The sequence below is a fragment of the Nocardioides sp. WJ219 genome, assembly GCF_058559815.1.
The window spans coordinates 1-225,661 of the sequence record NZ_JBZUJV010000011.1 but is presented as its reverse complement, the minus strand read 5'-3'; the positions used below and the strand labels follow the sequence as shown (position 1 = coordinate 225,661).

The 225,661-nt window shown below is 73.1% G+C and carries 215 protein-coding genes and 1 tRNA gene (1 of these 216 cut by a window edge); 80 read left to right on the top strand and 136 right to left on the bottom strand.

The window, feature by feature from the left end:
- The 7 genes from AC4MBH_RS21725 to AC4MBH_RS21695 all read right to left on the bottom strand — a co-directional run.
- Positions 1-2,749: the 5' portion of a metallophosphoesterase gene (locus tag AC4MBH_RS21725; protein WP_491797495.1), read on the bottom strand. Its footprint begins 3,533 nt before the window's first position; the window shows 2,749 of its 6,282 coding nt (coding positions 1-2,749); it begins with the start codon at positions 2,747-2,749; its stop codon lies beyond the left edge, outside the window.
- 207 nt (positions 2,750-2,956) lie between these two features.
- Positions 2,957-5,395, bottom strand: coding sequence for a LuxR C-terminal-related transcriptional regulator (locus tag AC4MBH_RS21720; RefSeq protein ID WP_491797494.1), 2,439 nt, complete (start codon positions 5,393-5,395; stop codon positions 2,957-2,959).
- An 86-nt stretch (positions 5,396-5,481) separates the two neighbouring features.
- On the bottom strand, positions 5,482-6,786 hold the full coding sequence (locus AC4MBH_RS21715) for a glutaminase (RefSeq protein WP_491797493.1): 1,305 nt from the start codon (positions 6,784-6,786) through the stop codon (positions 5,482-5,484).
- The gene (locus tag AC4MBH_RS21710; protein ID WP_491797492.1) at positions 6,774-7,466 is read right to left on the bottom strand and encodes an NADPH-dependent F420 reductase; all 693 of its coding nucleotides are present in this window, start codon (positions 7,464-7,466) and stop codon (positions 6,774-6,776) included. The genes AC4MBH_RS21715 and AC4MBH_RS21710 overlap by 13 nt, the downstream gene beginning before the upstream one ends.
- Before the next feature lie 38 nt (positions 7,467-7,504).
- A complete protein-coding gene (locus AC4MBH_RS21705) occupies positions 7,505-8,413 on the bottom strand; it encodes a DUF5996 family protein (RefSeq protein ID WP_491797491.1) in 909 nt (302 codons plus the stop codon).
- A gap of 468 nt (positions 8,414-8,881) precedes the next feature.
- Entirely contained in the window at positions 8,882-9,193 is a 312-nt protein-coding gene (locus tag AC4MBH_RS21700; RefSeq protein WP_491797490.1) for a GNAT family N-acetyltransferase, read from the bottom strand.
- Between the two features lie 242 nt (positions 9,194-9,435).
- Positions 9,436-10,458: an ABC transporter substrate-binding protein gene (locus tag AC4MBH_RS21695; protein WP_491797489.1), complete on the bottom strand. Its 1,023-nt coding sequence runs from the start codon at positions 10,456-10,458 to the stop codon at positions 9,436-9,438.
- Between the two features lie 73 nt (positions 10,459-10,531).
- Between AC4MBH_RS21695 and AC4MBH_RS21690 the strand changes: the two genes are divergently transcribed.
- From AC4MBH_RS21690 to AC4MBH_RS21680, 3 genes are read left to right on the top strand one after another with little or no spacing between them, the layout of a single operon-like run.
- A complete protein-coding gene (locus tag AC4MBH_RS21690) occupies positions 10,532-11,614 on the top strand; it encodes an iron chelate uptake ABC transporter family permease subunit (protein ID WP_491797488.1) in 1,083 nt (360 codons plus the stop codon).
- A complete protein-coding gene (locus AC4MBH_RS21685; RefSeq protein ID WP_491797487.1) occupies positions 11,611-12,672 on the top strand; it encodes a FecCD family ABC transporter permease in 1,062 nt (353 codons plus the stop codon). Before AC4MBH_RS21690 ends, AC4MBH_RS21685 begins: the two co-directional genes overlap by 4 nt.
- Positions 12,669-13,517, top strand: a complete 849-nt coding sequence (locus AC4MBH_RS21680; protein ID WP_491797486.1) for an ABC transporter ATP-binding protein — start codon at positions 12,669-12,671, stop codon at positions 13,515-13,517. The genes AC4MBH_RS21685 and AC4MBH_RS21680 overlap by 4 nt, the downstream gene beginning before the upstream one ends.
- On the opposite strand, the gene AC4MBH_RS21675 is transcribed toward AC4MBH_RS21680, so the two are convergent.
- Genes AC4MBH_RS21675 through AC4MBH_RS21665 form a run of 3 tightly spaced genes read right to left on the bottom strand, consistent with a single transcriptional unit; the run spans position 13,514 to position 16,292 of the window.
- Positions 13,514-14,320 (bottom strand): hypothetical protein, encoded by an 807-nt coding sequence (locus AC4MBH_RS21675; protein WP_491797485.1) that lies wholly within the window; start codon positions 14,318-14,320, stop codon positions 13,514-13,516. The genes AC4MBH_RS21680 and AC4MBH_RS21675 overlap by 4 nt on opposite strands.
- On the bottom strand, positions 14,317-14,796 hold the full coding sequence (locus tag AC4MBH_RS21670; protein ID WP_491797484.1) for a sigma-70 family RNA polymerase sigma factor: 480 nt from the start codon (positions 14,794-14,796) through the stop codon (positions 14,317-14,319). The genes AC4MBH_RS21675 and AC4MBH_RS21670 overlap by 4 nt, the downstream gene beginning before the upstream one ends.
- Positions 14,797-14,843: 47 nt before the next feature.
- Positions 14,844-16,292, bottom strand: coding sequence for a WS/DGAT/MGAT family O-acyltransferase (locus tag AC4MBH_RS21665; RefSeq protein WP_491797483.1), 1,449 nt, complete (start codon positions 16,290-16,292; stop codon positions 14,844-14,846).
- Positions 16,293-16,415: 123 nt separating this feature from the next.
- On the opposite strand from AC4MBH_RS21665, the gene AC4MBH_RS21660 reads away from it, so the two are divergent.
- Complete coding sequence (locus tag AC4MBH_RS21660) at positions 16,416-17,687, top strand: alpha/beta hydrolase fold domain-containing protein (RefSeq protein WP_491797482.1); 1,272 nt, start codon at positions 16,416-16,418, stop codon at positions 17,685-17,687.
- 10 nt (positions 17,688-17,697) lie between these two features.
- Here AC4MBH_RS21660 and AC4MBH_RS21655 read toward each other — a convergent pair whose 3' ends face one another.
- The gene (locus tag AC4MBH_RS21655; RefSeq protein ID WP_491797481.1) at positions 17,698-19,800 is read right to left on the bottom strand and encodes an acyl-CoA dehydrogenase family protein; all 2,103 of its coding nucleotides are present in this window, start codon (positions 19,798-19,800) and stop codon (positions 17,698-17,700) included.
- A 70-nt stretch (positions 19,801-19,870) separates the two neighbouring features.
- Between AC4MBH_RS21655 and AC4MBH_RS21650 the strand changes: the two genes are divergently transcribed.
- Positions 19,871-20,521, top strand: coding sequence for a class I SAM-dependent methyltransferase (locus tag AC4MBH_RS21650; protein WP_491797502.1), 651 nt, complete (start codon positions 19,871-19,873; stop codon positions 20,519-20,521).
- A gap of 20 nt (positions 20,522-20,541) precedes the next feature.
- Here AC4MBH_RS21650 and AC4MBH_RS21645 read toward each other — a convergent pair whose 3' ends face one another.
- From AC4MBH_RS21645 to AC4MBH_RS21635, 3 genes are read right to left on the bottom strand one after another with little or no spacing between them, the layout of a single operon-like run.
- Complete coding sequence (locus AC4MBH_RS21645) at positions 20,542-21,639, bottom strand: prenyltransferase (protein ID WP_491797480.1); 1,098 nt, start codon at positions 21,637-21,639, stop codon at positions 20,542-20,544.
- Positions 21,632-22,396 (bottom strand): class I SAM-dependent methyltransferase, encoded by a 765-nt coding sequence (locus AC4MBH_RS21640; RefSeq protein ID WP_491797479.1) that lies wholly within the window; start codon positions 22,394-22,396, stop codon positions 21,632-21,634. The genes AC4MBH_RS21645 and AC4MBH_RS21640 overlap by 8 nt, the downstream gene beginning before the upstream one ends.
- A 5-nt stretch (positions 22,397-22,401) precedes the next feature.
- Positions 22,402-23,679, bottom strand: a complete 1,278-nt coding sequence (locus AC4MBH_RS21635) for a glycosyltransferase family 4 protein (RefSeq protein ID WP_491797478.1) — start codon at positions 23,677-23,679, stop codon at positions 22,402-22,404.
- A gap of 186 nt (positions 23,680-23,865) precedes the next feature.
- On the opposite strand from AC4MBH_RS21635, the gene AC4MBH_RS21630 reads away from it, so the two are divergent.
- Complete coding sequence (locus tag AC4MBH_RS21630; RefSeq protein ID WP_491797477.1) at positions 23,866-24,570, top strand: TetR family transcriptional regulator; 705 nt, start codon at positions 23,866-23,868, stop codon at positions 24,568-24,570.
- Positions 24,571-24,604: 34 nt separating this feature from the next.
- Here AC4MBH_RS21630 and AC4MBH_RS21625 read toward each other — a convergent pair whose 3' ends face one another.
- The 15 genes from AC4MBH_RS21625 to AC4MBH_RS21555 form a co-directional block, all read right to left on the bottom strand.
- Complete coding sequence (locus AC4MBH_RS21625) at positions 24,605-25,099, bottom strand: pyridoxamine 5'-phosphate oxidase family protein (RefSeq protein ID WP_491797476.1); 495 nt, start codon at positions 25,097-25,099, stop codon at positions 24,605-24,607.
- Positions 25,100-25,109: 10 nt separating this feature from the next.
- On the bottom strand, positions 25,110-25,868 hold the full coding sequence (locus tag AC4MBH_RS21620) for a glucose 1-dehydrogenase (RefSeq protein ID WP_491797475.1): 759 nt from the start codon (positions 25,866-25,868) through the stop codon (positions 25,110-25,112).
- A gap of 1 nt (position 25,869) precedes the next feature.
- On the bottom strand, positions 25,870-26,817 hold the full coding sequence (locus AC4MBH_RS21615) for a 3-oxoacyl-ACP reductase (protein ID WP_491797474.1): 948 nt from the start codon (positions 26,815-26,817) through the stop codon (positions 25,870-25,872).
- A 2-nt stretch (positions 26,818-26,819) separates the two neighbouring features.
- The gene (locus AC4MBH_RS21610) at positions 26,820-27,014 is read right to left on the bottom strand and encodes a ferredoxin (RefSeq protein WP_491797473.1); all 195 of its coding nucleotides are present in this window, start codon (positions 27,012-27,014) and stop codon (positions 26,820-26,822) included.
- Positions 27,015-27,025: 11 nt separating this feature from the next.
- Positions 27,026-28,021: an NAD(P)/FAD-dependent oxidoreductase gene (locus tag AC4MBH_RS21605; RefSeq protein ID WP_491797472.1), complete on the bottom strand. Its 996-nt coding sequence runs from the start codon at positions 28,019-28,021 to the stop codon at positions 27,026-27,028.
- A gap of 65 nt (positions 28,022-28,086) precedes the next feature.
- Entirely contained in the window at positions 28,087-28,905 is an 819-nt protein-coding gene (locus AC4MBH_RS21600; RefSeq protein WP_491797471.1) for a hypothetical protein, read from the bottom strand.
- On the bottom strand, positions 28,902-29,450 hold the full coding sequence (locus AC4MBH_RS21595) for an Rv1363c family protein (RefSeq protein WP_491797470.1): 549 nt from the start codon (positions 29,448-29,450) through the stop codon (positions 28,902-28,904). The genes AC4MBH_RS21600 and AC4MBH_RS21595 overlap by 4 nt, the downstream gene beginning before the upstream one ends.
- Positions 29,447-30,739: an MCE family protein gene (locus AC4MBH_RS21590; RefSeq protein ID WP_491797469.1), complete on the bottom strand. Its 1,293-nt coding sequence runs from the start codon at positions 30,737-30,739 to the stop codon at positions 29,447-29,449. The genes AC4MBH_RS21595 and AC4MBH_RS21590 overlap by 4 nt, the downstream gene beginning before the upstream one ends.
- The gene (locus AC4MBH_RS21585) at positions 30,736-32,103 is read right to left on the bottom strand and encodes an MCE family protein (RefSeq protein WP_491797468.1); all 1,368 of its coding nucleotides are present in this window, start codon (positions 32,101-32,103) and stop codon (positions 30,736-30,738) included. The genes AC4MBH_RS21590 and AC4MBH_RS21585 overlap by 4 nt, the downstream gene beginning before the upstream one ends.
- Positions 32,100-33,341 (bottom strand): MCE family protein, encoded by a 1,242-nt coding sequence (locus AC4MBH_RS21580; protein WP_491797467.1) that lies wholly within the window; start codon positions 33,339-33,341, stop codon positions 32,100-32,102. Before AC4MBH_RS21580 ends, AC4MBH_RS21585 begins: the two co-directional genes overlap by 4 nt.
- Positions 33,338-34,327 carry an MCE family protein gene (locus tag AC4MBH_RS21575; RefSeq protein WP_491797466.1) on the bottom strand — a complete coding sequence of 330 codons (990 nt, stop codon included), beginning with the start codon at positions 34,325-34,327 and terminating at the stop codon, positions 33,338-33,340. Before AC4MBH_RS21575 ends, AC4MBH_RS21580 begins: the two co-directional genes overlap by 4 nt.
- On the bottom strand, positions 34,324-35,412 hold the full coding sequence (locus AC4MBH_RS21570; RefSeq protein ID WP_491797465.1) for an MCE family protein: 1,089 nt from the start codon (positions 35,410-35,412) through the stop codon (positions 34,324-34,326). Before AC4MBH_RS21570 ends, AC4MBH_RS21575 begins: the two co-directional genes overlap by 4 nt.
- Position 35,413: 1 nt before the next feature.
- Entirely contained in the window at positions 35,414-36,754 is a 1,341-nt protein-coding gene (locus AC4MBH_RS21565; protein WP_491797464.1) for an MCE family protein, read from the bottom strand.
- Positions 36,755-36,769: 15 nt separating this feature from the next.
- Entirely contained in the window at positions 36,770-37,609 is an 840-nt protein-coding gene (locus AC4MBH_RS21560; RefSeq protein ID WP_491797463.1) for an MlaE family ABC transporter permease, read from the bottom strand.
- Position 37,610: 1 nt separating this feature from the next.
- The gene (locus AC4MBH_RS21555; RefSeq protein ID WP_491797462.1) at positions 37,611-38,384 is read right to left on the bottom strand and encodes an MlaE family ABC transporter permease; all 774 of its coding nucleotides are present in this window, start codon (positions 38,382-38,384) and stop codon (positions 37,611-37,613) included.
- Between the two features lie 207 nt (positions 38,385-38,591).
- On the opposite strand from AC4MBH_RS21555, the gene AC4MBH_RS21550 reads away from it, so the two are divergent.
- The 3 genes from AC4MBH_RS21550 to AC4MBH_RS21540 are packed head-to-tail and all read left to right on the top strand — an operon-like array spanning position 38,592 to position 40,799.
- Positions 38,592-39,152, top strand: a complete 561-nt coding sequence (locus tag AC4MBH_RS21550; RefSeq protein ID WP_491797461.1) for a DUF1707 SHOCT-like domain-containing protein — start codon at positions 38,592-38,594, stop codon at positions 39,150-39,152.
- 13 nt (positions 39,153-39,165) lie between these two features.
- Positions 39,166-39,831, top strand: coding sequence for an ion channel (locus AC4MBH_RS21545; protein WP_491797460.1), 666 nt, complete (start codon positions 39,166-39,168; stop codon positions 39,829-39,831).
- Positions 39,832-39,881: 50 nt separating this feature from the next.
- Complete coding sequence (locus tag AC4MBH_RS21540) at positions 39,882-40,799, top strand: formylglycine-generating enzyme family protein (RefSeq protein WP_491797459.1); 918 nt, start codon at positions 39,882-39,884, stop codon at positions 40,797-40,799.
- Between the two features lie 13 nt (positions 40,800-40,812).
- On the opposite strand, the gene AC4MBH_RS21535 is transcribed toward AC4MBH_RS21540, so the two are convergent.
- The 5 genes from AC4MBH_RS21535 to AC4MBH_RS21515 form a co-directional block, all read right to left on the bottom strand.
- Complete coding sequence (locus tag AC4MBH_RS21535) at positions 40,813-41,103, bottom strand: hypothetical protein (protein ID WP_491797458.1); 291 nt, start codon at positions 41,101-41,103, stop codon at positions 40,813-40,815.
- Positions 41,100-42,395 carry an MFS transporter gene (locus AC4MBH_RS21530; protein ID WP_491797457.1) on the bottom strand — a complete coding sequence of 432 codons (1,296 nt, stop codon included), beginning with the start codon at positions 42,393-42,395 and terminating at the stop codon, positions 41,100-41,102. The genes AC4MBH_RS21535 and AC4MBH_RS21530 overlap by 4 nt, the downstream gene beginning before the upstream one ends.
- Positions 42,396-42,527: 132 nt before the next feature.
- Positions 42,528-44,654: an excinuclease ABC subunit UvrB gene (gene uvrB, locus AC4MBH_RS21525; protein WP_491797456.1), complete on the bottom strand. Its 2,127-nt coding sequence runs from the start codon at positions 44,652-44,654 to the stop codon at positions 42,528-42,530.
- 163 nt (positions 44,655-44,817) lie between these two features.
- The gene (locus AC4MBH_RS21520) at positions 44,818-46,179 is read right to left on the bottom strand and encodes an aldehyde dehydrogenase family protein (protein WP_491797455.1); all 1,362 of its coding nucleotides are present in this window, start codon (positions 46,177-46,179) and stop codon (positions 44,818-44,820) included.
- 135 nt (positions 46,180-46,314) lie between these two features.
- A complete protein-coding gene (locus AC4MBH_RS21515; protein ID WP_491797454.1) occupies positions 46,315-47,571 on the bottom strand; it encodes a phospholipase D-like domain-containing protein in 1,257 nt (418 codons plus the stop codon).
- A gap of 98 nt (positions 47,572-47,669) precedes the next feature.
- On the opposite strand from AC4MBH_RS21515, the gene AC4MBH_RS21510 reads away from it, so the two are divergent.
- Complete coding sequence (locus tag AC4MBH_RS21510) at positions 47,670-48,863, top strand: MFS transporter (RefSeq protein ID WP_491797453.1); 1,194 nt, start codon at positions 47,670-47,672, stop codon at positions 48,861-48,863.
- A gap of 112 nt (positions 48,864-48,975) precedes the next feature.
- Here the strand turns inward: AC4MBH_RS21510 and AC4MBH_RS21505 are convergent, their stop codons facing one another.
- Positions 48,976-49,926: a DNA-3-methyladenine glycosylase family protein gene (locus AC4MBH_RS21505; protein WP_491797452.1), complete on the bottom strand. Its 951-nt coding sequence runs from the start codon at positions 49,924-49,926 to the stop codon at positions 48,976-48,978.
- Positions 49,927-49,974: 48 nt separating this feature from the next.
- Here AC4MBH_RS21505 and AC4MBH_RS21500 point away from each other — a divergent pair, with 48 nt between their 5' ends.
- The 3 genes from AC4MBH_RS21500 to AC4MBH_RS21490 are packed head-to-tail and all read left to right on the top strand — an operon-like array spanning position 49,975 to position 53,052.
- Positions 49,975-50,748, top strand: a complete 774-nt coding sequence (locus AC4MBH_RS21500; protein WP_491797451.1) for an enoyl-CoA hydratase/isomerase family protein — start codon at positions 49,975-49,977, stop codon at positions 50,746-50,748.
- A 29-nt stretch (positions 50,749-50,777) separates the two neighbouring features.
- A complete protein-coding gene (locus tag AC4MBH_RS21495) occupies positions 50,778-52,301 on the top strand; it encodes an ATP-dependent DNA ligase (protein WP_491797450.1) in 1,524 nt (507 codons plus the stop codon).
- A gap of 52 nt (positions 52,302-52,353) precedes the next feature.
- Positions 52,354-53,052 carry a TetR/AcrR family transcriptional regulator gene (locus AC4MBH_RS21490; RefSeq protein WP_491797449.1) on the top strand — a complete coding sequence of 233 codons (699 nt, stop codon included), beginning with the start codon at positions 52,354-52,356 and terminating at the stop codon, positions 53,050-53,052.
- 115 nt (positions 53,053-53,167) lie between these two features.
- Here the strand turns inward: AC4MBH_RS21490 and AC4MBH_RS21485 are convergent, their stop codons facing one another.
- A complete protein-coding gene (locus AC4MBH_RS21485) occupies positions 53,168-54,457 on the bottom strand; it encodes an acetyl-CoA C-acetyltransferase (RefSeq protein WP_491797448.1) in 1,290 nt (429 codons plus the stop codon).
- A gap of 154 nt (positions 54,458-54,611) precedes the next feature.
- On the opposite strand from AC4MBH_RS21485, the gene AC4MBH_RS21480 reads away from it, so the two are divergent.
- Positions 54,612-55,961, top strand: coding sequence for a 3-oxoacyl-ACP reductase (locus AC4MBH_RS21480; protein WP_491797447.1), 1,350 nt, complete (start codon positions 54,612-54,614; stop codon positions 55,959-55,961).
- 4 nt (positions 55,962-55,965) lie between these two features.
- Positions 55,966-56,814, top strand: coding sequence for a MaoC family dehydratase (locus AC4MBH_RS21475; RefSeq protein WP_491797446.1), 849 nt, complete (start codon positions 55,966-55,968; stop codon positions 56,812-56,814).
- A gap of 76 nt (positions 56,815-56,890) precedes the next feature.
- On the opposite strand, the gene AC4MBH_RS21470 is transcribed toward AC4MBH_RS21475, so the two are convergent.
- The 6 genes from AC4MBH_RS21470 to AC4MBH_RS21445 are packed head-to-tail and all read right to left on the bottom strand — an operon-like array spanning position 56,891 to position 63,855.
- A complete protein-coding gene (locus AC4MBH_RS21470; protein WP_491797445.1) occupies positions 56,891-57,751 on the bottom strand; it encodes an acyl-CoA thioesterase in 861 nt (286 codons plus the stop codon).
- Positions 57,748-58,683 carry a proteasome assembly chaperone family protein gene (locus tag AC4MBH_RS21465; protein WP_491797444.1) on the bottom strand — a complete coding sequence of 312 codons (936 nt, stop codon included), beginning with the start codon at positions 58,681-58,683 and terminating at the stop codon, positions 57,748-57,750. The genes AC4MBH_RS21470 and AC4MBH_RS21465 overlap by 4 nt, the downstream gene beginning before the upstream one ends.
- A gap of 30 nt (positions 58,684-58,713) precedes the next feature.
- Positions 58,714-60,144, bottom strand: a complete 1,431-nt coding sequence (locus AC4MBH_RS21460; RefSeq protein ID WP_491797443.1) for a basic secretory protein-like protein — start codon at positions 60,142-60,144, stop codon at positions 58,714-58,716.
- Positions 60,128-62,032 (bottom strand): 1-deoxy-D-xylulose-5-phosphate synthase, encoded by a 1,905-nt coding sequence (gene dxs / locus AC4MBH_RS21455; protein ID WP_491797442.1) that lies wholly within the window; start codon positions 62,030-62,032, stop codon positions 60,128-60,130. Before dxs ends, AC4MBH_RS21460 begins: the two co-directional genes overlap by 17 nt.
- Before the next feature lie 18 nt (positions 62,033-62,050).
- Positions 62,051-62,992 (bottom strand): SMP-30/gluconolactonase/LRE family protein, encoded by a 942-nt coding sequence (locus AC4MBH_RS21450; RefSeq protein ID WP_491797441.1) that lies wholly within the window; start codon positions 62,990-62,992, stop codon positions 62,051-62,053.
- Entirely contained in the window at positions 62,989-63,855 is an 867-nt protein-coding gene (locus AC4MBH_RS21445; protein ID WP_491797440.1) for an NUDIX domain-containing protein, read from the bottom strand. The genes AC4MBH_RS21450 and AC4MBH_RS21445 overlap by 4 nt, the downstream gene beginning before the upstream one ends.
- A gap of 29 nt (positions 63,856-63,884) precedes the next feature.
- Here AC4MBH_RS21445 and AC4MBH_RS21440 point away from each other — a divergent pair, with 29 nt between their 5' ends.
- Positions 63,885-64,934 (top strand): glycosyl hydrolase family 18 protein, encoded by a 1,050-nt coding sequence (locus tag AC4MBH_RS21440; RefSeq protein ID WP_491797439.1) that lies wholly within the window; start codon positions 63,885-63,887, stop codon positions 64,932-64,934.
- Between the two features lie 16 nt (positions 64,935-64,950).
- On the opposite strand, the gene AC4MBH_RS21435 is transcribed toward AC4MBH_RS21440, so the two are convergent.
- The 9 genes from AC4MBH_RS21435 to AC4MBH_RS21395 form a co-directional block, all read right to left on the bottom strand.
- Positions 64,951-65,322: a hypothetical protein gene (locus tag AC4MBH_RS21435; protein WP_491797438.1), complete on the bottom strand. Its 372-nt coding sequence runs from the start codon at positions 65,320-65,322 to the stop codon at positions 64,951-64,953.
- Between the two features lie 28 nt (positions 65,323-65,350).
- The gene (locus AC4MBH_RS21430; RefSeq protein WP_491797437.1) at positions 65,351-65,758 is read right to left on the bottom strand and encodes a YjbQ family protein; all 408 of its coding nucleotides are present in this window, start codon (positions 65,756-65,758) and stop codon (positions 65,351-65,353) included.
- A 5-nt stretch (positions 65,759-65,763) separates the two neighbouring features.
- Positions 65,764-66,069 carry a thiamine-binding protein gene (locus AC4MBH_RS21425; RefSeq protein WP_491797436.1) on the bottom strand — a complete coding sequence of 102 codons (306 nt, stop codon included), beginning with the start codon at positions 66,067-66,069 and terminating at the stop codon, positions 65,764-65,766.
- A gap of 29 nt (positions 66,070-66,098) precedes the next feature.
- Positions 66,099-66,791 (bottom strand): hypothetical protein, encoded by a 693-nt coding sequence (locus AC4MBH_RS21420; protein ID WP_491797435.1) that lies wholly within the window; start codon positions 66,789-66,791, stop codon positions 66,099-66,101.
- A gap of 65 nt (positions 66,792-66,856) precedes the next feature.
- Positions 66,857-67,363 (bottom strand): SigE family RNA polymerase sigma factor, encoded by a 507-nt coding sequence (locus tag AC4MBH_RS21415; RefSeq protein ID WP_491797434.1) that lies wholly within the window; start codon positions 67,361-67,363, stop codon positions 66,857-66,859.
- Positions 67,347-68,666 carry a hypothetical protein gene (locus tag AC4MBH_RS21410; protein ID WP_491797433.1) on the bottom strand — a complete coding sequence of 440 codons (1,320 nt, stop codon included), beginning with the start codon at positions 68,664-68,666 and terminating at the stop codon, positions 67,347-67,349. The genes AC4MBH_RS21415 and AC4MBH_RS21410 overlap by 17 nt, the downstream gene beginning before the upstream one ends.
- 73 nt (positions 68,667-68,739) lie before the next feature.
- Entirely contained in the window at positions 68,740-69,399 is a 660-nt protein-coding gene (locus tag AC4MBH_RS21405; protein WP_491797432.1) for a DUF6891 domain-containing protein, read from the bottom strand.
- A 108-nt stretch (positions 69,400-69,507) separates the two neighbouring features.
- Positions 69,508-72,411, bottom strand: a complete 2,904-nt coding sequence (locus AC4MBH_RS21400) for an aconitate hydratase (protein WP_491797431.1) — start codon at positions 72,409-72,411, stop codon at positions 69,508-69,510.
- A gap of 224 nt (positions 72,412-72,635) precedes the next feature.
- Entirely contained in the window at positions 72,636-73,271 is a 636-nt protein-coding gene (locus AC4MBH_RS21395; RefSeq protein WP_491797430.1) for a hypothetical protein, read from the bottom strand.
- Positions 73,272-73,394: 123 nt separating this feature from the next.
- Here AC4MBH_RS21395 and AC4MBH_RS21390 point away from each other — a divergent pair, with 123 nt between their 5' ends.
- From AC4MBH_RS21390 to AC4MBH_RS21380, 3 genes are read left to right on the top strand one after another with little or no spacing between them, the layout of a single operon-like run.
- A complete protein-coding gene (locus tag AC4MBH_RS21390; protein ID WP_491797429.1) occupies positions 73,395-74,201 on the top strand; it encodes an ABC transporter permease in 807 nt (268 codons plus the stop codon).
- The gene (locus AC4MBH_RS21385; protein ID WP_491797428.1) at positions 74,198-75,031 is read left to right on the top strand and encodes an ABC-2 family transporter protein; all 834 of its coding nucleotides are present in this window, start codon (positions 74,198-74,200) and stop codon (positions 75,029-75,031) included. The genes AC4MBH_RS21390 and AC4MBH_RS21385 overlap by 4 nt, the downstream gene beginning before the upstream one ends.
- Entirely contained in the window at positions 75,028-75,999 is a 972-nt protein-coding gene (locus AC4MBH_RS21380; RefSeq protein ID WP_491797427.1) for an ABC transporter ATP-binding protein, read from the top strand. Before AC4MBH_RS21385 ends, AC4MBH_RS21380 begins: the two co-directional genes overlap by 4 nt.
- Positions 76,000-76,003: 4 nt before the next feature.
- Here the strand turns inward: AC4MBH_RS21380 and AC4MBH_RS21375 are convergent, their stop codons facing one another.
- Positions 76,004-76,792: a VWA domain-containing protein gene (locus AC4MBH_RS21375; RefSeq protein ID WP_491797426.1), complete on the bottom strand. Its 789-nt coding sequence runs from the start codon at positions 76,790-76,792 to the stop codon at positions 76,004-76,006.
- Between the two features lie 140 nt (positions 76,793-76,932).
- Here AC4MBH_RS21375 and AC4MBH_RS21370 point away from each other — a divergent pair, with 140 nt between their 5' ends.
- Complete coding sequence (locus AC4MBH_RS21370; protein WP_491797425.1) at positions 76,933-77,505, top strand: dihydrofolate reductase family protein; 573 nt, start codon at positions 76,933-76,935, stop codon at positions 77,503-77,505.
- 10 nt (positions 77,506-77,515) lie between these two features.
- Here the strand turns inward: AC4MBH_RS21370 and AC4MBH_RS21365 are convergent, their stop codons facing one another.
- Positions 77,516-78,622 (bottom strand): class I SAM-dependent RNA methyltransferase, encoded by a 1,107-nt coding sequence (locus AC4MBH_RS21365; protein ID WP_491797424.1) that lies wholly within the window; start codon positions 78,620-78,622, stop codon positions 77,516-77,518.
- Between the two features lie 4 nt (positions 78,623-78,626).
- A complete protein-coding gene (locus AC4MBH_RS21360) occupies positions 78,627-80,642 on the bottom strand; it encodes an APC family permease (protein WP_491797423.1) in 2,016 nt (671 codons plus the stop codon).
- Between the two features lie 57 nt (positions 80,643-80,699).
- On the opposite strand from AC4MBH_RS21360, the gene AC4MBH_RS21355 reads away from it, so the two are divergent.
- Positions 80,700-81,350, top strand: a complete 651-nt coding sequence (locus tag AC4MBH_RS21355) for a potassium channel family protein (RefSeq protein ID WP_491797501.1) — start codon at positions 80,700-80,702, stop codon at positions 81,348-81,350.
- On the top strand, positions 81,347-82,030 hold the full coding sequence (locus tag AC4MBH_RS21350) for a potassium channel family protein (RefSeq protein ID WP_491797422.1): 684 nt from the start codon (positions 81,347-81,349) through the stop codon (positions 82,028-82,030). Before AC4MBH_RS21355 ends, AC4MBH_RS21350 begins: the two co-directional genes overlap by 4 nt.
- 53 nt (positions 82,031-82,083) lie before the next feature.
- On the opposite strand, the gene AC4MBH_RS21345 is transcribed toward AC4MBH_RS21350, so the two are convergent.
- The 4 genes from AC4MBH_RS21345 to dut are packed head-to-tail and all read right to left on the bottom strand — an operon-like array spanning position 82,084 to position 84,341.
- Positions 82,084-82,860: a DUF3159 domain-containing protein gene (locus tag AC4MBH_RS21345; protein WP_491797421.1), complete on the bottom strand. Its 777-nt coding sequence runs from the start codon at positions 82,858-82,860 to the stop codon at positions 82,084-82,086.
- Positions 82,857-83,219 carry an OB-fold nucleic acid binding domain-containing protein gene (locus tag AC4MBH_RS21340; RefSeq protein WP_491797420.1) on the bottom strand — a complete coding sequence of 121 codons (363 nt, stop codon included), beginning with the start codon at positions 83,217-83,219 and terminating at the stop codon, positions 82,857-82,859. Before AC4MBH_RS21340 ends, AC4MBH_RS21345 begins: the two co-directional genes overlap by 4 nt.
- Before the next feature lie 14 nt (positions 83,220-83,233).
- Entirely contained in the window at positions 83,234-83,866 is a 633-nt protein-coding gene (locus AC4MBH_RS21335) for a DUF3710 domain-containing protein (protein WP_491797419.1), read from the bottom strand.
- Positions 83,867-83,870: 4 nt separating this feature from the next.
- Complete coding sequence (gene dut / locus AC4MBH_RS21330) at positions 83,871-84,341, bottom strand: dUTP diphosphatase (protein WP_491797418.1); 471 nt, start codon at positions 84,339-84,341, stop codon at positions 83,871-83,873.
- A 50-nt stretch (positions 84,342-84,391) separates the two neighbouring features.
- On the opposite strand from dut, the gene AC4MBH_RS21325 reads away from it, so the two are divergent.
- Positions 84,392-84,862 carry a DUF3093 domain-containing protein gene (locus AC4MBH_RS21325; protein ID WP_491797417.1) on the top strand — a complete coding sequence of 157 codons (471 nt, stop codon included), beginning with the start codon at positions 84,392-84,394 and terminating at the stop codon, positions 84,860-84,862.
- Positions 84,863-84,872: 10 nt separating this feature from the next.
- Positions 84,873-85,184, top strand: a complete 312-nt coding sequence (locus AC4MBH_RS21320) for a DUF4235 domain-containing protein (protein WP_491797416.1) — start codon at positions 84,873-84,875, stop codon at positions 85,182-85,184.
- 527 nt (positions 85,185-85,711) lie between these two features.
- Here the strand turns inward: AC4MBH_RS21320 and AC4MBH_RS21315 are convergent.
- The 3 genes from AC4MBH_RS21315 to AC4MBH_RS21305 all read right to left on the bottom strand — a co-directional run bounded on the left by AC4MBH_RS21315 (position 85,712) and on the right by AC4MBH_RS21305 (position 88,041).
- Entirely contained in the window at positions 85,712-86,002 is a 291-nt protein-coding gene (locus AC4MBH_RS21315) for a DUF4193 domain-containing protein (RefSeq protein ID WP_491797415.1), read from the bottom strand.
- Positions 86,003-86,137: 135 nt separating this feature from the next.
- Positions 86,138-86,956, bottom strand: a complete 819-nt coding sequence (locus AC4MBH_RS21310; RefSeq protein WP_491797414.1) for an inositol monophosphatase family protein — start codon at positions 86,954-86,956, stop codon at positions 86,138-86,140.
- Positions 86,953-88,041 carry a ferrochelatase gene (locus tag AC4MBH_RS21305; protein ID WP_491797413.1) on the bottom strand — a complete coding sequence of 363 codons (1,089 nt, stop codon included), beginning with the start codon at positions 88,039-88,041 and terminating at the stop codon, positions 86,953-86,955. Before AC4MBH_RS21305 ends, AC4MBH_RS21310 begins: the two co-directional genes overlap by 4 nt.
- An 86-nt stretch (positions 88,042-88,127) precedes the next feature.
- Between AC4MBH_RS21305 and AC4MBH_RS21300 the strand changes: the two genes are divergently transcribed.
- The 3 genes from AC4MBH_RS21300 to AC4MBH_RS21290 are packed head-to-tail and all read left to right on the top strand — an operon-like array spanning position 88,128 to position 91,030.
- Complete coding sequence (locus AC4MBH_RS21300; RefSeq protein ID WP_491797412.1) at positions 88,128-89,336, top strand: MFS transporter; 1,209 nt, start codon at positions 88,128-88,130, stop codon at positions 89,334-89,336.
- Between the two features lie 15 nt (positions 89,337-89,351).
- On the top strand, positions 89,352-89,903 hold the full coding sequence (locus AC4MBH_RS21295) for a SigE family RNA polymerase sigma factor (protein WP_491797411.1): 552 nt from the start codon (positions 89,352-89,354) through the stop codon (positions 89,901-89,903).
- The gene (locus AC4MBH_RS21290) at positions 89,900-91,030 is read left to right on the top strand and encodes a hypothetical protein (protein WP_491797410.1); all 1,131 of its coding nucleotides are present in this window, start codon (positions 89,900-89,902) and stop codon (positions 91,028-91,030) included. Before AC4MBH_RS21295 ends, AC4MBH_RS21290 begins: the two co-directional genes overlap by 4 nt.
- 28 nt (positions 91,031-91,058) lie before the next feature.
- On the opposite strand, the gene AC4MBH_RS21285 is transcribed toward AC4MBH_RS21290, so the two are convergent.
- Positions 91,059-91,679, bottom strand: coding sequence for a trimeric intracellular cation channel family protein (locus tag AC4MBH_RS21285; protein ID WP_491797409.1), 621 nt, complete (start codon positions 91,677-91,679; stop codon positions 91,059-91,061).
- Between the two features lie 89 nt (positions 91,680-91,768).
- Here AC4MBH_RS21285 and sepH point away from each other — a divergent pair, with 89 nt between their 5' ends.
- Both sepH and AC4MBH_RS21275 read left to right on the top strand, forming a co-directional pair.
- On the top strand, positions 91,769-92,767 hold the full coding sequence (sepH, locus tag AC4MBH_RS21280) for a septation protein SepH (RefSeq protein WP_491797408.1): 999 nt from the start codon (positions 91,769-91,771) through the stop codon (positions 92,765-92,767).
- 190 nt (positions 92,768-92,957) lie between these two features.
- Positions 92,958-94,943 carry an SDR family oxidoreductase gene (locus tag AC4MBH_RS21275; RefSeq protein WP_491797407.1) on the top strand — a complete coding sequence of 662 codons (1,986 nt, stop codon included), beginning with the start codon at positions 92,958-92,960 and terminating at the stop codon, positions 94,941-94,943.
- 152 nt (positions 94,944-95,095) lie between these two features.
- Here the strand turns inward: AC4MBH_RS21275 and AC4MBH_RS21270 are convergent, their stop codons facing one another.
- Positions 95,096-95,914, bottom strand: a complete 819-nt coding sequence (locus AC4MBH_RS21270; RefSeq protein ID WP_491797406.1) for a sulfurtransferase — start codon at positions 95,912-95,914, stop codon at positions 95,096-95,098.
- Between the two features lie 53 nt (positions 95,915-95,967).
- Here AC4MBH_RS21270 and AC4MBH_RS21265 point away from each other — a divergent pair, with 53 nt between their 5' ends.
- The 5 genes from AC4MBH_RS21265 to AC4MBH_RS21245 all read left to right on the top strand — a co-directional run bounded on the left by AC4MBH_RS21265 (position 95,968) and on the right by AC4MBH_RS21245 (position 99,426).
- Positions 95,968-96,921, top strand: a complete 954-nt coding sequence (locus AC4MBH_RS21265; RefSeq protein WP_491797405.1) for a metal ABC transporter substrate-binding protein — start codon at positions 95,968-95,970, stop codon at positions 96,919-96,921.
- Positions 96,912-97,694, top strand: coding sequence for a metal ABC transporter ATP-binding protein (locus tag AC4MBH_RS21260; RefSeq protein WP_491797404.1), 783 nt, complete (start codon positions 96,912-96,914; stop codon positions 97,692-97,694). The genes AC4MBH_RS21265 and AC4MBH_RS21260 overlap by 10 nt, the downstream gene beginning before the upstream one ends.
- Positions 97,691-98,701, top strand: coding sequence for a metal ABC transporter permease (locus AC4MBH_RS21255; RefSeq protein WP_491797403.1), 1,011 nt, complete (start codon positions 97,691-97,693; stop codon positions 98,699-98,701). Before AC4MBH_RS21260 ends, AC4MBH_RS21255 begins: the two co-directional genes overlap by 4 nt.
- A 159-nt stretch (positions 98,702-98,860) precedes the next feature.
- Complete coding sequence (locus AC4MBH_RS21250; RefSeq protein ID WP_491797402.1) at positions 98,861-99,298, top strand: Fur family transcriptional regulator; 438 nt, start codon at positions 98,861-98,863, stop codon at positions 99,296-99,298.
- A complete protein-coding gene (locus AC4MBH_RS21245; RefSeq protein WP_491797401.1) occupies positions 99,295-99,426 on the top strand; it encodes a hypothetical protein in 132 nt (43 codons plus the stop codon). Before AC4MBH_RS21250 ends, AC4MBH_RS21245 begins: the two co-directional genes overlap by 4 nt.
- Before the next feature lie 6 nt (positions 99,427-99,432).
- Here AC4MBH_RS21245 and AC4MBH_RS21240 read toward each other — a convergent pair whose 3' ends face one another.
- The 6 genes from AC4MBH_RS21240 to AC4MBH_RS21215 all read right to left on the bottom strand — a co-directional run bounded on the left by AC4MBH_RS21240 (position 99,433) and on the right by AC4MBH_RS21215 (position 105,071).
- Positions 99,433-100,197 (bottom strand): isoprenyl transferase, encoded by a 765-nt coding sequence (locus tag AC4MBH_RS21240; RefSeq protein ID WP_491797400.1) that lies wholly within the window; start codon positions 100,195-100,197, stop codon positions 99,433-99,435.
- 25 nt (positions 100,198-100,222) lie between these two features.
- On the bottom strand, positions 100,223-100,951 hold the full coding sequence (recO, locus tag AC4MBH_RS21235) for a DNA repair protein RecO (protein ID WP_491797399.1): 729 nt from the start codon (positions 100,949-100,951) through the stop codon (positions 100,223-100,225).
- An 86-nt stretch (positions 100,952-101,037) separates the two neighbouring features.
- The gene (locus AC4MBH_RS21230; protein WP_491797398.1) at positions 101,038-101,895 is read right to left on the bottom strand and encodes an alpha/beta fold hydrolase; all 858 of its coding nucleotides are present in this window, start codon (positions 101,893-101,895) and stop codon (positions 101,038-101,040) included.
- Positions 101,896-101,980: 85 nt separating this feature from the next.
- Positions 101,981-103,705 (bottom strand): 2-isopropylmalate synthase, encoded by a 1,725-nt coding sequence (gene leuA / locus AC4MBH_RS21225; RefSeq protein WP_491797397.1) that lies wholly within the window; start codon positions 103,703-103,705, stop codon positions 101,981-101,983.
- Positions 103,706-103,924: 219 nt separating this feature from the next.
- A complete protein-coding gene (locus AC4MBH_RS21220) occupies positions 103,925-104,260 on the bottom strand; it encodes a hypothetical protein (protein WP_491797396.1) in 336 nt (111 codons plus the stop codon).
- Between the two features lie 538 nt (positions 104,261-104,798).
- The gene (locus AC4MBH_RS21215) at positions 104,799-105,071 is read right to left on the bottom strand and encodes a DUF6578 domain-containing protein (protein WP_491797500.1); all 273 of its coding nucleotides are present in this window, start codon (positions 105,069-105,071) and stop codon (positions 104,799-104,801) included.
- Between the two features lie 84 nt (positions 105,072-105,155).
- Between AC4MBH_RS21215 and AC4MBH_RS21210 the strand changes: the two genes are divergently transcribed.
- Genes AC4MBH_RS21210 through AC4MBH_RS21200 form a run of 3 tightly spaced genes read left to right on the top strand, consistent with a single transcriptional unit; the run spans position 105,156 to position 107,352 of the window.
- Entirely contained in the window at positions 105,156-105,641 is a 486-nt protein-coding gene (locus AC4MBH_RS21210) for a flavodoxin family protein (protein ID WP_491797395.1), read from the top strand.
- 42 nt (positions 105,642-105,683) lie between these two features.
- Entirely contained in the window at positions 105,684-106,511 is an 828-nt protein-coding gene (locus AC4MBH_RS21205; RefSeq protein ID WP_491797394.1) for a septum formation family protein, read from the top strand.
- On the top strand, positions 106,504-107,352 hold the full coding sequence (locus AC4MBH_RS21200) for a septum formation family protein (RefSeq protein ID WP_491797393.1): 849 nt from the start codon (positions 106,504-106,506) through the stop codon (positions 107,350-107,352). The genes AC4MBH_RS21205 and AC4MBH_RS21200 overlap by 8 nt, the downstream gene beginning before the upstream one ends.
- 18 nt (positions 107,353-107,370) lie before the next feature.
- Here AC4MBH_RS21200 and era read toward each other — a convergent pair whose 3' ends face one another.
- Genes era through AC4MBH_RS21155 form a run of 9 tightly spaced genes read right to left on the bottom strand, consistent with a single transcriptional unit; the run spans position 107,371 to position 116,716 of the window.
- Positions 107,371-108,306 carry a GTPase Era gene (gene era / locus AC4MBH_RS21195; RefSeq protein ID WP_491797392.1) on the bottom strand — a complete coding sequence of 312 codons (936 nt, stop codon included), beginning with the start codon at positions 108,304-108,306 and terminating at the stop codon, positions 107,371-107,373.
- Positions 108,303-109,082, bottom strand: a complete 780-nt coding sequence (locus tag AC4MBH_RS21190) for a siderophore-interacting protein (RefSeq protein WP_491797391.1) — start codon at positions 109,080-109,082, stop codon at positions 108,303-108,305. Before AC4MBH_RS21190 ends, era begins: the two co-directional genes overlap by 4 nt.
- Positions 109,083-109,110: 28 nt before the next feature.
- Positions 109,111-110,397 carry a class I SAM-dependent methyltransferase gene (locus AC4MBH_RS21185; protein ID WP_491797390.1) on the bottom strand — a complete coding sequence of 429 codons (1,287 nt, stop codon included), beginning with the start codon at positions 110,395-110,397 and terminating at the stop codon, positions 109,111-109,113.
- Between the two features lie 8 nt (positions 110,398-110,405).
- On the bottom strand, positions 110,406-111,770 hold the full coding sequence (locus tag AC4MBH_RS21180; RefSeq protein ID WP_491797389.1) for an FAD-binding oxidoreductase: 1,365 nt from the start codon (positions 111,768-111,770) through the stop codon (positions 110,406-110,408).
- Positions 111,771-111,826: 56 nt separating this feature from the next.
- Complete coding sequence (locus AC4MBH_RS21175) at positions 111,827-112,165, bottom strand: cytidine deaminase (RefSeq protein ID WP_491797388.1); 339 nt, start codon at positions 112,163-112,165, stop codon at positions 111,827-111,829.
- Between the two features lie 4 nt (positions 112,166-112,169).
- Positions 112,170-113,879, bottom strand: a complete 1,710-nt coding sequence (gene sppA / locus AC4MBH_RS21170; protein ID WP_491797387.1) for a signal peptide peptidase SppA — start codon at positions 113,877-113,879, stop codon at positions 112,170-112,172.
- A 33-nt stretch (positions 113,880-113,912) separates the two neighbouring features.
- Positions 113,913-115,241: a hemolysin family protein gene (locus AC4MBH_RS21165; protein WP_491797386.1), complete on the bottom strand. Its 1,329-nt coding sequence runs from the start codon at positions 115,239-115,241 to the stop codon at positions 113,913-113,915.
- Between the two features lie 7 nt (positions 115,242-115,248).
- On the bottom strand, positions 115,249-115,698 hold the full coding sequence (gene ybeY, locus AC4MBH_RS21160; protein ID WP_491797385.1) for an rRNA maturation RNase YbeY: 450 nt from the start codon (positions 115,696-115,698) through the stop codon (positions 115,249-115,251).
- Between the two features lie 4 nt (positions 115,699-115,702).
- Positions 115,703-116,716, bottom strand: coding sequence for a PhoH family protein (locus AC4MBH_RS21155; RefSeq protein WP_491797384.1), 1,014 nt, complete (start codon positions 116,714-116,716; stop codon positions 115,703-115,705).
- Positions 116,717-116,830: 114 nt separating this feature from the next.
- Between AC4MBH_RS21155 and AC4MBH_RS21150 the strand changes: the two genes are divergently transcribed.
- The gene (locus tag AC4MBH_RS21150) at positions 116,831-117,100 is read left to right on the top strand and encodes a hypothetical protein (RefSeq protein ID WP_491797383.1); all 270 of its coding nucleotides are present in this window, start codon (positions 116,831-116,833) and stop codon (positions 117,098-117,100) included.
- A 25-nt stretch (positions 117,101-117,125) separates the two neighbouring features.
- Here the strand turns inward: AC4MBH_RS21150 and AC4MBH_RS21145 are convergent, their stop codons facing one another.
- Positions 117,126-117,467, bottom strand: a complete 342-nt coding sequence (locus tag AC4MBH_RS21145; RefSeq protein ID WP_491797382.1) for an HIT domain-containing protein — start codon at positions 117,465-117,467, stop codon at positions 117,126-117,128.
- Positions 117,468-117,522: 55 nt separating this feature from the next.
- On the opposite strand from AC4MBH_RS21145, the gene AC4MBH_RS21140 reads away from it, so the two are divergent.
- From AC4MBH_RS21140 to AC4MBH_RS21125, 4 genes are read left to right on the top strand one after another with little or no spacing between them, the layout of a single operon-like run.
- Positions 117,523-118,074, top strand: coding sequence for a SigE family RNA polymerase sigma factor (locus tag AC4MBH_RS21140; protein WP_491797381.1), 552 nt, complete (start codon positions 117,523-117,525; stop codon positions 118,072-118,074).
- The gene (locus AC4MBH_RS21135; protein ID WP_491797380.1) at positions 118,071-119,000 is read left to right on the top strand and encodes a Gmad2 immunoglobulin-like domain-containing protein; all 930 of its coding nucleotides are present in this window, start codon (positions 118,071-118,073) and stop codon (positions 118,998-119,000) included. Before AC4MBH_RS21140 ends, AC4MBH_RS21135 begins: the two co-directional genes overlap by 4 nt.
- Before the next feature lie 26 nt (positions 119,001-119,026).
- A complete protein-coding gene (locus tag AC4MBH_RS21130) occupies positions 119,027-119,953 on the top strand; it encodes a Gmad2 immunoglobulin-like domain-containing protein (RefSeq protein ID WP_491797379.1) in 927 nt (308 codons plus the stop codon).
- Positions 119,954-119,973: 20 nt separating this feature from the next.
- Positions 119,974-121,020, top strand: a complete 1,047-nt coding sequence (locus tag AC4MBH_RS21125; RefSeq protein WP_491797378.1) for a winged helix DNA-binding domain-containing protein — start codon at positions 119,974-119,976, stop codon at positions 121,018-121,020.
- A 21-nt stretch (positions 121,021-121,041) separates the two neighbouring features.
- On the opposite strand, the gene AC4MBH_RS21120 is transcribed toward AC4MBH_RS21125, so the two are convergent.
- The 3 genes from AC4MBH_RS21120 to hrcA are packed head-to-tail and all read right to left on the bottom strand — an operon-like array spanning position 121,042 to position 123,996.
- A complete protein-coding gene (locus tag AC4MBH_RS21120; RefSeq protein ID WP_491797377.1) occupies positions 121,042-121,782 on the bottom strand; it encodes a 16S rRNA (uracil(1498)-N(3))-methyltransferase in 741 nt (246 codons plus the stop codon).
- The gene (gene dnaJ, locus AC4MBH_RS21115) at positions 121,782-122,936 is read right to left on the bottom strand and encodes a molecular chaperone DnaJ (RefSeq protein WP_491797376.1); all 1,155 of its coding nucleotides are present in this window, start codon (positions 122,934-122,936) and stop codon (positions 121,782-121,784) included. Before dnaJ ends, AC4MBH_RS21120 begins: the two co-directional genes overlap by 1 nt.
- A gap of 52 nt (positions 122,937-122,988) precedes the next feature.
- Complete coding sequence (gene hrcA / locus AC4MBH_RS21110) at positions 122,989-123,996, bottom strand: heat-inducible transcriptional repressor HrcA (RefSeq protein WP_491797375.1); 1,008 nt, start codon at positions 123,994-123,996, stop codon at positions 122,989-122,991.
- Between the two features lie 139 nt (positions 123,997-124,135).
- Between hrcA and AC4MBH_RS21105 the strand changes: the two genes are divergently transcribed.
- From AC4MBH_RS21105 to AC4MBH_RS21090, 4 genes are read left to right on the top strand one after another with little or no spacing between them, the layout of a single operon-like run.
- Positions 124,136-124,897, top strand: a complete 762-nt coding sequence (locus AC4MBH_RS21105) for a hypothetical protein (RefSeq protein ID WP_491797374.1) — start codon at positions 124,136-124,138, stop codon at positions 124,895-124,897.
- A 26-nt stretch (positions 124,898-124,923) separates the two neighbouring features.
- Positions 124,924-125,784 (top strand): MBL fold metallo-hydrolase, encoded by an 861-nt coding sequence (locus tag AC4MBH_RS21100; protein WP_491797373.1) that lies wholly within the window; start codon positions 124,924-124,926, stop codon positions 125,782-125,784.
- Positions 125,785-125,819: 35 nt separating this feature from the next.
- Complete coding sequence (locus AC4MBH_RS21095) at positions 125,820-126,056, top strand: hypothetical protein (protein WP_491797372.1); 237 nt, start codon at positions 125,820-125,822, stop codon at positions 126,054-126,056.
- A gap of 35 nt (positions 126,057-126,091) precedes the next feature.
- Complete coding sequence (locus tag AC4MBH_RS21090; protein ID WP_491797371.1) at positions 126,092-126,925, top strand: DUF3097 domain-containing protein; 834 nt, start codon at positions 126,092-126,094, stop codon at positions 126,923-126,925.
- Here the strand turns inward: AC4MBH_RS21090 and hemW are convergent.
- The 5 genes from hemW to lepA form a co-directional block, all read right to left on the bottom strand.
- A complete protein-coding gene (gene hemW / locus AC4MBH_RS21085) occupies positions 126,909-128,105 on the bottom strand; it encodes a radical SAM family heme chaperone HemW (RefSeq protein ID WP_491797370.1) in 1,197 nt (398 codons plus the stop codon). The two genes, AC4MBH_RS21090 and hemW, sit on opposite strands and share 17 nt — an antisense overlap.
- A 160-nt stretch (positions 128,106-128,265) precedes the next feature.
- The gene (locus tag AC4MBH_RS21080) at positions 128,266-130,086 is read right to left on the bottom strand and encodes an AMP-dependent synthetase/ligase (protein ID WP_491797369.1); all 1,821 of its coding nucleotides are present in this window, start codon (positions 130,084-130,086) and stop codon (positions 128,266-128,268) included.
- Positions 130,087-130,176: 90 nt separating this feature from the next.
- Positions 130,177-130,746, bottom strand: coding sequence for an MOSC domain-containing protein (locus AC4MBH_RS21075; protein ID WP_491797368.1), 570 nt, complete (start codon positions 130,744-130,746; stop codon positions 130,177-130,179).
- A 24-nt stretch (positions 130,747-130,770) separates the two neighbouring features.
- Positions 130,771-131,658, bottom strand: a complete 888-nt coding sequence (locus AC4MBH_RS21070) for an aminoglycoside phosphotransferase family protein (RefSeq protein ID WP_491797367.1) — start codon at positions 131,656-131,658, stop codon at positions 130,771-130,773.
- Positions 131,659-131,666: 8 nt separating this feature from the next.
- Positions 131,667-133,550 carry a translation elongation factor 4 gene (gene lepA / locus AC4MBH_RS21065; protein WP_491797366.1) on the bottom strand — a complete coding sequence of 628 codons (1,884 nt, stop codon included), beginning with the start codon at positions 133,548-133,550 and terminating at the stop codon, positions 131,667-131,669.
- 64 nt (positions 133,551-133,614) lie between these two features.
- Between lepA and AC4MBH_RS21060 the strand changes: the two genes are divergently transcribed.
- The 4 genes from AC4MBH_RS21060 to AC4MBH_RS21045 all read left to right on the top strand — a co-directional run bounded on the left by AC4MBH_RS21060 (position 133,615) and on the right by AC4MBH_RS21045 (position 136,806).
- A complete protein-coding gene (locus AC4MBH_RS21060) occupies positions 133,615-134,580 on the top strand; it encodes a phosphotransferase family protein (protein WP_491797365.1) in 966 nt (321 codons plus the stop codon).
- 2 nt (positions 134,581-134,582) lie between these two features.
- Positions 134,583-135,563, top strand: a complete 981-nt coding sequence (locus tag AC4MBH_RS21055; protein ID WP_491797364.1) for a hypothetical protein — start codon at positions 134,583-134,585, stop codon at positions 135,561-135,563.
- A gap of 121 nt (positions 135,564-135,684) precedes the next feature.
- Entirely contained in the window at positions 135,685-135,945 is a 261-nt protein-coding gene (gene rpsT / locus AC4MBH_RS21050; RefSeq protein WP_491797363.1) for a 30S ribosomal protein S20, read from the top strand.
- A 150-nt stretch (positions 135,946-136,095) separates the two neighbouring features.
- Positions 136,096-136,806, top strand: a complete 711-nt coding sequence (locus AC4MBH_RS21045; protein ID WP_491797362.1) for an NADPH-dependent F420 reductase — start codon at positions 136,096-136,098, stop codon at positions 136,804-136,806.
- Here the strand turns inward: AC4MBH_RS21045 and holA are convergent.
- The 5 genes from holA to leuS form a co-directional block, all read right to left on the bottom strand.
- A complete protein-coding gene (gene holA, locus AC4MBH_RS21040) occupies positions 136,781-137,749 on the bottom strand; it encodes a DNA polymerase III subunit delta (protein WP_491797361.1) in 969 nt (322 codons plus the stop codon). The genes AC4MBH_RS21045 and holA overlap by 26 nt on opposite strands.
- A gap of 45 nt (positions 137,750-137,794) precedes the next feature.
- Positions 137,795-140,143, bottom strand: a complete 2,349-nt coding sequence (locus AC4MBH_RS21035) for a ComEC/Rec2 family competence protein (RefSeq protein WP_491797360.1) — start codon at positions 140,141-140,143, stop codon at positions 137,795-137,797.
- Between the two features lie 4 nt (positions 140,144-140,147).
- Entirely contained in the window at positions 140,148-141,077 is a 930-nt protein-coding gene (locus AC4MBH_RS21030; protein WP_491797359.1) for a ComEA family DNA-binding protein, read from the bottom strand.
- 122 nt (positions 141,078-141,199) lie between these two features.
- Positions 141,200-142,069 carry a DegV family protein gene (locus tag AC4MBH_RS21025; protein ID WP_491797358.1) on the bottom strand — a complete coding sequence of 290 codons (870 nt, stop codon included), beginning with the start codon at positions 142,067-142,069 and terminating at the stop codon, positions 141,200-141,202.
- A 31-nt stretch (positions 142,070-142,100) separates the two neighbouring features.
- Positions 142,101-144,584, bottom strand: a complete 2,484-nt coding sequence (gene leuS, locus AC4MBH_RS21020; RefSeq protein ID WP_491797357.1) for a leucine--tRNA ligase — start codon at positions 144,582-144,584, stop codon at positions 142,101-142,103.
- Positions 144,585-144,738: 154 nt separating this feature from the next.
- Between leuS and AC4MBH_RS21015 the strand changes: the two genes are divergently transcribed.
- Positions 144,739-145,512: an SDR family NAD(P)-dependent oxidoreductase gene (locus tag AC4MBH_RS21015; protein ID WP_491797356.1), complete on the top strand. Its 774-nt coding sequence runs from the start codon at positions 144,739-144,741 to the stop codon at positions 145,510-145,512.
- 67 nt (positions 145,513-145,579) lie between these two features.
- Here the strand turns inward: AC4MBH_RS21015 and AC4MBH_RS21010 are convergent, their stop codons facing one another.
- Together AC4MBH_RS21010 and AC4MBH_RS21005 are read right to left on the bottom strand one after the other, a co-directional pair.
- Positions 145,580-147,697, bottom strand: coding sequence for a PhoX family protein (locus tag AC4MBH_RS21010; RefSeq protein ID WP_491797355.1), 2,118 nt, complete (start codon positions 147,695-147,697; stop codon positions 145,580-145,582).
- An 81-nt stretch (positions 147,698-147,778) separates the two neighbouring features.
- The gene (locus AC4MBH_RS21005; RefSeq protein ID WP_491797354.1) at positions 147,779-148,708 is read right to left on the bottom strand and encodes an AraC family transcriptional regulator ligand-binding domain-containing protein; all 930 of its coding nucleotides are present in this window, start codon (positions 148,706-148,708) and stop codon (positions 147,779-147,781) included.
- A 70-nt stretch (positions 148,709-148,778) separates the two neighbouring features.
- Between AC4MBH_RS21005 and AC4MBH_RS21000 the strand changes: the two genes are divergently transcribed.
- Together AC4MBH_RS21000 and AC4MBH_RS20995 are read left to right on the top strand one after the other, a co-directional pair.
- Positions 148,779-150,248 (top strand): flavin-containing monooxygenase, encoded by a 1,470-nt coding sequence (locus tag AC4MBH_RS21000; protein WP_491797353.1) that lies wholly within the window; start codon positions 148,779-148,781, stop codon positions 150,246-150,248.
- 31 nt (positions 150,249-150,279) lie between these two features.
- On the top strand, positions 150,280-150,612 hold the full coding sequence (locus tag AC4MBH_RS20995) for an antibiotic biosynthesis monooxygenase family protein (RefSeq protein ID WP_491797352.1): 333 nt from the start codon (positions 150,280-150,282) through the stop codon (positions 150,610-150,612).
- Positions 150,613-150,617: 5 nt separating this feature from the next.
- On the opposite strand, the gene AC4MBH_RS20990 is transcribed toward AC4MBH_RS20995, so the two are convergent.
- From AC4MBH_RS20990 to AC4MBH_RS20950, 9 genes are all read right to left on the bottom strand, one after another.
- Entirely contained in the window at positions 150,618-151,856 is a 1,239-nt protein-coding gene (locus AC4MBH_RS20990) for an SRPBCC family protein (protein ID WP_491797351.1), read from the bottom strand.
- Positions 151,857-151,911: 55 nt separating this feature from the next.
- Positions 151,912-151,984 (bottom strand) — tRNA-Ala (locus tag AC4MBH_RS20985).
- Positions 151,985-152,034: 50 nt separating this feature from the next.
- Positions 152,035-152,646, bottom strand: coding sequence for a histidine phosphatase family protein (locus AC4MBH_RS20980; RefSeq protein ID WP_491797350.1), 612 nt, complete (start codon positions 152,644-152,646; stop codon positions 152,035-152,037).
- A gap of 4 nt (positions 152,647-152,650) precedes the next feature.
- Positions 152,651-153,028, bottom strand: a complete 378-nt coding sequence (rsfS, locus tag AC4MBH_RS20975) for a ribosome silencing factor (protein WP_491797349.1) — start codon at positions 153,026-153,028, stop codon at positions 152,651-152,653.
- Positions 153,029-153,039: 11 nt separating this feature from the next.
- Positions 153,040-153,657 carry a nicotinate-nucleotide adenylyltransferase gene (gene nadD / locus AC4MBH_RS20970; RefSeq protein ID WP_491797348.1) on the bottom strand — a complete coding sequence of 206 codons (618 nt, stop codon included), beginning with the start codon at positions 153,655-153,657 and terminating at the stop codon, positions 153,040-153,042.
- A gap of 8 nt (positions 153,658-153,665) precedes the next feature.
- Entirely contained in the window at positions 153,666-153,830 is a 165-nt protein-coding gene (locus AC4MBH_RS20965; RefSeq protein WP_491797347.1) for a hypothetical protein, read from the bottom strand.
- A gap of 26 nt (positions 153,831-153,856) precedes the next feature.
- The gene (locus AC4MBH_RS20960) at positions 153,857-154,339 is read right to left on the bottom strand and encodes a VTT domain-containing protein (RefSeq protein ID WP_491797346.1); all 483 of its coding nucleotides are present in this window, start codon (positions 154,337-154,339) and stop codon (positions 153,857-153,859) included.
- A gap of 6 nt (positions 154,340-154,345) precedes the next feature.
- On the bottom strand, positions 154,346-154,954 hold the full coding sequence (locus AC4MBH_RS20955; protein ID WP_491797345.1) for a CDP-alcohol phosphatidyltransferase family protein: 609 nt from the start codon (positions 154,952-154,954) through the stop codon (positions 154,346-154,348).
- 10 nt (positions 154,955-154,964) lie between these two features.
- On the bottom strand, positions 154,965-156,263 hold the full coding sequence (locus AC4MBH_RS20950; protein WP_491797344.1) for a glutamate-5-semialdehyde dehydrogenase: 1,299 nt from the start codon (positions 156,261-156,263) through the stop codon (positions 154,965-154,967).
- A 39-nt stretch (positions 156,264-156,302) separates the two neighbouring features.
- Between AC4MBH_RS20950 and AC4MBH_RS20945 the strand changes: the two genes are divergently transcribed.
- Positions 156,303-156,872 (top strand): hypothetical protein, encoded by a 570-nt coding sequence (locus AC4MBH_RS20945; protein WP_491797343.1) that lies wholly within the window; start codon positions 156,303-156,305, stop codon positions 156,870-156,872.
- Positions 156,873-156,949: 77 nt separating this feature from the next.
- On the opposite strand, the gene AC4MBH_RS20940 is transcribed toward AC4MBH_RS20945, so the two are convergent.
- The 4 genes from AC4MBH_RS20940 to AC4MBH_RS20925 form a co-directional block, all read right to left on the bottom strand.
- On the bottom strand, positions 156,950-157,903 hold the full coding sequence (locus tag AC4MBH_RS20940) for an electron transfer flavoprotein subunit alpha/FixB family protein (RefSeq protein WP_491797342.1): 954 nt from the start codon (positions 157,901-157,903) through the stop codon (positions 156,950-156,952).
- A gap of 38 nt (positions 157,904-157,941) precedes the next feature.
- Positions 157,942-158,745, bottom strand: coding sequence for an electron transfer flavoprotein subunit beta/FixA family protein (locus AC4MBH_RS20935; RefSeq protein WP_491797341.1), 804 nt, complete (start codon positions 158,743-158,745; stop codon positions 157,942-157,944).
- Positions 158,746-158,933: 188 nt separating this feature from the next.
- Positions 158,934-159,347, bottom strand: a complete 414-nt coding sequence (locus tag AC4MBH_RS20930) for a hypothetical protein (RefSeq protein WP_491797340.1) — start codon at positions 159,345-159,347, stop codon at positions 158,934-158,936.
- 5 nt (positions 159,348-159,352) lie between these two features.
- Positions 159,353-160,132: an enoyl-CoA hydratase/isomerase family protein gene (locus AC4MBH_RS20925; RefSeq protein ID WP_491797339.1), complete on the bottom strand. Its 780-nt coding sequence runs from the start codon at positions 160,130-160,132 to the stop codon at positions 159,353-159,355.
- A gap of 66 nt (positions 160,133-160,198) precedes the next feature.
- Between AC4MBH_RS20925 and glgX the strand changes: the two genes are divergently transcribed.
- Together glgX and AC4MBH_RS20915 are read left to right on the top strand one after the other, a co-directional pair.
- Complete coding sequence (gene glgX, locus AC4MBH_RS20920; RefSeq protein WP_491797338.1) at positions 160,199-162,340, top strand: glycogen debranching protein GlgX; 2,142 nt, start codon at positions 160,199-160,201, stop codon at positions 162,338-162,340.
- 86 nt (positions 162,341-162,426) lie between these two features.
- Positions 162,427-164,007: an alkaline phosphatase D family protein gene (locus tag AC4MBH_RS20915; protein WP_491797337.1), complete on the top strand. Its 1,581-nt coding sequence runs from the start codon at positions 162,427-162,429 to the stop codon at positions 164,005-164,007.
- A 135-nt stretch (positions 164,008-164,142) separates the two neighbouring features.
- On the opposite strand, the gene glgP is transcribed toward AC4MBH_RS20915, so the two are convergent.
- Positions 164,143-166,743: an alpha-glucan family phosphorylase gene (glgP, locus tag AC4MBH_RS20910; protein WP_491797336.1), complete on the bottom strand. Its 2,601-nt coding sequence runs from the start codon at positions 166,741-166,743 to the stop codon at positions 164,143-164,145.
- 79 nt (positions 166,744-166,822) lie between these two features.
- Here glgP and AC4MBH_RS20905 point away from each other — a divergent pair, with 79 nt between their 5' ends.
- The 6 genes from AC4MBH_RS20905 to AC4MBH_RS20880 all read left to right on the top strand — a co-directional run bounded on the left by AC4MBH_RS20905 (position 166,823) and on the right by AC4MBH_RS20880 (position 179,084).
- Positions 166,823-170,341: a M36 family metallopeptidase gene (locus AC4MBH_RS20905; protein ID WP_491797335.1), complete on the top strand. Its 3,519-nt coding sequence runs from the start codon at positions 166,823-166,825 to the stop codon at positions 170,339-170,341.
- Between the two features lie 225 nt (positions 170,342-170,566).
- On the top strand, positions 170,567-172,582 hold the full coding sequence (locus AC4MBH_RS20900; protein ID WP_491797334.1) for an alpha-1,4-glucan--maltose-1-phosphate maltosyltransferase: 2,016 nt from the start codon (positions 170,567-170,569) through the stop codon (positions 172,580-172,582).
- Positions 172,579-174,348: a maltose alpha-D-glucosyltransferase gene (gene treS / locus AC4MBH_RS20895; protein ID WP_491797333.1), complete on the top strand. Its 1,770-nt coding sequence runs from the start codon at positions 172,579-172,581 to the stop codon at positions 174,346-174,348. The genes AC4MBH_RS20900 and treS overlap by 4 nt, the downstream gene beginning before the upstream one ends.
- Positions 174,345-175,751 (top strand): maltokinase N-terminal cap-like domain-containing protein, encoded by a 1,407-nt coding sequence (locus AC4MBH_RS20890; protein WP_491797332.1) that lies wholly within the window; start codon positions 174,345-174,347, stop codon positions 175,749-175,751. The genes treS and AC4MBH_RS20890 overlap by 4 nt, the downstream gene beginning before the upstream one ends.
- On the top strand, positions 175,748-178,033 hold the full coding sequence (glgB, locus tag AC4MBH_RS20885) for a 1,4-alpha-glucan branching protein GlgB (RefSeq protein ID WP_491797331.1): 2,286 nt from the start codon (positions 175,748-175,750) through the stop codon (positions 178,031-178,033). The genes AC4MBH_RS20890 and glgB overlap by 4 nt, the downstream gene beginning before the upstream one ends.
- A gap of 4 nt (positions 178,034-178,037) precedes the next feature.
- Positions 178,038-179,084, top strand: coding sequence for an NUDIX hydrolase (locus tag AC4MBH_RS20880; RefSeq protein ID WP_491797330.1), 1,047 nt, complete (start codon positions 178,038-178,040; stop codon positions 179,082-179,084).
- Here the strand turns inward: AC4MBH_RS20880 and AC4MBH_RS20875 are convergent.
- Both AC4MBH_RS20875 and AC4MBH_RS20870 read right to left on the bottom strand, forming a co-directional pair.
- Positions 179,075-179,845, bottom strand: a complete 771-nt coding sequence (locus AC4MBH_RS20875; protein WP_491797329.1) for an EI24 domain-containing protein — start codon at positions 179,843-179,845, stop codon at positions 179,075-179,077. The genes AC4MBH_RS20880 and AC4MBH_RS20875 overlap by 10 nt on opposite strands.
- 14 nt (positions 179,846-179,859) lie before the next feature.
- Positions 179,860-180,813 carry a co-chaperone YbbN gene (locus AC4MBH_RS20870; RefSeq protein WP_491797328.1) on the bottom strand — a complete coding sequence of 318 codons (954 nt, stop codon included), beginning with the start codon at positions 180,811-180,813 and terminating at the stop codon, positions 179,860-179,862.
- 77 nt (positions 180,814-180,890) lie between these two features.
- Here AC4MBH_RS20870 and AC4MBH_RS20865 point away from each other — a divergent pair, with 77 nt between their 5' ends.
- Positions 180,891-182,162 carry an endonuclease/exonuclease/phosphatase family protein gene (locus AC4MBH_RS20865; protein WP_491797327.1) on the top strand — a complete coding sequence of 424 codons (1,272 nt, stop codon included), beginning with the start codon at positions 180,891-180,893 and terminating at the stop codon, positions 182,160-182,162.
- A gap of 7 nt (positions 182,163-182,169) precedes the next feature.
- Here AC4MBH_RS20865 and AC4MBH_RS20860 read toward each other — a convergent pair whose 3' ends face one another.
- From AC4MBH_RS20860 to AC4MBH_RS20850, 3 genes are read right to left on the bottom strand one after another with little or no spacing between them, the layout of a single operon-like run.
- On the bottom strand, positions 182,170-182,718 hold the full coding sequence (locus AC4MBH_RS20860; RefSeq protein ID WP_491797326.1) for an MmcQ/YjbR family DNA-binding protein: 549 nt from the start codon (positions 182,716-182,718) through the stop codon (positions 182,170-182,172).
- Positions 182,715-183,680, bottom strand: coding sequence for a methylmalonyl Co-A mutase-associated GTPase MeaB (meaB, locus tag AC4MBH_RS20855; RefSeq protein ID WP_491797325.1), 966 nt, complete (start codon positions 183,678-183,680; stop codon positions 182,715-182,717). Before meaB ends, AC4MBH_RS20860 begins: the two co-directional genes overlap by 4 nt.
- Positions 183,664-184,854 (bottom strand): acetyl-CoA C-acetyltransferase, encoded by a 1,191-nt coding sequence (locus AC4MBH_RS20850; RefSeq protein ID WP_491797324.1) that lies wholly within the window; start codon positions 184,852-184,854, stop codon positions 183,664-183,666. Before AC4MBH_RS20850 ends, meaB begins: the two co-directional genes overlap by 17 nt.
- 109 nt (positions 184,855-184,963) lie before the next feature.
- Here AC4MBH_RS20850 and mce point away from each other — a divergent pair, with 109 nt between their 5' ends.
- On the top strand, positions 184,964-185,416 hold the full coding sequence (gene mce / locus AC4MBH_RS20845; protein WP_491797323.1) for a methylmalonyl-CoA epimerase: 453 nt from the start codon (positions 184,964-184,966) through the stop codon (positions 185,414-185,416).
- A 6-nt stretch (positions 185,417-185,422) separates the two neighbouring features.
- Here mce and AC4MBH_RS20840 read toward each other — a convergent pair whose 3' ends face one another.
- From AC4MBH_RS20840 to AC4MBH_RS20825, 4 genes are all read right to left on the bottom strand, one after another.
- Entirely contained in the window at positions 185,423-187,705 is a 2,283-nt protein-coding gene (locus AC4MBH_RS20840) for a bpX6 domain-containing protein (protein ID WP_491797322.1), read from the bottom strand.
- Positions 187,702-188,310 (bottom strand): hypothetical protein, encoded by a 609-nt coding sequence (locus AC4MBH_RS20835; RefSeq protein WP_491797321.1) that lies wholly within the window; start codon positions 188,308-188,310, stop codon positions 187,702-187,704. The genes AC4MBH_RS20840 and AC4MBH_RS20835 overlap by 4 nt, the downstream gene beginning before the upstream one ends.
- Positions 188,311-189,315: 1,005 nt before the next feature.
- On the bottom strand, positions 189,316-189,711 hold the full coding sequence (locus tag AC4MBH_RS20830) for a bpX5 domain-containing protein (RefSeq protein ID WP_491797320.1): 396 nt from the start codon (positions 189,709-189,711) through the stop codon (positions 189,316-189,318).
- A 7-nt stretch (positions 189,712-189,718) separates the two neighbouring features.
- Positions 189,719-190,891, bottom strand: a complete 1,173-nt coding sequence (locus AC4MBH_RS20825) for an AAA family ATPase (RefSeq protein ID WP_491797319.1) — start codon at positions 190,889-190,891, stop codon at positions 189,719-189,721.
- A gap of 140 nt (positions 190,892-191,031) precedes the next feature.
- Between AC4MBH_RS20825 and ccrA the strand changes: the two genes are divergently transcribed.
- From ccrA to AC4MBH_RS20810, 3 genes are all read left to right on the top strand, one after another.
- Positions 191,032-192,387, top strand: a complete 1,356-nt coding sequence (gene ccrA / locus AC4MBH_RS20820; RefSeq protein ID WP_491797318.1) for a crotonyl-CoA carboxylase/reductase — start codon at positions 191,032-191,034, stop codon at positions 192,385-192,387.
- A gap of 163 nt (positions 192,388-192,550) precedes the next feature.
- On the top strand, positions 192,551-193,909 hold the full coding sequence (locus AC4MBH_RS20815; protein ID WP_491797317.1) for a hypothetical protein: 1,359 nt from the start codon (positions 192,551-192,553) through the stop codon (positions 193,907-193,909).
- Positions 193,906-195,123 (top strand): AI-2E family transporter, encoded by a 1,218-nt coding sequence (locus tag AC4MBH_RS20810; protein ID WP_491797316.1) that lies wholly within the window; start codon positions 193,906-193,908, stop codon positions 195,121-195,123. The genes AC4MBH_RS20815 and AC4MBH_RS20810 overlap by 4 nt, the downstream gene beginning before the upstream one ends.
- A 126-nt stretch (positions 195,124-195,249) precedes the next feature.
- Here the strand turns inward: AC4MBH_RS20810 and AC4MBH_RS20805 are convergent, their stop codons facing one another.
- The 3 genes from AC4MBH_RS20805 to AC4MBH_RS20795 form a co-directional block, all read right to left on the bottom strand.
- On the bottom strand, positions 195,250-196,371 hold the full coding sequence (locus AC4MBH_RS20805; RefSeq protein WP_491797315.1) for a hypothetical protein: 1,122 nt from the start codon (positions 196,369-196,371) through the stop codon (positions 195,250-195,252).
- Positions 196,371-196,892, bottom strand: coding sequence for a SigE family RNA polymerase sigma factor (locus tag AC4MBH_RS20800; RefSeq protein ID WP_491797314.1), 522 nt, complete (start codon positions 196,890-196,892; stop codon positions 196,371-196,373). Before AC4MBH_RS20800 ends, AC4MBH_RS20805 begins: the two co-directional genes overlap by 1 nt.
- A gap of 82 nt (positions 196,893-196,974) precedes the next feature.
- Positions 196,975-197,943 carry an EamA family transporter gene (locus AC4MBH_RS20795; protein ID WP_491797313.1) on the bottom strand — a complete coding sequence of 323 codons (969 nt, stop codon included), beginning with the start codon at positions 197,941-197,943 and terminating at the stop codon, positions 196,975-196,977.
- A gap of 38 nt (positions 197,944-197,981) precedes the next feature.
- Here AC4MBH_RS20795 and AC4MBH_RS20790 point away from each other — a divergent pair, with 38 nt between their 5' ends.
- From AC4MBH_RS20790 to AC4MBH_RS20780, 3 genes are read left to right on the top strand one after another with little or no spacing between them, the layout of a single operon-like run.
- Positions 197,982-198,518, top strand: coding sequence for a CGNR zinc finger domain-containing protein (locus AC4MBH_RS20790; RefSeq protein WP_491797312.1), 537 nt, complete (start codon positions 197,982-197,984; stop codon positions 198,516-198,518).
- Between the two features lie 47 nt (positions 198,519-198,565).
- Entirely contained in the window at positions 198,566-199,519 is a 954-nt protein-coding gene (locus AC4MBH_RS20785; protein ID WP_491797311.1) for an alpha/beta fold hydrolase, read from the top strand.
- A gap of 53 nt (positions 199,520-199,572) precedes the next feature.
- Positions 199,573-199,794 (top strand): hypothetical protein, encoded by a 222-nt coding sequence (locus AC4MBH_RS20780; RefSeq protein WP_491797310.1) that lies wholly within the window; start codon positions 199,573-199,575, stop codon positions 199,792-199,794.
- A gap of 12 nt (positions 199,795-199,806) precedes the next feature.
- Here the strand turns inward: AC4MBH_RS20780 and AC4MBH_RS20775 are convergent, their stop codons facing one another.
- A complete protein-coding gene (locus AC4MBH_RS20775) occupies positions 199,807-200,577 on the bottom strand; it encodes an endo alpha-1,4 polygalactosaminidase (protein ID WP_491797309.1) in 771 nt (256 codons plus the stop codon).
- A gap of 41 nt (positions 200,578-200,618) precedes the next feature.
- On the opposite strand from AC4MBH_RS20775, the gene AC4MBH_RS20770 reads away from it, so the two are divergent.
- Together AC4MBH_RS20770 and AC4MBH_RS20765 are read left to right on the top strand one after the other, a co-directional pair.
- Entirely contained in the window at positions 200,619-201,236 is a 618-nt protein-coding gene (locus AC4MBH_RS20770) for a TetR/AcrR family transcriptional regulator (RefSeq protein ID WP_491797308.1), read from the top strand.
- Positions 201,237-201,392: 156 nt separating this feature from the next.
- A complete protein-coding gene (locus tag AC4MBH_RS20765) occupies positions 201,393-201,680 on the top strand; it encodes a ribosomal protein L7/L12 (RefSeq protein ID WP_491797307.1) in 288 nt (95 codons plus the stop codon).
- An 8-nt stretch (positions 201,681-201,688) separates the two neighbouring features.
- Here the strand turns inward: AC4MBH_RS20765 and AC4MBH_RS20760 are convergent, their stop codons facing one another.
- Together AC4MBH_RS20760 and AC4MBH_RS20755 are read right to left on the bottom strand one after the other, a co-directional pair.
- Positions 201,689-201,868, bottom strand: a complete 180-nt coding sequence (locus AC4MBH_RS20760) for a hypothetical protein (protein WP_491797306.1) — start codon at positions 201,866-201,868, stop codon at positions 201,689-201,691.
- Positions 201,869-201,905: 37 nt separating this feature from the next.
- A complete protein-coding gene (locus AC4MBH_RS20755; protein WP_491797305.1) occupies positions 201,906-202,688 on the bottom strand; it encodes a helix-turn-helix domain-containing protein in 783 nt (260 codons plus the stop codon).
- Positions 202,689-202,801: 113 nt separating this feature from the next.
- On the opposite strand from AC4MBH_RS20755, the gene AC4MBH_RS20750 reads away from it, so the two are divergent.
- Entirely contained in the window at positions 202,802-203,155 is a 354-nt protein-coding gene (locus AC4MBH_RS20750; protein ID WP_491797304.1) for a nuclear transport factor 2 family protein, read from the top strand.
- Positions 203,156-203,161: 6 nt separating this feature from the next.
- On the opposite strand, the gene paaI is transcribed toward AC4MBH_RS20750, so the two are convergent.
- From paaI to AC4MBH_RS20710, 8 genes are all read right to left on the bottom strand, one after another.
- Positions 203,162-203,608: a hydroxyphenylacetyl-CoA thioesterase PaaI gene (gene paaI / locus AC4MBH_RS20745; protein ID WP_491797303.1), complete on the bottom strand. Its 447-nt coding sequence runs from the start codon at positions 203,606-203,608 to the stop codon at positions 203,162-203,164.
- On the bottom strand, positions 203,605-204,657 hold the full coding sequence (gene paaE, locus AC4MBH_RS20740; RefSeq protein WP_491797302.1) for a 1,2-phenylacetyl-CoA epoxidase subunit PaaE: 1,053 nt from the start codon (positions 204,655-204,657) through the stop codon (positions 203,605-203,607). Before paaE ends, paaI begins: the two co-directional genes overlap by 4 nt.
- 3 nt (positions 204,658-204,660) lie before the next feature.
- Positions 204,661-205,140 (bottom strand): 1,2-phenylacetyl-CoA epoxidase subunit PaaD, encoded by a 480-nt coding sequence (paaD, locus tag AC4MBH_RS20735; protein WP_491797301.1) that lies wholly within the window; start codon positions 205,138-205,140, stop codon positions 204,661-204,663.
- Positions 205,137-206,051, bottom strand: a complete 915-nt coding sequence (paaC, locus tag AC4MBH_RS20730; RefSeq protein ID WP_491797300.1) for a 1,2-phenylacetyl-CoA epoxidase subunit PaaC — start codon at positions 206,049-206,051, stop codon at positions 205,137-205,139. Before paaC ends, paaD begins: the two co-directional genes overlap by 4 nt.
- A 12-nt stretch (positions 206,052-206,063) precedes the next feature.
- Entirely contained in the window at positions 206,064-206,423 is a 360-nt protein-coding gene (paaB, locus tag AC4MBH_RS20725; RefSeq protein ID WP_491797299.1) for a 1,2-phenylacetyl-CoA epoxidase subunit PaaB, read from the bottom strand.
- Positions 206,420-207,403 (bottom strand): 1,2-phenylacetyl-CoA epoxidase subunit PaaA, encoded by a 984-nt coding sequence (gene paaA / locus AC4MBH_RS20720; RefSeq protein WP_491797298.1) that lies wholly within the window; start codon positions 207,401-207,403, stop codon positions 206,420-206,422. Before paaA ends, paaB begins: the two co-directional genes overlap by 4 nt.
- A gap of 86 nt (positions 207,404-207,489) precedes the next feature.
- On the bottom strand, positions 207,490-207,687 hold the full coding sequence (locus tag AC4MBH_RS20715; RefSeq protein ID WP_491797297.1) for a YbdD/YjiX family protein: 198 nt from the start codon (positions 207,685-207,687) through the stop codon (positions 207,490-207,492).
- Positions 207,684-209,855 (bottom strand): carbon starvation CstA family protein, encoded by a 2,172-nt coding sequence (locus tag AC4MBH_RS20710; protein ID WP_491797296.1) that lies wholly within the window; start codon positions 209,853-209,855, stop codon positions 207,684-207,686. Before AC4MBH_RS20710 ends, AC4MBH_RS20715 begins: the two co-directional genes overlap by 4 nt.
- Before the next feature lie 141 nt (positions 209,856-209,996).
- Between AC4MBH_RS20710 and paaZ the strand changes: the two genes are divergently transcribed.
- Complete coding sequence (gene paaZ / locus AC4MBH_RS20705) at positions 209,997-212,054, top strand: phenylacetic acid degradation bifunctional protein PaaZ (RefSeq protein WP_491797295.1); 2,058 nt, start codon at positions 209,997-209,999, stop codon at positions 212,052-212,054.
- Positions 212,055-212,204: 150 nt separating this feature from the next.
- Positions 212,205-215,870, top strand: a complete 3,666-nt coding sequence (locus tag AC4MBH_RS20700) for a lamin tail domain-containing protein (RefSeq protein WP_491797294.1) — start codon at positions 212,205-212,207, stop codon at positions 215,868-215,870.
- A 41-nt stretch (positions 215,871-215,911) separates the two neighbouring features.
- Here the strand turns inward: AC4MBH_RS20700 and paaK are convergent, their stop codons facing one another.
- Positions 215,912-217,228 carry a phenylacetate--CoA ligase PaaK gene (gene paaK, locus AC4MBH_RS20695; RefSeq protein ID WP_491797293.1) on the bottom strand — a complete coding sequence of 439 codons (1,317 nt, stop codon included), beginning with the start codon at positions 217,226-217,228 and terminating at the stop codon, positions 215,912-215,914.
- Positions 217,229-217,238: 10 nt separating this feature from the next.
- Positions 217,239-218,723 (bottom strand): hypothetical protein, encoded by a 1,485-nt coding sequence (locus tag AC4MBH_RS20690; protein ID WP_491797292.1) that lies wholly within the window; start codon positions 218,721-218,723, stop codon positions 217,239-217,241.
- A 166-nt stretch (positions 218,724-218,889) separates the two neighbouring features.
- Between AC4MBH_RS20690 and AC4MBH_RS20685 the strand changes: the two genes are divergently transcribed.
- Positions 218,890-219,354, top strand: coding sequence for an META domain-containing protein (locus AC4MBH_RS20685; RefSeq protein WP_491797291.1), 465 nt, complete (start codon positions 218,890-218,892; stop codon positions 219,352-219,354).
- A gap of 464 nt (positions 219,355-219,818) precedes the next feature.
- The gene (locus tag AC4MBH_RS20680; RefSeq protein WP_491797290.1) at positions 219,819-220,289 is read left to right on the top strand and encodes a hypothetical protein; all 471 of its coding nucleotides are present in this window, start codon (positions 219,819-219,821) and stop codon (positions 220,287-220,289) included.
- Positions 220,290-220,344: 55 nt separating this feature from the next.
- Here the strand turns inward: AC4MBH_RS20680 and AC4MBH_RS20675 are convergent, their stop codons facing one another.
- Entirely contained in the window at positions 220,345-220,737 is a 393-nt protein-coding gene (locus AC4MBH_RS20675) for a hypothetical protein (RefSeq protein WP_491797289.1), read from the bottom strand.
- A 131-nt stretch (positions 220,738-220,868) separates the two neighbouring features.
- Between AC4MBH_RS20675 and AC4MBH_RS20670 the strand changes: the two genes are divergently transcribed.
- Complete coding sequence (locus AC4MBH_RS20670) at positions 220,869-221,132, top strand: hypothetical protein (RefSeq protein ID WP_491797288.1); 264 nt, start codon at positions 220,869-220,871, stop codon at positions 221,130-221,132.
- Between the two features lie 680 nt (positions 221,133-221,812).
- Here the strand turns inward: AC4MBH_RS20670 and AC4MBH_RS20665 are convergent.
- On the bottom strand, positions 221,813-222,172 hold the full coding sequence (locus tag AC4MBH_RS20665) for a DUF7710 domain-containing protein (protein ID WP_491797287.1): 360 nt from the start codon (positions 222,170-222,172) through the stop codon (positions 221,813-221,815).
- A 133-nt stretch (positions 222,173-222,305) separates the two neighbouring features.
- On the opposite strand from AC4MBH_RS20665, the gene AC4MBH_RS20660 reads away from it, so the two are divergent.
- Together AC4MBH_RS20660 and AC4MBH_RS20655 are read left to right on the top strand one after the other, a co-directional pair.
- Positions 222,306-222,824 carry a SigE family RNA polymerase sigma factor gene (locus AC4MBH_RS20660; protein ID WP_491797286.1) on the top strand — a complete coding sequence of 173 codons (519 nt, stop codon included), beginning with the start codon at positions 222,306-222,308 and terminating at the stop codon, positions 222,822-222,824.
- Positions 222,821-224,032, top strand: coding sequence for a hypothetical protein (locus AC4MBH_RS20655; protein WP_491797285.1), 1,212 nt, complete (start codon positions 222,821-222,823; stop codon positions 224,030-224,032). Before AC4MBH_RS20660 ends, AC4MBH_RS20655 begins: the two co-directional genes overlap by 4 nt.
- A gap of 87 nt (positions 224,033-224,119) precedes the next feature.
- Here the strand turns inward: AC4MBH_RS20655 and AC4MBH_RS20650 are convergent, their stop codons facing one another.
- On the bottom strand, positions 224,120-225,418 hold the full coding sequence (locus AC4MBH_RS20650; protein WP_491794885.1) for an IS110 family RNA-guided transposase: 1,299 nt from the start codon (positions 225,416-225,418) through the stop codon (positions 224,120-224,122).
- Between the last annotated feature and the right edge of the window lie 243 nt (positions 225,419-225,661).

Sequence of the window (225,661 nt, the reverse complement as noted above, 5' to 3'; positions counted from 1 at the left end):
CGTCGGCCGAGGTGGCCGTGACCTCGTGGGTCGAGCCCGTCTCGTGGCGGGTCGTGTCCCAGGCGGACGTCGAGGTGCCGACGAGCCGCTCGGCCGGGACGTCGATGGTCCAGGTGAAGGTGCGAGGCGTCGCCTCGGCCGAGTCACCCAAGTTGACGTGCACGTTGGTGCCCAACGCGGGGTCGCGCAGCGTGGTGCCGTCGGCGAGGCGCAGCCCGACGTTGCGGACCCGGAAGTCGTCGTTCGCGTTGGGCGCCGGGTCGAGGACCGCGGTGGCGCTGCCGACGCGGAGCTCGATCGTGTTGCGGCCGGGCTTCAGCGCGCCGGCCGGGATCCGCCAGGCGCCGGCGGCCCAGTCGTAGTAGCGGGTCATCGGCGCGATCGTGGTGGTCTCGCCGTTGATGAAGAAGGTGTTCTTGGTCGTGGCCTCCCAGCCGTGCGCCTCGAAGACGAGGTCGACCGCTCCCCCGGCGCCGGCCGTGACCTCCTGCTCGACACCGTCGATCCTGATCGTCGGCGCCTGCGGCGACGCGCTGTCGGTCGCGGTGAGCCGGGCGATGCCCGACAGGGTCGAGCCGTTGGCGATGGAGAAGCCGATCCCCGGGTCCTGGGGCTCCTCGGGGTCGGTGCCGGGGTCCTCGGCCGGCGGGGTCACCCCGTCCTCGGTGACCCGCTTGGCCCCGCTGGCGTACTTGGTGATGGTGAAGGCGTCGAGGGTGCCGCCGACCGGCACGTCCGTCGTCGACCGCCCGTCCCACTTCCCGGCGACGGTCGCCTCGTAGCGCAAGGTGTCGCCGTCGACCGTGATGCCCTGGAACGTCGAGGTGTGACCCGCGGAGACCACCTGGGTGGCGCCGTTGCGCGTCCAGACGTTGTCGGCGGCGGGCTGCTGGTCGTAGTACTTCGGACCCGAGACCGACACGGCGTACACCGGTCCCGTGGTCATGCCCGGGGTGGAGGTGGCGTCGTCGTTGACGAAGCCCCGTGCGTAGGTGTGGTCGTGGCCCATCAGGACGAGGTCGATGTCGCGGTGCTGGAAGACCGGTAGCCAGGTGTCGCGGATGTCCTTCTCGTCCCGGCCGACGGCCGTCGAGAAGACCGGCTGGTGGAAGGTCGCGACCGACCAGCGGTTCGGGTTGTCCTCGAGCAGGTGGTCGAGCCACTCGGCCTGCATGTCGAGCCAGAGCTGCTTCGGGTCCGGGCAGCCGACGGAGCAGGAGGGGAGGTCCGCCGGCGTGTAGAGGTCGGCGGCCTCGTTGCGACCGGCGTTGAGGGTGATGAAGCGGACGCCCTGGTAGTCGGTGTAGTACGCCGTCTCCCGCAGTCCCTCGGCGATCTGGGCGCGGTAGGCCGCCTCCTGCCGCTGGGCATCCGTCAGGCCCTGGGCGTCGGGGGCGGGACCGTCGTACTGCGGTCCGTTGTGGTCGTACTCGAACGCCGACTTCCAGTTGCTCAGGAACGTGTCGCCGACGAACTCGTGGTTGCCGGGGGCCGCGATCACGTTGCTCGTCCGTGCGTGGTCGCCCATGGCGTCGAACCACTCGGTCCACTCGCTGTCGTTGCGGGAGGCGTCGACCAGGTCGCCCGCGTTGACGCTCCCGACGGCGCCCGGGTACGTGGCGTAGGCCTGCTCGACGACCGGGGCCCACTTCTCGGTCAGCTCGTTCTGGGCGTCGCCGAAGTAGATGAAGGTGAAGGGGTCGCCGGGCTGTCCGGCCGTGGTGAACCGGTAGGTGTCGCTGAGGGCCTCGTCGTTGCCGACCCGGTACTCGTAGGCCGTTCCCGGCCGCAGACCGGTGACGGTCGCGGAGTGGGTGCGGGTGGGGACCCCGCCACTGGTCAGCACGTCGTTGGCGTAGGCCTCGACGACGCGCCACTCCTCCTGGGAGCCGGCGGGGCGAAGCCGGACCGCACCGTCCACGGTCCCCGAACCGGTGCGCCAGGTGAAGGACTGCGCCGTGGAGGCGTCGGTCGACGGGGTCAGGACGACCCGTTCGGGCTCCGGGTCGAGGTTGCCGGTGCGGACGGTGACGCGCGCCGAGCGCGTACCGTCCGCGGAGGTGGCCACGATCTCGTGCTCGCCGGCGTCAGCCTGCTCGGTGTCCCAGGAGTAGGTGGTCGTCGGACGCATCTTCGCGGCCGGCAGCGTGATGGTCCAGGTCGCGGTCCGCAGCCCGGTGGCGCTGCCGTCCCCCATGCCGATGGTCTTGGTCGCGGGGGTGATCACCGGGTCGGCGTAGGTGCTGCCGTCGGCGAGCCGGAGCCGGACGCTACGGATGTTGAAGTCGTCGTTGGCGTTCGGTCCCGGGTCGAGGACCTGGCTCGCGCTGCCGATCCGCATCTCGATCGTGTTGGTGCCCGCCCGCAGGGCGCCGGCAGGCACCGTCCAGGTGCCGTCGGCCCAGTCGTAGTAGCGCGTCATCGGCGCGTGGGCGACGCTCTCGCCGTTGACGTAGAAGGTGTTCTTGCTCGTCGCCTCCCAGCCGTGGGCCTGCCAGAGCAGGGCGGCGGACGGCGTGGTCGACGTCGCCTCGACCCGCGACCCGTCGATGGAGATCGTGGCCGGCTCGGCTGCCTGGTCATCGGTCGCGGCGAGAGGAACCGTCCCGGTGAGGACCTGCCCCTCGTCCACCGAGAGCGTGATCCCGTTCTGGCTCGTCGCGGCGTGCGCCACGGGTGGGGACGGCAGCAGGCCGACCGCCAGCAGGACTGCGAGCGCGGTGGACAGGACGGGCAGGGGCGAGCGCATGGAGTTCCTTCGGCGGGAGTGCAGGGTCGATCCACCGGCGGCCATCGCGTGCGAGGGACCGCGCCGGGGGACGGCGGGCGGGCGCTCCTCAGGCAACAGGTCGCAGCCGACCCCCCGGGGCGAGCGCCACGACCGGGCCCGGCGGCCTGGGTGAACGTTTCCGGTCCGAACGGGTGACCGACCGGGTGAGACGGGCGGGCGGCCGGCTCAGGCTCCCGCGAGACCGAGCCGTCGTGCCTGGGCGAGCGCCTCGGGACGGGTCCGGGCGCCGAGCTTGCGGTAGATCGAGGCGGTCTGGGTCTTGATCGTGTTGCGCGAGACGGCGAGCTCCCGTGCCGTCTGCTCCAGCGAGAGCCCACGCGCCAAGCAGCCCAGCACCGACCGCTCGCGCGGCGTGAGCGCCGGGACCGGGTCGGAGGCGACGAAGGGCTCCCGGGCGCCCGACCGCGCCAGCGCGGTCAGCACACCGCCCAGCTCCGGGACAGCGCCCCGGTGGGCCACCAGCAGGGCCCGCGGGACGTGCCCGAACAGCCCGAGCAGGCGGTCCGCGCGAGCGTGCTCGACGGCGTCGCGCAGGGCGTCCGCGTCGTCCTTGCACCACCCGAGCAGGAGCAGCGCCTCCACCCGCTCGCGCAGGGTGGTGCCGGTGCCGGCGATCAGCGTCTCGAGGAGCGGCACGGCGACCGCGGACCGGCCCGAGACGACGGCCAGCCGCGCCCGCGCGACGGTGACCGTGGCGTGCTCGGGACCGGTCGCCTCGAGCAGCTGCTCCGCCGCCGCCGTCCGACCGACCGAGACGGCGAGGTCGGCCTCGCAGGCAGCCACCAGCGCCATCGCCCACGGGCTCCGGACGTCCGGTCCGGCATGCGCGCGGAGCGCCGAGAGCTCGGCGAGGACTCGGGTCCGCCCGCCCCAGAGGAGCGCGTGCCTGGTGCGCGCCCAGACCGCGAACGGCCAGACCTCGTCGTCGACCCAGACCGCGGTCAGGCGGTCGGCGTCGTCGACGGCCCCGTCGAGGGTGAGCACGGCCCGGACGACGTCGGTCACCCGGCCGGCGGCGCTGGACCCGCCCTCGTGGGCCCAGCGGACGCTCTCCCGCATCTCTCCGCGGACGGCCGACGCCAACGCGAGCCACGCGCCTGCGGCCGCGGCCGCCTGGTCCCGCGGCGGGCCACCCACGGCCCACGCGAGTGACCGGACCGCGGGCACGAGCTCACCGGCCAGGAGGCGGGTGGTCCCTGCCTGGAGGGCCGCCCACCGGGTGGTCCGTGCCAGGACGCCCGGCGTGCCGCGGTCCAGCCGGGCGACCACGTCCTCGACCCGAGCGGCGTACCCGAGCGCCTCGTCGAACCGGCCCCGTCGGCGCTCGCGCCAGATCGCCAGGGCGAGCAGCTCGAGGTCCTGCGACGTGCTCGGTACCGCACCGCCCAGACGCTCGAGCGCCGCCGCGGTCTCAGGTGTCTCGCCGTCCTCCTCCGGGAACGCGACCACCTGACGGACGAGCTGGGCGCGGAGCCGGCCGACGAGTGCCTCGGCCGGGATGGCCCGGAGGTCGGTGACCGTGCCTCGTCGGTCGGCGGCGACCAACGCCCACCAGTGCTCCTCGACGATCGTGACCGCCGAGTCCCACCGACGTCCTGCCACCGCCTGACGCAGGGCGGCACGCGGCTCGCCCTCCGCGAGCCAGAACGCGACCACGGCGTCGTGCATGCCGGCGGTCGACCCGAGGCGGTCCTCCTCGTAGAGGTCGACGAAGAAGCGCCGCATGACCGGGGGGAACCGCACCAGCGGCTCCCCGCTCCGGACCATCGGGTCCAGCACGCCGACAGTCTCCAGGGCGACCGTCGTGGTCGTGTCGAGCGGCCCCGTCGCTGCGAGCACCGCTCCGTACGTCGGTTGCTCGACCAGTGCCACTCGGCACAGCGCGTCGGCGGCGCTCGCCGGCAACGTCGGGAGCACGTTGCGCCTGACGAACCACTCCACGTGCCTGGGTGACCACGTGGTCACCGGCCGTCCGGCGAGGTCGGGCGCGGTCTCGAACCCGGTGCGGACCAGCGCCGCCCAGCCGTTCACCGACGCACGTACCTCTCGCGCCTCCTCGTAGGACATCCGGACGCCACGGCTCCGCGCGATCTCGATCACCTCCTCCACCGTGAACAGCAGGTCGGCGAGCCCGAAAACCTGCGCCTCCGTCTCCAGCAGGGCCTTGGCGACCGGGTCGAGCCGCCGACGCAGGCAGACGACCACGTGGACCAGGTCGCAGTCGCGGACGATCTCGATCAGCGCGTCGCCGACCACCGGCAGCAGCGGCTCCGCGTTGTTGACGACCACCGCCACCCGTCGGTCGATCCGCTGCAGGTGGCGGCGGAGTCGGCGCAGGGTGGCCGCGTCGTCGGCCTCGGGCTCGACCCCGGCGTACCTCGCCAGCGCGGCGGACACGTCCGACCGCTCGTCGACCTCGCCGTCGAACCAGATCACGTCGTGCCCCTGCTCGCGCACGTGGTGCGCCCACTGGACCGCGAGCACCGACTTGCCTGTTCCCGACGGCGCGAGCAGCACGGTCGAGGGAGCCCAGGCGTCGAGCAGTCGAAGCAGTCGCGGCCGCTGCAGGAACTCCGGATTGAGCCGGGGCAGGTAGCCGCTCATCGCGGACCACACGGAAGCGGAGCGCCGTGAACGACCGACGTTGCCCGGGTGGCGTGCCTATGTCCGGATCGGGAACTCCAGCGCCCTCACGAGTCCTGGACCGTCGGCAGGCGCGGCGAGCCCACGGCCTGGTCGACGTCGTCCACGACGGTGACGCGACCGCCGTCTCCGAGGGTGGGATCGGGGACGATCCCCTCCGGGTCCACGAGGAGGACCTCGCGACCCTCCATCGTGAGCCGACGGGCGACCTCCAGCAGCATGATGCGGGCCACGTCGTCGACCGAGAAGACCCGGGAGAGGTCGAGGACCACCCGGGGCTCTGCGGGCGCGGTGTCGACGACCTCGCGGACGACCCGCTCGGCCCCGGCGAACCGGATCGCACCCTGCAGCTGGACGACGCGGACCGCGTCCGGTCCGCTGCCACGGACGTCGTTGGAGCGCACGACCGCAGGCGCACTGGGCGGCACCTCCATGACGTGCAGGCCCATGTCGGTGGAGAACCGCTCGAACAGGGTCACACCGCGGACGCTGTTGCCGTGGGGATCGAGCCTGGGCGAGAAGGTGGCGATCCCGAGCTGCCCGGGAAGCGCGCCGATCAGCCCGCCGGCCACACCGCTCTTGGCCGGGATGCCGACCTGGGTCGCCCAGTCACCGGCCGCGTCGTACATGCCGCACGTGGCCATGACGCTCAGGACCTGCCGGACCACCGTCGCGTCGACCACCTGCTCCCCCGAGAGGGGATTCACCCCGCGGTTGGCCAACGTCGCCGCCATCATGGCCAGGTCCCGCGTGTTGACGAGCACGGAGCACTGCCGCACGTACCCGTCGACGACCCCCCTCGGGTCCTCCGTCAGGATCTCGTGGCTGCGCAGCAGGTGCGCGATCGCGAGGTTGAGGTGCGCGTGCTCCATCTCGGACGCGCACACCGACTCGTCGATCCCCAGGCGCCGTCCGGCGAACGCGGAGAGGCCCTGCACCACACGCTCGGTCCGCTCCGTCGGGCTCAGCCGCTGCGACCCGGCCAGCGAGTGCGTCGTCAGCGCGCCGGCATTGATCATGGGGTTGAGCGGGCGCCCCGTGACGGGCTCGAGGGAGATCTCGTTGAACGCCTCTCCCGACGGCTCGACACCGATCTTGGCCAGCACCGGACCGAAGCCGCGGTCGGCCAGGGCCAGCGCGTAGACGAACGGCTTCGAGATGGACTGGATCGTGAACTCGGTGTCGATGTCGCCGGCTCCGTAGGCCCTTCCGTCGACCGTGGCGAAGACCGCAGCCAGCCGCTCGGGATCCGCAGCCGCGAGCTCGGGGATGTAGCCGGCACGTTCGCCCGAGGTGTCCGGCTCGACGTCCCCGAGCGCCTCCTCCAGGTAGTCGGGGATCACCGACCGCATGGCGTCTCCTCCAGCGTGAGGTCCGCGGGTGGGAGCGCCTCCGGGACGCCGACGAGCTCCTTGAGCCGGTCGGCATCGACGTTCGCACCGAAGGCAGGTGACCCGGGCTCGAGCCTGGTGCCTGCCGCCAGGCCGCCGATCGGGACCACGTCGAACCCGAGTGCGTCGACGAACGCCGACACGGTGGCGAGGTCGTCGGTCGAGTCGCCCGCGATCGCGATCGCCTTGCGCCCGGGACTGCCCGCCGGCCGGGCCTCGTCCTCCAGGTCGTGGTAGCCCATGTGGTTGAGCGCCTTCACGACGCGCGCACCCGGCAGCGCGCGCTGCACGGCCTCGCTCGAGGAGGTGCCTGGGGGCGCGATCGTCTCCCGAGGACCGTCGACCTCCCACCAGTGGTTCATGGCGTCGACGACCAGCTTCCCGTCCAGCTCCTGGTGCGGGAGCCCGTGGTGCTTGCCGAGCGGCAGTGCCAGGACCACCAGGTCTGCGGCGGCCGCTGCCTCGGCCGGCCACACCGCGCTCGCTCCGGGGGTGAGCACCTCGGTGGTGAGCGCGATCCTCCCGGGATCTCCGGAACCGGAGATCAGCACCCGGTGACCCGCGGCGACGGCGAGGCGAGCCAGGACGGTGCCGAGCTTGCCGGCCCCCAGGATCCCGACGGTGACGGCGTGGCTGTTCATCGTGGCCGAGCCTACGGAGTCGACCTTCGAGCCATCCTTCATGGCTGCGACTGCTCGGTCGGCCAGTCCGCCGCGGTGGCCGCGGCGGTGTGGGTGGCCCGCAGGAAGCGGAGCACCTCGGCATCCGGGTCCTCGGCCGTGCGGACCGACTCGTACGGCAGGAGGAACTCCCCCAGCGTCGGGTCGAACGCCCCGGCCCGGGACCCGGGGTCCTGGTCGCGATAGCCGGGAGGTTCGGGGTAGGCATAGGCGTAGAACGAGCCCTCGTCGCTGCCACCGGGCCAGAAGCCACAGCTGGACACCTCGTGGCTGTAGGCCTCCACCATGACCCAGTCCGGGCAGTTCGGGACGCCCCCGGGGTGTGCCGGAGCCTCCCGACCGGAGAAGCGGGTCACCGCGAGGTCGAAGGCTCCCCAGAAGAAGTGGACCGGGCTGACCTTGCCGGAGAACTCGCTGCGGAAGACGCTCAGCACCCGGTGGGCATCGACCAGGGTGCGCCAGAACGTCCTGGCCGCCTCCGCGTCGTAGCTGTCGTGGGTGTGGTCGAGGTCGAACGGGATGGCGTGCGGGACCTCCTGGGGCATGCGGTTGATCGGCACCTCGACGCCGAGCTCGCGCAACCGCCCGACGTACTCGGCGTAGAAGTCGGCCACGCTGCGGGGGGCGAGATCGATGCTGCGGGACGAGCCGTCGGTGGTGCGGAGGTCGAGCTGGTGGCGGTGGAAGTCGAAGGACACCTCGACCCCGCGGCCGTCCGTGCTCGGCATCAGCGACGTCGTGAGACCGCTCGACGTCAGGTAGAGCGCCACGCTCCACCAGTGGTTCGTCCTCGGCGCCAACGCGAGCTTCGTCTTGCCCACGACCTGTGTCCAGAGGTGCAGCGTGTCGCGGGTGGCCTCCCAGGAGCCGAGCGGGAGCGCGGGCCAGGGCGCGATCGGGTCAGGCACGAGCAGTCCTGAGGGCGGCCGACCGACTCTCGAGCTGGTCGGGCATCGGGCTGGTGCGCCCGGGGGTCACCGGGTTTCTCGGCTGGTTCATCCAGTTCCTCTCCATGTGTTGTTCGAGACCGACGGACGGCCGCTCAGCTCGTGGCGAGCGTGGGAGCAGGTCGGTCCGAGGCGGGTCGACCAGCCCGGCCGGGCGGGGCCGGGTGGGTCCTCCAGGTGTGGGCGCGGACGGCCTCGATGACCTCGGGGAATCGTTCCGTGACCGGGTCCGGCACGGCTGAGGTGCGTGGTCTGCGGGGTCGACGCGTCGTGTCCTCCAGCGTTCCCGGTGCGCACGTCCGCCGGCAGTGGATGAAGTCATCGACCCACCTGCACCTGTTCATCGGTCGGGGATGACACGTGTCATGCCCGTCTGCCGAGTGCAGGCGCCGGTGCCCCTCGGCGGCGTCCGCACACGCCGCGGCGCACTCAGTCGCTGACGACCGTCGCCGGCCTGTCGTAGAGGAGGTCGGCGTAGTCGGGGTGGCGCAGGATCCATCCCTTGATGAACGGGCACAGGGCCAGCACGGTGCGTCCGCCTGCACGCCGGACGTCGTCCAGAGCAGATCGGGCGAGAGCCGCCCCCACTCCCCGACCCTCGAACGCACGGTCCACCTCGGTGTGGGTGAACACGACCAGCTTGTCGGCCAGCATGTACTCGGCGAAGCCGGCGAGCACGTCCGAGACGTGCGCCTCGTAGCGGCTCCTGTCGACGTTGTGGGTGACGACGACGTCGTCCATGGAGCCACCTCTCGATCGGGGGTGCGGCCGCCCTCCGGCCGGGCCGTCACCACGACCGACCCGCACGGCACCCGGCCTGTCCGGCGTGACCGGCCGTACCTTCAACGATACGAGTCGGTCCGTCTAGTGTCAAGACGGCCCGTCTCGTGAGGCCACGGCTGCCAGCGGCCGAGGCCTCGCCGCTCGGGCGACCCGGCCGCCCGTCGGGACGGCCGGGACCCCGGTCCCGCGGCGGCGCCGGGTCAGCCGGCGGCGGCGGCGAACAGCGGGGTCACGTTCTCGATGGCGTAGGTGAGCCCGAGGGTGGTGGCGATGGAGAAGGCGTTGGCCAGGTCGGTGTCCTCGATGAGCACCGAGCGACCCTCCTCCACGGCGGGCAGGGCGTTGTAGAGCTCCTGGTCGGTGATCTCGGACGGCTCCACGAAGATCGGGAAGCTCACCACGACGTCGGCCTCGAGCAGGTCGAGCTCCTCGTTGGAGACCGGCACGAAGAAGTTGTCGGTCTCGATCTCCTCGACCTCCGGCTTCTGCGTGAAGCCGAGCCGCTCCATGAACTGCACCCGGCTGTCACCGGAGGTGTAGACGCCCCACCCGTCGCTGGAGTACGCCGAGACCGTCGCCGTCCTGCCGGCGAACTCGGGGTGCTCCTCGGCCGCGGCGGCGAACGCGTCGTCGACCTCGGCGAGCAGCTCCTCGCCGCGCTCCTCCTCGCCGAGCGCCTGGGCGATCATCGTGACCTGCTGCTCGGTGGTGGTGAGGTAGTTGTCGCCGCCCTCGGGCACCGCGATGACCGGCACGCCGATCTCCTGGAGCGCCTCGTAGCGCTCGGGGTCGCCCGAGCTGCGGACGTCGAGGATCAGGTCGGGCTCGAGCGCGCCGACCGACTGCGGGTCGAGCTCGAGCGTCTCGAGGAACGTCGGTGCCTCGTCGTAGAGGCCCTGGGCCCACGGCCCGACGCCCTCGGCGTCCTCGCCGAAGGCGAGCCAGTCGGACGCGCCGATGGGCTGGACCCCGAGCGCGAGCGCCGTCTCGGCGTCGCCCCAGCCGAGCGCGACGACCTTGCTCGGCGTGCCGGTCACCTCGACCGGCCCGAACTTGGTCTCGACCGTGCGGGTGTCCGACGTCGTCTCCCCACCGCCCGTGCCTGTGTCCTCGCCCTCGTCGTCGCGCGAGTCGGTGCACGCGGTGAGGGTCAGGGCGACCAGGCCTGCGGTGGCGGCCAGGACGGTACGGCGCAGGGTGACGCGCCGGGGGACGTACGACATGGGTACCTCTCGGAGGACGACGGGAAGGCCCCGCCTCGAACCTGCGGGATTAGGTGACCCTAACCTTGGTCGGGTGACGTCGGACGCAGGACCCCCGCGGGTGGACGCCGGCGCGCCGGTCGGACCCGTCGCCGACGTCGCCGACGTCACGCCCCGGTCCACCCCGACCCGCCTCGTGGGGCTCGCGGCGTGCGTCGCGGTGCTGCTCGTCGCCTGTGTCGTGAGCCTGGCCGTCGGCTCGCGCAGCGTCCCGCTCGACGTCGTGTGGGACGCATTGCGGCACGGCCGCGACGGGTCCTTCGACCGGTCGGTGGTGCTCGGCGACCGGTTGCCGCGCACCGCGGCGGCCCTCGTCGCCGGCGCGGGCCTCGGGGTCGCCGGGGCGCTGATCCAGGCCGTGACCCGCAACCCCCTCGCCGACCCCGGCATCCTGGGCGTCACCTGGGGCTCGGCGTTCGCGGTGGCGCTGGGCATCGCGGTCACCGGCGCCCTGGCGCCGTCGACGTACCTCTGGCTGGCCTTCGCCGGGGCGCTGGTCGCCACCGTCGTCGTCTACACGATCGGCGCCGTCCACCGCGGGTCGGTCAGCATCGCCCGGCTGACCCTGGCCGGCGTCGCGCTGGCGGCGCTGCTCAACGGCGTCACGTCGGGCCTCGTGCTCACCAACCCGCGGGCGTTCGACGCCCTGCGCGCCTGGCAGGCCGGGTCGCTGAAGTCGCGCGGCTGGGAGGTGATCGCGCCGGCGGCGCCCTGGGTGCTGGCCGGGATCGTGCTCGCGCTCCTGCTCGGCCGGGCGCTCAACGCCGTCGCGCTCGGCGACGACCTCGCCGCCAGCCTGGGCGCCAACGTGCTCGGCACCCGCGCCGCCTCCGTGGTCGCCGTGACCCTGCTCGCGGGCGGCGCCACCGCGATCGCCGGACCAATCACCTTCATCGGGCTGATGGTCCCGCACGTGGCCCGCCGCATCTCGGGACCCGACCAACGCTGGCTCATGGTGTTCACCGTGCTGCTCGCCCCCGTGCTGCTCCTCCTCGCCGACATCGTGGGCCGGCTGCTGCTGCCCGTCGGCGAGGTCCCCGCCGGCATCGTCACCGCGTTCCTCGGTGCGCCCGTGCTCGTCGTGCTGGTCCGCCGCTACCGGGTGGCGGCGCTGTGACCGGCGCGGTCCACCTCCCGCCGGCACCGGCCGCTGCCGGGTCGCCCCGCGCCCGCGCCGTACGACGGGTGCGCACCCGGGCGGGCGTCGTCGGCACGGCGCTGGTCGTCGCCTCCGCGGCGCTCGGGCTGGTCGCCCTCGGCACCGGCAGCCTGCGGCTCTCGCCGCTGGAGGTGGTCGACGCCGTCCGCGACCTCGGCGCCGGCTACCCCCGTCACGTCGTGCTCCACGAGCGGTTGCCGCGCATCGTCGCGGCGCTCGTCCTCGGCGCCGCGCTCGGCCTGTCGGGTGCGGTCTTCCAGAGCCTCACCCGCAACCCCCTCGGCTCCCCCGACGTGATCGGGTTCTCCACCGGCGCCTACACCGGCGCGCTCCTCGTCATCACCGCCGGCGCGGGCGTCGCGTCGAGCGCGGTCGCCGCCGGCGCCCTCGCCGGTGGCATCGGCACCGCCCTCGTCGTCTACGCCCTCGCGTGGCGCGGCGGTGTCGGCGGGTTCCGGCTGGTGATCGTGGGCATCGCGGTCACGGCGGTGCTGGCCTCGGTGAACTCCTACCTGCTGCTCCGCGCGCAGCTCCAGGTCGCCGTCGCCGCCGCCACCTGGGGCGCGGGATCGCTCAACCTGGTCCGGTGGGGCGACCTGCTCCCGGCGCTGGCGCTGATCGCCGTCCTGCTGCCGGTGGTCGCGCTGCTGAGCGGCGCGCTGCGCCAGCTCGAGCTCGGTGACGACGCTGCGCAGGCGCACGGCGTCCGCGTCGAGCCGGTGCGGCTCACCCTCATCCTGGTCGGCGTGGGGCTGTGCGCCGCGGTCACGGCGGTGGCCGGGCCGATCGCGTTCATCGCCCTGTCCGCACCGCAGATCGCGCACCGGCTCTGCCGCTCGGCCGGGCTCCCCCTCGTCGTCTCGGCGCTGACCGGCGCCTTCCTGCTCCTGCTCGCCGACGTCGCCGCCCAGCACTGGTTCCCCCAGAACCTGCCGGTCGGCGTGGTCACCGTCGTCGTCGGCGGCGTCTACCTGTTGTGGCTGCTCGCCCACGAGGCCCGGAGGAAGGACTCATGACCGGCACCGACACCCCGCCCGAGCCACGACCGCACAGTCGGCTCGCGACTGACAGCGTGACGCTCGCCTACGACCGCCGGGTGGTCTCGACCGACCTGAGCGTCGAGGTCCCCGACGGCTCGTTCACCGTCATCATCGGCCCCAACGGCTGCGGCAAGTCGACCCTGCTCCGCTCCCTGGCGCGGCTGCTCAAGCCCCAGCACGGCCGGGTGCTCCTCGACGGCAAGGCCGTCGCCGAGTACGGCGCCAAGGAGGTCGCCCGCCTCGTCGGCCTGCTCCCGCAGACCTCGCTGGCGCCCGACGGCATCACGGTCGCCGACCTCGTCGGGCGCGGCCGCTACCCCTACCAGGGGCTGATCCGGCAGTGGTCGGCCGCCGACCGGGCGGCCGTCGACGACGCGATGGCGGCGACCGCGGTCACCGAGCTCGCCTCCCGGCCGGTCGACGAGCTGTCGGGCGGGCAGCGGCAGCGCGTCTGGGTGGCGATGGCGCTGGCCCAGCAGACGCCGCTGCTGCTGCTCGACGAGCCGACGACCTACCTCGACATCGCCCACCAGGTCGACCTGCTCGACCTCTTCGCGGGCCTGCACCGCAGCGGCAGCACCCTGGTCGCCGTGCTCCACGACCTCAACCAGGCCGCCCGCTACGCCACGCACCTGGTGGTGATGAAGGACGGCGCCGTGGCCGCCGAGGGCCCGCCGGCCTCGATCTTCACCGCCGAGCTGGTGCACGAGGTCTTCGGCCTGCCGTGCGTGGTGATCGACGACCCCGTCTCCGGCACGCCGCTCGTGGTCCCGACGAGCCGGGGGTACGCCGGGGGCGCGCCGCACCCCACCGGCCCCTAGAGACCCTGCCGGTCCCGCTGGAGGACGTCGCCGTCGGCGGCGAGCGCCGTGATGGTCGCCCGGTCGAGGTCGGCCTGGGTCAACGACTCGTCGTCGAACCAGAAGAAGGCGAGCCGGTCGTCGGGGGTGCCGACGAAGGTGTCGTCGCCGACAGTGACCTCGACCGTCGCCACGTCGGCCGCGGTCCGCACCACGGCGTAGGCATCGACGAGCGTGCCGCCGAGCACGCCCGGGTCGCTCGAGCCGGCGGTCACCACGGACAGGTGCCGTCCCTCGGGGATGGTCCCCACGACCCCGGCGGACTGGGCGGTGACCCCGAACGCGCCGTCGGGGGTCGGCTCCAGGGCGCAGCTGGCGTAGTCGCGTCCCTGGCCGAAGTAGGCCAGGACGACGTTGCCCCGCCGCTCGGCGGCGACCGGCGGCGTGGTCCCGGGCAGGGCCCAGCCCGCCTCGGTGAGGCCTCCCCGCACCGCCTCCTCGGCCGACGCGGCGCACGTCGATCGGACGTCGGCGAGCTGCTCGGCCGACAGGTTGGTGGCGGGGCCCGACCACGAGGCGACCTGGATCGTCACCGGGCGGTCGGACCCGGTCGCCCCGGCGGGCCCACCGTCGTCCGGCTGCTGGGCCGCGACGGCGACGACGCCGAGCGCCGCCACCGCGACGACGCCGGTGGCCTGCAGGGCGGCACCGCGGCGCCGGCGGCGTCGTAGCCGGTCGCCCCGCGAGAGGACGTCGGCGACCGGGGTGTCGAGGGTGAGGTCTGCGGTGGTGCTGTGGAGCGCTCGCTCCAGCTCGTCGTTCACGACGGTGTCCCTTCGGGAGTGGTGAGGTGCTCGCGCAGCGACGCGAGCGCCTGGTGGAGGTGAGCACCGACGGTCCCGGGGGCGACGCCCATCGCCTGGGCGGTCGACCGGGTGTCGAGGTCGAGCAGGTAGCGCAGGACCACCACCTCGCGCTGGCGGGGTGGCAGCCGCCGCACGGCTGCGACGAGGTCGACGCGGCCGTGCTCGTCGGTGACCGGCTGCTCGACGACGACGTCGGAGAACACCTCGCGGCGGCGCTTGCGCCACCACGAGATGTCCTGGTTGATCGCGGTCCGCACGACCCACGCCGCCGGGTGGTCCATGGTCCGGACGGTGCGCCACCGCGACCACGCGCCGGCGAACGCCTCGGCGACCGCCTCCTCGGCACGGCCGGGCTCCATGCCGCTGGCGACCACCGCCCGCAGGCACCGGTCCTTCTGCGCGGTGTAGAACCCGACGAACTCCTCGCTGCTCACACCTCCATGACGCACCGGGAACCCGTTTCCTTTAGCCGGGACCGCGGTCAGGCGTCCTCGCTGCGAGCCGACCGTGCGCGTCCGATCGGGGTGACGCCGACGTCGTCGGGCGAGACGGCCTCGCGGAGCCGCGCGAGCTCGGCCGGGAAGTGACCGACGAGCGCGTCGGCGTCGGGCATCGACTCGCGGCAGGCGATGGCACCCACGTGCACCTTGCCGTCGTTGCTCATCACCGTGATGTTGAGGCCGGCGCCGTGGAAGATCGGGCCCAGGGGGTAGAGCGCCTGGACCTGCCCGCCGAGGAAGTAGATCGGCACCGGCGGGCCGGGGACGTTGGAGATGACCAGGTTGATGGCCGGCGGGTGCTTCTCGGCCAGTCGCAGCCCCGCGTAGGCCCGGACCGCGAGGCCGAAGGTGCGGGGCGCGGCGAACTGGGCCCAGTCCTGGAGGGAGTCGGCGTCGATCGCCTGGTGGTGGTCCTTGGCGTTGCGGTTGGACTCGGCCATCACCTCCAGCCGCTCGAGCGGTTCCTCGATGTCGGTGCCGAGGCGGGTGAACAGCGAGGAGACCTTGTTGGCACCGGTGGAGTGGCGCGAGGACTCGCGCACGCTCACCGGCACCGAGGCGAGCAGCGAGGAGTCGGGCAGCTCGCCCCGCTCGTCGAGGTAGGCGCGCAGGGCGCCGCCCGCGACCGCGAGCACGACGTCGTTGACGGTGGTGCCGGTGGCCGTCTTGACCGCCCGGACGTCGTCGAGGCTGAGGTCGGCCAGCGCGATGGTGCGGTGCCCGGTGATCGTGCCGTTGAACGACGTGCGGGGCGCGGTCAGCGGCGCGGCCATGGCGGTGCCCGCGCGGACCCGGCCGATGGTGCTGGCGACGCCGCTGACGGTGGGGGCGAGCACCTTGGCGACCTGCACGGGGGTGGCGGCCCGGCGTACGAGCGCGCGGGCCAGCAGCTCGCGCGACCCGGCGGAGCGGCCGTGCCGCTTCGGCTCGCCGTCACCCATCGGCGGCGCGTCGGGCTCGAGCGAGCAGAGGTGGGAGATCAGGTTGGCGCCCGAGACGCCGTCGACGGTCGCGTGGTGCATCTTCATGAACACCACCAGCTTGCCGTCGTCGAAGCCCTCGATCACCCACATCTCCCACAGCGGGCGCGAGCGGTCGAGCGGCAGGGAGGCGAGGTGGGAGGTGAGGGCCATCAGCTCGGCGTAGCCGCCAGGGCTCGGCAGCGCCACGCGGTGGACGTGCCGCTCGACGTCGAAGCCCTGGTCGCGCACCCAGATCGGGTGGTCGAGGTCGAGCGGCACCCGGCGCAGCCTGCGGGTGAACTCGGGTACGTCGCGCACCTGCGACTCGATGCCGGCCTGCAGGCTCGCGAACGTGTACGGCGTCGGCATCGTGCCGGGGTCGATCACGATGACCCCGCAGACGTGCATGAGCTGGGCGGGGGTCTCGAGGTAGAGGAAGCTGGCGTCGAGCCCGGACAGGCGGTCCACGGGGGTCCTCTCGGTGGGTAGAACGTGTTCTCGTCCCAACGGGCCGGCGGGCTCGAGGTCACGGTGGCGAACGTCTCATCCTGCACGGTAAGACAGGCGCTTAGGACGCGTAGGCTCCCGCGCATGGGGTTCCTCCGTCGTCAGGTCGTCACCGCCGCCGTCACCGCCAACGCCCTGCGCCCGCTCCCGGGCTACCGGGCGGCGGTGCCCTCGTTCTTCGCCGGCTGGCTGGCCACCGAGCTCGCGCCGCACCTGCTGGCGGTCACCGCGGCCGACGCCGCCACCCACGCCCGGGGCGCCCGTCGCGACTGGCGCGGCCTGGCCCTCGCCGGCGCCAGCGCGGCCGGCCTGGCCTACCTGGTGCGGCAGGGCCAGCAGGTGCAGGTGGTCGCCGAGGACGCGCTCACCGAGGCGCTCGGGCCCGACTACCGCGACCAGCTCGACACGATGCCCACCCCCGCCGACCTCGCGGTCCCGTGGCGGCGGCTCGTCTACCCCTTCCGGGTGCGCAGCCGCGAGGTCCACGTGGAGCGCAACATCTCCTACAACGACCACGGCCGCCGCGGCCACCTCGACGTCTACACGCCGGCGGGCGGGGTGCCCGACGGCGGCGCCCCGGTGCTGCTGCAGGTGCACGGTGGCGCCTGGACCATCGGCAACAAGGACCAGCAGGGCCTGCCGCTGATGAACCACCTCGCCGCCAAGGGCTGGGTGTGCGTGGCGATCAACTACCGGCTCGCGCCGCGCGACCTGTTCCCGGCGCAGGTCATCGACGTCAAGCAGGCGATCGCCTGGGTCAAGGAGCACATCGGCGAGCACGGCGGCGACCCGTCGTACCTCGCGATCACCGGCGGCTCCGCCGGCGGCCACCTCACGGCCCTGGCCGCGCTGACCGCCGGCGACGCGTCCTGGCAGCCCGGCTTCGAGGACGCCGACACCTCGGTGCAGTGCGCGGTCCCCCACTACGGCGTCTACGACGTCGCCGGCTCGACCGGGCTGCGCTCGGCGGAGCAGATGCGCGACCAGTTCTTCGGGCCGCGGGTGCTGCGTCGGCGCTGGCGCGACGACCCCGAGGCGTTCGAGGCGGCGTCGCCCCTGCTGCGGATCACCCCCGACGCCCCCGACTTCTTCGTGCTCCACGGCGCCCACGACACCCTGGTCGACGTCGGCCAGGCCCGGCTCTTCGTCGAGCGGCTGCGCGAGGTGTCCACGTCGTCGGTCGTGTACGCCGAGCTGCCCGGCGCCCAGCACGCCTTCGACGTCTTCCCCTCGATCCGCTCCTCCCACGTCGTGCGCGCGATCGACCGCTACCTGCACTGGCACTGGAACACCTGGCGGGCCGGTCTCGACCACGAGGACCAGGTCGACCAGGACGCCGCGGTCAAGGGGTCGTGAGCCCTGGTCGCTAGCCCCGGGGCAGCCCGAGGATCCGCTCGCCGACGACGTTGCGCAGGACCTGGGTGGTCCCGCCCGCGATCGAGAGGCAGCGGGTGTTGAGCATCTCCCAGGTGGCGGCGGCGACCTCGTCGCCGTCGCGCTCGACGGCGCCGGCCAGCAGCACGCGGTCGCCGAGGAGCCGGACGACCAGCTCGGCGCCGTCCTGCCGGTTGCGCACGCCGAGCAGCTTGGCCACCGACGACTCGGCCCCGGGCCCCTGCCCGGCGAGCGAGCGCAGCACCGTCCGGACGCCGAGCAGCAGGCACACGGTGGACAGCGCGACCGACCGGCCGACCGCGACGCGCTGGCCCGGCGTCAGGTCGGCGCCGGCTGCGAGGGCGACCGCACGCTCGGTGGACTTGTCGAGGCGGGAGGTCGCCATCGCGACGCGCTCGTTGGCGAGCGTCGTCCGGGCCAGGCGCCAGCCGTCGGTGGGGCCGGCCACGAGGCAGTCGTCGGGCACGAAGACGTCGTCGAGGAACACCTCGTTGAACAGCGCCTCGCCGGTGATCTCGCGCAGCGGCCGCACCTCGAGGCCGTCGCTGTGGCGCATGTCGACCAGGAAGTAGCCGATGCCCCGGTGCTGCGGGGCGTCCGGGTCGGTGCGGGCCAGGCAGATGCCCCAGTCGGCCCTCTCGGCGACCGAGGTCCAGACCTTCTGGCCCGAGAGGCGCCAGCCGCCGTCGACCTTGGTGGCGCGGGTGCGCAGCGAGGCGAGGTCGGAGCCGGAGCCGGGCTCGGAGAACAGCTGGCACCAGACCAGCTCGCCGAGCAGCGACGGCGTCACGAACCGCTCGCGCTGCTCGTCGGTGCCGTGCTCGAGGATGGTGGGCAGCGCCCAGCCGGCGATCACGATGTCGGGTCGGGTGACGCCCGCGCGGGCCAGCTCCTGGTCGATGACGACCTGGGTCACGGCGTCGGCGGCGAGGCCGGCCGGCGCCGGCCAGTGGGGCGTGAGGTAGCCGGTCTCGACGAGGGCGCGACGGGTGTCGCCGGCCGCGGCGATCTGCGCGACGGTGGAGCGGACGTCGTCGCGGACGGCCTCGTCGCGGCCCTCGAGGTCGACGCGCACCTGGCGCCGGGTGCCGGACGAGGCGGCGGCCGTGAGCCGCTCGGCGGCGCTGTCGCCGTCGCCGACGAGCGCGCGCAGCGCCAGCGCCCGGCGCAGGTAGAGGTGGGCGTCGTGCTCGAAGGTGAACCCGATGCCGCCGAGCACCTGGATGCACGCCTTGGCCACCTCGACGGCCCCGTCGAACGCGGTGACCAGCGCGACGTCGGCCGCGAACGACCACTGCTCTGCGCCGGCTGCTCCCTCGGACCGTGGGTCGGCGACCGCGGCGACGTCCCACGCTGCGGCGGTGACGGCCTCGGCCGTCTCGAGCATCTCGGCGCACAGGTGCTTGATCGCCTGGAACGCCCCGATCGGCTTGCCGAACTGCTCGCGCACCTGGGCGTAGGAGACCGCGGTGGCCAGGCACCAGCGGCTGATCCCGCTCGCCTCGGCGGCGGCGAGGGTGACCAGCGTGCGCCGCACGAGGTCGGTGGTGATGCCCGGCGCCGGCTCGGCGCCCGTGGTCGCGTCGGCCAGGTCGACGGGCTCGGCGCTCGAGACCCGACGGGTGAGGTCGAGGCCGGCCGACGTGGTGCCGGCCAGCGCCGCCGCCGGGACCACCCACCAGGCGCCGCCGGCGTCGGGCAGCAGCACGTGACCGGCGCCGGGGAGGTCGAGGACGACGCGCAGGCCGGGGTCGAGGACCAGGGCGAACCGCTCGTCGCGCCCGGTCACCAGCGCGGCGACCGTGGCGGCCAGCAGCGGACCCGGCACCAGCTCGTGGGCGCAGGCCTCGAGGGCGACGGCGACGTCGAGCACCGACCCCCCGCCGCCACCGGCGGCCTCGGGCAGGCCGATCGTGGTCAGCCCCATCTCGGCGACGCCCTTCCAGACCTCGTCGAACGTCGCGTCGGCGTCGCCCTCGGCCAGCCGGGCGGCCTCGATGCCGCCAAGGGCCGAGGCCCAGCCCTGCAGGCTCGCCGCCAGCTCGACGTGCTCCACGGAGATCCCGATGCTCATGCGACTCCTCGACCGGTCGGGCGAAAACTAGAACGTGTTCCAATCCTACTATCCTGGCGCGGTGCCCGACATGCCTGCCGACCTGCTCGCCCACGCGCTCGCCGCCAAGGGCTTCATGCCCGCCGACGAGGGCCTGCTCCTGCACCGCCACGCCGCCGAGCGCGCCGCACACGGCCCGCTGCTCGAGGTCGGCACCTACTGCGGCAAGTCGGCGATCTACCTCGGCGCCGCCGCCCGGGCCGCCGGCGCGGACGCGGTGGTCCTCACCGTCGACCACCACCGCGGCTCGGAGGAGAACCAGGCCGGGTGGGAGCACCACGACCCCTCGCTCGTCGACCCCGAGGTCGGTCGGATGGACACGCTGCCGACGTTCCGGCGCACGATCCACGACGCCGGCCTGGAGGACGTCGTGGTCGCCCTCGTGGGCCGCAGCACCACGGTCAGCGCCCACTGGCGCACACCGCTGAGCCTGCTGTTCATCGACGGCGGCCACGCCGAGGAGCACGCCCAGAACGACTACACCGGCTGGGCGCCGTGGGTGCAGCCGGGCGGGCTGCTGGTCATCCACGACGTCTTCCCCGACCCCGCCGACGGCGGCCGGCCGCCGTACCACGTCTTCCAGCGGGCGCTGGCCGGCGGCGCGTTCACCGAGGTCGAGGCGCTCGGCTCGATGCGGGTGCTGCGCCGGGTCTCCGGCGCCGCTGGTGAGGCGGTGGGCTGAGCACCATCCGTCGCAGCCGCCTAGCGACCCGCGTGCTCGGAGTCGCACCCGCACTCGAGCGCGATCTCGGCGAAGTGCGGCGCGAGCGACGTGCCGCGCATGATCCCCGAGCCCGGCGAGCTGTGGCCGTAGGTCTCCCCCAGCGCGTCGACGCACAGGATCACCGCGGCCGCGGTGTACGTCGTGTGCTCGACGGGCCAGTAGACGTCCTTCGACTCGTCGGGACCCGACGCCCGGTAGACCCAGCCGGTCCAGTAGCCGCCGCCGTCGCCGCGCAGGTGCTGCATGTCGGTGAGCAGGGTGAGCGCCCGGCGGTGGTCGCCGGCGACGTCGAGCGCCATCGCGAGCTCGCAGGTCTCGGCGCCGGTGACCCAGGGGTTGGTGTCGACGCAGTGGATGCCGAGGCCCGGCACCACGAAGTCGTCCCACCGCGATGCCAGCAGCGCGCGCGCGGCGTCGCCGCGGACCGCGCCGCCGAGCACGGGGTAGTACCAGTCCATCGAGTACGTCGCCTTGTCGGCGAACAGGTCACGGTGCTCGCGGATCGCGTGCCCGAGCCGGCCGCCGGCGAGCTCCCACTCGGGCTGCGGCTCGTCGAGCAGGTCGGCGAGCGCGACGCCGGCGCGCAACGAGTGGTAGATCGAGGAGTTGCCGGTGAGCAGGCAGAACTCGTCCTCGGGCGTCCACTGGATGCCGCCGAACGGGTGCTGCAGCGAGACCACCCAGTCGAGCCCGGCGCGGACCGCGGGCCACATCTCCACGACGAAGGAGATGTCGTGCCGGACCAGCCAGTGGTGCCAGACGCCGACCGCGAGGTAGGCGCTCATGTTGACCTCGCCCCGCGGGTCGTCGACCTCGCCACCGACGATCTTCATCGGCCACGAGCCGTCGGCGCGCTGCATCGTCGGCACCCAGCGGTAGGCCCGCTCGGCCGCGTCGACCTGGCCGCCGACGAGCAGCGCCATCGCGGCCTCGACGTGGTTCCAGATGTCGACGTGCTCGCCCGTCGTCCACGGCACCGCGCCGCAGGGCTCCTGCATCGAGGCGATCGAGGCCGCGGTCTCGGCGACCTGGGCCGGGCTGACGACGCCGGCGACGTACGGGAGCCGCTCAGGCATGCGGGCCCTGCGTCGACTCGGGCTTGCGGAAGTAGAGCACCATCGACTTGCCGATCAGCGGGTCGAGCACCTTGCCGGCCAGCTGCAGGGCCTTGGGCTGCTTCATGATCTCCCACACCAGGAGCCGGTGGTAGGCCTTGGCCGCCGGGTGGTCGTCGTTGGTGACGCCGACCGCGCACTTGATCCACCAGTACGGCGCGTGCAGACCGTGGGCGTAGTCCTTGCCGATGTGGACCATCGCGTCGCCGGGCGTGCCGTCGTTGAACCGGCCGGCCTTGGTCACCTTGTCGATCAGCTCGTGGTCGGTGTAGATCCGGATGTGACCGCCCTCGGCGTTGTGGTAGTCGTCGGAGAGCTTCCAGTTGATGACCTCGGGCAGCCAGCGGGGCACCGAGACGGCCATCGTGCCGCCGGGCCGGAGCACCCGGACCAGCTCCTTGATCGCGTCGACGTCGGCGTGGATGTGCTCGAGGACCTCGGCGGCGACGATCCGGTCGAACTCGCCGTCGGCGAACGGCAGGGCCAGCGCGTCGCCCTGCTTGATGTCGGCCTCGGCGCCCTCGGGCACCTCGCCGGCCTCCTTCATGGCACCGAACAGCTCGAGCACGCCCGCGAGCTCGTCGGCGTCCATGTCGAAGGCGACGACGTCACCCCCGCGGCGGTAGACCTCGAAGGCGTGCCGGCCGGCACCGCAGCCCATGTCGAGCACGCGGTCACCGGGCCGCAGGCCCAGGCGGTCGAAGTCGACGGTCAGCATCGGGGTCAGCCCTCCTGGCTCGGGTGGTTCGTGGCGGTCTGCTCGCGGCGGAAGTCCGCGATCACGTCCTCGTACGCCGCCGCCACCTTCACCGCGACGGCGCGCCAGCTGAACATCTCCTGCACGCGGCGGCGTCCGGCCTCGCCCATCCGGGCCCGGCGCTCGGGATCGTCGAGCAGCGCGCCGACGGCGGTCTTGAGCTCCTCGACGTCGCCCGGCGTGACCAGGTCGGCGCACTCGCCGTCGGGTCCGACGACCTCGGGGATGGCGCCGGCGCGGGAGACGACCAGCGGGGTGCTGCACGCCATCAGCTCGGCGGTCGGCAGCGAGAAGCCCTCGTAGAGCGACGGCACGCAGGCGACCTGGGCCGAGCCCATCAGCTCGACCAGCTCGAGGTCGGTGACGCCGTGGACGAACCGGACGTGCGGCCCGATGCCGAGCTTCTCGATGAGCTTCTCGGTGCGCCCGCCGGCCTGCGGCTTGCTGACCAGCACCAGCTCGACGTCCCGCTCGGTGCGCAGCTTGGCGAACGCCTCCAGCAGCGTGGCGATCCCCTTCATCGGGGCGTCCGCGCTGGCCATCGCCATGATCCGGCCGGGGACGCGCGGCTTCACGGTCTCATCAGGCGGCACGAACATGTCGTCGACGCCGAGCAGGATCACCTGCATCTTGGCGGGGTCGACGCCGAAGTCCGTGGCGATGTCGCGCTTGGAGGTCTCCGACGGCGTCATGATCTTGCGCGCCTGCCGGGCCACCTTGCCCTGCATCCGCAGGAAGCCGTACCAGCGGCGCAGGGTGATCTTGCGCCAGGGGTTGCGGGTCTGGGCCAGGTCGATGCGCCGGTCGTAGGTGATCGGGTGGTGCAGCGTGGTGATCAGGGGCAGCCCGTAGCCCTCGATGTCGAGCAGGCCGGTGCCCAGCACCTGGTTGTCGTGGGCGATGTCGAACTCGCCGGCCCGCTCCTTGAGGATCCGGCTGATCCGGCGGCTGAACGTCCTGGGCTCGGGGAAGCCCGCCACGCACATGGTGAGGAACTCCTCGACGTCGATGAGGTCGCGGAACTCGCGCAGCCTGGGCACCCGGAACGGGTCGGGCTCGCGGTAGAGGTCGAGGCTGGGCACCTTGGTCAGCGCGACGCCCTCGTCGAGCACCGGGTAGGGCTGGCCCGAGAACACCTCGACGTGGTGGCCGAGCGCGGTCAGCTCACGGCTGAGGTGACGCAGGTAGATCCCCTGCCCGCCGCAGTGGGGTTTGCTGCGGTAGGACAGCATGGCGATGCGCATGTGCGGTCGAGCCTCCGGTGCCTTGGGCGACACACGGCCGCACGAGATAGAACGTGTTCCTATTATGGCCCACCGCCCGCTAGCCTAGTGGGGCAGATCAGACAACGAGAGCCGTCCCCAGCGCATTCCTCGATCAGCGACGACGCGCGAGTGCCGTGGGGGACCCAGGCAGACCATGGGGTCCCGATGAGCGTCACCACCAGTTCCCAGTCCGACCCGCCGTCCCGCGAGGCGTCCGGTCCGACGTCCCCTCCCCCGGCCAACTCGCTGAGCGTCGACGACCTCGGCTCGGCCGCCCAGCGCGACCGCCGCAAGCGGATCCTCGACGCCACCTACGAGCTGGCCCGCGAGGGCGGCTTCGACGCCGTCCAGATGCGCGCCGTGGCCGACAAGGCCGAGGTCGCCCTCGGCACGCTCTACCGCTACTTCCCCTCCAAGATCCACCTGCTCGTCTCGGCGCTCGCGCGGGAGTTCGAGCGCAACGAGACGACGTTCCGCGAGCTCGAGATCCCCGGCGACACCCAGGCCGAGCGGGTCATCTGGGTGATGAAGCGCACCACCCGGGGCCTGCAGGGCAACCCCAAGGTCACCGAGGCCCTCACCCGCGCCTTCATGTTCGCCGACGCCTCCGTGGCCGCGGAGATCCACGCCGTCGGCATGCTGCTGACCTCGATGCTCACCCGCGCCATGCACCCCGAGGCCACCACCGAGCCCACCGACGAGGACGTCGCCATCGCCCGCGTCATCGGCGACGTCTGGCTCTCCGCCCTGGTCGCCTGGGTCACCGGCCGCTCCACCGCCGCCGAGACCGGCGCGCACCTCGAGACCGCCGTCGGGTTGTTGCTGCGCGACCGACCTGCCGGCGGCGGGGTGCTGGTCGCCGGGGGCTGAGACCCCGACCCCCGACCCCCGACCCACCGTCGGGCTACAAGAACTCCGCCGTCGTCCCACCGAGCGCGATCGGGTCGAGACCGAGCTTGCGGTGGTCCCAGGAGCGGGTGCGGTCGACCTGGAGGCGGACGACGACGCGGTTCTTGGCCATCAGCTCGACGAACGGCTTGAGCTCCTCGGTGTACGGCGCGTTGTAGCGCTCGAACACGTTGACGCAGACGTCCCAGACCACCGCCGGGTCGTCGATGATCTCGCCGGTGCCCTCGAGGGCGACGCCGCGGAGCTCGTCGTAGGTGTGGCCGGTCTCGACGAGGAACGACATCGTGGGGTCGCGGCGGAGGTTGACGACCTTCTGCGACTTGGTCTTGGTCTCGATCCACACCGCGCCGTCGTGGACGGCGTACCACATCGCGACCAGGTGGGGCCGGCCCGTCGGGCCCATGGTCGCCACGGTCGCGGAGCGCTGCTGGTGCAGGAACTCCACGACCTCGTCGTGCGTCATCACGATCTGCCCACGCTGGTTGGCCATGCCGCAGAACCTATCCGCCGAAGCCGTGGGTGGCCGTGACGCCTCCGTCGATCGCGATCTCGGCGCCGTTGAGGTACGTCGCCTCGTCGCTGCCCAGGAAGACGTAGAGCGGGGCGACGTCGTCGGGGGTGCCGACCCGGCGCAGCGGGACCTTGGAGGCGCCGTACTCCATCGCCGCGTCGCCACCGTGCACCCGCGTCATCGGGGTGTCGATCATGCCGGGGTGCACGCTGTTGGTCCGGATGTTGTACTTCCCGAGCTCGTGGGCGGCGGCCTTGGTCATGCCGCGGATCGCGAACTTCGTGGCGCCGTAGGCCGCGGTGTTCGCCATCCCGGCCAGGCCCTCGGTGGAGGAGGAGTTGATGATGGCCCCGCCGCCGTGGGCGCGCATCGTGGGGACGACCGCCTGCATGCCCAGCCAGCAGCCCAGCTGGTTGACCCGGAACAGCAGCTCGACCTCGGCCAGCGGCATCTCGGCGATCGACCCGAAGCGCAGGATGCCGGCGTTGCTGGCCAGCACGCTCACCGGCCCGAACCGCTCGTTGGCGTCGTCGACGACCGCCGTCCAGGAGGCCTGGTCGCTGACGTCGTGGTGGGCGAAGTGCGCAGCCTCGCCGAGCTCGTCGGCCAGCGCGGCACCCTCGTCCTTGGCCACGTCGGCGACCACGACCTTCGCGCCCTCGGCGACGTAGGCCCGGCAGATGCCGGCGCCCTGGCCCCGAGCACCACCGGTGACGATGGCGACCTTCCCCGCGAGACGTCCGGCCACGTCAGACCTCCAGCTGCATGATCGAGTCGGCGGCGAAGCCGACGGCGGGGTCGCGGTCGGCGAAGTAGTCGCCGAGCTGCGCCGAGAGGTCATCGGCGGTCCAGAGAGCACCGCTCTTGTCGAAGCGCTGCTCCACGACGGGCGCCGCGACCAGCGCGACCATGCCGCCGTAGACCACGAACACCTGGCCGGTGACGGCCTCGGCGGCCGGCGAGGCCAGCCAGGCGACCAGCGGCGCGACGTGCTCGGGCGAGTAGGGGTCGACGTCGAGCCCCGACTCGTCGGCGCCGAAGACCTGGGCGGTCATCGCGGTGCGGGCGCGCGGACAGATCACGTTGGCGCGGACGCCGACCTTGCCCAGGCCCCGCGCGGTCGACAGCGTCAGCGCCGTGATGCCGGCCTTGGCGGCGGCGTAGTTGGCCTGGCCCGGCGAGCCGCCGAGGAACGCCTCGGAGGCGGTGTTGACCACTCGTGCGTAGACCGGGGCGCCGGTCTCCTTCGACCGCCCACGCCAGTACGACGCGGCGTTGCGCGAGAGCAGGAAGTGCCCGCGCAGGTGCACCCGGACGACGGCGTCCCACTCGTCGTCGGTCATGTTGAACAGCATCCGGTCGCGGGTCATGCCGGCGTTGTTGACCACGACCTCGAGCGACCCGAACCCGTCGACGGCGGCCGCGAGCATCTCCTGCGCGACCCCGGCGTCGGAGACGTCGCCCTCGACCACGGCGACCTCGGCGCCCAGGCCCTTGAGCTCGTCGGCGGCGTCGTCGGCCGCACCCGGCAGGTCGTTGAGGACGACGCGCGCCCCGGCCCGGGCCAGGGCGACGGCCTCGGCCCGGCCCAGGCCGGCCCCGGCGCCGGTGACGATGGCGACCCGGCCGTCGAGGTCGGTCGAGGGGTCGGTCGAGGGGTCGGTCGGGGCGGCTGCTGCCGCCACGGGATCGGGCACGGTCAGTCCTCCTGCAGCGAGATGGCCGCGCGCGGGCAGGCCGCCACGGCGCGCTGGACGTCGTCGAGGGTCTCCGGCGTCGTCTGGTCGGCCTTGACCACGAGGTAGTCGTCGTCGTCCAGCTCGAAGACCTCCGGCGCCATCGCCTCGCACAGCGCGTTGGACTCGCAGAGGTCGAAGTCGACCTTGATCCTCATCTGCTCTCCTTCTAGGAACCCTCGGACGAGTGGCCCGGGAAGACCTTGGCGCTGGGGTCGATGGCCACCGTGGCGTTGTTGACGGCCGTGGCGGCCTCGCCGAAGCCGACCGCGATCAGCCGGACCTTCCCGTCGTACTCGGTGATGTCGCCGGCGGCGAAGACGCGCGGCAGGTTGGTCTGCATGGCGGGGTTGACGCAGATGTGCCGCTTGCGCACCTCCAGGCCCCACTGCTGCATCGGACCGAGGTCGGCGAGGAACCCGAGCGCGGCCACGACCGCCTGGCACGGGCGGGTGGTGGTCTCGGTGCCGTCGGCGGTGGCGACCTCGACGGTGACCGACTCGACGAGGGAGTCGCCGTGCAGTGCGGTCACCTGGGCGTGGGTGAGGATCTCGACCGACGACGCCCGCACCTGCTCGACGGTGCGCTCGTGGGCGCGGAACGCGTCGCGGCGGTGCACCAGGGCGACCGACCGGGCGATCGGCTCGAGGTGCAGAGCCCAGTCGAAGGCGCTGTCGCCGCCGCCGACGATCACGACGTCCTTGCCGGCGTAGGGCGCGAAGCTCGGCACGAAGAACTCGAGCCCGCGGCCGACCCAGCCGTCGCCGGCCGGCAGCGGGCGCGGGGAGAACTTGCCGATGCCGGCGGTGATGATGACCGCGCCGGCGCGCACCTGCGTGCCGTCGTCGAGGCCCACGGTGACGCCGCCGTCGACGGGATCAGGGTCGGTCACCAGCGTGGTGGCGGTGCGGTCGAGGAGGTACTCCGGGCGCGCGGTGTTGGCCTGCTCGACGAGACCGGCCACCAGGTCGCGGCCCTTGACCGACGGGAAGCCCGCGACGTCGAAGATCTGCTTCTCCGGGTACATCGCGGTGACCTGGCCGCCCAGCTCGGGCAGCGAGTCGACCACCGCGATCCGGTGGCCGCGGAACCCGGCGTAGTAGGCGGCGTACAGGCCGGTGGGGCCCGCACCGATGATCAGGAGGTCGACGTCCACGGCGGTCACGCTGGGGATCCTTCCGTCGACGTCGAGCGGCCACAACTGGAACGTGTTCTAGTTCCGGGGGGACCCTACAACGCCTGCAGGTCCGAGACCAGCCATCCGTCAGGGGTGTCGGCCATCGTCACCTGCACCCGGTACTGCGTCGGCGTCACCGTGGTGCCGGCGCCCTTCTGCGACGTCTGGGTCAGGAACAGCAGCGCGACCACCTCGTCCTCGGTGGCCGAGACGACGCCCTGGGCCGAGATGTCGACGGTGACCTCGGTCCGCGCCGCGACGAAGTCGTCCTTCACGTCGGCCTTGGTGGTGCGGTACTCCTCGGCGAACGGGTCGGTCATCGTCGCCGTCGCCTTCTCGACCTGCGCGTCGTAGTCGGCGGACGACGCCGAGAGGATCAGGTCGGCGGCGGTGGCGGCCTGGTCGACCACCGACTGCACCGTCAGGTCGGAGACCTGCACGGGCCGGGCGTCGGAGACCGGCCCCGACGTGGTCGCCTCCTCGTCGGAGGTGAGGTAGACGACCTCAGCGGCGCCCAGACCGAGCAGCAGCACGACCAGGGCCGCCAGCACCACGAGCGGCTTGCGGGAGACACCGGTGCCGGCGGTGCCGGCGGTGCCGGCGCGCCGGGTCGGCGACGTCGACCGGCGTACGGCGGTGGCCGGCTCCCCGCGCTTGGCGAGCTCGACCCGCGGCGAGGTGCGGTCGAGGTGCTCGGGGTGCTGGGTGGGCGGGACGTGCCCGACGTGAACGGCCGGGCCCCCCGCCCCGCCGTCGGTCTCCGGCGGCTCGGGGGCGGTCGGCGCGTCGACCCGGGACCGCCCCGCGACCCGGCGCGGGCGCGAGGTCGGCGTCCGGGTCGGGCGGGACGCGCGGCGCGGCGGCCCGCTCATCCGACGAACTCCAGGTCGTTGGTGAGCCAGCGGCCGTCCTGGCGGACCAGCTTGACGAGCAGTCGGAAGTTGCGCACCTGGGTGTCCTTGCCGGTCTGGGCGTTGCTGACCGTGCCCTCGGTGGCGACCAGGACGCTCGCGCTGTCGGCATCGATGTCGTCGACCGCCGACACCGCGACCGAGCCCTCGAGCACCGACTTGAAGCCGGTCACCAGCTCGACGAGGCTGTCGGAGGAGGCCTGGTACTGGTCGAGGAAGGTGCCGGTGGAGGTCGTGGCGACGGCGTCGAAGCTCTTCTGCGGCTCGCGGTAGTCGATGTTGACCAGCGCCGTCGCGGTCGCCTCGGCGGCCTTCTTCGCCTCGCCGTAGCGCTCCTGGACCTCGGTCGGTGGCGGCTGCGTGCGCGCCGACCCACCGTCGTCGCTGCGCTCGCGCGCCTCGAGGGCGACGAGGACCCCGCCCACCACGCAGGCGCAGGCAAGCACCACGGCCACCGCGAGGAGCGCGACGAGCGCAGGCCGCCGCCGGGCGTCGCCGGCCGTCACGGGGCCGCCACCGGACCGACGAGCAGCCACTTCCACGAGTCGCCGCCCAGGATCGAGAGGTCACCGGCGGGTTGGAACCGGACCGGGTTGCCGTCGGCGTCGACGACACCGTCGACCAGCCCGGTGGCTGGGTCGTAGTCGGTGGCGAGGGGCTGGCTCGAGGGGCCGTAGGCGCGGCCGACGGAGTTGGTGGGGTTGTTGGGCGTGCCTGGCACGTTGGGTGTTCCTCGCTGCACGAAAGGCGCACCGGCGGTGCACTGGGCCGGGAAGATCGGTGCGTCGCTGAGCTGGTCGGCGCGGCGCCACTCGGTGCGCGGCTTGTAGCCCTGGGTGCACGGCTGCGTCTGGTCGAACTGGAGGTTGACGTGCCCGTAGCCGTCGGGCGGGGTGCCGGTGAAGCCGGAGGCGATCACCCGCGGGTAGGTGACCAGCAGCTGCTCGACGCCGGCGAGGTTGGCCACCACCACCTGGTCGACCGTGATCAGGTCGCTCAGCAGCACCGGCAGGGTCGGGCCGAGGTCGTCGAGCAGGGCCCGGAGCTCGCGGGCGGCGGGCGGCGTCTCGTCGAGGACGGTGCGGATGTCGCCGTCGGAGGCGCGCAGGGCGGTGGTGAGGTCGGCGAGGTCGCGGGAGAAGGAGGTGATGTTGTCGCCGTTGTCGCGCTGGGTACGCAGCACGGTGAGCGCCGACTCGAGCAGCTGGACCGTCTCGTCGGTGTGCTCGGCCGCCTCGTCGACGAAGGCGCCGCCGTCGTCGATCAGCTGCTGCAGCGGCCGCCCGGTGTCGGCGAACATGTCACCCAGCTCGGCGATGAGGACCTGGAGGCTGCGCTGGTCGACGGAGTTGACGAAGCCGTCGAGCTCGACGAGCAGGTCGGCCTCGTCGACCGGCAGCGAGTCCGCCGACCCGGTGAAGGTGTCGCCGTCCTCGGCGTAGGGGCCCTCGCCGTCGGCGGGCACGAAGTCGAGGTACTGCTCCCCCACCGCCGAGAGGTTGTGGACGAACACCGGGGAGTCGAGCGGCACCTCGGAGCCCTCCTCCAGGGCCACGTCGACCTCGACGCCCTCGCGACTGGTGGACATGCGGGTGACCTTGCCGATCTTGACGCCCCGGTAGGTGACCTCGCTGCCCTCGAAGAGGCCGCCGGAGGTGGGCAGGGTGACGTGGACGGTGTAGCCGCGACCCAGGACGCGGTCGACGAAGCCGAGGTAGTTGGCGGCGACGTAGCTCACGCCGACGGCGGAGAGGACGACGAAGGCGAGCAGCCGGAGCCGGACGGCGCGGGTCATCGGTCGGCACCCCCGAAGAGCGTGGTGTCGTCGGCCCGCGGTGCGGGGTCGCCGCTGGACAGCGCCGCGCTCAGCCGGCCCAGGCCGGGCAGGTCGAGGTCGTCGAGGTTGCGGCCGAGCCCCCCGAGCCCGTTGAGGAGTCCGCCCACGGGACCGAGCGCGCGGCAGACCGGCGTCGACCGCCAGCGGCGGGTGGTGCACCGCTCGATCAGCTCGGGCAGGAGCCGCACCGACCGGAGCACCGCCCGGCACTCGCGGGAGTCGATCGTGCCACTGCGCAGGCAGGACAGGAGCTGGTCGAGCGCGGGGCCGACGATCGGGACGTCGGGCAGCCCGGGCAGCTCGGGGACGAGGCCGGGCAGGGCGTTCTCGAGGATGGTCCCGAGGTCGAGGTCGGCGCTGATGGAGGTGTTGGCGTAGTCGCCGTACACGATCTCGGAGGCCTCCTTCGGGAACGGGAAGCTGGCCAGGAGGTTGAGGCCCGGTGCGAGCGAGTCGCCGGCCGCGCTGAGGTTGGCCACGATCGGCTGGAGGTCGCGGAGCTGGGCGAGGAGGTCGTCCTTGCTCGCCCGGATCACCCGGGAGCCGACCACGCCGAGCCGGTCGAGCGAGCCGAGCATGCCCACCAGCTCGTCGGTCTGCCGGCCGAGCACGTCGATCGCCGGACCGGTCGCGTCGAGCGCGTCCTGGATCGTGTCGCGCTCGCGGTTGAGGGTGGAGGTGAGGTTGTTGACCGACTCCAGCGCCCGGATGATGTCGCCCTTCTGGTCGTCGAGGGTGCCGATGAACCGGTCGAGGCTGCCGAGCAGCTCACGCAGCTCGCCCTCCCGGCCGTTCATCGCCTCGTTGAGCTCGCGGGTGATGGTGCCCAGCTGGGCCACGCCGCCGCCGCTGAGCAGGAAGGACAGCGCGCCGAGCACCTCCTCGACCTCGGGGTTGCGGCCGGTGCGGTCGAGACCGATGTGGTCCTCGGGGTTGTCGCCCAGGCGCCCGACGGCCCCCTCGACCGGCTCCTCCAAGGCGACGTACTTCTCGCCGAGCAGGCTGACCTGGCGGATCTCGGCGGTCGCGTTGTCGGGCAGCACGATGTCGTCGCGCACCCGCAGGGTGATCCGGGCGTGCCAGCCGACGCGCTCGACCTCGGTCACCTCACCGACCGTGACGTCGTCGACCATCACCGGGGAGCGCGGCACCACGTTGAGGATGTCCTCGAACTCGGCGGTCACCTCGTAGGCCTCGTCGGCGTCGACGGGCGACCCCGGGAGCGGCAGGTCGTAGGCGCCGTCGAAGTCGCAGGCGCTGAGCCCGGTCGTGAGCATGACGCCGGCGACCAGCGCGGCGGCGCGGCGGCGTACGGCGGTCACGAGGTGCCTCCGGCGAGCAGGTGCGACAGCGACGGCGGCGTGTCGCTGGTGTAGGCACCGACCTGGGGCCGGTCGGCCGGCGGGGTCGCGGCGACCGGGGCGGCGGACGTGCCGCTGCGGTTGGCCGGGCCGGCGGTGCGGGTCGATGGCGGGATCGTGGGCAGCTCGCCCTGGACGGGCTCGAGGAGCGCCTTGAACAGCGTGCACGCGAGGTCCTTGCTGACCCGCGGCAGCGCGGACTGCTGGACGATCGAGCACAGGAACCCGTCGAGGTCGGCGAGGTTGCCGTTGAGGCCGATGCGGGACCCGATCGTGCCGGACGCGGAGTTGTAGGCCAGCGTGAGGTTGCCGATCGCCACCGGCGCGGTGCTCAGCGCCGTGTCGAGGCTCTCCTTCTCCGATGCGATCACCCGCACCACGCGGCTGAGCTTGCGGACGTCGGTGGTCAGCGCCTCGCGGTTGTCCTTGACGAACGAGCGCACCGTGCCGACGGTGTCGGCCACCGCCGCCAGCGTCGCGCGCAGCTCGCCGCGCTCGTCGGAGAGCTGTCGGGAGACGTCGGCCAGGTCGGCCATGAAGGCCCGGACGAGCTTGTCGTTGTCGGCGAGGGTGGTGGTGAACTCGGCCAGCTCGGTGACGGTCTGGAAGAGGTCGCCGCTGCTGTTGCCGAACGTCGTCGCGGCGGCCGCGAGGTTGCGGAGCATCGCGTTGCCGGCCTGGCCCTGGCCCTCGAGCGCGTCGGCACCGGCCACCAGCAGGTGGTTGAGGGTGCCGTCGCGGTTGACGCCGTTGGGTCCCAGGGTCGAGGTGAGGTCGCGCAGCGAGGCGTAGATCCGGTCGAGCTCGACCGGCACGGCCGTCTCGGCCAGGGGGATGTCGTGGTCGTCGGCCAGGACGTCGTCGCCCTCGACGTGGACCGGGGTGATCTGCACGAAGCGGTCGGCGACCAGCGTCGGGGTCACCACCACGGCCCGGGCGCCGGCCGGGAGCTTGACGTCGCCGTCGTACTCCATCTCGACGCGGACCGACTCGCCCTCCGGCGAGACCTCGGTGACCGTGCCCACCTTGACGCCGAGGACCCGGACGTCGGTGCCCTCGTAGACGCTCACGGCCCGGTCGAAGTGGGCGGTGAGGCGCTTGGGCTCGGGGGCGTCACCGCGGTCGACCAGGACGAACCCGACCGCCACCAGCGCGATGATCAGGAGGATCGCGGTCCGGGTCGTCAGCAGGCCCCTCATCGCAGCACCTCCGGGATGCCGGGCAGGAACTCACCGGTCGGGATGGCCAGCAGGTTGACGGCGTAGGCGTCGAACCACGGGCCGGTGCCGACGATGTTGCCGAGGATCGAGACGTAGGGCCCGAGCGCCGCGAGGGTCGCCTTGAGCTCCTTCTCCCGGCTGAGCAGGGTGTCGAGGAGGTCGTCGACCTCGCGCAGCGCGGGGCCGATCTGGGCCTGGTTGTCGCGCACCAGCCCGCGCAGCTCGCGGGCGAGGGTGCGGGCGTTGACGAGCAGGCGGTGGATGGCGGCCTTGCGCTTCTCCAGCTCCTGGAAGACCAGGTCGGCGCTGCCCATCAGCTCGACCAGCTCGTCGCTGCGGTCGGCCAGCACGGCCGAGACGTTCTTGGAGCTCTCGAAGAGTGCCTGCAGCCCGGCGTCGCGCGAGGCGACGGTGCGCGAGAGCCGGGAGATCCCGCGGAAGCTGGCCGAGATCTCGGGGGCGGCCGAGTCGACGGTGTCGGAGAGCACGTTGAACGCCTCGGTGAGCGCGTCCTCGTCGAGGGGCTCGGTGGTCGCGGTCAGGTCCTCGAAGACGCCGATGATGTCGTAGGCCGAGCGGGTGCGCTCGAGCGGGATCGGCTCGGCCTGGGAGAGCTCGCCGTCGCCGTCGGGGGTGATCCGCAGGTACTTCTCCCCCAGCAGGTTGAGGACCTCGACCGCGGCCGTGGTGTCCTCCCCCAGGTCGACGCCCTGGTCGACGCTGAAGGTGACCAGCACCTTGGAGTCGCGCAGCTCGACGTCGGAGACCCGGCCGGCCCGGATGCCGCCGACCTGGACGCTGCTGCCGCGGCGGATGCCCGAGGCGTCGGTGAACTCCGCCTGGTAGGACTCGCCGCGGAACCCCGGGAACTTGGACAGGTTGAACGACGCCGCCATCACCAGCAGCATCAGCACGATGCTGATGGCGCCGTAGCGCATCGCGCGCGCCTCGTTGGGCCGGGTCACTGGTTGCACCTCGGCGCGGTGGATCGGAACTCCAGCTTGTTCAGCTGGCGGTTGAGGTCGCGGATGATCGGCAACCCGCTGATCACCGGGAGCGTGATCTTCCCGGCGAAGCCGCAGATGTAGTAGTTGTACCAAGATCCGTAGGTGCCGGTCCGGGTCTGGTCGGTCATCGACTCCGGCAGCCGGTCGAAGATCTCGACGACGAGCTTCTTGTTGCCCGGCTCGTTGAGCAACCGCGCCAGCTTGCGCAGCTCGGCGATGTCGCGCTTGAGCAGCGGTCGACCCTCCTCGAGCAGCTCGGCCACCACGACGGTGAGGTCGGAGATGCTGCTCAGCGAGTCGCCGATCGTCTCGCGGTCGGCCGCCAGGTCGCCCATCCAGTCGCGCAGCTCGACCACGAGGCGCTCGAGCTGCACGTGGCGGGAGTCGACGGTCTCGAGCGTGGTGCCGAGGTTGTCGACGACCTCCCCGATCAGCTGGTCGCGGTCGGCGAGGGCGTTGGTGAGCGACGCGGTGTTCTCCAGGAGCGACTCCACGGTGCCACCCTCGCCCTGCAGGACCTGGACGATGTTGAGGCTCAGCTCGTTGACCTCCGCGGGCTCGAGGGCCTCGAAGAGCGGCTTGAACCCGTTGAAGAGGGCGGTGAGGTCGAGGGCCGGCTCGGTGCGGTCCATCGGGATGACGTCGTCCTCCTCCAGCGGCTCGGCCCCCTTGTCGATGCCCTCCTCGAGCGCGAGGTAGCGGTCGCCGACCAGGTTGAGGAACCGGACCTCGGCGCGAGAGGCCGTGGTCAGCGGCAGCTCGGCCTCCACCCGGAAGGTCACCAGGGCGTTGGCGTTCTCCTCGCCGTGGTGCTCGACCTCCTTGACCTCGCCCACGCTGACCCCGGCCACCCGGACGTCGTCGCCCTTCTCCAGCGAGCTGGCGTTGACGAACTCCGCCTGGTAGGTGCGGGCGTCGCCGAAGCCGAAGTTGCCCATGATCACGGCCAGCAGGCCGGTGACGAGCACCGAGACCACGGTGAAGATCGCGAGCTTGACCCCGGCCACGATGGTCCGGCTGTTGCGTTGGGATGCTCCGGCCACGTCAGCCCCCCCGCACGACGGGGCCGTAGAGCAGCGCCCCGAGCGATCCGTAGGAGTCGGCCGCCCGGCCGCTGCGGTCGGCCAGCAGTGCGTTGAGCACCTGCTGGTCGCCCCGCGTGCCGGCGTAGCCGCTGGACATGCCGACGCCGTAGCCGCGGCGGCTCGCCCAGTCGGGGGCGGGTCGCGGCGACGGCATGCCCGGCAAGGGGCTGGTCGGCGGGTTGTCGTCGGTGTCGCTGCCGTCGTCGAAGGAGTGGGGGCCGATCGGGATCGGCGGGTTGGGCAGGCCGGAGCACCACGGACCGTGGCCCACCTCGCCGTACTCCGGCAGGTCGTCCTTGGTGTAGGCGCCGTACTGCGCCGTACCGAGCTCGACGTACTGCTTGACCTGGTTGCCCTCGAAGGTGCGGGCGAGGACCGGCGCGTAGCGGGCGGCTCCCTTGATCAGGCAGGGCAGCTCGGGCGAGTACGTCGCGAGCAGCTTGAGCACCGGGGCACCGACCTCGCCGACCTCGATCAGGTCGGCCTCGTTGTCGGCGAGCAGGCCGCGCGCGGTCTCGGACAGGCCGGTGACGTCGCGGAAGAAGTGGTCGAGCGACTGCCGCTTCTGCACGACGGTCTGGCTGGTCACGGTGAGGTTGTCGAGCACGCGCAGCAGGTCGGGCGCAGCCACGTCGTAGGTGTCCGCGACGTCCGCGAGCACCTTGAGGTCCTCGCGCAGGGTGGGCAGCGCGCCCTCGATGTCCTCGAGGTAGGCGCCCAGGTCCTCCAGGGTGCTGCCGAGCTGGTCGCCGCGGCCCTCCAGGGCGTTGGCCAGCGCGCTCAGGGTGGCGTTGAGGTCGGCCGGCCGCACGGCTCGCAGCAGCGGGAAGAGGTCGGCCAGGATCCGGCTCAGCTCGACGTTGGTCTCGACCCGCGAGGACGGGATGACGGCATCGGGCCCGAGGGAGGTGGGCGACGGGGCCTTCGGCTCGACGAAGGAGATGAACTTCTGGCCGAACAGGGTGGTCGGCAGGATCTGCACCTCGACGTTGTCGGGGATGTCGGCGGCGGCCTCGGGGTCGAGGGCCACGGTGATCTCGGCCTCCTTGCCGTCCTGGGAGACCTCGCGGACCTGGCCGACCAGCACGCCGTTGCGGCGTACGTCGCCGAACTTGGCCAGCTGCAGCCCGGCCCGGTCGGCCTTGATCGTCACCATCGTGACGTCGGCGAAGCGCTTGTCGTAGATGGCGATCGACAGCGCGATCAACGTGGCGATCAAGGACAGGAAGACGACCCCCGAGACCACCAGCCGCAGGTGCTCGCGCGGGGTGTCGTGGTGGATGTTGACCAGCAACGGCATCTCCTCAGCCCCCCGTCATCCCGTGATCCGCACGGTCGTGGTGGAGCCCCAGATGGCGAAGCTGAGGAAGAAGTCGGCGACGACGGTGAACACGATGCTGGTCCGGATGGCCTGGCCGACCGCCTGGCCGACGCCCGCGGGCCCGCCGGAGGTCGTGTAGCCGTAGTAGCAGTGGATGAGGATGATCCCGGCCGCCAGGAAGAGCAGCTTGCCGAAGGACCAGAGGATGTCGATCGGTGGCAGGAACTGCAGGAAGTAGTGGTCGTAGGTGCCGCTGGACTGGCCGTAGATGTAGACCACGATCAGCCGCGGTGAGAGGTAGGAAGCGCTGAGCGCGACGATGTAGAGCGGGATGACCGCGATGAAGGCGGCGATCATCCGGGTGGTCACCAGGAACGGCAGGGACGGGATGCCCATCACCTCGAGGGCGTCGATCTCCTCGGAGATCCGCATCGCGCCGAGTCGGGCGGTGTAGCCGCAGCCGACCGTGGCCGCGAGCGCGATCGAGGAGATCAGCGGCGCGACCTCGCGGGTGTTGAAGTAGGCGGAGATGAAGGCGCTGAACTTCGCGACCCCGATCTGGCTCAGCGAGGCGTAGCCCTGGATGCCGACCTCGGTGCCGGCGAAGAACGCCAGGAACGCGATCACGCCCACGCTGCCGGCGATCAGCGCCAGCGCGCCCGAGCCGAAGGTGACCTCGGCGAGGGTGGCGGTGATCTCGCGCGGGTAGCGACGGATGGCGCGCGGCACCCAGAACAGCGCCCGGACGTAGAACAGCAGCTGGTCGCCGTAGCCCTCGAGCGAGCGGCGGGGCGCACGCAGTGCCGCGCTCGCGACCGCGCCGATGGTGGCCATCTCAGATCCCCACCGGCGGGACGACCTGGAAGTAGATGGCCGTGATCACCGCGTTCATGAAGAACAGCAGCATGAAGGCGATGATCACCGCCTCGTTGACCGCGCGACCGACGCCGCTGGGGCCGCCACCGGCGTTGAGGCCCTTGTAGGCGCCGACGATCGCGGCCATGGCGCCGAAGATGACGGCCTTGACGATCGCGATGTAGAGGTCGCTGATCGAGGCGAGAGCGGTGAAGTTGGACAGGAACGCGCCGGCCGAGCCGCCCTGGACGATCACCGTGAAGAAGTAGCCGCCGCCGATGCCGGCGCTGATCACGATGCCGATGATCATCAGCGCGACGAACATGGTCGCCGCCACCCGCGGCACGACCAGGCGCTCGATCGGGTCGACGCCGAGGACCTCCATGGCGTCGATCTCCTCCCGGATCTTGCGGGCGCCCATGTCGGAGCAGATCGCCGACCCCGCCGCGCCGGCGATGATCAGCGCCGCCGCGATCGGCGCCGCCTCGCGGACGACGGCGAGGACGGCCGTGGCGCCGGCGAAGGACTGGGCGCCGAGCTGGCCGGTGAGGTTGCCGACCTGCAACGAGATGACCGCGCCGAACGGGATCGAGACCAGGATCGTCGGCATCAGCGTGACGCTGGTGATGAACCACGCCTGCTCGACGAACTCGCGGAGCTGGAAGCGCGTGGTGAAGAGGCGGACGACGACGTCGACCGTCATGACGGCGATCTCGCCGGGTCCTCGGATGACCCCGGCGGCACTGATGGCCATCAGACGGTCACCTCTTCCCCATGGTCGAGTCGCGCAGCGCCCCGAGAATAGAACGTGTTCTCGTTTTGGACAACGAGAGGACTCCTTAGGGTGTGTCGCCGCCCCTCGGAGTGGCGTGCGTCACGTCCCTGGCCCACAGTAGGTCTGGAGGCGTTGCCTAGGATCGGAAACGCCAGATCGTCGTCGAGCCTCGTGGGGAGGTGCCCGGTGAGCGGTGACCTGTGGTCCTCGTTCTCGCACGACCCGCGCGAGCGCGCCCACGCCGGGTTGCGCGCCTCCGACGCCGACCGCGAGCGCGTGACGGCCGTGCTCACCTCGGCGTACGCCGACGGCCGGATCGAGCGCGACGAGCTCGACCAGCGCATGGTCGTCGTGGCGGCCGCCCGCACGCTGGGTGAGCTGCCGCCGCTCGTCGCCGACCTGGTGCCCGTCCGCCCGGTGGTGCAGCCGACGCGCTCGCTCGTCGGCGTCTCCCCCGACCTGCTGCGCGAGCGCGCCGTGGAGCGGTGGGGCGACCAGCGGCGGGGCGCGGCGTACCTCTTCCTGGCCACCACGATCGTGGGGTGGGGGACGTTCCTCGCCTCGGGGTTCGACGTGCCGTGGCTGCTGATCGTCAACGCCCTCGCGCTGCTGCACGTGGCCCGGGTCCACCTGGCCCGCGAGCAGCTGGTGCGCGACGAGCTGCGCCGGCTGGAGAAGCGCCAGGCGCGCCAGGAGCTGCGGCAGCGCCTGCCGAGGTCCCTGCCGGCCCTGCCGTGGCAGCAGTGAGCGACGGGTGGCGGTGAGGGCCCGCGGGACGGTCACCGCCGTCCGCGAGCACCCCTCGGCCCTCCTGCTGGCCCTGCAGCTCACCGCGGTGCTGGCCTACCCGTTCCTCGACGGCAACACCCCGGGACGGGCGGTGCTCGGCGCCGTGCAGATCGGCGTGGTGCTGGTCGCGACCGTGGCGGTGCGGCGCACGCCGACGCTGTCGTGGGTGGCGCTGCTCTTCGGCGGCCCGGCGATGGTGTTCAGCGTGCTCGAGGCCTTCGCCGACGAGACCGGGTGGGTGGTGGTGGTCTCGGCGGTCTTCCACGTGCCGTTCTACCTGTTCGTCTCCTACTCGATGATCCGCTACCTCTTCCACGACGACCGGGTCACCCGGGACGAGCTGTTCGCCACCGGTGCGGCGTTCACCGTCGTCGCCTGGGCCTTCGCCTACGTCTACGCCGCCGCGCAGGTGATCTGGCCCGGCTCCTTCATCGGCTACGACGGCGACAGCCCGCGGCCGTGGTTCGAGCTGCTCTACCTCTCCTTCACCACCCTCACCTCGGTCGGCCTCTCCGACGTCTACCCGGTCGACGACCACGCCCGGTCGTTGGTGATGCTCGAGCAGGTCGCCGGCGTCTTCTACGTCGCGCTCGTGGTGGCCCGCCTCGTCGGCCTCACCGCCCGCGGCCGGGTCTGACGGTGCTCCCGTGACCGGGGCATGCTCGAGTCGGTCACTACACTTTGGGCATGACTGAGCACCCGGCGTCGTGCTGCGCGCCGTCCCGCGGACCCGGTGCGGCGGCGGAGCGGTCGGCACCGGCGCCGGCCGCCGCCCGGCGGGGACGCCCCCGGGCGACGGGCCTGGTCGACGTCCCGGCCGGCACTTTTGCGATGGGGTACGACGGCCCGCTGGCCAACCCCGGCGAGGGCGAGGGCCCGGTGCGCGAGGTCGCGCTGCCGGCGTACCGGATCGGCGCCACGACGGTCACCAACCAGCAGTTCGCCACGTTCGTCAAGGCGACCGGCCACGTCACCGAGGCCGAGCGCACCGGCTGGTCCTTCGTCTTCCACCTGCTCGTCTCGGACCCGGCGGCCGTCCGGGGCCGCGCGGCCGGCGCCGAGTGGTGGTGCGGCGTCGATGGTGCCGATTGGCGACACCCGCACGGACCCGGCAGCGACGCCGGCCGGATGGCCCAGCACCCGGTCGTGCACGTCTCGGTCGGCGATGCCGAGGCCTACTGCGCCTGGGCCGGCGCCCGGCTGCCCACCGAGGCCGAGTGGGAGCGCGCGGCCCGCGGCGGGCTCGAGGGGGCGACGTACACGTGGGGCGAGGAGCACCCCGAGTCGCTGCGCACCCCGCCGTGCACGATCTGGCGCGGGGAGTTCCCGGTGCGGCACGAGGACGGGCCGGGCGGGGTCGGCACGACGCCGGTCAAGACGCACCGCCCCAACGGGCTCGGGCTCTACCAGGCCTCGGGCAACGTCTGGGAGTGGACCGCCGACGCGTGGTCGCTCGACGGCGCCGCCGACCCGGCGCAGCGGGTGCGCCGCGGCGGGTCCTACCTGTGCCACGACTCCTACTGCAACCGCTACCGCGTGGCCGCCCGCGACAAGAACGCGCTCGACGACCACACCGGCAACATCGGCTTCCGCGTGGCCGCCTAGGCCGAGCCGGTCCTCACGGCTCGGGGACCTCCGCCTCCCACCGGGCGCGGCGCTCGTCGTCGGTCTGCTCCCACCAGGGCGTGCCCCGCTCGCCGAGCGCGACCTTGGCGGCCTGGACGCCGTCGCGCGAGCGGCGCTCCTCCTCGGTGCCCCGGGTGCGGCGTACGTCGCGGCGCCAGGCCATCAGCGCCTTCTGCAGCTCGTCGCGCCGCTCGGCCGGGATGTCGGGGTCGGTGGCCCGCCAGCGGCGGCCGTCGACCACGATGTAGCGGCCGTCGGGGGTGTGCTCGACGTCGCGGCTCACGTGAGCAGTGTCCCAGCCTCGAGGGCGGCGCGGTCGACCACCCGCCGCGCGCGACGGCGGTAGCGCCAGATCTGGGTGACGCCCAGGGCCCACAGCACGTACTGCGCGCTCATCGCCCAGCGGAACGCCTCGGGCGGGTAGTCCGACGTCGCCCCCGGGGTGCGCCAGTCGAGGATCAGACCGACGCTCACCACCAGGACCAGGCTGGCGGCGAACCCGGCCTGGTTGATGATCCCGGAGGCGCTGGCCAGCCGGTCGGCGGGGTTGGAGGTGCGGGCGAGGTCGAAGCCGATCATCGACGCCGGCCCCCCGATGCCCACCGACTGGGTGAGCAGCACCAGCAGCCACAGCGGCGCCGGGCCGGGCCAGGCCAGCACCGCCGTCCAGACCACCACCATCTGCGCGATGATCACCAGCACGATCGTCGAGCGGTGCCACGGGTGCCGACCCACCAGGTAGCCGAGCACCGGACCGGAGTAGACGATCGCCACCACGACCAGGCTCAGCAGCAGCCCGGCGGTGAGCTCCGAGCGCCCCTCCCCCTGCACCAGGAACGGGTAGCCCCACAGCAGCGAGAGCGCCGTCGAGCTGAACTGGCAGGTGAAGTGCATCCAGAAGCCGAGGCGGGTGCCGGGGTGGGTCCACGACGCAGCCAGGCTGGCACGGACGCCGCCCAGCGACAGCGGCGGCCCGACCACCCGGCTGCGGCCGGGGGCGTCGCGGACGACCAGCAGCAGGGCCACCACCAGGACCACGCCCGTCGAGGCGACGGCGAGGTAGGCGCCGGTCCAGCCGAGCTCACGGAGGGCGACCGTCATCGGCACGGCGGCCGCGATCGCCCCGAGCTGCCCGAGCGTGCCGGTGAGCTGGGTGACCAGCGGCACCCGGCGCGGGCCGAACCACAGGCTGACCAGGCGGAGCACGCAGATGAAGGTGCAGGCGTCGCCGATGCCCACCACGACCCGCGCCAGGACGGCCAGCGGGTAGCTCTCGGCCAGCGCGAAGCCGACCTGCGCCCCGGTCAGCAGCACCGCGCCGACCGTGAGCACCGCCCGCGGCCCGAAGCGGTCGACCATCAGCCCGACCGGGATCTGCATCAGCGCGTAGACCAGCAGCTGAAGCATCGTGAACGTCGCCAGCTGGGCGGCGGTGATGTCGAACCGCTCGGTGGCGAGCAGGCCGGCGACGGCGAGGGAGCTGCGGTGGAAGACGGCCACCAGGTACGTCGCCAGCGCGACGCCCCACACGACGTAGGCCAGGCCGCCTCCGCGTCCGGCGTCGTCGGCTCTCACTCCCCGCAGACTACGACCCGGCGTCGCTCCTCACCTCGTCGCCTCGGTCACGTCGTCGCCAGGCTCGCTGCGCTCGCCGGGCTCCTCGCTCGTCGCGATCGCTCGACCTCGTTCCTCGGTCGGCGTCGCTCCTCACTTCGTCGCCTCCATCATCTGGCGGAGCTCGCGCTTGAGGTCGTTGATCTCGTCGCGCAGGCGGGCCGCGAGCTCGAACTGCAGCTCGGTGGCGGCCTGCTTCATCTGGTCGGTGAGCTCCTGGATGAGCTGGGCCAGCTCGGAGCTGGGCAGCCCCGCGAGGTCCTTGGCGTGGTGGCCCGAGGCCTTCTCGCCCAGCACCGGCACGGGCTGGCGCACCTTGGCTCCCCCGGCGCGGCCCCTGGCCTCGGTGCCGGCCCAGGTCTCGAGCAGGGCCTGGGTGTCCTCGCTGTCGCGGGCCAGCATCTCGGTGATGTCGGCGATCTTCTTGCGCAGCGGCTGCGGGTCGACCCCGTGCAGCGTGTTGTAGGCCACCTGCTTCTCGCGGCGCCGGTTGGTCTCCTCGATCGCCTTCTCCATCGAGGGCGTGATCTTGTCGGCGTACATGTGGACCTGGCCCGAGACGTTGCGCGCCGCACGGCCGATGGTCTGGATCAGCGACTTGTCCGAGCGCAGGAAGCCCTCCTTGTCGGCGTCGAGGATGGAGACCAGCGACACCTCCGGCAGGTCGAGGCCCTCGCGGAGCAGGTTGATGCCGACCAGGACGTCGTAGTCGCCGAGGCGCAGGTCGCGCAGCAGCTCGATGCGCTTGAGCGTGTCGACCTCGGAGTGCAGGTAGCGGGTGCGGATGCCGGCGTCGAGGAGGTAGTCGGTGAGGTCCTCGGACATCTTCTTGGTCAACGTGGTGACCAGGACCCGCTCGTCCTTGTCGGCGCGGGTGCGGATCTGGTGGATCAGGTCGTCGATCTGGCCCTTGGTCGGCTTGACGACGACCTCGGGGTCGATCAGGCCGGTCGGGCGGATGATCTGCTCGACGACGTCGCCGCCGACCTTGTCGAGCTCGTAGTTGCCGGGGGTGGCCGAGAGGTAGATCGACTGGCCGACCCGCTCGAGGAACTCCTCCCACCGCAGCGGCCGGTTGTCCATCGCGCTCGGCAGCCGGAACCCGTGGTCGACGAGGTTGCGCTTGCGCGACATGTCGCCCTCGTACATGCCGCCGATCTGCGGGACCGCGACGTGGGACTCGTCGATGACGAGCAGGAAGTCCTCGGGGAAGTAGTCGAGCAGCGTGTTGGCCGCCGAGCCGGGCAGGCGACCGTCGATGTGCATCGAGTAGTTCTCGATCCCGGCGCACGAGCCGACCTGGCGCATCATCTCGATGTCGTAGGTGGTGCGCATCCGCAGCCGCTGGGCCTCGAGCATCTTGCCCTGGCGCTCGAACGTCGCCAGCTGCTGCTCGAGCTCGGCCTCGATCCCGGTGATCGCGCGCTCCATCCGGTCGTGGCCCGCGACGTAGTGGGTGGCCGGGAAGATGTAGAGCTCCTCGTCCTCGGTGAGGACCTCACCGGTGACGGCGTGCAGCGACATCAGCCGCTCGATCTCGTCGCCGAAGAACTCGATCCGGACGGCGTGCTCCTCGTAGACCGGGAAGACCTCGAGGGTGTCGCCGCGGACCCGGAACGTGCCGCGGGTGAACGCCATGTCGTTGCGCGTGTACTGGATCTCCACGAGCCGTCGCAGGATCGAGTCGCGGTCGTGCTCCTGGCCCACCTTGAGCCGGATCATCCGGTCGACGTACTCCTGTGGCGTGCCGAGGCCGTAGATGCACGAGACCGTGCTCACCACGATCACGTCGCGCCGGGTGAGCAGGCTGTTGGTGGCGCTGTGCCGCAGCCGCTCCACCTCCTCGTTGACCGAGGAGTCCTTCTCGATGTAGGTGTCGGTCTGGGGGACGTAGGCCTCGGGCTGGTAGTAGTCGTAGTAGGAGACGAAGTACTCGACCGCGTTCTCCGGGAACAGCTGGCGCAGCTCGTTGGCGAACTGCGCCGCCAGCGTCTTGTTGGGCTGCATCACCAGCAACGGCCGCTGCACCTGCTCGGCCACCCACGCCACCGTCGCGGTCTTGCCGGTGCCGGTGGCACCGAGGAGGACGACGTCCTCCACGCCGTCCTGGACCCGCTTCGTGATCTCCTTGATCGCCGTCGGCTGGTCGCCGGACGGCGTGTAGTCGGAGATGACCTTGAAGGGGGCGACGCGGCGCTCGAGGTCGGTGACGGGACGCATGCTTCGAGCGTAGACGCGGCCACCGACAGGGCGGACTCGCCGGGGTTGGGTGGGGTGGGTGGGGTGGGTGTGGTGAGCGGGGTGGGCCGGCCGGGCGGGATCTCACCGGTGGACCGGGGAAGTCTGAACTTCCCGGGCAATCCCGCGACCCCCGCCCCCAGCCCTAGCCGAGCGAGTGCCGCACGTGCAGCGCCAACCGTGTCGCGACCCTGCCGGCGGGTGTCGCGAGCAGCAGCTCGACGGGCGCGGTGGGCACCGGCAGCCGCCGCCGGGTGGTGGTGGTGCGGGTGCGGGCGAAGGTCCGCAGCCCCGCCTCGCCGGCGAGGGGGCCGTAGCCCCGGGCGCCGAGGGCGGCGCGCGGCAGGCCGCCGGCCGTCGTCGCCGAGCCGGCCGAGGGCAGGTTGACGGTGATCTCGGCCGCCGAGAGCAGCTCGGCCAGGTGGGGGCCGTGGCGCGCCGAGTGGACCGCCACCTGCGCCGAGGGGTGGGCCCTGAGCCGCTCGACCAGGACCTCGAACGCCGGCGCCGACTCGATCCGGACGTCGCGGGCCGACCCGACGAGCTCGGCGGGACCAGCGGGGCCGGTACGCCGGGAGAGCACCCGGGCCAGGGGGCCGCGCCGCGGCGAGCCGGCCCGGGCCGCCCGGTCCAGCGCCGCCCGGAAGTCGTCGAGCACCGAGGGCGCGACCAGCACCTCGGGACCGGCGCCGTCGGCACCGGCGCTGTCGGAGGAGGTGGCGGCGAGGTGGACGACGGACTCGGCGGCCGCGGCGAGGTCGGCGTCGGGGGCCACCAGCGTCACGGGCGCCAGCACCGGCACCAACGTGGCCGGGACCATCGCGCGCGCGGCCGCCGTGGCCACCCGCACCCCCGCGACGGGCGAGCCGAGGAAGCAGACCCGGTCGACCGGGGCACCGGCGAGGGTGACCGCGGTCGCGTCGTCACCGGTGAGCACCTGCAGGAGCCCCCTCGGGGCGTCGGGGTGGGCGCGCCCGAACGCCTCGACGTACGCCGCCAGCGTGGCGGTCACCCGAGGACCGGGTTGCAGCAGCACGACGTTGCCCGCGGCGAGCGCGCACGCGACGGCCGAGGCGGCGGCGTACAGGGAGGGTCGGCCGGAGCTGACGACCGCGACGACGCCCTCGGGCACCCACGCCGTGGTCGCGCTGGTCTCGGGGCTCAGGCGGCCGCGCGAGGCCGAGGTCACGCCGAGCGCTCGTGCGGCGTGGTGCTCGACCCAGCGCAGGTGCTCGACGGTCTGCAGGACCTCCAGCATGGCCTCGTCGAACCCGAGACCGCTCTCGCGGTGCAGCAGCTCGGCGAGCCGCGACGACGACCGCCACAGCTCACCCCGCCAGGCCCGCAGCATCCGGACCCGGGTGGCGGTCGGGGCGCCGGACCAGGCCGGGCCGGCCTCGTGGGCGGCCGCGGTCGCCGTCCGGACCTCGACGTCGCCGGCCACCGGGAACGTGCCGAGCACGGTGCCGTCGGCGCGGTCGACGGCGTGGAAGGTCGCGGCAGCCACGTCCCCACGGTCGCACCCCGTCGCCCCACGCCGTCGACGACCCGCCGGGCGCGGGGTCAGGGCGCGGAGTCAGGTCGCGGAGTCAGGTCGCGGAGTCAGGTCGCGGAGTCAGGGGCGCGGAGTCACGGCGCAGGGTCAGAGCAGCGGTCGGAGCGGGCTGAGGAACGACTCGGTGAACCGGCGGTGCAGGTCGCGCGCCTCCCACTCACCGCTGGTCAGCAGCGCGCAGTTGGACTCGTCGGCGCGGAAGATCTCCTCGAGCGTGGCAGCGAGACCGGCGTCGATCACCTCGACGTTGATCTCGTAGTTGCCCTGCAGGCTGAGCCGGTCGATGTTGGCGGTGCCGACGGTGCTCCACGTGCCGTCGACGGTGGCGGTCTTGGCGTGCACCATCGCGCCCTTGAACCGCAGCACCTTGACCCCCGCGTCGAGCAGCTGGGAGAAGTAGCCGCGCGAGATCCAGTCGGCCACGATGTGGTTGGACTTCAACGGCACCAGCAGGCGTACGTCGACGCCGCGGCGCGCGGCGTTCTTCATCGCGTCGACGAAGTCCTGGTCGGGCAGGAAGTACGCCGTGGTCAGCCAGACGTTCTTGCTCGACCGGTTGATGGCCTCGAGGTACATCGCCCGCACCGGGAACATCCACAGCCGCGGCACGTTGCGCTGCACCCGGATGCGCGGCTCCCAGGTCGACGCCGTCTCGAGCAGCAGCGGCCGCTCGCTCTTCCGGAGCCGCCGGCGCCGGTGGAGGTTCCAGAAGTCGGCGAAGGCGCGCTTCAGGTCCCACACGCCGGGTCCGGTGATCCGCACGTGGGTGTCGCGCCACTCGGTCTCGTAGGCGTCGCCGATGTTGTAGCCGCCGACGAAACCGACCTGGTCGTCGACGACGAGGATCTTGCGGTGGTCGCGGCCGTAGCGGCGCAGGTCGAAGAACCGCAGGCCCGCGGCGTACACCGGGTAGCGCAGCACCTTCATCGACGGCGGGAACCGCTTGAAGACCGGCGAGACGACGAGGTTGGCGAAGCCGTCGTAGATGCAGTAGACCTCGACGCCGCGCGCGGCGGCCGCGGCGAGCGCCGCCTTGAACCGCTCGCCGGTCGCGTCGCCCTTCCAGATGTAGGTCTCGAAGAGGACCTGCTTCTGGGCCCCCTCGATGGCCTCGAGCATGTCCTCGTAGAGGTCGCTGCCGAAGGTGTACGTCGTGACCGTGCTCTCGCCGATCTCGACCTTGCGGGGCGGGGTCGTGGGGAACGGCTTGGGCTTCTTGCCGCGGCGCCGGTAGGAGTCGATGACCGACATCACGACCGCGAGCGCGACCTGCAGGCCGAGGATCGTCAACAGCGTCCGACGCATGGCAGCCGCCACCTTGTCGATGTCGACCCGCCCTCGCACGACGTCAACCTATCGGTCCCACTCCCGTTGAGATTGCTCACACCCCCGTGCCCTGAGACCGGACCGTCGTACGACGCCCGTCACGGTTCGATGGGGCCGTGACCGCCACGCTCGACCCGACGACGATCAGCCCCGCCCGGCGCTGGTCGATGCTGGGCGCGAGCACGCTGGCCCAGGCGGCCTCGGCGGTGACCGCGCACGGGCCGGCGTTCCTGATCCCCGCGCTGCGCGAGCAGGAGGGCCTGAGCCTGGCCGAGGCCGGCGTCGTGGCGGCCGCGCCGACGGTGGGGGTGATGCTCACCCTCGTCGCGTGGGGGCTGCTGACCGACCGGCGCGGCGAACGTCTGGCTCTGCTGGCCGGCCTGCTGCTCACCGCCGTCGGCGGGCTGGCGGCGGTGGCGGCCGACGGGATGCTGCTCCTGACCGGGGCGCTGTTCCTGTCCGGCGCGGCGGCCGCGAGCGCCAACGCCGCGTCGGGACGCGTGGTCGTCGGCTGGTTCCCGCCGCGCCGCCGCGGCCTGGCCATGGGTGTGCGGCAGATGGCCCAACCGGTCGGAGTCGGCGTCGCGGCGGTCTCGATGGCCGTGGTCGCCGACGCGCACGGCGTGAGCGCCGCGCTGCTGGTGCCGACGATCGCGTCGGTGGTGGCGCTGGTCGTCGTCGCCCTGGTCGTCGTCGACCCGCCGCGACCGGCGGCCGCCGCGGGCGGTGCACCCAACCCCTACCGCGCCGACGGTTTCCTCGCCCGCGTGCACGGCGTCTCGGTGCTGCTGGTCGTGCCGCAGTTCGTGGTGTGGACGTTCAGCCTGGTCTGGCTGGTCGAGGACCGCGGTTGGTCGCCGGCCGCGGCCGGCACCCTCGTCGCCGTGGCCCAGGTCGTCGCCGCCCTCGGCCGGATCGCCGCCGGCCAGCTCTCCGACCTCGTCGGGTCGCGGATGCGGCCGCTGCGCTGGGTCGCGGTCGCGGCGTCGGCCACGATGGGGTTGCTCGGCCTGGCCGCGGGGCTCGACGCCTCGGTGGCCGTGCCGCTGGTCGTGATCGCCACGGTGCTCACCGTCGCCGACAACGGGCTCGCGTTCACCGCCGTCGCCGAGCGCTCCGGGCCCTTCTGGTCGGGCCGCGCCCTCGGCGTGCAGAACACCGCCCAGTTCCTCACCGCCGCCCTGGTCCCCCCGCTCGGCGGCCTGCTCGTCACCGAGGTCGGGTACGCCGCCACGTTCGCCCTCGCCGCCCTCCTCCCCCTCGCCGCCGTCGCGCTGGTCCCCGTCCGCGCCGAGCACGCCCTGTCCTGATCGACCCTGCGGTGGTCTCGAGACGGCCGTGGCCGGCCTCCTCGACCAGCGTCGGTCGCCGTGGGCGTGGACGCTGCGGGGGTCTCGACTCGACCACCGTCGGCGCTGCGGGTCAGCGGCGGCGGGTGACGGTGGCGGGGAGGTGGGTGCGGGGGGACATCCGGGCGCCGTGGCGGGGGCGACGGAGGCCGGCGAGGTAGACCAGCAGCGGGACCCGGCCGCGCTGCGGCCGCCAGGGCTCGAGGAACTCCTCGAGCTCGTCGTCGTCGAACGGCGTGCCGGTGAGTGCCCAGCCGACGTCCTTGGCGACGTGGTAGTCGCCGAAGGACACCGCGTCGGGGTCGCCGAAGGTGCGCTGGCGGACCTCGGCGCAGGTCCAGCGACCGATGCCGGGCAGGCTGCAGAGCCGGCGCTCGGCCTCCTCGGGCGTCACCCCCACCGCCCGCTCGAGCGACTCGGCCACCCGGGCGGCGGTCACCAGGGCGCGCGACCGGGCGGGGTCGACGTGCATCCGCAGCCACTCCCACGAAGGGACCGTGCGGAGGGTGGCGGCGTCGGGCTGCACCCACAGCCGGCGGTCGGCGCCGGGGCCCGGGGCCCGCTCGCCGAAGCGGTGCACCAGCATCCGGAACCCGGCGAACGCCTCCTGCCCGGTCACCTTCTGCTCGATGATCGCCGGCACCAGCGCCTCCATCAGCAGGCCGGTGCGGCCGAGACGCACGTGCGGGTGGTGGCGGCGGGCCTCGACCAGCACCGGGTGGCGCGGCTCGAACCCGTCCCAGCTGTCGAGGGCGCCGAGCATGGCCGGCAGCGACTCGAGCGCCCACGCCGCGCCGCTCCCCCAGGCCTCGCCGTGCACCTCGCCGTCGGCGGGCCGCGCCGTGATCGCCAGGGTGGCCGGGCCCTCGGGGGTGCGGATGCCGCGCCAGGTGCGGCCGTCGTCGTCGACGCGGAACGTGGGGTCGCCGCCGCCGCGCTGGTGCAGGCGCAGCGGACGCAGGCTGCACGGCCAGTCGGGTCGCCAGACCCGCTGCCGACCCGCCGCGTGCGCCGTCGTACCCACCCGGACAGGGTAGGAGGCGGTGCCGACAACGGCCCTACGCTGCCCCGCATGACGCTGCTCACCACCGACGAGGCACGGGTCCGCACGCTCACCCTCGACCGGCCCGAGGCGCTCAACGCCTTCAACGAGGCGCTGTACGACGCCCTCGCCGACGCGCTGCTCGCGGCGCGCGAGGACCCCGAGGTGGCGGTGGTGCTGCTCACCGGCAGCGGGCGCGCCTTCTCGGCCGGGACCGACCTGCTCGAGATGCACCGGATCGCGACCGACCCGACGTTCGAGCGCGGCCGGCACGGGTTCCCGGGGCTCATCGACGCGCTCGAGGCGTTCGACAAGCCGCTGGTGGTCGCGGTCAACGGCGTGGGCCTCGGCATCGGGGCGACCGTGCTCGGGTTCGCCGACCTGGCGTTCATGTCCTCGACCGCCCGGTTGAAGTGCCCGTTCACCAGCCTGGGCGTCGCACCCGAGGCGGCGTCGTCCTACCTGCTCCCCCGGCTGGTCGGCCGGCAGGACGCCGCCTGGATGCTGCTCTCAGCCGAGTGGGTCTCGGCGGCCGAGGCGCTGGCGATGGGCCTGGTCTGGCGGGTGTGCGAGCCCGAGGACCTGCAGGCCGAGGCGCGGCGGCACGCCACGGTCCTGGCGTCGCGCCCAGTGGCGTCGCTGGTCGCGGTGAAGCGCGCCATGACCGCCCCGCTGCGCGCCGAGGTGGCGGCCGCGCGCGAGCGCGAGAACGCCGCCTTCGCCGAGCTGATGGGCGGTCCGGCCAACCTCGAGGCGCTCGCCGCGTTCGCCGAGGGCCGCGAGCCGGACTTCACCGGCCTGTGACGGGGGGTGGGTCCGTGTTGGATGCAGGCATGCTGCTCTCCGAGGTCGTGACGACGTCCGCCGCGGTGGCCGCCACCCGCTCGCGCAAGGAGAAGGTGGTCGCGATCGCCGACCTCCTCCGCCGCGCGTCCGGCGGTCCGGAGGTCGAGGTCGTGACGTCGTACGTCGCGGGGTCGCTGCGCCAACGGCGTACCGGGGTGGGCTGGCGCGGGCTCGGCGCGCTGCCCGAGCCGGCCGAGGCGCCGTCGCTGACCGTCGCCGAGGTCGACGCGGCGTTCGAGCAGATCGCGGCGCTGGCGGGCGCGGGGTCGCAGGCGGCGCGCACCGCGGCGGTGGCGGCGCTGTTCGGGCGGGCGACCGCAGAGGAGCAGCGGTGGCTGCGGGGGCTGGTCACCGGCGAGGTGCGCCAGGGCGCGCTCGACGCGCTGGTGCAGGAGGCCGTGGCCGTGGCGGCCGGCCTGCCGCTCGCCGCGGTGCGACGCGCCGCGATGTTGGCGGGGTCGACCGTGGCCGTCGTCCGCACCGCCTTCGAGGACGGCGAGGAGGCGCTGGCCGCGATCGGGCTCGAGGTGGGCCGGCCGGTGCTGCCGATGCTGGCGTCGTCGGCGCCCACCGTGGCCGAGGCGCTCGCCAAGGTCGGCGGCGAGGGTGCCGTCGACACCAAGCTCGACGGCATCCGGGTCCAGGTGCACCGGCGCACCGACCCCGACGAGGTCCTGGTGGTCACCCGCAGCCTCGACGACATCACCGCCCGGCTGCCCGAGGTCGTCGAGGTGGCACGGTCGCTGCCGGCGGCGTCGTACGTGCTCGACGGCGAGGTGCTCGCCCTCGACGAGGCCGGGCGCCCCCGACCGTTCCAGGAGACCGCCTCGCGCACCGCGATGGACGCCGGTGTCCGGGTCACGCCGTTCTTCTTCGACGTGCTGCACCTCGACGGCCGCGACCTGCTCGACCGGCCCGGTCACGAGCGCGCGGCCGCGCTGGAGGGCCTGGTGCCGCCGGAGCTCCGCGTGCCGCGCCTGGTGACCTCCGACCCCGCCGCGGCCGAGTCGTTCGCCGCCGACGTGCTGGCCGCGGGCCACGAGGGCGTCGTCGTCAAGGACCTCACCGCGCCGTACGCCGCCGGCCGCCGCGGCGCCGCGTGGGTCAAGGTCAAGCCGGTGCACACCCTCGACCTGGTCGTCCTCGCCGTCGAGTGGGGCTCGGGCCGGCGCAAGGGCTGGCTGTCCAACATCCACCTCGGCGCCCGCGACCCCGACCGGCCCGGCGAGCTCGTGATGCTCGGCAAGACGTTCAAGGGGATGACCGACGAGATGCTCGCCTGGCAGACCGAGCGCTTCCTCGCCCTGGCCGAGGGACCCACCGACGGCTGGGTCGTCCGGGTGCGGCCCGAGCAGGTCGTCGAGATCGCGATCGACGGCCTGCAGCGCTCGACCCGCTACCCGGGCGGGGTCGCCCTGCGGTTCGCCCGGGTGGTCCGCTACCGCGACGACAAGACGGCCGCCGAGGCCGACACGCTCGCCACGGTCAAGGAGGTGGGCCGGGTCGACTGAGAGGCGTCCACGGGCCTGCAACTCACGGTTGCAGGATGGTTACCATCGGCGGGTGACCACCGCCCCCGGCGTGCCCGAGACCGACGGCCGGCGCCGCGCTGCCGCCGTACGCCGGCGGGCGCGGGAGGCCGAGATCATCGCCGCGACGCGGGCCGAGTTCGACCGCCAGGGCGTCGGCGAGATGCGCATCGAGGACATCGCCACGGCCGTCGGCATCAACCGCGCGATCGTCTACCGGGTCTTCACGGGCAAGGAGGAGCTCTTCGCCCTCACCCTGGTCAGCTACCTCGACGAGCTGCGCGACGCGCTGGCCGAGGCCGCCGCGTCGACCACCGTGCCCGCCGACCGGCTCGCGGCGATCGTGAGCGCCTTCGTCGACTACGGCGTCGCGCACCCGGCGTTCGTCGACTGCGCCCAGGCGCTGATGCGCCGGCGCGGCGACGACCTGCTGGCGGAGATCGCCGAGAGCGCGCTCTACCGGCTCGGGCTGGCGATCTCGTCGTGCCTGACCATCCTCACCACCGCCCTCGAGGACGGCGTCGCCTCCGGCGACCTCACCCTGGCCAGCGACTCGGCGCTGATGGCCAACACGCTCTACGCCAGCGGCCTGGGCGCGCTCCAGCTGGCCCGGGTCGGGATCCTGGTCACCGAGACCTCCCCCGGCGTCCCGACGGTCGGCTCGATCTCGGCCGACCAGGTCCGCGACCAGCTGGTGGCCTCGGCCCTCGCCCTCGCCGGCGTCACGCGCTGAGGTTGCCGTTCCCGTGCGATCGCGCGGGAACGACAGATCCGGAGGCCCGAAATCTGTCGTTGCCGTTCGATCGCGCGGCAACGACAGTTTCGACACCGCCGTCGACGACCAGCCGTCAGGCGCGCTCGAGGATCGCGACGACGCCCTGGCCGCCGGCGGCGCAGACGGAGATGACGCCGCGGCCGGTGCCGCCCTCGGACATCGCGAGCAGCTTGGCCAGCACGTTGACGATCCGGCCGCCGGTGGCAGCGAACGGGTGGCCCGCGGCGAGCGAGGAGCCGTGCACGTTGAGCTTGCTGCGGTCGATCGAGCCGAGGGGCGCGTCGAGGCCGAGGCGCTCCTGGCAGAACACCGGGTCCTCCCACGCCTTGAGCGTCGAGAGCACCTGGGAGGCGAAGGCCTCGTGGATCTCGTAGTAGTCGAAGTCCTGGAGGGTCAGGCCCTCGCGCTGCAGCATCCGCGCCATCGCGTACGCCGGCGCCATCAGCAGGCCCTCGCCGCCGTGGACGTAGTCGACGGCCGCGGTCTCGTGGGCGGTCAGGTAGGCCAGCACCGGGAGCCCGTGCGCGGCGGCCCACTCCTCCGAGGCCAGCAGCACGACGGAGGCGCCGTCGGTCAGCGGCGTGGAGTTGCCGGCCGTCATGGTGGCCGCCTCGCCCTTGCCGAAGACCGGCTTGAGCCCGCCGAGCTTCTCCGCGGTCGAGTCGGCGCGCAGGTTGGTGTCGCGCTCGACGCCGCGGAACGGCGTGACCTGGTCGTCGAGGAACCCGGCGTCGTACGCCGCGGCGAGGTGCTGGTGGGAGGCGGCGGCGAGCTCGTCCTGCTCCTCGCGGCCGACCTGCCACTCCAGCGCGGTGAGGGCCGCGTGCTCGCCCATCGACAGGCGGGTGCGCGGCTCGCCGTTCTGCGGGATCTCCAGCCCGATGTCGCCGGGGCGGATGGCGCCGAGCGCCTTGACCCGGCTGGCGGTGTCGCGGGCGGCGTTGACCTTCATCAGCTTCTTGCGCAGCTTGTCGCTGATCGCGACGGGCGCGTCGGAGGTGGTGTCGGTGCCGCCGGCGATGCCGACCTCGATCTGCCCGAGCGCGATCTTGTTGGCCACCTGGATCGCGGCCTGCAGGCCGGTGCCGCAGGCCTGCTGGATGTCGGTGGCGGGGGTCTCGGGCGAGAGCCTGGAGCCGAGCACGGACTCTCGGGCGAGGTTGAAGTCGCGCGCGTGCTTGAGCACCGCGCCGGCGACGACCTCGCCGAGCCGCTCGCCCTCGAGGCCGAAGCGGGTCACCAGGCCGTCGATGGCGGCGGTGAGCATGTCCTGGTTGGACGCCTCGGCGTAGGCGCCGTTGGAGCGGGCGAACGGGATGCGGTTGCCGCCGATGACGGCGACCCGACGAGTCTTCTCGATCATGCAACCATACTGACGGGTAACCAGGTCCGGTCCAAGCCACTGAGGGCCAGGTCACGAAATGTGGACACAGAGTTACACCCACGATCCAATCGAGGGGCGGCACCCGGCACGCCGCCCTCCCGACCGAACCAGAAGAGCTGAGGCAGCGACCCGCATGAGCGACAAGTACCAGGGCTTCACCACCACTCCCGTCGGCAAGATCCTCGTCAAGAACCTCGGTCTGCCCAGCCCGACCCGGCTCGAGCGCTGGACCGAGGGCGCCCCGCTGGTCGACGGCACGGTGCTGGTCGGCGGCCGGGGCCGGCTCGCCGAGTCGGTGCCCGGCCTGCTCGACGTCCTCGGCATCGCCTCGACGACCGTCGCCCCGGAGGGCGGCCGGGTCAAGGGCCTGGTCTTCGACGCGACCGGCCTGACGTCGTCCGGCGACCTCGTCGCCCTGCGCGACTTCTTCACCCCGGTGCTGCGCAGCCTCGACGCGTGCGCGCGCGTGGTCGTCATCGGGACGCCGCCCGAGCAGGTCACGGGTTCCGAGCGCGTCGCGCAGCGCGCCCTGGAGGGGTTCACCCGCAGCCTCGGCAAGGAGATCGGCCGCGGCTCGACCGTGCAGCTGGTCTACGTCGCCGAGGGCGCCGAGGGCGCGGCCACCAGCACGCTCGGGTTCCTGCTGTCCCCCAAGTCGGCCTACGTCTCCGGCCAGGTCGTCCGCATCGGCGCGCACGACACGCCGTCGGGCCCGACCGCGACCGTCACCGACCAGGCCACGCCGCTGGCCGGCAAGATCGCCCTGGTCACCGGCGCCAGCCGCGGCATCGGCGAGCAGATCGCCCGGGTGCTGCACCGCGACGGCGCCACCGTCGTCGGCGTTGACGTGCCCCAGGCCGCCAGCGAGCTGCAGGGCCTGATGCGCGAGCTCGACGGCGACTGGCTGACCCTCGACATCACCGGCAAGGACGCGCCGCAGCGGATCGCCCACCACCTCGCGACCAAGCACGGCGGCGTCGACGTCGTCGTCCACAACGCCGGGATCACCCGCGACAAGAAGCTCGTCAACATGGACGAGTCGCGCTGGGACTCGGTGATCGCGGTCAACCTCACCGCCCCCGAGCTGATCACCCGCGAGCTGCTCGACCAGGGCGTGGTCAACGACCTCGGCTCGATCGTCGGCGTGGCCTCCATCGCCGGCATCGCCGGCAACGTCGGCCAGACCAACTACGCCGCCTCCAAGGCCGGCGTGATCGGCCTCGTCGACTCCCTCGCCGACGAGCTCGCCGAGCAGGGCCGGGGCATCACCGTCAACGCCGTCGCGCCCGGCTTCATCATCACCCAGATGACCGCCGCGGTGCCGTTCGCGACCCGCGAGGTCGGCCAGCGCCTCAACGCGATGGCCCAGGGCGGCCTGCCGGTCGACGTCGCCGAGACGATCGCCTGGTACGCCCACCCCGGGTCGAGCCAGGTCAACGGCAACGTCGTCCGCGTCTGCGGCCAGATGATGCTCGGGGCCTGACCCGGTGAGCGCCGTGCCCACGCTGCTGAAGGCGGCCCTGCCGTCGATCCCGGTCGTCAACCAGCTGCCCGGGGTGAAGAAGGCCCCGGTCTCCGGGTTCACCGGACTGACCCGCACCCGCCCGCCGGTCACCGTCGAGCGCGCGCACGTCGAGGCCTACGCCCGCGTGTGCGGGTTCCCGGTCAAGGACGTCGTCCCGCTGCCCTACCCGCACCTGCTGGTCTTCGACCTGCAGATGGCGATCATGAGCGACCCGGCCTTCCCCGCCCCCGCCATCGGCACCGTGCACCTGGAGAACTCGATCACCCAGCACCGTCCGGTCGCCGTCCGGGAGACCCTCGCGGTGACCGCCCGGGTCGGCGCGCCGGTGGCGCACGCCAAGGGCCGGGTCTACGAGTTCGTCACCGAGGTCCGCTCCGACGGTGAGCTGGTCTGGGAGGAGACCTCGGCCTACCTGCGGCGCGGTCGCGGCGAGGACGGTGCGTCGTACGGCGCGGTCTTCCCCGACGCCCGGCCCACCGGCGCCCAGTGGCGGCTGCCGGCCGACCTGGGCCGCACGTACGCCGCCGTCTCCGGCGACGCCAACCCGATCCACCTCTACCCGGTGACGGCCAAGGCCCTCGGCTTCCCGCGCCAGATCGCCCACGGCATGTGGACGATGGCCCGCTGCGTCGCGGCGCTGGAGAACCGGCTGCCCGACGCCGTCCGCGTCGACGTGGCGTTCAAGAAGCCGGTGCTGCTGCCCGGCACCGTCGCCCTCGGCGTCACCCCCGTCGACCAGGGCTTCGCCTTCGGCCTGACCAGCCCGGGCTCCGGCAAGCCCCACCTCGCGGGCCGCACCACCGCCCTCTGAGCCGCCCCTCCGCGATAGTCGTGGACCTTTCGCACGCGTGCAGAAGGTCCACGACTATCGCGCGGGGTGGGGTTGGTCAGCGGGTGCGGGGGCGGATGAGCCCCTCCTGCGCCACGGAGGCGACGAGGGTGCCGTCCTGCTGGAAGACCCGGCCGATGGACAGGCCGCGGGCGCCGGACGCCGAGGGCGACCACTGGTCGTAGAGCCACCACTCGTCGACCCGGAACGGCCGGTGGAACCAGATGGTGTGGTCGAGCGAGGCCATCTGCACCTGGGACGGGTCGGCGGGGTGGGCGGCGAGCGCGGCTCCGAGGAGCGAGACGTCGCTGGCGTAGGTGAAGGCGGCGAGGTGATCGAGGGGGTCGTCGCCCATCGCGCCCTTGATCCTGATCCACATCCGCGCCTGCGAGGGGTGGGCGGGGTCGGGCTCGAGGCCGTGCTGGGAGTTGCCGAGCCACCGGACGTCGAGGGCGGCCCACTCCTTGCCCAGGGCGTCGGCGTCGGCGTTGCCACCGTCGCGCATCAGGTCGACGAGGTCGAGGCCCTCCTCGGGCGGCTTGACCGCGGGGATGACGTCCTGGTGGTCGAACCCGTCCTCGGCGCGCTGGAAGCTGAGCGTCTGGTAGTAGATCGGCCGGCCGTGCTGGCGGGCCATCACCCGGCGGGTGGCGAACGACTTGCCGTCGCGGATGCGCTCGACGTCGTAGATGACCGGCACCTGGTAGTCGCCCGGCAGCAGGAAGTAGGAGTGCAGCGAGTGCACGTGGAACTCCCCGGGCACCGTGCGTGACCCCGCCACCAGCGCCTGCGCCGCCACCTGCCCGCCGTACACGCGCTGCCGGGTGGACGCCGGCTGCTTGCCGCGGAACAGGTCGACGTCGAGGTACTCCAGGTCGAGGAGGGAGATCAGCTCCCGGGCCGGGTCGGGCGCGGTCACTGGTCCTCCTGGTCGGTGGTGTCGTCGGGCTCGAGCCCGGCCAGGAACTGCTCGAACTGCTGGCCGATCTCCTCCCCCGTCGGGATCGGCTGGTCCTGGGCGAGCAGGCTCGAGCCGCTCTCCTCGGCCTGGGCGAACGCGTCGTACTGCCGCTCGAGCGAGGCGACGACGTCGCCGACCTCCTCGTTGGCGGCCAGGTACGTCGCGATCTCCTCCTCGCGCTCGTCGCCGGCGACCCGCAGGGCCGTCAGGTCGAGGGTGAGGCGGCCGGACCGCTCGACGTGCTCGAGCAGCATCACCGAGGCGCGCGGGTAGTCGAGCTGGGCCAGGTAGTGCGGGATGTGGGCGACGAAGCCGAGGGCGTCACGGCCCCACTCGCCGAGCCGGATCTCCAGCAGCGCCTGGGCGCTGCTCGGCACCCGCAGCTCGCCCTGCCACGGGTTGGCGGCGCGGATCAGGCCGGGGTCGTTGGCGTGGTGGGTGACCGCGATCGGGCGCGTGTGCGGCACCGCCATCGGCACCGACCCCATGCTCACGACCAGCGTCACGCCCAGCCGCTCGACCACCTCGCCGACGGCGCGGCAGAACGCCTCCCACCGGTTGTCCGGCTCGGGCCCCTGCAGCAGGAGGTACGGCGTGTCGCCGGCGTCGCGCAGCAGCCGCACCACCAGGCGGGGGGCGTCGTAGGAGGCGTAGTGGTCGCGCACGAACGACACCGGGGGACGCCGCGCCCGGTAGTCGTGGAACTGGTCGACGTCGAACGTCGCGACGACCGATCCGCCGTCGCCGAGCGACGTCAGGTGCTTGGCCGCCAGGGCCGCGGAGCTGCCGGCGTCGAGGAACCCGTCGAGCGCCACCACGAGGGTGAGCGAGTCGAGCCCGTCGAGAGCAGGCACATCGTCGAGGATGTGGACCAAGCGTTCAGAGCTCACCCGTCCAGACTAGTGACCGGCTGCGGCCGCCTAGCTCGGGGTGGTCGGTGAGGTGGTCGGCGGGCTGGAGGGACCGGACGGCCCGGCCGGCCCGGTCGGCGGCGGCGTCGGCGGCGGCTCGACCGGCTTCGGCGCGTAGGTCTCGGCCATCAGCTCGGCGGCCCGGCGCGCGACCTGGTCGAGCGAGAGGTCGAGCAGCTCGCGGACGACGTCGCGCGGCTCGTCGCCGACCGAGACCTCGAACGCCTCGAGCACCATCCACGGGGCGTCGTCGCCGTAGGTCTGCGCGAGCCACTCGCACACCCACCACGCCAGCGCGTAGTGGACCGCGGCGTCGTCGTCGTTGAACGACTCGTCGGTCGGCATCGTGGTGAGCCGGCCGCTCGCCGCGGCGCGGACCGCCTCGTCGGGTACGTCGCGCCGGCTCGGCGCCAGCGCCTGCACCGAGACCCACTCCGCGATGCCCTCGCTCAACCAGACCGGGGCGGCGTCGTCGTGCTCGGCGACCGCGAGGTGGACCAGCTCGTGGCGGACGAGCCGGTCGAGGTCGGCGTCGACCCGGCGCGCTCCCGCCACCGGCAGCATCTCGGGGCTCAGCGCGAAGCGGGTCGAGGCGATGGTGGTGTCGTCGGTGCCGGTGGGCACCGTGAACGCCACGCCGTCGAGGGCCTGCGGGTCGCCGCCGGGCAGGTCCTCGAAGCTGTCGAGGAACCGCGGGTCGGACAGGGCGTAGACCACGGCCTGCGAGCCCCACTCGGTGTAGGGCACCCGGGCCGAGACGTCGGCGATGCCCCGCTCGACCGAGGCGACGATGCCGGCGGCCTCGCGCCGGCTGGCGGTGTCGAAGACCCCCAGGACGCCGGCCCCCTCCCGGACCTGGATCGGCTCGGTGTCCCAGGGCTGCTGCAGGCCGAGGTTGTCGGCCTCCCAGGCGCGGTCGGTGGTCGAGCTGATCCGGAACCCGCCCCGGGCCGGGACGAAGCGGAACCGGTCGATGGTGCGCACCGGCTGCACGTCGTACGGCGTCAGCTGCACGAGCACCTCGACCACGCCCCAGTAGGCCCGGTCGGTGCGCACCAGGCTCGCGGGGAGCAGCCGGTGGGAGAAGGTCGCGAGCGGGAGCTGCGCCAGGTTGGCGAAGTAGCCGCTCTCCGTCGTGCGCAGCGCGGGGTCGGCGGTCAGGCTGCCGAGGAAGCCGTCGCGGTCGCGGGTCAGCACCGCGGCGGCGCGGTCGTCGAGCAGCGCCTGCAGGTCGGCGGCGAGGTCGGTGGAGACCTTCGGCAGCTCCGACGCCGGCGCCGGCCCGGCGTCGGGCGTGCCGGCGGCCGACGGGGCGGGCGGGGTGGCGCTCGCCGCGGGTGGCGGCGCCGACGACGAGCCGCCGGAGCAACCCGTCAGGACGAGGCAGCCCGCGAGGGTCGAGGCGAGCGCGCTGCGTGCCGCCCTAGGGCGCGTCGACACGGTCGACCAGCACTCCCCCGTCGGCGAGGGCGGTGACGTCCTCGACGATGCCGAGAGCCAGGGCCTGCGGGGTGAGGCCGATGCGCTCGAGGATCCGGTCGCGCTTGGCGTGGTCGAGGAACTGCTGCGGGATGCCGTGCAGGCGGAACGGCGTGGTGACGCCGGCGGCGTTGAGGGTCTGGAGCAGCACCGAGCCGCAGCCGCCCACGACGCCGTTGTCCTCGACGCTCACGACGAGCTGGTGCTGGCGGGCGAGCTCGACGATGGCCCGGTCGACGGGCTTGACCCAGCGCGGGTCGACCACCGTGACGCCGATGCCCTGCTGGACCAACCGGTCGGCCACGTCGACGCACACCGCGGCCATCGACCCGACCCCGACGACCAGCACGTCGAAGGACCCCTGGCGCACCAGCACGTCGGCGCCGCCGGCCTTGCCGATCGCGGGGATGTCGTCGGGCGGGGAGCCCTTGGGGAGGCGCAGCACGGTCGGCGCGTCGTCGACCTCGACGGCCTCGCGCAGCAGCTCGCGCACCCGGGCGCCGTCGCGCGGCGCGGCGATCCGCAGGCCGGGCACCACCTGGAAGATCGACATGTCCCACATGCCGTTGTGGCTGGCGCCGTCGTCACCGGTGACGCCGGCGCGGTCGATCACGAAGGTGACCCCGCAGCGGTGCAGGGCGACGTCCATCAGCACCTGGTCGAAGGCCCGGTTGAGGAAGGTCGCGTAGATGGCGACGACCGGGTGCATCCCGCCCATGGCCAGGCCCGCGGCGGAGGTGGCGGCGTGCTGCTCGGCGATGCCGACGTCGAACGTGCGGTCGGGGTAGTGCGCCTGGAACTTGTCGAGGCCCACCGGGTGCATCATCGCGGCGGTCATGGCGACGATGTCGGGGCGCTCGGCGCCGAGGGCGACGATCTCCTCCGAGAACGCATCGGTCCAGATCCGGCCCTTGGCCGCGCTCTCGCCCGACTCGACGTCGAAGGGCCCGATCTGGTGGAACTGGTCCTTCTCGTGCCGCTCGGCGGCGTCGTAGCCGAAGCCCTTGCGGGTGATGGCGTGCACGATGACCGGGCCGTCGAAGCGCTTGGCCTGGACGAGCGCCTGCTCCATCGCGGTGCGGTCGTGGCCGTCGATCGGGCCGACGTACTTCAGGCCGAGGTCCTCGAACAGGCCCTGCGGCGCGATGGCGTCCTTGACGCCCTTCTTCATCGCGTGCAGGGCGTCGTAGGCCGCGGGGCCGACGCCCTTGACGGAGTTGAGGCGCTTCTTGACCAGGTCGAGGACCTGCTCGTAGCGGGGGTTGGTGCGCAGCGTCGTGAGCGCCGTCGCGAGGCCACCGATCGTCGGCATGTAGGAGCGGCCGTTGTCGTTGACCACGATGACCAGCCGGCTGTCCTGGGCGACCGCGATGTTGTTGAGCGCCTCCCAGGCCATCCCGCCGGTCAGCGCGCCGTCACCGATGACGGCGACGACGTGCCGCTCCTCGCCGCGGATCTGGTAGGCCTTGGCGAGCCCGTCGGCGTAGCTCAGCGCGGTGGAGGCGTGGGAGTTCTCCACGATGTCGTGGGGCGACTCGGCCCGGCTGGGGTAGCCCGAGAGCCCGCCCTCGGTGCGCAGCCGGCTGAAGTCGGCGGCGCGACCGGTGAGCATCTTGTGCACGTAGGCCTGGTGACCGGTGTCGAAGACGACGCGGTCGTGCGGCGAGTCGAAGACCCGGTGGATCGCCATGGTCAGCTCGACGACGCCGAGGTTGGGGCCCAGGTGGCCGCCGCCACGGGCGCAGCTGCTGACCAGGAGGTCGCGGATCTCGGTCGCGAGGACGGCGAGCTGGTCGTCGTCGAGCTCGCGGAGGTCGCGTGGACCGGTGATCGACTCGAGCAGGGACATGTGCCCGAGGCTACCTTTTCAGAGGTCGACGACGGCGATCGCAGCCTCGTGCAGGCTGCCCATCCACACCCGGCCCTCGTGCTCCCGCACCCCGGTGACCATGTGGTACGGCGTCACCTGCTGGTCCGGGTCGACCTCCACGTCGTGCACCAGCCGGCCCTCGTCGTCGTAGGCCTGGACGCGCACGGTCTTCTTCGGCTTGGGCTGCAGGCGCTCCGGCAGCCGGGTGGCGAGCCGGCGCAGCCCGAGGGGCCCGGTCTGCAGCCGTTCCACCACGGGGTCGCGCGGGCTGGCGATGGTGACCCAGATCAGGCCGTCGCTACCGCGGGCGATGTTGTCGGGGTAGCCGGGCAGGTCGGAGCAGAGCAGGTCGCGCATGCCCTTGCGGTTGCCGGCCAGCCACCGGCGCACGACGGTGCGGGCGCCGGTCTCGGCGACGCACACGTAGTCCTCCGCGGCCGACAGCGCCACGCCGTTGGCGAAGGCCAGGCCGTCGAGGACGACGGTGACCGTGCCGTCGATGTCGAGCCGGCACAGCCGCCCGGTCCGGGTGTTCTGGACGAAGTCGGCCTTCCAGTCCTCGATGCCGAACTTGGTGGAGGAGTCGGAGAACCAGACGGTGCCGTCGGAGGCGATGGCGGCGTTGTTGCAGAACTTCATCGGGGTGCCGGCGATCTCGCCGGTCACGGCCTCCACCGCGCCGCTGCGGGTGTCGACGCGCAGCAGCCCGCGGCGCGCGTCGCAGACCAGCAGCCGGCCGTCGAGGTCGATCTCGAGCCCGAGGGGCCGGCCCTGGGTCCGGGCGACCCGGTCGACCGTGGCCCCGTCGTGGCTGACCCGGAAGATCGAGCCGTCCTCGGTGCCGGTGAACACGGCGCCCTCGTCGGCCCCCGACGTGCCGACGACGACGTCCTCGGCGCCGGGTCCGGGGACGGGGTGGACGGCGAGCGTGCGGGTCATCGGAACAGCCTTCGGTAGTGGTCGGAGACGAGGAGCTCGGGCAGGACGAGCGCGGCCGCGCGGGCGAGGGGGCGGTCGAGGGCGACCGCCGGGTCGACAAAGACCATCTGTCTCCCCTCGTGGCACTCGACCTGGTCGTCGGTGAGGTCCGTGCGGGCGGCCCACACCTCGAAGTCGGCGGCGGGTCCCTCGGCCGACGCCGTGATCTCGTAGGCGCCCACCCGCCGCAGGTCGTCGGGGTCGAGCCGCACGCCGGTCTCCTCGGCCAGCTCGCGGCGGGCGGCGTCGGCGTAGGACTCCCCCGGCTCGAGGCCGCCGCCGGGCAGCGTCCACGTCTCGGGGGCGACGGGGGCGTGCTCGTCGCGCTCCTGGAGCAGGACCCGTCCACGGCCGTCGACGAGGGCGACGCAGGCGTAGCGCGTGCGACCGTGGGCCGCCCACCTCAGCTCGCGGTGGAGCGCGCTGCCGACCAGCGGGGGCAGGACCTGCGCCGCGGAGCGGCCGAGCGGCAGGTCAGGAAGGGTGGCCGGGTCGACGAGGACGATGCGGCGGCCCTCGTGGCACTCGACGTCGTCGTCGGTGAGGTCGACGCCGGCGACGTAGACGTGGACGGGGTCGGTCGTGCCGTAGGCCTCGTGGAAGACGTCGAGGGTGGTGTGGTGGCGCAGGGTGCCGCGCGGCAGGTCGAGCTCGGTCTCCTCCAGCAGCTCGCGGTAGGCGGCGTCCTCGACGTCCTCACCGTCCTCGACGTGGCCGCCGCACAGGCCCCAGGCCTCGGGGTCGATCGGCGCGTGCTCGTCGCGCTCCTGCAGCAGCAACCACCCGCGGCGGTCGACGAGGACCACGCAGGCGAAGGACGGCACGACGCCACCGTAGTGGCACGCTGTGCGGCATGACGCGCTCGAGGCCGGCCCTCGCCCCGGCCCTCGCCCTCATCCTGGCGACCACGCTCCTGGGCGTCCCGGGCCCGGCGAGCGGTGCGCCCGTCGCCTCAGCGACCGCGGTGGCCGAGCCGGCCCGGCCCCGCCTGCCCGTCACCGGGTGGGCGCTCGGCAGCCTGCCGCACCGGGTGCTGCGCCGCGACGCGCACGCCCTGAGCACGGTCAGCGTCGCGGCCGCCGCCCTCACCCCCGACGGCCGCGGGGTCGTCGCCCCGACGCGCGACGTCGTCGGCGTGGGCCGGGCCGCGCGGCGCGAGGGGCTCGCGACCGAGCTGCTGGTGAGCAACTACAGCAACGGGCTCGGCGGCTTCGACCCGCGCCGCGCGCACCGGCTGCTGTCCAGCCGCGCCGCGATCGAGCGGGTGGCCGACCGGCTGGCCGTGCTGGCCCGCCGCGGCGGGTGGGACGGCATCAACGTCGACCTCGAGCTGGTCCGGCGCGGCGACGCCGGGGGCCTGGTCGCCCTGTGCGCGGCCCTCCAGGCGGCCCTGCCCGCCGCCTCGACGGTCACCATCGACATCAGCGGGTCGACCTCGCTCCGCGCCTACCGTGCCCGCGGCTACGCCCTGGGCCGGCTCGGCCGGGTGGTCGACCGCATCGAGCTGATGACCTACGACCAGCACGGCCCGACGTGGTCGGGACCCGGCCCGGTCGGTGCCCTGGGTTGGCAGCGCCGGGCGGTGCGGACCGCGCTGCGGGTCGTGCCCGCCGAGCGCGTCGACCTCGGTGTCGCCGGCTACGGCTACACCTGGCCGGCCGCCGGGACCGGTCGCACGGGACGCACCGTCACCCCGGCGGCGGCGCGGCGCCTGAGCCGCGAGGCCGGCGTCCGGCCGGTGTGGCACCCGCGCTCGGGCGAGTGGTCGGCGCGACTGCCCGGCGGCACGATGATGTGGTGGTCGGACGGGCGGTCGTTCCGCCAGCGCGTGCTCCTGGCCCGCCGGCTCGGGGTGCACGGCCTGGCGCTCTGGCGGCTGGGCTCGGCCGACCCGCTCCCGTGACACCGGCCACGGAGCGTCACAGCCGCGCCCGGTAGCGGGTGCCGCGCAGGGCGTCCTCGACCAGCCCGACCTCCCGCCGCAGCGCCAGCAACCGGGCGTCCTCGGCGAGCCAGGTGTCGACGGCGTCGTCGACGACGTCGGGTGGCACCAGGTCGCGCAGCTCGCCGCGCGCCTCGCTCAGCCCGCGCCGGCACGCCGCCTGCATCGACTCCACGTGCAGCACCGCGAACCTGGCCAGGAGGACGACGTGGCGGCGCAGCGTGGGGTAGGACCGGAACTCCGGCGGGCTGACGTCGAGCAGCCACGCCTCGGCCGTGGCCTCCCACCGGGGCGCGTCGGGCGGACGGACGGCGGCGGGCCAGCCTGGCGGGACGACGAGGTGCGACATGCCCGCATCGTATCGAACAGGTGTTCGATCACGCCAGGAGGCTGAACCGCACCTCGCGGGCGTCGTTGTCGACGTTGAGGTCGACCAGGCAGATGCTCTGCCAGGTGCCGAGCGCGAGCCGGCCGCCGAGCACCGGGACGGTCGCGTGCGGCGGCACGATCGCCGGCATCACGTGGGAGCGGCCGTGGCCGGGACTCCCGTGCCGGTGGCGCCAGCGGTCGTCGGCCGGCAGCAGGTCGCCGAGCGCGGCGAGCAGGTCGTCGTCGGAGCCGGCGCCGGTCTCGATCACCGCGATGCCGCAGGTGGCGTGGGGCACGAACACCTGCAGGAGCCCGTCGACCGGGCCGTCGGCCGAGGCGAACGCGGCGGCGTCGGCGGTGAGGTCGAGCACGACCTCGCGGTCGCCGGTCCGGTAGGAACGGGTCTCGGTGCGCACCGGGGTCAGCGCCCGTCGTCGAGGGCGCGCTCGAGCCGCTCGAGCTTGGCGGTCATCTCCCCCGTGCGTCCCGCGCGGATGTCGGCCTTGAGCACCAGGCCGACGCGGGGCGAGACCTCGGCGACGACGTCGACGGCGCGCTTGACGACGTCCATCACCTCGTCCCACTCCCCCTCGATGTTGGTGAACATCGCGTTGGTCTCGTGGGGCAGGCCCGACTCGCGGACGACGCGCACCGCGGCGGCGACGGCCTCGGCCACGCCTCCGTCGGCGTCACCGGACACGGGGCTGATGCTGAAGGCGACGATCATGCCGTCACGCTAGCCCCGAGGGGCAGGGGTCAGAACAGGGTGTACTGGTCGGAGCCGAGGAAGAACCCCCGCGAGCGCTCGGGGTCGATGCAGGTGACCCCGACGTCCTCGACGAGGCACAGGACACCGGTCGCCGCCGAGCCGCCCACCGAGCCGACCGCGAGCAGCCTGCCGCCCGGTTCGCGGATCGTGTCGCTGTTGCACTCCGCGGTGGCGCCCCGGTCCTCGAGGAGGACCCGTCCCACGTTCTCGGTGGGCCCGTTGCCGCAGTAGTCGGGGTCGGGGATGCCCCCGCTGGGCAGCTCGCAACCGACCAGGAAGGTCGGGTCGAGCAGGCAGTAGGTGCCGGCCGCGGTGCGGAACCGCCTCATCTGCACCGGCTCCTGCCCGGCCGCGTCGAACCGCGCCCGCGCCTCGTCGTACGTCGTGGGGCCCGGGCCGGGCGGCTCGACCGGCGTCTGGGTCAGTGTCGGGGTCGGGGGGCTCGGCGTGGCCGGCTCGGACGTCGGCTCCGACGCGGTCGGCGTGGACGTCGGCTCCACCGGCTCGCTCGTGGGCTCGCTGGTCGGCTCGCTGGTCGGCTCGGTGGTCGGCTCGGTCGCGGTCGAGGTGGTCTCGGACGTGGGCTCGGAGGGGGCGGCGGAGTCGGGCTCGTCGTCGCCGCACCCGGTGGCACCGAGGGCGAGGACGACGGCCAGCACCACGAGGGGAAGTCGGGTCACCGAGCCATCGTCGCGGCCGCGGACGTCGCCGCACCGCAACCGACGGGTGCTCGGCGCGCCGCCGGTCAACCGACCTCGAGGGGGCCGATCGCCGGGAGCCTGCGGCGCAGCACCGACAGCGCGTCGCGAGCCTGCGACTTGACGGTGCCGACGGCGATGCCGAGCACGTCGGCGGTCTCGCGCTCGGTCAGGTCCTCGAAGTAGCGCAGCACCACCACGGCCCGTTGGCGTGGCGCGAGCGACAGCAGCGCCTGCCGCAGCTCCTCCCGCTCCACGACGTGGTCGTCGAGCCTCCCGGTGGCCGCGCCCTCCGGGGGGTGGTCGGTGGTGACCTCGCGCCAGCGACGCGCGCGCCAGCGGTTGACGCTCTCGCGCGCCAGGATCCGGCGCACGTAGGGCTCGGGGTCGTCAGCGATCTTGCGCCAGTGCGGCACTGCCTTGATCAGCGCGGTCTGCACGAGGTCCTCGGCGTCGGCGTGGCTGCCGGTCAGCAGGTACGCCGTGCGGAGCAGGGCGTGCCTCCGCGCAGCGACGTACTCCTCGAACCCGTCCCGGTCAGCGGAGCTTGGCACGACGCCTCCGGACACCGCGGAGCAGCACGAGCAGGAGCATCAGGGAGCCCACGCCCAGGACGACCACCAGGCGCCGGTCGACCGCGCGGTCGGGCTCCGGCCCGTCCACGAGCGGTCCCCGCAGTGCGTCGGTAGCGACGACCAGAGCCGCCCGGCCCTGCGGGTGTCCGTCGAACGTCACGACCCGGTCGAGCGACCCGTCCCGGAGGTCGACGGTGTCGAGCCCGTTGCCCGAGGCGCCAGTGACGACGTGGTCGGCGTCGCGCCACCCGGCCACGTAGGCGTAGTCGGCCGCGACCGCACGAACCGTGCCGGCCGGGTCGGCCAGGTCGGCCACCATGAGGCGGGCGCCGAGGCCGTCGCGCGGAGCCCACACGACCCGGGTCCCGTCGGGACTGACGGCGATGCTGCCCGGCTCGGCGGCTGCCGGCAGCCGCGGGCCGGGGGTCACGGTGCCGTCGGGCGCGACGAACGACGTCCGGCGACCGTCGACGGTCAGGAGGCGGTCGCCGACGGAGGTGGCGTCGGCGAGGCCGAGCCATCGGCGCTCACCGGCCAGCCGCGGATCGTCGCGGGCCAGGTCCCAGACCAGGCTGCGGCCCGCCTGGCGGCTGCTACCCGTGTTGTCGGGGAGGGCGTCGTAGACGCTGTAGTCCGCGAGCAGGACGTCGTCCCCGGCCCAGGCCAGGCCCTCGACGACGACGCCGTACGACGTCTCGAGGTCGTGGCGACGCACCTCACCGGTCGTCGTGTCGTAGACCGCGACGCCGGTGGTGCCGAGTCCCCCCTCGACCGGCCCCTGGAAGCCGTAGGCGACGTGCCGGCCGTCGGGCGACAGCGCGAACCCGGCACCGTCCTCCGGCAGGGGTTCGTCGCCGGGAGCCGCCCCGGCGTCGGGGAGGTCGAGGAACCGGTACTCCCCGCTGGCCGAGATCCCCACCAGTCCCGACGTCGAGGAGAACAGGGAGGAGCGATTCGCTCCGGTCACCGCGACGAGCGGCCCGATCGGCCCGTCGTCGGCGGTGCCGCCGGTCCAGGCGCTGGGGACGTGCATCCGGTCGAGCAGCGGCAGCGGCTGATCGGTGCCCGCCGGCGCGACGTCCTGCCCGGACCCCGACACGACCGCCCCTGCGACACCGGCCATGCCGGCGACCACCAACAGGGCGAGGGCACCCGCTCCTGTCTGCCAGCGCCGGTGCCGCCGCCGCCCCCGGCCCCACAGGTCGGTGGAGTCGAGCGTGCGGGGGCCCTCGTCGGCCAGGTCGGCCAGGCGAGCGGTCAGCTGGTCGGTGGGTGCGGTCATCGGTCCTCCTCGGGTCCTCGACCACCTGCACGCGACGAGCGGCCCCGGTGGTGGGGTCCGGAGCCGAACTTTCTCAGACGGCCGGCAGCGGCTTGCGCCAGTCGCGGACCGTCACCTGGATCCGCTGCTCCGCGGAGCCGTCCCAGGTGACCGCGAGACCCTGCGCGGCGACCGCGTCGCGCACCAGCCGACCGACGGCACGGTCGGCCTCGGCCGGGTCGGTGCCGGGGGCGGCCAGCGGGCGGAAGGCGCTGAAGGTGAGGAACAGCGTGGCCTCGCCGTCGACGGCGTCCAGCAGCCGCTCGGCGTCCTGCTCGTGGAAGAACGTGTAGGCCCACTCGCCCGTCCGCTCGTCACCGATCTCGTCGGTGCCGCAGGTGTTGCAGCAGGTGAAGCACATCCGACCCAGCACGCCCTCGTGGGCCAGCCCGTCGTACGCCGCCGCGAGCCGGTCGAAGTCGCCGCCGCCGGGGGCCGCTGCGAGCTCGGCGGCCCGCCGGTCCCACTCCTCGCGGGCGATCCGGTCGGCCGCCAGCGCCTGCGCCTGCGGGTCGGCGTCGTCGAGCGGGTGGTCCTCGAGCACGACCCGCACGTGGTCGAGCTCGGCGAACCCGGGCCACACGAGGTCGCGGGCGATCTCCCGCAGCTCGGCCTCCTGCTCGCCGGTCGGCGGTGCACCCGGCTGGGGGTCGGGTCGGGGCTCGGGTGTCGGGCGGCGGAACGGATTGCGCATGGGGTCAGGCTGCGCGCCGACGGGGACCCCCAAACCACCCGGTTCCCGACGCTGGTCGAGGAAGGCGCGCCGGCGCCTGTCTCGAGACCTCCTCGACCAGCGTTCGCGTCAGGCCGACTGGCGACGGAGGTTGCGCAGCACGTACTGCATGATCCCGCCGTTGCGGTAGTAGTTGGCCTCACCGGGGGTGTCGATCCGGACGACGGCGTCGAACTCCACGTCGCCGGCGGTGACCCGGACCGTGCGCGGCGTGGTGCCGTCGTTGAGCCCGGTGATGCCCGAGATCGCGAACGTCTCCTCGCCGGTCAGGCCGAGCGACTCGGCGGTCTCGCCCTCGGGGAACTGGAGCGGGATGACGCCCATGCCGATCAGGTTGGAGCGGTGGATCCGCTCGTAGGACTCGGCGATGACGGCCTTGACCCCCAGCAGCGAGGTGCCCTTGGCGGCCCAGTCGCGCGAGGAGCCGGAGCCGTACTCCTTGCCGGCCAGGACGACGAGCGGCGTGCCGGCGGCGACGTACTTCTCCGAGGCCTCGTAGACCGTGGTGACCGGCCCGTCGTCCTGGGTGAAGTCACGAGTGAAGCCACCCTCGGTGCCGGGCGCGAGCTGGTTGCGCAGCCGGATGTTGGCGAATGTGCCGCGGATCATCACCTCGTGGTTGCCGCGGCGCGAGCCGTAGGAGTTGAAGTCGCGCTGGCCCACGCCGTGCTCGGCGAGGTACTGCCCGGCGGGGCTGTCCTTCTTGATCGCACCGGCCGGGCTGATGTGGTCGGTGGTGACCGAGTCGCCGAGCTTGAGCAGCACCCGAGCACCCTCGATGTCGGTGACGGGCTCGGGCTCGTCGGGCATCCCGTCGAAGTAGGGGGGCTTGCGCACGTAGGTCGACTCGGGGTCCCAGGCGAAGGTCTTGCCCTCGGGGGTGGGCAGCGACCGCCAGGTCTCGTCGCCGGCGAACACGTCGGCGTAGCCGTCGTCGAACATCTCCGAGGTGATCGCCTGGGCGATCACGTCCTCGACCTCCTTCGAGGTCGGCCAGATGTCCTTCATGAAGACGTCGTTGCCGTCCTGGTCCTGGCCGAGCGGGTCGTTGAACAGGTCGACGTCCATGGAGCCGGCCAGTGCGTAGGCGACGACCAGCGGCGGGGACGCGAGGTAGTTCATCTTGATGTCGGGGTTGATCCGACCCTCGAAGTTGCGGTTGCCCGACAGCACCGAGACGACCGCGAGGTCGTGGTCGTTGACGGCCTGGCTGACCTCGGGGATGAGCGGGCCGGAGTTGCCGATGCAGGTGGTGCAGCCGTAGCCGACGAGGTTGAAGCCGAGCTTGTCGAGGTACGGCGTGAGGCCGGACTTCTCGTAGTAGTCCGAGACCACCTTGGAGCCGGGCGCGAGCGTGGTCTTGACCCACGGCTTGCGCTCGAGGCCCTTCTCGACGGCCTTCTTGGCCAGCAGCGCCGCGCCGATCATCACCGACGGGTTGGAGGTGTTGGTGCACGACGTGATCGCCGCGATCGTCACCGCACCGTGGTCGATCTCGAACTCGGTGCCGTCCTCGAGCCGGACGCTCGCCTTGTTCGACGGGCGACCCTCGCCGGAGGCGGCGTGGGTGTGCCAGTCGTCGGGGGTGCCGCTGCCGTTGGCGTGGTCGGAACCGCCACCGCCGTTGGACGACGGCGCGTCGCTGGACGGGAAGGACTCCGCGGAGGCCTCGTCGACCTCGGACGTGACGCCCTTCGGCTTCTCCTGCTGGGGCACGCCGGGCTTGCGGTCGTCGCCGCCGGTGTCGCCGTCGGTGACGTAGTCGGCCAGCGCGGTCCGGAAGGCCTCCTTGGCCTCCGACAGCGAGACCCGGTCCTGCGGCCGCTTCGGGCCCGCGAGCGAGGGGACGACGGTGGCCAGGTCGAGCTCGAGCTTCTCGGAGAAGCGCGGCTCGACGTCGGGGTCGTGCCAGAGGCCCTGCTCCTTGGCGTAGGCCTCGACGAGCGCGAGCTGCTCCTCGGAGCGGCCGGTGAGCCGGAGGTACTTCGTCGTCTCCTCGTCGATCGGGAAGACCGCGATCGTGGAGCCGAACTCGGGGCTCATGTTGCCGATGGTGGCGCGGTTGGCCAGCGGCAGCACCGAGACGCCGGGCCCGTAGAACTCGACGAACTTGCCGACGACGCCGTGCTTGCGCAGCATCTCGGTGATCGTGAGCACCAGGTCGGTGGCGGTCGCGCCCTCGGGCAGGTCACCGTTGAGCTTGAAGCCGACGACGCGCGGGATCAGCATCGAGACGGGCTGGCCGAGCATCGCGGCCTCGGCCTCGATGCCGCCGACGCCCCAGCCGACGACGCCGATGCCGTTGACCATGGTGGTGTGGGAGTCGGTGCCGACGCAGGTGTCGGGGTAGGCCTGCAGGGTCGTCCGACCGTCTCCGGCGTCGACCTCACGCGTGAAGATCGTGCGGGCGAGGTGCTCGATGTTGACCTGGTGGACGATGCCGGTGCCCGGCGGGACGACCTTGAAGTCGTCGAAGGCGCCCTGGCCCCAGCGCAGGAACTGGTAGCGCTCGCGGTTGCGCTCGTACTCGATCTCGACGTTGCGCTCGAACGCCTCGGGCGTGCCGAACACGTCGGCGATCACGGAGTGGTCGATCACCATCTCGGCGGGCGCGAGCGGGTTGATCCGGGTCGGGTCGCCGCCGAGGTCGGCCATCGCCTCGCGCATCGTGGCCAGGTCGACCACGCAGGGCACGCCGGTGAAGTCCTGCATGATCACGCGCGCCGGCGTGAACTGGATCTCCTTGCTCGGGTCGGCCTCGGGGTCCCAGCCGGCGATCGCCTTGATGTCCTCGGCGGTGATGTCGGCGCCGTCCTCGGTGCGCAGGAGGTTCTCCAGCAGCACCTTGAGGCTGAACGGCAGGCCGGCGACGTCGAGCCCCTCACCGGTGACCGCGTCGAGGCGGAAGATCTCGTACGACGTCCCGTCGACGTCGAGGGTGCTCTTGGCGCCGAAGCTGTCCTTGCTGGGCATCAGCCGTCTCCTCGTGGGTGCTCGTGGTCCCGCCATCTTGCCGCCGCGCCGGTCGGCGCGGGTAGTAAGGCGGGCCTAACCCGCTGGCGAACTCTCTTGATGTCAAGATACACGATGTCGAGAAGCCGGCGCGAGATTTCACCGGTCCACCGGGGAAATCTCGGCCCCCGCCCCCACGCCACCCCCGATCGCCGTCCGTCGCCGTCCGTCGCGGTCCGTCGCGGTCAGCCGGGGTCGACCGACCCGGCGGCGACGTACTGCGCGATCAGCCGGCCGTTGTAGAAGCGACCGTGGGTCGCGGCGTCGTCCTCCTGCAGCACCAGCTGGTAGGTGTGCTTGCCCGCGGCGACCGGAAGCACGGTGGTGGCCGCCTGGGCCTGGTCGAAGTACCCGTCGTCGTCGCCGGTGTCCCAGTCGGTCTCGAAGACGACGGCGGCGCCGTCGCGCATGGTGACGTGCACGTAGCTCGTGGCGTCCCTGCTGTCGAAGACGGCCTGTCCGGTGAGGACCACGAACCCGGCCGCCGGCGCGGTGATCTGCACGGTGGCGGCGACGTCGTTGCCGCCGGTCATCGTGACGTTGCTCGTGGTGGCGCTGGCCCGGACGACGACGTTCCGCAGGGTGGCGTCCTTGACGTCCGCCCCGGTGATGCTCCCGTCCTTGACCTTGGACCCGGTCACGGCGCCGCCGGCCAGGTCGACGGTCCGGACCTGACCGTCCTTGATCTGCGGGGACCCGACGGAGTTCTTGGCGAGGCCGGACGCCACGGCGGCGCCGCCGCCCCCGAGGGCGACGACGAGGGCCAGGGTGGCGGTGACGTTCGCGTAGGACAGACGACGGCGGGAGGTGGTGGTGGTCACGGGGTGCCTCTCGTGCGGGTGCTGGAGCACTCATCCAACGACGGCTGTCGGGGGCCGCGCATGACCCGATGTCGTCATCCCGGGCTTGGCAGGTGTGCGCTACCGGGGTAGGTTCTCGCGCTTGTGCGCGACGCGGGGAGGGTCTACTGCCGGCTCCTGGTCGCCGGGTTCCGGCGGCAGTCGACCTACCGCCTGGCCGCGCTCGGGGGCCTGGTCGCCAACACGACGTTCGGTTTCCTCAAGGTGGCCATCCTGTTCGCCGCGGTGCGCGAGGCCGGGGGCGACCTCGAGGGCTACGACCTCGGCGCCGTGAGCGCCTACGTGTGGATCAGCCAGGCGATGCTGGGGTCGGTCAACCTGATGGGGCGCACCGACCTCGCCGAGCGGATCCGCACCGGCGACGTCGCCGTCGACTTCCTGCGCCCGGTCGACGTCCAGGGCGCGTTCGTGGCCACCGAGGTCGGGCGGTCGCTGTTCGCGTTCCTGCCCCGCGGGGTGCCGACGCTCGCGATCGGGGCCCTGGTCATCGGGGTGCCGTGGCCGGACGGCGTCGTCGCGCCGGTGCTGGGCATCCTCAGCCTGCTGCTGGCCGTCACCGTCTCGGCGACCACGGTCTACCTGGTGGCCACCGCGGGGTTCTGGCTGGTGGAGACCCGCGGCCTGCAGATCCTCTACATGATCGTGTCCGGGTTCTTCGCCGGGCTGTTCCTGCCGATCTGGTTCTTCCCCCACTGGCTGTTCGTGGCGGCCAGCGCCACGCCGTTCCCGTCGATGCTGATGTACCCCACCGACATCCTCGCCGGCCGGGTCGACGACGGCGGCGCCGTCGTCCACGTGCTCGTCCAGGTCGGCTGGCTGCTGGCCACGGTCGCGGCCGGTCAGTGGCTCACCCGGGCCGGCCGCCGGCGCCTGGAGGTGCAGGGCGGATGACGCAGACCTCGCGACTCGCCGACCGGACGGCGCCCTACCGCGCCGTGGTCGCGTCCCGGGTGCGGTCCCAGCGCAGCCACCGGGCCAGCTTCCGCGTCGACCTGGTGAGCAGCCTGCTCGTCGGGGTCGTCGAGCTCGCCGAGGTCGCGGTGCTCTACCTGCAGGTCGACCGCATCGGCGGCCTCGACCTGGCGGCCGTCCTGCTGGTCTTCGCGATCGCCGACATCGGGTTCTCCCTGGCCGACATGGTGGTCGGTCACTGCGACACGATCCCGACGTACGTCCGCGCCGGCACGCTCGACGTGTTCTACCTGCGGCCCCAGCCGCTGCTGCTGCAGCTGATGACCAGCGACCTGCAGCTGCGGCGGGTCGCGCGCGCTGCGGTCGGCGTCGCGGTGCTCGTCGCCGCGCTCGTCGTCAACGACGTGGCCTGGTCCCCCGCCGCGGTCCTGCTGCTCGCGACGGCGCTCGTCTGCTCGACGCTGACGTTCGCGGCCATGTTCGTGTGGGCCGCCGGCGTCCAGTTCTTCCTCATCGACGGCGCCGAGACGACCAACGCGTTCGTCTACGGCGGCCGGTACGCCGCCACGCAGCCGGCCACCGTGTGGGGCCGGCCGCTGCTGGTGGTCTTCGGCTTCCTCTTCCCGATGGCGTTCACCGCCTTCCTGCCGGTGGTGACGCTGCTCGACCTCGACCTCGACGGCGCCCAGCGGCTCGGCCTGCCGGACTGGATCGGCTGGACGGCGCCGCTCGCCGCCGTCTGGGCGTGGGCGCTCGCCGCGCTGAGCTGGCGGCTCGGGGTACGGCACTACCAAGGAGGCGGCGGATGACGACCGAGACGATCGTGCGGACCGAGGGGCTCGGCCGCGACTTCACCGTGCGCGACGGCCTGCGTCGCCGCACCGTCGTCGCGGTCGACGACCTCTCGGTCGAGGTCGCCGCCGGCGAGGCGGTCGGCTACATCGGTGCCAACGGCGCCGGGAAGTCGACGACGATCAAGATGCTCACCGGCATCCTGGTCCCCACCCGTGGCGAGGTGACCACGTGCGGGCTCCGGCCCGTGCCCGACCGGCGGCGCCTCGCCCGCGAGGTAGGGGTGGTCTTCGGTCAGCGCACCCAGCTGTGGTGGGACCTGCCGGTGCGCGAGTCGCTGCGCATCCTGGCCGCCATCCACTCGCTCTCCCCCATGCGCGAGCGCGAGCGCAGCGACGAGCTGATCGACCGGCTGGAGCTGGGAGAGTTCCTCTCGACCCCGGTGCGGCAGCTCTCGCTCGGGCAGCGGATGCGCGCCGAGGTGGCGGCGGCGCTGCTGCACTCGCCGCGGCTCGTGATCCTCGACGAGCCGACGATCGGGCTCGACGTGCTGTCCAAGCAGCGGCTGCGCGAGTTCCTCGTGGCCGAGCGCCGCACCCACGGCACCACGCTGCTGCTCACCACCCACGACATGGGCGACGTCGAGCGGTTGTGCGACCGGATCCTGCTCGTCGACCGCGGGTCGCTGGTCTTCGACGGCACCCTGGCCGGGCTGTCGGCCACGGTCGGCGCCGAGCGCGTGATGGTCGTCGACCTCGCCGCCCCCGGCGACCACGGCGTGCCCGACCTGGTCGACGTCGAGGGCACCCGGCACCGGGGCAGCGAGGGCGGCGGGCTGCGCCAGCGACTGTCCTTCGACCCCGGCGCCACCACGGCCGCCCGGGTCCTGGCCGAGGTGGCCCGGCACGCCGAGGTCCTCGACCTGGCGATCGAGGAGCCCGACGTGGAGGACGTCGTACGCCGGGTCTACGCGTCCCGGCGGTGAGCGGTCAGACGACCATGCCGAGGCGGCGGGCCTCGGCGACGTACTCGCCGTACTCGTCGAGCAGGGCGTCGATGAGCTGCTCGTCGCTGAGCGCGTCGATCGAACCGATCGGCTTGTAGTCGGCGTTGTCGATCACCCGCTCCTCGAGGTCGTCGAGCTTCTGCAGGAACTCGAAGGACTCCTTGCCGATCGAGAGGAACTTCCAGAAGATCGGCGCGGTCGAGACCTCGATGAGGGCCTGGACGGCCTGCGGCTTGGAGTTGGGCGCGCCGTCGGTGAGGAAGATCGCGAAGACCGGCTCGTTGGCCGGCCGCATGCCGGGCGGCAGGGCCACGTCGACGGCGCCCTCGACCTTCTTCTTGCGGCCGAACAGGCCCTTCTTCTCGCCCTGCACCACCTGCGGCGGCGGGAACCCGAAGTGGTCGCGCACGGTGCGGAACGCGCCGGCGTAGTCGGTGGTGCCCATCCGGCGTCCCTGCGTCAGGCGATCGACGGCGCCGGCGTAGTTGGTCAGCGGCACCTCGCCGAGGTAGGCCGCGCTGGAGTCGAAGACGAAGAAGTCGATCGCGCCGTCGTCGTCGAGCTGGGTCGCGAGCGCCAGGATGCGCTCGGTGAGGCGCTGGACCCGGCCCTCCTTGTACTCGCGCGACATCGAGCCGCTGAAGTCCATGACGACCGCGACCTTGGCGCGGCTGCCGAACAGGTTGCGCTTCTCCAGGCTGACCTTGGCCTGCTTGGCCAAGGAGACCAGCTCGGGGGCGGTGGACTCGACCTTGTCGAGGGAGATGGGCATCTGGGACCTTCCGTCGGGGGTGCGGAAGGCCATCCTGTCCGACCCGGACCAAAACAAAAGTGCGGCGAGGTGTCGGATGACACCCGGCCCGTTCGTGGAGAGGGTGACAGCACCCCCCGACGACTCACCAGGAGCACCCCATGCGCACCCTCATCGCCACCGCCTTCCTCTCCCTCGACGGCGTCGTCGAGGGCCCGGGCGGCGAGCCCGGCCACCGCAGCAGCGGCTGGACCTTCAAGGCCGTCGAGCACGACGACGCCGCCTACGAGCTCAAGGGACGCGAGCAGGAGGAGGCCACGGCCCTGCTGCTCGGCCGGGTCAGCTACCAGGCGTTCGCGCCGGTGTGGCCCGACATGACCGACGTCTTCCCGCGCTACAACGCGATGCCCCGGTACGTCGTCTCGACCACCCTCGACGAGGCCGCCCTCGAGCCGCGCTGGCCGGCCACCATCCTGCGCAGCCTCGACGACGTCGCGGCGCTCAAGGAGACCGAGGGCGGCCCGATCTCGATCCACGGCAGCGCGAGCCTGGTCCGCAACCTGACCGACGCCGGCCTCGTCGACCGCTTCCACCTCCTGGTCTTCCCGGTCCTGCTCGGCGCCGGCAAGCGCTACTTCAGCGAGACCGACAAGGCCCAGCAGGTGCTGCGGGTCACCGAGTCGCAGACCTACGCCAACGGCGTGCAGAAGCTCGTCTACGACGTCGTGCGCTGACCCGCGCCGGTCAGCCTCGCTCCAGCAGCGCGACGCACTCCACGTGGTGGGTCATCGGGAAGAGGTCGAAGGCGCGCAGCGAGGTGAGCCGGTAGCCGTGCTCGGCGAAGAGGGCGACGTCGCGGCCCAGGGCTGCGGGGTCGCAGGCGACGTGGGCCACGGCCCGGGGCGTGCGGACGGCGACCTGCTCGACCACCGCCCGCTTGGCGCCCTCGCGGGAGGGGTCGAGGACGACGAGGTCGACCGGCTGGGCCGAGCGGCCCGCGAGCACGGTCGCGACGTCGCCGGTCAGCGTGGTGGCCCCGGCCACGTTGCGCGCCGAGCACGCCGAGGCGGCCGGGTTGCCCTCGACCGTCGTCACCCGGGCCGGGTCACCGACCCGGTCGGCGAGGAACCGCGCGAAGAGCCCGACGCCGGCGTAGAGGTCGAGGGCCGACTCCCCCGGCCGCGGGTCGAGAGCACCGATCACCGCGTCGACCAGCGTCTCGGGTGCACCGGGGTGGACCTGCCAGAAGCCCTCGTCGGCCACCTCGAACGCGACGCCGTGCACGAGGTGGGTGGCCGGGTCGGGCGACTCGAGCAGGCACTGGTCGACCGGCACCAGGTCGTGCGAGCGGTGCTTGCGCATCGCGCGGTGACCGTCGGGCAGGCGCGCGTAGCGCTGCCGGGTGCGCCAGCCGAGCCCGCCCACGTCGCCGGGCACGGCCTCGACCACGACGTCGACCTCGAGGCCGGCGAGGCGGCGCAGCTGCTCGGCGACGACGGCGGCCTTGAGGTCGCGCTGGTGCGGGACGCCGACGTGCTGGAAGTCGCAGCCGCCGCACGCGTCGGGGCCGGCGTACGGGCAGGGCGCCTCGACGCGGTGCGCCGACGGGTCGAGCACCTCCACGGCGTCGGCGCGCCAGAACCGGTCGCCGTCGGTGCCCTCGGTCACCGCCACCACCACGCGCTCCCCCGGCAGGGCGTGCCGCACGAAGACCGCGCGACCCTCGTGGCGGGCCACGCAGAACCCACCGTGCCCGACGGGGCCGACCTCGACCTCGAACCGCTCCCCGACCCGCGAGGCGCCGCGGGCCTGGCGGGCCCGCGGGCGTCCGCGGGGTGTCCGTCGGCTCATCGCGTCACCGCTGACCGCGGCGGGTGTCGCCCGGGCGCGAGCGGAGCGCCTCGCGCTCCTCGCGCTCGACCGCGATCTGCGACGACCGCAGCTGGAAGGGCACCGAGATCACCATCACGCCGGGGGTGAACAGCAGCCGGCCCTTGAGCCGCAGGGCGGTCTGGTTGTGGAGCAGCTGCTCCCACCAGCGGCCCACGACGTACTCGGGGATGTAGACCGCCACCACGCCGCGCGGGTTGGCCCGCCGGATCTCGGTGGCGTAGGCGACGATCGGGTTGACCAGCTCACGGTAGGGCGAGTGCAGCAGCTTGAGCGGGACGCCGAGGTTGCGGCGCTCCCAGGTGTCGATGAGCTTGTTGGTCTCGCGCGGGTCGCTGGCGACGTAGACCGCCTCGAGGATGTTGGGCCGCGACGCCTTGGCGAAGGCCAGCGCCCGCAGCGTCGGCTTGTGCACCTTGGAGACCAGCACGATCGCGTGCACCCGCGTGGGCAGCAGGTTGTCGGCCTCGTCGACCTCGAGCTCCTGGTTGACGCTGACGTAGTGCTTCTTGATGGCCTTCATCAGCATGAAGAACGTGCCCATCGCCAGGATCGTGATCCAGGCGCCCTGCAGGAACTTGGTGAGCAGCACCACGACCAGGACGGCGGCGGTGAGCGCGAGGCCGACGGCGTTGATGATGCGCGAGCGCTGCATGCGGCGCCGCTCGGCGGCGTCGCGCTCGGTGGCCAGGCGACGGCTCCAGTGGCGCATCATCCCGAGCTGGCTGAGGTTGAAGCTGACGAAGACGCCCACGATGTAGAGCTGGATCAGCCGGGTGACCTGGGCGTCGAAGGCGATGATGAGCAGGATCGCCATCACGGCGAGGAAGACGATGCCGTTGGAGTAGGCGAGCCGGTCGCCGCGCGAGCCGAGGGCGCGGGGCGCGAACCCGTCGCGGGCCAGGATCGAGCCCAGCACCGGGAAGCCGTTGAACGCCGTGTTGCTGGCCAGCACCAGGATCACGCCGGTCGAGATCACGACGAAGTAGAAGCCCGGCGGGAAGTGGTCGAAGACGCCGTCGGCGATCTGCGCGATCAGGGTCGGCTGGTCGTAGTCGTCGGGCAGCGGGCTGCCGTCGGCGTAGGTGAGCCGGTCGAGGTCGTGCGGGTCGACGTAGCGCACGTGCATCTCGCGGGCGAGCGTGACCACGCCCATCATGAACGTGATCGCGATCAACCCGAGCAGGGCCAGCGTGGTGGCGGCGTTGCGGCTCTTCGGGCGCTGGAAGGCCGGGACGCCGTTGGAGATGGCCTCGACCCCGGTGAGCGCCGCGGACCCGGAGGAGAAGGCGCGGGCGACCAGGAAGACCAGCGCGATCGTGGTGATCGTGCCCTCGTAGCCCTCCGCCTCGACGATCCTGAGGTCGGCGCTCGCCGCCTCCGGCAGGTCGCCCATCAGGTCGCGGGCGAACCCCCACACGCACATCACCGTGATGCCCACGATGAAGGCGTACGCCGGCACCGCGAACGTCGTGCCCGACTCGCGCACGCCGCGCAGGTTGGTCAGGGTGAGGAAGACCGCCAGCCCCACGGCGACCAGCACCTCGTGCTCGGCCAGGAACCCGAGGGCCGACGCGGCGTACTGCGCCGCCGAGGACAGCGACACCGCCACGACCAGGACGTAGTCGACGATCAGCGCGGCCGCGACGGTGATGCCGGCGTTCTGGCCGAGGTTGACGGTCGCGACCTCGTAGTCGCCGCCGCCGCTGGGGTAGGCGTGCACGGTCTGCCGGTAGGAGCTGACCACGGCGAGCATCACGATCGCGACCGCGATGGCCACCCACCACGAGTAGGCGTAGGCGCTGACGCCGGCCAGGGACAGGATGATGAAGATCTCGTCGGGGGCGTAGGCGACCGACGACAGCGCGTCGCTGGCGAAGATGGGAAAGGCGATCCGCTTGGGCAGCAGGGTCTCCCCCAGCTGCGCACTCCGGAGCTTGCGCCCCAGCAGTATTCGCTTGGAGACGTCACCCACACCCACGGCTGGAGCATAGGGGAGCACCGTGCCTATACCGTGATCCCCGTGCACGTCGTGATCATGGGTTGTGGCCGGGTCGGCTCGACCCTGGCGCGCAGTCTCGAGGACCGGAACCACACCGTCGCCGTCATCGACAGCGAGCCCGATGCGTTCCGGCGGCTGGGCCCGGCGTTCAACGGCGACAAGGTGACGGGCTACGGGTTCGACCAGACGGTGCTCGAGAAGGCCGGCATCAAGCGGGCCGACGCGTTCGCCGCCGTCTCCAGCGGTGACAACTCCAACATCATCGCCGCCCGGGTGGCCCGCGAGCAGTTCGGCATCGAGCAGGTCGTGGCCCGGATCTACGACCCGGGCCGCGCCGAGGTCTACCAGCGGCTCGGCATCACGACGGTCGCGACCGTGAAGTGGACCGCCGACCAGGTCCTGCGCCGGCTGCTCCCGGCCGGCGCCGAGCCCGACTTCCGCGACCCCAGCGGCGCCATCCGGGTCGACCACGTGCCGGTGCCGGAGGTCTGGGTGGGTCAGCGCACCATCGCCCTGCAGGCCCAGACCGGCGCGCGGATCGCGTGGATCGACCGGCTCGGCGAGGGGATGCTGCCCGACCGCGAGACCGTCATCCAGGAGAACGACCTGCTGCACCTGGTGATGCGCGAGGCCGACGCCGGCCACGTGTTCCAGATCATCAAGAACGGTCCTGAGGAGCAGGGATGAGAGTCGCCATCGCCGGGGCCGGGGCCGTCGGCCGCTCCATCGCCGCCGAGCTGATCCAGAACGGCCACGAGGTGCTGCTCATCGACAAGAGCCCGCGCTCGGTCCAGCCCGAGCGGGTGCCCGACGCCGAGTGGCTGCTCGCCGACTCCTGCGAGCTGTCCTCCCTGGAGGAGGCGCGGCTCGACAAGTGCGACGTCGTCATCGCCGCCACCGGCGACGACAAGGTCAACCTGGTCACCTCGCTGCTGGCCAAGACCGAGTTCGGGGTGCCGCGCACCGTCGGGCGGGTCAACCACCCCAGCAACGAGTGGCTGTTCACCGAGGCGTGGGGTGTCGACGTCAACGTCTCCACCCCGCGGATCATGTCGGCCCTGGTCGAGGAGGCCGTCACCGTCGGCGACCTGGTGCGGCTGTTCACCTTCCGCCAGGGCGGCGCCAACCTGGTCGAGATGACGCTGCCCACCGACTCGCCGTACGTCGGCAAGCCGACCGGGCTGATCCCGTTCCCGGAGAACTGCGCCCTGGTGACGATCCTGCGCGACGGCCAGGTCTACGTGCCCGACCCCGAGCAGCCGGTCGAGTCCGGCGACGAGCTGCTGTTCGTCGTCCCGGCCGACCTCGAGGACGAGCTGGAGCGGCTGCTGGCGCCCGGGTCGCACCCGACCAAGCCCCCCGGCTAAGGGGACGGAGCCGGAACGGGCGCGTCGAGACCCCCGCAGCGGCGGCACCCACGTCACGACGGCGTGCCGGGCTCCAGGGGCGTCGCGTTGCGGGCGAGCAGCCACACCATCGCCGACCAGGACGCGATCCGCAGCGGCCAGCCGAGGCCGTAGCGCAGCGCGGCGATGATCGCGACGGCCGTGCCGGTGTCGATGGCGTCCTGCCAGCCGAGGACCCACACGGGGCCCTGCAGGGCGACGCCGACGGCGCCGGGGGCGCCGAGCAGCAGGGTCAGCCGCGAGCAGAGCCGTACGACCTGCTTGTCGGCGTGCCAGGCGGTGGGGTCGCCGGTGACGCTGCCGAGCATGAACCCGACCGCGGGCCAGCGCGCGACGACCGAGCCGAACAGCACGATCGTGTAGGCGAGGCTGTAGAGGATGCCGGGGAGGAAGAAGGCGAGCGCCTGGTCGTCCTCGGACCCGCCACTGCCGGCGGCGATCCGCACGAAGACGTAGCCGATGCCGATCGAGAAGAGCGCGTTGAGGACGTACTGCAGCGTGCTGCGCTGCAGCAGCCGGACCGCGAGGGCGATGCCGGCCGAGGCCAGGCTGAGGACCAGGGCGAGCCGCAGGTCCTTGGTCGGCAGCCACACCGCGGTGAAGATCAGCCCGGGCACCGCCGCCTCGAGCATGCCGCGCCGGCCGCCGAGCGCGGCCGACATCTGCTGGCGGACCATCGCCTCGACCGTGGCCACCGTCGGGGCCGGCTTCTCGGGTCCGTCCAGGCCCCCCGGGCCTCCCGGACCCGCTGCGGCGCGTGCGGCGTGGTCCTCGTGCTCGCCGGTCGTCACGCGATCAGCTCGTAGCGCGGGTTGTAGATGATCCGGACGCCGTCGTGGACGCCGATCCGCCCGCGCACCTGGATGCCGCGACCGGGGTCGATCCCGGCGATCCGCCGGCGGCCGAGCCAGACGATCGTCAGCACCCCGGACCCGTCGTACAGCTCGGCCTCGAGGGCGGGTACGCCGCCGCGCGGGCGCACGGTGACGGTGCGCACCGTGCCGCGCAGCGTGACCAGCTGACGGTCGGGCGCATCGACGATCGCGAGGTCACCGGCACCGGCGTAGGTGCGCCGCATGTCGCGGGCGTAGGTGTCGTCGGGGTTGGCCCACCTGCTGATCGTGCGCCGCAGCCGGCTCTTCTCGGCCATGGTCGCCGCGACGCTCAGCCCTGGGCCGGCGGGGTCACCCGGCGGGCGCTCTCGGGCAGCACCAGCGGCAGCGGCTCGCCCACCATCTTGGGGTCGCTCCCGCGGCGGACGGCGACCCTGGTCAGCACGTCCTCCCACCGCGTCGAGTCGTCGACCTCACGGGCGGGCTTGCCGAGGAACGTGGCCCGCAGCAGCCAGCGTGAGCCGTTGATGCCGACGATCCGCGAGGCCTGGACCGCGTTGCCCTCGGGCCGCTTGACCTGGATCTCGCAGAGCAGCTCGGGGCCGAACCGGCCCTCGCGCTCGGTGGCGGTGCCGCCGCGCTGGGTCATGTCGGCGGCGATCTTGGGGCGCACCTCGCTCCACAGGTCGCCGTGGCGCGGGGCGGCGAAGGCGCGGATCTCGACGGCACCCTCGGGACCGGCCAGCATCACCGACTGCACCTGGCCGGAGGCCTCGTCGACCTGCATGCGCAGCTCGTGCTCGGGCGTGGGGGCGATCAGCAGCGACCCCAGGTCGACGCGCTCGAGCCCGTCGTCGGGCAGGTCGTCGGCGTCGTAGGGGCCCTCGGCGGGCTCGGCCGTCGTCGCCGACTCCTCGACGGCGGGGTCGGCCGCCCCGACGGTGGACTTGCGGCGGAACTTCACGGGGTCACTCCTCGGTGGCGGACAAGGGTGGTGCGAAACCACCTGTAGAACCGTAGCCCCCGCTCCCACGGGCGCTGTCGGGGAGGCTCTGGACCTCGACGAACGCGGCCCGCTCGAACCGCTGCACCACCAGCTGGGCGATCCGGTCGCCGCGCTGCAGCTCGATCGGCTCGCGCGGGTCGTGGTTGACGAGCAGCACCTTGACCTCCCCGCGGTAGCCGGCGTCGATGGTGCCGGGGGTGTTGAGGATCGACAGCCCGTGCCGCGCCGCGAGGCCCGAGCGCGGGTGCACCAGGGCGACGTAGCCGTCCGGGAGCGCGATCGCCACCCCGGTCGGGACCAGCGCCCGCTCCCCCGGCGCCAGCGTCACGTCGACCGTGGTCACCAGGTCGGCGCCGGCGTCACCGGGATGCGCGTACGCCGGCAGCGGCAGGTCGGGGTCGAGGCGGACCACCTGGATCTCGAGGTCGGGCACGGACGGACCCTATGACGTGCCGGCCCTGGCCCGGGTGCGAGGCTTGACCCGTGGTGACGGCCTACGACGAGCGACTCGCCGTACCGCTGCGCTGGTGGGTCCAGTGCTCGATGCTGGTGGTCTCGCTGTGGCTCGCCCTCGTCGTCGCGGTGCCCGGGCCGCTGGCCTGGTCGGTGACCGCGCTCGCGCTGGCGCTGATGGTCGGCGCGCTGCGCAGCTACGGCTCGCCGCGGATCGTGGTCGGCGACGGCGAGCTGCGGGTCGGCCGGGCGCGGATCGAGGCCGCCCACCTCGGCACCGCCCGCTCCCTCGACGCCGAGCAGGCCCGCCGCGCGGCCGGCGTCGACGCCGACGCCCGCGCCTTCTTGATGCTGCGGCCCTACCTCGCCCGCGCGGTGCAGGTGGAGATCACCGACCCCGCCGACCCGGCGCCGTACTGGCTGGTCGGCACCCGGCACCCCGACGAGCTCGCCGCCGCCGTGCAGGCGGTGTCCGCTCACCGCGACGAGCCCGGGCGCTAGGGTCGTGCCCATGGCGAAGAAGGACACCTCTAGCGGCTCCGACAGCTCCAAGCTCTGGTCGGTCTTCTCCCTCGTCTCCGCGCTCGGCGCGGCAGCCGTGGCCAAGAAGGGGATCAACGCCTCCTGGAAGGTCGCCACCAGCAAGAACCCGCCCGAGAACCCGGCCGACCCCGACGTCGACCTCCGCGAGGCCGTCGCTTGGGCCGTGGTCAGCGGCGCCCTCATCGGCCTCGCCCGGATGCTGGCCCAGCGCCGCGCCGCGTCGTACTACCACCGCTCGACCGGCCACCTGCCGCCCGACCTGCGTCGCGACGGGAAGTAGCCGCCGCTCGCGCCGGTCCGTCGGCGGGGGCTGGCAGGCGGGATTTCACCGGTGGACCGGGGAAGTCTGAAGTTCCCGGGCATTGCATCGCCTGGGGAGCTCAGGTTCTGCCTGGTAGGTGGTGCGGGTGGGTTCGGCGTGACTGGTGGGACCGGACCGGGTGCCAACTTCCCCGGTGCACCGGGGAAACCCGCACCTCGGGGCCGAAACATCGCCCCCGAACCGCGAGTTCTGCCCCCGAAGGTCCGCGAGTCTCGGGCCCCGTGGTCTCGAGACGGTTGCTAGCGCAACCTCCTCGACCAGCGTCGGTCGCGGCTGCCGGCGCAACCTCCTCGACGAGCGTCGGTCGCGGCTGCCGGCGCAACCTCCTCGACCAGCGTCGGTCGCGGCTGCCGGCGCAACCTCCCCGACCAGCGTCGGTCGCGGCTGCCGGCGCAACCCCCTCGACCAGCGACCCGCCACCCGCCCCGAGACCAACGACCCGCCGGCCCCACGGAGCGGGGACGGCGGGTCGGCGTACGGCTGGATCAGGCGCAGTCGCGGCAGATCATCTTCTTCTCGTCGGCCAGCTGGCTGCGGTGGTGCACCAGGAAGCAGCTCATGCAGGTGAACTCGTCCTCCTGCTTCGGCTTCACCTCGACGGCGAGCTCCTCGTGGGAGAGGTCGGCGCCGGGCAGCTCGAAGGACTCGGCGGCCTCGGTCTCGTCCTCGTCGACCTTGCCGGAGTTCTTGTCGTGCCGCCGTGCCTTGAGCTCCTCGATGCTCTCCTCTGACTGCTCTTCCTCGTTCTTGCGCGGTGCGTCATAGTCAGTCGCCATCGCGTCGCTCACTCCCCTCTACTGTCAATGTCCCTGGATGTCGGCCCCCGCCCGGCGCGGCAGATCATGCACCATGGATCCCGTTGGGGGAACACCGGTCGGTAGACGGTGCCCAGAACGGCGCTGGACACCGCGCTATTCCGCCCAGAACCCCGCGTCGCGGGTGGCCTGGACCAGGTCGTCGAAGCCGTGTGTCGGACCACACACCAGCAGGGTCAGACCGCCGGCTCCGGGGCCGGTCACGGAGCTGGCACCGGCCGCCCGCGCGACCAGTCCGCCGGCGGCGTGGTCCCACAGGTTGACGCCCTCCTCGACGTAGGCGTCGAGCAGTCCCTCGGCCACGTGGCACAGGTCGAGCGCACACGAGCCGAGGCGGCGTACGTCGCGGATGCGGGGCAGCAGGCGGGCCACGGCGGCGGCCTGGACGACCTTGACCTCGGTCACGTAGGAGAAGCCGGTGCCGACCAGGCGCCGGTCGAGCGGGCGGGGCGGCCCGACCCGGATCGGTACGCCGTCGCGCAGGGCGACCGTGGTGCCGTCGGCGCCGGGGCCGGCGACGTACTCGACGCCCTTGGCGACGTCGACCACGACGCCGGCGACGGCCTCGCCGTCGACCTCGGCGGCGATCGAGACGGCGTACTGCGGGATGCCGTAGAGGAAGTTGACGGTGCCGTCGATCGGGTCGACGACCCAACGCACGCCCGAGGTGCCGGGCACGTCGTCGCCCTCCTCGCCCAGGATCGCGTCGTCGGGACGGCGCGCCTGCAGGCGCTCGCGCACCAGCGCCTCGGTGGCGCGGTCGGCCTCGGTGACGACGTCGATCGCGCTGGTCTTGGTGTCGGCGACGGTGACGGTGCCGCGGGCCCGGTCGCGCACGAGCTCGGCCGCCTCCCGGGCGACCTCGACGGCCAGGTCGGCCAGCTCGGCGGCCAGCCCGGTGGCGGGCCGGCTCATTCGGGGACGCCGGTGAGCGCCGGGCGCGGGGCGCGCGGGTTGGGGCAGCACCCGACGGGGCAGCGGTCCCAGCACGGCCCGAACGTGCCCTCGGCGGCCCGGGCGACCTCGGTGCCGCGCTCGACGGCGGCCCGCTCGAGCAGCAGGTCGCGCACGACCGCCACGAAGCGCGGGTCGTCGCCGGGCGTGGCGGCCCGGCGGAACGGCAGCCCGAGCCGCTCGGCGGTGGCGGCGGCCTCGGTGTCGAGGTCGTAGATGACCTCCATGTGGTCGGAGACGAACCCGACCGGCACGACGGCCACTCCCGGCACCCCGGCGGCAGCCAGCTCCTCGAGGTGGTCGTTGACGTCGGGCTCCAGCCACGGCACGTGCGGCGAGCCCGAGCGGGAGCAGAAGACCAGGTCGTGCTCGTGGCGGCGTCCGGTCTGGGTGGCGACCGCGTCGACCACGACCTGGGCGACGTCGCGGTGCTGGGTGACGTAGGCGCCGTCCATCTCGGGCGGGCCGCTCGCGTCGTTCATCGCCGTCGGGATCGAGTGGGTCACGAACACGATCCGCGACTCGGCCGGCAGGTCGGCCAGTGCGGCGACGGTGGCGTCGACGACCGGCGCCACGAAGCCGGGGTGGTTGAAGTAGTGCCGCAGCTTGTCGAGCACCGGGGCGTCGGCGCCCTCGGGGAGCGCGGCGACGGCGTCGTAGAGGTTCTCGCGGTACTGGCGGCAGCTCGACCACGACGAGTAGGCGCTGGTGACGAAGCACGCCGCCCGGCGGACGCCGTCGGCCGTCATCTGGCGCAGGGTCTCGGTCAGGTACGGGTCCCAGTTGCGGTTGCCCCAGTAGACCGGCAGGTCGACGCCGTGCTCGTCGAGGTCGGCACGCAGCGCCGCCAGGAACGACCGGTTCTGGTCGTTGATCGGCGAGCGGCCGCCGAAGAGGTAGTAGTGCTCCCCGACCTCCTCCAGCCGCTCGCGCGGGATGCCACGACCGCGGGTGACGTTCTCCAGGAACGGCACCACGTCGTCGGGGGCCTCCGGTCCGCCGAAGGAGACCAGGAGCAGGGCGTCGTACGGCGTCGCGTCGGGCACGCCCACATCGTAGGAGGGGGCGCTCCACCAGAGGGGTGACGCCCGATCGGGTCGGCCCACGCCCGCGGGCCTATGCTCCCCCGGACATGCTCGACACGTACCGCCGCATCCTGGTCAAGCCGGGCGCTGCGCTGTTCTCCGCCACCGGCCTGGTGGCCCGGCTGCCGATCGCGATGGTCGGCCTCGGCATCGTCCTGCTCGTCGAGGCCGAGTCGGGGTCCTACGGCCTGGCCGGCTCGGTCTCCGGTGTCGCCCTGCTCGCCAACGCGGGCTGCGCCATCCTCCAGGCCCGCTGGATCGACCGGCTCGGGCAGTCGCGCGTGCTGCCGGTCGCGATCGCGCTGTGGGGCGTCGCGCTCGCCGCGCTGATGTGGTCGGTCGAGTCGGGGTGGCCGCTCGCGGCGACGTACGCGCTCGCGGCGGTCGCCGGGGCCTCGCTCCCCTCGGTCGGCTCGTGCGTGCGCGCGCGGTGGGCGCACGTGCTCACCCAGCACGCCGACCGGCAGACGGCGTTCGCCCTCGAGGCCGTCGCCGACGAGGCCGTCTTCATCACCGGGCCGATCCTGGTCACCGTGCTGGCCACGGCGGTCCACCCCGTCGCCGGTCTCGCCACCGCGCTGGTCGCCGGCGTCGCGGGCACCCTCGCGTTCAGCGCCCAGCGGGCCACCGAGCCGCCACCGCACCCGCCGGTCACCGACCGGCGCGACCGGGCGCGGATGCCGTGGGAGACCGTGGTCCCGCTCTCGGTGGCATCGCTCGCCCTCGGCACGCTGTTCGGCGCCGCCGAGGTCACGACCGTGGCGTTCACCGAGGAGCGTGGGGCCAAGGCGCTGGCCGGGGTGCTGCTGGCGCTGTGGGCGGCCGGCAGCCTGATCGCCGGCGTCCTCACCGGCGCGGTGACGTGGAAGCGCGCCGTGCTCGCCCGGCTGCGGATCGGGGCTGCGGCGATGACCGTCGCCATGGTGCCGCTGGTGCTCATCGACACCGTGTGGGTGATGGGTGCGGTGCTCTTCGTCGCGGGCTTCGCGATCGCGCCGACCCTGATCGCCACCATGTCACTGGCCGAGCAGGCGGTGCCGCCCTCGCGGCTGACCGAGGGCATGGCGTTCGTGCAGACCGGCATCGTCGCGGGCGTCGCACCCGGCGCCGCGCTCGCCGGCATCGTCGTCGACCACGCCGGGGCCTCGCCGGCCTACCTGGTCGCGGTCGGCGGCGGGGTCCTCGCGCTGGTGGCGAGCCTGGCCGTGCGGACGACCGCGGCGGCCCGGAAGGACGGCGACCCCGCTCACGCGTGAGGTCCCGAACCCGTCATGAGCCGTCTGTCCCGCGATCGCGCGGACTTCGCGGAGTTCGTCGCCGCGCGCTCCCCCGCGCTGCAGCGCGCGGCGTACCTCATGGTCGGCGACACCGGCCACGCCCAGGACCTCGTCCAGGAGGCCCTCACCAAGACCTACGTCGCCTGGCCCCGCCTGCACGACCTCGGCCACGCCGAGGCGTACACGCGCAGGGCGATCACCACCACCGCCATCTCCTGGTTCCGCCGCAGGTCGTGGCACGAACGCGCCGTCGAGCGCCTCCCCGAGCGGCCCGGTGGCCCCTCGGCCGTCGGCGACCACGCCGCCCACGTCGTGGAGCACGACGCGGTGTGGGCCGCGCTGCTCCAGCTGCCGGTGCGCCAGCGCACCGCCGTCGTGCTGCGCTACTACGAGGACCTCACCGAGGCCCAGACCGCCGATGCGATGGGCTGCAGCGTCGGTACCGTGAAGAGCCAGGTCTCGGCCGCCATGGCCAAGCTCCGCCGGCGGCTCGGCGACGACCCCGACCTCCTCCCCGCACCCGACCCGATGGGGACGACCCGATGACCGACCGGCTGCGCGAGACGCTGCACACCCGGGCCGACCAGGCCGGGTTCGCCCCCGTCGACCTCGACGCCGTGCGTGCCGCCGGCGACCGGGGCGTACGACGCCGCCGCGCCGCCGCGGTGACCGGCGGCGTCGCCGGGCTGGCCGCCGCGGCGGCCCTGACCGTCGTGCTCACCGGCCCCGACCCCGCCCGCACCTCGCCCGAGCCGGCCGACCCGTTCCCGACGGGCACCCGGACCCCGGCGCCGGTCTACGCCGTGGGCACGACGGTCGTCGACGGCGACCGGACGGTCGAGCTGGCGCGCCCGGTCGACCGGCTGGTCCGCACCCTCGACGGCTACGTCTACCTCTCATCAGGAACCGTCGCGGGCTACGCCGACGGCAGCGAGCGCGACCTCGGGTCGGCCGGCGACCCGGCCGGCCAGGACTACCCCGTGAGCCTGCTCCAGGCCGACCCCGACGGGCACGCCGCGGCCTGGATCGAGCGCGACGGCGACGCCGTCGACCTCGCCGTGGTGGACACCCGGACGCTCGAGACCACCCGCATCGCGCTCGACCCTCCCGCGACCGGCGAGCGCCTGAGCCTGCACGACGTCGACGGCGGGTCGGCGTACCTCGCCGACGGCCGCGGCGAGATCGTCCTCGACCTGGTGACCGGCGAGCACCGCCCCCACGACCTGGCCGTGGTCGACGTCGAGGCCGGGGTCGTGGCCGGCGTCCGCTCGTCGGCGCCCGCCGACGGGATCGTGCTCGCCGGCCCCGACGGCGAGGAGGGGCTCGGCTACGAGACCGCGGTCGTCCTCTCGCCCGACGGGCGCTACGTCGCGGCCGACGACATCGTCGGAGGCATCGCCATGACGCGAGGCAGCGCGACCGCCGCGGGACGCGGCGTCTACGACGCGCGCGAGGACCGCGTGGTCGACCTCGACCTGCGAGCGGCCGCGGCCGCGGCCCCGCAGGCCTTCTCCTACCTGGCCGGGTGGCTCGACGCGACGACCGTGATGGTCGTCCTCGAGCGGCCGGACCGGTCGGGCGCCGTCCACGCCTGCACGGTGCCGTCGGGTACGTGCACCGTGGTCGTCGACGACCTGCCGCCCGGGGCCGTGGTCGCGGGACGCACGCTCTGAGGCGACCGGCACGTGGGCCGCGGCCGGGTCAGACGCTGGCGGGACCCCGTGGCAACGGCGCCTGCCAGCCTCGCCACAGCGCCAGCAGCCGCCACACCAGGCAGACCAGCGCACCGGTGACCGCGACCGCGGCGAGCGGCAGCTCGGCCCGCACGCCGACGACGGTGACGGCGGCGCCGGCCAGGGCCGGCGTCGCGTAGAGCTCACCGCTGAAGATCACCGGCACCCGCCCGGCCAGCAGGTCGCGCAGCATGCCGCCGCCGATGCCGGTGACCATGCCGAGCAACGCCGCCGGCACGGGTCCGAGCCCGTGGTCGAGCGCCTTGAGCGCCCCCGCCACGCAGAACAGCGCGAGCCCGAACGCGTCGAAGACCGAGACCTGGCGCTCCATCCGGCCCAGCGCGCCGTGGCAGCAGAACGTCAGCAACCCTGCGGCGATCGGCACCAGGAGGTAGCGCCAGTCGGCCAGCGCCGCGGGTGGCGTCGCCCCGATCAGGACGTCGCGCAGGAAGCCGCCACCGAGACCCGTCGTACCGGCGAGGACGAGGGCCCCGAAGACGTCGAGGTCCTTGCGGACCGCGACGAGCGCGCCGGAGATCGCGAAGACGAAGATCCCGACGAGGTCGAGCGTGACGAGGGTGCCGGGCACGCTTCGACCTTAGGGCGCGCCGCCCCGGCTTCGTGCGACCGCTGGCGTAGGGTCGAGCGGACGACCGAGCGCACGGGATGGGGCACACGATGGAGAGGGCCGAGCAGGTCACGGCGACGCCCGGTCGACCCGCCGCGGACGACGCTCCCGCCCAGCCGCGGCAGGCCTCGCTCGCCCTCGCGGGCGTCAGCGACGACCGCGCGACGCTGCTCCTCGTCGACGACCACGGCGCGACGTACACGCTCCCCGTCACGCCCAGCCTCCGCGCCGCCCTGCGCGGCGATGCCTCACGTCTCGGCCAGTTGGAGATCACCATGGACAGCACCTTGCGACCACGCGACATCCAGGCCCGGATCCGGGCGGGAGAGTCGGCCGAGCAGGTGGCCCGGGCGGCCCAGACCAGCGTCGACAAGATCATGGCCTTCGTCGGTCCGGTCCTCGCCGAGCGGCAGCACGTCGCCGACCGCGCCCAGCGCGCCCACGTACGCCGTCCCACCGGCGAGGCCGGCACCTCCGGCGCCCAGGGCCGCACCCTCGGCGAGTCGGTCGAGGCCCACCTCCGCTCGCTCAACATCGACCCCGACGGCGTCGAGTGGGACGCCTGGCGACGCGAGGACGGCCGCTGGACGCTCGCGGCCGGCTACGCCCTGCCCGTGCGCACCGGCACCGCCCACCTGACCTTCGACCTCCCCGGCAACTACGTCGTCCTCGACGACGAGGACGCCCGCTGGCTGATCGGCGAGGTCGTGCCGTCGCCGGCCCCGGCCCGCGACGACCTCCAGCCGGTGCGCGAGCGCCGCCTGACCTCGGTCGCCGAGGACGAGCTGCCGCTGGGCGACGACGCCATCGAGCTGGTCTCCGACCCCGAGCCGGCCGACGACCCGGTCGAGGCCTTCCTCGACGACACCCCCGCCTCCGACGACCCCGCGCTGCGCGAGGAGGCCGTCGACGCGGCCGCCGCCGACCCCGACCCGGCACCCGCGCCGCAGGTCGAGGAGCCCGCCCGCCGTCCGGTCCAGAAGAAGAAGGGCCGCGCCTCGGTCCCGAGCTGGGACGAGATCATGTTCGGCGGGCCCGGCAACGACTGACCTGCGCGGTGGTCGAGACAGACGCTAGCGCGCCTTCCTCCACCACCGCCGGTTCCTCCGAGCCCGTCGCGGCAGCGTGGCGGACCCGTGCGGCGCCGCCGCAGCGGCTCGGGCCACCGCCCTCCTCGTGCGGCGGCGACGCCCGAACAGGCCGACGCGCTCGCGCCGATTGATCAGTAGGGTGCGGCGCATGGCCTACTTCGTGACCGGCGCCACAGGCTTCATCGGCCGCCACCTCGTCCAGGAGCTCGTCGACCACCGCGAGGGCGAGGTCTTCGTGCTGTGCCGGGCCGGGTCGATGCAGCGTCTCGAGACGCTGATGCGGGGGTGGGGCTCGGACCGGGTGGTCCCGGTGGTCGGCGACCTGGCCGACGACGAGCTGGGCGTCGACGCGCAGTGGGTGGCCGACCACGTCGGCGAGGTCGACCACTTCTTCCACCTCGCGGCGATCTACGACATGACCGCCGACGACGCGACCAACGAGACGCTGAACGTCGGCGGCACCCGCAACGCCGTCGCCCTCGCCGGTGCGCTGCAGGCCGGCTGCTTCCACCAGGTGTCGTCGGTGGCGGCGGCGGGCGACCACCGCGGTCACTTCGACGAGACCATGTTCGGCGAGGGGCAGCACCTGCCGTCGCCGTACCACCGCACCAAGTACGAGTCCGAGCGGATCGTGCGCGAGGAGAGCACCGTGCCGTGGCGGGTCTACCGGCCGGCGATCGTGGTCGGCCACTCCCAGACCGGCGCGATGGACAAGGTCGACGGCCCCTACTACTTCTTCCCGCTGATGAAGGCGCTGCGCGACGTGCTGCCAGCGTGGCTGCCGCTCGCGGGCGTCGACCTGGGCGAGACCAACGTCGTCCCGGTCGACTACGTCGCCAAGGCGATGGACCACCTCGCCCACCTGCCCGACCGCGACGGCGAGGCGTTCCACCTGGTCAACCCCGAGCCGCAGCCGACCGTCGAGCTGGTCAACCTGTTCTGCAAGGCGGCCGGCGCACCCCAGGTCGCCACCGTCGGGCCGCGGCTCCCGGTGCCGGCGGCCCTGCGCCCCGGCCGCGTGCTCACCGCGCTCGCCCGCCAGAAGCCGGCCCAGCTCGTGCTCGACCAGACCCTGGGGCGGCTCGGCATCCCGGCCGAGGTCGTGGCGCACACCGGCTTCTCCGCGGTCTTCGACTCCACCCGCACCGAGCGGGCCCTGGCCGGCTCGGGCATCGCGGTCCCCGACCTGGAGGGCTACGCCCGCACGCTCTGGGGCTACTGGGAGGAGAACCTCGACGAGTCCACCGGCCGCGACCCGCGGGTGCGCAACGCCCTGGCCGGCAAGCACGTCGTGATCACCGGCGCCTCCTCGGGCATCGGCCAGGTCACCGCGCTCAAGGTGGCCCAGGCCGGCGGCATCCCGGTCCTGGTCGCGCGCGGCAAGGACAAGCTGGAGGAGACCCGGGCCACGATCGAGCTGCGCGGCGGCACGGCCCACGTCTACCCGTGCGACCTGTCCGACCTCGAGGCCATCGACCGGCTCTGCGAGCAGGTCGATGCCGAGCTGCCGTCGGTCGACTTCGTGGTCAACAACGCCGGCCGCTCGATCCGCCGGTCGCTGCGGCTGAGCCAGGACCGCTTCCACGACTTCGAGCGCACCATGCAGCTGAACTACTTCGGCGCCATCCGGCTGGTGATGGGCTTGATGCCGGCGATGCAGCGCCAGAAGTCCGGCCACGTCGTCAACGTGTCCTCGATCGGCGTGCAGACCAACCCGCCGCGGTTCTCGGCGTACGTCGCCAGCAAGGCCGCCCTCGACTCGTGGAGCAACGTCGTCGCCTCCGAGGTGGTGGGCAACGGCATCACCTTCACCAACATCCACATGCCGCTGGTGCGGACGCCGATGATCGCGCCGACCAAGCTCTACGACAAGTTCCCCACCATCTCACCGGCCCAGGCCGCCGACACGGTGATCTCGGCGATGGTCGACCGGCCCCACGAGATCAACACCCTGCTCGGCAACGTCGGCGCCGTCGCCCACACCGTCGCCCCCAAGCTGGCGTTCCGGCTGCTCAACATGGCCTACCACGTCTTCCCCGACTCCGCCGCCGCCAAGGGCCAGGTGCCCGAGGGCGGCACCCGCGAGTCGGAGCAGATCATGCTCGCCAAGGTGTTCAAGGGCATTCACTGGTGACGCCGTCGCCATAGGGCGACCACCGCACGGTGGTCGAGCCGCGGGGACGGAGTCCCTGCGAGTCGAGACCCCCGCAGGGTGCCTTCCCTCGCCGGATCTCGACTCGGGCTCGCTGGCGCTCGCCCGGCTCGATCACCGTTGCCGGCGTTGCCTCAGCTGGTCTCCACCGGACGGGTCGGGTCGGCGACCCACCCGCTCCAGGAACCGGGGTACAGCGCGGCGCCGGGGAGGCCGGCGACCTCGAGGGCGAGCAGGTCGTGGCAGGCGGTGACGCCGGAGCCGCAGTAGACCGCGGCGTCGGAGCCGTCGGTGATCCCGGCGGCGGTGTAGACCTCGCGCAGCTCGGCGGGTGACCGGAACCGCCCGGCGGCGTCGAGGTTGCGCGCCGTCGGCACGTTGACGGCGCCGGGGACGTGCCCGGCCACCGGGTCGACGGGCTCGACCTCGCCGCGGTAGCGCTCCGGCGCCCGGGCGTCGACGAGCACGTCGACGTCGCCGACGTCGCTGGGCCCGATCACGGGCAGCCGGCCGGGTGTGGCCACGAGGTCGCCGGGCGGTGGCGACACGTCGCCCGTCTCGACGTCTCCCCCGTCGGCGACCCAGGCGGCGTACCCGCCGTCGAGCACCCGGACGTCGTCGTGGCCGTGGTGGCGCAGCAGCCACCAGCAGCGGCCGGCCGCGTGCGCCGACCAGTCGTCGTACACGACGACCGGGCGGTCGCGGCGCACGCCGCACCGCCGCATCGCGGCGGCGAACACCTCCGGGTCGGGCAGCGGGTGCCGGCCGCCAGGTCCGGGCGGCGCCGCGAGGTCGGCGTCGAGGTCGACGTACGCCGCCCCCGGCACGTGCCCGGCGGCGTGCTCCGACGCCCCGGGCGGGCCGCCCATCCGGTAGCGCACGTCGAGCACGGTGACGGACCCGAGCCGGGCACGGAGGTCGGGGGCGGAGATCAGCGGGGACACGAAGGCCATCCTGCCGCACCCCACTTTGACAATGATTCTCAGAAGCGGTGAGAATGGTTCTCATGCGACGACTTGCTGCCCTGGCCGCACTCCTCGCGGCCACCTCGGGCTGCGCCGCCTTCGGCGACGACACGACCGAGACCCAGGTCGCGGCGGCGTTCTACCCGCTCGCCTACGTCACCGAGCGGGTCGCCGGCGAGCACGCCGAGGTCGACAACCTCACCGCCCCCGGCCAGGAGTCGCACGACCTCGAGCTGACCATCCGCGAGACCGCCACCATCGCGGCCGCCGACCTCGTGGTCCACGAGGCGGGCTTCCAGCCGGCCATCGACGAGTCGGTGGCCCAGAACGCCACCGGCGAGGTCCTCGACGCGGCCGAGGTCGTCGGGCTGGTGCCCTTCGCCGAGCACGAGGAGCCCCACCACGAGGAGGAGGGCCACGAGGAGGAGGGCCACGAGGAGCCCCACCACGAGGACGACGGGCACGACCACGAGGGCGACCTCGACCCGCACTTCTGGCTCGACCCGCACCGGATGGCCGACCTCGGCGACGCCGTCGCGGACGCCCTGGCCGAGCTCGAGCCCGACCACGCCGACGACTTCGCCGACAACGCCGCCGAGCTGCGGGCCGACCTCGACTCCCTCGACGCGGCGTACACCGACGGCCTGGCCGAGTGCGAGCGGACGACGATCGTCGTCTCCCACGACGCGTTCGGCTACCTCGCCGAGTACGGCGTGGAGGTGGCGCCGGTGGCCGGCCTGTCCCCCGACGCCGAGCCGACCGTCGCCGGGATCGCCGACCTGCAGGAGCTGATCCGCGAGACCGGCATCACCACCGTCTTCAGCGAGCGGCTGGCGAGCCCGGCGTTCACCGACTCCCTGGCCCGCGACACCGGCGCGCGGACCGCGGTGCTCGACCCGATCGAGGGCCTGACCGACGAGACCACCGACGAGGACTACTTCTCCTTGATGCGGGCCAACCTCGACGCCCTGCGGGAGGCCAACGGATGCTCGTGAACCCCGTCGAGCTCACCGACGGCTCCGTGGCGATCGGGGGTCGTCCGGTGCTCCGCTGCGTCGACCTGACCGTGGCCGCCGGCGAGTTCGTCGCCCTGCTCGGGCCCAACGGGTCGGGCAAGTCCACGCTCGTGCGCGCCCTCACCGGGCTGCGCCCGCTGAGCAGTGGCCGGGTCTCGCTGTTCGGCACGTCCCTCGACTCGTTCCGCGACTGGCGTCGGATCGGGTTCGTCCCGCAGCGCAGCACCGCTGAGTCCGGCGTACCGGCGTCGGTGCGCGAGACCGTGGCCGCGGGCCGGCTCCCCCGCCGCCGGCTGCTGCGGCCGCTGGGCGCCGCCGACCGCCGCGCGATCGACGACGCGCTCGACCTGGTGGGGCTGACCGACCGCGCCGGCGACAGCGTCAGCACCCTCTCGGGAGGCCAGCAGCAGCGGGTGCTGATCGCCCGGGCTCTCGCCGGCGAGCCGGAGCTGTTCTTCCTCGACGAGCCGACCGCCGGCGTCGACGCCGCCAACCAGCTCGCGCTCGCCGACGCGCTGCGCCGGCTGCACGAGCGCGGCGCGACCGTCGTCCTGGTCGCCCACGAGCTGGGGCCGATCGCTCCCCTCGTCGACCGGACCGTGGTGATGCGCGACGGCCGGGTCGAGTACGACGGCCCGCTGCGCGACACCGACCTGAGCGCCCACGACCACCACCACCCCCACCAGGGCCCGGCCGCGCCGCGGTCGCACGCGCTGCGGGTCGCCTCGCCGCTCGACAGGCCCGGCCGATGAGCCCCGCCGAGCTGTTCAGCCTCCCGTTCATGCAGCGGGCCCTGCTGGCCGCGCTGTTCACCGGCCTCGCGGCGCCCGCGATCGGCACCTACCTGGTCCAGCGGCGGCTCGCCCTGATGGGCGACGGCATCGGCCACGTCGCCGTCACCGGCGTCGCGATCGGCCTGCTCACCGGGTGGTCGCCCACCTGGACCGCCGTCCTGGTGGCCACCGCCGGCGCGATCGCGATCGAGGTGGTGCGCGAGCGCGGCAACACCAACGGCGACGTCGCCCTGGCGCTGCTGTTCTACGGCGGCCTGGCCGGCGGCGTGCTGCTCACCGGGATCGGCGGCGAACCGGCCACCCGGCTGCAGGAGTACCTGTTCGGCTCCCTGCTCACCATCTCGGTGGGCGACGTGATCACCACGATGGTGCTGGCCTCGGTGGTCGTCGCGGTCTGCATCGGGCTGTCGCCCCAGCTGTTCGCGGTCTCCCACGACCGGGAGTTCGCCCGGGTCGCGGGGCTCGACGTCCGCGTCTACAACATGCTCGTGGCGGTGCTGGCCGCCGTCACCGTGACCGTGGCGATGCGCACCGTCGGACTGCTGCTCGTCTCGGCGCTGATGGTGGTGCCGGTGGCGACGTCGCAGCAGCTGAGCCGGTCGTTCCGGACCACCCTGTCCGGCGCGATGGTGGTCGGCGTCGTCGCCTCCGTCGGCGGCCTGGTCGTCGCCGCGTTCGGCTCCTACCGTGCCGACCTGTCACCGGGTCCGACGATCGTGCTGCTGGCCCTGGCGATGTTCGTCGTCACCTGGCCGGTCGGGCTCTGGCTCCGGCACCGCACCCGGCTGCGGGAGCCGTTCGCCGACGAACCGCCCGCCCACGAGGTGAGCCACGACCACGGCGAGCACGACCACGACCACGGCCCCACCTGTGGCCACCTCGCCGTGCCCCACGACGACCACGTCGACTACGTCCACGACGGCCACCGCCACGCGCAACACGGCGAGCACTATGACGAACACTAGTTGGCACGGCGCGAGCGCGTCGCCCGGTACCCGCGTCGTCGCCGCCCCGCCGAGGGCGGGGGTCACCGCCGCAGCGGCGACGCCACGCGCGGGCGCCGCGCTGCCGCGCGGGGTCGTCCGCCAGCCCTGCTCACCGTTGATCGCGATGGTGCGCGGCGCATGACCGACCAGGAATCGACGCCGTCGACGAGCAGGCCGGGCAACGGACGCACCCGGCAGCAGGCGGCCGTCGCTCGCGCGCTCGACTCCGACGTCTGCTTCCGGTCCGCCCAGGAGATCCACGCCCTGATCGAGCGCGACGGCGAGCCGGTGGCCCTGGCCACCGTCTACCGCACGCTGCAGCGGATGGCCGACGCCGGCGAGGTCGACGTCCTACGCGCCGAGGGCGGCGAGGTGACCTACCGGCGCTGCTCCGACACCCACCACCACCACCTGGTCTGCCGCTCGTGCGGCGCCACCGAGGAGGTCGAGGGGCCGGCGGTGGAGCGCTGGACGCAGGCCGTGGCGAGCGAGCACGGCTTCGTCGACGTCAGCCACACCCTGGAGGTCTTCGGGACCTGTGCCGCGTGCCGCCGGCGGCGTACCCTCGGCCCATGAGCCGCTTCGACACCCTGCCCGAGCCGGTCCGGCTCGAGGAGACCATCACCTCGCAGGACGTCGAGCACGCCGAGCCCGACACCGGCCAGGTCGTCGACGCCTGGCTGCTGCGCAACGCCGCCGGCTGAGCCGCCTCAGGCCCGCCCGTAGCGCCGGTCGCGCTCGGCGTATATCTCGATCGCCCGCCAGAGCGCGAGGCGGTCGACGTCGGGCCACAGGATGTCGGTGAAGACCATCTCGGCGTACGCCGCCTGCCAGAGCACGAAGTTGGAGAGCCGCTGCTCGCCGGAGGTGCGCCAGACCAGGTCGGCCTCGGCCTGCTCCGGCACGTAGAGGTGCTTGGCAAAGGTCCGCTCGTCGATGCGGTCGGGGTTGAGCCGGCCGGCCGCGACCTCCTGGGCGATCGACCGCGCCGCGTCGGCGAGCTCGGCGCGGCCGCCGTAGTTGACGCACATCGTGAGGGTGAGGACGTCGTTGTCGCGGGTCAGCTCCTCGGCGACCTGCAGCTCCTTGATCACCGACCGCCACAGCCGCGGCGCCCGCCCGGCCCACCGCACCCGCACCCCGAGCTCGTGCATCTCGTCGCGGCGCCGGCGGATCACGTCGCGGTTGAAGCCCATCAGGAACTTCACCTCGTCCGGCGAACGGGTCCAGTTCTCGGTGGAGAACGCGTACGCCGAGACCGCCTTGACGCCGATCTCGATGGCGCCCTCGACGACGTCGAACAGCGAGGACTCCCCCGCCTCGTGGCCCTTGGTGCGCGGCAACCCGCGGTCCTTGGCCCACCGCCCGTTGCCGTCCATCACGATGGCCACGTGCCGGGGCACCAGGTCCTTCGGGATCGCCGGGGGCCGAGCCCCCGACGGGTGCGGCGTGGGAGGCCGGACAGCGCGCTTCACGCGCTCACTCTAGGGAACCGCCCGGTCACCGCTCGACGTGCTCCCACGAGCGCAGCTGCCGCTCGAGGTGCCAGGTGAGGAACGCGGCGACCAGGCCGCTGGCCTCGCGCAGGTGCCGGTCGGCGGCGGCGTGGACGACGTCCCAGTCGCCGCAGAGCAGGGCGCCGAGGACGAGGAGGGTCTCGGGGGCCGGGGAGGCCGAGCCGGGCAGCCGGCAGGTGGAGCACAGCACGCCACCCATCGAGGGGTTGAACCACCGGTGCGGGCCCTCGAGGCCGCAGTGGGCGCAGTGCTCGAACGACGGCGCGTAGCCGGCCACGGCGAGCGAGCGGAGCAGGTAGGAGTCGAGGACCTGCAGCGGACGCCGGTCGGGCGCGGTGAGGGCGCGCAGGCCGCCGACGAGCAGGAGGAACTGCTGCAGCGAGGGTTCCTTCTCCTCGGTGACGAGCCGCTCGGCGGTCTCGAGCATCACCGTGCCGGAGGTGTAGCGGTCGTAGTCGGTGCCGAGGCCGGCGTGGAACAGCGACCGCGTCTCGGCCTGGGTGACGATGTCGAAGGTGCGTCCCTCGGCGAGCTGGAGGTCGACGTGGGTGAACGGCTCGAGCCGCGAGCCGAACTTCGACGTCGTCCGCCGCACGCCCTTGGCGACCGCCCGGACCCGCCCGTGGTGGCGGGTCAGCAGGGTGATGATGCGGTCGGCCTCCCCCAGCTTGTGGGTGCGCAGCACGACCGCCTCGTCGCGGTAGAGAGGCACCCGCCCATCGTGCCACCCGGCACCCTCTCCGACCGGGTGACGTGCCGGGGCCAGGTGTCCGACCTGGCGTCTGATCAGGCGTCTGGTCAGGCGGTCGTGTCCCGGGCGTCCCGCACGCCCTGGGGCGTCCAGCAGTCGAGGGCGAACTCGGCCGCAGCGCGGTCGAGCCGCTCGGGCGCGACCCGCCACTCGAGGATGCTGCGGGCGCGCACGAACGTCGCCCCGGGCATCTCCTCGGCCAGCATCGCGGCGTCGGCGGCGGGGTGGATCGGGTCGGACGGGTGCCCCACCACGAGCGCCGGCACGGTCATCGCGCGGCGCGTGCGCGACGGCGGCGCGACCCGGCCGAAGAACAACCCGTGCACCACGGCGGCCATCGAGTCGGCGCGCTGGTTGCAGGTGTCCAGCGCGATGCCGGCCCAGAACGGCACGACGCCCCGCGGCACCAGGCGGGTGACGCGGCGTACGCCGTTGACGGTGAAGGGCAGGAACCGGGCCGCGAACAGCAGCGGGGCGAACGCCACGATCCCGGCTGTCACCGCGTTGTCGAGCACCGGCATCTCCAGGACGAGCCCGCGCACCCGCTCGGGCGCCAGCGCCGCGACCTCGAGCGAGACGTTGGCGCCCAGCGACGTGCCGCCGATGACCGCCTGGTCGGCCCCGAGGTGGTCGAGCAGCGCGACGACCTGCTCGCCGAACGCGGTCGTGGAGTAGGCCAGCGGGTCCGCCGGCCGGTCGGAGCGACCGTGCCCGAGCAGGTCGAGCGTGACGACGTGGAGCCCCTCGGCGGCGAGCGCCCGGGCCAGCGGCTGATGCATCCGGCGCGGCATCAGCTGGCCGTGCAGCAGGACGACCCAGGCCTCGCCGCCGCCGTACTCGGTGTACTCCAGGCGGTCGCGACCGGCCCCGTTGTCGAGGAAGAACTGCCCGATCCGCTCAGTCACCACCATTCTCGAAGATTACGCGAGCGCGTCGCCGTCGACGTGGCCCGTGCAAGCGATGGCCTGCCGGCGTACGCAGTCCTGTCGGTCAGCGCGCAGCCCGGTTGACCGCGCTGAGCACCGCCCGCAGCGAGGCGGTGACGATGTTGTGGTCGAGCCCGACGCCCCACAGCACCTGGTCGCCGACGGCGCACTCGACGTACGCCGCCGCGAGGGCGTCGCCGCCCTCGCTGAGCGCGTGCTCGTGGTAGTCGAGGACGCGGACGTCGAGGTCGTGGGGCAGCGCGTTGATCGCGTTGACGAACGCGGCGATCGGGCCGTTGCCGACCGACTCGAGCGTCTGCAGCGCGCCGTCGACGTAGACGTTGACGGTGAGCGCGTCCTTCTCGCCGGCGGCCGAGCTGGTGTGCACCGAGTCGAGCCGGAGCGGCGTCTCGCGGTCGAGGTACTCGGCGCGGAACGCCGCCCAGATCTCGGCGGGGGTGACCTCGCCGCCCTCGCTGTCGGTCACCTGCTGGATAGTGCGGCTGAACTCGATCTGCGCGCGGCGGGGCAGGTCGAGCTTGTGCTCGGTCTTGAGGATGTAGGCCACGCCACCCTTGCCGGACTGGCTGTTGACCCGGATCACGGCCTCGTAGGAGCGGCCGACGTCCTTGGGGTCGATGGGCAGGTAGGGGACGGCCCACGGGTGCTGGTCGACGGGGTGACCCGCGGCGGCGGCGTCGCGCTCGAGCGCCTCGAAGCCCTTCTTGATGGCGTCCTGGTGACTGCCGGAGAACGCCGTGTAGACGAGGTCGCCGCCGTAGGGGTGCCGCTCGGCGACCGGCAGCTGGTTGCAGTACTCGACCGTGCGGCGGACCTCGTCGATGTCGGAGAAGTCGATCTCGGGGTCGATGCCCTGGGTGAACAGGTTCAGGCCGAGGGTGACCAGGCAGACGTTGCCGGTGCGCTCGCCGTTGCCGAACAGGCAGCCCTCGATCCGGTCGGCGCCGGCGAGGTAGCCGAGCTCGGCGGCCGCGACCGCCGTACCGCGGTCGTTGTGGGGGTGCAGGGACAGCACGACGTGCTCGCGGTGGGCGAGGTGCCGGTCCATCCACTCGATCGAGTCGGCGTAGACGTTGGGCGTGGCCATCTCGACGGTGGCCGGCAGGTTGATGATCACCGGCTTGTCGGCGGTGGGCTCGAAGACCTCGAGCACCTCGTTGCAGACGCGGACCGCGAACTCGAGCTCGGTGCCGGTGTAGGACTCGGGGCTGTACTCGTAGAAGACCTGGGTCTCCGGGATGCCCTCCTCGTACTTCTTGCACAGCCGGGCGCCCTGGACGGCGATGTCGGCGATGCCGTCCTCGTCGAGGCCGAAGACCACGCGGCGCTGCAGCGTCGAGGTGGAGTTGTAGAGGTGGACGATCGCCTGCTTGGCGCCCCGGATCGCCTCGTAGGTGCGCTCGATGAGCTCCTCACGGGCCTGGGTGAGCACCTGGATGACGACGTCGTCGGGGATCAGGTCCTCGTCGATCAGCTGGCGGACGAAGTCGAAGTCGGTCTGGCTGGCGCTGGGGAACCCGACCTCGATCTCCTTGTAGCCCATCTGCACCAGCAGCTTGAACATCGTCAGCTTGCGGGCGGGCGACATCGGGTCGATGAGGGCCTGGTTGCCGTCGCGCAGGTCGACCGCGCACCAGCGCGGTGCCTTCTCGATGCGCTTGGTGGGCCAGGTGCGGTCGGCGAGGTCGACGGGGATGAACGGCTCGTAGCGCGAGTACGGCATCCCGCTCGGCTGCTGCGGGTTGTGCTCGTGGAAGGTGCTGGTCATGGCTGCTGCTCCTGATCGTGGGCTGGTCTGCCGGCGCACGTGACCACTCCGCAGCGAGGAGGTCGGCGGCCTAGTCGGCGTGGGCCTCGCTGCGGCAGCGAAGGAGGAGTCGGCGCATCGTCATGACGCAGCCACTCTAACGCCCCACGGCCGGCCGCGCAGATGGAGCCCAGAGTCCGGGCGCCGTCGTAGCCTCGTCATCCAGACCGGCTCCCATGCTCAGCCGAGGGGCGTCGTAGGCAGAGGGACGGTGAGCGGGCCTCGTCGGTCCCGAACGTACCTCTCGTGGTCGATGAAGTGGTGTCTGCGACCGAGGTAGTGCGGGTAGTGCTCGAAGTGCCACCGGCAGCCCTCGATGAAGACCTCGTGGTCCGTCAGTCCGAGCCGAGCGCACAGCCGGTCGAATTCCTCGAGGCCGGTCATCATCTCGTCGCACTCGGCGGGCGTCGCTGCGGTTGCGCCGTAGAGGACACCTGCTGGGAGCTCGTGGACGGCTCCCCACAGCCAGTTCAGGTGCCACTTGTAGCGAGTGGTGTCGCCGGTCGGCGAAGACATGGGCCGATGCTAGGACGGCAGCGCCCGTCCGAACCGACCGATCACGTCCCGAGCTGCGCGCTACTGCCGATGTACGGCCGCTCCTGGCCAGGAGGCCTGGGGCTGGCCTGCGCGATCGTGTCGACGCCGCCCTGTCCGACGAGACGGCCGCCCGTTTTCACCGATAGCCCTCTCGTGCCGATGGTCGGGTGCACCCGAACGGCACAGGAACACTGGGAACCGGGTCCGGGGCTCGACACGTCTACTCCGACGTGACTGAAGGTCGGCGCGGCACTCTCCTAGTTCGGGCGGCCCTGGTGGGCGTGCTTCTCTCGGCGTGCGGCGAAACGAGTCCGTCTGGCTCGGACGATGCCCAGCCCGCGACAGATGCTGGTAGCGCCGCGGCCGTCAGTCCTGCGAACGACCTCGGGCTCTCGTGCCCCAGCGGCGAGATGTCAGAGACTGACGGCGGATACCTCCTGGAACAGCCTGACGGACTCCCGACGCGCGAAGAGGCCGTCGAGGCATGGTTGCGGGATTCGCCGTTCACCGGACACACCTACCGAATCCCCGAAGACAGCAAGCACGCTTTCGTCCTGCGCGCAGACGGGTCGAGCGTCGCCCGGCTCGACTTCCTTCGAAGTTCCGGTTTCACGGTGCACGGTGTTCTGAGCTGCCTGGACTGACCATCAGGAGGAAGCGAGCAGCGGCACACCCCGCGATCCCGCGTCGAGCGTCCACACAGAGATCCCGATCGTGGCCACCGTCCGTCACCGACGGCGAACGGGTCGCCGCAGCACTGCATCTGCCAACCGTCGACCCAGCCGAGCACGGACACGCTGACAGGGTTGCGCCGGGGACGCGGGCTCCGGCCGACCGTGCCGCCCGCGCGGGGGTCGGCGCCTAGGGTTCGGCCGTGCCCCGACTCCTCGTCGTCCACCACTCCCCGACGCCGCTCGTCCAGGCCCTGACGGACGCCGTCGTCGCGGGTGCCACCGACGACGCCATCGAGGACGTCGAGGTCGTGGTCCGCGCGGCGCTGGACGCGACGGCCGACGACGTCCGGGCCGCCGACGGCTACCTGCTGGGCACGACCGCGAACTTCGGCTACATGAGCGGTGCGCTCAAGCACTTCTTCGACTCGGTCTTCCTCGAGGTCGGAGGCGCCCTGGGTGACGACGGGAGCGGCGCGGCGGTTGCCGGCGGGAGGAAACCGTTCGGGCTGTGGGTGCACGGCCGCTACGACACCGGGGGTGCCGTGCGCAGCGTCCTGTCGATCGTGCAGGCGCTGCCGTGGACCCAGGCCGCCGCGGTCGTCGAGGTGCTGGGCGAGGTCGGCGCCGCCGAGCGCGAGCGTGCCAAGGAGCTCGGCGGGACGCTCGGGGCGCTGCTCAGCACCTAGTCCCAGGCGGGCCTCACGCACCCGCCGGTAGCATCGCCCCTCGTGGCACCCCGGGCTCGCAGCGCCAGGATCGCGTCGGCGGTCGGCGTGCTGGCGACCCTCCTCGCCCTGCTGACGGCCTGCAGCGAGCCCGAGCAGGCGACACCGCCGGGCGCCGACCCCGAGCAGATCGACGCGGTCGAGGCGCCCGAGCTCGGCGCCTGCCGCCAGCTCACCCTCGACGAGGTGCTCGCCCCGGTCAACGCCAGCAAGGTGGTCGACTGCGGAGCGCGCCACACCGCCGAGACGTACGCCGTCGGCGAGCTGCCGCCCGAGCTCGACGACGCAGCGTACGACTCCCCCGAGGTCGGCGCGTTCGCCTACCAGACCTGCAACAACGCGCTGCGGGAGTTCCTCGGCGCCGACGAGAGCCTGGCGATGCGCACGGTGCTGAGCTGGGCGTGGTTCCGGCCGTCGGAGAAGGCGTGGGACGACGGCGCGCGGTGGTACCGGTGCGACGTGGTCGGCGGCGGCGAGCAGAGCAAGGCGCTCGTGCCGCTGCCCGAGACCGCCCGCGGACTGCTGCAGGGGCGTCCCCCGGACCGCTGGATGGCCTGCGTCTCGGGCCCCTCGGTCGCCGAGTCGACCAAGATCCCGTGCTCGCAGCCGCACGACTGGCGCGCGGTGACGACCATCAAGCTCGGCGAGACCAAGGACCCCTACCCCGGCGACCGGCTGTCGGAGGTGCGCTCGCGCGACTTCTGCAAGCGGTCGGTGCTCGCCTACCTCAACTACCCGGCCCAGTACGACTACGGCTACACCTGGTTCCACGAGGCCGAGTGGGACGCCGGCAACCGCCGGTCGGTGTGCTGGGCCCGCACCCGTGACTGACGCCGGGCCCCGCCGTACGGCGCTCGCCGGGCTCGCCCTGGCCGTCGCGCTCCTGCTCCCGGCGTGCTCTGGTGGCGACGACGAGCCCACGCCCGACCCCACCGGCACCCCGACCGCGGAGGTCACCCCCACGCCTCCCCCGCGGGCCACGGCCGTCCCGGTGCCACCCGCCGACGCGTGCTACCGGCTGTCCTACCGGCAGGTGCTCTCGCCGACCAACGGCGAGGACCCGGTGCCGTGCCGGGCTCCGCACAGCGCCCAGACCTACGCCGCGGGCCGCGTCGACAACGTCGTCGCCGGGCACCTGCTGGCCATCGACTCCGCGCGCGTGCAGCGCCAGGTGGCCGAGACCTGCCCGGCGGCACTCGGCGAGGTGGTCGGCGGGTCGGTCGAGGACCTGCGCCTGAGCATGCTGCGCGCCGTGTGGTTCACCCCCAGCCTCGAGCAGGCGGCCGCGGGGGCCGACTGGTACCGCTGCGACCTCGTCGCCCTCGCCGGTGCCGACGACCTGGTGACCCTGCGCGGCTCCCTGGCCGGCGTCCTCGACACCCCCGAGGGCCGCGACCGCTACGGCATGTGCGGGTCCGCCAGCCCCGACGCGCCTGACTTCGAACGCGTCCCGTGCAGCGCGCCGCACTCGTGGCGGGCGTTCTCGGTGATCCCGCTCGAGCCCGGCCGCTACCCCGGGCCGGAGGCCGTGCGGGAGGCCGGCGTGCCGTGCGAGGACGCCGCCGCCGAGGTCGCCGACGACCCGCTCGACTACGAGTGGGCCTCCGAGGGACCCGACGCGGAGCAGTGGGCGACGGGCCAGACGTTCCTCAGGTGCTGGGCACCCGACTGACCTCCCCGGCTCCGACGCTCAGAAGCCGAGCTTGCGCAGCTGGCGCGGGTCGCGCTGCCAGTCCTTGGCGATCTTGACGTGCAGGTCGAGGTAGACCGGGGTGCCGAGGAGGGCCTCGATCTGCAGGCGGGCACGTCGGCCGACGTCGCTCAGGCGCGAGCCCTTGTGGCCGATCATGATCCCCTTCTGGGAGTCGCGCTCGACGTAGAGGTTGGCGTGGATGTCGAGGAGCGGCTTGTCGGCGGGGCGGTCCTCGCGCAGGTTCATCTCCTCGACCACGACGGCGATCGAGTGCGGGAGCTCGTCGCGCACGCCCTCGAGCGCGGCCTCGCGGATCAGCTCGGCGACGATGATCTCCTCCGGGGCGTCGCTGAGGTCGCCGTCGGGGTAGAGCTGCGGGCCCTCGGGGAGCAGCCCGACGAGGAGGTCCGCGAGCAGCTGGACCTGGTGGCCGGCCTGGGCGGAGACCGGGACGATCTCGGCCCAGTCGGTGCCGGTCTCGGTGCCGAGGGCCGCGATGTCGAGCAGGTGCCGGCCCAGCTGCTCGGGGGTCGCCAGGTCGGTCTTGGTGGCGATCGCGACCTTGGTGGTGCGCTTGACCTTGCCCATCTCCTTGACGATGAACCGGTCGCCGGGGCCGATCTTCTCGTTGGCCGGGAAGCACACCGCGACGACGTCGACCTCGGACAGCGTGGTCTTGACCAGGTCGTTGAGGCGCTCGCCCAGCAGCGTGCGCGGGCGGTGGAGGCCAGGGGTGTCGACGAGGATCAGCTGGGCGTCGGGCCGGTGCACGATGCCGCGCACCACGGTGCGGGTGGTCTGCGGCTTGGAGCTGGTGATCACAACCTTGCTGCCGACCAGGGCGTTGGTCAGCGTCGACTTGCCGGCGTTGGGGCGGCCGACGAACGACGCGAAGCCGCTCCGGTGCGCGGGCAGCTCGGGGGTGCTGGTCATGGTTGGGCCCTCTCCTGGGCGTCGTCGAAGTCGGCCCAGATCTGGTCGTCGGACTTGCCGGCGGCCTTGCCGGCCCGCCAGACGGGGCCGGGGTCGACCGAGCGCGGCTGCCGGCCGGCGACCGCGCGCCAGTAGCCCATCACGTCGTACGCCGTGCTGGGCAGCCGGCGCTCGCGCATCAGGTGCTTGCGGATCGCGCGCATCTGCGCCGACTCCCCCGCCATCCAGAAGTAGCCCTCGCCCTCGGGCCACACCAGGTCGGTGACGACCTCGGCCAGCCGGCTCTGCCCGTCGCCGGGCTGGACGAGCCAGTCGACCTCGAGGCCGCCCAGGTAGTCGGGCATCGGTCCGTCGGGCACCTCGGCCCAGGCCCGGGTCGGCACGTCGACGCTCTCACCGATCCGCGCCATCGCGGGCAGCGCGGTCAGGTCGCCGACGAGCATCAGCCAGCGCGCGCCCTCGGGCATCGCGAACGACCCCTTCGGCTCGGTCACCGTCACGGTGTCGCCGACGCAGTCGCCGACCGCCCACTCGGTGACCAGCCCGACGTCGTGGACCACGACGTCGAAGGTCAGCCGCTCGCCGTCCCAGGACCGGACGGTGTAGTAGCGGCTCTGGAACTGACCGGGCGCCACCAGCCCGACCCACTCGTCGGGCACGCCGGTGCTGGTGAAGCCGGACAGACCGGGCCCGCCGAGCTCGAGCCGGAGGAGGTGAGCGGCGAGCCGAGTGCGCGACAGCACGTCGGCGTCGTACGTCGCGGCTCGGGTGCTCACCGTCCGAGGGTAGTGGTGGTGGTGCGGCTCACGACCCCCACGTCGGCCGCAGCGCGAACCCGTCGGACCCGCCGTCGCCGGTGCGGACCGCGAGCACCTGGTGCAGCTGCACCTCGTTGCGCTCGAACCCGACCCGGCAGGCGGCCATGTAGACGCCCCAGACACGCGCGGTGCCGAGACCGACCTCCGCGACGCACTCGTCCCAGTGCTCGACCAGGTTGCGGTTCCAGTCGCGCAGGGTCATCGCGTAGTGCCTCCGCAGGTTCTCCGAGTGCATCACCTCCAGGCCGGCGTCCTGCGCCTCGCTGATCACCCGGCCCGAGCCGGTGAGCTCGCCGTCGGGGAAGACGTAGCGGTCGATGAACGCGCCGGTGCGGGCCGGGTGGTTGTCGTGGCGGGTGATGCAGTGGTTGAGCAGCCGGCCCTCCGGCTTGAGCTTGTCGCGCAGGAAGCCGAAGTACGACGGGTAGTTGGCGACGCCGATGTGCTCGGTGAGCCCGATCGAGGAGACCGCGTCGAAGTCGGACTCCAGCACCTCGCGGTAGTCGAGGTGACGCACCTCGGCCAGGTCGCCCAGGCCCTCGGCGTCGATCGCGCTCTTGGCCCACTCGGCCTGCTGACGGCTCAGGGTGACGCCGAGCGCGCGGACGCCGTACTCGCGGGCCGCGTGGATCACCATCCCGCCCCAGCCGCAGCCGACGTCGAGCAGCCGCTGGCCCGGCTGCAGGTCGAGCTTGCGGGCGACGAGGTCGAACTTCTCGGTCTGGGCCTGCTCCAGCGACGCCTCGGCGTCGGGGTAGACCGCACAGGTGTAGGCCATCGAGGGGCCGAGCACGTGGCGGTAGAAGGCGTTGGAGACGTCGTAGTGGTGGGCGATCACCTCGGCGTCGCGGGTCAGCGAGTGGCGCACCCCCTCCATCAGCCGGCGCCAGCGCGGCAGGTGCTCCTGCGGCGGCGGGGGCGGCGGCTTGAGGTTGGTCAGCCCGAGGCCCCGCACGATCGAGACCAGCTCCGTGGCCGACGGGGCGCGGAACTTCGTGTGGTCCTTGAGCTTCTCCATCACCGAGTAGGGGTCACCCGGGTGCGCGCCGTGGATCACCAGGTCGCCGGCCACGTAGGCGCGGGCCAGGCCGAGGTCGCCCGGGGCGGTGAGCAGGTACTGCAGGCCGCGCTGGTTGACCAGCTCGAGACCGATCTCGGCGTCCTCCGGGCCGGCGGCGCTGCCGTCGTAGGCCGTGAAGCGCAGCGGCATCCCGCCGCGGGTGAGGTCGGCGACGACACCGGCGATCTTGAACGGCGTGGCGGTGCTGGGCAACGGATCCCTCATTTCCTTCGGACGGTCTTGTCGTAGAGGTCGGTCAGGCGGTCGTCGGGGTCGTGGCGGCGCTTGACCTCGGCCAGCCGGTCGCCGCCGTAGAGCCGGTCGAAGGTCTCGCGGTCGTAGAACGCCTCGGAGTACAGCGACTTGTGGCCGTCGAGCTCGTGCACCTTGGCCTCGATGGCGCGGTTGCGGGGCGAGTCGACGGCCTCGGGACCGACGTGCACGGTGCCCCAGAACCCGACGTTGACGTAGGGCTCCCCCGCCTGCAGCGGGTACGCCGGCCACGCGCGCCGGGCGACCAGCGGGCACAGCCACACCGGGCGCATCCCGACCTCGTCGTCGAACCACGCCAGGAACTCCGCGAGCCGGCCGGTCGGCACCTCGATGTCCTGCACCACGCGCTCGCGCAGCGGCCGGCCCGCCCGTCGGTCGAGGCGGTCGGCGACGTCGAAGCGCCGGTCGAGCCCGAGCAGGCGCATGTAGACGTCCGAACGGCGCAGCGACCGCGGCCAGAGGCGGCGTACCCACGGGTTCTGCGCCCCGAACGCGCCGGAGCACCAGAACCAGTCGGTGTCCCACCGCCACAGGTAGTCGTGGATGGTCAGCACGTCGGTCTCGCGCTCCTGGAGCGAGCGGAAGTAGACCTGCTGCCCGGTGTAGTCGGAGGTGGCGCCGCCGGGGCCCGGCTCGTCGCTCCACCGGGCGAGGGTGAGGTAGAGCTCGTCGGGCGCGAAGGCCACGCCGTCGAGACCGTCGACGCGCTCGCCGCCGTGCTCGCCGGTGGCGGTGATCTCCTCGATCGTCTTGGCCAGCTGCGCGGCGTCGTCGAAGCGCACGTGGCGCAGGGCGACGTACGCCGGCGCCGGCTCGAGCTCGATCCGCAGCCGGGTGGCGTAGCCGAGCGAGCCGTAGGAGTTGGGGAAGGCGTCGAACAGGTCGTCACCGGGCCGGGTGGTGACCACCTCGCCGGCACCGGTGAAGACGTCCATCTCCAGCACCGACTCGTGCGGGAGACCGTTGCGGAAGCTGGTCGACTCGATGCCGAGGCCGGTGACCGCGCCGCCGAGGGTGATGGTGCGCAGCTGCGGGACCACGAGCGGGACCAGGCCGTGCGCGAGCGTCGCGTCGACCAGCGTCTCGTAGGTGCACATGCCCTGCACGTCGGCGGTGCGGGCCGCGGGGTCGACCGCGACCACACCGGTCAGCCCCGAGACGTCGAGGCCGGGCGCGGTGGTCGCGCTGCGGGCCCGGAACAGGTTGGTGGTCGTCTTGGCGAGCCGCACCGGCTGCCCCGGCGGGATCGCGGCGTACGACGCGGCCAGCAGTCCGACCGCGTGCTCGTGCTGCCGGGCCCCCGTCTCCGTCACCCGCCCCAAGGTACCCCTTCGGGTGAGGTTGGGGCAGCGGATTTCCTGCCGACGACCTAGGAGATGGTGCCGTCGGCGGCGCCGAGGTGGACGACGACGTCGGGACCGGCGTACTCGTCGAGCACGGCGCGGTCGGGCACGGTGAGCTCGACGGCGTCGCCCAGCACGACGACGGCCGCCAGGCCGCGCGCCCCGGACGCGACCGCCATGGCCACGCACACCTGGACGGCGCTGAGCTTGAGCGACTCGAGCTCGACGCTGGCGGCGGCGTAGGTGCGGCCGTCGAGGTCGCGGACGGCGGCGCCCTCGGCGGCCCGGGTGCGGGCGCGGGTGGCGCGGGCGAGGGTGACCAGCTTGGCATCCTCGGCGCTGGGCTCGTGCGGGTGCTCCGGCATGGGATCAGCCTAGGGAGAGCGCCATCGGCACCGACAGCACCCCGTGCGGCACCGCGAGCCCGACCGCCGCGGCCGCCTGGGCGAGCAGCGCCTCGGGGCCCGTGGGGACGACGACCTCCGCGGCCGCCGGGGACTCGCTGGACTCGGCCGGCTTGAGCCGCTGCAGCCACTCGAGCGGTGAGGGGGTCGGCAGGCGCACGTCGTCGGGGTCGAGCCCGGCCAGCGCGCAGGCGCGCTCGAGGGCGACGCGGATGCCGCCGAGGTGGTCGACGAGGCCGCGCTCGTGGGCGTCGACGCCGACCCAGACGCGACCGCGGGCGAGGGGCTCGAGGACGTCGAGCGGCATCCCGCGGTCGGTGGCTGCCTTGGCCGTGAAGTCGGCGTACACCTCGTCGAGCCAGGCGTCGAGCACGCGCCACTCCTCGTCGGTGAACCGGCGGCCGGGGGCGAGGAAGCCGGCACGCGGGCCGGCGTCGACCGGCTCGTGGACCACGCCGATGCGGTCGAGCAGCCGCTCCACGACCAGCTTGCCGGCGAGGACGCCGATCGAGCCGGTGAGGGTGGTGGGTTGCGCGACGACCTCGTCGGCCGGCATCGCGACGAAGTAGCCGCCGGACGCGGCGGTCGCCCCCATGGTCGCGACCACCGGGCGGCCGCTCTCGCGCAGCCGCAGCACCTCGCGCCGGATCGCGTCGCTGGCGACGTAGGACCCGCCGGGGCTGTCGACGCGGAGCACGACGGCCTTGACGTCGTCGTCGCGGCCGACCTGGCGCAGCCGGGCGCCGACGCGGTCGGCGCCGGCCTGCGCGCCGGTGCCGGGCCCGAGCACGATCGGACCGGTGACGTCGACGACGGCGACCGTCGGCCGGTGCCCGCCCCCGCGCCCGCGCCCGGAGGCCAGCGCTCGGGCCTGCTCGAGCGGGCCCTGGCCCTCGGCGGCGTAGCGGTGCACGTACGCCGGCTCCCACGCCGGCGTCCAGCTCTCGCGCACGTGGGCGTAGACCTCGTCGCGGTAGCCGAGCCGGTCGACCAGCCCGGCCGCGAGCGCGTCGGCGGCGCCCAGCGGCGCACGCGCCATGGCGGCCCTCACGTCGTCGGTGGACAGGTCGCGGCGGGCGGCGGTGCGGACGACGGTGTCGTCGACGATCGCGTCGGCCAGGCGCTGCACCATCTCGCGGTTGGCGGCGCTGACCTCGGTGGCCGCCAGCTGGTCGGCGGCCGACTTGTACTCGTGCCGCTGCCCGAACTCCGGGTCAACCCCGAGCTTCTCCAGTCCCCCGCGCACCAGCGTGATGCCGAGGTGCACCCCGGTCAGCCCGAGCGCACCGGTCGGCTGCAGCCACACCTCGCGGGCGTTGAGCGCGACCCGGTAGCCGGCCAGGCCGCTGCTGAGCTCGCCGAACGACGCCGTCCACGCCACCGACGGCTTGGACTGGCTGAAGTCGGCGACCATCGCCCCCACCTCGTCGGCGACCGCCAGGGTGACCGGCGCGGTGCCGACGTGCACCACCAGCCCGAGCACGTCGTCGTCACCCGCCGCCCGACGCAGCCCGTCGCCGATCGCCCGCACCGACGGCGCGTGCCGCGCCCGCAGCGCCTGCAGCGGGTGCCGCGGCGGCACCGTCTGGACGCCGTGCGCGAGGTCGAGCTCGAGGACGGTCCGGGGCCCACGACGGCCGAGGCCCGGGATCGGGAGGGGAAGTCGGCGCAGCATGGGGTCAATCTAGGTGGGGGGTGTGTGCGCAGCTCAGGCGTCAGCAGCCACCGGCGTGCCGTCACCAGGAGTCGCGGGCACCGGCGCGACGACGCGGCGGATGCGGACGGTGCCGATCTTGTTGCGGCGACCGGCGGTGTCCTCGGCCTCGAAGCGCAGGCCGTGGGCCTCGACGGCGGAGCCGGGGATGGGGACGCGTCCGAGGTGCTTGGCCATCAGGCCGCCGACGCTGTCGACGTCCTCCTCCTCGACCTGGAAGCCGAACAGGTCGTCGAGGTCGTCGACCGGATAGCGCGAGGAGACCCGGTAGGCCGGGGCGTCGTCGTCGGCGGAGCCGAGCTGCTCGACCTCGATCTCGTCCTCGTCGTACTCGTCGGTGATCTCACCGACGATCTCCTCGAGCAGGTCCTCGATGGTGATCAACCCGGCGGTCCCGCCGTACTCGTCGACGACGACGGCGATGTGCTGGCGGCCGGCCTGCATCTCGCGCAGCTGGGCGTCGACGGGCTTGGACTCCGGCACCCAGGCGACCGGGCGCATGACCTCCTCGACGTGCTGGGTCAGCTCGACGTCGGGGGCCTCGAAGTCGCGGCGGACGATGTCCTTGAGGTAGGCGAACCCACGGATGTCGTCGAGGTTCTCGCCGATCACGGGCAGCCGGGAGAAGCCGCTGCGCAGGAACAGCGACAGCGTCTGGCGCAGGTTCTTGTAGTGCTCGATGTAGACGACGTCGCCGCGCGGCACCATCACCTCGCGCACGGTGGTGTCGCCGAGCTCGAAGACGGAGTGGATCATCCGCCGCTCGTCCTCCTCGATCACCGCCGAGGCCTCGGCGATGTCGACGAGCTCGCGCAGCTCGGTCTCCGACGAGAACGGTCCCTCACGGAAGCCCTTGCCGGGGGTGATCGCGTTGCCGAGCAGGATCAGCAGCCGCGGCAGCGGACCGAGCACGGTGGTGAACGCCGTCAGCGGGGCCGCCGACCACAGCGCGACCGACTCGGAGTGCTGACGACCCAGGGTGCGGGGGCCGACCCCGATCACCACGAACGAGACGACCAGCATCACGCCGATGGCGATCAGGACGCTGACCCAGCGGGCGCCGTCGAGGGCCCGGTCGAGCTGGAGGGTGACCAGCACGATGGCGGAGATCTCGCACAGCAGCCGCAGCAGCAGGGCGGTGTTGACGTGGCGCGGGGCGTCGTCGAGCAGGGCGACGAGGCGGCGCGCGCCGGTGCGCTCCTCGTGGAGCAGCTCGACGGCCCGGGCCTTGGAGAACGACGCGAGCGCGGCGTCGGCGGCGGTGAGCACGCCGGCCAGGACGACGAGCAGGGCCGCGACGAGCAGGGTGATGGTGCCGGTCACCGGTGCCTCACCGGCTGCGCCACTGCCCCAGCAGCGTGTCCTGCAGCCCGAACATCTCGGCGTGCTCCTCCGGCTCGGCGTGGTCGTAGCCGAGCAGGTGCAGGATGCCGTGCACCGTCAGCAGCTCGATCTCGGCGAGCGTGCCGTGGCCCGCGGTCTCGCCCTGGGCGGCGGCGATCTGGGGGCACAGCATGATGTCGCCGAGCACGCCCTCCTCGGGCTCCTCGTCGAGGAGCCCGGGCCGCAGCTCGTCCATCGGGAAGGCCAGCACGTCGGTGGGGCCCTCCTTCTCCATCCACTTCTCGTTGAGCTCGGTGATGGTGGCCTCGTCGACGGCCTTGATGCACAGCTCGGCCAGCGGGTGCACCCGCATCTCGTCCATCACGAACCGGCTGAGCCGCGCGAGGTGCGTGACGTCGACCTCCTGCCCCGACTCGTCGAGGACCTCGATGCTCACGCGGTCACCGCTGGCGTTCCTGGGCCGTCGCCAGCCCGCCGCGCGCGTCGAAGTCGTCGTACGCCGCCACGATCCGGCCGACGAGCCGGTGCCGGACGACGTCGTGGCTGGTGAGCCGCTGGAAGGAGATGTCGTCGACCTCGTCGAGGATGCCCTGGATGATCCGCAGGCCCGACTTGGTGCCGCCGGGCAGGTCGACCTGGGTGACGTCACCGGTGACGACGATCTTGGAGCCGAACCCGAGCCGGGTCAGGAACATCTTCATCTGCTCCGGCGTCGTGTTCTGCGCCTCGTCGAGGATGATGAAGCTGTCGTTGAGCGTGCGGCCGCGCATGTAGGCCAGCGGGGCGACCTCGATGGTCCCGGCCGCGAGCAGCTTGGGGATCGTGTCGGGGTCGATCATGTCGTGCAGCGCGTCGTAGAGCGGGCGCAGGTAGGGGTCGATCTTCTCGCTCAGGGTGCCGGGCAGGAAGCCGAGGCTCTCGCCGGCCTCGACGGCCGGGCGGGTCAGGATGATCCGGTTGACCTGCTTGGCCTGCAGCGCCTGGACGGCCTTGGCCATCGCCAGGTAGGTCTTGCCGGTGCCGGCGGGGCCGATGCCGAAGGTGATCGTGTGCTTGTCGATCGAGTCGACGTAGCGCTTCTGGTTCAGCGTCTTGGGGCGGATGGAGCGGCCGCGGTTGCTGAGGATGTTGAGCGACAGCACGTCGGCGGGGCGCTCGGTGGTCTCGGCGCGCAGCATCTCGATCACGCGCTCGACGGTCTCGGACGTGACGCCCTGGCCGGTGCGGATGATGGTGACGAGCTCGTCGAGCAGGCGCTCGGCGAGCGCGACCTCGCCCGGGTTGCCGCGCATCGTGATCCGGTTGCCGCGCACGTGGATCTCGGCCTCGAAGCCGCCCTCGATGATCCCGAGGTACTCGTCGCCGGGGCCGAGCAGGCTGACCATGTCGATGCTGTTGGGGACCACGACGGTGTGGCGTGTCTGGAGGTCTCCGGGGGTCTGCGAGTCAGTCATGGGTGCCCGGGAGGGGCGGCCTTTCGGTGTCGAGGGCAGGAGCGGTGCTGTGGCCTCCCATGCTACGCCGCAGGGTGATGCCCGTCGCGGCGGTTCTCGACGTACCGTGGGGCCATGTGGCGCGATGAGCACGTCGACGAGTTCGACGAGGACCACGCGCCCGACGACGACAGCCCGCCGTCGTGGTTCGCGGGCGAGCACCTGCCGCCCGACGCCCGCCGGCTGGGGCTGACCCACCACGTGCCCGACGGCGCGCTGCTCGACTTCGCCGGCAACCTCGACGGCGCCAAGCCGCTGCACCGGTTCACCGCCTGGGTGCTGCTCGCGGTGTTCGGGCTGCCGGTCGTCTTCGCGATCATGCGGATCTGGAACGCCTTCACCTGAGGGCGCCCCGCGACCGGTTCAGCGGTCAGCCCGGCGGCCAGGCCAGGGGTCGCCCGGCCAGCACGTGCAGGTGCGTGTGGAACACGCTCTGCCCTGCGCCCGCGCCGGTGTTGAACACCAGGCGGTAGTCGTCGGCGTACCCCTCGGCGGCGGCGACGGCCGCCGCGGTGCGGACCAGCTCGGCCGAGGCCTCCGGGTCGGCGGCGGCGAGCTCGGCGGCGTTGGCGTGGTGGTCGCGCGGCACGACGAGCACGTGCACCGGGGCCTGCGGGGCGAGGTCGCGGAACGCCACCGTGCGCTCGGTCGTGTGCACGACCTCGGCCGGGATGGCGCCGGCCACGATCTTGCAGAAGAGACAGTCGTCCACGTCGCCAACCTAGACCCGCTGTAAACCGACCGGGCCGCTCGCGCGTCGCACTAGCGTGACCACCCGTGCGATCGAGGCCGGGGCGACGGTGAGCGAGCCGCCGTCCTGGGACGCCGACACCGCCGTCGAGGCGCTGTACGCCGCCCACTGGCGGCGCCTGGTCCGGCTCTCGGTGCTGCTGGTCCACGACACGGGCACGGCCGAGGAGGTCGTGCAGGACGCCTTCGTCGCCCTGCACGGCCGGTGGCGGAGGCTCCGCGACCCCGACAAGGCGCTGGCCTACCTGCGCCAGAGCGTGGTCAACCGCTCCCGCTCGGTGCTGCGGCACCGCGGCGTCGTCGACCGGCACCTCGCCCACGAGCGGCGGCCCGACCCGCTGCCCTCGGCCGAGGGCCCGGCGCTGGCCCGCGACCGCCGCGCGCGCGTCCTCGACGCCGTGCGGTCGCTGCCCGAGCGCCAGCGCGAGGTGCTGGCCCTGCGCTACTACCTCGACCTGTCCGAGGCCGACATCGCCGCGACGCTGGGCATCAGCCGCGGCGCCGTGAAGTCCCACGCCTCCCGCGGCGGCGCCTCCCTGCGCGCCCTCCTCGAAGGAGAAGACCTGTGACCACCCACCCCGACGACGACCTCCGCGCGGTGCTCGACGACGCCGTGAGCACCGTCGAGCCCACCGACCGGCTCGACGTCATCCGCGCCCGCACCGCCTCGTCCCGGCACCACCGCCGCGGCTGGTACGTCGTCGGCGGCGCGGCGCTGGCCGCCGCGGCCGCGGTCATCGCCGTCAGCGTGGTCGACACCGGCGAGGGCGACCGGGCTCCCGGGGTCGCCGCGCCGAGCTCGCTCGACCCAGGCACGCCGGTCGGCCAGCCGCCCACGCGGACGACCCCCGTCTACTACGTCGGCCCCGGCTCCGACGGCCCCGACGGCGTCGACGCCGCGCTCTACCGCTACTTCGAGCCGGCCGGTGACCCGCTCGAGCTGCTGATGAGCGAGCCGAGCGACCCCGACTACCGGACGCTGTGGCCCGAGGGTTCCCTGACGTCGTACACCGTCGAGGACGGCGTGATCGTCGTCGAGGTCGCGAAGCCAGGGACGAGCGACCTCGCCATGTACCAGCTCGTGCTCACCCTCCAGGCCGTCACGGGGACCGAGCTGCCCGTCCGCCAGGTCAACCCGGCGATCCACACCGTCCCGGTGGCGCGACCGCCGGAGCTCGACGCCCTTGCCCACGTCAACCTCAGCGACCCCGGCGAGGGGTTCGCCTACGCCGGCTCCTTCACCGCCCGCGGCGTCGCGAACGGCTTCGAGGGCACCGTCGCCTGCCGGCTGCTCGACGACGCCGGCGAGGAGGTGTGGGTGGGCGCGACCATCGCCGGGTGGAGGGAACCGCGGCTGTTCCCGTGGAGCCTCGAGGTCGACCTCGCCGGCGTCGAGCCCGGCGCCCACACCCTCACCTGCTCGACCGACGGCCCCACCGGGCGCGCCCGGGGCGTCGGTGCCTTCACCGACACGCGCTCGATCACCGTCGAGTGACCCGGCGACCGGGACAGGATGTGCCCATGCGTCACTTCCCCACCCTGACCGCGCTCGCCCTGACCGCCGCGCTCCTCGCCGGCTGCGGCGACGACGACCCCGACCCCGTGTCGTCCGACACCGGCTCCGACCCGGCCCCGAGCGCGACGACGAGCGACGCGACGTCGAGCGGCCCGACCGCGGACCCGACCGAGACCCCCACCGCCGAGCCCACGGAGTCCGAGCCCGCGACGACGGCCGCCCCGGTCTACTTCGTCGGCGAGACCCCGATGGGCAAGCGCCTCTACCGCGAGTTCCACGCGGTCGACCCGGCCAACGCGCTCGAGGAGGCCGCCGCGCTGCTGCTCGCCGGCCGGGCCCTCGACCCCGACTACGGCACCCTGCTGCAGGGCGTGAAGGTCGAGTCGGTCGCGCAGGAGGACGGCGCCATCGTGGTCACCCTGCGTGAGGACTCCCCGCTCAGCGCCGACAAGGGCATGTCGCCCAAGGACGCCCGCCTCGCCGTCCAGTCGCTGGTCCACACGCTCCAGGGCACGGCCCAGACCCGTGACCCGGTGCGGGTCGAGCTCGCCGACGGCCGCCCGGCCGACCTCTACGGCCAGCCGACCGGCGCCGGCGTGAAGGCGGCACCCGAGCTCAAGGTGCTCTCGCTGGTCAACCTGACGACGCCCGAGGAGGGCGCGACGGTCCTCGGCACGCTCGCCGTCGAGGGCGTGGCCAGCTCCTTCGAGGCGACGGTGCCCTTCACGGTGATCGACGAGTCGGGCGCCGCGGTGCTCACCGACTTCGCCACCGCCGAGGGCTGGATGGACAAGCTCTACCCGTTCAGCGCCGAGCTCGACGTCAGCGCCCTCTCGCCCGGCACCTACATCCTGGTCGCCCGGACCGACGACCCGTCGGGCGGCGAGGGCCCCGGCCCCTTCGAGGACACCAAGACCTTCACGGTCGGCTGAGCCCGGGGGAGACTGGGCGAGTGGTGAGGCTGTCGGCGCAGCGGCTCAACCGGACCCTGCTCCGGCGCCAGCACCTGCTCGAGCGCGTCGAGGCGACCGTCGTCGACGAGTGCCGTCACCTCCTCGGCCTGCAGGCGCAGGAGAACCTGCCGCCCTACCTCTCCCTCGCCGCCCGGCTGTCGTCGTTCGACCCCCACGAGGTCACCCGGGGGCTCGACGACCGCACCCTGGTGCGGTTCCTGACGATGCGCGGCACGGTCCACCTGCTCGCCGCCGACGACGTCGGGCTGCGCGCCTGGACGGCATCGGTGCACGAGCGGGAGATCCGCGCCAGCCAGAACGTCGGGCCGGCCCGCGAGGTCGACCGTGACGCCTTCCTGCAAGCGCTCGACGACGTCCTGGCCGGCGGCCCGCTGCCACAGAAGGCGATCGGGCTCGCGCTGGCCGAGCGCTTCCCGTCGTACGCCGCCACCCAGCTCGGCCAGCTGGCCCGCTCGGCGGCGCCGCTGGTGCAGCTGCCGCCACGTGGCACGTGGAAGGGGGCCGGCGGGGTGGTCTACGACCGGGCCGACCGCTGGACCGGACGGCCGCTCGACCCGCCCGACCCGGCCGACGTCGTGCGGCGCTACCTGCGCGCCTTCGGGCCGGCCACCGCCGCCGACGTCACGGCGTGGTCGGCGGTGACCCGGCTCGGCCCCGTCGTCGCCGCCATGGACGACCTCGTGCGGCACGAGGACGCCGACGGCCGTCTGCTCCACGACGTGCCCGACGGCGAGCTCGAGGACGAGGACGCCCCGGCCCCGGTGCGGCTGCTCGGCACCTACGACAACGTCTGGCTCAGCCACGCCCGCCGCGACCGGGTCACCCGGCCGGGCACCCGCGACATCTGGATGGGCGTCAACGGCGGATCGGCGTCGACGCTGTTCGCCGACGGCTGGCTGGTCGGGCTGTGGCGCGCGGAGGACGGCCGGGTCGTCGTCCTGGAGACGCTGCGCGACCTGACCCGCCGCGAGCGCACCGAGCTCGACGACGAGATCACCCGGGTCGAGGCGCTGCTGGCGTCGTGACCGTCAGGACCGTCTGGACCGTCAGGACCAGCGCGGCGTGCGCGACAGGAGCGCTGCGACGGCGGCGACCCCGGCGGTGGAGGTGCGCAGCACCTCCGCCCCCAGCCGGACGGCGTGCGCGCCGGCGGCCGCGAACGCCGCGACCTCCTCGTCGGTGAGCCCGCCCTCGGGGCCGACCACGACCACGACCCGGCCCGTCGCCGGCACCTCCAGCGAGGCCAGCGGCACCGAGGCCTCCTCGTGCAGGACGACGGCCAGGTCGGCCGCCCCGACGAGCGCGACGACGTCGGCGGTGGTGGCCAGCGCGACCACCTCGGGGTGCCACGACCGGCGGGCCTGCTTGGCCGCCTCGCGCGCGGTGGCGCGCCAGCGCGCCCACGACTTCTCCGCCCGCTCGCCCTTCCAGACCGCCACCGAGCGGGCGGCGGCCCACGGGACGACGACGGCGACGCCGACCTCGGTCAGGACCTCGACGGCGAGCTCGCCGCGGTCGCCCTTGGGCAGCGCCTGCACGACGACGACCTCGGGGCTGGGCTCGGGCGCCAGCGACACCTCGGCGACCTCCACCTCGAGCCGTCGCTTGCCGGTGGCGGTCACGACCCCCACCACGGTGCGCCCGGCCCCGTCGGTGAGCGCCAGCCGCTCCCCCGCGCGCAGCCGGCGTACGGCGACCGCGTGGTGGGCCTCGTCGCCCTCGACCACCACGGTGTGGCCGACGGCCGTGCCGTCCAGCGACGCGACGAGGTGGACCGGCAGCGACATCAGTGGCCGAACAGGCGCCCGAAGACCCGCTTCTGCGGCGCCTTGACCTGACCGGTCGGACGCTCCTCGCCGCGGAGCGCCGCCAGCTCGCGCAGCAGCTCCTCCTGGCGCGGGTCGAGCCTGGTCGGCGTCTCGACGACGGTGGTGACGACGAGGTCGCCGCGCCCGCCGCGCAGACCGGGCACGCCGCGACCGCGCAGCACGCGCTCGGCACCCGACTGCGTGCCGGGCTCGACCTCGAGCTCGAACGACGTCTCGACGCCCGACCCGGCGCCCTGCTCGACGTCGGCCTCGAGGGTCGGCAGCGTCAGCGTGGTGCCGAGGGCGGCGGCGCTCATCGGGAGCGTGACCGTGCAGTGCAGGTCGTCGCCGTGGCGGGTGAACGTCTCGTGCGCGGCGACGTGGATCTCGACGTACAGGTCACCGGCGGGTCCGCCGCCGGGACCGACCTCGCCCTGCTCGCTGAGCTGGACCCGGGTGCCGGTGTCGACGCCGGCGGGGATCTTGACGTTCAGGGTGCGGCGCGAGCGGACCCGGCCGTCGCCGGAGCACTCACGGCACGGCTCGGGGATGGTCTCGCCGAACCCGCGGCACGCGGCGCACGGGCGCAGCGTGCGCACCTCGCCGAGGAACGAGCGCTGCACGTGGGCGACCTCGCCCTGGCCGCGGCAGGTCTCGCACGGCACGGGGTGGCTGCCCGGGGCGGCGCCGTTGCCGTGGCAGGTCGTGCAGACGACGGCCGTGTCGACCTTGAGCTCGCGGGAGACGCCGAACGCGGCCTCGGCCAGCTCGATCTCGATCCGGATCAGCGCGTCCTGGCCGCGGCGCACGCGCGAGCGCGGACCGCGTCCTCCGACGCCGCCACCGGCCTGGCCGCCGAAGAAGGCGTCCATGATGTCGGTGAAGGAGAAGCCGGCGCCCTGGCCGAAGCCGGCGCCGCCGAAGGGGTCCCCGCCGCGGTCGAACGTCGCGCGCTTCTGGGGGTCGGACAGCACCTCGTAGGCGGCCGTGACCTCCTTGAAGCGCTCCTGCGTCTCCGGGTCGGGGTTGACGTCGGGGTGCAGCTGGCGCGCGAGCCGGCGGTAGGCCTTCTTGATGGTGTCGGCGTCGGCGTCGCGGTCGACCCCGAGCAGCTCGTACGGGTCCTGGCTCAACGGTGTTCCTTCTGGGTGGTTCGAGGCATGGGGAAGGGGGGCGGGAGGTGGGTCACGTCTCGTCGAGGATCCGGGAGACGTAGCGGGCGACCGCGCGGACCGCGGCCATCGTGCCGGGGTAGTCCATGCGCGTGGGGCCGACGATGCCGAGGGTGGCCAGGGCGTCGTCGTGGGGGCCGTAGCCGGTGGTGACCACGCTGGTCGACGCGAACTCCTCGATGGGGCCCTCCGCGCCGATGCGGACGGTCACGGTGCCGGCCTCGGAGGCCTCGCCGAGCAGGCGCAGCAGCACGACGTGCTCCTCGAGCGCCTCGAGCAGGGGGCGGACGGCGGAGTCGAAGTGGTCGCCGTAGCGCGCCAGGTTGGCGGCACCGCCGACGGCGACCCGGTCGACGGAGCGGTAGTCGCTCATCGCCTCGGCGAGCACCGTGGCCACGGCGGGGGCCGGGGCCGGCTCGTCGTCGAGGCAGCGCAGCGCGACCACCGCGTCGGCGATGACCTCGCCCGTGGCGGCCTGGTTGAGGCGCCGGCGCAGGCGGGCCAGGTCGTCCTCGGGGAGGTCGGCGTCGAGCTCGACCACGCGCTGCTCGACCCGCCCGGTGCTGAGGATCAGCACCAGGAGCAGCCGGTCGGGCGCCAGCGCGACCAGCTCGACGTGGCGCACGGTCGAGCGCGAGAGCGTGGGGTACTGCACGACGGCGACCTGGCGGGTCAGCTGGGAGAGCAGCCGCACGCTGCGGGAGACGACGTCGTCGAGGTCGACCGCGCCGTCGAGGAACCCGGCGATGGCGCGCTTCTCGGCGGCACTGAGGGGCTTGACCGACCCGAGCCGGTCGACGAAGAGGCGGTAGCCCTTGTCGGTGGGGACCCGGCCCGCGCTCGTGTGGGGCTGGGCGAGGTAGCCCTCCTCCTCGAGCGCGGCCATGTCGTTGCGCACCGTGGCCGGCGAGACGTTGAGCCCGTGGCGCTCCACGAGCGCCTTGGACCCCACCGGCTCGTCGGTGGCGACGTAGTCCTGGACGATCGCCCGCAGGACCGCGAGGCGGCGTTCTTCTTGCACGGCGTCCCTCCTCGGCGTCGACGGTGGCTGGCACTCGCCGCCACCGAGTGCCAAGCCTACCCGCACACCGAACCCGCCTGGACGCCGTCCGGCGCAAAGGTTAGGCTTGCCTTACTCGTCCCGACCCGAGGAGCACGTCATGACCAGTGTCGACCAGCACACGTCCACCGGCGACCCGACGCTGCTCGCGGCCGCCGCCCGCTCGGTGCTCGCCTGCCCGGCCGGGGTCTCGCTGGTCGTCGACGGCGTCGACGACGTGCTCGGCGACCTCGGCGACCTCGGCGACGCCGGGACCGAGGGCGCGGCCGAGCTCGGCATGCAGGACATCGGCGGCGTGCCGACCTTCTCCTGCCCCGTCGACACCCGGCTGGTCGAGGCGGCGACGGCCGGACGCCGGGCGCTGCTCACCCTCGAGAGCGGCCTGGGCCCGGCGGCGTCGGCCGACCGCGCCGCGGTGCTCTCCCTCGGCGGCACGCTCGAGCGTCGCGGTCGCGAGGCCTGCGAGTGCTGCACCGAGGTCCGCGAGACGGTGGTGCTCGTCGTCGACGTCGTCGTGCTGGCCGGGCCGCACGCCGGCCCGGCCGAGCAGGCGCGGGTCCCGGTCGAGGACTTCCGCTCCGCCGACCACCTGCTCAACCGCGGCTACCTGCAGCGCTCCGTCGAGCACGCCAACCTCTGCCACCAGGACGAGCTGCGCCGCGCGGTCTCGACCACCACCGGCACCCGGTTGGCCGAGGTCGTCGGCGTCTCGCTCTGCGACCTCTCCCCCGCCGGCGTCGAGGTGCAGTGGGTCGACCTCGACGGGGCCCACCGGCGGCGCCTGGAGTTCCCGCGGACGGCGACCACCACCGCCGAGCTCGGCGACCTGCTCCGCGCCGAGCTGCACGCGGGGCTCTGCTAGCCGGGCCCCTCTGCTAGAACGGCTGCGTGCCGTTCACCGAGATCGCCGACCGGGTCTGGGTCGCGCGCCACGCGTGGTTCGACGTCAACGTGACGGTGGTCCGCGGCGAGCGCGGGCTGCTCGTCGTCGACACGCACGCCTCGGCGCAGGCGGCCCGCGAGGTCGTCGCCGACGTGCGGGCGCTCGGGGCCGGCGAGGTGGTCGAGGTGGTCAACACCCACGAGCACTTCGACCACTGCTTCGGCAACGGCACCGTGCGGGCGGCGTACGGCGACGTTCCGATCCACGCCCACGAGACGGCCGCCGCGGCGATGGCCGAGGCCGGCGAGCGCATCAAGCGGCGGTACGACGACGAGCCCGACGACCCGCACCGCGCGGAGGTGCAGGCCACCGAGCTCGTGGTGGCCGACCACACGTTCTCCTCCGCGCGCGTGGTCGACCTCGGTGACCGCTTCGTCGAGCTGGTCCACCCCGGCCGCGGGCACACCGCCGGCGACCTCGTCGTCCGGGTGCCCGACGCCGACGTCGTGCTGGCCGGCGACCTGGTCGAGGAGTCGGCCGAGCGGGACGCGACGCCGGGGTTCGGACCCGACTGCTGGCCGCTGGAGTGGCCGCTGAGCCTCGACGTGGTGCTGGGCCTGACCACCTCCGCGAGCCTGGTGGTGCCGGGCCACGGCGCGGTCGTCGACCGCGACTTCGTCGAGCAGCAGCGCAACGACATCGGCCTGGTCGCCGAGACCACGCGCGACCTGGCAGGGCGCGGGGTGCCCGTGGCCGAGGCGCTCGCCTCGGCGGAGTGGCCGTTCCCGGTCGAGCACCTCGGCGACGCCGTCCGCCGCATCTACGAGCAGCTGCCCCGCGCCCAGAAGCGCCTGCCCCTGATCTGAGCGGCGTCCACGGCGGTGGGCGTACCCTCGCGGCCATGAGCCAGCCCGACGAGAACGACGCCACGACGACCCCCCAGGCCATCGAGGACGACCAGCTGCCCGACGACCTCAACCCCGAGGAGAACCCGATGGCGGCGGGCCTCGGCCCCAACGAGACCGTCGACGACCTCCTCACCGGAGGCAAGCAGGCGGAGTCCTCGGAGGGGTCGGAGCCGGAGGAGCCGTCCGAGGAGTCGAGTGGGTCACAGGACAAGGGCCACGGCGCGTCCTGACCGCCCGCAGGCCCGGTCGGGCCTAGCGTCGGAACGTGGATCGCTACGGCTCCGACGTCCTGGCCGGCGACTGGCGCGCGCCCAAGCGTGGCCGGGCGACCGAGGCGAGCGCCGACCTCGGCCTGGTGGTCGAGGAGGTCATGACCGACTTCGTCGGTGAGATCGTGGCGGTCGACCGTGACCTGCACACCCTCACGCTGGAGGACCGCCGCTCGCGGCGTCGTACGTTCCCGCTCGGCCCCGGCTTCCTGCTGGAGGGCCGCCCGGTCGTGCTGTCGGCGCCCGTACGCCGCGCCGCACCGGCCAGGCCCACCCGCACGGCGTCGGGCTCGGTCGCCGTGCACGGCGCGGGCGCGCGGGTGGCCCGCGCCAGCCGGATCTTCGTCGAGGGCCGCCACGACGCCGAGCTGGTGGAGAAGGTGTGGGGCGACGACCTACGCCTCGAGGGCGTGGTCGTCGAGCTGCTCGAGGGCGTCGACCACCTGCCCGAGGTGGTCCGCGACTTCCGCGCCGGTCCCCAGCGCCGCGTCGGCGTCCTGGTCGACCACCTGGTGCCGGGCTCCAAGGAGCAGCGGATCGCGGCCCGGGTCGAGGGCGAGCACGTGCTCGTCGTCGGCCACCCGTTCATCGACATCTGGGCGGCGGTCAAGCCGGAGCGGATCGGTCTCGACCGCTGGCCCGACGTGCCCCGCGAGATCGAGTGGAAGAAGGGCGTCTGCGCCTCGCTCGGCTGGCCGCACGACACCCAGGCCGACATCGCGCGTGCCTGGAAGCAGATCCTGTCGCGCGTCGACTCCTACGCCGACTGCGACCCGGCCCTCCTCGGCCGCGTCGAGGAGCTCATCGACTTCGTCACAGCAGGCGCCTGACCACCCCGTCGGCGAGCAGCCGGCCGGTGCGCGTGAGCACGAGCCGGTCGCCGTCCAGGGTCGCCAGGCCGTCGGCCACGACGCCCGCGACCTCGCGGCGGCCGTCGCCGTCGAGCACGTCGAGCGGGAGCCCGTCGCGCAGCCGCACCTCGAGCAGCACCCGCTCGACACGGCGGGTCTCGTCGTCGAGCACCTCGCGGGCGTGGACCGGCGAGCGGCCGGCGGCGAGCCGGTCGGCGTACGCCGCCGGGTGCTTGACGTTCCACCACCGGGTGCCCCCCACGTGGGAGTGCGCGCCGGGGCCGACGCCCCACCAGTCGCCGCCACGCCAGTAGGCGAGGTTGTGCCGGCAGGGCTCGCCCCAGTTGGACACCTCGTACCACCCGAGACCGGCGGCGGTCAGCCGCTCGTCGGCGACGACGTACTTGTCCGCGAGGTCGTCGTCGTCGGGCACCGGGACGACGCCGCGGCGCACCTGCCGGGCCAGGGCGGTGCCGTCCTCGACGATCAGCGCGTACGCCGAGACGTGGTCGGGCCGGCAGGCCAGCGCGGTGTCGAGCGAGGTCTCCCAGTCGGCGAGCGACTCGCCGGGCGTGCCGTAGATGAGGTCGAGGCTGACCTGCTCGAACCCGGCCGCGCGGGCGGCCTCGACGACGTACGGCACGCGATCGGGGTCGTGGGTGCGGTCGAGGACCTGCAGCACGTGCGGCACCGCGGACTGCATGCCGAACGAGATCCGGGTGAACCCGGCCTCGCGCAGCGCCTCGAGGTCGGCCGGGGTCACCGAGTCGGGGTTGGACTCCGTGGTGACCTCGGCGCCCGGCGCGAGACCGAGCTGGTCGTCGATCGCGGCGAGCACGGAGGCGAGGTCGGCGGGCGGGAGCAGCGTCGGGGTGCCGCCGCCGAGGAAGACCGTCTGGACCGGAAGGTCGACGTCGCCGAGGGTGCGGCGGGCGAGCCGCACCTCCTCGACCGCCTGCGCGGCGTACGTCGACCGGCTCGCCCCGGGGCCGAGCTCGGCGACGGTGTAGGTGTTGAAGTCGCAGTAGCCGCACCGCACGCTGCAGTAGGGCACGTGCACGTAGACGGAGAAGCCGCGCTCCCCCAGCCCCGCCAGCGCCGTGGTGGGGAGGCTGCCGTCGTCGGGCGCCGGCTCACCGGCCGGCAGGGCTGACGGCATCCGGCCAGTCTCCCACCGCACCGGTCAGCGAGCGACGGCGGTCGAGGAGGTCGGTCACGACCGTCTCCAGACCCGGTGAGGCGCACGCGAACGGCGAGCTCCGTCCCTGCGGGGGTCTCGAGACAGGCGCTAGCGCGCCTTCCTCGACCACCGCTGGGCCTCAGCCGTAGAAGCTCTCGATGAGCTCCTTGTTGTTGGCGGCGACGACGTTGCGCTTGACCTTCATCGACGGCGTCAGCTCGCCGGACTCGATCGTGAGGTCCTCGGTGAGGATCTCCCACTTCTTGATGGTCTCCCACCGGTTGAGCCGGGCGTTGAGCTGCTCGACGTAGCCGGCGACCATCGTGCGGACCGGCTCGGAGGCGACGACCTCGGCGTAGGGCTTGCCGTCCATGCCGTTCTCGGTGGCCCACCCGGCCATCGCGTCGGGGTCGAGGGTGACGAGCGCGACCACGAAGTTGCGCTCGTCGCCGAAGACCATGAACTGGCTGGCGTAGGGGCAGAGGGCCTTGAACTTGGCCTCGATCGCCGGCGGGGCGACGTACTTGCCGCCCGAGGTCTTGAAGAGGTCCTTGATCCGGCCGGTGATGGTGAGGAAGCCGTCGGCGTCGAGGGAACCCTTGTCGCCGGTGTGCAGCCAGCCGTCCTCGTCGAGCGCCTTGGCGGTCTCCTCGGGGTTGTTGTGGTAGCCGGCCATGATGTGCGGCCCGCGGAGCAGCACCTCGTCGCCGTCGCCGATCCGGACCTCGCTGCCCGGGAAGGCCTGGCCGACGGTGCCCATCTTGTAGGCGTCGGGGTGGTTGACCGTCGCGCCGGCGGCGTTCTCGGTCATCCCGTAGCCCTCGAGGATGAGGATGCCGGCGGCGTGGAACCACTGCCCGATCTCGGCGTTGAGCGCGGCCGAGCCGGAGATGAAGAACCGGACCCGGCCGCCGAAGCGGGCCCGGACCTTGCTGAAGACGAGCCGGTCGAACAGCGCGTGCTGGGCCTTGAGCGGCAGCGGCACGGACTTGCCGGCCAGCTTCAGCTCGTCGACCTTGGTGCCGACGGCGAAGGCCTGCTTGAACAGCTTCTCCTTCACCCCGCCCTCCGAGGCGGTCATGGTGACGATGCGGGCGTGGGCCTTCTCGAAGATGCGCGGCGCGGCGCCCATGAAGGTCGGCTTCACCACGCCGAGGTTCTCCACGATCTTGTCGACGCGGCCGTCGATGGCGGTCGCGAAGCCGCAGGCGAGCTGGGTGGAGAGCAGCACCTTGCCGAAGGAGTGCGCCATCGGCAGCCACAGGAACTGCAGGTCGGACTCGTCGAGGATGCCCTGCGCCTTGATGGCCGCACCCTCGTAGACCCACGCCCGGTGCAGGGTGCGCACGCCCTTGGGCCGGCCGGTGGTGCCGGAGGTGTAGATCAGGGTGGAGAGCTGGTCGGCCGGGATCGAGGCCGCGGTCTCCGCGATCACGCCCGGGTGCTCGGCCAGGTAGGCGTCGCCGAGCTCGCCGAGCGCGTCCAGGGTGAGCACCCGGTCGCCGTCGGCCTGGCCGTCGAAGGTGATGATCCTGACCAGCTCGCCGAGCTGGTCCTGCTGCTCGGTCAGCTTGGCGAGCTGCTCGTCGTCCTCGGCGAAGACGAAGCGGCTGGAGGAGTCGCTGAGGATGTACGCCGTGTCGTCGGCGTTGGTGCTCGGGTAGACCGTGGTGGTGGCGCCGCCGGCGCACATGATCGCCAGGTCGGCGATGATCCACTCGTAGCGGGTGCCGGAGGCGATGCCGACGCGCTGCTCGCGCTCGAGGCCCAGCGACAGCAGCCCGGCCGCGAGCCGGGAGACCTGGTCGCCGGCCTGCTTCCAGGTCACCGACTCCCACGACTCGCCGCGGGGGAACCGGAACGCCTCCGCGTCCGGGGTCGCCTGCACCCGGTCGAGGAACTGCACCGCGACGTTCTGCGCGAGGTGGTCGACGAACGAGGCGTCGTGGTTGACGGGCATGGAGTCCTCCGGGTGAACGGCCGAGACCAACGAGGTTGCTGGTGAGTAACCTAGATCACGGCTCGCGACGACCGACAGTGGATCGGTGGATCAGCCCGGTCGCCGGAACACCTCGGCGAACCAGGACGACACGGTCCGCCCCGTCCCCGGCCGGTGCACCACCTCGACCGGGTCCCCTGCCTGGAGCACCCCGGGGACGACGACGCGCAGGTAGGCGCCGGGGCGCTGGTCCTCGGCGAAGCGGCGCAGCCACGCGCGGTCGTCGTAGCCGTTGCGCCCCAGCCACGCCTTGAAGGTCTGGCAGGGGGTGCGGAACATGGAGACCTCGACGACGACCTCGGCCCCGATCCGCCACCGCTCGCCGATCTCGGCGCCGTTGACGTCGAGGCCCTCGGTGGTGAGGTTCTCCCCGAACATCCCGTCGGGCACCGGCAGGCCGAACGCCTCGGCCCAGCGGTCGAGGTCCTCGCGGGCGAAGGCGTAGACGGCCTTGTGGACGCCGCCGTGGTGGTGGGTGTTGGAGACCTGGTCGCCGGCCAGGCCCAGGGGCCCGACCTCGACGGGGCCGATGACCTCGACCTTGTCGATCGAGGTGCGACCGATGGTCGTCCACGTCACCGGCCGGGGGCCGCCGACGTGCACCGACCGCACCCAGGACATGACCCCATCCTGCCAAGGGGGCCGCTAGTCCTGGACCGCCTTGGCGAGGGTGAGGCACCGGGTGATCCACCCGTCGTCGGGCTCCCGCTCGTCGAGCTCCCACAGCACGTTGTGCAGCATCCGCACGACGACCCAGTCGCGGGCCCGGTCCTCGTCGAGCCCGGCGGCGTCGACGAGGGTGTGGAAGCGCCGACGCACCCCGCCGCGTACGTCGCCGGCCAGCTCGTCCCAGCGGTTCCACAGCATCGGGGCCGGCTCGTAGTGCCGGTCGCCGCTCATCGGCTGCGGGTCGATCGCGAGCCACGGGTCCCGGTCACCGGCGAGCACGTTCTCGTAGTGCAGGTCGCCGTGCACCAGGGTGCCGTCGGTCGCCGGGTCGGCCACGAACGCGTGACCCAGCGAGACCGCCTGCTCGACGAGCCGGCGTGGCACCGGGGCGCTGCGCGGGAGGCCGGCCAGGCCCTCGGTCCAGCGGGCGACGTACGACGAGAGGGTCGTGAGCTGCGGCGGGGCCGGCACGTGGAGCCGGGCGTACAGGCCGCCGACGATCTCGCACGCCTCGAGGTCCCACAGGTCGAGGAGGTCGGTGGGGTGCAGCCGCTCGAGCAGCATCGCCGTGCGTCCCGGGTCGGCGCGCAGCAGGCGGGCGGCGCCGTCGCCGTGCCAGTGCTGCAGCGCCAGGTGCTCGAACCGCACCTCCTCGAAGGGGAAGGAGATCTTGAGCACGGCCGGGACGTCGTCGGCGGTGCGCACGGGGAGCACGACCGCGGTGTGGCCGTGGCGCTGCTCGCCGCCGACGGTGAGGCGCCACTCCTCGAGCACGTCGGCGGCCAGGCGGGGCAGGCGGCGCAGCCACGGCTGCCACCGCGGGTCGGGCTCGTGCCGGGCCGACCACGCGTCGGGGACGCGCACCGGGACGGCTACTTCTTGCCCTTCTCCGACGCCGACCCGGCGCCGTCGTTGGAGAGGGCGGCGACGAACGCCTCCTGGGGGACCTCGACGCGGCCGACCATCTTCATCCGCTTCTTGCCCTCCTTCTGCTTCTCCAGCAGCTTGCGCTTGCGGGTGATGTCGCCGCCGTAGCACTTGGCCAGGACGTCCTTGCGGATCGCGCGGATGTTCTCGCGGGCGATCACCCGGGCGCCGATGGCGGCCTGGATCGGCACCTCGAACTGCTGGCGCGGGATGAGGTCCTTGAGCTTGCCGGCCATCATCACGCCGTAGGCGTAGGCGGCGTCCTTGTGCACGATCGCGCTGAACGCGTCGACCGGCTCGCCCTGCAGCAGGATGTCGACCTTGACCAGGTCGGCCGCCTGCTCGCCCGAGCGCTCGTAGTCGAGGGAGGCGTAGCCCTTGGTGCGCGACTTCAGCTGGTCGAAGAAGTCGAAGACGATCTCGCCCATCGGCAGCGTGTAGCGCATCTCGACGCGGTCCTCGGAGAGGTAGTCCATGCCGCCGAGCTGGCCGCGCTTGGCCTGGCAGAGCTCCATGATCGTGCCGATGTAGTCGCTGGGGCTGAGGATCGTGGCCTTAACGACCGGCTCGCGCACCTCGGCGATCTTCATCTCCGGGAACTCGCTGGGGTTGGTCACCTCGATCTCGGTGCCGTCCTCGAGCTCGACCTCGTAGACCACGTTGGGCGCGGTGGAGATCAGGTCGAGGTCGAACTCGCGCTCGAGCCGCTCGCGGGTGATCTCCATGTGCAGCAGGCCGAGGAAGCCGACGCGGAACCCGAAGCCGAGGGCGCCGGAGGTCTCGGGCTCGTAGACCAGGGCGGCGTCGTTGAGCTGCAGCTTCTCCAGCGCCTCGCGCAGGTCGCCGTACTGGTCGCCGTCGATCGGGTAGAGCCCGGCGTAGACCATCGGGTTGGGGTGCTTGTAGCCGCCCAGGGCCTCGGTGGCGCCGTGGTGCTGGGTGGTGACGGTGTCGCCGACGCGGGACTGGCGGACGTCCTTGACGCCGGTGATCAGGTAGCCGACCTCGCCGACGCCCAGGTCACCGGACTTGACCGGCTCGGGGCTGATCACGCCGACCTCGAGCATCTCGTGCACGACGCCGTTGGACATCATCTTGATCCGGTCGCGGTGCGAGAGCTTGCCGTCGATCACCCGCACGTAGGTGACCACGCCGCGGTAGGTGTCGTAGACGGAGTCGAAGATCAGGGCCCGGGCCGGCTTGTCGGCGTCGCCGACCGGCGGCGGGGTCTCGGCCACGATGTGGTTGAGCAGCGACTCGACGCCCATGCCGGTCTTGGCGCTGACCCGCAGCACGTCGTCGGGGTCGCAGCCGACCAGCCCCGCGATCTCGGCGGCGTACTTGTCGGGGTTGGCGCTCGGCAGGTCGATCTTGTTGAGCACCGGGATGATGTGGAGGTCGGCGCCCATCGCGAGGTAGAGGTTGGCCAGCGTCTGGGCCTCGATGCCCTGCGCGGCGTCGACCAGGAGGACGGCGGCCTCGCACGCCTCGAGCGAGCGCGACACCTCGTAGGTGAAGTCGACGTGGCCGGGGGTGTCGATCATGTTGAGCACGTAGGTGCCGGGCTCGGCGCTCTCGTCGTTGCCGGCCGGCACGGTCCACGGCATCCGGACGGCCTGGCTCTTGATGGTGATGCCGCGCTCGCGCTCGATGTCCATGCGGTCCAGGTACTGCGCCCGGGCGGCGCGCGCGTCGACGACCCCCGTCAGCTGGAGCATCCGGTCGGCCAGCGTCGACTTGCCGTGGTCGATGTGGGCGATGATGCAGAAGTTGCGGATGATCGCGGGGTCGGTCTGACCCGGCTTCGGCGCGGAGGCAGTCGGGGGCATGGTGCCGTCCATTCTTCCAGGCTCCGGCGGGTCGACATATTCGATGACCCGCTTGGATGGGCACGTGAGCGTGCGCCGTGCCTACCCCGCCCCGGTCGGACGGACCGCGCAGCGCCTCGAGTGGCCCCACCTCCCCCCGGAGCTGCGGTCGCTCGTCGAGGACCGGATCGGCACCCAGGTGGCCCGGGCGCACTCGCAGACCGCGGGGTTCACGCCGGGGTTCGCCTCGGTGCTGGTCGGTGCGGACGGGTCACGCCACTTCGTCAAGGCCGCGTCGGTCAAGGCGCAGCGGATGTTCGCCCACTCCTACCGCGAAGAGGCGCGCAAGCTGGCCGCGCTGCCCCACGGCGTACCGGCGCCGCGGCTGCGGTGGACGCTCGGCGTCGAGACCACCGCCGACTGGGTGGTGCTGGGCATCGAGCACGTCGAGGGCCGGGCACCGCACCGCCCCTGGACCGACGCCGACCTCGAGGCGTCGCTGGCCATGCTCGCCACCACCGCCGAGCTGCTGACCCCGCCGCCGGCGGGGCTCGCCCTGGACACCTTCGTCGAGGAGTTCGCCGCCTGGCCGGCGCACTGGGACTACGCCCGCCGGACGTTCGTGCTGCCGCACGGGGCCGAGGCGGCCGCGCTGGCCGCCCGCTACGCCGAGGTCTGCGACGGCGGGACGCTGCTGCACACCGACGTGCGCGACGACAACATCCTGGTGCGCCCCGACGGCACGAGCGTGCTGTGCGACTGGAACTGGCCGGTGGTCGGCGCCGCCTGGATCGACTCGTTGATGCTGCTGGTGGGCCCGCGCGGTGACGGGCTCGACGTCGACGCGGTCCTCGCCGGCCACCCGACGTTCGCCGGGGTGCCCGACGAGGCCGTCGACATCGTGCTGGCCCTGGTGATCGGCTACTTCCTCAAGACCGCCGACGACCCCGTGCCGGCGACGTCGCCGCACCTGCGCGACCACCAGCGCTGGCAGGCCGACGTGCTGTGGGACTGGCTGTGCGAGCGACGCGGCTGGGAGACCGGGGAGTAGGCGTGGCCGCTCCCCGTGCCGCGGGCACCCACCTGGCCTACGCCGCCGTCCCTGCCGCGGTGCGCGCGTGGGTCGACGACGTGCTGGGCTCCCCCGTCGTCTCGACCGTCGAGCAGACCGGCGGGATGTCTCCCGGGTGCGTGACCCGGCTGGTGTGCACCGACGGGACCCGCGCGTTCGTCAAGGCGGTGGGCGCGGAGCTCAACCCCGACTCCCCCGCGCTGCACCGGCGCGAGGTGCTGGCCCTGGGGCTGATCGGCTCGCACCCGCTGTGGGCCGACCTGCTGGCGTCGTACGACGACGGGGCGTGGGTGGCGCTGCTGCTCGAGGACGTCGAGGGCACCCACCCCGACCTCACCGACGACGCGACGATGGACCTGCTGGTCGGGGCGACCGACGAGCTGGGCCGGGTGCTGCGCGAGCGCGTGCCGGAGCCGCCCGTCCCGCCGCCGGGCGAGGGTCACCCCCTCTACCGACCCGGCCTGACCGACCTGCGCGCCGTCTTCGAGGGGTGGCAGGTCGGGCTCGACCACGCGGCGGAGCTGCCGGCCGACCTGGTGCCGGCGTGGGTGGTCGAGCGCGCCGACGAGCTGCGCGAGCGCGTCGCCGTCCTGGCGGCCGAGCCGATGGACCGGCTGGTGCACCACGACATCCGCAACGACAACCTGCTCCAGCGGCCCTCGGGCGAGCTGGTGTTCCTCGACTGGGGCGCCTGCGGGGTCGGACCCGACTGGCTCGACCCGATGCTCGCCCGGGTCGAGCGCGTCGACCAGCCGTGGTTCGACGCCTCCCTCGCCGGCTCCCCCGCGCTGGTCCGTGCCGGCGACGACGTCGTCACCTCCTCGCTGGTGGGCGTAGGGGTGTTCCTGGCCTACCGCGCCCACACCGCGGTCGACGTCGGACTGCCCGCGCTCGCCGCGTTCCGGCGCCAGGAGTCGGCACGGTTCCTGGCCGCCGCCGCGCGGCGGCTAGGGATCGGATGACGATTTCACCGTCACCGGCCCCACTGGTAACTTTGTCCCTCGCGTGTCCGGCTGCGCCTGCGCGCCACCGCAACCCAGACTCACCGACCAGTCCATCGAGCACGAAGAGGCGAACGCACCCGTGGCGAACATCAAGAGCCAGATCAAGCGCAACAAGCAGAACGAGAAGCGCCACGAGCGCAACAAGGCGGTCAAGACCGGTCTGAAGACCGCGATCCGCAAGTTCCGTGAGGCCGCCGAGTCCGGCGACAAGGACCAGGCGATCACGCTCGGTCGCGAGGCCAACAAGGCGCTCGACAAGGCCGCCTCCAAGGGCGTCATCCACAAGAACCAGGCTGCGAACCGCAAGTCGGCCATCTCCAAGAAGGCCGCCTCGCTCTGAGTCGCACCCCTTCGGCCCGTCGTCCTCCAGGACGGCGGGTCGTCGTCGTTTTCGCGCGTCCAGACGCCCACCCGGGGGTCTGACAGGGCCTCCTGAGCGGGCCGCCGTCCGACCTACGCTCACCCACGTGGACGACGAGGAGGACCGCAGATGACGACCATCGGCATCCTGGGCGCCGGCCAGGCGGGGAGCACGCTCGCCCGCGTGTCGGTCGCGGCCGGCTACGACGTGGTGATCGCCAACTCGCGGGGACCCGGGACGCTGGCGCGCCTGGTCGAGGCGCTGGGCCCGCGGGCGCGGGCCGCGACGGCGGCCGACGCGGCGGCCGCGGCCGACCTCGCGGTCGTCGCGTTCCCGTACGCCCCCACCGACCGGCTGCCGGTGGCGGAGCTGGCCGGCAAGGTGGTGATCGACAACAACAACTACATGGTCTGGCGCGACGGGCACCTGCCCGACGTCGACGCGGGGCTGACGACGATCCACGAGCTGCGCCAGGAGCAGCTGCCGGACTCGCGGGTCGTCAAGGCGTTCTCCCACGTCCAGTTCCACGAGCGCTCCCCGCTCCGGGTCCCCGACGACGCGCTGCCGGCGATCGTCCGGCTCGCCCGACCGGCCGGCGCACCCGACCGGAAGGCGCTGGTGGTCTCGAGCGACTTCCCCGAGGCCGTCGAGCTCGTCACCCGCTACTACGACGACCTCGGGTTCGACGCGGTCGACAACAGCCCGCTCAGCGAGTCGTGGCGCAGCGCCCCCGGCACCCCGATGTGGCGCCACCACGTCGACGGCCAGAGCCGCGAGGAGCTCGTCCGCAACCTGCAGCGGGCGGAGCGGGTCGTCAGTCCCGCAGGGCGGCGACCGTGAGCACCAGCCGCTCCAGGGCGTAGGCCGCGTCGCCGGAGGCGCCCTTGACGTCGGCGTCGGCCTGGGCGATGGCGCGGATGGCGCGGGCGAGGCCCTGCTCGGACCAGTCGTGCGACTGGCCGCGGATCTGCTTGAGCTTCCAGGGCGGGACGCCGACCTCGCGGGCGAGGTCGTTGTCGCGCAGCCCCCGGGCCGCGCCCTTGTAGCGGGCCAGCCCGCGGGCGCTGCCGGCGAAGGCCGAGGTGATCAGCACCGACGCGGTGCCGTTGTCGAGCGCCCAGCGCAGCTCCTCGAGCGCCTGCTCGCGGCGTCCGGCGAAGGCGTGGTCGGCGACCACGAACGACTTGGCCTCGGCCCGGCCGCCGAAGTAGCGGGCGACCTTGTCGGCGGTGAGCCGCTCGCCGGGGAAGTCGTTGGTCAGCTGGTGGGCCGCAGCCGACAGCGACCGCAGGTCGTTGCCGACGGCCTCGACGAGGGCCCTGGCGGCGTCGTTGTCGATCGTGGCCCCGTGGCGGCGCACCTCGGAGGTGACGAAGCCGGGGTACTCCGAGGGCTTGGGCTCCTCGGACTTGTGCTCGACGACGGTCCCCAGCTTGCGCAGCTTGGTGAGGTGGCCCGAGCCCTTCGCGCCGCCGCCGTGGACCAGGACCAGGGCGACGTCGTCGACCGGCGCGGCGGCGTAGGCGAGCAGGCCGGGGGCGGCGTCCTCGGTGAGGTTCTCCATCGCCCGGACCACCACGAACCGGGTGGCGGAGAACAGCGACGGCGCCGTCAGCTCGCCCAGGGTCGCCGAGCTCAGCTCGTTGGCCGGGGCGTCGGCGACCTCGGCCTCGGGGTCGTGGGCGAGCACCACCTCACGGGCCGCCTGGACCGTGCGGTGGTTGAGGAACTCCTCCTTGCCGGTGACCAGCGTGACCCGGCCCAGCACGTCCACCGCTCGCATGCCGCCACCCTGGCACACGCCGCCGACACGCCCGTCAGGTCCCACTCACGTCCCACGGGAGCGGACCCGCAGGCCGCCGCCGCCGGTGCCGTCGGCGACCACGAGCACGTCCCCGCGCTCGTCGGTGCGCACCACCTCGGTGCCGGCGTCGGTGAGCGCGGCCACCAGGTCGGGCGCCGGGTGGCCGTAGTCGTTGTCGGCGCCGACCGAGACCAGGGCCACCTCCGCGCCCAGGGACAGCAGCCAGGGCAGGTCCTGGTGGCGGCTGCCGTGGTGGGGCACCTTGAGCACGTCGACGTCGAGCCCGGCGACGTCGGCGGCGAGCGCGGCCTGCGCCGGCGGCTCGACGTCACCGGTGAGCAGCACCCGGACGCCGGCCACCTCGGCCACGAGCACGACGCTCGCGTCGTTGGCGGTGCTGCCGTCGCCGGGTCCCGGAGCCGGCGCCTGCGGCCGCGGCCACACCGCCTGCAGGGTCACGTCGCCGTAGCGGCGGGACCCCGCCGCGGGGAGGGTGGGCACCAGCCCGTGGCCGGTCGCGGCCGCCAGCACGTCGTCGACGCCGTCCGGCGGGTCGAGCACCGACGTCGTCCACACCTCGCCGACCTGCCGCCCGTCGAGCACGCCCGCGAACCCGTCGACGTGGTCGGCGTGGAAGTGGGTGAGCACGACCAGGGGCACCTGCTCGACGTCGAGGCGGTCGAGGCACCGGTCGACGGCGGTCGCGTCGGGCCCGGCGTCGACCACGACCCCGACGCCGGGCCCGGCCCGCAGGACCAGGGCATCGCCCTGGCCGACGTCGCACATCGCCACCACCCAGCCCTCGGCCGGCCAGCCGGGGGTCGGGAGCGGGACCACGACCACGACGACGACCGCGACCGCCAGCGGCACCGCCCGCGCCGGCGTGCGCAGCACGGCCGGCGTCACCACCGCGAGCCCGAGGCAGCACGCGGTCAGCAGGGCGAGCGACCACGCGTCGGTCCCCCACCCCAGGGTGGCGAGCGGCAGGTCGGCGCCGGTGCGGGCGACGGCGGCGATCCAGCCCACGCACCAGCCGGCGCCGGTGCCGAGGAGGCGACCGGCGGGGTCGGAGACCAGCCCGACCAACCCACCGCCGAGCCCGAGCACCGTCGCCGGGCCGACCGCGGGTGCGACCAGCAGGTTGGCGACGACCGCGACCAGGCTGACCTGCCCGGACAGCGCCGCGACCACGGGCGTGCACGCCACCTGGGCGGCGGCCGGCACCGCCACCGCCTCGGCCAGCCAGCGTGGCAGCCACCGGGCGAGGGCGTCGCGCCAGCCGGGAGCCAGCAGCACGATGCCCGCCGTCGCCAGCACCGACAGCACGAACCCCGGCGACCCCGCCAGGCCCGGCTGCACCAGCAGCAGGACCACGACCGCCACCCCGAGGCCCCGGGTCGCGCGGCGGCGTCCGTTGGTGCCCAGCGCGACCAGCCCGACGGTGCCCATGGCCGCGGCCCGCAGCACGCTCGGCTCGGTGCGGGCGAGCAGCACGAACCCCACGATGCCCACCACCGCGACCAGGGCGAGCCAGCGGCCGCGCACCCCGCACCACCGCGCGACGACGAGCAGGAACCCGACCACGAGCGTGAGGTTGGTGCCCGAGACCGCGGTGAGGTGGGTCAGCCCGGTCGCCCGGAAGTCGGCCTCGAGGTCGGCGGAGAGGGCGGCGTCGTCGCCGTCGACGAGCGCGGGCACGAGCGCGCGCTGGTCGGCCGGGCGGTGCGCGACCGCGTCGCGGATCGAGGCCCGGACGACGCTCGCGCCGCGCCACCAGACGTCGGGCTCGCGGAGCCGGACCGGGTCGCTCGCACCGGTGAGCAGCCCGGCGACCTCACCCCCGTCGTCGGCCACCACCAGCCGACCGGTGGTGCGTACCCGCGCCCCGAGCGGCTCGTGCTGCCACGCGCCGTCGCCGAGCACCACCACGGGCACGGCGACCCGGTGCCGCCAGCCACGACCCACCACCTCGCGCACCTCGACCCGGACGGCCACCTGGTCACCGAAGGGGCTCTCGACCGGGCGCGGGTCGGCGACCAGCACGCCGACCACCTCGACGGCGGCACCCTGCCGCGCCAGGTCGGCGACCGGGCTGTCGGTCACCGCCTCGGTGCGCACCAGCGCCGAGACCAGCACCCCGAAGGCGACGAGGGCGGCCGCGAGGACCGCCGCCGGGCCGCCCGCGCGCCGCCGGGCCGCCAGCGCCAGCACCGCAGCGGCGGCGAGCAGGCCGGGCACCGCCACCACGGCGGGGAGGTGGAGCGCGGCCAGTCCACCGGTCCAGGCGGCGACCGCGAGCAGCGGCATCCGCAGGTCGGCGGCGCGGGAGGCGGGCGCCGCACCGAGGTGGGGCTCATCGGCGACACGCGGCATCCCCTCACACCGTCACCAGCGGCGTCAGCGTCGCGAGGGTGGCCTCGCCGATGCCGTCGACCTCCAGCAGCTCGGTCACGGCGGTGAAGCCGCCGTGCTCGTCGCGCCAGGCGACGATCGCGGCGGCCGTCACCGGGCCGACCTCCGGCAGCGACTCGAGCGCTGCCTGGTCGGCGAGGTTGAGGTCGACCAGCACCGCGGGCGAGGTCGGCGTCGCCGTGCTGCCGGGCGCCGCCGCCGGAGGAGCCACGTCGGGGGCCCCGACACCGACCAGGATCTGCTCGCCGTCGACGAGCGGGCGCGCCAGGTTGAGGGTGGTGAGGTCGACCGACGGCCGCGCTCCCCCGGCACGCTCGAGGGCGTCGACGACCCGGGAGCCGGCGTCGAGCACGACGATGCCGGGACGGCGCACCCGACCGGCGACGTCGACCGTGACAGTGCTGGCCGCGGCCGGGGACACCCCGGGTGCCGGCGGGGACGACGGGGCCGTGCTCGGACCGGGGACGGAGACCGGCGTGAGGTCGACCGGCGGCTCGGCGCCGGCGGCGGGGACCGGTGGCCCCGGGTCGTCACGCAGCACCTGCCAGCAGGTGAAGGCCAGGGCGACCGCGACCAGCACCGCGACCACCGCGACCGGTCCGGGCCCGAGGCCGACCCGGCCGCGCAGGGTCTCGGGCACCAGGGCGACCCCCGTCAGCGACCGGCGGTCGGCGTGCCTCCCCGGCTCGGGCACCGGCGTCGGTGGTGGCGTGGGATCCGGCGGGGCGACGACGTGCAGCGGGGTCCGGGCCGGGGCGACCCGGGTGTGGTCGCCCCACCACTCGTCGCCGACCGCCGGCGCCTCCTCGCGGGCGACGGCGAGCTGCTCGGAGAGCTGGGCGAGGCGCCGGGACACGGCGTCCTGGTGCTCGGGGCTGGGTCGTCGACTGCGCATGCGGAGGACCGTAGGCAGCCCGACCGACGGTCCCGGGACGCCGCAGCGCGGCCTGTGGAGAACTCGCCAGGCGGCCCGTCCTGTGGACGACTCCGGGACGTCTGCACAGGGTCAGAACAGGCTCAGACCGGCGCGACGCAGACCGCGAGCATGCCCGGGCCGACGTGGGCGCCGAGCACCGCGCCGATCTCGGCGCACCACACGTCGCGCCCGCCGAGCTGGTCGGCGAGCCGCTCCCCCAGGGCCTCGGTGAGCTGGTGGGCACGGTCGGGGCTGGCCAGGTGGGCCACGCACACGTCGACCTCGGCGTCGCCGGCGGCCTCGACCGCGAGGTCGGCGAGCCGGGCCAGCGCCCGGCTCGAGGTCCGCACCCGCTCCAGCGACGAGACGACGCCGTCCTCGATGGCCAGCAGCGGCTTGACCGCCAGCGCGCCGCCCAGCAGCGCCGCCGCGGCACCGATGCGACCGCCGCGGCGCAGGTACTCCAGCGTGTCGACGTAGAAGTACGACGCCGAGCGGTCCGCCCGGTCCTGCGCGGCGGCCGCGGCCTCGGCGGCGGTGGCGCCGTCGGCGACCGCTCGGACGGCGGTGAGCGCGGCGTAGCCGGTGGCGACCCCGACCTGGCGGCTGTCGACGCACACCACCGGGACCCCCACGTCGCGGGCCGCGAGCTGCGCCGACTCGAAGGTGCCGCTCATGTCGCCGGAGATGTGCACCGAGACGATCTCCTCGACCCCCTCGGCCGCCAGCCGCCCGTAGACCTCGCGGAACACCTCCGGCGCCGGGCGCGAGGTGTTGACCGGACGGAAGTCGCGCAGCGCCGCGGCGACCGCCTCGGGGGTGGCCTCCGGCGAGCCCTCGTCGTGGGCCTCGGCGCCGACGACGACCTGCAGCGGCACCACGGTGATGCCGTGCTCGGCCGCGAGCTCGGGGGGCAGGCTCGCGGTCGAGTCGGTGACGACCGCGACCGGTCGCGCGGTCGACTCGGGCATGTCGGGGAGCCTAGGCCAGGTCACGCCGCCGTCAGACGACGACGTTGACCAGCTTGGGCTCGCGCACGATCACCTTGCGGACCGCGCGGTCGCCGACGGCCGCGACCACCGCGGGGTCGGCCAGCGCCGCCGTCTCCAGGTCGGCCGCCGAGATGTCGGGGGCGACCTCCAGGCGCGCGCGCACCTTGCCCTGGACCTGCACGACCGCGGTCACCGACTCCTCGACCAGCAGCGCCGGGTCGACGGTCGGCCAGGCGGCGTGGGCGACGGACGGGGCGTGGCCCAGCGTCTCCCACATCTCCTCCGCGACGTACGGCGCGACCAGCGACAGCAGCACCGCGACTGCCTCGACGGCCTCGCGGACGGCGGGGTCGGCCCCGCCGGCGCCGGAGTCGATGGTCTTGCGGGTCGCGTTGACCAGCTCCATGGTGCGGGCGACCACCACGTTGAACCGGTGGCTCTCGACCAGGGTCTCGGCGTCGGCGACCGTGCGGTGGGTCACCCGGCGCAGCGCGACGTCGCCGGCCGCGGCGTCGGCACCGGGCTCGGAGGCGACGTCGCCGGCCAGCCGCCAGGCGCGCTGCAGGAACCGCAGCGACCCGTCGGGGCTCATCTTGGCCCAGTCGATGTCGTCCTCGGGCGGGCCGGCGAAGATCAGCGTCAGCCGGACGGCGTCGACGCCGAAGGCGTCCAGCTGCTCGCCCAGGTGGACGCCGTTGCCCAGGGACTTGCTCATCTTCTTGCCCTGGTTGATCACGAAGCCCTGGTTGAGCTGGGCCGCGAACGGCTCGCCGGTCTCGAGCAGCCCCATGTCGCGCAGCACCATGGTGAAGAACCGCGCGTACAGCAGGTGCAGCACCGCGTGCTCGACACCGCCGATGTAGATGTCGGCCGGCATCCAGGCGTTGGCCCGCGCCGGGTCGAACGGGCCCTCGGTGTAGCCGGGCGAGGTGTAGCGCAGGAAGTACCACGACGAGTCGACGAAGGTGTCCATCGTGTCGCTGTCGCGGGTCGCGGGGCCCCCGCACGAGGGGCAGTCGACGTTGACCCACTCCGAGGCCGCCGCCAGCGGCGAGGTGCCCTTGGGCTTCAGGTCGGCGCCGCGCAGCTCGGGCAGCTCGACGGGCAGCTGGTCCAGGGGTACGTCGACCTCGCCGCACGCCGGGCAGTGGATCACCGGGATCGGCACGCCCCAGTAGCGCTGACGGCTCAGCAGCCAGTCGCGCAGCCGGTAGTTGACCGTGCCGCGACCGGTGCCCTGCGACTCCAGCCAGCCGATGACCGTCGACTTGGCCTCGGCGATCTCCATGCCGTCGACGGAGATCTCGTCGTTGGCGGAGTTGATGGCCGGTCCGTTGCCGGTGTAGGCGTCGCCGTCGAAGTCCTCGGGCGGCTGCACGGTGCGGACGACGGGCAGGTCGAAGACCTGCGCGAAGTCCCAGTCGCGCTGGTCCTGGCCGGGCACGGCCATGATCGCGCCGGTGCCGTAGTCGGCCAGCACGTAGTCGGCGGCGTAGACCGGGATGTGCGCGCCGGTGACGGGGTTGGTGGCGTGGACGCCCAGGAAGACGCCGGTCTTGGGCCGGTCGCTGGCCAGCCGCTCGATGTCGGAGGCGGTGCGCACCTGCTCGACGTAGTCGTCGTACGCCGCGCGCTGCTCGTCGGTGACGAGCTCGGCGGCCAGGCCCGCGTCGGCGGCGACCACCATGAACGTCGCCCCGAACAGGGTGTCGGGCCGCGTCGTGTAGACCGTCAGCGGCTCGTCGCGGCCCGCGACGACGAAGTCGACGTGGGCACCCTCGGAGCGCCCGATCCAGTTGCGCTGGGCGGTGATCACCCGGTCGGGCCAGGTGGGCGCCAGCTCGTCGAGGCCCTCGAGCAGCTCCTGGGCGTAGTCGGTGATCTTGAAGTACCACTGGGTCAGGTCACGCTTGGTGACCGTCGCGCCGCAGCGCTCGCAGGCGCCGTCGACGACCTGCTCGTTGGCAAGCACGGTCTGGTCGTTGGGGCACCAGTTGACCGGGCTGTTCTTGCGGTAGGCCAGCCCACGCTCGCGGAACTTCAGGAACAGCCACTGGGTCCAGCGGTAGTACTCCGGGTCGGAGGTGTGCAGCCGCCGCGACCAGTCAAAGGCCAGCCCGTAGTTCTTCATCGAGGCGGCCTGGGTCTCGATGTTGGCGTAGGTGTACGTCGCCGGGTGCTCGCCGCTGCGGATGGCGGCGTTCTCGGCCGGCAGCCCGAAGGAGTCCCAGCCCATCGGGTTGAGCACCTCGAACCCGCGGAAGCGCCAGTAGCGCGCGATGACGTCGTGCAGCGCGAAGACCTCGGCGTGACCCATGTGCAGGTCGCCGCTGGGGTAGGGGAACATCGTCAGCGCGTAGCGCTTCTCCTTGGCCGAGTCGTCGTCGGCGCGGAAGGGCTCGATCTCGGCCCACACCTGCTGCCACTTGCGCTCGACGGCGGCGACGTCGTACGTCGCCGCTGCGGTGCTCTCGGTCGTGACCTGCTCGCTCATGGTTCCGCTCTCGTCGTCTGCTCCTGCGCTCCGGACATGAAAAAACCCCTCGCGTGGAGGGGTGGCCGCGCGATCAACGGGTGATCAGCGCGGCTGTCCGAGAAGCAGGGTGTGGGTGCTCACGGGACCACCTTAGCGCCCCTACGATCCCACCATGCCCGCCACCCGCACCGTCCCCGACCTGTTCCGCCTCGACGGCAGGGTCGCCGTCGTCACCGGCGCCTCCAGCGGCCTCGGCGTCGCCTTCGCCCAGGGCCTCGCCGAGGCCGGTGCCGACCTGGTGCTGGGGGCCCGGCGCGTCGACCGGCTCGCCGAGACCGCGGCGCTGGTGGAGGCGGCCGGACGCCGGGCGGTCACCGTCGCCACCGACGTCTCCGACCCCGACTCGTGCACCCACCTCGTCGCCCGGGCGATGGAGGAGCTCGGCCGTGTCGACGTCCTGGTCAACAACGCCGGCGTCGGCACCGCCGTGCCCGCGACCCGGGAGACACCCGAGCAGTTCCGCGGCGTCGTCGACGTCAACCTGCACGGCTGCTACTGGATGGCACAGGCGTGCGGACGGGTGATGCAGCCGGGCTCGAGCATCGTCAACATCTCCTCGGTGCTCGGCCTCACCACCGCCGGCCTCCCCCAGGCGGCGTACGCCGCGTCGAAGGCCGGCCTGATCGGGCTGACCCGCGACCTGGCCCAGCAGTGGACCGGCCGCAAGGGCATCCGGGTCAACGCGATCGCGCCGGGCTTCTTCGTCTCCGAGATGACCGAGCAGTACCCCGAGGGCTACCTCGACTCCCAGCTGCCCCGCATCCCGGCCGGCCGCAAGGGCGACCCCGCCGAGCTGGCGGCGGCGGTGGTCTTCCTGGCCTCCGACGCCGGCGGCTACGTCACCGGCCAGACGCTCGCCGTCGACGGCGGGATGACCATCACCTGACACCGACCCCGGACGTACGCCGGCCCGCCACCCTCGGGAGGGCGGCGGGCCGGCGTACGAGAGGGGACTACCGGTCCAGGTAGGCCACGCAGACCGAGGGACGCGGGAAGTCGTCGGTGTGCGGCCACGTGGAGGCCGGCTGCTCGAACGTCGAGCCGGTGATCTCACCCGGGTGCTGGACGGCGAAGAACAGCGACCGGTCGCCGTCGGTGATGAGCGGGCCGCACGCCTCGGCGCCGAGGGGCACCGTGAGGAACTGCAGCACCCGACCGCGCTCGGGGCCCGAGGTCGGGACCCGGAAGACGCCGTCGTTGGAGCCCAGGACGTTGCCGTCGGTGGAGATCCAGAGGTTGCCGGCGCTGTCGAAGGCCACGTTGTCCGGGCAGCTGATGGGGCTGACCTTGGACTTGTCGAACCCGCCGAAGTAGGTCTCGGCGGCCTCGGGGTCGCCGCAGACGAGCATCAGGTTCCAGGCGAACGCCAGGCCGGCGTGCTCGTGCTTGCCGGTCTCGGTGATCTCCAGGACGTAGCCGTTGCGGTTGCCGGACGCCGGGGTGAGCGGGGCGCTGAGCGAGGACCGGACCATCGAGGTGGCGAGGGGGTTGGCCTCGTCGACCGGCATCGCGGCGCTGCCGCGGTTGGAGTTGTTGGTCAGGGCGGCGTAGATCTTGCCGTTGACCGGGTTGGGCTCGACGTCCTCGGGCCGGTCCATCTTGGTGGGCGCGAGCTTGTCGGCGGCCAGGCGGGTGAAGATCAGCACCTCGGCGACCGACATGTCGGGCACGAACGACTCGGTGTCGGTGCACATCTTGATCCAGCGGCCGGTGCCGTCGTACTGGCCGTCCGACGAGCCGTCGCCGCTGAGCTTGGCGACGTACAGCGTGCCCTGGGTGAGCAGCTTCTTGTTGTTGATGCGCGCGCCGCGGGTCTTGCGGCTGTCGAACTTGCCGGCCGAGACGAACTTGTAGAGGTAGTCACCGCGCTCGTCGTCACCCATGTACGCCACGGCCTGGCCGCTCTTGGCGATGTGGATGTTGGCACCCTCGTGCTTGAACCGGCCCAGCATCGTGTGCTTGCGCGGGGCCTCGTTCGGGCTGTGCGGGTCGACCTCGACGACCCAGCCGAAGCGGTGCGGCTCGTGCGGCTCGGTGGTCAGGTCGAAGCGGGGGTCGACGGTGTTCCAGCCGCGGCCGGTGCCGCTGACGCCGTAGCGCGCGTACGCCGCGGTGTAGCGGGCGTCGAGGTCGCCGGACTTGTCGAAGTACTGGTTGAAGTTCTCCTCGCCGGAGAGCACCGTGCCCCACGGCGTCATGCCGCCCGCGCAGTTGTTCAGCGTGCCGCGCACGAACGTGCCGGACGGGTCGGCCTTGGTGCGCAGGCGCTCGTCGCCGGCGGCCGGACCGGTCAGCTTGAAGCCGGTGGTGATGTGCAGGCGACGGTTCTCGGGGGTGCGCGCGCTCGGCGCGACCCGCTTCCACGACCCCGGCGTGGCACCGCGGCGCACCCGGAGCACCGACATGCCGTGGTTGTACATCGAGATGCCCTTGATCTCGTCGTCGCTGTAGGTGTCGGCCGGGAACATGGCCGGCTCGGTGGAGTACTCGTGGTTGACCACGAGGAGCGCCTCGTCGCCCAGCGGCTTGGCGGGGTCGAGCGGCAGCAGGCCGACGTAGTCGCAGTTGAAGCCGAACTGGGTCTTGGCCGCCTCGACGCTCTGCTTGGTCGCGTCGAACTCCGGGCCGGGCGTGACCGGGTCGCCCCAGCGGGCGACGACCGAGTGCGTGTAGCCGGGCGCGGTGACCACCGCGTCGCGCTTGTTGGGCCGGACCGCCCCGAACACCTTGGTCAGGTCGCCGCCCTTGGCGGGCGCGCTCCCGGCCACCCGGCCCGCCGCCCCGGACGAGACGGACGGCGTCGCGGCTGCGGCCTCACCGGCAGTGCCGGCCACGACCAGCGCGCCGCCGCCGAGCAGCGCGCTCTGCAGCAGGCCGCGGCGGCCGACGACCTTGGCGATCTCGTCCTGGACGTGACCGTGGTCGGTGCGGTTGGGCTCGGGGTGGTCGCAGGCGTTGCCGCAACGGAACAGGCAGGTCATCGGGTCGCGCGACGAGCGGCCGTGGGCGCCGGTGCCCTCGGAGGTGGGGCTGATCGGGAGGAGCCGGCGAGTCAGGGGCTGGGAGGTCATGGCGCCGACGGTAGGGACGTCGAGCGATCCGGCGGGGATGCGCGGGTGACCTACGGGTGAACGCCGTCTGACCGCGACGCGTCAGCCGCCGCCCCACCTCGCCCGCGCGTGCACGTACGCCGACGCGCTGGCGTAGCCGAGGCGCCCGGCGAGCTCGTCGAGCGGCAGCGTGGCGCGGCCCCCGGTCAGGGCGGCGGCCATCGAGGACCGCACCTCGTCGACGAGCTCGCGGTAGCCGACGCCCTCGACCGCGAGCCGCCGCCGCAGGGTGCGCTCGGTCCACCCCAGCGACGACGCCACCTCCCCCATCGGGGCGCCGTCGCGCAGCCGTTGCGTCACCAGCACCCGGACGTCGGCGGCGAGGCCGGTCCGTGCCCGCCGCCGGTCGACGACGTCACGGCACACGGTCTGCGCCGCCCGCAGCGCCGTCTCGCTGCGGTCGGGCAGGGGCCGGTCGAGCTGGTCGGCGCCGAAGACCACCTGCGCCCCCTCCGGCCCGACCTCCAGGTGCGCACCGACGCCGCCGGGCACCAGGCCCTCCAGCACCTGCCGGATCGCCTCGCCGTCGCGCTCGAGCAGGAACCTCCGCACGTCGCGCGGCAGGTCGGCGCCGCCGAGCTCGACCACCACCCGGTCGCCGGTCACCTCGGCGCGCGGGAGCGCGAAGGCGAAGCTGAGGTCGATGAACCGCGCGGCGGTCGACATCGCCTCCAGCACCGTCCGCGACGACTGCACGGCGTAGCCGAACGCGCCAAAGGTGCTCGCGGCGTACGTCGCCCCCACCGCCAGGCCCACCTCGCCGAGCTCGCGCCGCAGGGTGCGCACCACCCGGAGCTCCTGGGCCGCGGTGACCTCGCGCTCGGCGTCGGCGAGGTCGCCGACCCGCAGGCCGGTGCCGGCCAGGCAGGTGCGCGCGTCCACGCCGCGCGCCCCGGCGTACCGCACCAGGACGACGACGCCCGCGACCGCGCGGGCGAACGACCAGTCGTCGGCGGCGGGGTCGAGACGCATGTCCGGAATTATCAACCACGTTGGTCCGGAAGCCTGTCGACGCGGGTCCGGCGCCGCCTACGGTCCTGGCATGGCAGAGGACGAGAGCAGCCCCCGGGTCGTCGTGGTCGGTGCCGGGTTCGGCGGGCTGGGGGCGGCCCGCGCGCTGCGCCGGCGCGGCGTCACCGACATCACCGTGCTCGAGCGCGCCGACGAGATCGGCGGGGTCTGGCGCGACAACACCTACCCGGGTGCCGCCTGCGACGTGCCGTCGCCCCTCTACTCCTGGTCGTGGGCGGTCAACCCGGCCTGGGGCCGGCGCTACTCCCGGCAGCCGGAGATCCTGGCCTACCTGCGCGGTGCCGCCGAGCGCGAGGGGCTCACCGACCTCGTCGTCACGGGCAAGGAGGTCACCTCCTGCGCCTGGGACGAGACCGCGACGTCCTGGCAGGTCAGCTGCGCCGACGGCACGACGTACGACGCCGACGTCGTGGTCGCCGCGCTGGGCCAGCTCTCCAACCCCGTGGTCCCGGCGATCCCCGGCCTCGAGACGTTCGCGGGGCCCGCGTTCCACTCGGCCCGGTGGCGCCACGACGTCGACCTCGCCGGCGCGCGGGTCGCGGTGGTCGGCACCGGGGCGAGCGCCATCCAGCTCGTCCCCGGCATCGTCGACCAGGTGGGCGCGATGACCGTGTTCCAGCGCTCCGCGCCGTACGTCGTGCCCAAGCCGGACCAGGAGTACCGGCCCCACCACCACCGGGCGTTCGCGCGCTGGCCGGCGCTGCTGCAGGCCGAGCGGCGCACGGTGTTCTGGGCGAGCGAGAAGCTCAACGCCGCCCTCGGTGGGCAGGTGCGGTGGTCGGGGGCGTTCCTGGCGACCGTGCGCGCGGCGTGGCGGGCGCACCTGCGCCGCCAGGTGCCCGACGCGACGCTGCGGGCCGCGCTGGTGCCCGACCACGAGATCGGCTGCAAGCGCATCCTGTTCTCCAACGACTGGTACCCGGCGCTGGCCCGCGAGCACGTCGACGTGGTCACCCACGCCGTCACCGCCGTCGAGCCGCGCGGCGTCCGCACCGATGACGGGACGCTGCACGAGGCCGACGTGATCATCTGGGGCACCGGGTTCGCCGCGACGGGGTTCCTCGCCGGCGTCGAGGTGATCGGGTCCGGCGGCGCCGACCTGCACGACGTGTGGCGCGACGGGGCCCACGCCCACCTGGGCCTCACCGTGCCCGGGTTCCCCAACTTCTTCACCATCTACGGGCCCAACACCAACCTCGGGGGCAGCTCGATCATCGCGATGATGGAGGCGCAGGCCGGCTACGTCGCCGAGACGGTCTCGCGCCTGGGCGCCGGCACCCGCCGCGTCGAGGTGCGGCCCGAGGTGGCCGCGGCCTACGACCGCGAGATGCAGGAGCGGCTGCGGGCCTCGGCGTGGAACGGCTGCGACAGCTGGTACGTCGACGGCCCCCGCATCACCACCAACTGGCCCGGCAAGGTGGCGGAGTACCAGCAGCGCACCGCCGAGGTCGACTGGCGCGAGCTGGCGGTCGCGCCCTAGCGGGACCGCTCCCCTCTGGCAGGCTGGCCGGGTGACCACGATCAAGATCAACGCCATCACCGTCCCCGCCGGTTCCGGCGACGAGCTCGCCCACCGGTTCGCCGCCCGGGCCGGGGCCGTCGACGGCGCCGACGGCTTCGAGGGGTTCGAGCTGCTGCGTCCCACCGACGAGCGCGAGCAGTGGCTGGTGATCACCCGGTGGCGCGACGAGGAGTCGTTCCAGGCCTGGGTCAGCTCGCCCGGCTTCGCCGAGGGCCACCGCTCCGCGGCCGAGCGCGCCGGCGGCGACGCCCCGCGACCGGTCTCGACCCACAGCGAGGTCTGGAGCTACGAGACCGCAGGCGGCTCGACCCCGCAGGGCTGAGCGCCTCACGCCGTGGTCGCGAGGTGCTCCACGAAGGCGAGCTGGTAGCGCCACCACGCCAGGATGTCCTCGGCCCACTCCACCGGCACCCCGCTGTGGCGGACCGTCATCGTCGTGCCGCCGCCGGACGCGGGCTCGTAGGTCGTGGTGACGGTGGTGTCGGCGAGGACGTCGGACTCCTCCGGAGTGGCCCCGGTGACCCCCGGCGGTGGCACCAGCCACGCCCACTCCTGCACGCGGCGCCGCGGCACCTCCTCGGTGGTGACGGTCCGGATCATGCCGGTCGCGCCACTGAGCTGGTCGGGATGGCCCTCGTGCGACCCGGAGTACGTCGGCTCGCCGAGCTGCTCGAAGTCCGGGCCGGCCATGAAGTCCCAGCTCGGGGTGTGGCTCGACAGTGTCGGACCGAACCGCAGGTGGTCGGCGACGTCCTCGGCCGACGCGGCGATGGTGCGGCTCTCCGTGATCTCGCCCCGCTCGCCCGACAGGTCCCGGGCCCCGGGCGACCCGTCGGCGTCCCGGCCGATCGCCGCGGCCCCGGCCAGGCCGGCCTCGGCGCCCTCGATGACCGGCTCGGGCGCCGGGCCGGCGCGCACCTCGGCAGCCCACCGGCTGGTCTCGCGGACGACCTCGGGCGGGGCCGGCGCGGCCGGCCATGCCTCCACCAGGTAGTGCTCGACCGGGATCGTGTAGGACTCGTCGAACCCCTTCTCCTTCTCGTGCTGGTGCTCGGACAGACGCCCGAGGGCCGACACGCGGAGGCGGTACTCGCCGGGCGCGGCGATGAACGTGGCGGTGGGATCGTTGTTGACCAGCTCGGTGACGACGACCTCGTCGGCGACGTCGACGCTGACCTCGACCACGTCCTCCCAGCGCTCGCCCACCGGTGGCTCCGCGGGGTGCACACGGGTCGTCACCTCGAACGGACCCCACTGTGACCCGGTCAGCACCAGCAGGTCGCCGTAGGAGAGCCCCTCGGCGCTCAGGTCGAGGAGGGTGCCGCCGTCGCGGTCGTCGTCCAGGCCGACGACGGCGAGCCCACCACGGATCGCGATCGTGTGCTCGTCGGAGCCCAGCACCACCCGGTCGGAGCGCGGCTGTACCTCCGCCGCGACCGCCTCGGGGGTGGCGGGGCCCGTCGGGTCCTCGGCGGCGCCGCGCGGGTCGTTGACCGCGGGACCGCAGGCGGCGCAGGCCAGGACCGCGACCAGACCCGCCACCAGACCCGCTGCCGCCGCGCGCACGGGCACAGGCTACGACGAAGGCCCGGTCCTGTCGGACCGGGCCTTCGTGTTCGGGTGGAGGTGAGGGGACTCGAACCCCTGACCCCCTGCATGCCATGCAGGTGCGCTACCAGCTGCGCCACACCCCCGCGAACCGGTCATACATTAGCCAACGCATGTCGGCGATGTGAAATCGGGTCTACCCCACGGTGCGGTTGTACGCCGAGAGCCGCAGGACGCCGTCGCGCGGGTGCTGCTCGAGGACCACCCAGCCGCAGTTGTGGAGCCCCCGAAGGGAGTGGAACTGCTCGTCGGGCCAGCCGAGCAGCGCGCCGACGGCGACCCGGATGGCGGCGCCGTGGCTGACCGCGATCGCGGTCTGTCCGGCCTCGAGCCGGTCGACGAGCGCGTCGAGCGCCTCGGTCATCCGCTTGCGCACCTCGACGGTCGGCTCGGCGTGGGTCACCCGGTCGTAGTCGCCGCGCGCGAGGGCGTGGTGGCTGTCGGGGTCGCGGGCCTCCAGGTCGGAGCGCTCCAGGCCCTCGTAGGCGCCGAACCCGAACTCGCGCAGGCGGGCGTCGTAGGTCACGTCGAGGCCGCTGGCCGCGGCCAGCGGGGCGACGGTCATCCGGGTGCGGGCCAGGTCGGAGCTCCACAGCAGCGCCGGCTCGAGCGCGGCGAGCACGGGCGCCGTCCGCGCGGCCTGGCCGAGACCGACGTCGTCGAGAGCGACGTCCTGCTGGCCCTGGATGCGGCCGGAGTGGTTCCACGCCGTCCGGCCGTGGCGCAGCAGGACGAGCGTGCGGGTCACCGCGTCACCGCTCGTGGGAGACGACGTCGGCGGGGAGCTTGATGGTCGGGCAGTCGCGCCAGAGCCGCTCGAGGGCGTAGAACTGGCGCTCCTCCTCGTGCTGGACGTGCACCACGATCTCGCCGTAGTCGATGAGCACCCAGCGTCCGTCGCGCTCGCCCTCGCGCCGGATCGGCTTGGCGCCGATCTCGCGGAGCTTGTCCTCGACCTCGTCGACGATCGACTTGACCTGCCGGTCGTTGGTCGCCGAGGCGAGCACGAAGGCGTCGGTGATGGCGAGCTGCTCGCTGACGTCGAAGGCGATGATCTGCTGCGCCAGCTTGTCGCTGGCGGCACGCGCGGCGGCGTGGACGAGCTCGATGGCGTGGTCGGTGGCGGTCATGTGTGGGTGGCTCAGTCTTCCGAGTAGAGGCGGTGCTTCTGGATGTACTGCACCACACCGTCGGGCACGAGGTACCAGACGGGGCGGCCGGCCCGCTGCCGGTCGCGGCAGTCGGTGGAGCTGATGGACAGGGCCGGCACCTCGAGGAGGGTGACCCGGTCGTGCGGGATGGCCTCGACGGTCGTGGCGGACAGGTCGGCGCCGGGCCGGGTGCAGCCGACGAAGTGGGCCAGCTCGAAGAGTCGGTCGGCGTCGCGCCAGCTGAAGATGTCGCTGAGCGCGTCGGCACCGGTGATGAAGAACAGGTCGGCGTCGGGCAGCGTCGTGGCGAGGTCCTGCAGCGTGTCGATCGTGTACGTCGGCCCGTCGCGGTCGATGTCGACCCGCGAGACCCGGAACCGCGGGTTGGCGGCGGTCGCCACCACCGTCATCAGGTAGCGGTGCTCGGGCGGCGAGACGACCCGGTCGGTCTTCTGCCAGGGCCGGCCCGTCGGCACGAAGACGACCTCGTCGAGGTCGAACCACGACTGGGCCTCCGACGCCGCGACCAGGTGGCCGTGGTGGATCGGGTCGAACGTGCCGCCCATGACGCCGATCCGTCGCCGCGCGACGGTGCCCGTGGTGGTCACCGGAGGTCCTAGGAGTGCTCGCGTCCTCCGCCGAAGACCACCAGACCGACGAGGAGGGCGAGCAGGATGCCGAGAGCGATCGCGCCGACCACGTAGGGGTGGACCGCGGGATCGGAGTGCGCCTCGGTCTCGGCGGCGGCCGTCAGGAGGGCGGAGGCGGTGCTCAGCGACATGGTCGTCAGCCTACCGGTCGGACGCCTCAGTGCAGGAAGCCGGGCAGGAAGACGTCGGCGCCCAGGAAGAGCAGCACGAACCGGACGCTGCGACCGGCGAAGACGGTGGGCAGGAAGACGCGCATCGGCATGTGCACGATGCCCGCGACGGCCGCCATCACCAGCAGCGGCGGCACCCCCACGGACGCGGCCACCAGCATCACGGCGCCGGCGTACACGGGTCGGCCCTCGCACTTGACCGTCCAGCGCTCGTAGCCGGCGCGCACCTTGGGCGACGACAGCTTGCGCTGCACCCAGCGGGACTCCACGCCGCGCTGGGCCAGGTGGTACCAGACCAGCTTGCCGACGGTGGCCCCGGCGCCCGCCAGCAGTCCCAGGACCACCGCGGTCACGGGACCTTGGGGCGCCCGGCTGTAGAGCGCGACGCCGGCGGCCTCGAACGGCAGGAACGGCAGGAGGGCCGAGGCAATGCTGAGCAGGAACATCGCCGGCCAGACGAGGACGATCACCCGGGCCTACCCGGTCCTGCTCGGCACGGGGATCCCCAGCTGCAGCAGCCAGCGCAGCGAGACGCACTTGAGGACGACGAGCGCGATCGCGATGAGCAGCCCGAGCCACCACCACCCGGTGACGAGGAGCAGCACCGCGAACAGGGAGGAGTTCACGGCCTTCGCCGGCTTGGACCAGTTCCAGTCGTAGATCCGTTGGTCGACCTCGTGGAAGTAGTTGGGGCTGCGGATGGGCCACGCCAGGAACGCCAGCGAGAGGAAGAAGTCGATGACCAGGAACTCGAAGAGGTAGACCGCGACCGGCAGGATCATCTCGTGCTCGAGCGCGGCGAAGCACAGGTAGAACGCGGCGCAGTTGAGCCGGTCGCACAGCATGTCGATGACGCCGCCGATGCGGGTCTCGCAGTCGCGCAGGCGGGCGTAGGCGCCGTCGGCCATGTCACCGACCCAGTAGACGGCGAGCCCGGCGACCAGCCAGGACAGCTCCTCCTGCTCCAGCCCGACCAGGCACAGCGCGAACGACGCGATCGTGCGGACGAAGGTGATGACGGTGGCCCCGGTCCACAGCCGCTCGACCGCCGGGTCGGCGTGGGTGGCACGAGGCTGGGCTGGCACGGCCGGAACCCTACCGGCGCACCTGTCCGTCACCCGTGAGGACGTACTTCGTCGAGGTCATCTCGGGCAGACCCATCGGACCGCGGGCGTGCAGCTTCTGGGTGCTGATGCCGATCTCGGCGCCGAAGCCGAGCTCACCGCCGTCGGTGAAGCGGGTGCTGGCGTTGACCAGGACGGCGGCGCTGTCGACGGCGGCGACGAACCGGCGGGCGGCGGCCTGGTCGCGGGTGAGGATGGCCTCGGTGTGCCCGCTGGAGAACCTCCGGATGTGGGCGACGGCGGCGGCCAGGTCGGGCACCACGGCGGCGGAGATGTCGAGCGAGAGGTACTCCCGCGCGTGGTCATCGTCGGTGGCCGGCACGACCCCGGGCAGCCCGGCGACCGTCTCGTCACCGTGGACGGTGACGCCGGCGTCCTGGAGCGCGGCGACCAGCCGCGGCAGCAGGGTCTCGGCGAGGTCGGCGTGCACCAGCAGCGACTCGGCGGCGTTGCAGACGCTGGTGCGGTGGGTCTTGGCGTTCAGCACGATCGACAGGGCCTGGTCGGGGTCGGCGCTGGCGTCGACGTAGACGTGGCAGTTGCCGACGCCGGTCTCGATCACCGGCACCGTCGACCCGTCGACCACCGAGGCGATCAGGCCCGCTCCCCCGCGGGGGATCAGCACGTCGACGAGCCCGCGGGCGCGCATCAGCGCCGTGACCGTCTCGCGCGACTCCGCCGGCACCAGCTGGACGGCGTCGGCCGGCAGCCCCGAGGAGACCAGCGCCTCGCGCAGCACCGCCACGATCGCCGCGTTGGACGCCGCCGCGCTGCTGCTCCCCCGCAGCAGCACCGCGTTGCCGGACTTCAGGCAGATCCCGGCGGCGTCGGCGGTCACGTTCGGCCGGGCCTCGTAGACCATCCCGACCACGCCGAACGGCACCCGCACCTGGCGCAGCTCGAGCCCGTTGGCCAGGGTGCTGCCGCGGACGACCTCGCCCACCGGGTCGGGCAGCCCGGCGACGTCGCGGAGCCCCTGGGCCATGCCGGCGACCCGGTCGTCGGTCAGCCGCAGCCGGTCGACGGCGCCGGGCGGGGTGCCGCCGTCCTCGGCGCGGGCGACGTCGTCGGCGTTGGCGACCAGGACCTCCGGGCAGCGGTCGAGCAGCGCGTCGGCCATCGCGTGCAGCGCCGCGTCCTTGGCACCGCGGGTCGCCAGGGCCAGGTCGTACGACGCCGCCCGGGCGCGCCCGGCGAGGTCGCGGACGAGGGCTGTGGGGTCGGTGCCGGCGGTGGGGACGGCAGTGGGACCGGTGACGGTGGTGCTCATCCGCCCACCGTAGGGGCGGCACGTCGTACCCTCGGGCGCGTGACGCATCCTGGTCCCCCGCCCGGTCCGCTCGTCTCCCGGACCTCGTCCCGCCACGTGACCCCGGCGCAGATCGCCGTCGCCCTGTTCGCGCTCGTGGCCGCGGGCACCGTGCTCGTCAACCTCGTGCGGCTGCTGGTCGTCGACGACCTGTTCGACCCCGCGATGTTCGTCGGGTTCGGCTCCCTGGTCCTCGTCGGCGCGCTGGCGCTGCTGGCGCGGCTGCGCCGCACCCAGCTCTACGAGCTGCGGGTGGAGCCGTTGGGCATCCAGGTGCTGCGGGCCGGCACCCACCGCGCCTGGACGTGGGCCGAGATCGACCAGCTCTCGGTCATCAGCGGCGTGGAGCGACACCTGGTCATCGAGGACGCGCGCGCGGTCGAGGCGCGACGACGACTCCCACGCAGCGCGTCGGTCCAGCGGGCCGCCGGGCTGCCGCCGACCCTCGGGGTGCTCGTGCCCCTCGCCGGCATGGAGCCCGAGGAGCTCACGATCCTCAACGCCGTCCAGGCGTTCTCCGGCGGGCGCTTCCCGGGGCCGGAGATCCGCCCGCGGCTGCCCGGTCGCTGAGCCGCCGCCCCGACGACGACGACCCCGTCACCCGCAGCGCGGGTGACGGGGCCGTCGGACCTCGGACAGGCGCAGGCTCAGCCCTTGCGCTGCTCGATCTGCTCGGTGGCGGCGGGGAGCACCTTGTGCAGGTCGCCGACGACGCCGAGGTCGACGAGCTCGAAGATCGGCGCCTCCTCGTCCTTGTTGACCGCGATGATCGTCTTCGACGTCTGCATGCCGGCACGGTGCTGGATCGCACCCGAGATGCCGCCGGCGATGTAGAGCTGCGGCGAGACGGTCTTGCCGGTCTGGCCGACCTGGTAGCTGTGGGGCACCCAGCCGGAGTCGACCGCAGCGCGGGAGGCGCCGACCGCGGCGCCGAGCGCGTCGGCGAGTCCCTCCACGGCGGAGAAGTCGCCACCGGTGCCACGACCACCGGCGACCACCGCGGCGGCCTCGGTGAGCTCGGGGCGACCCGAGGCCTTGCGCGGCTGGGAGGCCACGATCTGCGCCTTCTTGGCCTTCTCGGAGATGGTCGCGGTGAACTCCTCGACGGTGCCGGCGGAGCCGACCTCCTCGACCGGCGCCGAGTTGGGCTTGACCGTGATCAGCGGGACGCCGTGGGTGACCTTGGCCTTGACGGTGAAGTTGCCGGCGAACACGCTCTGCGTGGTCACGCCGCCGTCCTCGACGTCGACGGCGTCGGTGATCAGGCCGGCGCCGATCTTGATGGCCAGGCGGGCGGCGACCTCCTTGCCCTCGAAGCCGGAGACGAACAGGACGCCGGCCGGCGACGTCTGCTCGACCAGCTGCTGGAGCGCCTCGGCCTTGGGGGCCACCAGGTAGCCCTTGATGTCGGCGTCGTCGACGACGTAGACCTTGTCGGCGCCGTGCTTGCCGAGCAGCTCGGCGGCTGCCGCGCCCTGGTCCTTCGGACCGAAGAACACGGCGGCGGGCTCGCCCAGCCGGCGGGCGAGCGTCAGGAGCTCGTAGGTGGGCTTGCGGACTGCGCCGTCGACGTGGTCGACGACAACCAGGACCTCAGACATGTGGTGTGCTCTCTTCCTTCTTGACCCGGCTCAGCCGCTCAGATGAACTTCTTGGACACGAGGTACTCGGTCAGCGCGGAGGCGCCGGACCCGTCCTCGTCCTTGACGATCTCGCCGGCCGAGCGCGGGGGGCGCTCGGTGGTGTCCTGGACCTCGCTCCACGCGACGGACAGGCCGACCTCGCCGGCGTCGACGCCCAGGTCGCCCAGCGAGTAGGTCTCCAGGGGCTTCTTCTTGGCCGCCATGATGCCCTTGAACGACGGGTAGCGCGCCTCGCCGGTCTGGTCGGTGACCGAGAGCACGAGCGGCATGGTGCCGCCGATGACCTCGGTGGCGGTGTCGCCGTCGCGCTTGACCCGGACCTGGTCGCCCTGGGTCTCGACGACCGAGGCGAGGGTCACCTGGGGCAGGTCGAGCCGCTCGGCGAGCATGGCCGGGATGACGGCACCGGCGGCGTCGGTCGACGACATGCCGCACATCACCAGGTCGGGGGTGCCGCCGATGCCCTCGGCGATCTTCTCCACGGCCTTGGCCAGCACCAGCGACGTGGCGATGTAGTCGGAGCCCGCGATCGCCTCGTCGCTGACGTGCACGCCCTGGTCGACGCCCATCTGCAGCGCCTTGCGGACGGCGTCGACCGCCTTGTCGGGGCCGACGCACAGCGCGGTGACCGTGACGTCGCCGTCGGACTTCTCCTTGATCTGGAGAGCCTGCTCGACGGCGTACTCGTCGAGCTCGGAGAGGAGCCCGTCGACGCCCACGCGGTCCACGGTGTTGTCCGACTCGAACCGCCGGTCGGCGGTGGCGTCGGGAACGTACTTCACACAGACGACAATGTTCATGGTGGTGTGGCCCCTGCGGGCCCCTCCTGATGCGATCGGTGGGCCGGACCGGCCCGGAGGATGCGACGAGGCCGAGGTTACCGCCGCGTCACCTCCGCGGGACCACCCGTCCGCCGTCCCAGGCGGGCGACGTGCCCGACATCACGTCGGCGGGTCGGATGTGAACGATCCAACCCGCCGAGGTGGGCTCAGGGACGGACGACCTTGTCGAGGAACTTGCCGAGGACGAGCCAGATGATGGCCGCGATGCCGTAGTTGAACAGCGCCGTCTTGACGTCGTCGATCTCCCCCTTCTTGTCGTCGAAGTCCTTGATCGGGTTGCCGAGGTCGAAGAACCCGAGGTCGACGTTGTCGGCCCGGGCGATGATCCACCGGACCAGGTCGTTGTCGGCGTTGGCGTCGAGCGCGATGAGCAGCGCCGCCAGCGCGAGGATCAGCGCGAAGAGCGAGCACACCGCCCAGAGCAGCCGGGCGATCAGGGTGCGCGCCTTGGCGGCGTCGAACGACGAGCCACGCCCCCCCTCGCCCGCCTCGGGCTTCGCGGTCTTCGCGGACTTGGTGGTCTTCGTGGTCTTCGTGGTCTTGGTGTCGTCGTCGGTCATGGTGATCAGCGCCCCTCGAACTCGGCCCTGCCTGGGCCGTTGGCGATGAACGATCGCATACCGGTCGTACGGTCCTCGGTCGCGAACACCGACGCGAACTGCAGGCGCTCGATCTCCAGGCCCGTCTCGAGGTCGGTCTCGAGGCCGCGGTCGATGCTCTCCTTGGCCGCGCGCAGGGCGTACGCCGCGGCGCGGGTGAACTGCCCGGCCCAGGCCACGGCGGCGTCGTAGACCTCGGCGGCGGGGACGAGCCGGTCGACCAGGCCCAGGGCGAGCGCCTCGTCGGCCGGGACGAACCGGCCGGTGAAGATGAGGTCCTTGGCCTTGCTCGGACCGATCAGGCGCGCGAGCCGCTGGGTGCCGCCGGCGCCGGGGATGATGCCGAGCAGGACCTCGGGCTGGCCGAACGTCGCGTCGTCGGCGGCGATGCGGTAGTCGGCGGCGAGCGCGAGCTCGCAGCCGCCGCCGAGCGCGTAGCCGGTGACGGCCGCGACGACCGGCTTGGGGATCCGCGCCACCGCGGTCACGGCCGACTGCACGCCGGCCCCGAGCCGGACCATGTCGGTGTAGGACAGGTCGGCCATCTCCTTGACGTCGTTGCCGGCCGCGAAGACCCGCTCGCCGCCGTGGACGACGACCGCCCGGACGTCGTCGCGCTCGGACGCCTCGGCCGCGACCTCGCGCAGCTCGGCCTGCACCTGCAGGCTGATCGCGTTCATCTTCGGCCGGTCGAGGCGGATGGTCCCGACCCCGTCGGCCACCTCCAGCCGCACGAACTCACCCATGTCGTCCCGTCCCTTCTCGGCCCCGCGGTCGATGCCGCCGTCGACCCCCTCCCTATCATTCCCCGCGTGTCCCCCGGCGTCTGGAGCGAGATCGGCGAGCGCGCCCCCGTCTGGCCGGGACGCCTCGAGCCGCTCGGCGCCACCTGGACCGCGGAGGCCACCAACTTCGCGGTGCACGCGCCGCGGGCCACCGCCGCCTGGGTGTGCCTGTTCGACGACGAGGGCCGCGAGACCCGCCACGAGCTCACCGAGCGCACCCTCGGCACCTGGCACGGCGCGCTGCCCGGCGTCGCGCCCGGGACGGCGTACGGCTTCCGGGTCGACGGCCCGTGGGACCCCGCCACCGGCGCCCGGTTCAACCCGGCCAAGCTGCTGCTCGACCCGTTCGCCCGCGCCGTCTGCGGCTCCTTCGTGCCCGACCGCGCGGTCTACGGCTTCGACGTCGACGACCCCGCCGAGCGCAGCGACCTCGACTCGGCGCCGTACGTGCCCCGCAGCGTGGTGGTCGCCCCGGAGCCCTTCGACTGGGGCGGGGGGCGTCCCCAGCGGCAGCGGTGGCGCGACACCGTCATCTACGAGCTGCACGTCAAGGGCACGACCGCGCTGCACGACCGGGTGCCCGAGCACCTGCGCGGCACCTACGCCGGGCTGGCCACGCCGGCGGTCACCGACTACCTGCGCGACCTCGGGGTCACCGCGGTGGAGCTGCTGCCGGTGCAGCAGTCGGTCTCGGAGCCTGCAGTGCTGGGTCGCGGGCTGGTCAACTACTGGGGCTACAACACGATCGGCTTCTTCGCCCCGCACGCGGCCTACTCCGCCTCGGGCGACCGGGGCGGTCAGGTCACCGAGTTCAAGGCCATGGTCAAGGCCTTCCACGACGCCGGCATCGAGGTCTTCCTCGACGTCGTCTACAACCACACCGCGGAGGCCGGCCCCGACGGGCCCACCCTGGCGTTCCGCGGGCTCGACGACCGCGCCTTCTACACCCGGGTCGACGAAACCCGTGACGGCTACTGGGACTCCACGGGGTGCGGCAACACCGTCGACACCGACGACCCGTTCGCGCTGCGGGTGATCCTCGACTCGCTGCGCTACTGGGCCGCGGAGATGCACGTCGACGGATTCCGCTTCGACCTGCTCTCCGCCCTGGCCCGCACCGACCGCGAGGTCGACATGCGCTCGCGGTTCATGACGGCCGTCGGCCAGGACCCGGTGTTGCGCGGGGTCAAGCTCATCGCCGAGCCCTGGGACGCCACCGCGGACGGCTACCAGGTCGGGCGGTGCCCCCCGCCCTGGGTGGAGTGGAACGACCAGTTCCGCGACACGATCCGCGACTTCTGGCGCGGGCAGTCGGTCGGGGTCCGCGACGTCGCGACCCGCCTCGCCGGGTCCTCGGACCTGTACGCCGACGACGGGCGCTCGCCGTACGCCTCGGTCAACTTCGTCACCGCCCACGACGGCTTCACCGTCCGCGACCTGGTCAGCCACGCCCGCAAGCACAACGAGGCCAACGGCGAGGGCAACCGCGACGGCACCGACGGCAACCGCTCGAGCAACCACGGCGTCGAGGGCGAGACCACCGACCCCGAGGTCGTCGCGCGGCGGCGACGGGCCGCGGCCAACCTGATGGCGACGCTGTGCCTGGCCAACGGGGTCCCGATGCTCACCGCCGGTGACGAGCGCGGGCGGACCCAGCGCGGCAACAACAACGCCTACTGCCAGGACAACGAGATCTCCTGGGTCGACTGGAGTGCCGACGACGCCTGGCTCGACGTGTACGAGACCACCAAGGCCGCCCTGCGCCTGCGCCGCGAGCACCCGGCGCTGCGCCAGCGGCACTGGTTCGAGGGGCGGCCGACGATGCGCGGCGGGCCCAAGGACCTCGCCTGGCTGCACCCCGCGGGCCACGAGATGACCGCCGCCGACTGGCACGACGGGTCGCTGGCGACGCTCGGGATGTTCGTCCTCGGCAGCCCGCTGCGCTCCCCCGGCCCGCGTGGCGAGCAGCAGTCCGACCGGTCCTTCGTGCTGTGGTTCCACGCCGGGCCAGACCCGATCGACCTGCTGGTCCCCCAGGACCACCTGCTCCGCGCGGGCGAGGTCGTGCTGTCCACCGACCCCGCCGTCGCCGTCGGCACGAGCGTCGGCGACGGGCAGTCGCTGCGGTTGTCCGGCCCGTGCGTGGTGGTGCTGCGCGAGGCGTCCTGAACGGCGGACGAACAACCGCGGACGGCTCGGCGACAAGGCCGCGCGCACCCTGGCGAGTCGCCGACGGCCTTCCTAGCGTGCTCGCCGTGGAGACCTTCTCGGACCCTGGCCGGCGCGACTTCCTGCGGACCGTCGGCGGCGTCGCCGGCCTGGCCGCCGTCGCCCTCACCCCCCTCGACCACGCCCTCGCCGGTCCCGGCCGGCCGCGGGGCAACCCGTTCAACCTCGGCATCGCCAGCGGCGCCCCGTGCGCCGACGGCGTGGTCCTGTGGACCCGTCTCGTGCCCGAGCCGCTGGCACCCGACGGCGGGATGCCGGCCCGGCCGACCGCCGTGGAGTGGCAGGTCTCAGCCGACCCGCGCTTCCGCCGGGTGGTCCGCTCCGGGTCGGTCCGCGCCCTGCCCGAGCTGGCCCACTCCGTCCACGTCGAGGTCGACGGTCTCGCCCCGGACGCCGAGTGGTTCTACCGGTTCCGGTGGGGCGGGCACGTCTCCGAGACCGGCCGCACCCGGACCGCGCCCCGGCCCGACGCCCGCGTCGGCCGGCTCGACTTCGCGTTCGCCTCCTGCCAGAACTGGGGCGACGGCTACTACCCCTCCTACCGCCACCTCGCCGAGGACGACCTCGACCTGATGGTCTTCCTGGGCGACTACGTCTACGAGGGTGGGCTCGGCGCGACCGGCCGCGAGCGCGCCGTCCCGGTCCCCGACGTCCACCGCGCCGCGCCCGAGGACCGGGCCGGGTGGCGACTGCGCTACACCCTCTACAAGTCCGACCCCGACCTGCAGCGGCTGCACGCGCGGGTGCCGTGGCTGGTCACCTGGGACGACCACGAGGTCGTCAACGACTACGCCGGCACCCAGTCGCAGTACGCCGGCGGCGAGGACATCTCGGCGCTGCGGGCCGCGGCCTACCAGGCGTGGTACGAGCACCAACCGGTGCGCCTCTCGTCGCGGCCGACCGCCGACGGCGGCGCCCGGATCCACCGCAGGCTGCGCTGGGGCCGGCTGGCCCAGATCGACCTCGTCGACGGGCGTCAGCACCGCTCCGTGCCGCCCTGCGGGTGGGGCGAGGCCGACGCGTGCGACGCGGCGTACGACCCCGACGTCACGATGCTCGGCCGCGAGCAGGAGAGCTGGCTCTACCGCGGCCTGGTCCGCTCCCGGGCGCAGTGGGACATCCTGGCCAGCAACGTGATGCTGGCCCGGCTCGACCACGACGGACCGGCCGGCGACCGGCTCTGGCACGACGCGTGGGACGGCTTCCCGGCCGCGCGGCAGCGCCTCATCCGCGCCTGGCAGCGCGCCGGCACCCGCAACCCGGTCGTGATCACCGGCGACTGGCACTCCACCTTCGTCAACGACATCCACGCCGACTTCGACCGCCCCGACAGCCCGGTCGTGGCGACCGAGCTCGTCGGCACCTCGATCTCCTCCAACGGCGACCGCACGCCGTACGGGCCCTACTACGGCCCGATGGTCCCGTTCAACCCGCACATCAAGTTCTTCGACGGCGACCGCCGCGGGCACGTGCGCGTCTCGGTCGACCGCCACCGGTTCCGCGCCGACCTGCAGATGGTCCGCACCGTCACCCGCCCGGACGCCGAGCAGTACACGTTCGCGTCGTTCGCGGTGCGCGACGGCAAGCCGGGGGCCGTGCGGCTCTGACCCGACGGTGGTCGAGCCGCGTGGGGGTGGTCTCGAGACGGGCCTGGCGGCCCTCCTCGACCAGCGTGGGTGACCCACGGTGGTCGAGGAGGTTGCGCTAGCAACCGTCTCGAGACCACCGCAGGGTGACAGACCTCAGGCGGTGGCGACGACGCCGAGCTCGGCGTACGACGTCAGCAAGCCGTTGCTCGGGACCACGCGGACCGTGTAGCCGAACGGGCCGCTGCGGGTGAGCGCGACCTCGCCGTCGAAGCGGTGCCGGCCTCCCTCGTAGGACTCGACCAGCGCCAGCGGGACGGCGGTGGTGTCGACGAGGGAGTCGTCGGACTGCGCGCGGCCGTGCACGAGCTGGACCTCGACGTCGGCGGCGCCCAGCTCGCCCAGGCAGACGAAGGCCCGCACGGTGAGGGTGACCCCGACCTCGGCAGCGTCGCCGACGCCGCTGGACTCGACGTGCTCGACCCGGACCTCCGGCCAGCCGCCCTTGACCCGCGCCTTCCACGCCGCGAGCTCGCGCGCGCCGTCGTAGTCGCTGTTGAGCGCGCGGGCGTTGATCGCGGCGGGGGCGTAGAGCTGGCGCACGTAGTCGCGCACCATCCGGGTCGCGAGCACCTTGGGGCCCAGCGACTTCAGCGTGTGGCGCAGCATCTCGACCCAGCGGGTCGGGACGCCGTCGTGGTCGAGGTCGTAGAAGCGGGGGGCGACCTCGTTCTCGATGAGGTCGTAGAGCGCCGCCGCCTCGAGGTCGTCGCGCTTGTCGACGTCGTCGACGCCGTCGGCGGTCGGGATCGCCCAGCCGTTGTCGCCGTCGTACCACTCGTCCCACCAGCCGTCGAGGACCGAGAGGTTGAGGCCACCGTTGAGCGCGGCCTTCATGCCGGAGGTGCCGCAGGCCTCGTAGGGGCGCAGCGGGTTGTTGAGCCACACGTCGCAGCCGGGGTAGAGCGGCTTGGCCATCGCGATGTCGTAGTTGGGCAGGAAGACGATCCGGTGCCGCACGGCGGGGTCGTCGGAGAGCCGGACGATGTCCTGGATGAGCTTCTTGCCGCCGTCGTCGGCCGGGTGGGCCTTGCCGGCGATGACGAGCTGGACCGGGCGCTCGGGGTGCAGCAGCAGCGCCTTGAGCCGCTCGGGCTCGCGCATCATCAGCGTCAACCGCTTGTACGACGCCGCGCGCCGCGCGAAGCCGATCGTCAGCACGTCGGGGTCGAGCGCGTCGTCGATCCACTTCAGCTCGGCCCGGGCGGCGCCGCGCTTCTCCCACGACCTGGCGAGCCGCTTGCGGGCGTCGAGGACGAGCCGGTGGCGCAGGGTGCGCTTGACCGACCAGATGTCGGACCCAGGCACCTTGTCGACCGCGGCCCAGAAGCCGTCGGCGTCGTCACCGTCGCCGTGGGCGCCGTGCGCGGTCGCCAGGGCGAACACCTCGCGGGCGACCCACGTGGGCGCGTGCACACCGTTGGTGATCGAGCCGATCGGGACCTCGGCCTCGTCGAAGGCCGGCCACAGGCCGTTGAACATGCCGCGGCTGACCTCGCCGTGCAGGGCCGAGACGCCGTTGGCGCGCTGGGCCAGGCGGAACCCCATCACGGCCATGTTGAACACGCCGCCGTCGCCGCCGGCGTAGTCCTCGGTGCCGAGGGCCAGGATGCGGTCGGTGGGGACGCCGGGCGTGGCGCCGGCGTCCTCGCTGAGGTACTGCGCGACCAGGCTCCGCGGGAAGCGGTCGATCCCGGCCGGGACCGGGGTGTGGGTGGTGAACACGGTCGAGGCGCGGCCGACCTCGACGGCGGTGTCGAAGTCGAGGCCGGGCCCGCCCTCGGCGACGGTGAGCTCGCGGATGCGCTCGACGCCGAGGAAGCCGGCGTGGCCCTCGTTGGTGTGGAAGACCTCGGGGTCGGGCGCCCCGGTGATACGCGAGTAGGCCCGCAGGGCGCGGACGCCGCCGACGCCGAGCAGCAGCTCCTGGCGCAGGCGGTGCTCGGAGGTGCCGCCGTACAGGCGGTCGGTCACGTCGACGTAGTGCTCGGGGTTGCCCTCGACGTCGGTGTCGAGCATCAGCAGCGGCACCCGGCCGACGCTGGCCACCCAGATCCGGGCGATCAGGTCGGGGCCGTCGGGCATCTGGATCGAGATCGCGGCGCGCGAGCCGTCGGCCTCGCGCAGCAGCGAGATCGGCAGCTCGTCGGGGTCGAGGACCGGGTAGGTCTCCTGCTGCCAGCCCTCGCGGGAGAGCGACTGCTTGAAGTAGCCGTGCTTGTAGAGCAGGCCGACGCCGACGATCGGGACGCCGAGGTCGCTGGCGGCCTTGAGGTGGTCGCCGGCCAGGATGCCGAGGCCGCCGGAGTACTGCGGCAGGACGGCGGTGATGCCGAACTCGGGCGAGAAGTAGGCGATGGCGCGCGGGCCGGGCCCACCGGACCCGCCGTCGGCGGCCACCTTGCGCTGGTACCACCGGTCGGCGGTCAGGTAGTGCTCGAGGTCGGCCCGGGCGGCCCGCAGCCGCTCCCGGAAGCCCTCGTCGGCGGCGAGCTCGTCGAAGCGCTGGCGGCTCACGGCGCCGAGCAGCTTGACCGGGTCGCGGCCCGTGGACTCCCACAGGTCGGGGTCGACCTCGGCGAAGACGTCCTGGGTCTCCGGGTGCCACGACCACCGCAGGTTGCCGGCGAGGTCGCCGAGCGGGGCCAGGGCCTCGGGGAGGACGGGACGGACGGTGAACCGACGGATAGCACGCACGGGGCGACGCTAGCGCTGTTTGTTGGATCGATCCAATGTCTGTCGCATAACGTGGGACGCGGCCCGCCGTTGTCCCGGCATGACCTCGCTCCCGTCGCGTCGCAGCCGTTGCACGGTCGCGGCGATCGCCCTGCTGACCGCCACCCTGGTCCCGGGCCTGAACCAGCTGCCGGCCCTGGCCGACGACCCCGCTCCGGTGCCGGACCTGTCCACCACGTTCCGCGGCATCGGCGACGCCGTCGACGGCCTGGAGCCCGTCGACAGCCGCGGTCGCGCGCTGCCGAGCCTGACCCAGCGCCGGGCCGCCGGCCGGCTCGGTGCGGTCGACCTGCGCTGGAACCGCTTCGGCACCCCGGCCTCGATCCTCCCGGCCGACGGCGTGCTCGCGAGGGCCGTCTCCTCCGACCCGGTCCGGGCCGCCCGGGCATGGCTGAGCGCCAACGCCGCGGTCTTCGGCATCTCCCGCTCCCAGGTCGCCGGCATGCAGGCCATCGACCAGCGGCTCGTCGGTTCCGACGCCCACGCGGTGTTCTTCCGGCAGACCTTCGACGGCCTGCTGCCCGCGATCGGCAGCGCGGTGACCGTCGGGGTCGGCAAGGGCGAGATCACCTACGTGTCGTCGTCGATCACCAGGACGACCGAGCAGCCCCCGGCGGCCGAGATCGGCCCCGCCGAGGGCTGGCTGAAGGCCGCAGCTGACGTCGGCCTCGACCTCCCCGGCGACCTCGGCACCATCCGCCGCACCACCAGCGGCGGCTGGACGCGGCTCGACGTGCCCGGGCTCCTGCAGGAGCAGCAGGTGCGCCTGCGGGCGCTGGCCTCGGCCGACGGCTCGGTGCGGCCGGTGCTCGAGGCCAACGTCGTCGACGTGCAGGGCGGCGAGTCCTCGGCGTACACCGTCCTGGTCGACGGGGTGACCGGCCGCGTCCTGCACCGGCAGAACAAGGTGCTCAACCACAGCGACCTCACGTCGTCGCCATCGACCGTGGTGACCCCCGCCTCCGTGGGCGGGCTGGCCCGCAGCGAGGGCGCGTTCCCGTTCCTGGGCGCGATCACCGCCACGTCCTGCGGCCCGCGGCACCCGTTCGTGCTCTCCGACGCCCGGACGCGGTCGATCGCGATCGTCGCCTCGGCGGTCAACCCCGCCAACGACATCACCGTCAACCTCTACGGCCCCGGCGGCACGCTGCTCGCCTCCCAGGACCTGCTGACCAGCCCCGAGGCGCTGCAGTACTCGGCCGCCAGCATCCCGGCCGGCACCTACCGGGCCGAGGTGTGCCCGTTCGACGACACGGCGCTGGTCGGCCCCGGCAACTACGCCGCCACCGTCGTCACCAGCGACCAGGCCGTCGGCACCGGCGGTGGCGGCAGCCGCGCCTACAACCCGCGCTGGCGCTTCTTCCCGGCCAACCCCACCCTCGACTCACCGCGCCAGACCCCCCGCAACTCCCGGGTCGGCTGCTGGCTCACCGCACGCGGCTGCACGCTGCCGACCGGCCGGCTCAACAACGTCGGCGCCTTCGGCCCCTGGGACACCCTCCCCGCGACCGGTGCCACCACGACGACCACCAGCGGCAACAACGCGCTGACCCGCGAGGCGTGGGCCAGCCCGCTCACGCCGGGCGGGCTGCTGCAGGCCCCGGTCTCGGTCACCGGCGACTACGCGCTCCCCTTCACGGACGCCTGGAACAACTCCCGGTGCAACCCGGCCGAGCTGCGTCCCGGCGGCAACGACATCTTGTTCTCGGTGGCCAACCTGTTCGCCTCCCACAACCGGATGCACGACTACTCCTACTACCTCGGGTTCACCGAGAAGGCCTACAACCTGCAGGTCGACAACGTCGGCCGGGGCGGGCTCGACGTCGACCCCGAGATCGGCAACGCCCAGGCCGGCGCCATCGGCGGTCTCCAGAGCGGTCTCGGTCGCGACAACGCCAACCAGATCGCCCTGCAGGACGGCGTCCCCGGCATCACCAACCAGTACCTGTTCCAGCCGATCGCCGGCGCCTTCTACTCCCCGTGCACCGACGGCGGCCTCGACATGGGCATCGTCGGTCACGAGTACACCCACGCCATCAGCAACCGGATGGTCGGCGGGCCCGACGAGGGCCTGACCTCCGAGCAGGGCGGCGCCATGGGCGAGTCGTGGAGCGACCTGGTGGCGGGTGAGTACCAGTTCAGCCACGGCTACTCCAACGGCGGCAACATCTGGGCCGTCGGCGCCTACGCCACCGGCAACCTGACGACCGCGATCCGCGACTACGCGATCAACAAGAACCCGCTCAACTACTCCAACTACGGCTTCGACACCACCGGGCCCGAGGTGCACTCCGACGGCGAGATCTGGAACGGCACGCAGTGGGAGGTGCGCCAGGCGCTGGTGCGGAAGTACAACCGGAAGTTCCCCTACGCGGACAAGAAGCTGCAGCTCGAGTGCGCCCAGGCCCACCCGATCAAGGGCGTGCTGCGGCCCTACAAGTGCCCGGGCAACCGGCGCTGGGTGCAGCTGCTGTTCGACTCGTTCCTGCTGCAGCAGGGCGCCACCTCGATGCTCGACGCCCGCGACGCCATGATCGCGGCCGACAAGCTCCGGTTCGGCGGCGCCAACCGCCAGGTCCTCTGGGACGCGTTCGCCCGCCGCGGCATGGGCGTCGGCGCCTCCGCCAAGGACGGCGACGACACCCGCCCGCGGCCCAGCTTCAAGACCGTCGGCGACCGCAAGCGCAACGTCAGGGTCGTCTTCGCCGGCCAGGGTCCCGGCAAGGTCTTCGTCGGGGACTACGAGGCCCGCTCGCGCCACGTGGCCGACCTGTCCCGCGCGACCAGGATGAAGCCGTCGGCGTACTTCGCGCCCGGCACCTACGACATGCTCTACGTCGGCACGACCCGGGGCTTCATGCGGTTCACGATGACCGTCGCCGCGGGTCGCCGGACGCAGGTCGTGCGGATCGCGACGAGCAAGAACGTCGCCGCCGCCCGGTCGGGCGCCAAGGTCATCCGCGCCACCAGCGGCTCGCGCAAGCCCGGGCAGCTGATCGACGGCACCGAGGTCCTCGGGTGGGGCGTCGCCACCGGCGGCAACGTCGACGCCACCAAGCCGTCGATCGCGGTCGACCTCGCCGGGAGGAAGCCGGTCACGGTGCGCACGGTCGGGGTCAGCGCACTGCTGCGTCCGGCCTACCCGGCCGACCAGGACGCCGGCTCGCGGTTCACCGCGCTGCGCAGGTTCGCCGTCGAGGCGTGCGTCAGGGCGTGCTCGTCGGGTGCGGCGAGGTGGAAGCGGGTCTTCGTGTCGAAGAGCAACGCGTTCCCGTCGACGCGGCCGCGACCGGTCGCCCCGACGCTCAACATGCGGGCCTTCGCGATCCGGCCCACCCGGGCGTCCGCGCTGCGGCTCGTGGTCCTGGAGAACCAGTGCACCGGCTTCGCCGGGTACGCCGGCGAGCAGGACGCCGACCCAACCAACACCACCGACTGCAAGGCCGGGTCCGACCGCGGCACCATCGCGCACGTGGCGGAGCTCCAGGCCTTCACGACGAGGTTCCCCGGCTGGCGCTCGTCGTACGGCATCGACAACCCGCAGCGGTCGTTCCGCTGACGCTGACCGACGATGGTCGAGGAGGTTGCGCTAGCCACCGTCTCGAGACCTGGTGGGGTGCACGGGCGGCGCGCGCACCGTCGGTTGGTACCTCACCGGGTCTCGACGCGCGGTCGCGACCTCGTTCCTCGGTCGCGCGCTTGCTCGACCTGCGCCGGCCCACGCCGGCCGCTCGTTCCTCGCGGTCGACTGCCGGCTTGCTGGCTTCACCCCGCCGGGAGTTGCATGCTTCGGCGGCGACCCGCAAGGGTGGATCGCATGGTCGGACGCATTCCTGTTCTGGACGTCCACCCGGTGGTGGACCTTGGGCGACTCCCCAGCAAGGCAACAGTCGGCGAGCCCTTCCCGGTGTCGGCGACGATCTTCCGCGAGGGGCACGACAAGCTCGACGCGGAGGTGGTGCTCATCTCGCCGCGCGGCAAGGCCCGGCCGCCGGTGCGGATGGTCAAGCTCGACGACCCGGTGGACCGGTACCAGGCCTGGGTGACGCCCGACAAGCCCGGCGCCTGGACGTTCGAGGTGCGCGCCTGGGCCGACCCCGTCGCCACCTGGCAGCACGCCGCGGGCATCAAGATCCCCGCCGGCATCGACGTCGAGCTGATGTTCACCGAGGGGCGGCTGCTGCTCGAGCGGGTCCGCGCCGAGGTGAAGAAGGGGCCCGACGCCGCCGTCCTGGACGGTGCCCTGGCGGCCGCCGCCGACACCGAGCGGCCCGCCGAGGCGCGGCTCGCGCAGCTGCAGGCCGACGACGTGACCCGCGTGCTGGCGGCGTACCCGCTGCGCGACCTGCTCACCACGGCGGGCCCCTACCGCGCCTTCGCCGACCGCGAGCGCGCGCTCTACGGCAGCTGGTACGAGTTCTTCCCGCGCTCCGAGGGCGCCTTCGTCGACGAGCAGACCGGCAAGGTCGTCAGCGGCACCTTCACCACCGCCGCCGAGCGGCTCGAGGCCGTGGCCGCGATGGGCTTCGACGTCATCTACCTGCCGCCGATCCACCCCATCGGCGAGGTCAACCGCAAGGGACCCAACAACACCCTGACCCCGGGCCCCGACGACCCCGGGTCGCCGTGGGCCATCGGCAGCAAGGACGGCGGGCACGACGCCATCCACCCCGACCTCGGCACGTTCGACGACTTCGACGCCTTCGTCGCCCGCGCCCGCGAGCTCGGCCTGGAGGTCGCGCTCGACCTGGCCCTGCAGTGCGCCCCCGACCACCCGTGGGTGGAGAGCCACCCCGAGTGGTTCACCACCCGTGCCGACGGCACGATCGCCTACGCGGAGAACCCGCCGAAGAAGTACCAGGACATCTACCCGGTCAACTTCGACAACGACCCCAAGGGCATCTCCCGCGAGGTGCTGCGCACCGTCAAGCTGTGGATGAAGCGCGGCGTCCGGATCTTCCGGGTCGACAACCCGCACACCAAGCCGCTGATGTTCTGGGAGTGGCTGCTCGGCGAGGTGCGCCGCAACGACCCGGACGTGCTGTTCCTGTCCGAGGCGTTCACCAGGCCGCCGATGATGCACGGCCTGGGTTCCGTCGGCTACCACCAGAGCTACACGTACTTCACCTGGCGCACCGCGCGCTGGGAGATCGAGGAGTACCTGCGCGAGGTCAGCAGCGAGTCCGACCACGTGATGCGACCGAACTTCTTCGTCAACACCCCCGACATCCTCCACGAGTTCCTGCAGTACGGCGGCCCGGCGGCGTTCAAGATCCGCGCGGCGCTCGCGGCGCTCAGCGTGCCCAGCTGGGGCGTCTACGCCGGCTACGAGCTGTTCGAGCACGTCGCGGTGAAGCCCGGCAGCGAGGAGTACCTGGACTCGGAGAAGTACCAGGTGCGGATCCGCGACTGGGACGCCGCCGAGGCCGAGGGCCGCTCGCTGGCGCCGTACCTGACCCGGCTCAACGAGATCCGCCGCGAGCACGTCGCGCTGCAGCGGCTGCGCAACATCACCATCCACGCCGCCGACGACGAGAACGTGCTCGTCTTCAGCAAGCGGTCCGCGCTGCCCGACGGCACCGACGACACCGTCATCGTGGTGATCAACCTCGACCCGCACGCCGCCCGGGAGACCACGGTGCACCTGGACCTGCCGGCGCTGGGCCTGGCGTGGGACGACACGTTCGTCGTCCACGACGAGATCACCGGTGCCGACTGGACCTGGGGCGAGCACGACTACGTGCGGCTCGACCCGCACGACGAACCCGCCCACGTGCTGACCCTGAGGAGCAACGCTTGAGCAAGCCGCCGACGACCGAGATCGAGGTCAGTCCGGCCACCACCGGGGAGCCCGTGGAGCAGCCCGTGCTGCCGGCCCACCCCGGGGACCCGGTCAACCAGACACCCGACTGGTTCAAGACCGCGGTCTTCTACGAGGTGATGGTCCGCAGCTTCCGCGACTCCAACGGCGACGGCACCGGCGACTTCAAGGGCCTGACCGAGAAGCTCGACTACCTGCAGTGGCTCGGCGTCGACTGCCTGTGGGTGCCGCCGTTCTTCTCCTCGCCGCTGCGCGACGGCGGCTACGACGTGGCCGACTACACCGACATCCTCCCCGAGGCCGGCACCGTCGACGACTTCCACCACTTCCTCGACGAGGCGCACGCCCGCGGGATCCGGGTGATCATCGACTTCGTGGCCAACCACACCAGCGACCAGCACCCGTGGTTCCAGGCCAGCCGCGAGGACCCCGAGGGCCCCTACGGCGACTTCTACGTGTGGTCCGACACCGACGAGAAGTACCAGGACGCGCGGGTCATCTTCGTCGACACCGAGCCGTCCAACTGGACCTGGGACCCCGTGCGGCAGCAGTACTTCTGGCACCGGTTCTTCTCCCACCAGCCCGACCTGAACTACGACAACCCGAAGGTCCACGACGCGATCCTCGAGGCCATCTCGTTCTGGTTCGACATGGGGCTGGACGGGTTCCGGCTCGACGCCGTCCCCTACCTCTACGTCCGTGAGGGCACCAACGGCGAGAACCTGCCCGAGACGCACGAGTTCCTGCGCAAGGTCCGCCGCTTCGTCGACGAGAAGTACCCCGGCAAGGTGCTGCTCGCCGAGGCCAACCAGTGGCCCTCCGACGTCGTCGACTACTTCGGCGACTTCGAGTCCGGCGGCGACGAGTGCCACATGTGCTTCCACTTCCCGGTGATGCCGCGCATCTTCATGGCCGTCCGCCGCGAGTCGCGCTTCCCGATCTCGGAGATCCTGGAGCAGACGCCGCCGATCCCGTCGGGCTGCCAGTGGGGCATCTTCCTGCGCAACCACGACGAGCTCACCCTCGAGATGGTCAGCGACGAGGACCGCGACTACATGTGGGACGAGTACGCCAAGGACCCGCGGATGAAGGCCAACATCGGCATCCGCCGACGTCTCGCGCCGCTGCTCGACAACGACGTCAACCAGATCGAGCTGTTCAACGCGCTGCTGCTCTCGCTCCCCGGCTCCCCCGTCCTCTACTACGGTGACGAGATCGGGATGGGCGACAACATCTGGCTCGGTGACCGCGACGGCGTCCGGACACCGATGCAGTGGACCCCCGACCGCAACGCCGGCTTCTCGTCCGCGACGCCCGGCAAGCTGTTCCTCCCGGCGATCCAGGACCCGGTCTACGGCTACCAGAGCGTCAACGTGGAGTCGCAGCTGGAGAACCCGTCGTCGCTGCTGCACTGGAACCGCCGGATGATCCACGCCCGGCGCCAGCACCCGGCGTTCGGCCTCGGTGAGTTCCACGACCTCGGCGGGTCGAACTCCAGCGTGCTGTCCTACACCCGTGAGCACCAGGGCGACATCATCCTGTGCGTCAACAACCTCTCCCGCTTCCCGCAGCCGGTCGAGCTCGACCTGCGCCGGTTCGAGGGGATGGTGCCGTTCGAGCTGCTCGGGGGCGTGGAGTTCCCCCGCGTCGGCGAGCTCCCCTACCTGCTGACGCTCAGCGGCTACGGCTTCTACTGGTTCCGGCTGGTGCCGAGCGAGCACCCCGACGAGGGACAACTCCTGTGAGCGCCCCGAGCGACCAGCCCGGCGTCGACCTCGCCGCGATCGCGCCGTACCTCGCCCGCACGCGGTGGTTCGGTGGCAAGGGCCGCGAGCTCGCCGTCACCGGCGCGCGACGGCTCGGGCTCCTCGGCGGCGCCGAGGGCAGCCCGACGGTCGACGTGCTGATCGTCGAGCTGACCTACGCCGACGGCGCGCGCGAGATCGAGCACTACCAGGTGCCACTCAGCTACTACACCGAGCCCGAGCACCGGCTCGACCATGCCTTCGTCGGCTGGTGGGAGGACGCCGACCTGGGCTGGGTCCACGCCTACGACGCGCTCCACGACCGCGAGGCCACCCGGCTGTGGCTGCGGGCGTTCGGCGCCGCGGCACAGGCGCCCGTCGAGGCCGGCGGCCTGTCGTTCCACCGCACGCCCGAGCACGAGGTCGACCTCGAGGTCACCGGGTCGCTGTTCACCGGCGAGCAGTCCAACTCCTCGGTGGCCTTCGGCGAGGACTCCGTGCTCAAGCTGTTCCGCAAGGTGACCCCGGGACCCAACCCCGACATCACCACCCACGAGGCGCTGACGCGGGCCGGCTCGACCCACGTCGCCGACCTCTACGGCTGGGTGGAGGCCGACCTCGACGGCACCCCGACCCACCTCGCGATGCTGCAGCAGTTCCTGCGTACCGCCACCGACGGGTGGGACCTCGCCCTGACCAGCGTCCGCGACCTGCTGGCCGACCCCGAGCACGCCGCCCGCGAGGCCGGCGGCGACTTCTCGGGCGAGTCGGGCCGGCTCGGCGAGGCCCTGCGCGAGGTGCACGCCGACCTCCGCGGCGCGTTCGCCGCCGGAACCGTCCCGGCCGAGCAGATCGCCGCGCAGATGCGGGAACGGCTGACCAGGGCGGTCGACGTCGTCCCCGGCCTGGCCGACCACGCCCCGGCGCTGGAGGCGCTGTACGCCCGGCTCGCCGACCTCGGCACCCTCGAGGTGCACACCGTCCACGGCGACCTGCACCTGGGCCAGACCATGCGTACCTCCTCGGGCTGGAAGATCGTCGACTTCGAGGGCGAGCCGGCCAAGACGCTGGCCGAGCGGCTGCTGCCCGACTCCCCGTGGCGCGACGTCGCCGGCATGCTCCGGTCCTTCGACTACGCGCCCCACGTCGCGGCCCGCCAGCGCGAGGACGACGACGCCGAGGCGGCCGAGCGCCAGGCCCGCGGCCGCGAGTGGACCGACCGCCAGCAGCGCTACTTCCTCTCCGCCTACGCCGGCGGCGACCTGACGCCCGAGCAGCGCACGCTCGTCAGCGCCTACACGGCCGACAAGGCCGTCTACGAGACCGTCTACGAGACCCGCAACCGACCTGCCTGGGTCGACATCCCCCTGGCCGCCGTCGCGCGGATCGGAGCCACGACATGACCACGCCCGACGCCCAGCCCCCGACCACCCCGACGGGCCTGACTCCCCTGTCCGTCCCGCGCGGCGAGCTCGACCAGATCCTGCGCGGTGACCACGGCCACCCGCACGCGATCCTCGGCCCGCACGCCCACGAGGGACCGGCCGGGCCGCAGGTCACGTTCCGCACCCTCAAGCCGCTCGCCGAGCGGGTCGCCGTCCGCCTGGGCGACACCGAGGTGCCGCTGGAGCACGAGCACGGCGGCATCTGGGTGGGCACCGCGGCGATGAGCGACGTGCCCGGCTACCGGCTGCGCGTCGACTACGGCCAGGGGCCGGTCGAGGTCGACGACCCCTACCGCTTCCTGCCGACGCTCGGCGAGGTCGACCTGCACCTGGTCAACGAGGGCCGCCACGAGAACCTCTGGCAGGTCCTCGGCGCCCGGGTCCACCACTACGAGGAGCCGCTCGGCGGCACGGTGAGCGGGACGTCGTTCGCGGTCTGGGCGCCGTCGGCGCGCGCCGTGCGGGTCAAGGGCGAGCTCAACTCCTGGGACGGGCGCGAGCACCCCATGCGCCAGCTCGGGCGGTCGGGCGTGTGGGAGCTGTTCGTGCCGGGCGCGGGCGCCGGGACGGCGTACAAGTTCGCGGTGCTCGGCGCCGACGACGTCTGGCGCGAGAAGGCCGACCCGATGGCCTGCCACGCCGAGGTCGCCCCGCACACGGCCTCCCGCGTCTTCGAGTCCACCCACCAGTGGGCCGACGACGAGTGGATGGCGGCACGCGCGTCCCGGCAGCCGGTCGCCGAACCGATGGCGGTCTACGAGATGCACCTCGGGTCGTGGAAGCGGCACCCGGGCGGGCGCTTCTGGTCCTACGACGAGATGGCCGACAACCTGGTCCCCTACCTGAGCGACCTGGGGTTCACCCACGTCGAGCTGATGCCGGTCATGCAGCACCCGTTCGGCGGGTCGTGGGGCTACCACGTGACGTCGTACTTCGCGCCCGACTCGCGCTTCGGCGACCCCGACGGCTTCAAGCGCCTCGTGGACCGGCTCCACCAGGCCGGCATCGGCGTCATCCTCGACTGGGTGCCCGGTCACTTCGCCACCGACGAGTGGGCCCTGGTCCGCTTCGACGGCACCCCCCTCTACGAGGACCCCAACCCCCAGCGCGGGTGGCACCAGGAGTGGGGCTCGCACATCTTCAACTTCGGCCGCCCCGAGGTGCGCAACTTCCTCTACGCCAACGCGCTCTACTGGCTCGAGGAGTTCCACGCCGACGGACTGCGGGTCGACGGCGTCGCCTCGATGCTCTACCTCGACTACGGCCGCGAGGAGGGCGAGTGGCAGCCGAACAAGGACGGCGGCCGCGAGAACCTCGAGGCCGTGCAGTTCCTGCAGGAGATGAACGCCACCGTCTACCGACGGGTCCCCGGCGTCTGCACGATCGCCGAGGAGTCGACCTCGTGGCCCGGCGTCACCGCCCCGACCTCCGAGGGCGGCCTGGGCTTCGGCTTCAAGTGGAACATGGGCTGGATGCACGACACCCTCGACTACCTGGCGCGGGAGCCGGTGCACCGGCAGTGGCACCACCACGACCTGACGTTCGCCATCACCTACGCCTGGACCGAGAACTTCTGCCTCCCGCTGTCCCACGACGAGGTCGTGCACGGCAAGGGGTCGCTGCTGCGCAAGATGCCGGGTGACCGGTGGCAGCAGCTCGCGACGCTGCGCGCCTACTACGCCTTCATGTGGGCCCACCCCGGCAAGCAGCTGCTCTTCATGGGCTGCGAGATCGGTCAGGAGTCGGAGTGGGCGGAGTCGCGCGAGCTCGACTGGTGGTTGCTCGAGCACCCCGAGCACCGCGGCCTGTCCGACCTGGTGCGTGACCTCAACCGGACCTACGTCGAGACGCGCGCCGCCTGGGCCGACGACGTCTCGGCCTCCGGTTTCGAGTGGGTCGACGCCGACGACGCCGCCCGCAACACCTACTCGTTCGTGCGGCGCAGCGAGGGAGACCCCGACCTCGTCTGCGTCTCGAACTTCGCCGCCACGCCGCACGACGGCTTCCGCCTGGGTCTGCCCAGCGCGGGCCTGTGGACCGAGGCGCTCAACACCGACGCCACCACCTACGGCGGCTCCGGCGTCGGCAACCTCGGCTCGGTGCTCGCGGTCGACGGGCAGCACGGCACGATGCCGGCCCACGCCGACATCGTGGTGCCGCCGCTCGCGACCCTGTGGCTCCGTCGCCAGTCGGTCGCCCCGACCACCACCCGGTCGGAGCAGCCCCAGCGACTAGCCTGATCCGGTGACCGACCAGCCGACGCTCACCGACGGCACGGTGACCCTGCGACCGTGGCGCGACAGCGACATCGCCCCGGCGGTCGCCGGTCACGACGAGCACATCGACTACTGGTTCGGTCAGGCCGAGAGCCCCGACGAGGACGGTCTGCGCACCGTCGTGGCGCGGTGGGAGGCCGAGAGCGCGGCCGGGAGCCGGTACAGCTTCGTGGTCGACGTCGACGGCGGGCCGGTGGGCGTGGTCGAGCTGCGGCGGGTCGACGAGCACACCGCCCGGCTGGCGTGGTGGCTGTACGCCGGGCACCGCGGGCGAGGGTTCGCCACGCGCGCGGTGCGGGTGGTCACCGACTGGGCGCTGACGGCGGCGCCGGAGGGCGGCGGCGGGTTCAGCCGGGTGCAGGCCCGGATCGAGCCCGGCAACGAGGCGTCCCTGCGCGTCGCCACCCGCAGCGGCCTGCTCCGCGAGGGCGTCGAGCGCGTCGCGCCCGGCACCGGCGACCGCGCCGAGACCGAGGAGTACGTCGTGCTGGCGCGGCTGGCGAGCGACCCCCCGCTGACCGAGCCCGGCGCGTTCCGCTCGCTCCTCAACTCCTTCCTCCCCCGCAAGCGCGCCATCAGCCAGATGCTGGTGCGCGCCGAGGGTGACGGGGAGCCGCGGGTGCTGGTGTGCCGCCTCACCTACAAGCAGGACTGGGACCTGCCCGGTGGCGTGGTCGAGGTCGGCGAGTCACCGCAGCTGGCGGTGGCGCGCGAGGTCACCGAGGAGCTCGCCCTCGACATCCCGGCCGGCCGGCTCGTCCTGACCGACTGGCTGCCACCGTGGGGTGGCTGGGACGACGCGCTGTGCCTGGTCTTCGACGGCGGCGCGCACCCGGCGTCCATCGTCGAGCGGATCGTGCCGCAGGCGCGCGAGATCCGCGAGGCGGCGTTCCTGACCCCCGACGAGGTCGTCGAGCGCTGTGCCGACTTCACCGCCCGCCGGATCCAGGCCGCGCTGGCCAACGTCAGCACCGGCGGACCGGCGTACACGGAGTCGGGGCGGGGTCAGGCCTGAGTCCGCGAGCGCTCGAGCTCGTAGGCCGGCCCGCGCTCGTCGGGCAGGAGGTCGCGCACCAGGGCGGTGGCACCGGCCACCGCGACCGGCATCATCAGCACGCCGCCGAACGGCACCAGGAAGCAGGCCTGGGTGGCCATGCCGAAACCGTGCAGCACCCGACGGCGCTGCTCCAGCAGACGCTTCTGGCTCGGCTTGTCGAACCCGCGGGCATGGAGGGGGTCCTCCACCAGGTCGCGCGCGAGCATCCGGCCGGAGAGCACGACGCCGAGGGAGATCCCGAGCACCGGCCCGACGACCGGGATGAACCCGCTCACCAGCACGAGGACCGAGATGCCCAGACCGACCAGGCTCAGCTTGAGCCCGTCGCGGAACGACTCCCAGAACCCGAGCCCGCTGCCCAGCTTGACCGGACCCAGGAGGTCCTCGGTCGCCCGCCAGATGCGCTCGTAGAACGGCGAGCCGACGGTGAGCGTGAGCCCGGTGAACGTCGCCGTCGACAGGATGAACAGGCCGAAGACGATCGCCAGGCCGAAGAACCATCGCGCCGGGTCGCGGACCGCGCTCGGCCAGTCATCGGCGAACGGCGTCATCCACGCCGTCACCTCGCCCAGGTGGAGCAGCAGGGTGACGAACGCGCCGGCGAGCACCAGGAAGACGATCAGCGCGGGCACCATCCCGAGCAGGAGCAGCCGCGGCCGCTGGCGGATCAACCGCCAGCCACGCCCGAGGTACGCCGCTCCGTCGAGGTAGTCGCGCATCGGTCGACCCGGTCTCAGAAGAGGGCGGAGGCGAGGTTGCGCCGGGCCGCCAGGACCCGCGGGTCGTCGTTGCCGACCGCGGCGAACTGACCGATCAGGTGCTCGCGCGCCCGGTCGCGCTCCTTCTCGGCGGTGACCCGGACCAGCTCCACGAGCCGGGCGAAGGCCTCCTCGACCCGGCCCTCGACGAGGTCGAGGTCGGCAGCCAGGGTCTGGGCGTCGACGTCGGCGGGGCCGGCGTCGGCGGCCGAGCGCGCCGCGGCGGCGTCGACGCCGGCGGTGCGCTGCAGGACCCGCGCCATCGCCAGCCCGGCGGCGGCCTCGGCGTCGGCGGGGTTGGCGTCGACGAGCTTCTGGTACTCCGCGACCGCGGTGTCGATGTCGTCACGGGCCAGGGCGTCCTCGGCGGCGGCGTAGCGCGGGTCGGCCTGCGGCTCGTCGTCGGCACCGGCGGGGGCCGCCGCGGCCCGCGGCTGGTGCCGGTCGGTGACGCCCTGGGCGGTGAGCTGCTGCCCGAGCTGGTTGAGCAGGGCGCTGAGCTCGTCACCGGGGACGACGCCCGGGATGGGCTGGGTGACCGGGCGGCCGTCGAGCAGCACGAGCAGCACCGGCACCTGGCTGATCTGCAGCGCCTGCGCGACCTCCGGGGCGGTGTCGAGGTCGACGAGGCCGGCCAGGAAGCGGCCCTCGTACTGCTCGACGAGCCGGGCGACGTCGGCGGCGTACGTCGCGCTCTCGGGCGAGCGCGAGGTCGAGTAGACGACCATCAGGACCGGCGCGGTCATCGAGGCCTCGACGACCTGCTGCATCGACTGCGTGTCCACCTGGACCGAGTAGGCCCCGCCGGACGCGGGGGCACCCGCTCCGCCGGCGCCGGCGCCGGGCTGGGCGCTCGGCGGCGGGGTCGCCGGCCGCTTGAGGGCCGAGAGGTCGATCGCGCCACGACGGGTGAACGGTTGCTGCGTCATACCGGCCATCGTAGAGACGGATCGTCGTTCACCCAGCGTTGGCCCACACCGTCGGCGGCCCGTGGCAAGGTGACGGCATGACCACGCTTTCCCGGGCGCGTCGGGTCGCCCTCCCCTCCCTCGTCCTCCCGCTGGTGCTCGGCGCCAGCCTGCTGGCGGCCACGCCCTCCGACGCCGGCCGCGGCCACGGCGGCAACCACGGCGGCCACCACGGCGGCGACCACGGCCACCACGGCGACCGCCCCGTCCGGTTCCAGACGTTCAACGCCTCCCTCAACCGCGCCACCGCGGGCGAGCTCGTCGCCGACCTGTCCACGCGCGACGACCGGCAGGCCGCCGCGGTCGCCGAGATCGTCCAGCGCACCCGGCCCGACGTGCTGCTGCTCAACGAGTTCGACTACGAGCCCGGCAACAAGGCCGTCGACCTGTTCCGGCGCAACTACCTCGAGGTCGGCCAGGGTGGCGCCCGGGCGATCGACTACCCCTACGCCTACGTGGCGCCGTCCAACACCGGTCTGCCGAGCGGGTTCGACCTCGACAACAACGGCTCGGTCGGCGGCGGCAACGACGCGTTCGGGTTCGGCGAGTTCGAGGGCCAGTACGGCATGGCCGTGCTGAGCCGCTACCCGATCGACGTCGACGGCGTGCGCACCTTCCAGCAGTTCCGCTGGGCCGACATGCCCGGATCGCTGCTGCCGACCGACTTCTACTCCGAGGCCGAGCGGCGGGTGCTGCGCCTGTCGAGCAAGTCCCACTGGGACGTCCCGGTCGAGATCGGCCGGCGCACGGTCCACTTCCTCGTCTCCCACCCCACGCCCCCGACCTTCGACGGTCCCGAGGACCGCAACGGCCGCCGCAACCACGACGAGATCCGGCTCTGGGCCGACTACGTCGCCGGTGGGCGCGACGCGCGCTACATCTACGACGACGACGGGCGCTACGGCGGCCTGCCCCGCGACGCCTCGTTCGTGATCGCCGGCGACCAGAACGCCGACCCGCTCGACGGCGACTCGGTCGACGCCGCCATCGACCAGCTGCTCGACCACCCGCGTGTCCAGGACCCGCTGCCCCGGTCGGCCGGTGGCCGCGAGGCGGCCGCCCGCCAGGGCGGCGCCAACGCCGCGCACGAGGGCGACCCCGCGCTCGACACCGCCGACTTCAACGACAACCCCGCCCCGGGCAACCTCCGCGCCGACTACGTCCTGCCCTCGCGCCAGGGCCTGCGGGTGCGCGACGCCGGGATCTTCTGGCCCGTGCCGTCCGACCCGCTCTCGCGCCTGACCGGCGAGTTCCCGTTCCCCTCCTCCGACCACCGGGCGGTCTGGGTCGACCTGCTGGTCCGCCGCTGAGGAGCACTCACCGCTGCCAGCGGGAGACCTGGCCGTCGCGCACCTCGACCTCGGAGGGCGGCCGGGGCCTCGGGTGGTCGCGCAGGTGCGCGAGCACCCGGCTCCGGCCGCGGACCTCGACGCCCCGGTCGGAGAGGACGACGTCGGGGTGCAGCAGCGCCCGGACCTCGCCCCACTCCTGCTGCTCCACGAGGTGCCACAGCCGGGCGGTCGGGGCCGGCAGGTCCGGCAGGTCGTGCAGCATCCGCGGCACGCACATCCGCCACGCGTCGGTGACCAGCTCGCGCATCTCCGCGTCGTCGAGCCGCTCCACCCGGGCGCACACCCACTGGTAGCGCAGGTCGGCGGCGCCCGGCAGGAGGAACGTCTCCGGGTCGGAGGCGACCAGGCCCTCGCGCTCGGCCCTGGGGTAGCCGAACCCCAGCACGGTCTCGTCGCGCGAGAAGGCGGCGAACACGATCTGGCCCACCCGGAGCTTGGCCCGGCCGCGCACCTCGCGCTCGTGGGCCCGGGGCAGCGCCAGGGCCACGCGGCGTACGGCGGCCGGCGTGGTCACCGGTCGAGCAACCGGTCGGCGGCGGCGTACGGGTCGCTCTCGCCCGTCACCACAGCGGCGGCGAGCGCGGCGAGCTCGACGTGGCTGCCGACGTCGGCCCAGCGCGAGCGCAGCACCGCCACCGCGATCGCCTCGATCTCGGCCCGGGCCCGCCGTTCGCGGCGGCGGGTCAGCTCACCGGACTGCTCCGACCAGGCGCGGTGCTCGGCCAGGGCGGCCACCACCGCGTCGACCCCCTCGCCGGTCTGGGCCGTGGTCTTGAGGATCGGGGGCTCCCAGGCACCCTCGCGACGCTCGGCCAGCGCGAGCATCGACCGCAGGTCGCGGGCCACCTGGGCGGCCCCGTCGCGGTCGGCCTTGTTGACGACGTAGAGGTCGCCGACCTCGAGGATGCCGGCCTTGGCGGCCTGGATGCCGTCGCCCATGCCGGGCGCGAGCAGCACCACCGTGGTGTCGGCGAGCCCGGCGACCTCGACCTCGCTCTGCCCGACCCCGACGGTCTCGACCAGGACGACGTCGAACCCGGCCGCGTCGAGCACCCGCATCGCCTGGGGCGTCGACCACGACAGGCCGCCGAGGTGCCCGCGGGCCGCCATCGACCGGATGTAGACGCCGTCGTCGGTGGCGTGGTCGCCCATCCGGACCCGGTCGCCGAGCAGCGCCCCGCCGGAGAACGGCGAGGACGGGTCGACGGCGATCACGCCGACGGTGCGTCCGGCCGTGCGCAGGGCGCGGATCAGCGCGTCGGTCGAGGTGGACTTGCCGACGCCGGGGGCGCCGGTGATGCCGACCACCTGGGCGCGCCCGGTGTGCGGCGCCAGCGCCGCGGTGACCTCGCGCAGCGCCGGCGACTCGTCCTCGACGAGCGAGATCAGCCGCGCGACGGCCCGGGACTCGCCGTCCCGGGCCCGCGCGACGAGGTCGGGTACGTCGACCCGGCGGCGGTCAGTCCTTCGGGACACGGACGATCAGGGCGTCGCCCTGGCCGCCACCACCGCAGAGCGCGGCCGCGCCGACACCGCCGCCACGGCGCTTGAGCTCGAGCGCGAGGTGCAGCACGACACGGGTGCCGGACATGCCGACCGGGTGACCCAGGGCGATCGCGCCGCCGTTGACGTTGACCTTCTCGTCGGGCAGGCCGAGCTCGCGGGCCGAGGAGATGCCGACCGCCGCGAAGGCCTCGTTGAACTCGACCAGGTCGAGGTCGGTGGGCTCGATGCCCTCCTTGCGGCACGCGAGGGCGGTGGCGTTGGCCGGCTGCAGCTGCAGGGAGGAGTCGGGGCCGGCGACCATGCCGTGGGCACCGATCTCGCAGAGGTAGTCCAGGCCGAGCTCGTCGGCCTTGGCCTTGCTCATCACCACGACGGCGGCGGCGCCGTCGGAGATCTGCGACGACGAGCCCGCGGTGACGGTGCCGGTCTTGGAGAAGGCCGGGCGCAGGGCGGCCAGGGACTCGGCGGTGGTGTCGCCGCGGACGCCCTCGTCCTGGCTGACGACGACCGGGTCACCCTTGCGCTGCGGGATCGAGACCGGGACGACCTCGTCGTCGAAGACGCCGTTCTTCCACGCCGCGGCGGCCTTGGCGTGCGACTGGGCCGCGAAGTGGTCCTGCTCCTCGCGGGTCAGGTTGGCACCGGCGGCGTTGATCTCCTCGGTGAGGACGCCCATGGCCTGCTGGGTCACCTGGTCGAACAGCGCGTCGTAGGCCATCGAGTCGACGAGCTTGGTGTCGCCGAACTTGGTGCCCTCGCGCGAGCCCATCAGCAGGTGCGGGGCGTTGGTCATCGACTCCATGCCGCCGGCCACGACGATCTCGCACTCGCCGGCGCGGATGAGCTGGTCGGCCATCGCGATGGAGGTGAGGCCCGAGAGGCAGACCTTGTTGACGGTGATCGACGGGACGTCCATCGGGACACCGCCGGCCACCGCCGCCTCGCGCGCCGGGTTCTGGCCGGCCCCGGCCAGGATGACCTGGCCCATGATCACGTAGTCGATCTGGTCGCCCGAGACGCCGGCCTTCTCCAGGGCGCCCTTGATGGCCACACCCCCGAGGTCGACGGCCCGTTGGCTCTTGAGCCCGCCGAGCAGGCGGCCGATCGGGGTGCGCGCACCGGCGACGATGACGGATCCGGACATGGGTGTGCCTCCGCTGGCTGAGGGGTGGGTCTTCCGGCAGGTTACCGATCATTCACCTCGCCCGCCGTGAGTCAAGCGTCACATCGACCGCGGTCCCGGGCGCAGCACAATGACCGCCATGACCCTGGAGATCCCCGAGCACCTGTTCACCGCCATCGACCACGTCGGGATGGCGGTCCCCGACCTCGACGAGGCGATCGCGTTCTACCGCGACACGTTCGGGATGAGGCTGGCGCACGAGGAGGTCAACGAGGAGCAGGGCGTCCGCGAGGCGATGATGGCCGTCGGCGACTCCGGCTCCCACGTCCAGCTCCTCGCCCCGCTCTCCGAGGACTCGACGATCGCGAAGTTCATCGGCCGCAACGGCCCCGGCTGCCAGCAGGTCGCCTACCGCGTCACCGACGTCGAGCAGGCCAGCGCCGTGCTCCGCGAGCGCGGCGTCCGCCTGCTGTACGACGCCCCCCGCCGCGGCACCTCCGACTCGCGCATCAACTTCGTCCACCCCAAGGACGCCGGCGGCGTGCTGGTCGAGCTGGTCGAGCCGGCCGCCACCCACGGCTGAGGTCCCTCAGGTCAGCCGCGCCACGAGGTCGGCCACGACCTCGCCGCGGACGACGTCGACCACGACGACGTGGTCGCCCGAGAACGCCGTGACGAGGTCGCCGTGGCGGCGGAGGCGGTAGGGCGCCGCCCCGGCGGGCGTGACCAGCACGGCCGAGGGACGCTCGTCCGGTCGGGCGTGCAGGTGCACCCGCGTACCGCCATCGGGGGTCCCGGTCACCGTCACCGTGCCGGCACCGAGCGGCACCGGGGCGTCGGTGTCGACGTCGGGCGGCTCGTACGGCGTGCCCCGGCTGCGCAAGATGCGGCTCGGCAGCTCCCAGCGCCACTCCTCGAGCCCCGCACGCGTCCCCAGGACCACGGTCAACCCCCCGGCGTGCCGCACGCCGTGCTGGACGACCACCGGTTCCTGGGCGAGCTCGACCCAGGTGACCCGCCAGCCGCCCGCGCCGGCCGTCGGGGCCAGCCAGCGGACGGCGTCGCGCCCGAGCTCGACGACCTCGCGCCCGTCGTAGCTGTCGAGCAGGGCGCCGCCGAGGCGGAGCGGGGCCAGGGCGCGGGGCGGCCCCAGCGGCAGGTCGACCTCGAAGACCGTCGCCACGCCCTGGCGGTCGGTGACCAGCAGCACCCGGGTGCCGTGGTCGGCCACGACGACCCGCTCGGCGGGCACGTCCCACCGCGCCCAGCGGCGGCCGTCGCGCCGCAGCAGCCGCACCCCCGCGTCCCCGAGCGCCACCAGCACGTCGCCGCCGGTGCCGATCGCGACGGCGTCGGTGATCGAGGTGTCCCCCGAGCCTCGCCGGTGCACCTCCACGTGCTGGCCGTCGGCGGGGCGTCGCAGGGGGTGCGGGAGGTCGGCGACCACCAGCGGGTCCGCCCGCGCCCGGTAGCCGCGCAGCAGTCGCTGGGTCTCGGCGTGTGGCATCCCCAGGTCGCCGCGGACGAGTGCGAGCGACGCCGCGGTGGCGAGCTCGCGGTCGAGCGGCCCCGCGGCCGCCCGCCGGGCGGCAAGGGTCCGGACGAAGGTGGCGAGCGCGAGCGACGGGCCGCCGGCGGTCAGGGTCCGCGCGGACCGCACGACGTCGTCGTCGGCGCCGGCCTCGAGCGCGTGGGCGAGCGCGTGCCCGGCGGCGGCACCGCCGAGCGCGAGCCCGGTCGCCAGGTCGCGGGCGACGAGCGGCCACAGCCCACGGTCGGGCCAGGCGGCGTCGACGGCGCCGACGTGGTCGCCGTCCTGCTGCCGGTCGGCCACCCAGGCGCGGCGCAGCGAGCGCGCCAGGTCGGGGTCGGTGCCGCCGAGCAGGTCGACGGCCTGGGCGAACGCACCGGTACGACGGGCGTGCTCGACGGCGCGCTCCCGCTCCCCCGCCCGCCACCACAGGCGCACGACCAGCGCCGCCTCCATCCGGCGACCCTCCGCCACCTCGGCCGCGAGCCGGGCGTGGCCGTGCCGCTCCAGGAGCTCGACGGCGGCCAGCGGCCGGCCCATCAGGTCGCAGAGCACGTACGCCGCCCGCAGCACCTCGCCGCGGCGCTCGAGCTCGGCGGCCGCGGCGGCGTACAGCTCGCGCAGGTGCTGCTCGACGGTGGGACCGAAGCCGAGGCCGATGCCGCCCCCACCCGGGCTCGTCGACGGTGCTTCGGTGGAGCCCCGGCGCGACGGCATCCGCAGCGACAGCGCCCCGCCCAGCCCGCCGAGGCCGATCGCGGTCGCCAGCGCCTCGTCGAAGTCGCGGCGCTCGAAGGCGCTGGTGAGCCGCTGCAGGTAGGCCGCGTGGCGGCGTCCGAGCACCCGGACGGCGGGCGTGCGCGCCAGGGCCCGGGCCAGCAGGGAGGAGCGGGCCGGCACCATCTCGGTCGGGACGCCGCGGGCCGCACGCCGTACCCCGGCCGCGCGACCCAGGTCGGGCACGACGACCGGCGTCGTCGCGGGGGCGACGACCGGGGGCGGCGGGGCCGGTGCCTGGACGACGGCGAGCCGGCGCACGTCCGGCGGGCACCACGCGGCGAGGTCGGCCTCGGCCAGGGACGCCGGGTCGAGCGACGTCCACCCGCCCGGACCGGGCACCTCGACGAGGGCGCCCTCGCCGGCGCGGAGCGGGAGGCCGGGCCCGCGCTCGGCGCGCACGGCCACCGGCTCGGGCAGCAGCAGCACCAGGCGGCGACCGAGCGCGAGCAGCCGGGCGCCGTCCTGCCAGTGCTCCTCGACCCGGGCGCTCACGTCGGCGGCGGTCTCGGGGTCGAGCACGAACCCGACCGCGTCGAGGCGTCCCCGGAAGCCGTCACTCATCCGCCGAGCCCCACCCGGACGAGCTGCTCACCGGTGCCGAGGTCGCCGACCTCGACCGCGGTGGCGGTGGTGCGGACGATCCAGGGACGCAGCGGGTGGAGCGAGCACGTCCCCTCCTCCCCCGACCACGCCGTGAGCGCGCGGTCGACGTCGGGGCCCACCAGGCGCAGCAGGCGACCGGCGCCGGCGCGCGACCGCGTCACCAGGCACGGCCCCGCCTCGGGCAGCACCACCACCCCGAGCACGCCGTGCCCGTCGGCCACGTCGACCTCGTGCCCGGCCGGGCCGTTCTGCAGCCGCCAGCGGCCGTCGCCCAGGCGCAGGGCCTCCCAGCCCTCCGGTCCCAGCAGGGCGCCGGAGCGCGTCTGGATCCGGGGCTGGTCGAGCTGGCCGGACGGGGCGACGTCGCCCCACGGCCGGTGCACGGTGTGCTGGTCGTCGACCACCCACCACCCCGACGGCAGGTCGACGACCAGCGACCGGGCCCAGAGGAACAACCGGCGCACGGGGCCGGCGACCACGGCGGCGACGTCGTCGGGCGCCAGTCCCAGGGCCGTCGTGGTGGTCTCGACGCCGTCGATCGCGCCCAGGTCTCGTCCGACCACGTGCGGCCACACCCGGGGTGCCGTCGGTGACCAGTGCGACCGTACGGCGTCCGAGCACCGCCGCCGCGAGCACCTGCCCCGGCACCACGTAGCGCTTGGGCCGGGTGGCCCCGCCGTGCTCGGGGACCACCATCCGCACCAGCACGTCGGGCCGCTCGCCGTGCCACAGCAGCGCCGGAGCGGCCGAGCTGAACGCCGCGCCGTGACCGGGCGCAGGGGTGAGGTCGACGGCCTGCGCACCGCGACGCGCGAGCAGGCCCTCGCCCCGTAGCGCCGCGATCGCGATCCCGCTCGGCGGCAGCTCGACGCTCGCCGTCGCCCCGGCCACGTGCAGCTCGACGCGGGCAGCCCGCTCGTCGGCCCAGTCCGCGACGGTGCTGGTCAGCACGCGCCGGTGCCCGCCGGCGGCCGCCGCCAGGGTGGGCCCGCCGACCACCCACGCCTGGTCGACCCGGTCGAGCCCCTCGAGGTACGCCGTCACGACGGCCGGGTCGACCCGGTGCGGGCTGCGCCACTGCAGCCACCGCGGCACCAGCACCTCGAGCGGGCCGTCGGCCCGGGCCCCCGAGCACGCGTCGACCAGCGTCAGCCCGGAGCCCAGGTCGCTGGCCCGGCGGTGCAGCACCACGAGCGCCGCGAGCTGGACGAGGCGGCCGGCGCCGAGCTGCTCGGGGCCGGGGTCGACCAGCGCGAGCACCGAGCCCGTCGGCGACGGCTCCCGCCGTGCCAGGTGGGAGTAGCGCAGCTCGCCGGCGGCCGCGCGGCGCAGGAACTCCAGCGGCACCTCGTCGGCCACCAGCCACTCCTCGGCGAGCAGCCGCTCGGGGTGCCCGCGCGAGGTGGTGCCGTCGTAGCCTTCGGGCTCGCCGGTGGCCTCGGCGTGCGTGTCGAGCCGGCGGACCAGCTCGTCGACCCGGTGGACCAGCGGCCCGAGCGCCACCGCCAGCCCGGCGTCGAGGGCCGCGAGCGCCTCCGACCACGGCGCGAGGGAGGCGGGGAGCCGGCTCACGGCCGGGACGCCCACTGCTCGAGCAGGACCGGGTCGGCGGTGGCCTCCGGGTTCGGGCACGCGGCGGTGACCTCCGGCGTCAGCACGACCAGCACGGGCGCGCCGGCGCGCTGCTGCACGGCGCGGCGCACCAGGTCGACCGGCGCCGCCGGCGCGTGGGTCGTCGAGACCAGCGCGCCGCCGTCGAGGCCGAGGTAGCCGACGCCGGGGACCCAGGGCAGGTCGTCGGCGGCGCCGCCCACCACCAGGACGCCGTCGGCGTCGAGCGCGCAGCGCAGCGCCGCACCGGCGCGGACCCGCTGGGCCGCCGCCACCGCGAGGGCCCGACCGGGGGTCCCGGCGGCCCAGGCCGCGGCGGGCGGCAGCGGGTCGGGGCGGAGCGTCCAGCGCACGTCCCGGTCACGCCCGCAGCAGCGCGGCCAGCCGCTCGCGTCGCGCGCCGAGGTCCTCGGGCAGGTCGGCGGCGGCGAAGCCGGCGTCGACCTCGCGCAGGAGCGCCTCGACCCGGTGCCGGCCGTCGAGGTCGAGCGGCGACGGGTCGGCCGCGAGCAGCGTGTCGGCGTCGCGGACCATCCGGTCGGCGCGCGCCCGGGGACCGCGCGAGAGCAGCTCGGCGGCGTGCGGCACGCCGCGGCTCGACGCCGTGGCGATCAGGTCGCCCAGCACGTCGGTGGCCAGCGCCTGCGCGTCGGCGGTCGGGGCGATCAGCGGCAGCACCCACAGGTCGGCATCGCTGGCCCGGGTCCGCCCGTCCAGGGCGGCCGCGGCGGCGACCAGCCGCTGCACCCGGACCACGCGCCGGTCGCTGAGCGTGACGCCGGCGGCGCGCAGGCGTCGTACGGCGGCGCCCAGCGTGGGCGAGAGGCCGGCGACCTCGACGGTGGGCACGACGGCGTGCAGCACGTCGAGGGCGGGCCGCAGGTCGGCCGTCACCGGCTCCGCCGCCGCCCGGTCCCCGGCCCACCCCGTCTCGAGCAGCTCCTCGAGCCGGGCGTCGGGCACCGGCTCGACGAAGACCCGCACCAGGAAGCGGTCGGCGAAGGCCGCCAGCGACGGGTCCTCGGGCAGCACGTTGCACGCGCCGACGCACACCCGCAACGGGCTGTGCACGACGGTCGCGCCGCGCCGGTAGACCCGCTCGTTGAGCAGGCCCAGGAGCGTGTTGAGGATCGCGGTCGACCCGAGGAAGACCTCGTCGAGGAACGCGACGTCGGCCTCCGGCAGCATGCCGGCGGTCTCGACCTCCACCCGACCCTCCCGCAGCGCTCGCAGGTCGATCGGGCCGAAGATCTCGTGGGGCTCGGTGAACCGTCCGACGAGGTACTCGAAGTAGCGCCCGCCGAGCTCGCGCGCCACCCGCCGGATCGCCTCCGACTTCGCGGTGCCCGGCGGACCGACGACCAGGGCGTGCTCGCCCGCGACGGCGCACAGCACCACGACGTCGGCGAGGACCTCGCGGTCGACCAGCCCGGTGCGGGCGCGCTCGAGCGCCGCTCCGACGGCTTCCGCCGCTGCCGGGACGCCGGTGCCGGGACTCCCGACGCCCGGGAGCACGGGCGGGGGCTCGACCATGCGGCGGAGTCTAGGAGTCCCGGCGTCCGGGCTGCGCCTGAGACCTGCCACACACCAGCCCCGCGACGCGGTTACCCACCGGTATCTTGCGGCCTGGTCCTGCTCGACCCCTGCCGTCCACCTCCAGGAGACTTGATCCCGTGCAGCACATCCTCGACGCCATCCAGGCCGCCGGCGCAGACCCGGCCGGCCCCACCAGCGACGACTTCGCCGCCCTCGACCTGCCGGAGTCCTACCGGGCGGTGACGGTCCACAAGGACGAGGTCGACATGTTCGAGGGCCTCGCGGCCCGCGACAAGGACCCCCGGCGCTCGCTGCACGTCGAGGACGTCGCGCTGCCCGAGCTCGGCCCCGGCGAGGCGTACGTCGCGGTGATGGCCTCGGCGATCAACTACAACACCGTCTGGACCTCGATCTTCGAGCCGGTCTCGACGTTCGGGTTCCTCGAGCGCTACGGCCGGCTCTCCGAGCTCACCAAGCGCCACGACCTGCCCTACCACGTGGTCGGCTCCGACCTGTCCGGCGTCGTGCTGCGCACCGGCCCCGGCGTGACCCGCTGGAAGCCCGGCACCGAGGTCGTGGCCCACTGCCTCTCCGTCGAGCTCGAGGACCCCGACGGCCACGACGACACGATGATGGACCCCCAGCAGCGCATCTGGGGCTTCGAGACCAACTTCGGCGGCCTCGCCCACATCGCCCTGGTCAAGTCCAACCAGCTGCTGCCCAAGCCGAAGCACCTGACCTGGGAGGAGGCCGCCTCCCCCGGCCTGGTCAACGCCACCGCCTACCGCCAGCTCGTCTCCAAGAACGCCGGACAGATGAAGCAGGGCGACAACGTCCTCATCTGGGGCGCCTCCGGCGGCCTCGGCGGCTTCGCGACGCAGTACGCGCTCAACGGCGGCGCCAACCCGATCTGCGTGGTCTCCAACGAGGAGAAGGCGGACATCGTGCGCTCCATGGGCGCGGAGATGATCATCAACCGCTCCGAGGAGAAGTGGCAGTTCTGGAACGAGGAGGGGACCGAGCAGAACCCGAAGGAGTGGCAGCGGCTGGGCAAGAAGATCCGCGAGCTCACCGGCGGCGAGGACATCGACATCGTCTTCGAGCACCCCGGCCGCGAGACCTTCGGCGCCTCGGTCTACGTGACCCGCAAGGGCGGGACCATCACCACCTGCGCCTCCACCACCGGGTTCATGCACGAGTACGACAACCGCTACCTGTGGATGAACCTCAAGCGGATCGTCTCCAGCCACTTCGCCAACTACCGCGAGGCCTTCGAGGCCAACCGCCTCATCGCCCAGGGCAAGATCCACCCGACGCTGTCGCGCACCTACACCCTCGACGAGGTCGGGCAGGCCGCGCTCGACGTCCACCACAACCTGCACCAGGGCAAGGTCGGCGTCCTGTGCCTGGCTCCCGAGGAGGGTCTCGGGGTCCGCGACCACGAGCTGCGGGCGAAGCACCTGGACGCGATCAACCGCTTCCGCGGCGTCTAGGTCGTCGCTCCCGACAACCTCACGGGGCGAAGACGCGTCTCATCGGAGTACGGCGGTCCGGACCGCCGGGTCGGGGTGGGATCGGGGCCGATGATCAGGGAGACTGGCCCCGCTGCCTTCCCTGGCGCTTCCCACCACTCCAGACCCCCAGTGAGGTTCACCGATGAGCGACCGAGGCCTGTCCATCTTCGACGAGGAGCCGGACGAGACCGAGACCTCTGAGGCGTCCCGGACCCCACGCAAGGGGGGCCCGGCCGCCGAGCCCGACAGCCAGCGCACCCAGGTCATCCCGGTCGTCCCGGCCGGCGCCACTGCGGCGCAGGGGCGTCCCACCGCCGCGACCCCCCGCACCCAGCCCGGCCAGCCGGCCCAGCCTCCTGCCCAGCAGGCTCAGCAGGTCCAGCCGCCGGCCCAGCCGGCCCAGCAGGCCCAGCAGGCCCAGCCCGCGCAGCAGGGCCGGCCGGTCCTGCCGCCGGCGCCGGTGGCGTCCGGCCCGGCGACGACCGCGGCCCAGAGCACCTTCCCGGTCGTGCGTCGCAACGGCTACGACCGCGCGGCCGTCGATGCCCGGGTGCGTCAGCTGAGCAGCGAGAAGGCCGGGCTGAGCGCCGGGCTGGCCGACTCCGAGCGCCGTGCGGTCGAGCTCGAGCGGCAGATGGATGCGCTCCGCGAGCAGCTCGCCGAGCAGAAGTCGCCGTCGTACGCCGGTCTCGGCGGTCGCGCCAGCACGATGCTCCGCCTCGCCGAGGAGGAGGCCGACGAGATCCGCGAGGTCGCCCAGCGCGACGCCGCCGAGATCAGGGCCCAGGCCGAGCGCGACGCCAAGGCGATCCGCGCCGAGGCGTCCCGCGAGGTCGAGGACATGAAGGTCGTCCAGATCCGCGAGCTCGACGAGACCCGGTCGCGGCTCGCCGCTGACGCCGAGCAGGAGCGGGCGCTGGCCAAGAGCGAGGCCGCCGACCTGGTCGCGGCCGCCCGGCGCGAGGCCGACCAGGTGCGGCTCGCGGCCCAGCAGGAGACCAGCGAGATGCGTACCGGCGCCACCCGCGAGGTCGAGCAGGCCCGCGCGTCGGCCGACCGGGAGGTGCAGGAGGCCCGCCGTACCCTCGCGGTCGAGAAGGAGCGGCTGGCCCGCGAGGCCACCGACCACCACAACACCGCGGTCGCCGAGACCAAGCGGCTGGTCGAGGAGGCCGAGCGCCGCGCCGAGGCCGCCGAGCAGCGGGCCGCCGAGGCGACCAAGCAGGCCGCGGAGAGCCGGGCCGCGTCGGTCGCCGAGGCCGAGAGCGCGGTGCAGCGCGCCAAGCGCGAGGCCGAGCAGGTCGTCGCCGCCGCCCAGCAGAAGGCCGAGGCGATCTCCTCCAACGCCGACGACGCGGTGGCCCGCGAGATCGCCGCCACCCGTGCCGAGCTCGACCGCCTGGTCAAGCGCCGCGACTCGATCACAGCCCAGCTGGCCTCGCTGCGCGACGTCGTGGCCGGGTTCGCCAGCGACGACGAGCCGGACGACAGCAGCCGTTGAGCGAGGAACCCACGGCGGCCGAGTCCGCCGAGCGCGCCTCGGTGGCAGCGGAGCGGGCCGAGGAGTCCGCAGCCGTCGCCTCGGCCGCCGCCCGGTCCACCGACCCGCACAGCCCCTCGGGGCTGGGCGGGTCGTCGGGGTCGGCGGCCCGCGACAGCGACGACTTCGGCACCCCGGGCGCACCGTTCGAGAAGCGCAACCCGTTCTACCTCGGCTTCGTCGGGGGCCTCGGCGCGCTGACCGCGTGGTTCCTCTTCCAGGCGATCACCGGCATCGGCTCGGTGCTGCTGCTGGTGATCGTCGCGCTGTTCCTCGCCGCCGGCCTCAACCCGGCGGTGGAGCTCCTCGAACGACGTGGCCTGACCCGGGCGTGGGCCTGCACCTTCGTAATCGTCGCGTTCCTGGCCGCCGTGGCGCTGTTCCTGGTGGCGCTGGTGCCGGTCATCACCGACCAGGTGCGGTCGTTGAGCGACCGGGTGCCCGGCTGGCTCGACGACCTCGAGCGCAACAGGCGCGTCCAGGAGCTCGACCAGAACTACGACGTCATCGACAAGGTCAAGGACTACGTCGCCAACGGTGACTTCGTCTCGGGCATCTTCGGTGGCGCCGTGGGTGTCGGCCTGCGGGTGCTCTCGGCGCTGTTCAACGCCTTCATCGTCATCGTCCTGACGCTGTACTTCCTCGCCTCGCTCCAGCAGACCAAGAACGCGCTCTACCGGCTCGCCCCGGCGTCGCGTCGCGAACGGGTGACCCTGCTGGGCAACCGGGTGATCCGGCTCATCGGCGGCTACGTCTCGGGGGCCTTCATCGTCGCGATGTGCGCCGGGATCACCTCGTTGATCTTCCTGTTCGTCATCGGTCTCGGCGAGTACGCCGTCGCCCTGGCGTTCGTGGTCGCCCTGCTCGACGTGATCCCGATGATCGGCGCCACCATCGGCGCCGTCGTCGTCACCGCGATCGCGTTCGCCACCGACGTCAACGCCGGCATCGCCTGCGTCGTCTTCTACGTGATCTACCAGCAGGTCGAGAACTACGTGATCTACCCGCGGGTGATGAAGCGGTCGGTCGACGTCCCGGGCGCGGTCACCGTGATCGCCGCCCTGATCGGCACCGCCCTGCTCGGCATCGTCGGCGCCCTCCTCGCCATCCCTACCGCCGCCGCCCTCCTGCTCATCTCGCGCGAGGTCTTCGTCAAGCGCCAGGACCAGCGCTGACCGCGGGGACGCCCGACGCTGGTCGAGCCGCGGGGACGAGGTCACCGCGAGTCGAGACCCCCGCAGGGTAGGCACCTCACCGGGTCTCGACTCGGGCTCGCTGGCGCTCGCCCGGCTCGACCAGCGTCAGCCCTGCGGCCCGATGAACCCGAACGACGGATCCCCCGACACCACGGCACCCACCCCGCCGACGACCCACGGCTCGGTCATCGCCGGGGTCAGCCGGGTGGTCTCCAGCTCCCACACCTGGGTCGCGTCGACGGCGATGCCGGCACAGAAGTCGACGGGGTTCACCGCGTCCTGGCGGAGCACACCCCCGTCGGCGTCGAGGACCTCGAGGACGACCGCGCCGTAGAACTGGTAGTCGACCGCCGGGCACTGGTCGGTGGGAGGGTCCCCCGCCGCGACCGCGGCGAGGTAGTCCGACAGCGCGCGGCGACCGAGGTCGGCGGCGTAGGTGAGCTCCCACGGACCGACGGACGTCTCCTCGGACACCAACCGGTAGGCGCACACCCGCAGCGTCACCGGCTCGGCGTCGGGGTCCGCGGCGCGGTCGTGCCCGATCGGCCCGGATCGGTCGACCTCCGACAGGCACCGCTCTCCCCCGGTGACCGAGTCGAGGATCCGGCGGCGCAGCGCGGGGTCGGTGCTGGCGACGGTGACGGTGGTGCCGTCGCGCTCGACGGTCTCCTGCACCAGCCCGTTGTCGAGCTCGACGGTCCCCGGGGCCACGGCCGCGCCGAGCCAGACGTAGTCGGTGGCCGGGAGGTCGGGGCGGTTGTCGGGGTAGGGCACGCACACGTCGGTGTGGCTGATCGGCCGGCCGACGTAGGGCATCGCCGACTCCTCCGCGGGCCCGACCGGCATGCCCGCGGCGTCGAGCGCCGCACCGGGGAAGCACGTCAGCGCGTTGCCGACCGTGCCCTGCGGCGCCGAGCCGTAGCCCCAGTCGGCCGGCACCTCGACCTGCAGGTCGCGCCAGTGCTCGGTGCGGACCTCGGACGTGGACGGGGTCGTGGACAGCGACTCGGCCGCCCGGTCGCCCCGGCCGTCGTCGTCATCGGCCACGACGGCGGTACCCGCAGCCACCACGACCACCGCGGCCGCGGCGGCACCCACCACCCACGTCGTACGCCGTCCGCGTGCGGCCCGGCGCGCCCGCCCGACGAGGGCGGGGTCCACCTCCGCCCGGTCGGCCCGGTGCTCCAGCCCGGCCCGCAGCGCGCGCTCGAGCTCGTCGTCGTCCATCACGCGTCCTCCTCGGTCCCGGTCAGCTCGCGGCGGAGCGCCGCGAGCCCGCGGTGGACGTGGGAGCGCACGGTGGCCTCGGCGAGGTCGAGGACCCGCGCGATCTCGGCGTAGTCGAGGTCCTCGTAGAACCGCAGCACCACCGCCGCCCGCTGCTGGGTCGGCAGGGCCGCGCACACCCGCCACACGGCGTCGTCGCGGGCCACGCCGTCGGCCGGGTCGGCGGTCGGCAGGTCACGAGGCTCGGCGACGCTGAGCTCGCGGCGTCCGCTGCGTCGCCACGCCGAGACGTGGGCGTTGACGACCATCCGGCGCACGTAGGCGTCGGGGTCGTCGGTCCGGCTCACCCGGCCCCACCGTGCGCAGGCCTGGGTCAGCGCCGTCTGCACCGCGTCGTCGGCGGCGTCCTGCGACCCCGTGACGAGGTAGGCGAAGCGCACCAGCCGCGGCAGGCGGGCCTCGGCCCAGGCGTCGAACGACGGCGCGTCGGCTCCGCGTCGCCACGTCGGCCGCTCGGTCACTCCCGCATCCACGCACGACTCACGCCGCCGGGGCGGCTCGTGTTGCACGTGGCGGACGAGTTTTTCCGGATCAGACCTCGGGTCAGACCTTGAGCTCGGGCTCCGCGGCCGCGACGTCGCGCTCGCCGAGCTTGACGCCGATCACGCCGACGATGATGAGCAGGCCGCCGAGGAGCTGCACCAGGGCCGGCAGCTGGTCGAGCAGCAGCCACGCCCACAGCACCCCGGCCACGACCTCGCTCAGCGCGACGAACGACGCCAGCCGCGACCCCAGCCGGCGGGCGGCGGCGATGCCGGTGGTGTAGGCGACGGCGGCCGTGACCAGGCCGAGCAGGACCATCGGCGTCCACCAGGCGACGTCGACACCGGCGTAGGCCACGTCGACGGAGGCGGCGCGCATCGGGAGCAGGCCCACGAGCCCCAGCAGGCCGAGGACGGCGGCACCGACGACGAGGCCACCGGCAGCCAGCGACAGGGGCGGGAGGCCGGTGGAGTCGTCGCCGTTGATGATGAAGTACGTCGCGCAGCCGACCATCGCGCCGAGCGCCCAGAGCACGCCGGCGGTGCTGAGGTCGGCGCCGGAGACCAGGTCGAGCACGAGCACCAGGCCGAGCGCACACACCGCGGCGCCGCCGAGGGTGACCGGGCCGGGCCGCTGGCCGTGCCGCAGCCAGAACCAGACGACGACCGCGGCGGGGGCGGTGTACTCGATGAGCAGCGCCGGGCCGACCTGCATGTGCCCGACCGCGGAGAAGTAGCAGAACTGGGCGCCGGCGACGGCGAGGACGCCGTACAGCCCGATCAGGCCGGCGTTGTCGCGGACCAGCGACCACCGACCGCGGAGCGCGCGCACGCCGAACGGGACGACGACGAGCGCGCCGACCGCGATCCGCACCAGCACCACGGCCCCCGCGCTCCAGCCGGCGTCGAGCAGCGGCTTGGCCAGCGCGCCGGACAGACCGAAGGCGATGGCGGAGGTGAGGGCCAGCGCGAGGCCGGGGGTCGCGGAGGCGCGGCGGGCGGTGGCCGCGTCATCGGTCAACGTCGTCATGACCCATGACGCTACGGACGGTGCGGTAATCTGTCAACGTGGTATTCGCTCATGACGTCGAGATCGCGCTGCAGTCCGCGACCGTGCTGGCCAACAGCGCGCTCGAGCCCGAGACGATGACCACGGTCGAGGAGTTGTCGGCGTTCTTCAGCGAGTTCTCCTACTCCGGGCGCCACGACGTCGACGAGGCCGAGCTGCGCGGCGTCCTCGCCCTGCGTGCCGAGCTGCGCGAGCTGCTGACGGCCTCGCGGGATGACGCCGTGGTGCTGATCAACCGGATGCTCGCCGAGGAGAACGCCCTGCCCCAGCTGGTGCGCCACGACGCGTTCGACTGGCACCTGCACGCCATCGACACCGACGCCCCGCTGCCGGCCCGGATCCGCGTCGAGACGGCGATGGCGATGATCGACGTCGTCCGGGCCGACGAGATGTCGCGGCTCGGGGTGTGCGCCGACGACGAGTGCGAGGGGCTCGTCCTCGACCTCTCGCGCAACCGGTCGCGGCGCTTCTGCTCCACGGCCTGCGGCAACCGCAACGCCGTCGCCGCCTACCGCGCCCGCCAGGCCACGGGCTGACCCTGCTGGGTGAGCCGCCCGGCCGTCGTGCTCGGCACGATCGACACGTGCCGATTCCTGTGGGAAGCGCCTGGCCCGACGTCGTCGACGACCGCCTCGTGGTGGACGGGCGCCCGATCCGGGTGCTCCGCGCCCTCGGGCGCCACGGCCCCGGCGTCGGCGAGCCGCAGCTGCTCGTGCACGGCCTGGGCGGCTCGGCCGTCACGTGGGTCGAGGTGATGGAGGGTCTCGCGGCGCGCGGCCCCGTCGTCGCCCTCGACCTGCCCGGCTTCGGCGGTACGCCGCCCACACCCGGTGAGCGGTTGACGATCGACGCCTACGCCGACCTGGTGGTCGCGGTGGCCGACGCGCTCGGCTGGGAGCGGTTCTCGCTGCACGGCAACTCCATGGGCGGTCTGGTCTCGACGCTGGTCGCCTCCGCCCACCCCGACCGGGTCGAGCGACTGGTGCTGGTCTCCCCCGCGCTGCCGCCCCGGTCGCCGCTGCGCCTGCTCGTGCCCGCGCGCGCCACCCTCACCGGGATGACCCCCATCGCGGTGTCCGCGGGCTCGGCGGCCGCGCTCGGCCTGCTCGGGGCCGTGCCCGAGGCGTTCGACCGACGACGCCAGCGCGCCCTGCTGGGCCTGATCTTCGGTTCGCCCGACGAGGTCAACCCGGACCTGCTCGACCTGATGGCCCGCGAGTACGGCGAGACCCAGACCGGCGCCGACGCCGACGACCGTCGCCGTGCCCTGCTCGCCGCCCTCCGCTCGATCACCCTGTCCTGGGTCGATCCCCGCCGGGTCTGGCGCGCCATCGACGCGGTCGAGGCGCCGACGATGGTCCTCGGCGGCACCGTCGACGCCCTGGTGCCCGCGCGGGTCCTGCGGCAGGTGCTGGCGCGGCGTACCGACTGGGTGGGCCACGTGCTCGACGACCGCCGGCACGCCCTGATGATGGAGAGCCCCGCGGAGTACCTCGACCTCGTCGACCGCTGGTACGCCGACCGCTCGGTCGCCTGATCTCACCCCCGCAGGTGTCCGGGTCGGCGGTCTCGCTCGACTAGACAGGACGCATGGCAAACGAGCTGGACCAGGACCACATCACCGCTGTGCAGGCCGTCGTCGACCGCGTGACCTCGTGGCAGGACGGCGCCACCGAGGGCACCGTCGAGGCCGAGGTGCGCAAGGGGCTCGACGAGGTCGGCGTGACCCTCGACGACGGCCAGATCATCCAGCTGGTCGGCGCGATCGAGGCCCAGCAGGGCCAGACCGACGCCGGTGAGGTCCTGGGCTGACGCCCCTGCCCCTCAGCAGAACCGCGGCGTGTACGACGGCCTGAGGCCGAGGTCGCGGAGCACGACCGGGTGCGTGTCGCCGTACCTCGCGCACGCCCGCCGGAAGTCGACGCGGCGGTACTCGACCATCACCACCTGGCTGCCGTAGCTGCGCACGTAGCGGCTGCACTCGCGGAACTGCGCGCACGACTCGGTGACCGCGAAGTCGAACCCGATCCGGGTGCCGTCGTAGCCCGCGAGGTTCTTCTGCCCGACCGCCAGGCCGGCGCGGTGGCCGGCGCGCACGAGCAGACGGGCGAAGGCGAGCGTGTCGGCACGGTCGATCAGCCGCCCCGACCGCGTGTAGGAGTCGAGGTTGTCGAGCTCGACGGCCTGGAAGCCGTCACTCGCGCAGCCGGCGACCCACCTGCCCACGATCCGCGCGAGCCGCTGCCGCTTCGCCGGCGTGCGGAGGTCGAGCAACCACTCGCCCCAGTTCTCGTCGACCACGGGCCGGCCGTCCTTCTTCAGCACCAGGTCCCACCGCTGCCGCCAGAACCGCTTCTGGTTCGGCTGGGTCTGGAACCCGTTGACGTAGCAGATGTTGTAGGCCCCGTCGACGGCGCGCGCGGCGCGGTCGCGCACCACGATCCCGACGCCGGCCGGCACGTCGTCCTCCCCGCCGAGCTGGTAGTCGGCGTGGGTGCCGGTGGGGATCGGCTGCACCCGGGCGTGAGCCGGGGCCGGCCAGAGGAGGGGGAGGCCGACGACGGCCACGAGTAGCAGGAGGACGAGTCGGCGCACGCAGACACCGTACGTCGCGCCCCTCGTGGCACGATGCCCGCGTGACTGCGGAGGGCGCCCCGCCCGGGAGCCGGCGCGGGCGGCCGGGCTACGACCAGGAGACCGTGCTGCGCCGGGCGGTCGACCTGTTCAACGAGCGCGGGTACGACGCCACCAGCATCGCCGACCTCGCCCGCGACCTCGGCGTCACCAAGTCGGCGATCTTCCACCACGTGGCGAGCAAGGAGGACCTGCTCGCGGCGGCCCTGGACGAGGCCCTCGACGGCCTGACGTCGGCGATCGACGCCGCGGCCGACTCGCACGGCGAGGTCAGCGCCTACGAACGGCTGCGGGCCACCGTGGCCGAGTCGGTGCGCATCCTGGCCGCGCACCTGCCGGCGGTCACCCTGCTGCTGCGGGTGCGCGGCAACAGCCCGGTGGAGCTGGCCGCCCTGGCGCGGCGCCGGGTGATCGACGAGAAGCTCGCAGGCCTGGTGCGAGACGCGGCGCGCGAGGGGCACCTGCGCCCCGACCTCGACCCCGAGGTCGTGAGCCGGCTGCTGTTCGGCACCGTCAACTCGCTGATCGAGTGGTACCGCCCCGGCGGTCCGGTGAGCGTCGACCGGCTCGCCGAGACCGTCACGGCGATGCTGTTCGACGGCCTGCGCGCCACGGACTGATCCCGGCCGTCCTTGTACTCGAACATGTGATCGAGTAGACCGCGGTGTGCCCGTACGGCGCCCACTACCTCCGCGACCGTGGCGGCACGTCGGTGGTCACCCAGCGCTGAGGGCGCAGACCCTGCCCCGGCTCACGGGCCGTCGTAGGCTCCGCGCGTGGACCTCAGCAGCGTCGACCTCGTGTTGCTCTCCTTCGGCCTCGCGCTCCTGGTGGTGCTGCTCGTCCAGACCCAGCGCCTGGCCAACCTCCAGGCCCGCGTCAAGCGCCTCGAGCGCGCCGTCGACCCGCCGTCACCGCCAGAGGTCTCCGGCCTGTCACCCGACGTGGAGCAGGAGGTCCTCCGGCTCGTCCTGGCCGGCAAGAAGATCCAGGCGATCAAGGTGGTGCGCCAACGCACGGGCCTCGACCTCCAGTCGGCCAAGGACCTCGTCGAGCGGTTCTGAGTGCCCGCCTAGAGCTCACACCCGTCCGGCGCGCACGCCACCCAGAACCCGCCGATCACGGCGACGCCGACCAGCAGTGCGAGCAGACCCGCCCAGGCGAGCGCCGGGTTGCGAGCGGCCAGGCCGGCGGGCGCACACGCCAGCCCGGTGCCGACGAGCAGGAGGGCGGTGAGCGAGACCAGGGTCACCGGACCAGCATACTTGAACGCGTTCAAAGTCGCGGGGCTACGCACCCAGGAGCCGCCGCGTCCGGTCGTCGGCGGGCACGAAGGTCTCGAGGTGCAGGCCGCTCAGGGTGACGTCGGAGGCGCTCTCGACCTGGCTGGTGACGCTGAACAGCCGGAGCACGTCGTCCCCCGCCTCCACCTCCAGCGGGACGACCGGGTCGACCTGCGCCCGGACGGACGGCGCGTCGGGGACCGGGTAGCCGACCACCTCGTCCCGGAGCGAGACCAGCGCGGCGTCGCGCCCGGTGCGGGTGATGCGCTGCTCGAGCTGGTGGAGCAGGTGCGCGCGCCAGGTGGGCAGGTTGCGGGTGCGCGGCGCGAGTCCTCGCGGGTGCAGGCAGAGCCGGATCACGTTGATCGGCGGGTCGAGCAGGCTCGGGTCGCACCCGGCGAGCAGCGCGTCGACCGGCGCGTTGGCGTCGACGACGTCCCAGTGGTCGTCGAGGAGCAGGGCCGGGTACGGCGCGTGGGCGTCGAGCAGGGACCGCAGCCCGGCCAGCACCGGCGCGATGGCCTCGTCGTCGATGGCGCGGTGGGGGTAGCGGGGCGCGAAGCCGCCGGCGAGGAGCAGCCGGTTCTGGTCGGCCAGGGGCACCTGCATCACCTCGGCCAGCCGGACGATCATCTCCGGCGTCGGCCGGGACCGGCCGTTCTCGACGAAGCTCACGTGCCGGGTGCTCACCTCCGCCTGGCTGGCCAGCGCGAGCTGGCTGAGGGAGCGCAGCTCGCGCCAGCGGCGCAGCTCGTCGCCGACCGAGGGCGACGTCACCGTCGAGGTCATGCTCCGAGGGTAGGGAGCCGGCAGCGGGGCGGCCATGACCTCGCAGGTAATCGACCGGCACGCCGGACCCCGGCCAGTCTCCGGGTGCAACCCGTCCGAGCAAGGGAGACACCATGAACGAGATCGCCAGTCGCTACCTCGACACCTGGAACGCCACCGACGAGTCGGCTCGCGCCGGACTCCTCGCCACCCACTGGTCCGAGGACTGCGTGTACGTCGACCCGCTCGCCGAGGTCCGCGGCCGCGAGGCCGTCGGGGCGACGGTCCAGGCCGTGCACGCGCAGTTCCCGGGCTTCGTGTTCACGCTGGTGGGGGACGTCGACGCCCACCACCAGCAGGCCCGCTTCCAGTGGGGGCTGGGCCCGGCCGGTGAGGAGCCGGTCGTCATCGGCTTCGACGTCGTGGTGGTCGACGCCGACCAGCGCATCCGCGACGTCCGGGGCTTCCTCGACCGGGTGCCCGGCTGACGCCGCCTAGCCCTGGGGCGCAGGGGGCGCGGCCGGACGACCGATCGTCCGGCTCCGCCCCCGGAACTCCGCGACCACGACGTCGTCAGCGGCCCGCCGCACGGTGACGTCGTACAGGCCGGAGCGGCCGCGCAGCGAGACCTCGCGGGCGGTGGCGACGAGCTCGTCGCCACCGCGCGCCGACTCCAGGAAGCTCACGTCGAAGCCGGACGCCACCGTCACCGGACCGTGGGAGTTGCAGGCCAGGGCGAACGCCGTGTCGGCCAGCGTCGCGACGAGGCCACCGTGGCAGATCGCGAAGCCGTTGAGCATGTCGTCGCGCACCACCATCGCCACCGTGGCCCGGCCCTCGGCCTGGTCGAGCAGGCGCATCCCGAGCGCCCGGCTGGCGGCGTCGTCGGCCCACATCCGTCCGGAGCCGGCGGGCACGGCGTCACTCACGGCGTCGCTCATGCGTCGAAGTCGACGGTGACCGCGTCGCCGACCGGGTGCGACTGGCAGGTGAGCACGAACCCGCGGTCGACCTCCTCGTCGTCGAGTGCGTAGTTGCGCCGCATGTCGACCTCGCCGTCGGTCACCCGGGCGCGGCAGGTGCCGCAGACCCCGCCCTTGCAGGCGAAGGGCAGGTCGGTGCGCGTGGCGGCCGCCCCGTCGAGGACCGTCACCGAGCGCAGGATCGGCGTCGTCGTGGTGCGACCGTCGAGCGTGATCGTGACCGCGCTCGTCTCGCCGTCGACGACGGCCTCGGCGCGGTGCAGCTCGGGCGGTGGCTCGTCGACGTAGAACAGCTCGGCGTGCACCCGCTCCTTCGGTACGCCGAGCTCGGCCAGCACCGCGCGGGCGTCGGCGATCATCCCGTAGGGCCCGCACAGCCAGACGTGGTCGACGCCGGCGACCGGCACGAGCGTGCGCAGCAGCCGCCGGAGCCGCTCGCCGTCGAGCCGTCCGGAGAACAGCTCGACGTCGCGGGGCTCGCGGGACAGCACGTGCACCAGGTCGAACCGCGACGTGTGCCGGTTCTTCAGGTCGGCCAGCTCCTCGGCGAACATCACCGAGCCGGTCGTCCGGTTGCCGTAGAGCAGCGTGACCTGGGCCTCGGGGTGCCGCAGCACGGTCGAGGCGATCGAGAGCATCGGCGTGATCCCCGACCCCGCGGCGATGCACAGGTGCCGCCCGCCGGCCTCGGGGTCGGCGCGGAAGGTGCCGTCGGGCGCCCCGACCTCGACCACGTCGCCGCGGCGCACCTCGTGCACCAGCCACGAGGAGAACAGCCCGTCGGGGATCTCGCGGACCCCGACGCGCGGCCGCGACCCGGCCGGCGCGCAGATGGAGTACGAGCGCCGCTCCTCGCGGCCGTCGAGCTCGCGGCGCAGCGTCAGCCACTGCCCGGCCTCGAAGTCGAAGACGTCGCGCAGGTCGTCGGGCACGTCGAAGGTGACGGCGACGGCGTCGTCGGTCAGCCGTTCGACGTCGGCCACCGTGAGCGCGTGGAAGCCGGGCACGGCCTAGATCTCCTTCACGTGGTCGAACGGCTCGAGGCAGTCGGTGCAGCGGTAGAGCGCCTTGCACGCCGTCGACCCGAACTCCGAGGTGAGCTCGGCGGCCCCCGACCCGCAGCGGGGGCAGGTCACCGCCCGCCGGGTGGGCAGCAGGTTGAGCGTCACCGGCCCCTGCGGTGCCGGGCCCGGCGCCGAGACGCCGTGCTCGCGCAGCGCCTGCCGGCCGCGCTCGCTGATCCAGTCCGTCGACCAGGCCGGCGTGAGGCTCACCCGCACCTCGACCTCGCTCCAGCCGGCCTCGCGCAGCACCCGCACCAGGTCGTCGCGCATCGTGGCCATCGCCGGGCAGCCGGAGTAGGTCGGCGTGATCGTGGCGACCACGCGGTCGCCGTCGTCGACGACCGACCGCAGCACACCGAGGTCGGCCAGCGTCAGCATCGGCATCTCGGGGTCGGTGACGGTGCTGGCCACCGCGGCGGCGCTCACCACTGGCCCCTCGGGTGCGCCCGAGCCACCGACTGCATCTCGGCGAGCAACCGGCTGAGCACCTCGGTGTGCCGGCCGTCGCGACCGGTCAGCCCGCCGTGGGCGCCGACGTCCTTGACCTCCGGCCGCTCGACCTGCGCGGTCGCGAGCACCTGGGCGAGGACGACGTCGACCTCGTCGGCGACCTCGGCCGGGTCGACCGCGACGCCGACCGCGGCCAGCGTCGACTCGACCTCGTGGGTGCGGCTCAGCTCCCACCGCAGCGGCCAGACCGCGGCCAGTCCGGCCTGCACCCGTCGGCGCGACTCCGCGGTGCCGAGCGCGAGCGTGACGACCCAGCGGCCGGAGTAGTCGCGGTGGTAGGCCAGCTCCTTGACCGCCTTGGCCGCGATGGCGCTGATCACGGGGTCACGGCTCCCGACCAGCCGCTGCGCCAGCGCGAGCCGCCACGTCGAGAGCACCAGGAGCCGCGCGACCGTCTCGGCGAAGTCGCCGTTGACGCCCTCGACGAGCCGCACGTTGCGGAACTGGTGCTGGTCGCGGAAGAAGGCCAGCGCGTCCTCCGGCGGCACCGGTGACCCCTCCGGCAGCACCGGTACGACGGCGGGGTCGGCCGCGGCGGCCCGCGCGAGCAGCAACCGCGCCTGGCCGAGCAGGTCGAGCGCGATGTTGGCCAGCGCGATGTCGTCCTCGAGGTCGGGGGCGTTGCTGCACCACTCCGAGAGCCGGTGGCTCCAGATCAGCGCGTCGTCGCCGAGCATCAGGCAGTACGCCGCCAGCGCGGCGCCGTCGACGCCCTCGGGGATGGTGGTGTCGACACCGGCGAGCGGGTCCTCGAAGTCGGTGCCGAAGGCCCAGTGGGAGTCGTCGCCACCCAGCAGGCCGTCGTAGACGCTGTCGTGCTCGGTCATGTCGTCCACCCCCTACATGTGCGGGACATCGGCGGGGATGTCGTAGAAGGTCGGGTGGCGGTAGACCTTGTCGCCGGACGGCGCGAACATCGGGTCCTTCTCGTCGGGGCTGGAGGCGGTGATCGCCTCGGCGCGGACCACCCAGATCGAGACGCCCTCGTTGCGCCGCGTGTAGACGTCGCGGGCGTGCCGCACCGCCATCGCGTCGTCGGCCGCGTGCAGCGAGCCGACGTGGACGTGGTTGAGGCCGCGCTTGCCGCGCACGAACACCTCGTAGAGCGGCCACTCGCCGCTGACGGCCTCGCCGAGGCCGGTCGGCACGCCCTCGAGCGGGACCGCGCCGTGCCCGCCGTCGGCGGAGTACTCGCTCATGCTCGGCCACCGCTGGTCGAGGAAGGCGCGCCAGCGCCTGTCTCGAGACCGCCGGCCGACCGCCGCGCGAACGCCATGGCGGCGTCGCGCACCCAGGCGCCGTCGTCGTGCGCGCGGCGCCGGTGGGCCAGCCGCTGGGCGTTGCACGGGCCCTCGCCGCGCACCACCTGCTTGAACTCCTCCCAGTCGGGCTGGCCGAAGTCGTGGTGCCCGCGCTCGGCGTTCCAGCGCAGGTCGGGGTCGGGGAAGGTGACGCCGAGCCGCTCGGCCTGCGGCACCGACATGTCCACGAACTTCTGGCGCAGCTCGTCGTTGGTGTCGCGCTTGATGCCCCACGCCATCGACTGAGCGGTGTTGGGGCTGTCGTCGTCGGGCGGGCCGAACATCATCAGCGCCGGCCACCAGAACCGGTCGACCGACTCCTGCACCATCGCCCGCTGCTCCTCGGTGCCGCGCATCATCGTCATCAGCAGCTCGTAGCCCTGCCGCTGGTGGAACGACTCCTCCTTGCAGACCCGGATCATCGCCCGCCCGTAGGGCCCGTACGACGTCCGGCACAACGGCACCTGGTTGCAGATCGCCGCGCCGTCGACCAGCCAGCCGATCGTGCCGACGTCGGCGTAGGACAGCGTGGGGTAGTTGAAGATCGAGGAGTACTTCTGCGCCCCGGTGACCAGCTTCTCGGTCAGCTCGGCCCGGGAGACCCCGAGCGTCTCGGCCGCGGAGTAGAGGTAGAGGCCGTGGCCGGCCTCGTCCTGCACCTTGGCCAGCAGGATCGCCTTGCGCCGCAGCGACGGCGCCCGGGTGATCCAGGCGCCCTCCGGCTGCATCCCGATGATCTCGGAGTGCGCGTGCTGGGCGATCTGGCGCACCAGCGTGGCCCGGTAGTGCTCGGGCATCCAGTCCCGCGGCTCGATCCGGTCGTGCCGCGCGATCACCTCGTCGAAGCCGGCCTCGAGGATGGCGTCGGTGCTCGTCATGTCGTCTCCCGCATTTCCTGACCGATCGGTCTGTTATACGGTGCCACGCCGTCGGCGCCGGCGCAAGGGCGAGAGACCGGTGTGCCTCAGCAGCAGCGTTGCTGCGGCCGGGCACCCCGCTCGTCCTGGCGCCGACGCTCGAAGGCCCGCCGGTCGAGCACGGGCGCATCCGGGTGCGCCGCGCGCTCGTGGTCGACGTACCGGTCGTAGGCCTCCTCGCCGGTGACCGCGCGCAGGTACCACCGCAGCCCACCCCACCAGCGGCCCAGCGTCGCCACGCTCACGGCTCCCGCTCCCCCGCCATCGCGAGCTTCTCCTCCTTGGTCGCCACCAGGCCCGCCGGTGCGACCAACGAGGACCGCTCGTACGGCGTCTCGGTCGTCGTCACCGTCTCGGGGTGCCGGATCGACCGGATGCAGACCCGGGCCGCGTCGACGATCACCACGATCACCAGCAGCGCGAAGAACGCCGCCAGGATGCCGTCGACGGTGGTGTTGGTGACGATCTGGCGCATCCCGTCGAGGTCGGTGGCCGGCGCCAGCACCTCGCCGTCGTCGAGCGCGTCGGAGAAGCGGGAGCGCTGGGCGAAGAAGCCGAGCTTGGGGTCGTCGGAGAAGACCTTCTGGTAGCTGGCGGTCAGCGTCACCGCGACGTCCCAGGCCAGCGGGATGCCGGTCACCCACGCCCACCTGAGCTTGCCGTGCTTGATCAGCAACGTGGTGGCCACGGTCAGCGCGATGGCCGCGAGCAGCTGGTTGGCGATGCCGAACAGCGGGAACAGCTGGTTGATCCCGCCCAAGGGGTCGGTGACGCCGACGTAGAGGAAGTAGCCCCAGCCGCCGACGACGACGGCGCTGGTGAGGTAGACACCGGGCTTCCACGAGACGTCGGCGAACGGCTTGTGCACGTTGCCGAGGGTGTCCTGCAGCATGAACCGGCCGACCCGGGTGCCGGCGTCGACGGTGGTGAGGATGAACAGCGCCTCGAACATGATCGCGAAGTGGTACCAGAACGCCTGCAGGCCGCCGCCGAACGCCGCCGAGAAGATCTGCGACATGCCCACCGCGAGCGTCGGAGCCCCGCCGGTGCGGGAGACCAGGGAGTCCTCCTCGACGGCCGCGGACGCGTCGGCCAGCTGGTCGGGCGAGATGACGAACCCGAGACCCGCGACCGCCTCCGACGCCGACTCGAAGGTGCCGCCCATCAGCGCGGCCGGTGAGTTCATGGCGTAGTAGAGCCCGGGGTCGATGATCGAGGCGGCGATGATCGCGCTGATCGCGACGAAGCTCTCGGCCAGCATGCCGCCGTAGCCGATGAGCCGGACCTGCGACTCCTTCTCGATCATCTTGGGCGTGGTGCCCGAGGCGATCAGTGCGTGGAAGCCCGACAGCGCCCCGCAGGCGATCGTGATGAACACGAACGGGAACAGCGACCCGGCGAACACCGGGCCGTTGCCCTCGATCGCGAAGTCGGTGACCGCCTTGTTCCCCAGCACCGGCCGGGCGAGCACCAGCCCCACCGCCAGCAGGGCGATGGTGCCGATCTTCATGAACGTCGAGAGGTAGTCGCGCGGGGTGAGCAGCATCCACACCGGCAGCACCGAGGCGACGAAGCCGTAGGCGATCAGGCAGAACACCAGCGTCTCGGGCGAGAGCGTGAAGGTGTCGGCCAGCGACGACCCCTCGACCCAGCCGCCGCCGATGAGCGCCAGGAGGAGCAGGGCGACCCCGATCGCGGTCGTCTCCATCACCCGGCCGGGCCGGATGGTGCGCAGGTAGAAGCCCATGAACAACGCGATCGGGATCGTCATCGCGATCGAGAACGTCGCCCACGGCGAGTCGGCCATCGCGTTGACCACGACCAGCGCCAGCACGGCGAGCAGGATGATCATGATCGAGAACACCCCGACCAGCGCGGCCACGCCGCCGACCGGGCCGATCTCCTCGCGGGCCATCTGCCCCAGGCTCTTGCCGTCGCGGCGCATCGAGAGGAACAGCACCACCATGTCCTGCACCGCGCCGGCGACGATGACCCCGACGATGATCCAGATCGTGCCCGGCAGGTAGCCCATCTGCGCGGCCAGCACCGGTCCGACCAGCGGACCGGCACCGGCGATGGCGGCGAAGTGGTGGCCGAACAGCACCCGGCGGTCGGTGGGTTCGAAGTCGACGCCGTTGTCGAGGCGCTCGGCCGGGGTGGCCCGGGTGTCGTCGACCTCGAGCACCCGCTTGGCGATGAACCGCGAGTAGAAGCGGTAGCCGATGGCGTAGGAGCCGAGGGCCGCGCCGAGGAGCCAGAGGGCCGAGATCTGCTCGTCGCGGACCAGGGCGAGGACGCCCCAGCAGACCGCGGCGACGACCGAGACGACGGTCCAGATGACGACCTGGGCGGGACGACGGCGCCGTGGGCCCCCGGCGTGCTCCGGCGCAGGGGTGGCGGTGGTGGCGGTCACGCATACCTCCTGGTGGTCCCCACCGACCCGAGCGTGCGGTGGGGTGACCGGCGTCACTCTAGGGCGTGGCCCGGGTGCTAGAAAGAGGTCGGGCCAGGCCGACGCCGACCCGACCTCCTCGCGGAAGGCAGCGTCCCGACCATGACCTCTCCCCTGCTCGAGAGCTACGCCGCCGGCCACTGGTACCGCGCCCCCGACGAGGGCCGGCCGGTCCACGACGCCGCCACCGGCGACGAGGTGGCCCGCATCTCCTCGGCCGGCCTCGACCTCGGGGCGATGGTGCGCCATGCGCGCGAGGTCGGCGGGCCCGCGCTGCGCGCCCTGACCTTCCACGAGCGGGCGGGGCTGCTCAAGCAGCTCGCCAAGCACCTGCTGGCCGGCAAGGACGACCTCTACGCGATCTCCCACCAGACCGGGGCGACCGACCGCGACTCGGCCGTCGACATCGACGGCGGCATCGGCACCGTGTTCTCCTACGCCTCCAAGGGCACCCGCGAGCTGCCCAACGACACCGTCTACCTCGACGGCCGGCCGGAGCCGCTGGGCCGCGGCGGCACGTTCCTCGGTCAGCACGTCTACACCTCGCGGCCGGGGGTCGCGGTGCAGGTCAACGCCTTCAACTTCCCGGTCTGGGGGATGCTCGAGAAGCTCGCGCCCGCCTTCCTGGCCGGGATGCCGACGATCGTGAAGCCTGCGGCGCAGACGGCGTACCTGACCGAGGAGGTCGTGCGCCGCGTCGTCGCCTCCGGGCTGCTGCCCGAGGGCACGGTCCAGCTCCTGGCCGGCAGCCCCGACGGCCTGCTCGACGAGCTCACCGTGCAGGACCTGGTCGCGTTCACCGGCTCGGCCCACACCGCCGGGCTGCTGCGCAACCACCCGCAGGTCCTGCACGGCGGGGTCCAGCTCGGCGTCGAGGCCGACTCGCTCAACTGCTCGGTCCTCGGCCCCGACGTCACCCCCGACGTGCCGGAGTTCGACCTGTTCGTCAAGGCGCTGGTCACCGAGATGACCGTCAAGGCCGGCCAGAAGTGCACGGCCATCCGCCGCGCCATCGTGCCGCGCGGCTCGGTCGACGACGTCCTCGCCGCGGTCGTCGCCCGCCTGGAGAAGGTGACCGTCGGCGACCCGCGCGACGACGGGGTGCGGATGGGCGCACTGGTGAGCCTCGACCAGCGCGAGGAGGTGCGCAAGGCCGTGCAGTCGCTGCGCGCGTCGTGCGACCTCGTGCACGGTGACCCCGACCGCGTCGACCTGGTCAGCGGAGACGCCGAGCGGGGCGCGTTCCTCTCCCCCATCCTGCTGCGCGCCTCCGCCGGCGCCGTGGAGCCCCACGACGTCGAGCCGTTCGGTCCGGTGAGCACGGTGCTGGCCTACGAGTCCCTCGACGAGGCGGTCGCGCTGGCCGCCCGCGGGCGGGGCAGCCTGGTGGGGTCGCTGGTCACCCACGACCCCGACGTCGCCCGCACGGTCGTGCTGGGCCTGGCGCCGTGGCACGGGCGGATCCTGGTGCTCGACCGCGACGACGCCGGCGAGGCCACCGCGGCCGGCGGCCACGGCTCACCGCTCCCGGTGCTCGTGCACGGCGGCCCCGGGCGCGCCGGTGGCGGCGAGGAGCTCGGTGGCATCCGCGGGGTGCTGCACCACATGCAGCGCACCGCCGTCCAGGGCTCCCCCGACGTGATCACTGCCGTCACCAGCCGCTGGACCACCGGTGCGCAGCGCGCGCTGCCATCGGACGGCGACGGCCTCCACCCGTTCCGCAAGAGCCTGGCCGACCTGCGCATCGGCGACACGATCCGCTCCGCGGAGCGGCAGGTCACACTTGCCGACATCGACCACTTCGCCGAGTTCACCGGCGACACGTTCTACGCCCACACCGACCCCGAGGCCGCGGCCGCCAACCCGCTCTTCGGCGGCATCGTCGCCCACGGCTACCTGGTCGTCTCGCTGGCTGCCGGCCTGTTCGTCGACCCCGCCCCGGGCCCGGTGCTGGCCAACTTCGGCGTCGACGACCTGCGCTTCCTCACCCCCGTCAAGGCCGACGACACCATCGCCGTCACCCTCACCGTCAAGCAGATCACCCCGCGCGCCTCCGCCGACTACGGCGAGGTGCGCTGGGACGCCGTGGTCACCAACGCCGACGGCGAGCCGGTGGCGACGTACGACGTGCTGACGCTGGTGGCCAAGACCTGGCCCTAGGCGCGCGTGGCCCCCGGGAGGGATGCCTGGTCGTACCTCCGCGTTGGCGCCACGTTGTCCTCGCGTTCTCCTGGACGCCGAAGGATGTAGTGGTTCTCACCAATGCGCCGCGGGACCGGGCCCCGGCACGACTCCTCGAGGAATGCCTCCGTGCGCCCACACCGCAGAACCTCCGGCCTGCTCGCCGCGCTCCTGGGAGCGGTCACCGCGCCGATGGTGCTCTCCGCGGCGCCGGCCGAGGCCGCCGTCTCCGACATCCGGATCAACGAGGTCAGCTCCGAACCGGACGACTTCGTCGAGCTGGTCAACACCGGTGCGGAGCCCGTCGACATCGCCGGCCTGACCGTCGCCGACGCGGCGTCCGCGCCGTTCGCCATCGTCCAGGCGTCGACGATCCTGCAGCCCGGAGACCTCTACTCGTTCACGATGGCCTCGGTCGGCGGACCCGGACTCGGCAGGGGCGACGCGGTCACCATCGCCTCGAGCGGCACCCCGGTCGACTCGTACACGTGGCCCACCGGCACCCACGCCCAGCCGTCCCACGGCTTGTGCGAGGACGTGAACGGGATGGTGGTGCAGGCCGCGGCGACGCCGGGGCAGGCCAACGACTGCCCTCAGCCTGAGGTCGTGCTGAACGAGGTCGCCTCGAACCCGAACCCCGACATGGTCGAGCTCCTCAACGTGGGTGTCGTGCCGGCAGACATCTCCGGGTGGCAAGCAGTGGACACCGACCCGACCCACGCCCACATCACGTTCGCTCCGGCTGGCACGGTGCTGGACCCCGGTGAGTACTTCACGTTCAACCCCGACGACGCGGCGTTCGTGGGCCACTTCGGCCTGGGTTCGGGCGACGGCATCACCATCTTCGAGGCCGACGGCACCACGGTCGTCGACGGCTACAGCTACGCCGCGACCGCCGCGCACGCCACGCCCTCGCACGGCCGGTGCGCCAACGGCACGGGTGCCTTCGTCAAGACGACCGCCGTCACTCCCGGCGCTGCGAACGCGTGCCCGCTCACGCCCGGCGCCGCTGACATCAAGATCAACGAGGCCAGCTCCGACCCGTCGGACTGGGTCGAGCTGACGAACATCGGCCAGTCGCCGGTCGACGTCTCGGGCTGGTTGCTCAGCGACGACGCCGGCACGGCCGACCCGACCCACCTGCAGGCGCTGCCTTCCGGCACGACGCTCGCTCCCGGCGGCTTCGTCGCCATCGACTACACCGCGGCGGGCCTCGGCAAGGGCGACCAGGCCAACCTCTACCTCCCCGACCGCGTGACGCGGGCCGACCACACCACGTGGCCGGCCGACACCCACGCGAGCGCGTGGGGTCGCTGCCCGGACGGCACGGGTGGCTTCCAGGTGACGATCCCCACCAAGGGCGCGGCGAACAACTGCGACGCACCCCCGCCGCCCCCGCCGCTCGACCCCAACTGGGGCAACATCGAGGTCAACGAGATGTCCTCGCTCAACGCCGGGCAGGAGGGCACGCCCATCGCCGATGCGGTCGAGCTCGTCAACACCGGGTCCACGGCGGTCAGCATCGAGGGCTGGTGGCAGACCGACAGCGGCGCCGCGAGCGGCGCATCGGCGTTGACGCTCGCCGACCTCCTGGTGTGGAACGGGACGGCCCTCGCGCCCGCAAGCACGATGAGCGTGCCGGCGGGTGGCTACGTCGCGTTCTCGTCGAAGAAGGGCCTGTCGGGCGAGGGTGACGCGGTCAAGGTCTACGGACCGGGCGCGACCGCGGCCGAGCGCCAGCTGGTCGACGAGGCGTCGTACGGCGACGGGGACGCCGGGTTCTCCGACACCACGGCAGCCAACACCGGTGCGAAGTCCTTCGCCGCCTGCCCCGACGGCTCGGACGACCTCTGGCGCGTCCGGGCGCACAGCCTCGGGCAGGACAACACCGCCTCGTGCGCGACCAAGCACCGGCTCAGCACCCCGCTGGTCACCGGAGTGGTGCTCAACGAGGTCTCCGACGTCGCCGGCAAGGCGGAGCTGCTCAACACCGGCACCGCCGTCGTCGACATCTCCGGCTGGACCCTCACCAACGCCGCGGGCACCGTCGTCCTCACCGTGCCGGAGAGCACCACGCTCGCCGCGGGCGGCTACTTCCTCGCCGAGGGCATCACCGGCCTGGGCGCCGTGGACTCGCTGACCGTGACGCGACCCAGCGACGGCGCCTCGTTCCTCGGCCACTCCTGGACGGAGTCCGGCGTCGCGTCCTACAGCCGGTGCGAGGCCTTCGGCCAGGTGTCCTACGTCGAGACGCCGTCGGCCACCTGGGGTGCGGCCAACCTCTGCCCCACCCTGCCGGCCGAGCCCTGGCCCGGCGGCACCGAGGTGACCGTCGCCGACGCCGGCGCCGACCTGTTCACCGACGTCGACTCCCCGCAGGGCGGCACCAACGGCGAGGGCGACGTCTCCGGCGTGACCTTCGCCGAGGACGGTGACGTCCTCTGGGCGATCATGAACAAGGGCCGCCTCTTCAAGCTCAGCAAGACCGAGGCCGGCACCTACGACAGCCACGACGCTGCCTGGGAGGGAGGCGTCCCGCTTGCCTTCGCCGACGGCGACGGTCAACCGGACTCCGAGGGCGTGACGGTCGGCCCCGACGGCGCGCTCTACATCACCTCCGAGCGGGACAACGAGCGCAACAAGAGCGGCTCGCAGAACGTCGTGCTCCGCTACGACGTCAGCACCGTGACCGCATCGACGGGCGAGCTCGCGGCGACCCACCAGTGGGACGTCCACTCGTTCGTCCCGACCGGCTCCAACCTCGGCCTCGAGGGCATCGCCCACGTCCCCGACTCCTTCCTGGTCGACTCGGACTGGAAGGTCGGCGGTACGGCGTACTCGGCCGCCGACCAGCCGACCCCCGGGTTGTTCGCGGCCGCTGTCGAGGGCACCGGCGACGTGCACTTCTTCTCCCTGGCGACCGGTTCCGCGCCGGTCGAGGTCAAGGTCGAGTCGTCGGGCTTCCCGTTCGCGATGGACGTCGCCTACGACGCCGACCGGCAGCAGCTGTGGACCCTGTGCGACGACACCTGCGGCGGGGTCCACCACGTGCTGGAGGTCGACGAGAGCGGCGACCTCGCCGTGACGGCGTCGTACAACCGTCCGGCGGGCATGCCCAACCTCAACAACGAGGGCATGGCCATCGCGCCGCTCAGCACCGCCACCGCCGGTTCGGTCGAGGTCATCTGGGCCGACGACGGCGACACCGACGGCTACTCACTCCGTGCGGGAACCCTCTCGACCGACGCCGCCCCCGGCACGATCGTGGAGGCCACGGGTCCGACCGTCACCGGGACGAGGAAGGTCGGCTCGACCCTGATCGGCACGGGCGGCACCTTCGCGCCCGCTGCGGTGACGCGTCGCTACCAGTGGCTGGCCGACGGCAGGGCGATCGCGGGTGCCACGAGCACGCGGCTGAAGCTCGTGGGCGGGCTCGCGGGCAGGAGGATCAGCCTGCGGGTCACCGCCTCGGCCGCGGGCTACTCCGACCTGACGACCGTCTCGGCACCGACCACGGCGATCGCGAAGGGCAGGATCGTCGCGGGCAAGCCGCAGGTCGACGGCAAGGCGAAGGTCGGCAGGACCCTGACCGCGAAGGCGGCCAGGCCGTCGGTGGCGGCCCGGGTCCGCTACCAGTGGCTCGCCGACGGCACGGTCCTGCGCGGCAGGACGACGGCCAGGCTGACCCTGACCAGGGGCATGCGGGGCAAGAAGATCGCGGTCCGGGTCACCTACACCGCGAGGGGCTACCACGACCTGACCGGGGTCTCGGTCGCGAGGCGGGTCGCCCGCTGACGGCCGAGCACCGTCGTGCGGCTCGAGGAGCTGCTCCGGCCCTAGCGGGGCGGGCGCTGGTCGACGACCCGGCGCATCTTGCCGACCGACCGCTCCACGCTCGCCGGCGCGACGACGTCGACGTCGACGGTCACCCCGATCGAGCTCTTGACCAGCCCGCGCAGGGTGCGGCCCGCGGTGGCGGCGTCCTCGGCGCTCGCGCCCTCGCGGTGCTCCACGACGACGGTGAGGGCGTCGAGGGTGCCGGTGCGGGTGAGCCGGCACTGGAAGTGCGGTGACAGCACGGCGCTGAGCTGCGGGGCGAGGATGAGCTCCTCGATCTGGGTCGGGAAGAGGTTGACCCCGCGCAGGATGATCATGTCGTCGGTGCGACCGGTGATCTTCTCGATGCGCCGCATCGTGCGCGCGGTGCCCGGCAGCAACCGGGTGAGGTCGCGGGTGCGGTAGCGGACCACCGGCATCGCCTGCTTGGTCAGCGAGGTGAGGACCAGCTCGCCCTCCTCGCCGTCGGGCAGCACCTCGCCGGTGACCGGGTCGACGACCTCGGGGTAGAAGTGGTCCTCCCAGACGTGCAGCCCGTCCTTGGTCTCGACGCACTCGCTCGCGACGCCGGGCCCGATCACCTCCGACAGCCCGTAGATGTCGACGGCGTGCATGTCGAGCCGCTCCTCCATCTCGCGGCGCATGTCGTTGGTCCACGGCTCGGCGCCGAAGATGCCGACCTCGAGCGAGGTGGAGCGCGGGTCGATGCCCTGGCGCTCCATCTCGTCGATGACCGAGAGCATGTAGGACGGCGTGACCATGATGAGGGCGGGCCGGAAGTCGGAGATCAGCTGCACCTGCCGCTCGGTCATGCCGCCGGAGACCGGGACGACGGTGCACCCCAGCCGCTCGGCCCCGGCGTGCGCGCCGAGCCCGCCGGTGAACAACCCGTAGCCGTAGGCGTTGTGCAGGAGGTCCCCGGCACGGCCACCCGCCGCGCGGATGCTGCGCGCGACGACGTCGGCCCAGACCTCGAGGTCGTCGCGGGTGTAGCCGACCACGGTGGGCTTGCCGGTGGTGCCGGACGACGCGTGCAGGCGGGCGACCTGCTCGCGCGGGACCGCGAACATGCCGAACGGGTAGTGGTCGCGCAGGTCGGACTTGGTGGTGAACGGCAGCCGCGCCAGGTCGGCCAGCTCGCGGACGTCGTCGGGGTGGACGCCGGCCGCGTCGAACGCCGCGCGGTAGTGCGGGACGTGGTCGTAGGCGTGCCGCACCGACCAGCGCAGGCGCTCGGTCTGCAGGGCGCGGAGCTCGTCGATCGACGCGGTCTCGATCGGGTCGAGGTCGCCGGGGCGGGGACTCAGGTCGCGCACCGTCGCCCCCTCACGACCTGCCGCGCGGGCGCAGCAGCGACCTGGGTGCGCCCAGGAGCGCGGCGACCGGCAGCGCGCTGCGCGGCTCGAAGGGCTGGCGCCACAGTCCGCCGTGGGCGGCGTCGCCGAACAGGGCCTCGGGGTGGGTGCCGGGGCCAGGCAGGTCGCGGTGGACGTCGGCGACGAGCTTGGCGGCCATCAGCGCGCGGCTCGTGGCGGGGTCGAAGATCTCGACGCCGAACGGCGCGGCGCCGGCGTACGTCGCCGCCAGGACCTTGTTCTTGGTGACCGAGCGGGTCCAGGACGCCGGCGCGACGGTGCTCGAGACCCGGCCGCCGGCCTCGTGGTGCAGCACGGCCCGCCACCGCTGGAGCCGCTTGGCCAGCGCGTAGTTGGGGCCCTGCACGTCGACCAGGGTGTCGGTGATCCCCCACTCGGTGCCCTGGTCGTCGACCAGCGTGTCGGCGTACTGGACCCGGAAGGCGCGGCCGGCCGACACCGTGCGCGCGACACGGTGGACCGGCCCGTTCCACCGGCGCTGCTCTCGCCGCTCGCGCGCGTGCCGCACCACGTCGGCCGGCACGAGGAAGCTGTCGGTGGGCGTGTTCAGGTAGCCGAGGACCGCCTCTGGTCGAGCGTCCACGAGGTCGTGGGCGACGACGTCGCCGGCGGCGTTGACCTCGACGTGGGCGCCGCCGTCGGCGTAGGTGGTCGTGACCAGCACGGGGACGGCGGCCCCGCCACCAGCCTCCCGCAGGAGCCAGGCCCGGGCCGCCCCGAGGTCGTCGCGCAGGTCGAGCCCGGGCGCACCGTCGGCGCCGACCGGGACGCTCACGGTGCCCGCGCCGGCCTGGACCGTCGCCCGGATCCGGTCCCAGATCGACCGCTCCGGCAGGTCGACCGCGACGACGTCTGCCCCCCAGGCGGTCAGCTGCTCGAGCGGCCCCATGGCGGCCCCGGCTCCGAGCAGGACGACCCGGTGGCCCGGCAGCGCCAGCCACTCCGGGTGGGCGAGGACGGTGCGGACCGCGGCCACGAAGCCCGGCTCCACGACGCCGCGTGCGGCCCACGCGTCGAGCTGCTCCTCCAGCTGCGCACCGCGCAGGGTCCTCCCGCGGTAGGGGACGGCGAGCTCGCGCACCGGCTCCTGCGTGCCGACGAGCTCCTCCGTGCCGGGCGCGGGTCCACGGTCGGCGGGCGCTGCGTCGACCCACTCGCCGAGCGGTACGTCGGGCCGGCCCTCGTCCACCACGACGAGCCGGTCCCACACGGACCCGGCGCCGTGCTCGGCGATCGTGACGGCGTCCTCGGCGCGCACCGCGGCGCGCGTCGAGGCGGCGAGGTGGCCGACGTACTCGGTCCGCCAGCGCGTGCTGGACCGGGCACCCTCGGCGAGGGCGGGGTCGACGGCCTCGAGGGAGTCGGCGACCACCTGGGCCCCGGTCCGCGACGTACTGCGGCCGGACCCGTCGAGCGGGAATCGGACAGCGGGCATGGTGGGGCTCCCAGTCGGTGGTCGGACCCCGATTCTGGTCGACACCTCCCCCGCCTTCCAGACGCCGACGGCCAAGACTGCGGCCGTTGTGTTGTCACTGTCGGCCAACGCGCCCGGCGCGGCGCAGGGACCGGCGGCAGCCTGGCCAGGCGCCGGAACGGGGTCCATGATCATCCACATGGGCACGCGGCCGACCGGGACAGCGCACCCGCCGTCAGCGCGGTCGCTTCGTCGTCCGCGCGCGCCGGCCCTCGCAGTGGCTGCGACGGTCCTCCTCGGAACCACCCTGGGCCCCAGCGCCTGGACGGCACTGAACGACAAGCATGACGACGGACGATGGGTCCTCCGCGAGAGTCCCGCCCCGGTTCGGCCCGGCTTGACGATCACGATCGAACGCGACGAGATCCGAGGCGAGGGGCCGTGCAACATGTTCGGCGCAGGCTGGTCGCAAGACGACGGAGTCACCGGCGACGGGATCCGATCGACCCTGATGGCCTGCCCCGCACCCTTCGACCTGCAGGAATCGACCTACCTCTCCATGCTCGGCGAGATCACCAGCGTCGACGTCAGCGGCGACGAGCTGGTCCTCGAGGGCCCCGGTGGCGCTCTGGTCTACGAGCGACTGGGGTGAGGCATCCGCCAGCGGGGGCGTCGACGCGACACCGGGCGATGTGAGCGAAGAGCAAAGTGGCCCCTGTCCTGCGTTTCCGCAGGTCAGGCGCCACTTTCTTGTAGCGGGGGCAGGATTTGAACCTGCGACCTCTGGGCCTCCAGCGCATGCTTCTTGCCAGACTCCATAGTTGGACGGATTTTGAGGATGTGTGCCCTGACCTGCGCATTCACGGGCGCGCGACGGGTTAGATCATTGAAATGTCTTGTCCAGGTTTGCTCAGAATGGGCTGCTTGCGCTGGCGTTTACGTGACATAAACGGGTCACGGCTCAAATCTCCGCCGAGTCCTCGGGTCCGCGTCAGACCTCACCAACTCGCATCAACATCACCCCGCGAATGAGAGCCCCTCCCCCCGCAACCCGCTGGGACCCGGTCCGCCGGCTAATGCCGATGTGAGGCCGAGCGCCGGGGATACCGTTCCGGCGTGCCCCCATGCCTCGACATCTACGTCTGGGTCCGGTCGCCGGACCGTCCGAGGACGATCTCCCAGTTCGTCGATCGGTACGTGGATCGCGCCGATCCAGGCGACCCGCGCTTCGGCGCGTTCATGCGGGCGTTCATCGACGAGAAGCCGCAACCCGGTGACACCGAGGCCATGGCCGAGCTCTCACGCGACGGGACCAGTGGCTCGACGTTCTCTCTGTACCTGCGGTCTGGAAGCTTCCAGGCAGCGATCGTGACCCTGACGAACGAGGGCGATCTCGTGCTCGGCCTCAGCCTCGATGATCCGTGGAGCGATCCGGCGATCACGCATCAAGCCTCAAGGGATCTCTCAACGTTGATGGACGAGCTCGCCGGGGTAGCGGGTATCGGTGCAATTGAGTTGCCGCCACCGCAGTCACTCGAGGAGTGGTCCGAAGCCGCCGACCTGCTGCTTCGCTTCGGGAGTGTCTGAGCCACCCCCTGGTGCCGTTCTATGCGCGGTCGTGCCGAGAGTCGGGCGCCTGCTCTTACGCCGGAGCGAAGGAGTCGGGCTTCTCGGCGAAGCGCACTAGGAATGCAGCAACAAGCGTTTGGTCTGTGGGCACGACCAGCCCGTAGTCGTCGTCGGCGCGCCTTTCCAGTGTCTGTGCACGCTTGTCGTCGTCCAGAGCGTCAGCCTCGATGTCGCGGCGCACCATCGCGATAACCTCCGCAGCCGCCGAGAGTCCTAGCCACCGGAAGCCCGCCTCGGTTGCGTCAAGGTCAGCAGGAGTCGCTCGCTCCACGGCGTCTAGAAGTCCGCCGCTCATCGCCAGGCTGTGGAGCCCGAGCACCGACGCTAACGCGACGTCGCCGTGTCGTGGGTCGGGGCCACCGCCCGCCGAGGCTGCCTTGTTCCAGACTTCGTCGGTAACGTCCATGCCCCGGTTCTAGCACCACGAACCGCCCGACCATGCCGGGGAGCGGGCTCCGCCCGATCATGCCGACGCGGTGCGCTGTCGGGCCGATGGTCGGGCGCGCCGTTCCCACGGCCGATATGCATACTCGCGACATGGCCTACGCCCGCATCAGCGACCACTCGGACGTCTACATCTTTCCGACCCAGGACGGCGCCCCATCGCGCGGGCAGCGAGACGGCGGCCGAGGCGCGAAGTTGGTGTGCTGCGGTTGCTCGCTTCGCGACGACTGGGACTACGACTCAACTCAAGCGTTAGTTGACCATCTCGCCGAGCATCGTGCGGCCGGGCACCAGGTGCCGCCAATCGAGAGGGAGTTGTGGCGGGACGACGAAGAGAACTTCGCAACGCAGGACTAGTCATCGTGTCGTGCTGCGCCCGACTTTGCCGCGCTTAGGGCGCTTGTGCAGAGAGTCGGGCGCGCCGATCGAACCGCAGCGACGCGGCCGCCTACCCTCGCATCATGCGAAGCAGCAGCGGCGGCGGCGTGCTGGTAGCCCTAGCTGTGCTGTTGCTGGCAGGGTGTTCGGACGACGCGTCAAGTGCTGGTGGCAATTGCACCCTGATCGGCGGCGTGCATGGGCTGGGCGTCACAGTCGCCTCCGCTGTTGCTCCCGTTCGGAGCCTGGAACTCGACGTTTGCGAGGACGACCGATGCTCGAGTCATCGCGTCTCGCTGATGCCAGGGACCTCAGCCGACCCCGGGGACTGCACCGGGTCCGGACCTGAAGCGAACTGCGCAGCCGAGTCGACAACCGATGGCACGCAGCTCGGATTCGTCGAGCTCGCACTGCCTGTAGGGACTGTCGAGGTCAGTGGCCAGTACCGACAGGCGGGCGAAGTTGTCAACATCGCGGCTGCAACCGTCGCCGTGGAAGCCTCATACCCAAACGGGCCGGATTGCGGTACCGACGGCACCCAAGCCCAAGTCACCCTTGACGCCGATGGGCTGAGTTAGCCACCCGGCCCTGCCGTCAGTTGCGCGGTCGTGCCGAGAGTCGGGCGGTGCCTTCAATCCTTGGGGGAGCCCTCGTGACCCTCAAACACGTGAAGGTTGCCGCGTCCGCCCGGGTGAGAACTGACCGAAGTGCTCTGACGTGCCGTGATGGCCCCGGCTGGGCTTGAACAACCCTCGCTCCACGGCATCGTCATAGGCTCCGACGCCTAGTGGGTACTCGGTCAGAAGACCTGTGAGTCGATGCCGCGCAATCCACTCCATCGCTTGTTCCTCGCTTACGAAGACCCCGCGGGCGTGGCGGGCTCCGTCGCCGTGGAAGACCCATACAACCTGGTCTGGGGAGTCACTGGTCACGCGCGCATCGTCGCAGGCAGCCACATGAACTGCCGCCCGACCATGCCGCGTTGCGGGCTCCGCCCGACCATGCCGCGCTGAGGGCATGCGTCCGAGCGCCTGCTGGCTGGCTGGCTGCTGTCGGTTGCCCGACCGCGGGGGCCGACCAGTCGTGGCGTCGTGCAACCAGGCTGGGGGTCTAAACGGTTGATAGCCCTGTAAGCCGTAGTGGAGGTGGGCCATGGGTGGGGAGCCGGACGGGTTCCGTGAGTTCGTACAGGCACGTTCGCCTGCGCTGCTCCGCACAGCGTGGATGCTCACTGGCGATGCTGCCTCCGCTGAGGATCTCCTCCAGACCGCCCTGGCTAGAACGTGGCCTCATTGGAATCGGATCTCGACCGGTCAGCCTGACGCCTACGTGCGCAGAGTCATGGTGCGCACGAACCTGAGCTGGCGTAAGCGACTCTGGACCCGGGAACAACCCGCGCCGGACCCGGCGATCTACGAGCCGCCTGGGAGCACGTCGTCCTGGCCACGGCAAAGCGAGGACCGCCTCGTTCTCGGCGCCGCGTTGGCGGGGCTGCCGATCAGGCAACGCCAGGCCGTCGTCCTGCGGTTCTTCGACGACCTCTCCGTCGATGCGGTCGCCGAAGCGATGGGCACCTCTCCCGGAACCGTGAAGAGCCAATGCGCCAAAGGACTGGCCAAGCTGCGCGACGTGCTTGAGGCGCCCGCTGAGCTCGACAAGGAACACCGATGAACCCCAGCCGTCTGACTGATGAGCTCCGCGCGCTGCCCCCGCACCTCCCGCAGCCTCTCGACCGGTTCAGCCAAGTCCGCGCCCGGGTACGTCGGCGACGCCGCAACGCAGCGGTTGCGGCCGTCGCGGGCCTCGTCGTTGCCGGAGTGGCCGTCCCCCTCCTCACCAACGGCGGTGAGGCGGACAGCTCGGGGCTCGACCCGTCCACGTCGGTCCCGTCCACGCCTGAGTCCGCGGAGACGATCGGGGTGGAGGACGGCCGGCAGCCGGGGTTCACCGAGGTGACCGAGCTCGCCGATGCCATCACCGTCGAAGGAGTCGGCACCGTGACGGTGGAGCTCGGACCGCCTCCAGAAGGGGCCACAGGCGTGGCCCTGTCGTTGCAATGTCTCTCAGCGGGCCGTTTCGTCTATCCCGACGGCGCCTCGGCTGTCTGCAACGCCAAGGACGCCCGCGAGAACGAGCGCGCCAAGCCCATGCCTCTTGAGTTTCGATACGTGGTAGGCCTCGACGAGAGACATACGGGTGTGACCATCAAGGCTGCCCCTGACGACAAATGGCGGCTGGTTGCCTCCTACGTCCGCACGGCGACAACCACGTGGCGGACGAACCCTGCCGGGCAGACGTATGGCCAGATGAACGAGAACGGCTCCCCAGACCTGGTCAGCGTTGCTGTCGTCAACGGAAGCGGGTTCGCACTCGGCGCCGACCTGGACGGCGGGCCAGGACCGGCGACGCCGGCCGAAGCGGGCGAGTGGCAAACCAACATGAACCCCCAACGCGTACCCGTCTACGCCCAGGACGGCGAGACCATCGTGGGAGCCTTCGACACCGGTGACGGCGCCGGGCCGCGCCTGACCACCACCATGAGCGCCCCGCCTCGTGCCACGAGTGTCGAGGCGTCAGGCACGCTTGAAGTCACGCCAGACGGGTGCACGTTCATCGTCAACGGCGACCGCCGACAGTGGCTGATCTGGGGCTGGCCCACTCAGCTCAGAGACAGCGCCGGCCCCCCGACGGTTCTGGAGACCTTCACCGATCAACGAGTCGTCGCAACTGCTGGCGACGCACTCACGCTCCAGGCCCTCCGTGTAGACGGTCAACGAATCACCGACGGACCCTGCCTCACTGATGAGCCTGCCCTCTACGTCAATATCGCCAACGCCCCAGGCCCTCCTGCTGCCACAACGGCACCACCCACGAACTGAGCGACCGCAGGGCGACTTCGCCTCCGCGTTCAACGCCGCCCTCAGCCACCGGGTGGCGTGTACGCCCGACCATGGCTCCCTTCTGTGTCAAGGGACGCGTTGTAGGGCCTGGTTCCTGAGCTCTTCCGGTTGCGCAGCAGGCGGTTGTAGCGTCGGTTCTGCGGGTCCGTGGAGTGGCTTATCCGAAGTGCCGATGTGCGGGGTCAGGTCGGTCGCGCTGGATTCTTGAGTCGCCCCGCAGTGCCCTCCCGGGCCCGCGCCATCCGCTGGCCCGTCGGCCTCTTTGGACCCAGCTTGGTCATCGACATGGTCCGTGGCAGCAGCCGGCTCGGCGTCGCGTCGGGCGTCGGCGAGCAGTTGGCGGTAGATGGCGTCGCTGATGCGGCGCTTGAGGCATCGCAGTGCTTCGAGTGGGGTCTTGCCGGCGGCGAGCTTGCGTCGGTAGTAGTCCCGGCCGGGGGTGTCGTTGCGGATCTGCACGACCGCAGCGAGGTAGATGACGTGGTTCATCCGCCGGTTCCCGGCCCGTGAGAGTCGGTGGCGGATCTGCTCACCGGAGGAGGCGTCGAGTGGTGCGGTGCCAGTCCACGACGCGAACCGGTTCCTGTCAGCGAACCGCCTCACGTCGCCGACGTCGGCCAGGATCCGGGCTGCACCTGCCGGGCCGATGCCGTACAGGTCGAGCAGGCTCGAGCCGCGTTCGCGCACTGCGGCGGCTTGGTCGGCTTTCATGGCCTTGAGCCGCCGGTCGAGGCGAACCAGGTCATCGATCAGCTCGACGACCATCCGCCGGCGGGTCTTGCTGGCGATGTCGCGCGGACGCACGGTCGCCAGGATCGCCTTGGCCTGCTGGGCGGAGAGGTCCTTCTTCTTCGTTCCCGGCACCAGCTCGGCCAGCAGCCGGTGGATCCGGTTGACCGTCTGGACCCGTTGACGCGACAGCTCGTCGCGGCGGTCGCATAACATTCGGATCGCCTCGAGCTCACCGTCCTCGCATAGTTCCCGCAGCCCGTCGCGGTGCTCAGAGCTGACCGCGACCATCGCGATCGAATGAGCGTCCAGGGCGTCGGTCTTGCGGTTGTGACCGGTGTCGAACAACCGGACCCGAGCCGCCAGCTTGGCCGGCACATCGACCACCCGCTCGCCAGCAGCAAGCAGCCGCTGCGCCACCGACCGGCCCGCCCCATTCGCGCCCTCGACCGCCCACACCCGCCGCGCCCGGTCGGACTCGAGACGATTGACGTAACCCCACATCGCGGCGAACCCCGCCTTGTCGGTGGCGAACCGACCCTCGCCGAGCTTGACCCCGACCGTATTGACGACCTCGATCGTGGCCGACAACTTGTGCGGATCGACCCCGATAACCACCTGCTGCTTGCTGCTCAACACCCACCTCCCGAAACGGACCGCGCCCCGAAACGGGGCCTGAGGACGGTCGGGTGGGCAGCGCTACTACGAGCAGAGCAGTCCCTTCTCGAGCCACACCAGACCACGGTGACCAGCCGGTCGCAGACCATGGAAGAGCCACACCAACACCCGGTGGGCAGCCGCACAGAGAGCCACCCAGCCAGTCACCTAGACCGCAGTCTGGCCAGACCCCGATCCTGCAGTCGAGTCTCTAGTAGCCGC

What these genes read in the sequence shown, in the direction of transcription:
- AC4MBH_RS21720 (WP_491797494.1), bottom strand. Translation starts at nt 5,395, where the DNA reads ATGAGCGGCTACCTGCCCCGGCTCAATCCGGAGTTCCTGCAGCGGCCG.
- AC4MBH_RS21715 (WP_491797493.1), bottom strand. Translation starts at nt 6,786, where the DNA reads ATGCGGTCGGTGATCCCCGACTACCTGGAGGAGGCGCTCGGGGACGTC.
- AC4MBH_RS21710 (WP_491797492.1), bottom strand. Translation starts at nt 7,466, where the DNA reads ATGAACAGCCACGCCGTCACCGTCGGGATCCTGGGGGCCGGCAAGCTC.
- AC4MBH_RS21700 (WP_491797490.1), bottom strand. Translation starts at nt 9,193, where the DNA reads ATGGACGACGTCGTCGTCACCCACAACGTCGACAGGAGCCGCTACGAG.
- AC4MBH_RS21695 (WP_491797489.1), bottom strand. Translation starts at nt 10,458, where the DNA reads ATGTCGTACGTCCCCCGGCGCGTCACCCTGCGCCGTACCGTCCTGGCC.
- AC4MBH_RS21680 (WP_491797486.1), top strand. Translation starts at nt 12,669, where the DNA reads ATGACCGGCACCGACACCCCGCCCGAGCCACGACCGCACAGTCGGCTC.
- AC4MBH_RS21660 (WP_491797482.1), top strand. Translation starts at nt 16,416, where the DNA reads ATGGGGTTCCTCCGTCGTCAGGTCGTCACCGCCGCCGTCACCGCCAAC.
- AC4MBH_RS21655 (WP_491797481.1), bottom strand. Translation starts at nt 19,800, where the DNA reads ATGAGCATCGGGATCTCCGTGGAGCACGTCGAGCTGGCGGCGAGCCTG.
- AC4MBH_RS21650 (WP_491797502.1), top strand. Translation starts at nt 19,871, where the DNA reads ATGCCTGCCGACCTGCTCGCCCACGCGCTCGCCGCCAAGGGCTTCATG.
- AC4MBH_RS21645 (WP_491797480.1), bottom strand. Translation starts at nt 21,639, where the DNA reads ATGCCTGAGCGGCTCCCGTACGTCGCCGGCGTCGTCAGCCCGGCCCAG.
- AC4MBH_RS21640 (WP_491797479.1), bottom strand. Translation starts at nt 22,396, where the DNA reads ATGCTGACCGTCGACTTCGACCGCCTGGGCCTGCGGCCCGGTGACCGC.
- AC4MBH_RS21635 (WP_491797478.1), bottom strand. Translation starts at nt 23,679, where the DNA reads ATGCGCATCGCCATGCTGTCCTACCGCAGCAAACCCCACTGCGGCGGG.
- AC4MBH_RS21630 (WP_491797477.1), top strand. Translation starts at nt 23,866, where the DNA reads ATGAGCGTCACCACCAGTTCCCAGTCCGACCCGCCGTCCCGCGAGGCG.
- AC4MBH_RS21625 (WP_491797476.1), bottom strand. Translation starts at nt 25,099, where the DNA reads ATGGCCAACCAGCGTGGGCAGATCGTGATGACGCACGACGAGGTCGTG.
- AC4MBH_RS21610 (WP_491797473.1), bottom strand. Translation starts at nt 27,014, where the DNA reads ATGAGGATCAAGGTCGACTTCGACCTCTGCGAGTCCAACGCGCTGTGC.
- AC4MBH_RS21600 (WP_491797471.1), bottom strand. Translation starts at nt 28,905, where the DNA reads ATGAGCGGGCCGCCGCGCCGCGCGTCCCGCCCGACCCGGACGCCGACC.
- AC4MBH_RS21590 (WP_491797469.1), bottom strand. Translation starts at nt 30,739, where the DNA reads ATGACCCGCGCCGTCCGGCTCCGGCTGCTCGCCTTCGTCGTCCTCTCC.
- AC4MBH_RS21580 (WP_491797467.1), bottom strand. Translation starts at nt 33,341, where the DNA reads ATGAGGGGCCTGCTGACGACCCGGACCGCGATCCTCCTGATCATCGCG.
- AC4MBH_RS21565 (WP_491797464.1), bottom strand. Translation starts at nt 36,754, where the DNA reads ATGCCGTTGCTGGTCAACATCCACCACGACACCCCGCGCGAGCACCTG.
- AC4MBH_RS21560 (WP_491797463.1), bottom strand. Translation starts at nt 37,609, where the DNA reads ATGGCCACCATCGGCGCGGTCGCGAGCGCGGCACTGCGTGCGCCCCGC.
- AC4MBH_RS21555 (WP_491797462.1), bottom strand. Translation starts at nt 38,384, where the DNA reads ATGGCCATCAGTGCCGCCGGGGTCATCCGAGGACCCGGCGAGATCGCC.
- AC4MBH_RS21540 (WP_491797459.1), top strand. Translation starts at nt 39,882, where the DNA reads ATGACTGAGCACCCGGCGTCGTGCTGCGCGCCGTCCCGCGGACCCGGT.
- uvrB (WP_491797456.1), bottom strand. Translation starts at nt 44,654, where the DNA reads ATGCGTCCCGTCACCGACCTCGAGCGCCGCGTCGCCCCCTTCAAGGTC.
- AC4MBH_RS21500 (WP_491797451.1), top strand. Translation starts at nt 49,975, where the DNA reads ATGACGCTGCTCACCACCGACGAGGCACGGGTCCGCACGCTCACCCTC.
- AC4MBH_RS21495 (WP_491797450.1), top strand. Translation starts at nt 50,778, where the DNA reads ATGCTGCTCTCCGAGGTCGTGACGACGTCCGCCGCGGTGGCCGCCACC.
- AC4MBH_RS21485 (WP_491797448.1), bottom strand. Translation starts at nt 54,457, where the DNA reads ATGATCGAGAAGACTCGTCGGGTCGCCGTCATCGGCGGCAACCGCATC.
- AC4MBH_RS21480 (WP_491797447.1), top strand. Translation starts at nt 54,612, where the DNA reads ATGAGCGACAAGTACCAGGGCTTCACCACCACTCCCGTCGGCAAGATC.
- dxs (WP_491797442.1), bottom strand. Translation starts at nt 62,032, where the DNA reads ATGTCCCTGCTCGAGTCGATCACCGGTCCACGCGACCTCCGCGAGCTC.
- AC4MBH_RS21450 (WP_491797441.1), bottom strand. Translation starts at nt 62,992, where the DNA reads ATGACCCGCACGCTCGCCGTCCACCCCGTCCCCGGACCCGGCGCCGAG.
- AC4MBH_RS21440 (WP_491797439.1), top strand. Translation starts at nt 63,885, where the DNA reads ATGACGCGCTCGAGGCCGGCCCTCGCCCCGGCCCTCGCCCTCATCCTG.
- AC4MBH_RS21435 (WP_491797438.1), bottom strand. Translation starts at nt 65,322, where the DNA reads ATGTCGCACCTCGTCGTCCCGCCAGGCTGGCCCGCCGCCGTCCGTCCG.
- AC4MBH_RS21425 (WP_491797436.1), bottom strand. Translation starts at nt 66,069, where the DNA reads ATGATCGTCGCCTTCAGCATCAGCCCCGTGTCCGGTGACGCCGACGGA.
- AC4MBH_RS21410 (WP_491797433.1), bottom strand. Translation starts at nt 68,666, where the DNA reads ATGACCGCACCCACCGACCAGCTGACCGCTCGCCTGGCCGACCTGGCC.
- AC4MBH_RS21405 (WP_491797432.1), bottom strand. Translation starts at nt 69,399, where the DNA reads ATGCGCAATCCGTTCCGCCGCCCGACACCCGAGCCCCGACCCGACCCC.
- AC4MBH_RS21400 (WP_491797431.1), bottom strand. Translation starts at nt 72,411, where the DNA reads ATGCCCAGCAAGGACAGCTTCGGCGCCAAGAGCACCCTCGACGTCGAC.
- AC4MBH_RS21385 (WP_491797428.1), top strand. Translation starts at nt 74,198, where the DNA reads ATGACGCAGACCTCGCGACTCGCCGACCGGACGGCGCCCTACCGCGCC.
- AC4MBH_RS21380 (WP_491797427.1), top strand. Translation starts at nt 75,028, where the DNA reads ATGACGACCGAGACGATCGTGCGGACCGAGGGGCTCGGCCGCGACTTC.
- AC4MBH_RS21375 (WP_491797426.1), bottom strand. Translation starts at nt 76,792, where the DNA reads ATGCCCATCTCCCTCGACAAGGTCGAGTCCACCGCCCCCGAGCTGGTC.
- AC4MBH_RS21370 (WP_491797425.1), top strand. Translation starts at nt 76,933, where the DNA reads ATGCGCACCCTCATCGCCACCGCCTTCCTCTCCCTCGACGGCGTCGTC.
- AC4MBH_RS21365 (WP_491797424.1), bottom strand. Translation starts at nt 78,622, where the DNA reads ATGAGCCGACGGACACCCCGCGGACGCCCGCGGGCCCGCCAGGCCCGC.
- AC4MBH_RS21355 (WP_491797501.1), top strand. Translation starts at nt 80,700, where the DNA reads ATGGGTTGTGGCCGGGTCGGCTCGACCCTGGCGCGCAGTCTCGAGGAC.
- AC4MBH_RS21350 (WP_491797422.1), top strand. Translation starts at nt 81,347, where the DNA reads ATGAGAGTCGCCATCGCCGGGGCCGGGGCCGTCGGCCGCTCCATCGCC.
- AC4MBH_RS21340 (WP_491797420.1), bottom strand. Translation starts at nt 83,219, where the DNA reads ATGGCCGAGAAGAGCCGGCTGCGGCGCACGATCAGCAGGTGGGCCAAC.
- AC4MBH_RS21320 (WP_491797416.1), top strand. Translation starts at nt 84,873, where the DNA reads ATGGCGAAGAAGGACACCTCTAGCGGCTCCGACAGCTCCAAGCTCTGG.
- AC4MBH_RS21315 (WP_491797415.1), bottom strand. Translation starts at nt 86,002, where the DNA reads ATGGCGACTGACTATGACGCACCGCGCAAGAACGAGGAAGAGCAGTCA.
- AC4MBH_RS21310 (WP_491797414.1), bottom strand. Translation starts at nt 86,956, where the DNA reads ATGAGCCGGCCCGCCACCGGGCTGGCCGCCGAGCTGGCCGACCTGGCC.
- AC4MBH_RS21300 (WP_491797412.1), top strand. Translation starts at nt 88,128, where the DNA reads ATGCTCGACACGTACCGCCGCATCCTGGTCAAGCCGGGCGCTGCGCTG.
- AC4MBH_RS21295 (WP_491797411.1), top strand. Translation starts at nt 89,352, where the DNA reads ATGAGCCGTCTGTCCCGCGATCGCGCGGACTTCGCGGAGTTCGTCGCC.
- AC4MBH_RS21290 (WP_491797410.1), top strand. Translation starts at nt 89,900, where the DNA reads ATGACCGACCGGCTGCGCGAGACGCTGCACACCCGGGCCGACCAGGCC.
- sepH (WP_491797408.1), top strand. Translation starts at nt 91,769, where the DNA reads ATGGAGAGGGCCGAGCAGGTCACGGCGACGCCCGGTCGACCCGCCGCG.
- AC4MBH_RS21275 (WP_491797407.1), top strand. Translation starts at nt 92,958, where the DNA reads ATGGCCTACTTCGTGACCGGCGCCACAGGCTTCATCGGCCGCCACCTC.
- AC4MBH_RS21270 (WP_491797406.1), bottom strand. Translation starts at nt 95,914, where the DNA reads ATGGCCTTCGTGTCCCCGCTGATCTCCGCCCCCGACCTCCGTGCCCGG.
- AC4MBH_RS21265 (WP_491797405.1), top strand. Translation starts at nt 95,968, where the DNA reads ATGCGACGACTTGCTGCCCTGGCCGCACTCCTCGCGGCCACCTCGGGC.
- AC4MBH_RS21260 (WP_491797404.1), top strand. Translation starts at nt 96,912, where the DNA reads ATGCTCGTGAACCCCGTCGAGCTCACCGACGGCTCCGTGGCGATCGGG.
- AC4MBH_RS21255 (WP_491797403.1), top strand. Translation starts at nt 97,691, where the DNA reads ATGAGCCCCGCCGAGCTGTTCAGCCTCCCGTTCATGCAGCGGGCCCTG.
- AC4MBH_RS21250 (WP_491797402.1), top strand. Translation starts at nt 98,861, where the DNA reads ATGACCGACCAGGAATCGACGCCGTCGACGAGCAGGCCGGGCAACGGA.
- AC4MBH_RS21245 (WP_491797401.1), top strand. Translation starts at nt 99,295, where the DNA reads ATGAGCCGCTTCGACACCCTGCCCGAGCCGGTCCGGCTCGAGGAGACC.
- leuA (WP_491797397.1), bottom strand. Translation starts at nt 103,705, where the DNA reads ATGACCAGCACCTTCCACGAGCACAACCCGCAGCAGCCGAGCGGGATG.
- AC4MBH_RS21220 (WP_491797396.1), bottom strand. Translation starts at nt 104,260, where the DNA reads ATGTCTTCGCCGACCGGCGACACCACTCGCTACAAGTGGCACCTGAAC.
- era (WP_491797392.1), bottom strand. Translation starts at nt 108,306, where the DNA reads ATGACCAGCACCCCCGAGCTGCCCGCGCACCGGAGCGGCTTCGCGTCG.
- AC4MBH_RS21175 (WP_491797388.1), bottom strand. Translation starts at nt 112,165, where the DNA reads ATGCCGGAGCACCCGCACGAGCCCAGCGCCGAGGATGCCAAGCTGGTC.
- sppA (WP_491797387.1), bottom strand. Translation starts at nt 113,879, where the DNA reads ATGCTGCGCCGACTTCCCCTCCCGATCCCGGGCCTCGGCCGTCGTGGG.
- AC4MBH_RS21155 (WP_491797384.1), bottom strand. Translation starts at nt 116,716, where the DNA reads ATGACTGACTCGCAGACCCCCGGAGACCTCCAGACACGCCACACCGTC.
- AC4MBH_RS21150 (WP_491797383.1), top strand. Translation starts at nt 116,831, where the DNA reads ATGTGGCGCGATGAGCACGTCGACGAGTTCGACGAGGACCACGCGCCC.
- AC4MBH_RS21130 (WP_491797379.1), top strand. Translation starts at nt 119,027, where the DNA reads ATGCGTCACTTCCCCACCCTGACCGCGCTCGCCCTGACCGCCGCGCTC.
- AC4MBH_RS21120 (WP_491797377.1), bottom strand. Translation starts at nt 121,782, where the DNA reads ATGTCGCTGCCGGTCCACCTCGTCGCGTCGCTGGACGGCACGGCCGTC.
- AC4MBH_RS21105 (WP_491797374.1), top strand. Translation starts at nt 124,136, where the DNA reads ATGACCAGTGTCGACCAGCACACGTCCACCGGCGACCCGACGCTGCTC.
- AC4MBH_RS21095 (WP_491797372.1), top strand. Translation starts at nt 125,820, where the DNA reads ATGAGCCAGCCCGACGAGAACGACGCCACGACGACCCCCCAGGCCATC.
- hemW (WP_491797370.1), bottom strand. Translation starts at nt 128,105, where the DNA reads ATGCCGTCAGCCCTGCCGGCCGGTGAGCCGGCGCCCGACGACGGCAGC.
- AC4MBH_RS21080 (WP_491797369.1), bottom strand. Translation starts at nt 130,086, where the DNA reads ATGCCCGTCAACCACGACGCCTCGTTCGTCGACCACCTCGCGCAGAAC.
- AC4MBH_RS21075 (WP_491797368.1), bottom strand. Translation starts at nt 130,746, where the DNA reads ATGTCCTGGGTGCGGTCGGTGCACGTCGGCGGCCCCCGGCCGGTGACG.
- lepA (WP_491797366.1), bottom strand. Translation starts at nt 133,550, where the DNA reads ATGCCCCCGACTGCCTCCGCGCCGAAGCCGGGTCAGACCGACCCCGCG.
- AC4MBH_RS21045 (WP_491797362.1), top strand. Translation starts at nt 136,096, where the DNA reads ATGACGACCATCGGCATCCTGGGCGCCGGCCAGGCGGGGAGCACGCTC.
- holA (WP_491797361.1), bottom strand. Translation starts at nt 137,749, where the DNA reads ATGCGAGCGGTGGACGTGCTGGGCCGGGTCACGCTGGTCACCGGCAAG.
- AC4MBH_RS21035 (WP_491797360.1), bottom strand. Translation starts at nt 140,143, where the DNA reads ATGCCGCGTGTCGCCGATGAGCCCCACCTCGGTGCGGCGCCCGCCTCC.
- AC4MBH_RS21030 (WP_491797359.1), bottom strand. Translation starts at nt 141,077, where the DNA reads ATGCGCAGTCGACGACCCAGCCCCGAGCACCAGGACGCCGTGTCCCGG.
- AC4MBH_RS21025 (WP_491797358.1), bottom strand. Translation starts at nt 142,069, where the DNA reads ATGCCCGAGTCGACCGCGCGACCGGTCGCGGTCGTCACCGACTCGACC.
- leuS (WP_491797357.1), bottom strand. Translation starts at nt 144,584, where the DNA reads ATGAGCGAGCAGGTCACGACCGAGAGCACCGCAGCGGCGACGTACGAC.
- AC4MBH_RS21015 (WP_491797356.1), top strand. Translation starts at nt 144,739, where the DNA reads ATGCCCGCCACCCGCACCGTCCCCGACCTGTTCCGCCTCGACGGCAGG.
- AC4MBH_RS21010 (WP_491797355.1), bottom strand. Translation starts at nt 147,697, where the DNA reads ATGACCTCCCAGCCCCTGACTCGCCGGCTCCTCCCGATCAGCCCCACC.
- AC4MBH_RS21005 (WP_491797354.1), bottom strand. Translation starts at nt 148,708, where the DNA reads ATGCGTCTCGACCCCGCCGCCGACGACTGGTCGTTCGCCCGCGCGGTC.
- AC4MBH_RS21000 (WP_491797353.1), top strand. Translation starts at nt 148,779, where the DNA reads ATGGCAGAGGACGAGAGCAGCCCCCGGGTCGTCGTGGTCGGTGCCGGG.
- rsfS (WP_491797349.1), bottom strand. Translation starts at nt 153,028, where the DNA reads ATGACCGCCACCGACCACGCCATCGAGCTCGTCCACGCCGCCGCGCGT.
- AC4MBH_RS20965 (WP_491797347.1), bottom strand. Translation starts at nt 153,830, where the DNA reads ATGTCGCTGAGCACCGCCTCCGCCCTCCTGACGGCCGCCGCCGAGACC.
- AC4MBH_RS20950 (WP_491797344.1), bottom strand. Translation starts at nt 156,263, where the DNA reads ATGAGCACCACCGTCACCGGTCCCACTGCCGTCCCCACCGCCGGCACC.
- AC4MBH_RS20940 (WP_491797342.1), bottom strand. Translation starts at nt 157,903, where the DNA reads ATGTCTGAGGTCCTGGTTGTCGTCGACCACGTCGACGGCGCAGTCCGC.
- AC4MBH_RS20935 (WP_491797341.1), bottom strand. Translation starts at nt 158,745, where the DNA reads ATGAACATTGTCGTCTGTGTGAAGTACGTTCCCGACGCCACCGCCGAC.
- AC4MBH_RS20930 (WP_491797340.1), bottom strand. Translation starts at nt 159,347, where the DNA reads ATGACCGACGACGACACCAAGACCACGAAGACCACGAAGACCACCAAG.
- AC4MBH_RS20925 (WP_491797339.1), bottom strand. Translation starts at nt 160,132, where the DNA reads ATGGGTGAGTTCGTGCGGCTGGAGGTGGCCGACGGGGTCGGGACCATC.
- AC4MBH_RS20905 (WP_491797335.1), top strand. Translation starts at nt 166,823, where the DNA reads ATGACCTCGCTCCCGTCGCGTCGCAGCCGTTGCACGGTCGCGGCGATC.
- AC4MBH_RS20900 (WP_491797334.1), top strand. Translation starts at nt 170,567, where the DNA reads ATGCTTCGGCGGCGACCCGCAAGGGTGGATCGCATGGTCGGACGCATT.
- glgB (WP_491797331.1), top strand. Translation starts at nt 175,748, where the DNA reads ATGACCACGCCCGACGCCCAGCCCCCGACCACCCCGACGGGCCTGACT.
- AC4MBH_RS20875 (WP_491797329.1), bottom strand. Translation starts at nt 179,845, where the DNA reads ATGCGCGACTACCTCGACGGAGCGGCGTACCTCGGGCGTGGCTGGCGG.
- AC4MBH_RS20870 (WP_491797328.1), bottom strand. Translation starts at nt 180,813, where the DNA reads ATGACGCAGCAACCGTTCACCCGTCGTGGCGCGATCGACCTCTCGGCC.
- AC4MBH_RS20865 (WP_491797327.1), top strand. Translation starts at nt 180,891, where the DNA reads ATGACCACGCTTTCCCGGGCGCGTCGGGTCGCCCTCCCCTCCCTCGTC.
- AC4MBH_RS20850 (WP_491797324.1), bottom strand. Translation starts at nt 184,854, where the DNA reads ATGTCCGGATCCGTCATCGTCGCCGGTGCGCGCACCCCGATCGGCCGC.
- mce (WP_491797323.1), top strand. Translation starts at nt 184,964, where the DNA reads ATGACCGCCATGACCCTGGAGATCCCCGAGCACCTGTTCACCGCCATC.
- AC4MBH_RS20840 (WP_491797322.1), bottom strand. Translation starts at nt 187,705, where the DNA reads ATGAGTGACGGCTTCCGGGGACGCCTCGACGCGGTCGGGTTCGTGCTC.
- AC4MBH_RS20825 (WP_491797319.1), bottom strand. Translation starts at nt 190,891, where the DNA reads ATGGTCGAGCCCCCGCCCGTGCTCCCGGGCGTCGGGAGTCCCGGCACC.
- AC4MBH_RS20815 (WP_491797317.1), top strand. Translation starts at nt 192,551, where the DNA reads ATGAGCGACCGAGGCCTGTCCATCTTCGACGAGGAGCCGGACGAGACC.
- AC4MBH_RS20805 (WP_491797315.1), bottom strand. Translation starts at nt 196,371, where the DNA reads ATGGACGACGACGAGCTCGAGCGCGCGCTGCGGGCCGGGCTGGAGCAC.
- AC4MBH_RS20795 (WP_491797313.1), bottom strand. Translation starts at nt 197,943, where the DNA reads ATGACGACGTTGACCGATGACGCGGCCACCGCCCGCCGCGCCTCCGCG.
- AC4MBH_RS20780 (WP_491797310.1), top strand. Translation starts at nt 199,573, where the DNA reads ATGGCAAACGAGCTGGACCAGGACCACATCACCGCTGTGCAGGCCGTC.
- AC4MBH_RS20755 (WP_491797305.1), bottom strand. Translation starts at nt 202,688, where the DNA reads ATGACCTCGACGGTGACGTCGCCCTCGGTCGGCGACGAGCTGCGCCGC.
- AC4MBH_RS20750 (WP_491797304.1), top strand. Translation starts at nt 202,802, where the DNA reads ATGAACGAGATCGCCAGTCGCTACCTCGACACCTGGAACGCCACCGAC.
- paaI (WP_491797303.1), bottom strand. Translation starts at nt 203,608, where the DNA reads ATGAGCGACGCCGTGAGTGACGCCGTGCCCGCCGGCTCCGGACGGATG.
- paaC (WP_491797300.1), bottom strand. Translation starts at nt 206,051, where the DNA reads ATGACCGAGCACGACAGCGTCTACGACGGCCTGCTGGGTGGCGACGAC.
- paaB (WP_491797299.1), bottom strand. Translation starts at nt 206,423, where the DNA reads ATGAGCGAGTACTCCGCCGACGGCGGGCACGGCGCGGTCCCGCTCGAG.
- paaA (WP_491797298.1), bottom strand. Translation starts at nt 207,403, where the DNA reads ATGACGAGCACCGACGCCATCCTCGAGGCCGGCTTCGACGAGGTGATC.
- paaZ (WP_491797295.1), top strand. Translation starts at nt 209,997, where the DNA reads ATGACCTCTCCCCTGCTCGAGAGCTACGCCGCCGGCCACTGGTACCGC.
- AC4MBH_RS20690 (WP_491797292.1), bottom strand. Translation starts at nt 218,723, where the DNA reads ATGCCCGCTGTCCGATTCCCGCTCGACGGGTCCGGCCGCAGTACGTCG.
- AC4MBH_RS20685 (WP_491797291.1), top strand. Translation starts at nt 218,890, where the DNA reads ATGATCATCCACATGGGCACGCGGCCGACCGGGACAGCGCACCCGCCG.
- AC4MBH_RS20675 (WP_491797289.1), bottom strand. Translation starts at nt 220,737, where the DNA reads ATGGACGTTACCGACGAAGTCTGGAACAAGGCAGCCTCGGCGGGCGGT.
- AC4MBH_RS20670 (WP_491797288.1), top strand. Translation starts at nt 220,869, where the DNA reads ATGGCCTACGCCCGCATCAGCGACCACTCGGACGTCTACATCTTTCCG.
- AC4MBH_RS20665 (WP_491797287.1), bottom strand. Translation starts at nt 222,172, where the DNA reads ATGCCCTCAGCGCGGCATGGTCGGGCGGAGCCCGCAACGCGGCATGGT.
- AC4MBH_RS20660 (WP_491797286.1), top strand. Translation starts at nt 222,306, where the DNA reads ATGGGTGGGGAGCCGGACGGGTTCCGTGAGTTCGTACAGGCACGTTCG.
- AC4MBH_RS20655 (WP_491797285.1), top strand. Translation starts at nt 222,821, where the DNA reads ATGAACCCCAGCCGTCTGACTGATGAGCTCCGCGCGCTGCCCCCGCAC.